185 protein-coding genes, 5 tRNA genes, 6 rRNA genes and 1 pseudogene (2 of these 197 cut by a window edge) are annotated in these 230,686 nt (G+C 62.5%); 84 read left to right on the top strand and 113 right to left on the bottom strand.

Annotated elements, in window-relative coordinates:
* Together KY494_RS18735 and KY494_RS18730 are read right to left on the bottom strand one after the other, a co-directional pair.
* On the bottom strand, positions 1-217 hold the beginning of the coding sequence (locus KY494_RS18735) for a M3 family metallopeptidase (RefSeq protein WP_219887819.1). 1,925 nt of this gene lie to the left of the window's left edge; 217 of the gene's 2,142 nt are visible here — the first part of the coding sequence; its start codon is at positions 215-217; the stop codon falls past the left edge of the window.
* 238 nt (positions 218-455) lie between these two features.
* The gene (locus tag KY494_RS18730) at positions 456-2,585 is read right to left on the bottom strand and encodes a M3 family metallopeptidase (protein ID WP_258194317.1); all 2,130 of its coding nucleotides are present in this window, start codon (positions 2,583-2,585) and stop codon (positions 456-458) included.
* A 218-nt stretch (positions 2,586-2,803) separates the two neighbouring features.
* On the opposite strand from KY494_RS18730, the gene KY494_RS18725 reads away from it, so the two are divergent.
* Entirely contained in the window at positions 2,804-3,196 is a 393-nt protein-coding gene (locus KY494_RS18725; protein WP_219887818.1) for a DUF6404 family protein, read from the top strand.
* On the opposite strand, the gene KY494_RS18720 is transcribed toward KY494_RS18725, so the two are convergent.
* A complete protein-coding gene (locus tag KY494_RS18720; protein WP_070290273.1) occupies positions 3,193-3,411 on the bottom strand; it encodes a SlyX family protein in 219 nt (72 codons plus the stop codon). The two genes, KY494_RS18725 and KY494_RS18720, sit on opposite strands and share 4 nt — an antisense overlap.
* 161 nt (positions 3,412-3,572) lie before the next feature.
* Here KY494_RS18720 and KY494_RS18715 point away from each other — a divergent pair, with 161 nt between their 5' ends.
* A complete protein-coding gene (locus KY494_RS18715; RefSeq protein ID WP_258194316.1) occupies positions 3,573-3,950 on the top strand; it encodes a type II toxin-antitoxin system RelE/ParE family toxin in 378 nt (125 codons plus the stop codon).
* On the top strand, positions 3,947-4,303 hold the full coding sequence (locus KY494_RS18710) for an addiction module antidote protein (protein WP_219887817.1): 357 nt from the start codon (positions 3,947-3,949) through the stop codon (positions 4,301-4,303). The genes KY494_RS18715 and KY494_RS18710 overlap by 4 nt, the downstream gene beginning before the upstream one ends.
* An 11-nt stretch (positions 4,304-4,314) precedes the next feature.
* Here the strand turns inward: KY494_RS18710 and KY494_RS18705 are convergent, their stop codons facing one another.
* Positions 4,315-6,375: a UvrD-helicase domain-containing protein gene (locus KY494_RS18705; RefSeq protein WP_219887816.1), complete on the bottom strand. Its 2,061-nt coding sequence runs from the start codon at positions 6,373-6,375 to the stop codon at positions 4,315-4,317.
* A 209-nt stretch (positions 6,376-6,584) separates the two neighbouring features.
* On the opposite strand from KY494_RS18705, the gene KY494_RS18700 reads away from it, so the two are divergent.
* Positions 6,585-7,070: an SRPBCC family protein gene (locus tag KY494_RS18700; protein ID WP_219135854.1), complete on the top strand. Its 486-nt coding sequence runs from the start codon at positions 6,585-6,587 to the stop codon at positions 7,068-7,070.
* A 1-nt stretch (position 7,071) separates the two neighbouring features.
* Here the strand turns inward: KY494_RS18700 and KY494_RS18695 are convergent, their stop codons facing one another.
* Together KY494_RS18695 and KY494_RS18690 are read right to left on the bottom strand one after the other, a co-directional pair.
* Positions 7,072-8,193, bottom strand: a complete 1,122-nt coding sequence (locus tag KY494_RS18695; protein WP_258194315.1) for an HD-GYP domain-containing protein — start codon at positions 8,191-8,193, stop codon at positions 7,072-7,074.
* A gap of 164 nt (positions 8,194-8,357) precedes the next feature.
* Positions 8,358-9,806, bottom strand: coding sequence for a dihydrolipoyl dehydrogenase (locus KY494_RS18690; RefSeq protein WP_219887815.1), 1,449 nt, complete (start codon positions 9,804-9,806; stop codon positions 8,358-8,360).
* A 129-nt stretch (positions 9,807-9,935) separates the two neighbouring features.
* Here KY494_RS18690 and KY494_RS18685 point away from each other — a divergent pair, with 129 nt between their 5' ends.
* On the top strand, positions 9,936-10,826 hold the full coding sequence (locus KY494_RS18685; RefSeq protein ID WP_219887814.1) for an ArgP/LysG family DNA-binding transcriptional regulator: 891 nt from the start codon (positions 9,936-9,938) through the stop codon (positions 10,824-10,826).
* Here KY494_RS18685 and KY494_RS18680 read toward each other — a convergent pair whose 3' ends face one another.
* Positions 10,827-12,878 (bottom strand): primosomal protein N', encoded by a 2,052-nt coding sequence (locus KY494_RS18680; protein WP_219887813.1) that lies wholly within the window; start codon positions 12,876-12,878, stop codon positions 10,827-10,829.
* A 136-nt stretch (positions 12,879-13,014) separates the two neighbouring features.
* Between KY494_RS18680 and KY494_RS29815 the strand changes: the two genes are divergently transcribed.
* The gene (locus KY494_RS29815; protein ID WP_257572239.1) at positions 13,015-13,149 is read left to right on the top strand and encodes a hypothetical protein; all 135 of its coding nucleotides are present in this window, start codon (positions 13,015-13,017) and stop codon (positions 13,147-13,149) included.
* Between the two features lie 573 nt (positions 13,150-13,722).
* On the opposite strand, the gene hemE is transcribed toward KY494_RS29815, so the two are convergent.
* Positions 13,723-14,808, bottom strand: a complete 1,086-nt coding sequence (hemE, locus tag KY494_RS18675; RefSeq protein ID WP_072457493.1) for a uroporphyrinogen decarboxylase — start codon at positions 14,806-14,808, stop codon at positions 13,723-13,725.
* Positions 14,809-15,007: 199 nt separating this feature from the next.
* Between hemE and KY494_RS18670 the strand changes: the two genes are divergently transcribed.
* From KY494_RS18670 to KY494_RS18650, 5 genes are all read left to right on the top strand, one after another.
* A complete protein-coding gene (locus KY494_RS18670) occupies positions 15,008-16,951 on the top strand; it encodes a S9 family peptidase (protein ID WP_219887812.1) in 1,944 nt (647 codons plus the stop codon).
* Positions 16,948-21,129, top strand: coding sequence for a DEAD/DEAH box helicase (locus KY494_RS18665; RefSeq protein WP_219887811.1), 4,182 nt, complete (start codon positions 16,948-16,950; stop codon positions 21,127-21,129). Before KY494_RS18670 ends, KY494_RS18665 begins: the two co-directional genes overlap by 4 nt.
* A 69-nt stretch (positions 21,130-21,198) precedes the next feature.
* The gene (locus KY494_RS18660) at positions 21,199-21,687 is read left to right on the top strand and encodes a hypothetical protein (RefSeq protein WP_219887810.1); all 489 of its coding nucleotides are present in this window, start codon (positions 21,199-21,201) and stop codon (positions 21,685-21,687) included.
* A 167-nt stretch (positions 21,688-21,854) separates the two neighbouring features.
* A complete protein-coding gene (locus KY494_RS18655) occupies positions 21,855-23,714 on the top strand; it encodes a DUF885 domain-containing protein (RefSeq protein WP_219891642.1) in 1,860 nt (619 codons plus the stop codon).
* A 172-nt stretch (positions 23,715-23,886) separates the two neighbouring features.
* Positions 23,887-24,486: a hypothetical protein gene (locus KY494_RS18650; RefSeq protein WP_219887809.1), complete on the top strand. Its 600-nt coding sequence runs from the start codon at positions 23,887-23,889 to the stop codon at positions 24,484-24,486.
* A gap of 84 nt (positions 24,487-24,570) precedes the next feature.
* Here the strand turns inward: KY494_RS18650 and tatC are convergent, their stop codons facing one another.
* The 41 genes from tatC to KY494_RS18445 all read right to left on the bottom strand — a co-directional run bounded on the left by tatC (position 24,571) and on the right by KY494_RS18445 (position 78,636).
* Positions 24,571-25,326, bottom strand: a complete 756-nt coding sequence (gene tatC / locus KY494_RS18645) for a twin-arginine translocase subunit TatC (protein ID WP_219887808.1) — start codon at positions 25,324-25,326, stop codon at positions 24,571-24,573.
* The gene (gene tatB, locus KY494_RS18640) at positions 25,323-25,856 is read right to left on the bottom strand and encodes a Sec-independent protein translocase protein TatB (protein ID WP_219887807.1); all 534 of its coding nucleotides are present in this window, start codon (positions 25,854-25,856) and stop codon (positions 25,323-25,325) included. Before tatB ends, tatC begins: the two co-directional genes overlap by 4 nt.
* A 48-nt stretch (positions 25,857-25,904) precedes the next feature.
* Positions 25,905-26,141, bottom strand: coding sequence for a Sec-independent protein translocase subunit TatA (gene tatA / locus KY494_RS18635; RefSeq protein WP_071075001.1), 237 nt, complete (start codon positions 26,139-26,141; stop codon positions 25,905-25,907).
* 80 nt (positions 26,142-26,221) lie between these two features.
* Entirely contained in the window at positions 26,222-26,593 is a 372-nt protein-coding gene (locus KY494_RS18630; protein ID WP_219887806.1) for a histidine triad nucleotide-binding protein, read from the bottom strand.
* A gap of 15 nt (positions 26,594-26,608) precedes the next feature.
* Positions 26,609-26,980: a phosphoribosyl-ATP diphosphatase gene (locus KY494_RS18625; RefSeq protein WP_034753849.1), complete on the bottom strand. Its 372-nt coding sequence runs from the start codon at positions 26,978-26,980 to the stop codon at positions 26,609-26,611.
* Positions 26,977-27,414: a phosphoribosyl-AMP cyclohydrolase gene (hisI, locus tag KY494_RS18620; RefSeq protein ID WP_070219635.1), complete on the bottom strand. Its 438-nt coding sequence runs from the start codon at positions 27,412-27,414 to the stop codon at positions 26,977-26,979. The genes KY494_RS18625 and hisI overlap by 4 nt, the downstream gene beginning before the upstream one ends.
* 26 nt (positions 27,415-27,440) lie before the next feature.
* Positions 27,441-28,202, bottom strand: a complete 762-nt coding sequence (gene hisF, locus KY494_RS18615) for an imidazole glycerol phosphate synthase subunit HisF (protein ID WP_071075125.1) — start codon at positions 28,200-28,202, stop codon at positions 27,441-27,443.
* A 60-nt stretch (positions 28,203-28,262) separates the two neighbouring features.
* Complete coding sequence (gene hisA, locus KY494_RS18610) at positions 28,263-29,036, bottom strand: 1-(5-phosphoribosyl)-5-[(5-phosphoribosylamino)methylideneamino]imidazole-4-carboxamide isomerase (protein ID WP_219135864.1); 774 nt, start codon at positions 29,034-29,036, stop codon at positions 28,263-28,265.
* A gap of 50 nt (positions 29,037-29,086) precedes the next feature.
* On the bottom strand, positions 29,087-29,725 hold the full coding sequence (hisH, locus tag KY494_RS18605) for an imidazole glycerol phosphate synthase subunit HisH (protein WP_219887805.1): 639 nt from the start codon (positions 29,723-29,725) through the stop codon (positions 29,087-29,089).
* 38 nt (positions 29,726-29,763) lie between these two features.
* A complete protein-coding gene (gene hisB, locus KY494_RS18600) occupies positions 29,764-30,354 on the bottom strand; it encodes an imidazoleglycerol-phosphate dehydratase HisB (protein WP_010402123.1) in 591 nt (196 codons plus the stop codon).
* 19 nt (positions 30,355-30,373) lie between these two features.
* Positions 30,374-31,468, bottom strand: a complete 1,095-nt coding sequence (hisC, locus tag KY494_RS18595; RefSeq protein WP_219887804.1) for a histidinol-phosphate transaminase — start codon at positions 31,466-31,468, stop codon at positions 30,374-30,376.
* Between the two features lie 33 nt (positions 31,469-31,501).
* Positions 31,502-32,434 carry a site-specific DNA-methyltransferase gene (locus KY494_RS18590; protein ID WP_219887803.1) on the bottom strand — a complete coding sequence of 311 codons (933 nt, stop codon included), beginning with the start codon at positions 32,432-32,434 and terminating at the stop codon, positions 31,502-31,504.
* Positions 32,431-33,756, bottom strand: a complete 1,326-nt coding sequence (gene hisD / locus KY494_RS18585; protein WP_219887802.1) for a histidinol dehydrogenase — start codon at positions 33,754-33,756, stop codon at positions 32,431-32,433. The genes KY494_RS18590 and hisD overlap by 4 nt, the downstream gene beginning before the upstream one ends.
* Positions 33,757-33,782: 26 nt before the next feature.
* Positions 33,783-34,451 (bottom strand): ATP phosphoribosyltransferase, encoded by a 669-nt coding sequence (gene hisG / locus KY494_RS18580; RefSeq protein WP_034753828.1) that lies wholly within the window; start codon positions 34,449-34,451, stop codon positions 33,783-33,785.
* 20 nt (positions 34,452-34,471) lie between these two features.
* Positions 34,472-35,722: a UDP-N-acetylglucosamine 1-carboxyvinyltransferase gene (gene murA, locus KY494_RS18575; protein WP_070257789.1), complete on the bottom strand. Its 1,251-nt coding sequence runs from the start codon at positions 35,720-35,722 to the stop codon at positions 34,472-34,474.
* 4 nt (positions 35,723-35,726) lie between these two features.
* On the bottom strand, positions 35,727-35,963 hold the full coding sequence (locus KY494_RS18570; protein WP_034753824.1) for a BolA family protein: 237 nt from the start codon (positions 35,961-35,963) through the stop codon (positions 35,727-35,729).
* Positions 35,964-36,009: 46 nt separating this feature from the next.
* On the bottom strand, positions 36,010-36,771 hold the full coding sequence (locus KY494_RS18565; RefSeq protein WP_070219650.1) for an ABC transporter permease: 762 nt from the start codon (positions 36,769-36,771) through the stop codon (positions 36,010-36,012).
* On the bottom strand, positions 36,768-37,685 hold the full coding sequence (locus KY494_RS18560; protein WP_219887801.1) for an ABC transporter ATP-binding protein: 918 nt from the start codon (positions 37,683-37,685) through the stop codon (positions 36,768-36,770). The genes KY494_RS18565 and KY494_RS18560 overlap by 4 nt, the downstream gene beginning before the upstream one ends.
* Before the next feature lie 211 nt (positions 37,686-37,896).
* Complete coding sequence (locus tag KY494_RS18555; RefSeq protein WP_219887800.1) at positions 37,897-38,244, bottom strand: lipid asymmetry maintenance protein MlaB; 348 nt, start codon at positions 38,242-38,244, stop codon at positions 37,897-37,899.
* 52 nt (positions 38,245-38,296) lie between these two features.
* Complete coding sequence (locus KY494_RS18550; RefSeq protein ID WP_219135871.1) at positions 38,297-38,932, bottom strand: phospholipid-binding protein MlaC; 636 nt, start codon at positions 38,930-38,932, stop codon at positions 38,297-38,299.
* Positions 38,933-39,004: 72 nt separating this feature from the next.
* Positions 39,005-39,889 carry a VacJ family lipoprotein gene (locus tag KY494_RS18545; RefSeq protein WP_219135872.1) on the bottom strand — a complete coding sequence of 295 codons (885 nt, stop codon included), beginning with the start codon at positions 39,887-39,889 and terminating at the stop codon, positions 39,005-39,007.
* Positions 39,886-40,356, bottom strand: coding sequence for an outer membrane lipid asymmetry maintenance protein MlaD (mlaD, locus tag KY494_RS18540; protein ID WP_100874915.1), 471 nt, complete (start codon positions 40,354-40,356; stop codon positions 39,886-39,888). The genes KY494_RS18545 and mlaD overlap by 4 nt, the downstream gene beginning before the upstream one ends.
* 79 nt (positions 40,357-40,435) lie before the next feature.
* Positions 40,436-41,221 carry a lipid asymmetry maintenance ABC transporter permease subunit MlaE gene (gene mlaE / locus KY494_RS18535; RefSeq protein ID WP_219135873.1) on the bottom strand — a complete coding sequence of 262 codons (786 nt, stop codon included), beginning with the start codon at positions 41,219-41,221 and terminating at the stop codon, positions 40,436-40,438.
* Entirely contained in the window at positions 41,218-42,027 is an 810-nt protein-coding gene (locus tag KY494_RS18530) for an ABC transporter ATP-binding protein (protein ID WP_099764359.1), read from the bottom strand. The genes mlaE and KY494_RS18530 overlap by 4 nt, the downstream gene beginning before the upstream one ends.
* 259 nt (positions 42,028-42,286) lie before the next feature.
* Complete coding sequence (locus tag KY494_RS18525) at positions 42,287-43,750, bottom strand: glutamate synthase subunit beta (protein WP_219887799.1); 1,464 nt, start codon at positions 43,748-43,750, stop codon at positions 42,287-42,289.
* A gap of 69 nt (positions 43,751-43,819) precedes the next feature.
* Positions 43,820-48,520 (bottom strand): glutamate synthase-related protein, encoded by a 4,701-nt coding sequence (locus KY494_RS18520; protein WP_219887798.1) that lies wholly within the window; start codon positions 48,518-48,520, stop codon positions 43,820-43,822.
* A 194-nt stretch (positions 48,521-48,714) separates the two neighbouring features.
* Positions 48,715-49,422: a transposase gene (locus tag KY494_RS18515; protein ID WP_219887797.1), complete on the bottom strand. Its 708-nt coding sequence runs from the start codon at positions 49,420-49,422 to the stop codon at positions 48,715-48,717.
* A 155-nt stretch (positions 49,423-49,577) separates the two neighbouring features.
* Positions 49,578-50,258 (bottom strand): response regulator transcription factor, encoded by a 681-nt coding sequence (locus KY494_RS18510; protein ID WP_099761503.1) that lies wholly within the window; start codon positions 50,256-50,258, stop codon positions 49,578-49,580.
* A 124-nt stretch (positions 50,259-50,382) separates the two neighbouring features.
* Positions 50,383-51,510, bottom strand: a complete 1,128-nt coding sequence (locus KY494_RS18505; protein ID WP_219887796.1) for a HAMP domain-containing sensor histidine kinase — start codon at positions 51,508-51,510, stop codon at positions 50,383-50,385.
* 49 nt (positions 51,511-51,559) lie between these two features.
* Complete coding sequence (locus KY494_RS18500) at positions 51,560-54,664, bottom strand: DEAD/DEAH box helicase (RefSeq protein ID WP_219135878.1); 3,105 nt, start codon at positions 54,662-54,664, stop codon at positions 51,560-51,562.
* A 210-nt stretch (positions 54,665-54,874) separates the two neighbouring features.
* On the bottom strand, positions 54,875-55,366 hold the full coding sequence (locus KY494_RS18495) for a YbjN domain-containing protein (protein ID WP_258194314.1): 492 nt from the start codon (positions 55,364-55,366) through the stop codon (positions 54,875-54,877).
* Positions 55,367-55,396: 30 nt separating this feature from the next.
* Complete coding sequence (locus KY494_RS18490; protein ID WP_219887794.1) at positions 55,397-56,077, bottom strand: hypothetical protein; 681 nt, start codon at positions 56,075-56,077, stop codon at positions 55,397-55,399.
* A 6-nt stretch (positions 56,078-56,083) separates the two neighbouring features.
* A complete protein-coding gene (locus KY494_RS18485) occupies positions 56,084-57,817 on the bottom strand; it encodes a putative porin (RefSeq protein ID WP_219887793.1) in 1,734 nt (577 codons plus the stop codon).
* Between the two features lie 36 nt (positions 57,818-57,853).
* Positions 57,854-58,570, bottom strand: a complete 717-nt coding sequence (locus KY494_RS18480) for an energy transducer TonB (RefSeq protein WP_258194313.1) — start codon at positions 58,568-58,570, stop codon at positions 57,854-57,856.
* 10 nt (positions 58,571-58,580) lie between these two features.
* Entirely contained in the window at positions 58,581-58,991 is a 411-nt protein-coding gene (locus tag KY494_RS18475; protein ID WP_034753784.1) for a biopolymer transporter ExbD, read from the bottom strand.
* Positions 58,992-59,004: 13 nt separating this feature from the next.
* Positions 59,005-60,786, bottom strand: coding sequence for a DUF2341 domain-containing protein (locus KY494_RS18470; RefSeq protein ID WP_219887792.1), 1,782 nt, complete (start codon positions 60,784-60,786; stop codon positions 59,005-59,007).
* A gap of 56 nt (positions 60,787-60,842) precedes the next feature.
* Positions 60,843-62,468, bottom strand: coding sequence for a ShlB/FhaC/HecB family hemolysin secretion/activation protein (locus KY494_RS18465; RefSeq protein ID WP_258194311.1), 1,626 nt, complete (start codon positions 62,466-62,468; stop codon positions 60,843-60,845).
* Between the two features lie 198 nt (positions 62,469-62,666).
* A complete protein-coding gene (locus tag KY494_RS18460) occupies positions 62,667-76,322 on the bottom strand; it encodes a filamentous haemagglutinin family protein (protein WP_219887790.1) in 13,656 nt (4,551 codons plus the stop codon).
* Positions 76,323-76,482: 160 nt separating this feature from the next.
* The gene (locus KY494_RS18455; protein WP_219887789.1) at positions 76,483-77,430 is read right to left on the bottom strand and encodes a FecR domain-containing protein; all 948 of its coding nucleotides are present in this window, start codon (positions 77,428-77,430) and stop codon (positions 76,483-76,485) included.
* Positions 77,423-77,980: an RNA polymerase sigma factor gene (locus KY494_RS18450; protein ID WP_219887788.1), complete on the bottom strand. Its 558-nt coding sequence runs from the start codon at positions 77,978-77,980 to the stop codon at positions 77,423-77,425. Before KY494_RS18450 ends, KY494_RS18455 begins: the two co-directional genes overlap by 8 nt.
* 2 nt (positions 77,981-77,982) lie before the next feature.
* A complete protein-coding gene (locus KY494_RS18445; protein WP_219887787.1) occupies positions 77,983-78,636 on the bottom strand; it encodes a secretin and TonB N-terminal domain-containing protein in 654 nt (217 codons plus the stop codon).
* A 267-nt stretch (positions 78,637-78,903) separates the two neighbouring features.
* Between KY494_RS18445 and KY494_RS18440 the strand changes: the two genes are divergently transcribed.
* From KY494_RS18440 to KY494_RS18420, 5 genes are all read left to right on the top strand, one after another.
* Positions 78,904-79,269: a hypothetical protein gene (locus KY494_RS18440; protein WP_219887786.1), complete on the top strand. Its 366-nt coding sequence runs from the start codon at positions 78,904-78,906 to the stop codon at positions 79,267-79,269.
* A 92-nt stretch (positions 79,270-79,361) separates the two neighbouring features.
* Complete coding sequence (locus KY494_RS18435; RefSeq protein WP_219887785.1) at positions 79,362-81,710, top strand: Tex family protein; 2,349 nt, start codon at positions 79,362-79,364, stop codon at positions 81,708-81,710.
* Between the two features lie 118 nt (positions 81,711-81,828).
* A complete protein-coding gene (gene grxD, locus KY494_RS18430) occupies positions 81,829-82,140 on the top strand; it encodes a Grx4 family monothiol glutaredoxin (RefSeq protein ID WP_071074969.1) in 312 nt (103 codons plus the stop codon).
* Entirely contained in the window at positions 82,133-82,747 is a 615-nt protein-coding gene (locus KY494_RS18425) for a UbiX family flavin prenyltransferase (RefSeq protein WP_219887784.1), read from the top strand. Before grxD ends, KY494_RS18425 begins: the two co-directional genes overlap by 8 nt.
* A 63-nt stretch (positions 82,748-82,810) precedes the next feature.
* Positions 82,811-83,212 (top strand): hypothetical protein, encoded by a 402-nt coding sequence (locus KY494_RS18420; protein WP_219887783.1) that lies wholly within the window; start codon positions 82,811-82,813, stop codon positions 83,210-83,212.
* A gap of 62 nt (positions 83,213-83,274) precedes the next feature.
* Here KY494_RS18420 and KY494_RS18415 read toward each other — a convergent pair whose 3' ends face one another.
* Positions 83,275-83,682 (bottom strand): hypothetical protein, encoded by a 408-nt coding sequence (locus tag KY494_RS18415; RefSeq protein ID WP_034753756.1) that lies wholly within the window; start codon positions 83,680-83,682, stop codon positions 83,275-83,277.
* Between the two features lie 701 nt (positions 83,683-84,383).
* Here KY494_RS18415 and KY494_RS18410 point away from each other — a divergent pair.
* From KY494_RS18410 to KY494_RS18385, 6 genes are all read left to right on the top strand, one after another.
* The gene (locus KY494_RS18410; RefSeq protein WP_034753754.1) at positions 84,384-84,788 is read left to right on the top strand and encodes a MerR family DNA-binding transcriptional regulator; all 405 of its coding nucleotides are present in this window, start codon (positions 84,384-84,386) and stop codon (positions 84,786-84,788) included.
* A gap of 126 nt (positions 84,789-84,914) precedes the next feature.
* Entirely contained in the window at positions 84,915-86,099 is a 1,185-nt protein-coding gene (locus KY494_RS18405; protein ID WP_131689793.1) for an isovaleryl-CoA dehydrogenase, read from the top strand.
* A gap of 53 nt (positions 86,100-86,152) precedes the next feature.
* The gene (gene aceK / locus KY494_RS18400) at positions 86,153-87,955 is read left to right on the top strand and encodes a bifunctional isocitrate dehydrogenase kinase/phosphatase (RefSeq protein ID WP_219887782.1); all 1,803 of its coding nucleotides are present in this window, start codon (positions 86,153-86,155) and stop codon (positions 87,953-87,955) included.
* Positions 87,948-89,144 (top strand): acetyl-CoA C-acyltransferase, encoded by a 1,197-nt coding sequence (locus KY494_RS18395; protein WP_219135892.1) that lies wholly within the window; start codon positions 87,948-87,950, stop codon positions 89,142-89,144. The genes aceK and KY494_RS18395 overlap by 8 nt, the downstream gene beginning before the upstream one ends.
* A gap of 78 nt (positions 89,145-89,222) precedes the next feature.
* Entirely contained in the window at positions 89,223-89,891 is a 669-nt protein-coding gene (locus KY494_RS18390) for an SDR family oxidoreductase (protein WP_219887781.1), read from the top strand.
* Positions 89,892-89,930: 39 nt separating this feature from the next.
* The gene (locus tag KY494_RS18385) at positions 89,931-91,058 is read left to right on the top strand and encodes an acyl-CoA dehydrogenase family protein (protein WP_219887780.1); all 1,128 of its coding nucleotides are present in this window, start codon (positions 89,931-89,933) and stop codon (positions 91,056-91,058) included.
* A gap of 385 nt (positions 91,059-91,443) precedes the next feature.
* Here KY494_RS18385 and KY494_RS18380 read toward each other — a convergent pair whose 3' ends face one another.
* The 4 genes from KY494_RS18380 to KY494_RS18365 all read right to left on the bottom strand — a co-directional run bounded on the left by KY494_RS18380 (position 91,444) and on the right by KY494_RS18365 (position 98,349).
* Positions 91,444-92,337, bottom strand: coding sequence for a YihY/virulence factor BrkB family protein (locus tag KY494_RS18380; protein WP_219135912.1), 894 nt, complete (start codon positions 92,335-92,337; stop codon positions 91,444-91,446).
* A gap of 85 nt (positions 92,338-92,422) precedes the next feature.
* The gene (locus KY494_RS18375) at positions 92,423-93,502 is read right to left on the bottom strand and encodes an LD-carboxypeptidase (protein WP_219887779.1); all 1,080 of its coding nucleotides are present in this window, start codon (positions 93,500-93,502) and stop codon (positions 92,423-92,425) included.
* A 73-nt stretch (positions 93,503-93,575) separates the two neighbouring features.
* Positions 93,576-96,329, bottom strand: coding sequence for a TonB-dependent receptor (locus KY494_RS18370; protein WP_258194308.1), 2,754 nt, complete (start codon positions 96,327-96,329; stop codon positions 93,576-93,578).
* A 217-nt stretch (positions 96,330-96,546) separates the two neighbouring features.
* On the bottom strand, positions 96,547-98,349 hold the full coding sequence (locus tag KY494_RS18365; RefSeq protein WP_219891639.1) for an ABC transporter substrate-binding protein: 1,803 nt from the start codon (positions 98,347-98,349) through the stop codon (positions 96,547-96,549).
* Positions 98,350-98,566: 217 nt separating this feature from the next.
* Between KY494_RS18365 and KY494_RS18360 the strand changes: the two genes are divergently transcribed.
* Positions 98,567-99,805: a nucleoside recognition domain-containing protein gene (locus KY494_RS18360; protein WP_219135896.1), complete on the top strand. Its 1,239-nt coding sequence runs from the start codon at positions 98,567-98,569 to the stop codon at positions 99,803-99,805.
* A gap of 8 nt (positions 99,806-99,813) precedes the next feature.
* A complete protein-coding gene (dacB, locus tag KY494_RS18355) occupies positions 99,814-101,316 on the top strand; it encodes a D-alanyl-D-alanine carboxypeptidase/D-alanyl-D-alanine-endopeptidase (protein ID WP_219887778.1) in 1,503 nt (500 codons plus the stop codon).
* Positions 101,317-101,523: 207 nt separating this feature from the next.
* On the opposite strand, the gene rrf (KY494_RS18350) is transcribed toward dacB, so the two are convergent.
* From rrf (KY494_RS18350) to KY494_RS18305, 10 genes are all read right to left on the bottom strand, one after another.
* Positions 101,524-101,636: ribosomal RNA gene (gene rrf / locus KY494_RS18350) — 5S ribosomal RNA — on the bottom strand.
* Between the two features lie 137 nt (positions 101,637-101,773).
* Positions 101,774-104,663: ribosomal RNA gene (locus KY494_RS18345) — 23S ribosomal RNA — on the bottom strand.
* A 240-nt stretch (positions 104,664-104,903) separates the two neighbouring features.
* Positions 104,904-104,979, bottom strand: a tRNA-Ala gene (locus KY494_RS18340).
* A gap of 25 nt (positions 104,980-105,004) precedes the next feature.
* A tRNA-Ile gene (locus KY494_RS18335) sits at positions 105,005-105,081 on the bottom strand.
* A 79-nt stretch (positions 105,082-105,160) separates the two neighbouring features.
* A 16S ribosomal RNA gene (locus KY494_RS18330) occupies positions 105,161-106,691 on the bottom strand.
* A 688-nt stretch (positions 106,692-107,379) separates the two neighbouring features.
* Positions 107,380-107,492 (bottom strand): 5S ribosomal RNA (rrf, locus tag KY494_RS18325).
* A 137-nt stretch (positions 107,493-107,629) separates the two neighbouring features.
* Positions 107,630-110,519 (bottom strand): 23S ribosomal RNA (locus KY494_RS18320).
* A 240-nt stretch (positions 110,520-110,759) separates the two neighbouring features.
* A tRNA-Ala gene (locus KY494_RS18315) sits at positions 110,760-110,835 on the bottom strand.
* A gap of 25 nt (positions 110,836-110,860) precedes the next feature.
* A tRNA-Ile gene (locus KY494_RS18310) sits at positions 110,861-110,937 on the bottom strand.
* A 79-nt stretch (positions 110,938-111,016) separates the two neighbouring features.
* A 16S ribosomal RNA gene (locus KY494_RS18305) occupies positions 111,017-112,547 on the bottom strand.
* The 16S, 23S and 5S rRNA genes sit together here with 4 tRNA genes alongside, the layout of an rRNA operon.
* A 483-nt stretch (positions 112,548-113,030) precedes the next feature.
* Between KY494_RS18305 and KY494_RS18300 the strand changes: the two genes are divergently transcribed.
* Entirely contained in the window at positions 113,031-114,410 is a 1,380-nt protein-coding gene (locus tag KY494_RS18300; RefSeq protein ID WP_219887777.1) for a sodium-dependent transporter, read from the top strand.
* Here KY494_RS18300 and KY494_RS18295 read toward each other — a convergent pair whose 3' ends face one another.
* The 7 genes from KY494_RS18295 to KY494_RS18265 form a co-directional block, all read right to left on the bottom strand.
* Positions 114,411-115,025, bottom strand: a complete 615-nt coding sequence (locus tag KY494_RS18295; protein ID WP_116742792.1) for a M15 family metallopeptidase — start codon at positions 115,023-115,025, stop codon at positions 114,411-114,413.
* Positions 115,025-115,927 carry a LysR family transcriptional regulator gene (locus tag KY494_RS18290; protein ID WP_219887776.1) on the bottom strand — a complete coding sequence of 301 codons (903 nt, stop codon included), beginning with the start codon at positions 115,925-115,927 and terminating at the stop codon, positions 115,025-115,027. Before KY494_RS18290 ends, KY494_RS18295 begins: the two co-directional genes overlap by 1 nt.
* Positions 115,928-116,010: 83 nt before the next feature.
* The gene (locus KY494_RS18285; protein ID WP_219134216.1) at positions 116,011-116,811 is read right to left on the bottom strand and encodes an N-acetylmuramoyl-L-alanine amidase; all 801 of its coding nucleotides are present in this window, start codon (positions 116,809-116,811) and stop codon (positions 116,011-116,013) included.
* 30 nt (positions 116,812-116,841) lie between these two features.
* Positions 116,842-117,789 (bottom strand): N-acetylglucosamine kinase, encoded by a 948-nt coding sequence (locus KY494_RS18280; RefSeq protein ID WP_258194307.1) that lies wholly within the window; start codon positions 117,787-117,789, stop codon positions 116,842-116,844.
* A 94-nt stretch (positions 117,790-117,883) separates the two neighbouring features.
* Positions 117,884-119,545: a glycoside hydrolase family 10 protein gene (locus KY494_RS18275; RefSeq protein ID WP_219887774.1), complete on the bottom strand. Its 1,662-nt coding sequence runs from the start codon at positions 119,543-119,545 to the stop codon at positions 117,884-117,886.
* 91 nt (positions 119,546-119,636) lie between these two features.
* Positions 119,637-120,935, bottom strand: a complete 1,299-nt coding sequence (locus KY494_RS18270; protein ID WP_219887773.1) for an MFS transporter — start codon at positions 120,933-120,935, stop codon at positions 119,637-119,639.
* Positions 120,936-120,980: 45 nt separating this feature from the next.
* Complete coding sequence (locus KY494_RS18265) at positions 120,981-121,862, bottom strand: N-acetylmuramic acid 6-phosphate etherase (protein WP_219887772.1); 882 nt, start codon at positions 121,860-121,862, stop codon at positions 120,981-120,983.
* Between the two features lie 186 nt (positions 121,863-122,048).
* Between KY494_RS18265 and KY494_RS18260 the strand changes: the two genes are divergently transcribed.
* Positions 122,049-123,107 (top strand): helix-turn-helix transcriptional regulator, encoded by a 1,059-nt coding sequence (locus KY494_RS18260; protein WP_219887771.1) that lies wholly within the window; start codon positions 122,049-122,051, stop codon positions 123,105-123,107.
* Positions 123,108-123,234: 127 nt separating this feature from the next.
* Positions 123,235-124,383, top strand: coding sequence for a nuclear transport factor 2 family protein (locus KY494_RS18255; RefSeq protein ID WP_219887770.1), 1,149 nt, complete (start codon positions 123,235-123,237; stop codon positions 124,381-124,383).
* Between the two features lie 2 nt (positions 124,384-124,385).
* Here KY494_RS18255 and KY494_RS18250 read toward each other — a convergent pair whose 3' ends face one another.
* Complete coding sequence (locus KY494_RS18250; protein WP_219134209.1) at positions 124,386-125,126, bottom strand: GntR family transcriptional regulator; 741 nt, start codon at positions 125,124-125,126, stop codon at positions 124,386-124,388.
* 369 nt (positions 125,127-125,495) lie between these two features.
* Between KY494_RS18250 and KY494_RS18245 the strand changes: the two genes are divergently transcribed.
* The 11 genes from KY494_RS18245 (at position 125,496) to KY494_RS18195 (ending at position 138,229) form a co-directional block, all read left to right on the top strand.
* Complete coding sequence (locus KY494_RS18245) at positions 125,496-126,743, top strand: D-amino acid dehydrogenase (protein ID WP_258194305.1); 1,248 nt, start codon at positions 125,496-125,498, stop codon at positions 126,741-126,743.
* Between the two features lie 71 nt (positions 126,744-126,814).
* Positions 126,815-127,264, top strand: coding sequence for a YchJ family protein (locus KY494_RS18240; protein WP_375143368.1), 450 nt, complete (start codon positions 126,815-126,817; stop codon positions 127,262-127,264).
* Positions 127,265-127,304: 40 nt separating this feature from the next.
* The gene (locus KY494_RS18235) at positions 127,305-128,927 is read left to right on the top strand and encodes a carboxyl transferase domain-containing protein (RefSeq protein ID WP_219134206.1); all 1,623 of its coding nucleotides are present in this window, start codon (positions 127,305-127,307) and stop codon (positions 128,925-128,927) included.
* Between the two features lie 13 nt (positions 128,928-128,940).
* A complete protein-coding gene (locus tag KY494_RS18230) occupies positions 128,941-129,729 on the top strand; it encodes an enoyl-CoA hydratase/isomerase family protein (protein ID WP_219887768.1) in 789 nt (262 codons plus the stop codon).
* Positions 129,730-129,774: 45 nt separating this feature from the next.
* Positions 129,775-131,115, top strand: a complete 1,341-nt coding sequence (bioA, locus tag KY494_RS18225) for an adenosylmethionine--8-amino-7-oxononanoate transaminase (RefSeq protein WP_219887767.1) — start codon at positions 129,775-129,777, stop codon at positions 131,113-131,115.
* A 1-nt stretch (position 131,116) separates the two neighbouring features.
* The gene (gene bioF, locus KY494_RS18220; protein ID WP_219887766.1) at positions 131,117-132,313 is read left to right on the top strand and encodes an 8-amino-7-oxononanoate synthase; all 1,197 of its coding nucleotides are present in this window, start codon (positions 131,117-131,119) and stop codon (positions 132,311-132,313) included.
* On the top strand, positions 132,303-133,094 hold the full coding sequence (bioD, locus tag KY494_RS18215) for a dethiobiotin synthase (protein WP_219887765.1): 792 nt from the start codon (positions 132,303-132,305) through the stop codon (positions 133,092-133,094). Before bioF ends, bioD begins: the two co-directional genes overlap by 11 nt.
* A gap of 32 nt (positions 133,095-133,126) precedes the next feature.
* On the top strand, positions 133,127-134,173 hold the full coding sequence (gene bioB / locus KY494_RS18210) for a biotin synthase BioB (RefSeq protein WP_141171161.1): 1,047 nt from the start codon (positions 133,127-133,129) through the stop codon (positions 134,171-134,173).
* Between the two features lie 159 nt (positions 134,174-134,332).
* Positions 134,333-136,360 (top strand): acetyl/propionyl/methylcrotonyl-CoA carboxylase subunit alpha, encoded by a 2,028-nt coding sequence (locus tag KY494_RS18205; RefSeq protein ID WP_219887764.1) that lies wholly within the window; start codon positions 134,333-134,335, stop codon positions 136,358-136,360.
* Positions 136,361-136,371: 11 nt separating this feature from the next.
* Complete coding sequence (locus KY494_RS18200; protein WP_219887763.1) at positions 136,372-137,304, top strand: glyoxylate/hydroxypyruvate reductase A; 933 nt, start codon at positions 136,372-136,374, stop codon at positions 137,302-137,304.
* A gap of 1 nt (position 137,305) precedes the next feature.
* The gene (locus KY494_RS18195) at positions 137,306-138,229 is read left to right on the top strand and encodes a hydroxymethylglutaryl-CoA lyase (protein ID WP_219887762.1); all 924 of its coding nucleotides are present in this window, start codon (positions 137,306-137,308) and stop codon (positions 138,227-138,229) included.
* Between the two features lie 169 nt (positions 138,230-138,398).
* Here the strand turns inward: KY494_RS18195 and KY494_RS18190 are convergent.
* A tRNA-Pro gene (locus KY494_RS18190) sits at positions 138,399-138,475 on the bottom strand.
* A gap of 166 nt (positions 138,476-138,641) precedes the next feature.
* On the opposite strand from KY494_RS18190, the gene KY494_RS18185 reads away from it, so the two are divergent.
* From KY494_RS18185 to KY494_RS18175, 3 genes are all read left to right on the top strand, one after another.
* Positions 138,642-139,271, top strand: coding sequence for a hypothetical protein (locus tag KY494_RS18185; protein WP_219887761.1), 630 nt, complete (start codon positions 138,642-138,644; stop codon positions 139,269-139,271).
* 89 nt (positions 139,272-139,360) lie between these two features.
* Complete coding sequence (locus KY494_RS18180; protein WP_258194304.1) at positions 139,361-139,948, top strand: nucleotidyltransferase domain-containing protein; 588 nt, start codon at positions 139,361-139,363, stop codon at positions 139,946-139,948.
* On the top strand, positions 139,887-140,324 hold the full coding sequence (locus KY494_RS18175; protein WP_219887759.1) for a hypothetical protein: 438 nt from the start codon (positions 139,887-139,889) through the stop codon (positions 140,322-140,324). The genes KY494_RS18180 and KY494_RS18175 overlap by 62 nt, the downstream gene beginning before the upstream one ends.
* Positions 140,325-140,329: 5 nt before the next feature.
* Here the strand turns inward: KY494_RS18175 and rsmI are convergent, their stop codons facing one another.
* A complete protein-coding gene (gene rsmI / locus KY494_RS18170; RefSeq protein WP_096232747.1) occupies positions 140,330-141,238 on the bottom strand; it encodes a 16S rRNA (cytidine(1402)-2'-O)-methyltransferase in 909 nt (302 codons plus the stop codon).
* A 165-nt stretch (positions 141,239-141,403) separates the two neighbouring features.
* On the opposite strand from rsmI, the gene KY494_RS18165 reads away from it, so the two are divergent.
* The 7 genes from KY494_RS18165 (at position 141,404) to KY494_RS18135 (ending at position 146,300) form a co-directional block, all read left to right on the top strand.
* Complete coding sequence (locus KY494_RS18165; RefSeq protein WP_219887758.1) at positions 141,404-142,606, top strand: penicillin-binding protein activator; 1,203 nt, start codon at positions 141,404-141,406, stop codon at positions 142,604-142,606.
* 11 nt (positions 142,607-142,617) lie between these two features.
* The gene (locus KY494_RS18160; protein WP_219887757.1) at positions 142,618-142,977 is read left to right on the top strand and encodes a YraN family protein; all 360 of its coding nucleotides are present in this window, start codon (positions 142,618-142,620) and stop codon (positions 142,975-142,977) included.
* A gap of 57 nt (positions 142,978-143,034) precedes the next feature.
* Positions 143,035-143,631, top strand: coding sequence for a phosphoheptose isomerase (locus tag KY494_RS18155; RefSeq protein ID WP_219134195.1), 597 nt, complete (start codon positions 143,035-143,037; stop codon positions 143,629-143,631).
* On the top strand, positions 143,624-144,310 hold the full coding sequence (locus tag KY494_RS18150; protein ID WP_219887756.1) for a BON domain-containing protein: 687 nt from the start codon (positions 143,624-143,626) through the stop codon (positions 144,308-144,310). Before KY494_RS18155 ends, KY494_RS18150 begins: the two co-directional genes overlap by 8 nt.
* An 87-nt stretch (positions 144,311-144,397) precedes the next feature.
* Positions 144,398-144,919 carry a peroxiredoxin gene (locus KY494_RS18145; protein WP_219887755.1) on the top strand — a complete coding sequence of 174 codons (522 nt, stop codon included), beginning with the start codon at positions 144,398-144,400 and terminating at the stop codon, positions 144,917-144,919.
* A 101-nt stretch (positions 144,920-145,020) separates the two neighbouring features.
* Positions 145,021-145,608, top strand: a complete 588-nt coding sequence (locus KY494_RS18140) for a sigma-70 family RNA polymerase sigma factor (RefSeq protein WP_219134192.1) — start codon at positions 145,021-145,023, stop codon at positions 145,606-145,608.
* Positions 145,605-146,300, top strand: coding sequence for an anti-sigma factor domain-containing protein (locus KY494_RS18135; protein ID WP_219887754.1), 696 nt, complete (start codon positions 145,605-145,607; stop codon positions 146,298-146,300). Before KY494_RS18140 ends, KY494_RS18135 begins: the two co-directional genes overlap by 4 nt.
* Before the next feature lie 46 nt (positions 146,301-146,346).
* Here the strand turns inward: KY494_RS18135 and KY494_RS18130 are convergent, their stop codons facing one another.
* Both KY494_RS18130 and KY494_RS18125 read right to left on the bottom strand, forming a co-directional pair.
* Positions 146,347-146,769: a PaaI family thioesterase gene (locus KY494_RS18130; RefSeq protein ID WP_219134190.1), complete on the bottom strand. Its 423-nt coding sequence runs from the start codon at positions 146,767-146,769 to the stop codon at positions 146,347-146,349.
* Between the two features lie 90 nt (positions 146,770-146,859).
* Positions 146,860-148,017 carry a PepSY domain-containing protein gene (locus KY494_RS18125; protein ID WP_219887753.1) on the bottom strand — a complete coding sequence of 386 codons (1,158 nt, stop codon included), beginning with the start codon at positions 148,015-148,017 and terminating at the stop codon, positions 146,860-146,862.
* A gap of 214 nt (positions 148,018-148,231) precedes the next feature.
* On the opposite strand from KY494_RS18125, the gene KY494_RS18120 reads away from it, so the two are divergent.
* From KY494_RS18120 to KY494_RS18105, 4 genes are all read left to right on the top strand, one after another.
* On the top strand, positions 148,232-148,777 hold the full coding sequence (locus KY494_RS18120; protein ID WP_219887752.1) for a YbhB/YbcL family Raf kinase inhibitor-like protein: 546 nt from the start codon (positions 148,232-148,234) through the stop codon (positions 148,775-148,777).
* A complete protein-coding gene (locus KY494_RS18115; protein WP_219887751.1) occupies positions 148,767-149,588 on the top strand; it encodes a helix-turn-helix transcriptional regulator in 822 nt (273 codons plus the stop codon). Before KY494_RS18120 ends, KY494_RS18115 begins: the two co-directional genes overlap by 11 nt.
* A 67-nt stretch (positions 149,589-149,655) precedes the next feature.
* Positions 149,656-149,994 (top strand): hypothetical protein, encoded by a 339-nt coding sequence (locus KY494_RS18110; RefSeq protein WP_219887750.1) that lies wholly within the window; start codon positions 149,656-149,658, stop codon positions 149,992-149,994.
* Between the two features lie 91 nt (positions 149,995-150,085).
* Positions 150,086-152,242 (top strand): TonB-dependent receptor, encoded by a 2,157-nt coding sequence (locus KY494_RS18105; RefSeq protein WP_219887749.1) that lies wholly within the window; start codon positions 150,086-150,088, stop codon positions 152,240-152,242.
* A 61-nt stretch (positions 152,243-152,303) separates the two neighbouring features.
* Here the strand turns inward: KY494_RS18105 and ung are convergent, their stop codons facing one another.
* The 4 genes from ung to KY494_RS18085 all read right to left on the bottom strand — a co-directional run bounded on the left by ung (position 152,304) and on the right by KY494_RS18085 (position 156,421).
* On the bottom strand, positions 152,304-152,972 hold the full coding sequence (ung, locus tag KY494_RS18100; protein WP_219887748.1) for a uracil-DNA glycosylase: 669 nt from the start codon (positions 152,970-152,972) through the stop codon (positions 152,304-152,306).
* Positions 152,973-153,114: 142 nt separating this feature from the next.
* Positions 153,115-154,131 (bottom strand): lipoyl synthase, encoded by a 1,017-nt coding sequence (gene lipA, locus KY494_RS18095; protein ID WP_034782748.1) that lies wholly within the window; start codon positions 154,129-154,131, stop codon positions 153,115-153,117.
* Between the two features lie 37 nt (positions 154,132-154,168).
* A complete protein-coding gene (gene lipB, locus KY494_RS18090) occupies positions 154,169-154,873 on the bottom strand; it encodes a lipoyl(octanoyl) transferase LipB (RefSeq protein ID WP_219887747.1) in 705 nt (234 codons plus the stop codon).
* A 75-nt stretch (positions 154,874-154,948) separates the two neighbouring features.
* Complete coding sequence (locus KY494_RS18085) at positions 154,949-156,421, bottom strand: PLP-dependent aminotransferase family protein (protein WP_219887746.1); 1,473 nt, start codon at positions 156,419-156,421, stop codon at positions 154,949-154,951.
* A gap of 125 nt (positions 156,422-156,546) precedes the next feature.
* On the opposite strand from KY494_RS18085, the gene KY494_RS18080 reads away from it, so the two are divergent.
* Complete coding sequence (locus tag KY494_RS18080; protein WP_219887745.1) at positions 156,547-157,746, top strand: multidrug effflux MFS transporter; 1,200 nt, start codon at positions 156,547-156,549, stop codon at positions 157,744-157,746.
* Here the strand turns inward: KY494_RS18080 and KY494_RS18075 are convergent.
* From KY494_RS18075 to KY494_RS18065, 3 genes are all read right to left on the bottom strand, one after another.
* Positions 157,739-158,035, bottom strand: a complete 297-nt coding sequence (locus KY494_RS18075) for a DUF493 family protein (protein WP_219887744.1) — start codon at positions 158,033-158,035, stop codon at positions 157,739-157,741. The two genes, KY494_RS18080 and KY494_RS18075, sit on opposite strands and share 8 nt — an antisense overlap.
* 319 nt (positions 158,036-158,354) lie before the next feature.
* Positions 158,355-159,974 (bottom strand): FecR family protein, encoded by a 1,620-nt coding sequence (locus KY494_RS18070; RefSeq protein ID WP_219887743.1) that lies wholly within the window; start codon positions 159,972-159,974, stop codon positions 158,355-158,357.
* Between the two features lie 103 nt (positions 159,975-160,077).
* A complete protein-coding gene (locus tag KY494_RS18065) occupies positions 160,078-160,719 on the bottom strand; it encodes a LysE family transporter (protein ID WP_219134179.1) in 642 nt (213 codons plus the stop codon).
* 191 nt (positions 160,720-160,910) lie between these two features.
* On the opposite strand from KY494_RS18065, the gene KY494_RS18060 reads away from it, so the two are divergent.
* From KY494_RS18060 to ccoS, 8 genes are all read left to right on the top strand, one after another.
* Positions 160,911-161,858: a DUF808 domain-containing protein gene (locus KY494_RS18060; RefSeq protein ID WP_219134178.1), complete on the top strand. Its 948-nt coding sequence runs from the start codon at positions 160,911-160,913 to the stop codon at positions 161,856-161,858.
* 84 nt (positions 161,859-161,942) lie between these two features.
* Positions 161,943-162,374 (top strand): inner membrane protein YiaA, encoded by a 432-nt coding sequence (yiaA, locus tag KY494_RS18055; RefSeq protein ID WP_219887742.1) that lies wholly within the window; start codon positions 161,943-161,945, stop codon positions 162,372-162,374.
* A gap of 92 nt (positions 162,375-162,466) precedes the next feature.
* Positions 162,467-164,527, top strand: a complete 2,061-nt coding sequence (locus KY494_RS18050) for an EAL domain-containing protein (RefSeq protein ID WP_258194301.1) — start codon at positions 162,467-162,469, stop codon at positions 164,525-164,527.
* Positions 164,528-164,722: 195 nt separating this feature from the next.
* On the top strand, positions 164,723-166,381 hold the full coding sequence (locus tag KY494_RS18045) for a PAS domain-containing methyl-accepting chemotaxis protein (protein ID WP_219887741.1): 1,659 nt from the start codon (positions 164,723-164,725) through the stop codon (positions 166,379-166,381).
* A 24-nt stretch (positions 166,382-166,405) separates the two neighbouring features.
* A complete protein-coding gene (gene hemN / locus KY494_RS18040; protein WP_219134174.1) occupies positions 166,406-167,854 on the top strand; it encodes an oxygen-independent coproporphyrinogen III oxidase in 1,449 nt (482 codons plus the stop codon).
* Positions 167,855-167,863: 9 nt separating this feature from the next.
* Entirely contained in the window at positions 167,864-168,619 is a 756-nt protein-coding gene (locus KY494_RS18035; RefSeq protein ID WP_219887740.1) for a sulfite exporter TauE/SafE family protein, read from the top strand.
* Between the two features lie 10 nt (positions 168,620-168,629).
* Positions 168,630-171,071: a heavy metal translocating P-type ATPase gene (locus KY494_RS18030; protein ID WP_219887739.1), complete on the top strand. Its 2,442-nt coding sequence runs from the start codon at positions 168,630-168,632 to the stop codon at positions 171,069-171,071.
* Positions 171,072-171,073: 2 nt separating this feature from the next.
* A complete protein-coding gene (gene ccoS, locus KY494_RS18025; protein ID WP_219887738.1) occupies positions 171,074-171,256 on the top strand; it encodes a cbb3-type cytochrome oxidase assembly protein CcoS in 183 nt (60 codons plus the stop codon).
* Here the strand turns inward: ccoS and KY494_RS18020 are convergent.
* Entirely contained in the window at positions 171,244-172,716 is a 1,473-nt protein-coding gene (locus KY494_RS18020; RefSeq protein WP_219887737.1) for a virulence factor, read from the bottom strand. The two genes, ccoS and KY494_RS18020, sit on opposite strands and share 13 nt — an antisense overlap.
* Positions 172,716-174,854 (bottom strand): DUF3274 domain-containing protein, encoded by a 2,139-nt coding sequence (locus KY494_RS18015; RefSeq protein ID WP_219887736.1) that lies wholly within the window; start codon positions 174,852-174,854, stop codon positions 172,716-172,718. The genes KY494_RS18020 and KY494_RS18015 overlap by 1 nt, the downstream gene beginning before the upstream one ends.
* Before the next feature lie 246 nt (positions 174,855-175,100).
* Between KY494_RS18015 and ccoN the strand changes: the two genes are divergently transcribed.
* From ccoN to KY494_RS17985, 6 genes are all read left to right on the top strand, one after another.
* Entirely contained in the window at positions 175,101-176,528 is a 1,428-nt protein-coding gene (gene ccoN, locus KY494_RS18010) for a cytochrome-c oxidase, cbb3-type subunit I (protein ID WP_046681775.1), read from the top strand.
* Positions 176,529-176,543: 15 nt separating this feature from the next.
* On the top strand, positions 176,544-177,158 hold the full coding sequence (gene ccoO / locus KY494_RS18005) for a cytochrome-c oxidase, cbb3-type subunit II (RefSeq protein ID WP_219134168.1): 615 nt from the start codon (positions 176,544-176,546) through the stop codon (positions 177,156-177,158).
* A 1-nt stretch (position 177,159) separates the two neighbouring features.
* Entirely contained in the window at positions 177,160-177,360 is a 201-nt protein-coding gene (locus KY494_RS18000) for a cbb3-type cytochrome c oxidase subunit 3 (RefSeq protein ID WP_071080089.1), read from the top strand.
* Positions 177,353-178,273 carry a cytochrome-c oxidase, cbb3-type subunit III gene (gene ccoP, locus KY494_RS17995; protein ID WP_219134167.1) on the top strand — a complete coding sequence of 307 codons (921 nt, stop codon included), beginning with the start codon at positions 177,353-177,355 and terminating at the stop codon, positions 178,271-178,273. Before KY494_RS18000 ends, ccoP begins: the two co-directional genes overlap by 8 nt.
* Before the next feature lie 4 nt (positions 178,274-178,277).
* Positions 178,278-179,660: a cytochrome c oxidase accessory protein CcoG gene (gene ccoG, locus KY494_RS17990; RefSeq protein WP_257572065.1), complete on the top strand. Its 1,383-nt coding sequence runs from the start codon at positions 178,278-178,280 to the stop codon at positions 179,658-179,660.
* Positions 179,661-179,806: 146 nt separating this feature from the next.
* Positions 179,807-180,331, top strand: coding sequence for a FixH family protein (locus KY494_RS17985; RefSeq protein WP_219134166.1), 525 nt, complete (start codon positions 179,807-179,809; stop codon positions 180,329-180,331).
* Between the two features lie 3 nt (positions 180,332-180,334).
* Here the strand turns inward: KY494_RS17985 and fnr are convergent, their stop codons facing one another.
* Entirely contained in the window at positions 180,335-181,093 is a 759-nt protein-coding gene (fnr, locus tag KY494_RS17980) for a fumarate/nitrate reduction transcriptional regulator Fnr (RefSeq protein ID WP_071080086.1), read from the bottom strand.
* Between the two features lie 239 nt (positions 181,094-181,332).
* On the opposite strand from fnr, the gene KY494_RS17975 reads away from it, so the two are divergent.
* The gene (locus tag KY494_RS17975; protein ID WP_219887735.1) at positions 181,333-184,407 is read left to right on the top strand and encodes a response regulator; all 3,075 of its coding nucleotides are present in this window, start codon (positions 181,333-181,335) and stop codon (positions 184,405-184,407) included.
* Positions 184,408-184,508: 101 nt separating this feature from the next.
* Here the strand turns inward: KY494_RS17975 and KY494_RS17970 are convergent, their stop codons facing one another.
* The 9 genes from KY494_RS17970 to KY494_RS17930 form a co-directional block, all read right to left on the bottom strand.
* Complete coding sequence (locus KY494_RS17970; protein WP_219891636.1) at positions 184,509-185,276, bottom strand: TOBE domain-containing protein; 768 nt, start codon at positions 185,274-185,276, stop codon at positions 184,509-184,511.
* Positions 185,277-185,316: 40 nt separating this feature from the next.
* Positions 185,317-186,018 (bottom strand): sulfate/molybdate ABC transporter ATP-binding protein, encoded by a 702-nt coding sequence (locus KY494_RS17965; RefSeq protein ID WP_219891635.1) that lies wholly within the window; start codon positions 186,016-186,018, stop codon positions 185,317-185,319.
* A 17-nt stretch (positions 186,019-186,035) separates the two neighbouring features.
* Positions 186,036-186,707 carry a molybdate ABC transporter permease subunit gene (modB, locus tag KY494_RS17960; RefSeq protein WP_219887734.1) on the bottom strand — a complete coding sequence of 224 codons (672 nt, stop codon included), beginning with the start codon at positions 186,705-186,707 and terminating at the stop codon, positions 186,036-186,038.
* A gap of 19 nt (positions 186,708-186,726) precedes the next feature.
* Positions 186,727-187,485, bottom strand: coding sequence for a molybdate ABC transporter substrate-binding protein (modA, locus tag KY494_RS17955; RefSeq protein ID WP_219887733.1), 759 nt, complete (start codon positions 187,483-187,485; stop codon positions 186,727-186,729).
* A gap of 118 nt (positions 187,486-187,603) precedes the next feature.
* Complete coding sequence (locus KY494_RS17950; RefSeq protein ID WP_219134161.1) at positions 187,604-188,617, bottom strand: bile acid:sodium symporter family protein; 1,014 nt, start codon at positions 188,615-188,617, stop codon at positions 187,604-187,606.
* Positions 188,618-188,823: 206 nt separating this feature from the next.
* On the bottom strand, positions 188,824-189,186 hold the full coding sequence (locus KY494_RS17945; RefSeq protein ID WP_219887732.1) for a BON domain-containing protein: 363 nt from the start codon (positions 189,184-189,186) through the stop codon (positions 188,824-188,826).
* Positions 189,187-189,441: 255 nt separating this feature from the next.
* Positions 189,442-190,821, bottom strand: coding sequence for a sigma 54-interacting transcriptional regulator (locus KY494_RS17940; RefSeq protein ID WP_219887731.1), 1,380 nt, complete (start codon positions 190,819-190,821; stop codon positions 189,442-189,444).
* Positions 190,818-191,354, bottom strand: a complete 537-nt coding sequence (locus KY494_RS17935; protein WP_258194300.1) for a protein bicaudal D homolog — start codon at positions 191,352-191,354, stop codon at positions 190,818-190,820. Before KY494_RS17935 ends, KY494_RS17940 begins: the two co-directional genes overlap by 4 nt.
* Positions 191,351-192,763 (bottom strand): ATP-binding protein, encoded by a 1,413-nt coding sequence (locus tag KY494_RS17930; RefSeq protein ID WP_219887730.1) that lies wholly within the window; start codon positions 192,761-192,763, stop codon positions 191,351-191,353. Before KY494_RS17930 ends, KY494_RS17935 begins: the two co-directional genes overlap by 4 nt.
* 282 nt (positions 192,764-193,045) lie before the next feature.
* Here KY494_RS17930 and KY494_RS17925 point away from each other — a divergent pair, with 282 nt between their 5' ends.
* Entirely contained in the window at positions 193,046-195,916 is a 2,871-nt protein-coding gene (locus tag KY494_RS17925) for an insulinase family protein (RefSeq protein ID WP_219887729.1), read from the top strand.
* Positions 195,917-196,040: 124 nt separating this feature from the next.
* Here the strand turns inward: KY494_RS17925 and KY494_RS17920 are convergent, their stop codons facing one another.
* Complete coding sequence (locus KY494_RS17920; protein ID WP_219134156.1) at positions 196,041-196,445, bottom strand: VOC family protein; 405 nt, start codon at positions 196,443-196,445, stop codon at positions 196,041-196,043.
* A gap of 57 nt (positions 196,446-196,502) precedes the next feature.
* A complete protein-coding gene (locus tag KY494_RS17915; protein ID WP_219887728.1) occupies positions 196,503-197,393 on the bottom strand; it encodes an AraC family transcriptional regulator in 891 nt (296 codons plus the stop codon).
* A gap of 127 nt (positions 197,394-197,520) precedes the next feature.
* Between KY494_RS17915 and KY494_RS17910 the strand changes: the two genes are divergently transcribed.
* Positions 197,521-198,552, top strand: a complete 1,032-nt coding sequence (locus tag KY494_RS17910) for a methyltransferase domain-containing protein (RefSeq protein WP_219887727.1) — start codon at positions 197,521-197,523, stop codon at positions 198,550-198,552.
* A gap of 12 nt (positions 198,553-198,564) precedes the next feature.
* On the opposite strand, the gene KY494_RS17905 is transcribed toward KY494_RS17910, so the two are convergent.
* Positions 198,565-199,464: a LysR substrate-binding domain-containing protein gene (locus KY494_RS17905; protein WP_219887726.1), complete on the bottom strand. Its 900-nt coding sequence runs from the start codon at positions 199,462-199,464 to the stop codon at positions 198,565-198,567.
* Between the two features lie 112 nt (positions 199,465-199,576).
* On the opposite strand from KY494_RS17905, the gene KY494_RS17900 reads away from it, so the two are divergent.
* Positions 199,577-200,857 carry an MFS transporter gene (locus KY494_RS17900; RefSeq protein WP_219887725.1) on the top strand — a complete coding sequence of 427 codons (1,281 nt, stop codon included), beginning with the start codon at positions 199,577-199,579 and terminating at the stop codon, positions 200,855-200,857.
* Here KY494_RS17900 and KY494_RS17895 read toward each other — a convergent pair.
* Positions 200,833-201,492 carry a metalloregulator ArsR/SmtB family transcription factor gene (locus KY494_RS17895; protein ID WP_219887724.1) on the bottom strand — a complete coding sequence of 220 codons (660 nt, stop codon included), beginning with the start codon at positions 201,490-201,492 and terminating at the stop codon, positions 200,833-200,835. The two genes, KY494_RS17900 and KY494_RS17895, sit on opposite strands and share 25 nt — an antisense overlap.
* Before the next feature lie 124 nt (positions 201,493-201,616).
* On the opposite strand from KY494_RS17895, the gene KY494_RS17890 reads away from it, so the two are divergent.
* Genes KY494_RS17890 through KY494_RS17870 form a run of 5 tightly spaced genes read left to right on the top strand, consistent with a single transcriptional unit; the run spans position 201,617 to position 208,368 of the window.
* Complete coding sequence (locus tag KY494_RS17890; RefSeq protein ID WP_219134150.1) at positions 201,617-202,099, top strand: DUF2165 family protein; 483 nt, start codon at positions 201,617-201,619, stop codon at positions 202,097-202,099.
* 23 nt (positions 202,100-202,122) lie between these two features.
* A complete protein-coding gene (locus KY494_RS17885; protein WP_308836390.1) occupies positions 202,123-203,268 on the top strand; it encodes an efflux RND transporter periplasmic adaptor subunit in 1,146 nt (381 codons plus the stop codon).
* Positions 203,269-203,283: 15 nt separating this feature from the next.
* Entirely contained in the window at positions 203,284-206,382 is a 3,099-nt protein-coding gene (locus KY494_RS17880) for a MexW/MexI family multidrug efflux RND transporter permease subunit (protein WP_219887723.1), read from the top strand.
* Complete coding sequence (locus KY494_RS17875; protein ID WP_219887722.1) at positions 206,379-207,767, top strand: efflux transporter outer membrane subunit; 1,389 nt, start codon at positions 206,379-206,381, stop codon at positions 207,765-207,767. The genes KY494_RS17880 and KY494_RS17875 overlap by 4 nt, the downstream gene beginning before the upstream one ends.
* A gap of 25 nt (positions 207,768-207,792) precedes the next feature.
* Complete coding sequence (locus KY494_RS17870; protein ID WP_219887721.1) at positions 207,793-208,368, top strand: DUF1349 domain-containing protein; 576 nt, start codon at positions 207,793-207,795, stop codon at positions 208,366-208,368.
* 1 nt (position 208,369) lies between these two features.
* On the opposite strand, the gene KY494_RS17865 is transcribed toward KY494_RS17870, so the two are convergent.
* Together KY494_RS17865 and KY494_RS17860 are read right to left on the bottom strand one after the other, a co-directional pair.
* Positions 208,370-208,768, bottom strand: coding sequence for a DUF4440 domain-containing protein (locus KY494_RS17865; protein WP_219887720.1), 399 nt, complete (start codon positions 208,766-208,768; stop codon positions 208,370-208,372).
* On the bottom strand, positions 208,765-210,186 hold the full coding sequence (locus KY494_RS17860) for an MFS transporter (protein WP_219887719.1): 1,422 nt from the start codon (positions 210,184-210,186) through the stop codon (positions 208,765-208,767). The genes KY494_RS17865 and KY494_RS17860 overlap by 4 nt, the downstream gene beginning before the upstream one ends.
* Positions 210,187-210,313: 127 nt before the next feature.
* Here KY494_RS17860 and KY494_RS17855 point away from each other — a divergent pair, with 127 nt between their 5' ends.
* Entirely contained in the window at positions 210,314-211,216 is a 903-nt protein-coding gene (locus tag KY494_RS17855; protein ID WP_219887718.1) for a LysR family transcriptional regulator, read from the top strand.
* A gap of 115 nt (positions 211,217-211,331) precedes the next feature.
* The gene (locus KY494_RS17850) at positions 211,332-212,162 is read left to right on the top strand and encodes a hypothetical protein (protein WP_219887717.1); all 831 of its coding nucleotides are present in this window, start codon (positions 211,332-211,334) and stop codon (positions 212,160-212,162) included.
* 24 nt (positions 212,163-212,186) lie between these two features.
* Here KY494_RS17850 and KY494_RS17845 read toward each other — a convergent pair whose 3' ends face one another.
* Both KY494_RS17845 and KY494_RS17840 read right to left on the bottom strand, forming a co-directional pair.
* Entirely contained in the window at positions 212,187-213,242 is a 1,056-nt protein-coding gene (locus tag KY494_RS17845; RefSeq protein ID WP_219887716.1) for a bifunctional nicotinamide-nucleotide adenylyltransferase/Nudix hydroxylase, read from the bottom strand.
* Positions 213,239-214,954, bottom strand: a complete 1,716-nt coding sequence (locus tag KY494_RS17840; RefSeq protein WP_219887715.1) for an NAD+ synthase — start codon at positions 214,952-214,954, stop codon at positions 213,239-213,241. Before KY494_RS17840 ends, KY494_RS17845 begins: the two co-directional genes overlap by 4 nt.
* On the opposite strand from KY494_RS17840, the gene KY494_RS17835 reads away from it, so the two are divergent.
* The gene (locus KY494_RS17835) at positions 214,953-215,141 is read left to right on the top strand and encodes a hypothetical protein (RefSeq protein WP_219891800.1); all 189 of its coding nucleotides are present in this window, start codon (positions 214,953-214,955) and stop codon (positions 215,139-215,141) included. The genes KY494_RS17840 and KY494_RS17835 overlap by 2 nt on opposite strands.
* Here KY494_RS17835 and KY494_RS17830 read toward each other — a convergent pair.
* Positions 215,051-215,563: pseudogene (locus KY494_RS17830) on the bottom strand (ClbS/DfsB family four-helix bundle protein). The gene KY494_RS17835 and the pseudogene KY494_RS17830 overlap by 91 nt on opposite strands.
* A complete protein-coding gene (locus tag KY494_RS17825; RefSeq protein ID WP_219887714.1) occupies positions 215,563-216,207 on the bottom strand; it encodes a metalloregulator ArsR/SmtB family transcription factor in 645 nt (214 codons plus the stop codon). Before KY494_RS17825 ends, KY494_RS17830 begins: the two are co-directional and overlap by 1 nt.
* A gap of 59 nt (positions 216,208-216,266) precedes the next feature.
* On the opposite strand from KY494_RS17825, the gene KY494_RS17820 reads away from it, so the two are divergent.
* Entirely contained in the window at positions 216,267-216,755 is a 489-nt protein-coding gene (locus tag KY494_RS17820; protein WP_219887713.1) for a DUF2938 domain-containing protein, read from the top strand.
* A 10-nt stretch (positions 216,756-216,765) separates the two neighbouring features.
* Here KY494_RS17820 and KY494_RS17815 read toward each other — a convergent pair whose 3' ends face one another.
* Entirely contained in the window at positions 216,766-219,207 is a 2,442-nt protein-coding gene (locus KY494_RS17815; protein WP_219887712.1) for a DUF3772 domain-containing protein, read from the bottom strand.
* Between the two features lie 268 nt (positions 219,208-219,475).
* Between KY494_RS17815 and KY494_RS30045 the strand changes: the two genes are divergently transcribed.
* On the top strand, positions 219,476-221,155 hold the full coding sequence (locus KY494_RS30045) for a methyl-accepting chemotaxis protein (RefSeq protein WP_219887711.1): 1,680 nt from the start codon (positions 219,476-219,478) through the stop codon (positions 221,153-221,155).
* A gap of 112 nt (positions 221,156-221,267) precedes the next feature.
* On the opposite strand, the gene KY494_RS17805 is transcribed toward KY494_RS30045, so the two are convergent.
* From KY494_RS17805 to msuE, 3 genes are all read right to left on the bottom strand, one after another.
* Positions 221,268-222,293: a methionine synthase gene (locus tag KY494_RS17805; RefSeq protein WP_219887710.1), complete on the bottom strand. Its 1,026-nt coding sequence runs from the start codon at positions 222,291-222,293 to the stop codon at positions 221,268-221,270.
* A 24-nt stretch (positions 222,294-222,317) separates the two neighbouring features.
* A complete protein-coding gene (locus KY494_RS17800; protein ID WP_219891632.1) occupies positions 222,318-223,298 on the bottom strand; it encodes a DUF1852 domain-containing protein in 981 nt (326 codons plus the stop codon).
* A gap of 67 nt (positions 223,299-223,365) precedes the next feature.
* A complete protein-coding gene (msuE, locus tag KY494_RS17795; protein WP_219887709.1) occupies positions 223,366-223,944 on the bottom strand; it encodes an FMN reductase in 579 nt (192 codons plus the stop codon).
* 127 nt (positions 223,945-224,071) lie between these two features.
* On the opposite strand from msuE, the gene KY494_RS17790 reads away from it, so the two are divergent.
* Positions 224,072-225,004: a LysR family transcriptional regulator gene (locus KY494_RS17790; protein ID WP_219887708.1), complete on the top strand. Its 933-nt coding sequence runs from the start codon at positions 224,072-224,074 to the stop codon at positions 225,002-225,004.
* Between the two features lie 280 nt (positions 225,005-225,284).
* Complete coding sequence (locus KY494_RS17785) at positions 225,285-226,328, top strand: pentapeptide repeat-containing protein (RefSeq protein WP_219887707.1); 1,044 nt, start codon at positions 225,285-225,287, stop codon at positions 226,326-226,328.
* A 55-nt stretch (positions 226,329-226,383) separates the two neighbouring features.
* Here KY494_RS17785 and KY494_RS17780 read toward each other — a convergent pair whose 3' ends face one another.
* The 4 genes from KY494_RS17780 to glmS all read right to left on the bottom strand — a co-directional run bounded on the left by KY494_RS17780 (position 226,384) and on the right by glmS (position 230,489).
* Entirely contained in the window at positions 226,384-227,034 is a 651-nt protein-coding gene (locus KY494_RS17780) for a hypothetical protein (RefSeq protein ID WP_219887706.1), read from the bottom strand.
* Between the two features lie 898 nt (positions 227,035-227,932).
* A complete protein-coding gene (locus KY494_RS30185; RefSeq protein WP_375143366.1) occupies positions 227,933-228,292 on the bottom strand; it encodes a DDE-type integrase/transposase/recombinase in 360 nt (119 codons plus the stop codon).
* Entirely contained in the window at positions 228,280-228,462 is a 183-nt protein-coding gene (locus KY494_RS30180) for a hypothetical protein (protein ID WP_375143489.1), read from the bottom strand. The genes KY494_RS30185 and KY494_RS30180 overlap by 13 nt, the downstream gene beginning before the upstream one ends.
* 197 nt (positions 228,463-228,659) lie before the next feature.
* Positions 228,660-230,489 carry a glutamine--fructose-6-phosphate transaminase (isomerizing) gene (gene glmS / locus KY494_RS17770; RefSeq protein WP_219887704.1) on the bottom strand — a complete coding sequence of 610 codons (1,830 nt, stop codon included), beginning with the start codon at positions 230,487-230,489 and terminating at the stop codon, positions 228,660-228,662.
* A gap of 161 nt (positions 230,490-230,650) precedes the next feature.
* On the opposite strand from glmS, the gene KY494_RS17765 reads away from it, so the two are divergent.
* On the top strand, positions 230,651-230,686 hold the 5' portion of the coding sequence (locus tag KY494_RS17765; protein WP_219887703.1) for an Lrp/AsnC family transcriptional regulator. It continues 438 nt past the right edge of the window; 36 of the gene's 474 nt are visible here — the first part of the coding sequence; the start codon lies at positions 230,651-230,653; its stop codon lies off the right edge, out of view.

Here is a 230,686-nt window from a genome sequence, read left to right as displayed (position 1 = left end):
CAGCCAACTGGCGTTTCATGCCTTCGGCAAACGCCGGCGCATAGTGAGCATCCTTGATCAGGCCGAACTGCGGCATCTGGAATGGCAGCGGACTGACTTTGAGCAAAGGATTCTGGGCGCTGATGGCGGCGGCAGGTGCGGCGGCGGCCAGGGCGGAAGGAGCGGCGTGGGCCAGCATGACGCTGGCGGCGATGACGAGCAGTTGTGGACGGATCATGACATCTTTCAGGAAGCGCGGGAAGAACCGCGATCGCGTCGCGGGCCAGTGGCAGATCATAGCAGCCTGTCACACAGGCGTCATCCAACATGGGTGATCCTGTGGTGCAGCACGCCAAATGCGCGGTTTACCACGGTGTAAAATAAAAATCGCCAAATAAAAATGGCCGCCAATTGCTTGGCAGCCATTTTTTCATTGACCCGGCCTTGACGCCGGCATCACCCGATTACTTGCCGGCTTATTTAACGCTCAGGCCACGGCGTTGCAGCAGCGGCTCGATCTTCGCATCGCGGCCGCGGAAGTTGCGGTAGATGTCGAGCGCATCGGCGCTGCCGCCGCGCGACAGCAACTTGGCTCTGAACCAGTCGCCATTCTTGCGCGTCAGGCCGCCGTTTTCCTTGAACCACTCGACCGTATCGGCATCGAGCTTTTCCGACCACAGATACGCGTAGTAGCCGGCCGAATAACCGCCCGCGAACGCGTGCGAGAAATACGTGGTGCGGTAGCGCGGCGGTGCCGGGGCGAAATCGACACCCGCCTCCGTCAAGGCGGTTTTTTCAAACGCCAGCACGTCGGTGGGAATCTGTGCCGGGGTCAGCTGATGCCAGCGCTGGTCCAGCAGGGCCGACGCCAGGTATTCCGTCGTCTTGTAGCCCTGGTTGAAGTTGTCGGCCGCCGTCACCTTGGCCAGCAGTTCGGCGGGAATGGCCGCGCCCGTCTGGTAGTGCTTGGCGTAGTTTTGCAGCACTTCCGGCCACAGCGCCCACATTTCGTTGACTTGCGACGGGTATTCGACGAAGTCGCGCGGCACGCTGGTGCCGGCGAAGCGCGGGTATTTCACGTTCGAAAACATGCCATGCAGCGCATGGCCGAATTCGTGGAACATGGTGTTGACTTCGTCAAACGTCATCAGGGTCGGCTGGCCCGCTTCCGGCTTTGGAATGTTGAGGTTATTCGCAATCACCGGCTTGCGGTTCAGCAAGCTCGACTGGCCCACGTAGGCATTTGCCCAGGCGCCGCCGCGCTTGTTGCTGCGCGCGTAAGGGTCCAGCGTGAAAATGGCCAGCTGCGTGCCGTCTTCATTGAAGACGTCGTACACCAGCATGTCGGCCGTGTAGACGGGCAAGTCGGTGCGCTGCTTGAAAGTGAGACCATACAACTTGCCAGCGGCAAAGAACACGCCACGGGTCAGCACGCTGTGCATTTCAAAGTACGGTTTGAGTTGCGTTTCATCAAAGTTGTAGCGTTCGGCGCGTACCTTGTCGCTATAGAAAGCCCAGTCGGCGGCGCCCACCTTGAAGCCGCCTTTGCCTGCATCGATGACCTTCTGGATATCGTCCGCTTCGCGGCGCGCATTGACGACGGCCGGCTTCGCCAATTCGCCCAGCAGGGCGTTCACGGCGGTGGTGTCATGCGCCGTCTGGTCTTCCAGCGAATACGCCGCGTAGTTCGGGTAGCCCATCAGCGCGGCACGTTCGGCGCGCAGCTTTGCCAGTGCCAGCACTTCCTGAGTATTGTCGAACTCGCCGCCACGGCTGCCGCGCGCTTGCGAAGCGGCCATGATGCGTTCGCGCACGGCGCGGTTGGTCAGCAGCGACAGCGGCGCCTGGCCCGTCGTGTTGACGAGGGCGATCACGTATTTGCCGTCGAGGCCGCGCTTCTTGGCCAGGCCGGCGGCTACTTCGATGGCGGCCGGCGACAGGCCGTCGAGTTCTTCGCGCGTATCGACGACGACAGCCGAGGCGTTCAATTCCTTCAGTACATTTTGCGCGAACTTGGTCGACAGGGCCGCCAGCTGGCCGTTGTAGGCGCGCAGCTTTTCTTTGTCCGCCGCCGACAGCTTGGCGCCCGCGCGCACGAAGTCCGTGTGATAGCGGGCCAAGAGGCGTTTCGATTCGGCATCGAGGCCCAGCTTGTCGCGCTTGGCGTACAGGCTGTCGATGCGCTTGAAGAGTTTGTCGTTGAGCATGACCGCGTCGCTGTGGGCCGCCATCTTCGGCGCCAGTTCGCGTTCCAGGCCCTGGATCGTCTCATTCGTGTTGGAGCCGGACATCACGGAAAACACGGTGCGCACGCGGCTTAGCAGCTGGCCCGAGCGTTCCATGGCGACGATGGTGTTATCGAACGTGGCCGGCTTCCGGTTATTCGCAATCGCGTCGATTTCCGCCAGGTTGGCGGCCATGCCTGCCGTAAAGGCGGGTGCGTAGTCGGCGTCCTGCACCTTGTCGAACGGTGGATAATGAAATGGCAGGCTGCTGGCCTGCGCAAACGGGTTCGAGGCAGGCAAGGCCGCGGTAGCGGCAAAAGCGGCGGCGGCTGGCGCCAGCATCAGGCTGGCGGCGATGACGAGCATTGTTGGACGGGTCATGTCTTCTTTCAAGAAACGCAAGAGAGCCGCGATTGTGTCGCGGGCCAGCCTGAAATAATAACAGCCTGACACACTTGCGTCACCCGCAACTACCGATGGTAGCGATACGCCCATACATGAAAGGTTTTCATGCCCGGCTCTCCGGATATGCAATGCAAAATATCAATACTCAGCTGACCTGTATCGCATATAGTATCCATTCGGCAACCGGAGAATCCATGAGCTTTGAGCACCGCAAGACACGCGCCCTGGAACTGTTGAGCAACACGGGCATGGCCCGCAGCCATTATGCGCCGCCGCTGATACGCCTGTTGTGGAAGGCCGGCGTGCAGGTTCCGCCGCCGCATTTCCAGTCTTTCCTGCGTACCGCGCTCGGCATGGGACTCTGGTTCGGCATGTTCTGGGGCCTGATCATGTGGTTTTTTTTCTGGTCGCGGCCCGATGCCGCCACCCCGTTATCACCCCTGGCGGCGCTGATGGCGGCCTGTGCGGCAGGCAGCCTGTTTGGCATCGCCATGGCCAGCGTCTATGCCCGCGACCGGCGCAAGCACGAGTTGCCGGCATGGACCGCGCTGGACGAGCAACAGTCCCCAGGCAATTCCCTTGATTAATAGTGCGGCGGACGTTCGTTGACCAGTCCGCCATTCGCCTGCTGCGCCCCGTCGCGCACGTGTTCGCCCAGCTTGTGCAGCATCGCTTCCAATTGATCGATGCGCTTGCCCTGCTGGTACACCATCTGGTTCAGCGACTCGACCAGGTCTTCCTGCTGCGCCAGCTTGATTTCGATATCGACGAAACGTGTTTCCATCTGTTCTGCATTGTCCATGGTGCTCTCGGTGATTCCTGACTGAAAGCGGCATTCTACCGCCGCAGCGGCGTGAGCCAGGACAAACCTCGTCCATTCCCCATCGGTCAGGTGGCCATTTCTGCCTATTCTTCCCTGATGGCTGAATCAAACCGCTTGACGAATGAGAACAAACGATTACAATGGACGTATCCACTTTGCCTGACCTGATCGACACGCGCAAGACGGCCGAATACCGGTGCTGGGAAGACTCCCTGCACGACGTGGCGGCCGCCGCCATCGATGCGCGCATCAAGCATTTGCAACATGGTAAAAAGGGCGACTGGCGGCCAGTGGGCGAAGGCGTGTGCGAACTGCGCTTTTTACAGACGGGACCGGGCTGGCGCGTGTATTTTCACGAAACCAATCGGGGCACCCTGATCTTGTTGCTGCTGGGTGGCGACAAATCGAGCCAGCGGCGCGACATCAAGCAGGCGCAAGCGATACTCAAGGACTTGAAAGCCCGGCAAGCGGCCCTGAAGAAAGCGGCGGCGGCATCCACAGGAGCACGAAAAAAATGAACCAACATATCGACCATGACACCTTCGACCTCGACGACCTGGAAGCATTAGGCCTGAGCAAATTTGACCCAACGCAACACCTGACCAGCAAAGCCTCCGTGGCCGCCTACATGAGCGAAATCGTCGCCACCGGCAACGCCGAGCTGTTCCAGTCCGCCATGAACGACGTGGTGCGCGCCTATGGCATGGGCAAGGTGGCGGCCAGGGCCGACATCACGCGCGAAGGCGCGTATAAAGCCTTGCGCGAAGGCAGCAAGCCGCGCTTCGAAACCATTTTGAAGATGCTCGATGCGCTGGGCATGCAGCTGACCATCGTGCCCAAAACCACGCCGGACGGCGCCGTGGAAGCCTGAACGTTCTCTAATTAAACTTTCGGCGTGGCCAGCAAGGCCTTCATGCGCGCCAGCCGTTCCTTGGGCGAAATGATTTCCGACTCGGTCGGCACGGCGTCGCCCACATCGAGTTGCATTTCCTTGATGAAACGCGACGGGTCACAATGAACTTGCTCGCCCGCCCGCTTGCGCTTCTTGCACCAGGTGACGTGCAAGGTGCGCTGGGCGCGCGTGATGCCCACATACATCAGGCGGCGCTCTTCCTGGATGCGCGCGGCGATGGTTTCGGCGGGCGCGTCAGGGTCGCCCTTGTGCGGCAAGATCCCCTCTTCCACGCCCACCAGAAACACGTGCGGAAATTCCAGACCCTTTGACGCGTGCAGGGTGGACATGCGCACGGCGTCCTGCTCCTCGTCCTTGCCTTCGAGCATGGTCATCAGGGCCACCATCTGCGTCAGTTCCAGCACGTTCTTTTCTTCGCCGTCGCGGTCCTTGCCGCCCCTGCCCCGTTCCTTCAGCCAGTTGACGAATTCCAGCACGTTCTGCCACTTGCTTTGCGCTTGCCGTTCCTCGAAGGCATCGTACAGATACGATTCGTAGTGGATTTCCTTCATCATGTCGTCCAGCACTTCGGCCGCGTTGTCGCCGCTGCCTGCCGCGCCGGGACGGCTGGCGCGCGATTCGAGATCGTTGATGAAGTTGCAGAAATCGCGCAGCGGCCCCAGTTGGCGGTCCGTCAGCTTGGCCTCGATGCCGCCTTTAAAGACGGCCTGGAACAGCGAACACTGCCACTGCCCCGAAAACGCGCCCAGCACTTCCAAAGTTGACTGCCCCACGCCGCGGCGCGGCGTCGTCACGGCACGAATGAAGGCCGGGTCGTCGTCTTCGTTCGCCAGCAAGCGCAGGTAGCTGATGATGTCCTTGATCTCGGCCTTGTCGAAGAAGCTCTGACCACCCGAAATCGTGTACGGAATGCGTTCCTTGCGCAAACACTGCTCGATGATGCGCGCCTGGTGGTTGCCCCGGTACAAAATCGCATAATCGGAAAACTTGTTCTTGCGTTCAAAATGGTCGGCCGAGATCATGATGGCGACCTGCTCCGCCTCCTGCTCGTCCGTCTGCATGCCCAGCACCTTGATCGGCTCGCCCAGGCCATGTTCCGACCACAGCGACTTTTCAAACAGTTTCGGGTTGTTGCCGATGACGGCATTGGCCGCGTTCAGCACGCGCATGGTGGAGCGGTAATTCTGCTCCAGTTTGATGACCCGTAAGTCGGGGAAATCCGTTTCCAGCGTCTTCAGGTTTTCCACGGTGGCGCCGCGCCAGGCATAGATCGCCTGGTCGTCGTCGCCCACGGCCGTAAACATCGGCTTCTTGCCGATGCCCGTCACCATCAGTTTCACCAGTTCGTACTGGCAGGTATTCGTATCCTGGTATTCGTCGACGAGCAGGTAGCGCAGGCGGCGCTGCCACTTGTCGCGCACGGGACCATTGTTGCGGAACAGTTCCACCGGCAGGCGGATCAAGTCGTCGAAATCGACGGCCTGGTAGGCGGACAGGGTGGCCACGTAGCTGCGATAAATACGCGCCGCGTTCGCTTCGTCCTCGTCCTTGGCTTGCGCCAGCGCCATGTCCGGGTCGATCAGGCCGTTTTTCCACAAGGACATGGCGCCCTGGATACCGCGTATCACCTGTTTATCGGTGGTAATGGCAAGGTCTTGCACGAGGGAAAAACAGTCGTCGCTGTCCATGATGGAAAAGCGGTCCTTCAGTCCTACGCCATTGGCTTCCTGGCGCAGGATTTTCACGCCCAGCGAGTGGAAGGTCGACACCGTCAACTGCTTGGCCTGGCGCGGTTGCTTCAAGAGTTTGGCGATGCGTTCCTGCATTTCCAGCGCCGCCTTGTTGGTGAAGGTCAGCGCGGCGATGGTGCGCGGGTCATAGCCCCGGTCTTCGATCAGGTGGGCGATCTTTTGCGTGATCACGCGCGTCTTGCCCGAACCGGCGCCCGCCAGCACCAGGCAAGGGCCGTCGAGGTAGGTAACCGCTTCGCTTTGGGGCGCATTCAGACCGAACTGTGGTGCTTTGGACATCAGGGTATTTCCGCAGGGAACAGCAGCCCATTGTAACAGCGTCGCGCCCGCCATTTGCACGATGGCGCATGCCCGAAAAACGGGCAATGGCATTGATATATCGCCATCTGGCGCCATTTTTGACCATGCCATGCGTGCGGCGATGCCAAGCCTGGAGTACCATTCCGCCTGTATCGCCCGTGCGCGCCCACTTACCGAATGACAGTCCCATGAAATTTGAACACCTGATTGAAATCAACGATCCGCTGAACCCGCTGATCGACACCTTGAGCCTGGAACAAGTCTGGCGCGGCCTGGTCTTGCGCGCCGAATCGCCCAGGCTGTTCGTGCCGCACCTGGACGAGTGCCGGATCAGCGAGCGCTGCGATGCCGGCTTCGCGCGCAGCCTGCGCTATGGCGAGCTGGTCATCAACGACAAGGTGGTGCTGGTGCCGCAACTGCAAGTGCGCTACGAAGTGCCGGCGCAACAGGATATCAGCGCCTCCTCGCTGGTGATGACCATCGAGATGCCCGATGAGGCGAGCCTGTGGGTGCGCTTCCAGTACGACGACGGCCACGACGCGGCCACCGATGCGGCCAACGCCCTGTACGACGACTTCCGCCGCTCCGCCTACAAGGAATCCGACATCGACACGGTGCGCATCATGCGCGAACTGGCGCTCGAAGGACGGCTGGATGCGGGCTTGCTGAACTAGATTAAATTCGTGCGCTGCGGCCCCACAGCTGGTCGGGGCGAAACTGCAAGCCCGCCTGCTCCGCGCTGAGCACTTCGCGAATGGCGTGCAAGTCCACGCGCGTGTCGCGCCGCAAGGGTACGTCGAGGCGCGCGCCGCGCGGGCCGATCAGCGACTGCACGTGGGGCGTGGTGGCATTCAAACCCTTGCGCGTGACGACGCCGATTTCGCCATTGAGTAATTTGACGAAGGTGCCGACCGGGTAGATGCCCAGCTCGCGCACCAGCAGCGAGGCCAGCGGCGCATCCAGCGTGGCCTTGTCGGCCATCAGCATTTCGCGCAGGGCCACGTTCGGCAGCAGGGGCTGGCGGTAGCTGCGCCTTGACACGCGCGCGCAATAGCGGTCGGCCAGCATGATCAGGCGCGCGCCGATGCCGATCGCCTCGCCTTGCGTGCCCAGCGGATAGCCGCTGCCATCGATATTTTCATGGTGCTGCAGCACGGCTTGCAGCCAGACGGCGTCCATGACGCCGGCCGCGCGCAACAAGTCGACACCCGCTTGCGGATGGGCGCGCAAATAAGCGCGTTCCTGCGCGTCCAGCGGGCCCGCCTTGTGCTGGAAATCCGCGTGGCGTTCCAGCATGCCCACATTCATGCTCAGCGCGGCCAGTAGCACGCTGCGGATGACATCGTCATCGAGTTTCAGGGCACGCGCCAGCAGGGCCGTGATGACGGCCGTGTCGACGCTGTGGCGCACGGCAAAGTCGCCCGCGCCCTGATTGTGCAGGATGCAGGCCAGCGCCACGTCGGCGTCCAGTGCCACCGCCTCTTCCACCAGCTGCGCCAGCGGCGCCAGCGATGCGTGGCTGCCCGCCTGTCCGGCGGCAATGGCCGGCAAGACGCGGGCCAGGCCAGCCGTGACGAGGTTCAGCATGCGCAGGGCCGACGGTGCCTCCGTGGCCGTGCGCGGCACGTCGGCGCTGGTATCGGCGATGACGCCGCGCGCCAGCAGCAATGCGATCTGGTTCTCGCTGCTGATGACATGCCCCAACCTGGCCAGCAAACTGCCCGTCTCGCCATGCACGTCCCAGGGCAGGGCCACGCCCAGGGCGAGTTCTCCCGCGTAAATGCGCCGAATTTTCACATCGTCTCCATCATCGCCTTCACCCGCTTGTTTTTACCATCCTGGCATCAGCGGCGAGTACCAATTGAAATGTTTTTTGCTTTTAATCAATATTTCAATGTGGCAGCGATGATCGCGCAATCATGTGCGCTTGTCTACAAAATTGTGTAAATATCAAAATTTCATCAGACGCCAGGCGAGCAATCGGCGCAGCCCGCTGCGTGTTCCGGGTCTTTTTCCAGGTGCAGCGCCAGCTCGCGCAAGGCCGTGCGCACGCCTTCCTCGATGACGGGGTGGTAGAACGGCATGTCGAGCATGGCGGGCACCGTCAGCTGCGCCTGGCACGCCCAGGCCAGCAAGTGCCCCAGGTGTTCCGCCCGTGGGCCGATCAGCTCGGCGCCGAGAAAGCGCTTGCTGCCGAACTCCGCATACACGCGCAGCAAGCCCTGGTTTTGCAGCATCACGCGGCTGCGCCCTTGGTTGCCGAACGACACGGCACCGACGGCGAAGCGGCCCGCGTGACTCACGCACAGTTGCTGGTAGGTGGCGCCCACGGTGGCAATCTGCGGTTCCGTGAAGGCGATCGCCAGCGGCGTGCGGCGCAAGCCAGGCTTGACGTCAGGAAAACGCGCCGCGTTGTCGCCCGCGATGCGGCCCTCGTCGGCCGCTTCGGGCAGCAGCGGCAAGGCGTTGTCGGCATCCCCGGCGATGAAGATGGCGCTCTTGCCGCACTGCATGGTGTGCGGGTCATGCAGGGGAATGCCGTGGCGGTCGAGCTCGATTTGCGCCGTCTCCAGGCCGATCTTGTCCACGTTCGGACGGCGGCCGATGGCGGCCAGCACATACTCGAACTGCTCGGTTTTTTCCTGACCATCGCCATCGCGGCTGGTGAGCACGATGCCGCTGCCATCCGGCGTTTTTTCCACATGCGCCACCGTGGTCTGGAAGCGGATGTCAAGTTCGCGCGCCAGCACGGCGCCCGCCTCCCGCAGCACCAGCGGGTCCGTCAGCTGCGCGACCTTATTGCCGCGCGCAAACAGGGTCACGCGCACGCCCAGCCGCGCCAACGCCTGGCCCAGCTCCAGGCCGATGACGCCGCCGCCGACCACGGCGACCGAGCGCGGCAAGTCCGTCCACTCGAACACGGCGTCGCTGGTGATGACCCGGTCGCCGGCAGCTTGCCACTCGGGCGGCACGATGGACGTGGAACCGGTGGCGATGACCACGCTGGCCGCTTCGACAAGCGTGTGTTCATCGACCTGCAATGTGCCGGGGGAAATAAAACGCGCATGGCCGCGCAGCTTTTCTTCGTCGGCAATGGCGTTGACGCCGTCGAGGACGAAGCCGACAAAGCGGTCGCGCTCGCTGCGCACCCGGGCCATCACTTGCTGGCCGTCGATGCGCACGGGGCCTGGGTGCACGCCAAAAGCGGGCGCGGCGGCCACCGCATGGGCCGCCTCGGCCGCCGCGATCAAGAGCTTGCTGGGCATGCAGCCCACGCGCGCGCAGGTCGTGCCGTACGGCCCGCTTTCGATCATCAGCACGCGCTTGCCCTGCATGCGCGCCGCCTTGTGCGCCGTCATGCCGGCCGTGCCGCTACCGATCACGGCCACGTCCACTTGTATCGTTTTCATCGTGCTGTCCATCCCACTGAGGTTGCTCACAGCATTCGATACTACCCGTTTGCCGAAAATAAGGTTTTACTTTGCAGCAATATATGTATTAGTATAACTAATCATTTTCAAAATTTATAAGCTGAGCTAATGGGATCACTCGATTATCGCGCGCTGGCCGTGCTGGACGCCGTGGCCAGCCATGGCAGTTTCGACAAGGCCGCCCTGGCGCTGGGCATCACCCAGTCGGCCGTCTCGCAGCGCATCAAGGCGCTGGAAGATGCCAGCGGGCGCCTGCTGATCATCCGTGGCCAGCCGGCCGTGCCGACGGGCCTGGGCCAGCGATTGATCGTGCATCACCGCAACGTCAAGCTGATGGAAGCGTCGCTCGACATCGACCTGGGCAACAGCGTCAGCATGCCGGAAATCGCCATCGCCATCGATGCCGACAGCCTGGCCACCTGGTTCCCCGACACTTTATCAGCCCTGCTGGCGCCGCCGCGCTGCCAGCTCGACGTGCGCCTGGCCGACAGCGACAGCGCCTTGCAGATGGTGCGCGACGGCTCCGTGTTCGGCTGCGTGGCGGCAGAATCGGGCACGGCGATCGACGCGGCGGCCGCCACCAGCGTCACGCCGCTGGGCACCTTGCGCTATGTCTGCGTGGCCACGCCCGTGTTTGCGGGCCACTGGTTCGGCGATGGTTTTATTGCCGAGGCGGTGCAACTGGCGCCCGCCGTCGTGGGCCAGCACGGCTTGCTGGCGCGTTTTCTTGCTGAACAACTCAATATGCGTGAACCGTTTCCGCACCACACTTTACCCGTGGAAACGGCGCGCCGCGGCTGCGTCCAGGATGGCCTGGCCTACGGCCTGATGCCGCAGCGCCTGGCCGCGCCAGCGCTGGCGACGGACCGCCTCGTGGATCTGCTGCCGGGCAGCACCCTGGATGTACCGCTGAGCTGGCATGCGTGGACCCTGGACACGCCGTTTACCAAGCTGTTGTCCGAGCAGATCGTCAAGTCGGCGCGCGATTACCTGAACTAATCAGATATCCAGCGGATCCACTTCCAGCGACCATTTCACGCGCGACTTCATGGCGCGCAGCTCGCTTAACCATTCTTTTAAAAACGCCTGCAGGGCCGGCCGCGAGGGCGATTCCAGCAGCAGCTGGGCGCGGTCCACGTTGTAGACGCGCGTCATGCTCATGGGAATCGGGTCGTTGATGGTCACCTGCGGGTGTGCCATGCATTCCTTGGCCGCCTGCAAGAACTCGATGGCGGTCGCCAGCTCGGGCGCCTCGGCGCGCAGCAGGGCCTGGAACAGATACGGCGGCAGCGCCGCCTGCGCCCGCTCTTCCAGCAAGGTCGTGGCGAAATGGTCGTAATCGTGGTGGACGACGGCGTCGTACAGCGGATGGCGCGCATAGCGCGTCTGGATCAGCACCTCGGAAACGCTGCCCCCTTCCGTCTGCGCGGCCCGCCCGGCCCGGCCCGCCACCTGCATCAGCTGCGCGAACAGCCGTTCGCTGGCGCGGTAATCCTGCGAAAACAAGGCCGTGTCCGGATTCAAAATGCCCACTAACGTCAGCTTTTTGAAATCGTGGCCCTTGGCCACCATCTGCGTGCCGATCAAAATGTCCACTTCGCCCCGGTGCACGGTGTCGAACGCTTCCTGCGCGCTGCCCTTCTTGCGCGTGGAATCGGCGTCGATGCGCAAGATGCGCGCCTCTGGAAACAATTGCTGCAAGCCCTCTTCCACGCGCTGCGTGCCGCGTCCCAGCGGCTGCAAATCAACGTTGCCGCAGGTGGGGCAATGGCGGGGAATGCGCAATTCCAGGCTGCAATGGTGGCAGCGCAAGCGGTGCTCGGGCTTGTGCAGCACCATGAACGAGGTGCAGCGCGTGCAATTGCTGATCCAGCCGCACGATTCGCAGCAGATCACGGGCGAATAGCCGCGCCGGTTCAAAAACAGCAGCGACTGCTCGCCCCGTTCCATGCGCAGTTTCAAGGCGGCGATCAGGTGCGAGGTCAGGCCGTCTTTCGGCTTGTCGCGCTCCATGTCGAGGATCTTGACGCGCGGCAATACGGCATTTTTCACCGCCCGTTCGCGCAATTCCAGCTTGCGGTAGCGCCCCGTCTGCGCGTGGTGCCAGCTTTCCAGCGAGGGCGTGGCCGAGCCCAGCACGATGGGAATCTGCAATTGCCAGGCGCGCCACACGGCCAGGTCGCGCGCGGAATAGCGCAAGCCTTCCTGCTGCTTGTAGGAAGGATCGTGTTCCTCGTCGATGACGATCAGTTTGAGTTTCGGCAAGGATGCCAGGATGGCCAGCCGCGTGCCGAGCACGATGCGCGCCTGGCCCTGGTGGGCCGCCAGCCAGTGCAGCATGCGCTCGCCTTCGGACAGGCTGCTGTGCAGGGTGGCCAGCATGACGCCGGGAAAGCGCGCGCGGATATTGCCTTCCAGCTGGGGCGTGAGGTTAATTTCCGGCACCAAAATCAGGATTTGCGCATCGTCCTCGCGCGCCAGCACCTGGGCGCAGGCTTGCAGATACACTTCCGTCTTGCCGCTGCCCGTCACGCCGTACAGCAGGGTTGGCTTGAAACCCAAGGCGCCGCCGATGGCGTCCGCCGCCTCTTGCTGAGCCGGGTTGAGCGCCGGCATGTTCAGCGGCGTGCCGTCGTGCGCATCGGCCAGCTTGGCCAGCTTCTTGATGGCGCGGTCGAGCGCCACGGTGGTGAGCACGCGCAAGTTCTTCGGCAAGCCCGGCAGCGCCACCTCGCCCAGCGGACGCTGGTAGTAATCGGCGGCAAAGGCGGCCAGCGCCAGCCACTGTTCCGACAGGGGCGCCAGCTGGCTGCGCACGGCCAGCACATCCTTCAATTTTGCGGCGGGCACGTCCGTGCTGTCGGACACGCCGACGATCAGCCCCATCACTTCGCGCCGGCCGAACGGCACCAGCGCCAGTTGCCCCACTTGCGGCAGAGGTACGTCCGCGCCGGCATCGGCCGCCGCGTTCCAGCGGTAATCGAACAGGGCGTTCAGGGGCGTGTCGAGCGCGATTTTCAGGATGCACGACGTCAAAATGCACTGCGACATGGGGAGTTGGCCTATCTCTATAAAAAAGCGCGCGGCAGGGTCAATGGCGCGGCGGGATGCCAGGCATCAAGCCAGCGGGCCATGATACTTGTTTCTTCCGCCAAACGCCTAACAGCAGGCAGGACAGCGTGTCATCATGCCTGAAGAAAATTCTGTGGATAACTTTGTGGACAAAGCAAAATTAACTTTCATAAAAATGTGGACAGAAAATTTTGATCGCCGTCAAGAGGGGCACGCAAGAAAAATTAACTATTTAAAATCAATGACTTAAAAATTGATCCCCGGAAGGCGATAAATCCGTGGGGCATTTCCGCCGCTGTGCATAACTGAACCATTTCTGATTTTTTTATACAGGAATAAGCACCGTTTTGATGCATGCCCTGCGCAAAAAACGCCACCATATGAGGCAAAGTTGACAATTGCCGGGCAAGCGTTCGGTTTTACCCGCGGGGCGGCGAAACATTGTTCAATTATCATGCAGTGCAACATGCACTTCAGGTGAAACCTGAACATCGACGCTAAGTATCGGTTAACAAAATACTTTTCAATTTTATCCACAGAATCTGTTGATAACTTTGTGGACAATGAAGGAATAAGGCTGGCAAACGGAAGAATAACCTTATCAATTGCAACAAAGTCCGTCCGACAAGACATTTTTTATTTCTTAATAATCAAGTACTTGCAGAGCATCCCCGGGCATGGCTTTTCAACTGCCTCTTATTTCCGCAGCAAAAAAAATTGTGCATAAGTCGGTATTTCCTGCTAAGGCGCAGCAAAGAAAAAGGCAGGCTTCCGCTGGGAAGCCTGCCTTTTCTGCCCCTGCGCCAGGGGAAGCGGTATTGCGTTACTGACCGCTGCGCATGGCGCGGCTCATGCTGTGCACGGCTTCCACCATCGCTTCGACCGATTCCGGCGGCGTGAACTGGGAAATGCCATGGCCCAGGTTGAATACGTGGCCCGTACCGGCCGACGGCGCGCCAAAGGCGTTGAGCACTTTCGCCACTTCGGCGCGGATCTGCTCCGGGCTGGCGAACAGGATGGCCGGGTCGAGATTGCCCTGCAAGCCCACTTTATGCCCGACCAGCTGGCGCGCGCGCGTCAGGTTGACGGTCCAGTCCAGGCCCACGGCATCGGCGCCGATGTCGGCGATCTGCTCGATCCACTGGCCGCCGCCCTTGGTAAACACGATGGCGGGAATCTTGACGCCATCCTTGTCGCGTTTCAGCTGCGCCACCACTTGCTGCATGTAGGCCAGCGAAAATTCCTGGTAGGCGCCATCGGCCAGCGCACCGCCCCAGGAATCGAAAATCATCACGGCTTGCGCGCCGGCATCGATTTGCGCATTCAGGTACTGCGCCACGGAAGTGGCGTTGATGGCCAGGATGTGGTGCATCAGGTCAGGGCGGTTGTACAGCATCTTCTTGATGGTATGGAACTCTTTCGAGCCGCCGCCTTCCACCATGTAGCACGCCAGGGTCCACGGGCTGCCGGAAAAACCGATCAGCGGCACGCGGCCATTGAGTTCCGTGCGGATTTGCGTGACGGCCTTGAAAACGTAGTCGAGCGACTCCAGGTCCGGCACTTGCAAGGCCTTCACATCTTGCTCCGTGCGCAGCGGACGCTCGAACTTCGGGCCTTCGCCATCGGCGAAATACAAGCCCAGGCCCATCGCGTCAGGCACCGTCAGGATGTCGGAAAACAGGATGGCCGCGTCGAGCGGGAAGCGCTCCAGGGGCTGCAAGGTGACTTCGGTGGCGTAATCGGGATTCTTCGCCAGGCCCAGGAAGGAGCCGGCCCGCTCGCGCGTGGCGCGGTATTCGGGCAGATAGCGGCCCGCCTGGCGCATCAGCCAGACAGGGGTGTGCTCGGTCGGCTGGCGCAACAGGGCGCGCAGGAAAGTGTCATTCTGGAGCGGAGCAAATTGTGGCATGGCAGGCAATCGAGCTTGGAGAAGCGGTATTATCGCATCCAATCGCCGCCATTTCATTGATTCCAGTGCCGCTTTGCAGCATTTGCCACGCACAGCGATGACTTTCGTTGTGCCGGCCCTTCCATTATGATGATGCACGCCGCCGCGCTGCCTGACGCCGCCTGGAGGCCCCCTCTTTCCACCACGACACGGAGCCCGCATGACCTCGACCGCATCCAGCACCCCTTATGGCATCTGGCCATCGCCGATCAGCGCGGCCATCGTCGCCGCTGGCGCCTCGCCGCTGACGCAGCTGGCCCTGGGCGGCGCGGATGGGGCCGACGTGTTCTGGCTGGCCGGGCGCGCCAGCGAGGCGGGCCGCAACACCCTGCTGCGCCAGCGCGGCGCGCGGGTCGATGAACTGACGCCGGCACCGTTCAATGTGCGCACCCGCGTGCATGAATACGGCGGCGGCGCATATGCCGTGGCCGGCGATACCGTGTATTTTTCGCATTTCGCCGACAATTGCCTGTACCGCGTGAGCGGCGACGCCGCACCCGAAGCGTTCACCACGGGCGGCAACACGCGCCATGCGGACTTCGTCGTCGATGCGGCCCGTTCCCGCCTGATCGCCGTGCGCGAACAGCATCCGGCAGAGGGACATGCCCATCCGGAAAACTGCCTGGCCGCCGTCGGATTCGACGGGCGCGAGACAGTGCTGGCGCGCGGTCACGACTTTTATGCGGCGCCGCGTTTGTCGCCGGACGGCAGCCAGCTGGCCTGGATCAGCTGGGATCACCCGCGCCTGCCGTGGCAAGGCACGGAACTGTGGCTGGCCGACGTGCACGCGGATGGCAGCCTGGGTTCGCCACGCCTGATCGCCGGCGGCGCGCGCGAGTCGATCTGCCAGCCGGAATGGTCGCCAAACGGCTTGCTGCACTTCGTTTCCGACAGCAGCGGCTGGTGGAATCTGTACCGCTTGCACGGCGCCGACATCGAGGCGCTGTGCCCGATGGAAGCGGAATTTGCCACGCCGCACTGGACCTTCGGCGCCAGCATGTACGGTTTTCTGTCCGACGACGAAATCGTCTGCACGTATATCCAGGCCGGCATCAGCTACCTGGCGCAATTGAGCGTGGCCGAGGCGAAACTCGAGCCGATCCCGCATCCGTACCAGGAAATCCGCGAACTGCGCGTGGGGCCCGGCTTCGTCGCGCTGCTGGGCGGCAGCCCCACCATCGCGCTGGAACTGGCGCGCATCGACCTGTCGAACCACGAACTGGAAGTGCTGGCGCAGTCGATCGCGCAATTGCCCGCGCTGGCTTACCTGTCCGTGCCGCGCAGCTTGAGTTTTCCTAGCAGCAACGGCCGCACGGCGCACGCCTTCTTTTATCCGCCGAAAAATGACGACGTGCAAGCGCCCGCAGGCACATTACCACCCGTCATCGTCATCAGCCATGGCGGCCCCACCAGCATGGCCAGCAATACCTTGAAACTGGCGACGCAGTACTGGACCAGCCGCGGCATCGGCGTGCTTGACGTCAACTATGGCGGCAGCAGCGGCTTCGGCCGCGAGTACCGCGACGCGCTGCGCGGGCAATGGGGCATCGTCGACGTGGAAGACTGCATCGCCGGCGCGCGCTATCTGGCCGCCAACGGCCTGGCCGACCCCGAGCGCCTGATCGTGCGCGGCGGCAGTGCGGGCGGCCTGACGACCCTGTGCGCGCTGACCTTCCACGACGTCTTCAAGGCGGGCGCCAGCTACTATGGCGTGTCCGACCTGAAGGGCCTGGACGACGATTCGCACAAGTTCGAATCGCGCTATACCGATTACCTGATCGCCCCGCAGCCGCAAGCCGAGGCGCTCTACCTTGAGCGCTCGCCCATCCACCACACGGACAAACTGTCGCGCCCGATGATCTTCTTCCAGGGCCTCGATGACAAGGTGGTGCCGCCGCAGCAGTCGCAGCAGATGGTCGACGCCCTGCAGGCGCGCGGCGTGCCCGTCGCGTACGTGCCGCTCGAAGGCGAGGGCCACGGCTTCCGCAAGGCGGAAAACATCGTGCGCACGCTGGACGCGGAACTGTATTTCTACCAGCGCGTGTTCGGCCTGCCCGTGGCGGCCGGCGAGCCTCCCGTGCATATCGCCAACTTGCCCGCATGACCGATCCGCATGCAGACCAGCTCTTGCTGGACGAATTCGCCGCCCTGGAGCAGCACGAACAGATGATCCTGGCCTTGCTGGCGATTGCGGGCGAGCCGGTGGGCAAGCATGCCGTGTATGAACACTTGCAGCGCGCCAATATCGTCGAGCCGGACGGCACGCCGTTTGCCCTGCTCACCGTCACGAGCATGCTGCAGCATTTGACGCGGCACGCGCTGGCCAGCGAGGTGGTGGGACGCGGCTATGCCTGCGAAGCGAAGCTGCGCTGGCCCGCCATGCGCGCGGCCATCGAGCACCTGGCGTTTCGCGACCTGTGCCAGGCGATCGAAACCATCAACCCCGTGCGCCGCAACTGGGATGGCTATGTGGAATTGCGCAGCTACCGGCAAGGCGTGGCGCGCCTGCGCATCGCCCTGTTGCGCAACGACGAGGTACGCCAGGTGGCCGCCATCCTGGCCGCCTGCATGGCGTGCTATGAAGCGCAGCAGCTGCATCCGCTGATCGAGATTTTCGGCCGCCCGTTCGAGCCGGAAATGCTGTCTTTCGTCATGCCGCAACTGCAAGATGACATCCTCGCCGTGCTGCTGGGCAACGCCCCGCGCGAGCCGGCCACGGCGCACGCCATCCGCAGCTATGCGCGCGCGCACCACGCGCGCCAGACGGCGGCCGGCGACCATATCGGCGCCGCCCTGCCGCTGGCCCTGGCCGAGGATGCCCTGCTGTGCGGCGAACTCGACGCCGCCGCGCGCTACCTGGCGGGCCAGCAGGGGCCGCAGGCGCTGTTTGTCGACAGCAGCATCGCCCTGCTTCGCGGCGAACACGCGCACGCCGTGGCGGGCTTCGACACGGCCCTGAAAGGGCTGCGCAAGGAAACGGGCAAGCGCAAGCTGTGCTTTACGGGCATCGGCGGCCACCTGTACGTGCTAGCCCTGCTGCGCGGCAACGACGCCAAGCTGCTGAAAAGCGCGGAAACCTATCTCGATATCGCGCTGCATGCGCAGCCGAACCACGACAGCATCGTCTACCAGCAGTTGAATACCTTGCGCCTGGTGCGCGCCGGCGTGCTGCAAGCCGATGCGATCCCCACGCGCAGCTGGGAAACGGGCTTGCAGGCGCAGCTGTTCCAGGCCTTGCTGTACTACTGGCTGGCGCTACCGCAATTGAGCGAACGCAAGGATCAATTGCGCTTGCTGGTGCAGCAAGCGGACGCGGCCGGCTACGACCTGATCGCCGCGCAGGCGGCCGGCTTGCTGGGCCTGCTGGGCGAGCCGCAGCAGGAGCGCTATGCCACGTCCAAGCGGGCGCAGCACGGCTTGACGGACATGGCGCCGTGGTTCGAGCGCCAGGAAGCGTGGCAGCGCCAGCTGAGCGCGCTGATCAACCTGCAGCAGAACGCGCCCGCCGAAGCCATCGGCAGCGTCTCGCGCCTCGTGTGGCTGGTGGCGTTCGACCCGCGCTTCGGCCTGACGGCCGTGGAAGTGCGCGAGCAGAAACGCGACGCGCGCGGTGGCTGGAGCAAGGGCCGCGCCATGGGCCTCAAACGCCTGGCCGAAGAGGCGGGCGACATCGATTTCCTCACGCCGCAAGACGCCCGCGCGGCGGGCAGCATCGCACCGTTCAAACAGTATTATTCGTCGGCGCCGCGCTATGAAATCGAACTGGACAAGGCCGCCATCTTGCTGGTGGGCCACCCGCTCGTGTTCTGGCTCGACCATCCCGACACGCGCGTGGAACTGATCGCCGGCGCGCCCGAGCTGCTCATCAAGTCGCACGAGGGGCAGCTGTGGCTGGGCATGCAACCGCCATTGCCCGACAACGGCGGCAACGTCGTGGTGCAGCGGGAAACGCCGACGCGCTTGCGCGTGGTGCACATCCTCGACGAGCACCGGCGCATCGGCGCCATCGTGGGCCTGGGCCTGTCCGTACCGCTGCATGCGGAAAAACAGGTGATGCAGGCGATCGGCGCCATTTCATCGATGGTCACCGTGCAATCGGATATCGGCGGCGGCGCCGGCGACGCGGAAGTCATCACGGCCGACCACCGCCTGCACGTGCACCTGCTGCCCTACCAGCAGGGCCTCAAAATGCAGATCTTGGTGCGCCCCTTGCTCGACAACGGCGCCTATTACGCGCCCGGCAGCGGTGCCGAAAGCGTGTTTGCCGACGTGGCGGGCCGGGCCGTGCAGGCGCGGCGCGACCTGAATGCGGAACGCGAAGCGCAGCGCCAGCTGATCGGACGTTGCCTGGTGCTGGAAGAAGCGCAAGAAGAGCATGGCGAGTGGCTGCTGGGCCAGCCTGCGCTGGGCCTGCAACTGCTGGTGGAGCTGCAGGCGCTCGATCCCGCCGACATGGTATTGGCCTGGCCCGAAGGCGAAACCATGCGCGTGTCGAAACGCATTGACAGCGGCCAGATGCGCCTCAATATCAAGAGCGAAAAGGACTGGTTTGCCGCCAGCGGCGAAGTGCAGATCGACGAAGACAAGGTGATGGATTTGCGTGCCCTGCTCGATTTGATGCAGAACAATAAAAGCCGCTTCGTGGCCCTGGGCGACAACCAGTTCCTCGCGCTCAGCGACGAATTGCACCGCCGCCTGTCCGAGCTGGCCGCGTATGGCGAGGCGCATGCCGATGGCGTGCACATCCACCCGCTGGCCGCCTTCGCACTGGAAGAGCTGGCCAACGATGCGGGCGGCGTGAAGGCCGACAAACTCTGGCGCGAACACTTGCTGCGCCTGCGCGCCCTCGACGATTATCAGCCGCAGCTGCCCAGCACCCTGCAGGCCGACTTGCGCGACTACCAGCTGGCCGGTTTTAACTGGCTGGCGCGATTGGCGCACTGGGGCGTGGGCGCCTGCCTGGCCGACGACATGGGACTCGGCAAGACTTTACAGGCGCTGGCGCTGATCCTGGCGCGCGCGCCCAACGGCCCCACCCTGGTGGTCGCGCCCACGTCCGTGTGCATGAACTGGATCAGCGAAGCGCAACGCTTCGCGCCCACCCTGAACATCAAACTGTTCGGCAGCGGCGACCGGGCCGACATGCTCGATACCTTGCAGCCGTTCGACGTGGTGGTGGCCAGCTATGGCTTGCTGCAGCAGGAAGCGGCCCTGTTTGCCGGCGTGCGCTGGCATACGATCGTGCTCGACGAAGCGCAGGCGATCAAGAATGGCGCCACCAAGCGCTCGCAAGCCGTGATGGCCTTGCAAGGCGATTTCCGCATGGTGGCCAGCGGCACGCCGCTGGAAAACCATTTGGGCGAACTGTGGAATCTGTTCCGCTTCATTAACCCGGGTTTGCTGGGCACCCTCGACCAGTTCAATTTGCGCTTTGCGGGACCGATCGAAAAGGATCAGGACAAGCGGGCGGCGGCCGGCGCGCGCTTGCGGCTGCGCCGCCTGATCGCGCCATTCATCCTGCGCCGCACGAAGACGCAAGTGCTGTCCGAATTGCCGTCGCGCACGGAAATCGTGCTGGAAGTGGCATTGTCGCCGCCGGAAACGGCGCTGTACGAATCGTTGCGCCGCGAAGCGCTGGAAAAGCTGGCCATGGTGGAAGGACCGGCGTCGAAAAAGGCCATCCAGATCCTGGCGGAGATCATGAAGCTGCGCCGCGCCTGCTGCAATCCGCAGCTGGTGGCGCCGGAACTGGGCCTGGCCAGCAGCAAGCTGGCGGCCTTCGCCGAGCTGCTGTCGGGCTTGCTGGAAAACCGCCACAAGGTGCTCGTCTTCAGCCAGTTCGTCGACCATTTAACACTCATCCGCAAGCACCTGGAGCAGCATGGCGTCAGCTATCAGTACCTGGACGGCAGCACGCCGATGCAGGAGCGCAAGCGCCGCGTCGACGCCTTCCAGGCGGGAGAAGGCGATGTTTTCCTGATCAGCCTGAAAGCGGGCGGCATGGGCATCAATCTGACGGCGGCCGATTACGTGATCCACATGGACCCGTGGTGGAATCCGGCCGTGGAAGACCAGGCCTCGGACCGCGCCCACCGCATGGGGCAATTGCGTCCCGTCACCATCTACCGGCTGGTGGCGAAGCACACGATCGAGGAAGGCATCGTCGAATTGCACCAGCACAAACGCGACCTGGCCGACAGTTTATTGGAAGGCAGCGACGCGGCCGCGCGCATGTCGGCCAGCGACATGCTGGGCATGCTGCAGGAGGGGTTGAAGCGATGAGCTTGAAAAAATGCACGGGGAAACGGCGTTCCATGCGATGATCGTTTTTCCGCTCTACTTTCTTGCCCCATGACCGATTACATCGCCACCAGCGCCGGCCAGCGCGCCACCTTTTTGTGCGGCAAATCCTGGACGGCCTATGTCAGCACTTTCATCATTGCCGTGCTGCTGTTCTTTGCCGCCCTGCCGCTGGCTTTCAAGTACAACGCGCGCGCCGCCTTCGTGGTGCTGATCGGCTCGGCCCTGATCGTCGGCTACCGCCTGCTGACCATCCGCAGCTATCAGTTGTACTACGACGAGGCGGGCGTGTGGCTGGCATCCGGCATTTTGCCGTGGAAAAAGAAACTCATGGGCGTCAAATGGCGCGACATGGATGAAGCCGTCTACGAAACCAATTTCTGGAGCTGGCTGTTCCAGTCCTACACGGTGCGCGTCAGCCAGCGCTACACGCAGGACATCGAAATCCACGCCACCGGCATGGCGCGCGGCAAGGATGCCGTGGCGGCCATCAATGCGCGCCACCAGGAGCTGCTGCACGGCAGCGCCATCGTCGTCTAGCGAAGCTGGCTTGCTGGCAAAAAACTGCGCAAGCGCGGTAATTAATGCTAATCTTTGGCCGCCCTGGCAAGCAAAGCCAACCTTTCAATAGTTGTTTGTTACTTATATTATCAGTTTATTATTTTCTGATGAGAGCAAACAACAAAATATTCAAGAGATAAACTATGCTGACAAGAAATAAAGTTGCGCTCGCCGCATTGATGCTGGCCTTTACCCTGACACCGGCCAGCGCCGCCAAAAAGCCGCAGAAGAACGGCAAGGCCAGTACCAGCAGCAGTAAGAAAAAAACCGTCGCCAAGAAAGCGGCCGTCGTCACGGCCGCTACGGCAGCCACGGTCGCCGCCGTCGCCAGCGAGAACAGCAGCGACCGCTCCATGAATAACCTGAGTGGCCAGTTCCTCACGGCCCTGTGGCGCCTGGACCCGGAAAGCGCGATTTCGGTCGGCAAGTACGATGGCGCCGCCAACCTGAGCATTCCCGACGCGGCCAGCCGCCAGAAGCAACTGGCCTTCATCGAAGAATGGCTGGGCAAGTTCGGCAAGCTGAATGCCAGCAAAATGTCGGACAAGCAACGTACCGACTTGGCCTTGCTGACGAATAAACTGCAATCGGATCGCTGGTATCTGACCACCTTCCGCGAATTCGAATGGAATCCCGCCCAGTACAACGTGGCCGGCTCCATCGACTTCATCCTGAACACGGAATACGCGGCGCAGCCGCAGCGCCTGCGCACCCTGCTCAAGCGCATCGCCAGCGTGCCGCAATACTATGCGGCCGCGCGCGCCAGTATCAATCACCCCACGCGCGAACACACGCAGCTGGCCATCGCCCAGAGCGCCGGCGTGCTCAGCGTGCTTGACGACCTGAACAAGACGGCACAGGCGTCCATCCTGACGCCGCTCGAAAAACAGCTGTACAACGCGCGCATCGCCGCGGCCCGCTCGGCCGTGCAAGGCTATGCGACCTGGCTGACGGAGCAGGATGCGGCGCTGGCGCAGAACGGCAACGCGCGTTCCTTCCGCATTGGCAAAGATTTATATGAACAGAAGTTCGCCTACGATATCCAGGCCAGCGTGAGCGCCGAGCAGATGTATCAGAAAGCCCTGGCCGCGCGCGAAAAGTTGCTTGAGCACATGGATAGCCTGTCCGACGAGCTGTGGGTGAAAACCATGGGCGCCACGGCCAAGCCGGCGGACCGCACGGCGAAGATCGGCATGGTGATCGACAAGCTGTCCAGCAATCACGTGGCACCCGCCGATTTCGTGCCGGAAATCCGCCGCCAGATCCCGGAATTGCAGGAATGGGTGACCAGCCACAACCTGCTGACGATGGACCCGAAAAAACCGCTGGTCGTGCGTGAAACGCCCGCTTACCAGCGCGGCGTGGCCGGCGCCAGCATCGAGGCGCCCGGCCCCTACCGTCCGCAGGACCGCACCTATTACAACGTGACGCCGCTCGACGGCGAGACGGCGGAACAGGCGGAAAGCAGCTTGCGCGAGTACAACCACTGGATCTTGCAGATCCTGAACATCCACGAAGCCATCCCTGGCCACTACACGCAGCTCGTGTATGCCAACAAATCGCCGTCGCTGGTCAAGTCCATCTTCGGCAACGGTGCCATGATCGAAGGCTGGGCCGTGTATGGCGAACGCATGATGCTTGAATCGGGCTATGGCAACAATGCGCCGGAAATGTGGCTGATGTATTCGAAGTGGAACTTGCGCAGCGTCACCAACACCATCCTCGACTACAGCGTGCACGTGCAGGGCATGACGCAGGAGCAGGCGCTGGACCTGCTGACGCGCCAGGCCTTCCAGACCAAGCGTGAAGCGACGGAAAAATGGCGTCGCGTGCAGCTGAGTTCGGTGCAACTGACCAGCTATTTCAGCGGCTATAGCGAAATCATGGACTTGCGCGAACAGCGCAAGCAAGCGCTGGGCAGCAAATTCGTGCTGAAGGATTTCCACGAGCAATTCCTCAGCTACGGCAGCGCGCCCGTGAAAGTCATCAAGGAACTGATGAATTAAGCGATACGCATCCTCACCTTGCAAAGGGCGCTGCGGCGCCCTTTTTACATCCGTTTGCGCCGCCGCAAACGATTCGCTGCCTTGTCCATTAGGCTGATGGGAAGGCAAGCGCCACCGCTCTCCTCACTGGCAATTGCCGATTTTCCTGCTAGGCTGGATTTCAGGAGCGTCCATGCATATGCCCATCCAGTTCGACACCCTCGATTACGCCAAACGCCTCGCCTCGGCAGGCGTGCCCACGCAGCAGGCAGAAGCCCATGCGGCGGCCTTGGGCGAGGTGCTGGGTTCAGCCGTGGTCGTGCATAGTGAGCTGGCGGCGCTGGAACGCAATCTGCTGGGGGAAATCAAGCTGGTATCGCAAAAGGTCGACACCAAGTTTGGCGCCCTGGAGTTGAAGATCGATGCGCTGGAGCTCAGACTCGATACCCGGATAGACGCGCTGGATTTGAAACTCGATACCAGGATAGATGCGCTGGGACGCCAATTCGATACCAAATTAGATACATTGGAGCAGAAATTCGATACCCGGATAGATACCCTGGAACACAAATTCGATACCCGGATAGATACCTTGGAACACAAATTCAATACTCGGATAGATACCCTGGAACAGAAATTCGATGCCAGATTCGATCACTCCGAGCAAAAATTCGACGCCCGCCTGGAACGCCTGGACTTGCGCCAGGGCGCGGACATGAAACACGTCTACTGGATGATGAGTACCTTGATCCTGCTCAACTTGGGCATCCTCAGCAAACTGATGCTGCAGTAAGCACTCACCTCCCCATCCGGCGATAAAAAAGCCGCTGCTCCCGGGAGAGGTCGGCGGCTTTTGCTTGCGAGTATAGTAGAGAGCCTAGGACGCTTCTTCCGGCGCCTGGGTGGCCTTGACGAAGATGGGCGCCACCAGCAGGCCCAGCTCGAACAACAGGCACATCGGGATGGCCAGCGAGAACTGGCTGACGACGTCCGGCGGCGTGACGATGGCGGCAATCACGAAGGCGCCGACGATGATGTAGGGACGCACTTCCTTGAGTTTCGCAATGGAAACAAGGCCCATGCGCACGAGGATCACCACCACCACGGGCACTTCGAACGTGGCGCCAAAGGCCAGGCACATCGACATGACGAAATCGAGGTAGTTTTCAATATCGGGCATCACCGCGATCGACGACGGCGAAAAATCGCTGATGAAGTGGAACACGCGGCCAAACACAAAGAAATAGCAGAAGGCCACGCCAGCGATGAACAGCAGGGATGAGGAAATGACCAGCGGCGCGATCAGGCGCTTTTCATGCGTGTACAGGCCAGGCGCGATAAACGCCCACATCTGGTACAGCACCCAGGGCAAGGCGACGATGAAGGCGATCACCAACGTCACTTTCATCGGCACCAGGAACGGCGAGATGACGCCGGTGGCGATCATTTTCGAGCCGGCCGGCAGCGAGGCGATCATCGGCGCGGCAATAAAATCGTAGATATGCGAAGGGCCGGGCCAATAGAACAGCACGGCGCAGACGACGGCGATACCGATCGAGGCCTTGACCAGCCGGTTGCGCAGCTCGACCAGATGCGAGATAAAGGTTTCTTCCACCGGGGCTTTGCTACTCATGAGTAAAAGGAGGAGGAACTGGCGCGCGGACGGAAACGCGCCACGCGGGCGGCCGCCGACTGCACGTGCTGCTTGCCGCCATGGCGCTGCTTGTACCAGCCAGGGATGGCGGAATTGCGCACCAGCTTCTTGCGGCGGAATTCACGCGCCTTGCGGGCCAGGTCTTCATTGGTGGCGCGCAGCATGGCTTCATGGGCATCGTGGTGCCCCTCATACGAGCTGGAATCGCCGCGCCAGGCGTTTTCCACCTCGGCCAGGTTGCCGGAGATCGAGTTTTCCACGCCATGCATGGATTTCTCCACGTTTTGCTTGACGGAATGGGCTGCCTCCTGCACTTCCTTCTGCAGGTTTTTCAGCTCTTCCATTTCAATTTCGCGCGAGACTTCGGATTTCACCTGGTTCAGGTAGCGTTGCGCGCGGCCATACAGGGTACCGGCCATGCGCGCCACTCTCGGCAACTTTTCAGGGCCGATGACTATCAACGCAACCACGCCGATGATGGCGATTTTAGAGAGACCGAGATCGATCATAAGCGTCCAAGTGCGTCTACCGGGCGGGCCAGGGGCGCCGCCGCGCTATCAGAACTTGCTTTTCTCTTTCGTCTCGACGTCGATGGTGCTTTTGTCGGCCACTTGCGATGGCGCAGCAGGAGGGGTATTGGCTGCCGGGGCGTCATCGTCGCCCTTGACGCCATCCTTGAAGCCTTTGACGGCCTTGCCGATATCACCGCCGATATTGCCCAGTTTCTTGGTGCCGAAGACCAGCATCACAATGACCAGAACGATCACCCAGTGCCAAATACTCAATGAACCCATCACATTCTCCTTGCGGGACGGTGCCCGAATAGCATCAACCAATGCCGGTAGTATACACGCGAACCCGGCGCACGGCGAAATCAGTGCTGGCCGCGCCAGGGACGGGGACCGCCGTACACATGCATGTGCAGGTGATACACCTCTTGCCCGCCGTTCGGGCCGCTGTTGATCATGGTCTTGAAGCCGCCGGCGGGCGTGCCATCGGCCTCATACGTGACGGCGCAGCCGAATTCGGCAGCGAGTTTCGGCGCCAGGCGCAGCAGCTTGCCCAGCACTTCCGTGTGGCTGTCGTCGCAATCGGACAGGCTGGCCACGTGGCGCTTCGGAATCAGCAGCAGATGCACGGGGGCGGCCGGGTTGATGTCCTTGAAGGCCAGCAAGTCCTCGTCTTCATACACGATGGAAGAAGGAATTTGTTTCGCAGCAATCTTGCAAAAAATACAGTTATCCACGCACGCTCCAGTAGGTCAGTGTTTGTCTGTTTCGCCGGCGTCGCGCAGCTCATCCTTGCGTGCCGCCTTCTCTTCCAGGCCGGACAGGCCTTCGCGGCGCGCCAGCTCGTCGAGCACCTGCTGCGGCGTCAGGTCGAACTGCGCCAGCATCACCAGCGAGTGAAACCACAGGTCGGCGCATTCGTACAGCACCTTCGACGGGTCGTTGTCGCGCCGCGCATCCTTGGCGGCCATCACGGTTTCCGTCGCTTCCTCGCCGATTTTTTTCAAAATGGCGTCATCGCCCTTGGCAAACAGGCGCGCGACATACGAGGTGGCGGGATCGCCGCCATTGGCCAGCTTGCGCGATTCGATCACGGCGGCCAGGCGTTTTAACGTTTCACTCATTTGCTCTTGCTTTCCGCGTAAATCGTCTCAGGGTCTTTCAGCACGGGGTCGGTAATCTGCCATTCGCCCGTTTTTTCGTCGCCTTCGAATTTCTGGAAGAAGCACGAATGGCGGCCCGTATGGCAGGCGATGCCGCCCGCTTGCTCGATCTTCAGCAAGACCACGTCTTCATCGCAATCGAGGCGGATTTCCAGCACCTTTTGCGTGTGGCCCGATTCTTCGCCCTTGTGCCACAGTTTCTTGCGCGAACGGCTCCAGTACACGGCTTCGCCCAGCTCCACCGTGCGCGCCAGCGCGTCGCGGTTCATCCAGGCGAACATCAGCACGTCATTGCTGCCCGCTTCCTGCGCGATCACGGGCACCAGGCCGTGCTCGTCCCATTTGACCTTTTTCAGCCACTTCGCATTGCTTGCTACGATGGTTCCGTTTTGCATGTTCTATATCCTGGGTACTATTTTGTTTACGCCAGACGCATGGGAATGCCCTGCTGCGCCATGAAACGCTTGGCTTCCTGTACCGTGTGCTGGCCATAGTGGAAGATGCTGGCGGCCAGCACGGCGTCCGCGCGGCCCACCTTGATGCCGTCGACCAGGTCTTGCAAGCCGCCCACGCCGCCCGAAGCGATGACGGGGATGCTGACGGCGTCGGACACGCCGCGCGTCAGGCCCAGGTCGAAGCCCACCTTGGTGCCATCGCGGTCCATGCTGGTGAGCAAGATTTCACCAGCGCCCAGGCTTTCCATTTTACGCGCCCATGCAAAGGCGTCCAGGCCCGTGGCCGTGCGCCCGCCATGGGTAAACACTTCCCACTTGCCGGGCGACACCTGCTTGGCGTCGATGGCCACGACGATGCATTGCGAGCCATGCTTTTGCGATGCCTCAAACACCAGCTGGGGATTCGTCACGGCCGAAGTGTTGATGCTGACCTTGTCGGCGCCCGCGTTGAGCAGCCGGCGCACGTCTTCCACCACGCGCACGCCGCCGCCCACGGTCAGCGGAATGAACACTTGCGAGGCCACCGCTTCGATGATGTCGAAGATCAGGCCGCGGTTGTCGCTCGATGCGGTAATGTCGAGGAAAGTGATTTCATCGGCGCCCTGCTCATCATAACGGCGGGCGATTTCCACCGGGTCGCCGGCGTCGCGCAATTGCGTGAAGTTGACGCCTTTGACAACGCGGCCATTGGTCACGTCGAGGCAGGGGATGATACGTTTTGCAAGCATGATGGGTTCCAGATTGTCGCCAGGCCAGGGAGCGTGTGCGCGCGCCCCGGCCGGGCAGGCTTAAACGGCGGCGTCGGTCAGTGCGTCGGCGCGTTCCTGCGCCTGCGCCAGGTCGATCGTGCCTTCATAGATGGAGCGGCCGCAGATCACGCCTTCGATACCTTCGGCCTGGACCGCGCACAGCGCTTCCACGTCGCCGATATTGTGCAGGCCGCCCGAGGCGATGACGGGGATCTTGACGGCTTGCGCCAGCTTGACGGTGGCTTCAATGTTGATGCCGCCCATCATGCCGTCGCGGCCGATGTCCGTGTAAATGATCGATTCGACGCCGTAGGCTTCGAATTTTTTTGCCAGGTCGATCACTTCGTGGCCCGACATCTTGCTCCAGCCATCGGTTGCCACTTTTCCATCTTTGGCATCGAGGCCGACGATGATGTGGCCCGGGAAGGCGCTGCAGGCGTCGTGCAGGAAGCCGGGGCTTTTCACGGCCGCGGTGCCGATGATGATGTAGGTGATGCCGGCGTCGAGATAGCGCTCGATGGTGTCGAGGTCACGGATGCCGCCGCCCAGCTGCACGGGGATTTCCTCGATGTCGTTTTCCACGGCAAAATCCTGCACCGCCTTCAGGATGGCTTTCACGGCGCCTTCGTTCTTCGGTTTTCCGGCAAAAGCGCCATTCAGGTCGACCAAATGCAGCCGGCGCGCGCCTTGCTTGAGCCAATGGCGGGCCATGTCGGCCGGGTCTTCGGAAAATACGGTGGCAAGTTCCATATCGCCTTGTTTCAGGCGTACGCAGTGACCGTCTTTCAGGTCGATGGCGGGAATAAGCAGCATGGTCGGTGTGATTTAAAAGTGAGTGAGAGGCGGAAGCCGGAGAGCCAACGTTAAGGTTGCCAGTGAACAAAGTTCTTGTATAGCTGCAAGCCAGCGGCAGCACTTTTTTCAGGGTGAAACTGTGTCGCGAAAATATTATCACGCGCGACGGCGCAAGCGAACGGCGCGCCATAGATAGTCTCGCCCACCGTGTGCGCCGCTTCTTGAGGTTGAGCAAAATAGCTGTGCACAAAGTAGAAATACGCGTTGTCGGCAATGCCCTCCCACATCGCATGGGACGCCGTTTGCCGCACTTGGTTCCAGCCCATTTGCGGCACCTTGAAGCGCGAGCCGTCTTCCTGCACCTGGCCGTCGAGCTGGAAGCGCACGACTTTGCCTGGAAGCAAGCCCAGACCGGCCGCATCGCCCTCTTCGCTGCCGTCGAACAGCATTTGCTCGCCGATGCACACGCCCAGCACGGGCTTGCTGTCGGCGGCGCGCAGCAGCGCCTCCAATACGCCCGATTGGCGCAGGCTGCGCATGCAGTCGGGCATGGCGCCCTGGCCCGGCAGGACGATGCGGTCGGCGCTGTCGATGTCGGCAGCGAGGCCGGAAATGCGCACGTCGGCTTCCGGCGCCACGGCACGCAGCGCCTGCGCCACCGAGCGCAAATTGCCCATGCCGTAATCCACCACCACAATTTTATTCATGTTTGATCCCGAAATCTACAGTATAGCGAGAGCGGCGCTTACAGGCTGCCCTTGGTCGATGGAATGATGCCGGCCGCGCGCTCGTCGAGCTCGGCAGCCATGCGCAGCGCGCGGCCAAAGGCCTTGAACACGGTTTCGCACTGATGGTGGGCATTCGTGCCGCGCAGGTTGTCGATATGCAAGGTCACGCCCGCATGGTTGACGAAGCCGCGGAAAAATTCCAAGGTCAGGTCGACGTCGAAGCCGGCGATCATGGCGCGCGTAAACGGGATGTGGTATTCGATGCCCGGGCGGCCCGAGAAATCGAGCACCACGCGCGACAGCGCCTCGTCCAGCGGCACATACGCATGGCCGTAGCGGCGGATGCCCTTCTTGTCGCCGATGGCCTTGGCCACGGCCATGCCCAGGGTGATGCCCACGTCTTCCACCGTATGGTGGTTGTCGATATGCACGTCGCCCGTCGCTTCGATATCGAGGTCGATCAAGCCGTGGCGGGCGATCTGGTCCAGCATATGGTCGAGGAAGGGCACGCCGGTATTGAGCTTTTGCTGGCCCGTGCCGTCCAGGTTGAGGGCGACGCGAACTTGCGTCTCATTGGTGTTGCGCGTGATTTCTGCGGTGCGGTTCATGGGAGGCTCTGGCGATAGGCTAAACGAGGGATGCCGTGAAGGCATCGTAAAAAAGGGAATTCTCTTCCGGGGTGCTGACGCTGATACGCAGGCAATTGGCCAGCGCAGCATGCATTTTACTCATATTTTTAATTAAAACCCTGCGGGCAAGCAGTTTTGCACAAACATCGTCGGAATCAGCCACACGAATCAGAAGAAAATTTGCCTTCGAGGGAAACACGGTCACGCCCGGCAGTTCCGCCAGGCGCAGCGCCAGCGCGTCGCGCGCGCTGTTGAGCAGATCCGCCTGCGCGTTGAGCACGTCGAGGTGCTCGAGCGCGAATTCGGCCGCCGCCTGCGTCAGCACATTCACATTGTACGGCGGACGCACTTTCTCGAATTGCGCCAGCAGGGCCGGCGCGGCCGACATGTAGCCGAGGCGGATGCCGGCCAGGCCCAGTTTCGACACGGTGCGCATCACCACCAGGTTTTCATATTCAGGCAGGCGACCCATGAAGCTGTGCTGCGCGAACGGCTCATACGCTTCGTCGACGACGGCGATGCCCGTGTCGCCCAGCGCGGCGAGGATGCGTTCGATGTCGGCGCTGGCAAACAGGTTGCCCGTCGGGTTGTTCGGATACGCGAGGAAGACCAGCGCCGGGCGGTGCTGTTCAATCGCCGCCAGCATGGCCGGCATGTCCAGACTGAAGTCGGCCTGCAGGGGCACGCCGACGAAATCCATGCCGGCAAACTGCGCCGAACGCGCATACATGACGAAGGCCGGCACGGGCGCCAGCAGCACGGCGCGCTGGCCCGGCTCCTGGCGGGCGCAGGCCATGGCCAGGATGGAAATCAGTTCATCGGAACCGTTGCCCAGCATGACGTCGTAGCCGGCGGGCACGCCCAGCCTGGCGCAGATGGCTTGCTGCAGGCTGGCGTACGACGGCGGATAGCGGTTCAGCGCCACGCCGGCCAGGCGCGCGCCCAGTTCCTCGCGCAGCTGCGGCGGCAGCGGATACGGATTTTCCATCGCATCGAGCTTGATGTAGCCGCTGGCATCGGCGACCTGATAGCTTTTGACGGCGCGCACATCGGCACGCACGGTGTTGCTGATTAACTGATCGAGGAAAGACATGCTGCAAACACTCCTGATGAAATGAAATGGAGACTAAATGACGACGTCTTCCGGCACGCTAGCGCTGCGCGCCTTGCGGGCCGGTGCTTTTTTCACGGCGGGCGGCTTTTTCGCCGCCGCAGGCTTCTTGACCACCGCCGGCTTCTTCGCCGCCGCCCTGGCAGCCTTCGGCGCGGCCGGTGTAGCCAGCTCCTGCGCCAATGCCGCCAACCGCTGTTCGATGATGGCGCAGTAATCGGGGTTCAATTCAAAACCGACGAAATCGCGCCCGCAGCGCTTGGCCGCCAGGGCCGTGGTACCGCTGCCCATGAACAGGTCGAGCACCACGCCACCGGGCGGGCACGACGCCTTGAGCATGCGCTCGATGATTTCGAGCGGCTTTTGCGTCGGGTGGTCGGCCCGCTCCGGGTGTTCCTTGTGCAGGCGCGAGACGCTCCACAAGTCTTTCGGGTTGTAGCCCACTTCCAGCCATTTCGCGCCGATGAAGATCGAGCGCGAACGGGCTTTCTTGGTGGCCGCGTCGTAGGCGATGCGCACCGCGTCAAGGTCGAAGTAGTAATCCTTGCGCTTGACGAAGAAGCCGATGGTGTCGTGCACCGATGAAAAGCTGCGCACGCTGCCGCCCATGGACGGCACGCGGCGGTCCCAGATGATTTCATTCATCATCGCCATGCGTTGTTTCAGCATGACGAAGATCTCCGGCGAATAGCGCCAGGTCAAAAAGATATACAGACTGCCGTTGGCTTTCAGCTTGGGCAGCGCCGCGTCGATCCACGCTTCCGTCCAGCGCAGGTAGTCGGCCACCGACTGCTGGTCCGAGGCGTTGCCGTAATCCTTGCCCAGGTTGTACGGCGGATCCGTCAGGATCAGGTCCACCGAGCCATCGGGAATGCGCGCCAGCCCCGCCAGCGCGTCTTCGCAATAGACCCGGTTGACCCAGTCCGGCCGCTCCGCCACCTGCGTCATGGCTGCGGCTTCAGACGCAGTTCGGCGCTGCGCGCGTGCGCCTGCAAGCCTTCGCCGTACGCCAGCGTGGCGGCGACCTTGCCCAGGGTTTGCGCGCCCGCTTCACTGACGTAAATGATGGACGAGCGCTTCTGGAAGTCGTACACGCCCAGCGGCGACGAGAAACGCGCCGTGCGCGAGGTCGGCAGCACGTGATTGGGGCCGCAGCAATAGTCGCCCAGCGATTCGGACGAAAAGCGACCCAGGAACATGGCGCCCGCATGGCGGATCCGCTCGGCCCACTGCTGCGGGTTTTCCGCCGAGATTTCCAGGTGTTCCGCGGCGATGGAGTTGGCGATCTCGCACGCTTCTTCCATGTCGCGCACCTTGATCAGCGCACCGCGGTCGGCCAGCGAAGTGCTGATGGTGGCCTGGCGCGGCATCGTCGGCAGCAGCTTGGCGATGCTCTCTTCCACTTGCGCGATGTAGGCGGCGTCCGGGCACAGCAGGATCGCCTGCGCCAGTTCGTCGTGCTCGGCCTGCGAAAACAGATCCATCGCGACCCAGTCCGGGTCCGTGGTGCCGTCGCACAGCACGAGGATTTCGGACGGCCCCGCGATCATGTCGATGCCGACGATGCCGAACACGCGGCGCTTGGCGGCGGCCACATAGGCGTTGCCAGGGCCGACGATTTTATCCACGGCGGCGATCGTCTGCGTACCGTAGGCCAGCGCGCCGACGGCTTGCGCGCCGCCGATGGTGATCACGCGCGTCACGCCGGCGATCGCGGCGGCGGCCAGCACCATCTGGTTTTTCACGCCATCGGGCGTCGGCACCACCATGATGATTTCGCCCACGCCCGCCACATGCGCGGGAATGGCGTTCATCAGCACGGACGACGGATACGCTGCCTTGCCGCCCGGGACGTAGATGCCGACCCGGTCCAGCGGCGTGATCTTCTGGCCCAGCACCGTGCCATCGGGCTCGGTGTAGCTAAAACCGCGCAATTCCTCGCGCTGGCGTTCGTGGAAGGCGCGGATGCGCTGCGCGGCGATCTGCAGCGCTTCGCGCTGCGCCGACGGCAAGCCGTTCAGGGCCGCCTGCAGTTCGGCTTGCGAAATATCAAACGCCGCCATTTCCGCCGCGCCGCCATGCGGGATGCGGTCGAAACGGTTGGTGTATTCCAGCACGGCGGCGTCGCCGCGCGTTTTCACGTCGGCCAGGATTTTCGCGACCGACGTTTCAATCGCCGCATCGGTGCCCGCCTCGAACGCCAGCAGCGTATCGAGCGATTGTTGGAAACCATCCTGGCTTGAATCGAGCTTGCGTATCTGTATCGGCATAATCGGCTTTCTGCTACTGAAGGTGTCTAGGCTTGCGAAGCGCGTTCAAACGCCTCGATAATCGGCTGCAAGCGCTCGCGCTTGAGCTTTAATGCCGCCTGGTTGACCACCAGGCGCGACGAGATTTCCATGATGTGCTCGACCTCGACGAGGTTGTTCGCGCGCAAAGTGCTGCCCGTGCTGACCAGGTCGACGATGGCGTCGGACAGGCCGACCAACGGTGCCAGCTCCATCGAGCCATACAGCTTGATCAGGTCGACGTGCACGCCCTTGGCGGCGAAATGCTCGCGCGCCGTGTGCACGAACTTGGTGGCCACGCGCAAGCGCGCACCCTGGTGCACGGCCTTTTCGTAATCAAAACCGGCCTGCACCGCGACCGACATGCGGCAGGCGGCGATATTCAGGTCGATCGGCTGGTACAGGCCTTCGCCGCCGTGTTCCAGCAGCACGTCCTTGCCCGCCACGCCGAAATCGGCCGCGCCGTACTGCACGTAGGTCGGCACGTCGCTGGCGCGCACGATGATGACGCGCACGTTCGGATCGTTGGTGGCCAAAATCAACTTGCGCGAGGTCTCCGGGTTTTCCAGCACCTTGATGCCGGCCGCTTCCAGCAGCGGCATGGTATCCTCAAAAATGCGGCCTTTTGACAGCGCCAAAATCAGCTGGGAGCTGTCACCGTTGTTCGATCCGTTCATGCTCGTTCCTTTTCTTGTTTTTACTTGATGCGCACGATGTTCGCGCCCACGGCCGACAACTTCACTTCCATGCGGTCGTAGCCGCGGTCGAGGTGGTAGATGCGGTCGATCAGCGTTTCGCCATCGGCCGCCAGGGCCGCGATCACCAGCGACGCCGAGGCGCGCAGGTCGGTCGCCATCACGGGCGCGCCGCGCAGCTGCTTGACGCCGGCGATGATGGCCGTGTTGCCCTCGATGGTGATGTCGGCGCCCAGGCGATTCATTTCCTGCACGTGCATGAAGCGGTTCTCGAAAATCGTCTCGGTGACGCGGCTGGCGCCATTGGCGATCGTATTGACGGCCATGAACTGCGCCTGCATGTCGGTCGGGAAGCCCGGGTATTCCGTGGTGCGGAAGCTGACGGGGTTCGGACGGGCCGACATCTCGGCGCGGATCCAGTCGGCGCCGAAGGTCATCGTCAGGCCCATGGCGCGCAGCTTGTCGAGCGCCGCGTCGAGGATGTCGGTGCGCACATTGCGCAGCGTGATGTCGCCGCCGGTGGCCGCCACGGCGCACAGGAAAGTGCCCGTCTCGATGCGGTCGGCGATCACCGCGTGCGAAGCACCATGCAAGGCGTCGACGCCCTGGATCACCAGGCGGCTGGTGCCGATGCCGTCGATCTTCGCGCCCATGGCCACCAGCAGGTGCGCCAGGTCGGTCACTTCCGGCTCGCAGGCGGCGTTTTCCAGGATGGTCTCGCCTTCGGCCAGGGTCGCGGCCATCAGCAGATTCTCGGTGCCGGTGACGGTGATCATGTCGGTGACGATGCGCGCGCCTTTCAGCTTGGCGCACTTGGCGTAGATGTAGCCGGCCTCGATGCGGATCTCGGCGCCCAGCGCCTCTAAACCCTTGATGTGCTGGTCGACGGGGCGCGAACCGATGGCGCAGCCGCCCGGCAGCGAGACCTTGGCTTCGCCGAAGCGCGCCAGCATGGGACCCAGCACGAGGATCGAGGCGCGCATGGTTTTCACCAGTTCATACGGCGCTTCCAGGGTGTCGATGGCGCTGCCGTTCAAGACCACGCGGTCGCCGTCCTGCTGCACTTTCAGGCCCGTCTGGCCCAGCAGTTTGAGCATGGTCGCCACGTCGTGCAGGTGCGGCACGTTGGTCAGGTCCAGGTCGCCCGCGGTCAGCAGGCCCGCGCACAGGATCGGCAGGGCGGCGTTTTTCGCGCCGGAGATGGCGATGTCGCCGTTCAGGCGGTTGCCGCCGTTGATGAGGAGTTTGTCCATGTGCTTATCCTTGGAATTCTTCAGGTGTCAGGGTTTTCATCGACAGCGCGTGGATTTCTTCGCGCATGCGGTCGCCCAGCGCGGCGTAGACGATCTGGTGGCGCTGAATCAGGCGCTTGCCGGCGAACGCGGGCGAGACGATCACGGCCTGGAAGTGCTGGCCATCGCCCTCCACTTCGAGGTGCGTGCATTCGAGGCCGGCCGACAGGTAGCCGTGGATCAGTTCTGGAGTGGTGGTCACGATAAGTCCTTGATATTGAATAATGTAGTGATGTGATGTGCCGTAATTAGTGGCGCAAACGATAGCCGCTCTTCAGCAGGCGGATCGATGCCAGCGCCAGGATCACGAGGAAGCCGGCGACGATGGAAAGACTGAGCCAGGGGCTGACGTCGGACACGCCGAAGAAGCCGTAGCGGAAGCCGTCGATCATGTAAAAGAAGGGGTTCAGGTGCGATACCGTCTGCCAGAACGGCGGCAGTGAGTGGATCGAATAGAACACGCCCGACAAAAAGGTGGCCGGCATGATCAGGAAGTTCTGGAAGGCGGCCAGCTGGTCGAATTTCTCGGCCCAGATGCCGGCGATCAGGCCCATGGTGCCCAGCATGGCGGCGCCCAGGAAGGCGAAGATGACGATCCACAGCGGCGCGACAAACGACAGGTTGGCGAACCAGCAGGTGATGGCAAACACGCCAAAGCCCACGGCCAGGCCGCGCGCGACGGAAGCGAGTACATACGCCGAGAAGATTTCCCAGTGCGACAGGGGCGTCAGCAGCACGAACACCAGGTTGCCCGTGATCTTCGACTGGATCAGCGAGGACGAGGAATTGGCGAACGCGTTTTGCAGCACGCTCATCATCACCAGGCCGGGAATCAGGAAGGCCGTGTAGCTGACGCCGGGGCTGGGCTCGACGCGGCCGTCGAGCACATGGCCGAACACCAGCAGGTACAGCATCGACGTGAGCACGGGCGCGGCCACGGTTTGCGTCGCCACTTTCCAGAAGCGCAGTGTCTCTTTGTAGACGAGGGTGCGAAATCCTGTCGAAATCATACGGTACCTTTATCCATGATCTGCAAGAAGATATCTTCCAGGTCGGCTTGTTGCAATTGCATTTCATCGATCTCGACGCCCGCTTCGCGCAGGCGGGCGAGGATTTTCTCGACTTCGCTGTATTCGTTGACGCGCAGGCTGAACTTGTTCGGCGCCTGCGATTCTTCCGGGTGCAGCACCAGGTGCCGCAGGTCGGCCGGCAGGCTACCGTGCTTGAGGTGTACCTGCAGCTGCGAGCCGGCGATGCGGCGGATCAGGGCCGACATGGTGTCGAGCGCCACCACCTTGCCGGTCTTCAGCATGGCGACGCGCTGGCACATGGCTTGCGCCTCTTCCAGGTAGTGGGTGGTCAGGACGACCGTGTGGCCACCTTCGCGGTTCAGGCGCGAGATGAACTTCCACAGGGTCTGGCGCAGTTCCACGTCGACGCCGGCCGTCGGCTCATCGAGCACGATAACGGGCGGCTTGTGCACCAGCGCTTGCGCCACGAGCACGCGGCGCTTCATGCCGCCGGACAGGGCGCGCATATTCGTGTCGGCCTTGCCGGTGAGGTCGAGGTTTTCCATGACCTCGTCGATCCACTTGTCGTTGTTCGGCAGGCCGAAATAGCCGGACTGCAGGCGCAGGGTTTCGCGCACGGTGAAAAACGGGTCGAACACCAGCTCCTGCGGCACCACGCCCAGGTTGCGGCGCGCGTTGCGGAAGTCCTTGACCACATCGTGGCCATGGATCTTGACGGTGCCCGCGTCGGGGCGTATCAGGCCGGCGATGATGGAAATGAGGGTGGTCTTGCCGGCGCCATTCGGGCCGAGCAGGCCGAAAAACTCGCCTTCCTCGATGGCCAGCGACACGCCGCCCAGCGCCTTGAGCGATTTATAGCTCTTTTCTACATTCGTGATTTGAATTGCGGTCATGTGCTTGTTTCAAGTGTAATGCGTCAGGTGTGATGCGCCAGTTGCCGGAGACATCCAGGCCGGCTGGCCGGTGCAGGGCGCCCCCTTCAGACGAGGGCGGCGCAACAGTCAATTATAGTTGGAAAATTCGTGGAACACTTGGAGATCAATCCGGCGGCGCTGCTGGCCTGCCGGCTTGAAAGCTACTGCTGATGCGGGGAGTGGGACAGGATCAATGATGATGCAGGTCGGACGGGCTGCGTTCGGCGTGGCCGTCGGCGCTGGCGCAGTCGTTGGCGCTCAGTGTGCTCGAGACGAGCGAGCAGACGCCATACAGCTTGGTGAGGTTTTTCAGGTTGTTCGGCAGGTTTTTCAGTTCCAGCACGGCGCCCGCATCCTGCGCGGCGCGCTGCCACGTCAGCATGACGGACACGGCGGCCGAATCGACAGCCTTGATGTTGCGCAAGTCGAACTTGGTCTGACCCGAGCGGATGGCATCCAGACCCTGCTCCAATGCCGAGGTGGCATTGTGCACGGTCAGGGAAGTCAGGGATTGCAAGGTGTCGAGAGAGTCGGGCATGGCGTCGGGCTGCGCTGGTCTGGAGCTGGTTCAGGAGCTATATGATAGCCGATTATTTGGCTTTAACGGTCGGACGGCTGGCCAGGGCCTTGTTTTTTGCCTGCAAGGTCTTGATCAGGCCATCGATGCCGCCCTTGCTGATCTCGCTGGCGAAGCTGCTTTTATACGTTTCCACCAGCCACGCGCCCAGCACGTTGATGTCATAGATCTTCCAGCCGGACGGGGTTTTCGCCACGCGGTAGTTCAGGGGCACGGGTTCGCCGCGCGCCACGTTGACCTGCGAGCGCACTTCCACTTCCGTGTCGCCAGGGTCGGCGCGCATCGGCTTGAATTCCACGGTTTCGTTCTTGATCTGCGACAGGGCACCCGAATACGTGTAGATCAGCAAGGTGCGAAATTCCGCGGACAGCTGCTTTTGCTGGTCCGGCGTGGCGTCGCGCCAGAAGCGGCCGGCGGCCAGGGCCGTCATGCGCTGGAAATCCACGTACGGCAAGATCTTGCTTTCCACCAATTCGGTGACGCGCTTGATATCGCCCGCCTGGATCGCCTTGTCGGCCTTGGCCGTGTCGATCACGTCCTGGCTGATGCGTTTGACCAACACGTCCGGCGCTTCCGTCGCGGGGGCGGCCTGGGCGGCGGTGGCAAAGGCGATGGTCGCCATCGCCAGCAGTTGTTTCATCAATTTCATGGTTCTACCTTTCATGGTGTTGCTATGCACCGGCTGGCGTTGATCGCAGCCGTGGTGTTTCTGTACCGGAGTTTACTCCTGGGGCCTGGCCTCGGCGGCCACGGTATTGCTACCAGATGTTACGAGGTCCGCAGGCGCGACGTCGGCCGCAGCGGTGGCTGGTGGGGCTTCCACAGGGGCCGCCTGGGGTTTCATATCGTACCCCGGCGCATAATCGCTGCTGTCGTTTTTTGGCACTTTGCGGTCGCGGCGGTCCGTATCGCCATCGAACACCTTGCTTTCGCGCGCCTGCAGGAAGCCGTCGCGGATGAATTCATAGCGGTCCAGCGCGGCCGCTTCCATCAGGTTCGTCGCGTCGAGCAGCGCGGCGCGCTTGTCGACCACGCGCGTCACCGTACCGATATTGCGTACATTGACCGGGTCCTTGTAGCGCCATGGATCGCCCGTGATATCGAGCGGCAGGGCCACCGTGTCGCGCACGGTCGATGGGCCCAGCAGCGGCAGCATCACGTACGGACCAGGCTGGACGCCATACCAGCCCAGGGTCTGGCCAAAGTCTTCGTTATGCTTCGGAATGCCCGCCTGCGAGGCAAAGTCGATCAGGCCGAAGATGCCGAAAGTCGAGTTCATGCCGACGCGCACGACGTCCTGCAAGCCCGCCTCGCCTTTGCCTTGCAGCAAGTTGTTCACGGCGCTCCACACATCGGACAAGTTGCCGAAGAAGTTGCCCACGCCCGTTTGCACGAACGATGGCGTGACCTTCTTGTAGGCCGTGGCGACCGGTTTCAGGGCCACCTGGTCGACGGTGTCGTTGAACTTGAACATGGCGCGGTTATACCCTTCCAGCGGGTCGCGCGGATTGGTGCCGGTGGCGCAAGCGCTCACGCTGGCGGCGATGGCCAGGGCCAGGCCGATACGCGCCAGGCTGCCTTGGTATTGTTTGGTCGACTCGCTCATTTGCTGTCCTTTCCTTCCGCTGCCTTGCTGTAGATGAACTGATTGATCAGGTCTTCCAGCACTGTGGCCGATTGAGTACGGGCGATCTTGTCGCCCTCTGCCAGGTTCGCCAGATCTCCGCCTGCTTCCAGGCCGATATACTGCTCACCCAGCAAACCGGCCGTCAAAATCTTGGCCGAGCTGTCTTTCGGAAATTTGTAGCCATCTTCGATATCGAGTTTCACCAGCGCCTGGTACGTCTTGTCGTCAAAGCGGATCTCCGCCACGCGCCCCACCACCACGCCAGCGCCCTTGACGGGCGCCTGCGGCTTGAGGCCGCCAATATTGTCGAACTTGGCACTAATGGTATACGTCTTGCTGAAAGACAGCGAGCTCATATTGCCGGCCTTAAGCGCCAGAAACATCAATGCCGCCACACCGAGCAAGACGAACAAGCCGACCCAGACATCTATAGATTTGCGTTGCATAAACAATCCTAAATAATTTTTACTTGCTGCCGCCTGCGCAACATCCTGCCCAGGCCCGCTGTTTGTCGCTGATCGGCAATTACTTGCTAAACATCAACGCCGTCATCATGAAATCGAGCCACCACACCATCAACGACGAAATCACCACCGTGCGCGTGGTCGCGCCGGAGACGTCTTCCGGCGTCGGCTGTGCCTGATACCCCTGGAACAGCGCGATGAACGTCACCGCGATGCCGAAGACCATGCTTTTGACATAGGTACCATTGGCGATATCTTTCCAGACATTCACACCGCCCTGCATCTGCGACCAGAACGAGCCTTCATCGACGCCGATCAGCACGACGCCCACCAGGTAGCTGCCGATGACGCCGACGGCCGTGAAGATGCCGCCCAGGATAGGCATGGCGATCACGCCGGCCCAGAAGCGGGGCGCCAGCACGCGCTGGATCGGATTGACGGCCATCATTTCCATGGCCGACAATTGCTCGCCCGCCTTCATCAGGCCGATTTCCGCCGTCAGCGAGGTGCCGGCGCGGCCCGCGAACAGCAGCGCCGTGACGACCGGACCCAGTTCACGCATCAACGATAGCGCCACCAACTGCCCCAGCGACTGCGTCGCGCCAAAGGTGCTCAGTGTGTAATAGCCTTGCAAACCCAGCACCATGCCGACGAACAGGCCGGACACGGCGATGATCACCACCGAACGGCTGCCGAGATAAAACAGTTGCTCGATTACCAGGCCCGGACGGCGCCACAGGCCCCCCGAGGAAGCGATGATGATAAAAAACGAACGCACGGCAAAGCCGAGGTCTTGTACCGACCGCCGCAACCATGCTCCGATCGCCGCCAGGAAACGCGCGATCATCGGCCCGCTCCCGCGTGCAAGCCCAGGTCGTCAGCCAGCGACTTGCCCGGATAGTGGAACGGTACGGGGCCATCGGCCTCGGCATTGACGAACTGCTTGACGTACGGATGCGTCGACACGGCCATCTGGGCCGGCGTGCCGTGCGCCACGATCTTGCCCGATGATAGAAAATACACATAATCAGCGATGGCGAAACACTCCTTCACGTCGTGCGATACCAGGATAGACGTGGAACCCAGCGCATCGTTCAGATTGCGGATCAAATTGGCCGTCACGCCCATGGAAATCGGATCCAGGCCGGCGAACGGCTCGTCATACATGATCAGTTCGGGGTCGAGCGCGATGGCGCGTGCCAGCGCCACGCGGCGGCCCATGCCGCCCGAGATTTCGGCCGGCTTCAATTGCGCCGCGTTGCGTAGCCCCACGGCGTGCAGCTTCATCAGCACCAGGGTGCGGATCAGCTCTTCATTCAGATCCGTGTGTTCGCGCAGGGGAAACGCCACGTTCTCGAACGCCGTCAAGTCCGTAAACAGGGCGCCGTGCTGGAACAGCATGCCCATCTTGCGGCGCATTTGATATAGCTCGTCGGTTTTGAGCGTATGCACGATCTGGCCGTCGATATTCACGGAGCCGGAACTGGGGCGCAGCTGCCCGCCGATCAGGCGCAATACCGTCGTCTTGCCACTGCCGGAGCCACCCATGACGGCCACAACTTTTCCACGTGGGAAATCCATTTGAAGGCCCGATAAAATCGAACGTTCTCCATAGGCAAAGTGTAAATCACGGATCTCAACAAGATTTGGCACGACGAAGCTCGCTATTTTAATGGCGTATTGTAGTGCAGAAACGCCAACCTCTGCTGAGCCCCCCCTTGGGACAGCACGGGAAAGGGGAAGAATACAACACTAATGAATCGAAAGTCAGATATTGTAGTGGAAATTTGACCTGTGCATCGTGCCCCCCTCCGATGGCGTTCACGGCTGTCGACTTGAGCAGTAAAAATAAGAAAGGCCACGTCGCAATCCGCGCGTGGCCCTGTCAAAAAAACGAACAATTGCTCGTTAATTAGCGTGGCAGCAGGGATGCCCCCATCAGGAACTCATCGACGGCGCGCGCGCACTGGCGCCCTTCGCGGATGGCCCAGACCACCAGCGACTGGCCACGGCGCATGTCGCCGGCCGCAAACACCTTGGCCACCGAAGTCTGGTAGCAGCCGGCGCCATCCGTTGTCGCCTTGACGTTGCCGCGCGCATCCGTATCGACACCGAACGCTTGCAGCACTTGTTGCACAGGGGAAACAAAACCCATGGCCAGGAAGACCAGGTCGGCCTTCATCTCGAATTCCGAGTTCGGCACTTCGCTCATCTTGCCGTCTTTCCACTCCACGCGGCAGGCGATCAGCTTTTCCACCTTGCCGCCCTTGCCTTCGAATCGCTTGGTGGCCACGGCCCAGTCGCGCTCGCAGCCTTCCTCGTGCGAGGACGAGGTGCGCAGCTTGGTCGGCCAGTGCGGCCACACCAGCGGCTTGTTTTCCTGTTCCGGCGGCTGCGGCATCAGTTCGAACTGGGCCACCGAGGCGGCGCCATGGCGGTTCGAGGTGCCCACGCAGTCGGACCCCGTGTCGCCGCCGCCGATCACCACCACATGCTTGCCCGTCGCCTTGATCTGGTCCTTGAGCTTGTCGCCCGCGTTGACCTTGTTTTGCAGCGGCAGAAAATCCATGGCGAAGTGCACGCCTTTCAGGTCGCGGCCCGGCACGGGCAAGTCGCGCGGCTGCTCGGCGCCGCCAGCCATGATGACGGCGTCGAATTCTTTTTCCAGGTCTTCCGGGAAAATGGTTTCCTTGGCCCAGTTGTTCACATGGGCAGGGAAATCCTTGCCGACCAGTACGCTGGTGCGGAACACCACGCCTTCGGCTTCCATTTGTTTCACGCGCAAGTCGATGTGCGATTTTTCCATCTTGAAGTCGGGGATGCCATAACGCAGCAAGCCACCGACCCGGTCGCTCTTTTCAAACACGGTGACGGCATGGCCGGCGCGCGCCAGCTGCTGCGCCGCCGCCAGGCCGGCAGGACCGGAACCGACGATGGCCACTTTCTTGCCCGTGCTGAAAGGGGCCGGCTGCGGCGTGACCCAGCCGTGCTCCCAGCCCATGTCGATGATTTTATGCTCGATGGACTTGATGCCGACCGGATCTTCGTGAATGCCCAAGGTGCAAGCCGATTCGCACGGCGCCGGGCAGATGCGGCCCGTAAATTCCGGGAAGTTGTTGGTCGAATGCAAGATGTCGAGCGCTTCGCGGTAGGCGCCGCGGTACACCAGGTCATTCCAGTCAGGAATGATGTTATTCACGGGACAACCCGTGGTGCAGAAGGGAATGCCGCAATCCATGCAGCGCGCACCTTGCACGGTAGCTTGCGCATCCGACAGGTGCAGCACGAATTCCTTGTAGTTCTTCAGGCGCGCGGCAGGCTCCAGATAGTGCTCGTCCTGGCGCTTGAATTCCATGAAGCCGGTAATTTTACCCACGATAGTTCCTTTGTATTTTTAGCTGGCGGGAGCGGCGCGGCCGCTCCCTTCACATTCATCTCGGCTGGCTCAGGCGGCGACGGCTTGTACTTCCATGGCGGCATCGGCAGCCATTTCAATCAGCGCACGCTTGTATTCGTTCGGGAAGACTTTCACGAACTTGCCGCGCGCCGCGGCCCAATCGTCGAGCAGGACGCGGGCGCGGGTGCTGCCCGTGTGCTTGAAGTGACGCTCGATCAGGCGCTTGAGGATGACCTCGTCGGCTTCCGGCACGCCGTCGCGGTGCTGGGTATGCCAGGCATCGCGGTCGAGATGCTGTTCCGCCGCCGACACGACCTTGTCCAGGCTGACCATGGCCGTGTTGCATTTGGTGGCAAAGTCGCCGGCCGGGTCATATACATAGGCGATGCCGCCCGACATGCCGGCCGCGAAGTTGCGCCCCGTGTTGCCCAGCACCACCACCGTGCCGCCCGTCATGTATTCGCAGCCATGGTCGCCCAGGCCCTCGACCACCGTGGTGGCACCCGAGTTGCGCACGGCAAAGCGTTCACCGGCCACGCCATTGAAGAAGGCTTCGCCGGCGATGGCGCCGTACAACACCGTGTTGCCGATGATGATGTTGTCCACGGCCCAGCCGCGGAATTCCGTATTCGGCCGCACGATGATGCGTCCGCCGGATAAGCCTTTACCCACGTAATCGTTGCCCTCGCCCACCAGGTCGATCGTGATGCCGTGCGCCAGGAAGGCGCAGGCCGACTGGCCCGCCGTGCCTTGCAATTGAATGTGGATGGTGTCGTCCGGCAAGCCGGCGTGGCCATACTTCTTCGCCACTTCGCCGGACAGCATGGTGCCCACCGTGCGGTTGACGTTGCGCACGGGCGAGATGAAGGAGACGCGTTCGCCCTTCTCCAGCGCCGCGCGCGCTTGCGCGATCAGCTTGTGGTCCAGTGCTTTCTCCAGCGCATGGTCCTGGAATTCCACGTGGCGGCAGGCTTGGCCGCTTGGTGTTTCCGGCTTGTAGAAGATGGCCGAGAAGTCCAGGCCCTGCGCCTTCCAGTGCGAAATCGCCTTCGATTTATCGAGCAAGTCGACGCGGCCGATCAGTTCGTCATACGTGCGGATACCCAGCTGCGCCATCAATTGACGGGCTTCCTCGGCAACGAAGAAGAAGTAATTGACGACATACTCGGGCTTGCCCGAGAACTTGGCGCGCAGCACCGGATCTTGCGTGGCCACGCCCACCGGACAGGTGTTCAAATGGCATTTGCGCATCATGATGCAGCCTTCGACCACCAGCGGCGCCGTGGCGAAACCGATCTCGTCGGCGCCCAGCAGGGCGGCGATGACCACGTCGCGGCCCGTCTTCATCTGGCCGTCGGCCTGCACGCGGATGCGGCTGCGCAAGCCGTTCAAGACCAGCGTTTGTTGCGTTTCCGCCAGACCCAGCTCCCATGGCGTACCCGCATGCTTCACGGACGACAAGGGCGAGGCGCCCGTGCCGCCGTCGTGGCCGGCCACCACCACGTGGTCTGCCTTGGCCTTGGTGACGCCGGCGGCCACCGTGCCGATGCCCACTTCCGACACCAGTTTCACGGAAATCGAGGCGCGCGGATTGGCATTCTTCAAGTCATGGATCAGCTGCGCCAGATCTTCGATCGAATAGATATCGTGGTGCGGCGGTGGCGAAATCAGGCCCACGCCCGGCACGGAAAAGCGCAGGCTGGCGATGTATTCAGACACTTTATGGCCCGGCAACTGGCCGCCTTCGCCCGGTTTCGCACCTTGCGCCATCTTGATCTGGATCTGGTCGGCCGAGTTCAGGTAGGCGGCCGTGACGCCGAAACGTCCCGACGCCACCTGCTTGATGCGCGAGCGCATGGAATCGCCTTCCTGCAACGGAATATCGACGACGATCTGCTCGGCGCCCACGATGGAAGCCATGGTGTCGCCCTGGCGGATCGGGATGCCCTTCAATTCCTGCGTGTAGCGGTTCGGATCTTCGCCGCCCTCGCCCGTGTTCGACTTGCCGCCGATGCGGTTCATGGCGACGGCCAGGGTGGCGTGCGCTTCCGTGCTGATGGAACCGAGCGACATGGCGCCCGTGGCGAAACGCTTGACGATTTCCTTGGCCGGTTCCACTTCGTCGAGCGGGATGGCCTTGGTCGGGTCGAGCTTGAATTCGAACAGGCCGCGCAAGGTCAGGTGGCGACGGCTCTGGTCATTGATGATTTGCGCGTACTCCTTATAGCTGGAGAAATTGTTGCTGCGCGTGGAGTGCTGCAGCTTGGCAATCGCGTCCGGCGTCCACATGTGGTCTTCGCCGCGCACGCGGAACGCATATTCGCCACCCGCGTCGAGCTTATCCATCAGCACGGGATCGTTGCCGAAGGCCAGCGCATGCAGACGCAGCGCTTCTTCCGCCACTTCAAACACGCCGATGCCTTCCACGTTCGAGGCCGTGCCCTTGAAGTATTTGTCCACCAGCGACTTGTTCAGACCGATGGCTTCGAAGATTTGCGCGCCGCAGTACGACATATACGTCGAAATGCCCATCTTCGACATGACTTTCATCAAGCCTTTGCCGACCGCCTTGGTGTAGTTATAGATGGCTTTGTCGGCCGACAAATCACCGGGCAAGCCATGCGCCATCTCGGCCAGGGTTTCCATGGCCAGGTAGGGATGGACGGCTTCCGCACCATAGCCCGCGAGCAAGGCAAAGTGGTGCGTTTCGCGGGCCGAGCCCGTTTCCACGACGAGGCCGGTGGACGCGCGCAAGCCCTTGCTCACCAGGTGCTGGTGCACGGTCGAGGTGGCCAGCAGCGCGGGGATCGCCACCTGGTCGGCGCAAATGGCGCGGTCCGAGACGATCAGGATGTTGTGGCCGGATTTGACGGCATCGACGGCTTCCGCGCACAGCGAGGCCAGGCACGCTTCCACGCCTTCCTTGCCCCAGGCCAGCGGGTAGCAGATATCGAGTTCATACGACTTGAACTTGCCGCCCGTGTGGGCGCTGATGTTGCGCAGACGCGCCATGTCGTCAAAGCCCAGCACGGGCTGCGCCACTTCCAGGCGCATCGGCGGGTTGACGTTGTTGGTATCGAGCAAGTTCGGTTTCGGGCCGATGAACGACACCAGCGACATCACCATCGCTTCGCGGATCGGGTCGATCGGCGGATTCGTCACTTGCGCGAACAGTTGCTTGAAGTAGTTATACAACGGCTTCAATTTGTTCGACATGACGGCCAGCGGCGAGTCATTGCCCATCGAACCCGTTGCCTCTTCGCCGGCCACGGCCATTGGCGCCATGAGGAATTTCAAGTCTTCCTGCGTGTAGCCGAACGCCTGCTGGCGGTCCAGCAGCGATGGCTGGGCTTTTTCGCCCTGGGCGCGGTCTTGCTTGGCTTGTCCTTCGGCCAGCTTGATCTCGTCGAGCTTGATGCGCACCGAGTTGATCCACGCTTTGTACGGCTTGGCGTTGGCGTAGGTGTTTTTCAGTTCCTGGTCGTCGATGATGCGGCCCGCTTCCAGGTCGATCAGGAACATTTTGCCAGGCTGCAAGCGCCATTTCTGGATGATTTTCGACTCGGGAATCGGCAGCACGCCCGATTCCGACGCCATCACCACCAGGTCGTCGTCCGTGACGATGTAACGGGCCGGACGCAAGCCGTTGCGGTCCAGGGTGCCGCCGATGTGGCGGCCATCCGTAAACGCCATGGCGGCGGGGCCGTCCCACGGTTCCATCATGGCCGCGTGGTATTCATAGAAGGCGCGGCGGTTGTCATCCATCGTCGTGTGGTTTTCCCACGCTTCCGGAATCATCATCATCATCGCCTGGGCGATCGGATAACCGGCCATCAGCAGCAATTCCAGCGCATTGTCGAAGCACGCCGTGTCGGACTGGCCTTCATAGATCAGCGGAAAAAGTTTCTGCAGGTCGTCGCCCAGCACGGCCGACTTCATCACGCCTTCGCGCGCGCGCATCCAGTTGAAGTTGCCTTTCACCGTGTTGATCTCGCCATTGTGCGCGATCAAGCGGTACGGGTGGGCCAGCGGCCATTCGGGGAAGGTATTCGTCGAGAAACGCTGGTGCACGAGGGCCAGGGCCGAGATGCAGCGCGCATCCTGCAAGTCCTTGTAGTACACGCCCACCTGGTCGGCCAGCAGCAAGCCCTTGTACACAATCGTGCGCGCCGACATCGACGGCACGAAGAATTCCTTGCCGTGCAGCAGTTTCAAGGCCTGGATAGCGTGGCCCGACGATTTGCGGATCACATACAGTTTGCGCTCGAGCGCGTCGGTGACCATGATGTCCGGGCCGCGGCCGATAAAGATCTGGCGGATGACCGGTTCCTTGGCGCGCACGGTGGGCGACATCGGCATGTCCGTATCGATGGGCACGTTACGCCAGCCCAGCACGACTTGTCCCTCGATGCGCACGGCGCGTTCGATTTCCTGTTCGCAAGCGATGCGCGACGCGTGTTCCTTCGGCAGGAAGACCATGCCCACGCCGTATTCGCCAGGCGGCGGCAATTCCACGCCCTGCTTGGCCATTTCTTCGCGGTAGTACTGGTCGGGAATCTGGATCAGGATGCCGGCGCCATCGCCCATCAGCGCATCGGCGCCCACGGCGCCCCGGTGATCGAGGTTTTTCAGAATCAGCAAACCCTGTTCGACGATCGAATGGGTCTTGTTGCCCTTGATATGGGCGACGAAACCGACGCCGCAGGCATCGTGTTCATTGGCTGGGTCGTACAGGCCTTGCGCTTTCATGGGCTTCTCCGCTGCATATGACTATCGAAAACCTAGAGTAGTGCAACGCAACAAAAAACTCAACTACAACAATCAGGGTCGGAGTCGAATTAAATTCCATTCCGTCGCTCTAAAAATTTAATAGGGACATAGTTGAAGCAATTTCAATAAAACGTCAGAAAGAAACCATTTTTTGTTTTAAATGCGAATACTTTTCAATTGGCGTCCGCAGCGGCCACGATTTTGCGGGGACGGCCGCGCTTGGCAGGCAGTACTTGCCGCTGCATTTTCTGCTCCAGCGCCTGCTTGAAAGCGTCGGAACCGAGCGGCCAGCCCTTCAATACAACCTGTTCTAGGGTTTTCACCTGGCTGCTGCCCAGTCCCTGCTCGAACAGGCGCAGATACGCCGCCTCGCGGTCGAACGGCGTGTTGCCCAGCGCCCAGTACAGCGCATGGTCGGTGATGAGGGGATCGGGACGCACGCCCGCATGGTGGGCATAGCTGGACCAAGCATGGTCCAATGCCTGGCCCACCAGCCCCGTTTGCACGGGCACGCACTCCAGGTAACGGCAGCAAGCAAGGAAGAAATTGTCGGGATCGATGACGGAGGTTTTGTAGCGTCCCTGCCACAAAGCGCCTTCGCGACCGTATTTCTGGTTGAAATACGGCACGTAATAGCGTCCCAGCCACTGCATCAGCTGGCCCAGGCCCGTCGCATCGCCGGGCGTGGCCAACAAATGTAGCTGATCAGGCAACAAAACGTAGGCGTGAATCGCCACCTTGAACATTTTCGCGCCCGTTTTCAGCCAGGACAGGAATTGCGCGTAGTCGGCGGCATCCTGGAATACGCTCTGGCGGTTGCTGCCGCGCTGGATCACGTAATGGGGCAGTGCTGGAATGATGAGGCGGGGCAAACGGGCCATGGCAGAATCGCAAAAGGAAGGCTAAGGCCTTGATTTTACACACTTGCGAGCGCAGGACGCGACTCTGACCCTGTTTTATTGAAAATACGCGGAAAAACGATGGACTCTGTCCCTTATATGCTGCCGCCCGCTTGCGGGCGGCGCAATATCCACGATCAGGACAGATTAAAGCTGGCTGACAGGCTGTAGCCCTCGCCATACGCACTACGCAGCGGCAAGTCCTGGCCCAGGCCCGTCTTGGCTTTCTTGCGCAGCCGGTACACGAGCATGTCGACCCGGCGGCCCGCATCGGGGTCCTCGCCGCCCATGCCGGCCACGATGACGTCGCGCGGCACGGGGCGGGTGTTGATGGTCAGCAAGTGCAGGAAGTTGAATTCCTTTTCCGTCAGCGCGATGACGGCGCCCATCAGTTCAAGTTGGCGGGCGCTTACTTTCAAAGTCCACTTGCCCGGCTCCGGCACGGGATCTTGCGGGCCGACACGGCGGTCGAGCGCCTCGATGTGGGCGGCCAGTTCGGGAAACTTGATCGGCTTGGTCAGATAGTGGTCGGCGCCCAGGCGCAAACCGAGGATGCGGCTGTCGAAAGCGACACGCCCCGTCAGCACCAGCACGCCAATTTGCGGATACAGCTGGCGCATGCGGGGGATGACGTTGAAGCCATCTTCGTCAGGCAAGCCCAGGTCCAGCACGACCACGCCGACATTGCCATGGCTCAACGCCGTCCACATCCCGCCAGCGGAGCTGGTGATATGGACTTCATGTTCGAGCTCAACGAGAAACTCCGCCATGTCTTCGGCGTACTCCAGATTGTCTTCGACGATCAGTATTTTCGTCATTGCAACGCCATTCTTCCGTTAGTGAGCTACCGTGGGCAACTTCTGCACCATGATGGACGGCACAATAGGTTTACGTCAAGGAATTATCACGGTTGCCTTCAGCGGAAGCAAGGCTTTTCCTTGTCTAGACAGGAAGCGGCAACCAAATGCGGAAAAGCGCCCCTCCTTCGGGCAGATTATGCCCTTGCAAACTCCCCCCATGCACCTCGACAACGGCGCGCGCCATGTACAGCCCCAGGCCCGCACCCGGATGCGTGGCATCGATTCCACGGAAACCTTTTGCGAACAACTGGGCCAGTTCTTCTTCCCGCAAGCCGGACCCCGCATCGCGCACGCACAGTTCCACGCCACCCTCGGGCGCCAGCCTGGCCGACACGGTGATGCTGCTCCCCGGCGGGCTGAACTTGACGGCATTGTCCAGCAGGATTTTCAGGCACAGGGCCATGCCGGGCACGTCGCAGCGCAGCCTGGCGGGCAAGTCTTCATCCAGTTCCAGCTGCACGGTGTGGCTGGCCTGCACGGTGGCGGCCGCCTGCCGCAGCAAGGCCTGCGGCGCGATGCCGTCGGCGGCCCGCTCGCGGCCAATGGCCGCCATGCGCTCGGGCGACAGATAGTCGTCGATCATGCCCAGCAGGCGGTCGACGGCCGTCTGGATTTTCACGTAGCGCTTGCGCGTGGCCTCGTCGGCGTCTTTCGACGTCGACACGAGGCGCTGGATGGCGCCGTCGATGGTGGCCAGCGGCGTGCGGAATTCATGCGACAGCATCGAGGCGAAGCGCTTCTGCTCCTTTTCCCGCTCGGCTTCCTGCGCGAGGACGGCGCTGACGTCGCGCACCGTGCCGACAAGAGTCACGCCGCGCCCGTATATGGCAGGCACGATGGTCGAGCTGATTTCCAGCGCCAATAGATGCCCGTCGGCGTGTGGCAGCTCCACTTCGCGCAGCAGGGATAAACGGCTGGCGTCGCCAGCGCGCCAGCGCTGCAAGCGGGCCGGCAGATCCGCCGCCAGCTGCGCCGCGTGGCTCTGCAGGGCGGACAGGTCGTAACCGCTCATGCGCTGCGCGGCGGGGCTGATGTAGAGTAATTCGAGGGTCGTGGCGTCGAGCAGGAAGGCCGCGTCGCGGCCGTGCTCGGCCAGCAGGCGGAACTGGGCTTCGCCCGCCCGCGCGCGCAGCAGGGCGCGGCGCAACTGGACGAAACGCAGCGCCATGAGGATGGCGCCGGCAAGCAGCAGAAGGAGGAAGGGCAGCATGCTTTATACCTGGCAAGAAAGAAGCGCCAAGTATAAGCGTGCGGCGCCCTTAATCTTCCAGTGGGGCGAAAATCTGCTGCAAGTCTTCCTGCGTGAGCGCCATCTTCTGCGCTTCGCCTTCGGCCAGGATCGATTGCGCCAGCTCCGATTTCTTTTGCTGCAGCAGCTGGATTTTTTCTTCCAAGGTGCCCTTGGCGATCAGTTTATACACGAACACGGGCTTGTCCTGGCCGATGCGCCAGGCGCGGTCGGTGGCCTGGTTTTCCGCCGCCGGATTCCACCACGGATCGTAGTGGATCACCGTGTCGGCGGCCGTCAGGTTCAAGCCCACGCCACCCGCTTTCAGGCTGATCAGGAAGATGGGCACGGCACCTTGCTGGAAGGCCGCCACTTGCGCGCCCCGGTCCTTCGTCTCGCCCGTCAGCAAGGCATACGGAATGTCGCGCGATTCCAGCTCTTCCTCGATCAATTCCAGCATGCTGGTAAATTGTGAGAAGACGAGGATCTTGCGCCCTTCATCGAGCAAGTCTTCCACCATCTGCATCAGGTCGAGCAGCTTGGCCGAACCGGCCGACTGCTTCTTCGCCGGCAAGGATTTGACAAGGCGCGGGTCGCAGCAGACCTGGCGCAGTTTCAGCAGCGCTTCGAGAATGACGATCTGGCTGCGCGCCACGCCCTTCTTGTCGATTTCTTCGCGTACTTTTTGATCCATCGCCAGACGCACGGTTTCATACAGGTCGCGCTGCGGCCCCGTCAATTCCACCTTGCGCACCATTTCCGTCTTCGGCGGGAGCTCTTTGGCCACATTGTCCTTCGTGCGGCGCAGCAGGAACGGTTTGATGCGGCGGTTCAGCAGCATGCGACGCAGCGGGTCGTCCTGGCGCTCGATCGGATGGCGGAACTGCGTGTTAAACGTCTTCTCGTCACCCAGCAAGCCCGGCAGCAGGAAGTGGAATTGCGACCACAGTTCGCCCAGGTGATTTTCCAGCGGCGTGCCGGACAGGCACAGGCGGTGGCGCGCGCGCAGCAGGCCCGCGCTTTGCGCCGCCTTGCTGCGCGTATTCTTGATGTAGTGCGATTCGTCCAGGATGACCAGGTGGAAATCGTGCTCGCGCAAGGTTTCCTCGTCGCGCGGCAACAGCGCGTAGGTGGTCAGCACCAGGTCGCATTGGTCGATCTGGTCGAATTGCTGGGCGCGATCCTTGCCTTGCAGCAGCAACACTTTCAGGCTGGGCGCAAACTTGGCCGCCTCGTCCTGCCAGTTGCCCATCAAACTCGTCGGTGCGATCACCAGCGCCGGATGCGTGAGGCGTCCCGCTTCCTTTTCCACCAGGATATGCGCCAGGGTTTGCACGGTTTTACCAAGACCCATGTCATCGGCCAAAATCCCGGCCAGGTCATGGTCGCGCAGGAATTGCATCCACGCCAGACCGTCGGCCTGGTAGTCGCGCAGGGTGGCTTGCAGCCCCGCTGGCGCCGCCACTTTTTGCACGGAACCGAACTGGCTCAGCTTGCGGCCCATGGCGCGCAACTGCTCGCCGCCCGTCCAGCGCAATTCCAGCCCCCGCGCCAGCTCTTCCAGGCGCGCCGCGTCCAGGGTCGACATGCGCACCGCATGTTTGATCTTGTCGCTGAAGTACAGTTCCCCCAAGGTGTTGAGGATGGGGCGCACACGGCCCCACGGCAGCGCCACGCGCGTGCCATCCGGCAAGGTCGCCAGCATCTGGTCATCATCGGCATGCGCCTCGATGACTTTCGGGTTGAAATCGTTGGGCGCGTTGCGGATCAGCTGCACCAGCACGGGCAGCAGCGGCACTCTTTCGTGATTCACGACGATGCCCAGTTCCAGCTCGAACCAGGCGTTGCCGCTGTCCGGGTCCTGGTCGTCGATTTCCGCGTACCAGTCGCCCACGTCGCTCACGTCGTAGCGGTACTTGGCCGTCTTTTCCACGATCCAGCCCTGCTTCCGCAAGGCGTCGATGCCGGACTCGGCAAAACGCAGCCATTCCGCCTGGGAAGGCAGTTGCAAGGCGCCCTTCAAGCCGCTCAGGGGGGCCGAGCCCGGCTTCTTGAATTGCAGCTCGGCCAGAGTGGCCAAGGCGCGCGCTTCATCGAGCGTGTTTCTCTGGATAATTTCCGTCACCTCGCCCACTTGCCGCACCACGCGCTGCGACGGGTCGAACGAGACTCTTTCGCCATCGTAGTCGTAGGACAGCACGGCGAAATCGCTCCAGCGCTGCGCGCTGCCATCGGCCAGCATGGCGCTGTCGAGCAGCAAGACCGGTTGCGCCGGCACGTCCTTGCGCAAGCGCTGCGGCAACGGTTGCGGCAGCGGCATCAAATGCTGCAAGCCCTGCGCCAGCAGCAATTGCGACACGCGCACCTTGTCGTTCGCGTTCAACGGCGGCGCCTGCGCCACCAGCGCCTGCAGATCGGCGAGGGAAATGTCGGAGCCGCCCTGGTTCAGTTCCAGCACGCCGCACGACAGGTTGTCGATGTACCACGGCGGATCGGTGGGCAGCATGTAGTCGATCTGGTCGGCGCCATGGTGCTTCGCGCCTTCCGGCGGGTCCACTTGCCAGCCCAGGCGCATGGTCTTGCCTTCGTCGCGCCAGAACAGGCGCGCGGGACGCACGGGACCTTCCTTCAACGGATACACGAGGCCATTGCCGACGTCTGCCCAGGAATTGGCCCACAACAGTTTATCTTGCTCGGCCAGCATTTTCAGCAGGGCCGCGCCCACCTTGCCCTTTGGCTCCGTGGCGCTGCCCGTCTGCGAATTCTGTCCGCTGCGCATGGCCACGAAGAAACGCACGAGGTCTTCGTCGGCCGGCGTCAAAAACGTGGGCGGCGCCGACAGCAAGGAAAAGATTTCGCTGATGGGAGTAGCGGCCGCCACGTCGCCATTCGGCCGCAGCCGCGCCTTGTACAGGCACAGGGCCACGTGGCGGCCACCGCTGGTGGGCGCCAGCACGTAGATCAATCGATGCTGGTTGAGTTTGGGGTCTGGCTCGGCAATCGTCAGCACGGCCTTCGGATGGGCGGCAGCCTCCACCCGCTGCAGCCAGGTGGCGACGGCATACGGCAAAGGCGCTCCCGGCGCGCTGGCCGGGGCAACTGGGGTTTCACTGGTTTCGTCGCGGGTAAAATCCATGGGGCGCATTTTTGTGTAAAGGTCGTATCCAAATCGGCAACAGGCAATATTATCCGCCATACAGGCGTTGCTGGCTTGATTCACACACGCTCTTTGAACAGTTTTAATGCGCGATGCCTAAAAAATAAGTATGTAATACGACACTTGGAGCCCGCCAGCGGCAAAAAAGGTCCGTTACCGGCCATCTTCGCCGCCCATGCAAGGTTCTTATCAGGCCGGCACAGTTTCTTCTTCCACCACGCTGGCGGCCTCGACTACCGGTGCCGTGCTCGTATCGGCTGGCGTAAAGTTGCGCAAAAACAAGAAGAACTGGCCCATCATCTGCGTCCACAGTTGCAGATTGATATTCAGGTACTCGCGGCTGACGCCACCGGCGACCAGCACATCCATTTCCAGCACGACGAAATCGCCATGCTGGGCCACGCGGGCAAAACGCTTGCTGCGGTGCCATTCGGCCAGCAAGCCGGCCGGCAAGTCGCCGCCCTGCACGCGCAGCGGGCAGCTCAGGGTCAGGTCCGCATAATGGCCAGGCGCCGTTTCATTGCCCCACAGCACTTGAAAGCCGATGCCATGGCTGGCGCTGTGCAGACGCACGACGCCGTCGTGTTCGATGCTCGTCACGGCGCAGCCGGCCGCCTTGATGGCCTCGGCCGTTTGTTCCGCATTCAGGGTGCTCAGCAAGTTGGTGTTGGTGTGTTCCATCGTCATTCCATTCATTTCAAAGAAGTAAAATTATTGGGGTGCAGGTGTTTCGGTTTGACGCGCATCAAAGCGCCCCTGGTACAGCTGGTCACCATATTGCTGGGCGATTTGTTCCAGCTTGACTCTGCTTTGCGCGGCGAACGGCTGGCGTGCCTGCATGACACCGAGCACGTCCAGGCTTTCATACGCCTGCAGGATCTCTTGCCCGGCCGCATACAGCTGGGCATTCTTGGCTTCGCAGCGTGCCAGGGCGCCGCGCTGCGACGTCACTTCGCCGTCCAGGCGCGCCCGTTCCGCTTCGATCTGCTTGCCCGTGGCGGCCAGCTGCTCGCTGGCCTGGCGGTACTGCGCCAGGCTGGCGCTGGCCTCCTGTGCGGCAGCGGCGCCGCGCTGCTGCTCGGCTGCCAGTTTCTCCCGCTGCGCGCGCTCCTGCGCCAGCTGCGACTGGCTGCGGGCCAGCTCCTTTTTCAAGCCATCGCTGGCGGGCGCGGCGGCAGCAGCGGGCGTCGCCTTGGCGGCAGGCCCGCCCTTGGCTTTGAGCACTTCCAGCTCGCCACGCGTCTGCTGCAATTGCGCCGTGACATTGCGCAATTCGGCCCGCAGGCGCTCTTCCATGCTTTGCCCCTTCTGTCCCTGCGCCTGGGCGGCGCCACCGGCCAGCAGCATCAGCAGCAGGAGCGGCAAGCGCGTTTTGTTGAATCTCAACATCATGGCTCCTTAAAAACGCGCGTTCAATTCGATTTGCAGGGTGTCGATCGACAGCGCCGAACCGAACACTTCGCGGCTCGACGTCCAGCGACCGTTCAACCAGGTATTCTTGTCGAGCGCATACGCGCCGCCCAGGTAGTAGCCGCGCGCATTTGTGCCGCCCAGGTGGAAGGTGGAATCGTTGTAAGCGTCAGGCAAGGCGTCCGGTTCGATGCGCTTGTAGCCGAGCAGCACGTTCCAGTCGCCGCGCGCCGCCGGGCTGGCCTTGCCCAGAGTCGCCTGCAGCATGTAGGCATTGCCGCCGCTTCTGAAATCGGCTTGCGAGACGCCACCCGTGCCGCCGAAGTTGTTCATGATGCCGCCCTTGGCGCGCGCCCACATGGCACTCTTGTCGTAGGCCATGTTGCGCACATAATCTCCTTCGATGCGCAAGTCCGTGCCGCCGGCCACCTTGCTATCCCAGCGCGCATTGATATTGGCCAAACGGAACTTCGACGCCAGGCCCACGAATTGCGGCTGCGGCGTGTTCGCCGGGTCCAGCGGGTTCAAGGCGATATTGCGCAGCAGCATCAAGCTATTGCCCTTTTGCATGCTCGACGGACGCGACCAGTCCGTGCTGCAGCCATCGGCGCCCGCGTACAGCGCACACGGCTGCGAGTATTCTCCGCTGATGTTGCGGAAGTTGTAGTAGGCCAGGGCGCCACGCAACTGGTGGTCGCTATTGATTTTCCACGAGGCGCCCACCTGCGCGCCCAGCAGCCATTTGTTTTCGCTGGACATTTTTGCCTGGCTGCGGCTCGGCGCATTGTCGGACGAATATTCGAGCGGAATCAGGCCCAGCGTACCGAACACGGTGACGTCCTTGCTGTCGCCGACCGGTTGCTGCACCTTGGCGGCGATGCCGTCGAAATTGAGTTCACTGGAAAACAGTTCGTCGCCCGACACGAACGGATTGTCGAAGCGGCCGGCCGTCAGTTTCAGCCAAGAAGCGGGCTGGTACGACAGCCAGGCCTGATCCAGCCAGATGTTTTTCTTGCCCAGGCCACCACCCAGGGTTTGCGTGGTGGACACCGGGCTGTCGTCATTGCCGCTGGCCAGGCGGATACCCGCTTGCGTGCTGTCGGAAATGTCCGCCAGGATGCCCAGGCGGGCACGCGCGCGCAGCAAATTCTTGCGATCCTGGCGCGTGTTCAGCAGCGCCGGCAGGGCCAGGTTGGTGTTCGCATTGACGTCATAGCCGCTGCCGCTGTTGAGCGAGCGCCAGTCGATCTCGATATTGCTGTTGGCCATGTCGTAGTAGCGCGATTCGTAGCGCGCGCGGACATCGCCTTCGACGCGGATGCGCTTGGTCCAGGCCGGCGTTTCATTCGGCGCCGCCCAGCCGCCCGCCTTCGCCTCGGCCAGCACTTGCCCCTTGATCTCGTCGCGGATCTGCTCGCGCACGGTTTGCGAAATATACGGCACGCGCACGTCGCCCGCCTGGGCTTGCGCCAGCGGTGCGGAGGCGGCGGCCGGACGGGCTTGCGCTTGCGCCAGCGCTTCGCTCTGCGCCTGCGCCAGCAGCGCCTCGCCGGCATCCTTGTTGAGGGCGCCGCTCTGGATCAGGCCACGGATCAGCTTGACCATGGTGCTGTCGGCCGGTGCCTGCGCCTGTACCGCGCCTGCCGCCACACTCAGGGCGAAGGCGGCCAGCGCCAGCGGAAGGCGACGCAGGCGCTGTGAGGGAGAAAATAAGGAATTCATTGTTTCTTTCGAAAAAAATTAATATGAATGTGGGCGCTACGGCCGGCGGCCCTTGATCGATACGCGCGCGGGAAAACGCAATGACGCCGGTGGCCGCTCATCGGCGCGGAAGTCGCGCACCATGGCCAGCACCTGCTCATCCGTCTGCGCATTGCCCGTGCCTTGCACAAGGTGGACCTTCGACGTCCGGCCGTCCGTATCGAGCCACAGGTCGACGCGGATGTCGGCGAACGCCAGCTGGCGCGTGCGCGGGTCGCGGGCAAAGGCCATCTGCAAGGCATTGGCCACATAGCGGCCATACGATCCCGCGCCGAGGCCGCCACCACCGCCGCTACCGCTCATGCCGCCGCCGCGCCCGGCCTGGATGCCGAAGGCGTCGCTGCCGGCCTGCGCAGCGCCATCGATGGTGACGGGGTCGCCCTTGTCCGGCGACGGGCTTTCCGGCGCGTCATCCATGGGCTTGTCGGCCGGCGTCGGTTCCGGCTCCGACACTTCCGGCACCACCTTGTCGGGCGTCGGTTCCGGCAGTTTTTCCGGTTCCGGCGGCGGCGGGGGCGGCGGTGGCAGCATCAGCATCGGCGGGGCCGCCACTTCGCGCTTCGTGGCCGCCGTGTCGGACAGCAAATACCAGACCAGCGTGGCCAGACCAGCGGCCAGCAGCGCGCCGCCAGCCACGCCGCCCCAGCGGCGCCACCACTGCGCCGCGCCCGACGGTTCCGAGGCGGCCATCTTCATCATGTCGTCACGCTTCACCTTGCGCTCCTCATGCCGGCTTGCCGGTCACCAGGCCCACCTGGTTCAGGTCTATGCGGCGCAGCAAGTCGAGCACTTCGACCACTTTCGCGTATTGCACGGCAGCATCGCCGCGCACGATCACGGGAAAGTCGGGCGTCAAGGCCTTTTCCGTGCGCAAACGCTCTTCCAGCTCGGGCAGGGTGACGGGATAGGCATCGAGGAAGACCTGGCCCGCGTTGTCGATGGTGATGGCCTTGGTCTTCGGTTTTTCCAGCGCCATGGCCGAACTGGCCTTGGGCAGGTCGACCTTGATGCCGGGAATGCTGGCATTGCTGGTCAGGATGAAGATCACCAGCACCACCAGCAGCACGTCGACGAAGGGCGTGATGTTGATGCCGCCGCTACGCTTGCGGGGGGTAAACTTGGCGGAGGTGGCCATGGTTATGTGCCCCTCACGCCTGTTGCAGCACGGGACGCATCTGGCGTCCGTCGCCCTGCTCTTCAGCCAGGCGCGTGGCGAATTCATCGACGAAGACAGCCATATCGGCGACGATGGCGTCGGAACGCGAGGACAGCCAGTTGTAGCCGAACAGCGCGGGAATCGCCACGCCCAGGCCGGCAGCCGTACACAGCAGCGCTGCAGCCATGCCCGGCGCCACCGAGTTGATGTCCACGGCGCCGGCCATGGCCGCCACGACGAACACCAGCATGATGCCGATCACGGTGCCGAACAGGCCGACGTACGGCGCGCCTTCGATGGTGGTCGAGAGCCAGATCATGCGTTTCGACATGCGCTCGCTTTCGCGCACCATCACGCCATCCATGGCGGCGCGGATGGCGCCGATGGTGGCGTTCGAGACGGCGTTCAGGTCGTAGCCACGGTCGTGGCGGCGGCGCATCTCGTCGATGGCCACGTCATACAAACGCCACAGCGAGGAATCCGTCTTCACGGAGGCGCTCAGCTTGCCATTGCGCGCCAGGTGATCGAGCGGCGCGCCGGCCGCTTCGTGGAACGACTGCATGAATTGCGCATTGGCGCGCGCGATGGCGCCATAGCTGCGGCCCTTGCCGATCATGATGATCCACGACAAGACCATCATCAGGCCCAACAGGCCGACGACGATCCAGGCGTCGAGCGGCATGGCGGCAATGATGAAGCCGAAATGGCTTTTGCCGGCCTGCTGTTCATCGGCGCCAAACACGGCCAGGCGCGATTCGGAACCTTGCGAAACGGCATCGGCCAGCAACAGCGCGTCGGGACGGGCCGTGCGCGACAGGCGCAGCTCGTCGATGGCGCCCGTGAAGTTGGCCAGGGCGGCGGCGCCGGCGGCGACCGGCGGCGCATCGGCGCCCACCGAAGCGGCAGTCGTAAAAGCCGGCAGGGCGGTGGCCAGCGAGACGGCCGGACGGCCGCCCACGTACAGGGCCACGTTGGCTTTGTCGGCTTTCACCGCCAGGTGCGACCATTGCGCGGCCTGGATAGGCTGGCCCGGCTTGCTGCGCTGGCCATTCACCTGCACGAACGGCACGCCCTGGTCTATACCGATCAGCAATTCATTGGCGCCGTCGCGGCGCGCATACAGCACTTGCTGCGCGCCCAGGCTGTCCGGGCGGACCCAGGCCGAGAAGGTGAATGGCGCGCCGGCGGCCAGCGCCAGCGATGGCGAGGCGGGCAGCATCAACGGCGTCGTGCCCAGGCGGGCGCCGACGCCGATGACGGAACCATCGAGCGCCGGCACGGCCGTCTGGGCATGGTTGCCGTAGGCGGTGCTGTCGCGCGAAGGCACGCCAGGTTCGGTGAAGTGATACACGAGGCTGTAGTCGGGATCGAACGTACGCTGGCCATTGCCGGAAGCGGGCGCCTTCGGATTGCCGTAGTACATCCACAGCTGCTGCGGCGTGCCGGCCGTCAGGGCCGGCACGTCGACCCAGATCAGGGCGATGCCCAAGAGCGGATTGAATTGCTCGATCTGGTGGTTCAGCACCGTTTTATCGTCGCCCGCCACGAAGCGCAGGTCGGCGCCGTTGTCGCTGACGCCTTCGAAGTTGAAGTTACCCGAATGCAAGCGCAACAGCACGGGAATGCGGCCGGGATCGCCGCCCACGGCGCCAGCCTTCGGGCCGGCATCGACGGTGACGGGTTTGCGGTAAGCCCAGTCGGGCTGCCACCAGGCGTGCGCCAGGCCGGGAACGAGCGTGCCCAGGATCGTGAGCAGAAAAAGAAAACGTTGCATGACAGTGATTCTCCGAAAAAAAGTCTAAAAAAGTGCAGTGCTGGTTGGCTGGGCCGTCAGTAGCTGGCCGACAGGTTGAAATTGATGCGGCGCACGTGTTTGTGCGTGCGCGGGCCATCGCGCAGCGGATACGAAAAGTCGATGCGGCCATTCAGGTAGCGCAGGAACTGGAAACTGCTGCCCAAGCCCACGGAGGCCAGGCCGAACAGGTCTTTCTGCTCGATCATCGGATCGCGCAGGCGCAGGCGCGCGCCATCGGCAAACGCATACAGGCGCCAGTTTTCCAGGCGGCTGAAATACGTCAGCTGCGGCGTGCGCCATTCGACGGTGCCGGACACGCCGTAGTCGCCCGTCGCTTCGGCCGACAGGTAGCCGCGCACGGAATTGGCGCCGCCGGCGGCCATCTGTTCGCCCGACACCAGCGCCGCATCGGCCAGCTGGCCCGCCAGCTTGCCGTACAGCTGCGCGCCGCTGCCCAGGGTGTACGTGGCGTTGGCGTCGCCCTTCAGCACGAGGAAGCTGGGCGAGGCCTTGTAGCGTTTGTTGTCGTAGGCCGCGCTGTCGCTGCCATAGCCGAACGAGGCGCGCGTGCCGGCCACCAGCGACAGGCCCAGGCCGTAGGTCGCCGCCTCCGTCTGCGCAAAGCCGTTATACGACACGCTCAGCGGCACATATTTCAGGGGAATGCTGCTGCCCGCGCCATTGAGCTTGAGCGCTTCCTGGTTATCCTTGAAATCGATGCCGGCAGAAAAACTGTGCCACCAGATGCCGCTGTTGGGCACCGTATAGTTGACTTTCATGCCCAGCGCATGGCCCTTGCCCAGCACGCTGGTGCCGCCCGTGCTGGCCACGTTGCTGTTCGACTGGTAGCCGGTCGCTTCCAGGCTCCAGCCCTGCGTGCCGATCGGCGCCACGTACGAGGCGGACCACACTTTGGTCTGGTTCAGGTCGCCCGGCGTGCCGAAAAAGCTGATGGTGGCGCTATGCCCGAGCTGCCACAGATTGTCGTGGCCGACCGACATGCTGGTACGCAATTTCTTCGTATCGGCGCTGTAATCGTTGTTCAAGCCGACGCTGGCGCGCCACGGGCTGCTGTCTTCCACTTTCAAGTCCACGTCCATGGTGCCGGGCAGGCTGCCCTGCTTGACCAGCGGCATCACCTGACGCTTGGGACCGCGGTTCAGGGCCGTCAATTCCACTTGCGCCTGGGTAAAGTCGGGCACCTTGCCCTCCGTCAGTGCCGGCACTTGCTGGCGCACGTCGAGCGGCGAGTTGTATTGCGCGCCGACCACGCGCAAGCGGCCCACCTTGGTTTCGCTCACCTGCAGCACCACCACGCCCTGCTCCACCTGCTGCTCGGGCAAGTCGACGTAGACGGACTGATAGCCCCGGGCTTGATAGGCCGCAACGAGGGCGTCGCGTGCCCCTTCCACGTCCTTCAGGGTGCGGCCCGGCCCCAGGAACGGCGTGACCGCCTCTTCGATGGCACGCGCGTCGAGCACGGTATTGCCGCGCACCAGGTATTCCTCGATCGTCACTTGCCGTTCCGGCGCGGCCACGGGGGCCGCCGCCGGGACGGCGTCCTGGGCGCGCGCCATGCCGGGCAACGCCAGCATGGCCAGGCACAGCAGGCTCAAGGCGGTCGCGGGCGCCTGCGGCGCACCGTTACCTCGTTTCTTCATCTCACGCATATTCCATTCACCTCAAAATCAAACGGTTGCCCTACCCGGTATCGCGGCGCCGAACGCTATGCTCGGCAAGACAGTACCTAGACGAACGCCGCACGCACGAACTGACGTTTGTCATCAAATGTTCATAAAACTCCGGCCACGGCGCTGGCGCCGCGGCCGGAATGGCCTCCCGTCAAGCTCGTACAGCGGTCACGGCTGCAAGCCGCGCCGCTCGTTGGGCGTGAGCGCCTGCAGCTGCGGCGCCGTCAACGGTCCCGCGCCCAGCACCTGCACCACGCCGGCTGGCTGATAGCTCGATGCCTGCGGCTCACCGCCCTTGTGCTTGCCGACACCGCCCTCGTCCGCCGCGTCATTGCCAAAGCCCAGCACCTTCACGGTGAACAGCGACGGCAGCGCCTGGCGCGTGGCGGCCCGTTCGCGCTGCAGCACCTCCTGCGCCGCCGTCACGGCTTGCGAGGCGGCCGCGCTGGCATTGCTGAGCGCACCCACGTTCACCGCGGCAATGACCGGCATGCCCGTCGACTTGCCCTGCACCTGGATGTTTTCCGCGTTGACCACCTGCAAGGCCGCCAGGTTGACGTTGCCCGAGACGCGGATACCCGCCTCGCTCGCGTCGATGGTGCCCAGCGGGGCGATCAGGTCGATGTCGCCAGGCGGCACCTCCGGGATCGGATTCAGGGTGGCGATGCCGGCGCCCGTGCTCGGCGTGCTCGGCGACAGGCTGACCAGGCCGATGCCGTCGTAGGCGCGGCGCTGCGGCGTGTAGACGACGGTGGACTTGGTGCCGCGGCCCGCATTGATGTCGCCCTGCGCCGACCAGGCCAGGATGTTGCCGCCGAACGTGGTGAAGATGCGGCTCTGGCCCAGCAGGATGCTGTCCCGGGCGTAGATCTGAATTTCACCGGCGCCCTGCGTCAGCACGCCCGAGCCTTCGCCCGGCGCATAGCCGCCGTCGACGCCGATCAGCGCGCGCCCGCCCGGCACCGTGATGCCGATATCGCCGCCGAAATCCGTGTGGATACCGGCATCGTTGACGATCACGTGCGGCACGTTGACCGTCGGATACCCCGCCTCGGCCCACTCCTGCGGACTCAGGTAGCGCACGCCCGCCAGCGGCCGCTTGGTGTAAATGCCCCCGTAGTCATCGACCGTGTACAGCGCGCTGCTGAACATCGTCAGGTCGCCCTTGTACTCGATCTTCTTGCCGGCCTTGTCCTGCGATGGGAACAGCGTGGCGATGGCTTCCCGGCCGCGCAGATAGCTGCCGCGGCGCATGCCGTCCGGGTCGTTGTACTCGCGCCCGGCCGCCTTCAGTTCGGCAAAGTAGACATTGCTCAGGTAGACCTGCTGCTGCTCCTTCGGCAAGGCGGCAAAGAAGCTGCGCGCATCGGTGGCCGGGTCGTAGCGGATGCCCAGGCCGCTGTCGCCGCCAAAGCGCGTCGTCAGCCAGTTCACCAGGTGCAACTGGCTGACCAGCGCATATTCGCGCGCCAGGTCGCGCCGCACGCCACCCGTCTGCTGGCCGGCCTTCTCCAGTTCGACCTGCTTCGTGCCGAGGAAGGCGGCTGCGCCCGCTTCGTCGCCTTTGTAGCCAAACTGGCCGCGCAGCCAGTCGGCCAGGGTCAGCTTGCCACCGTAGACATACACGGCGCTGCCGGCCTGGTCGGCCAGCGGCCGGCCTGGGTCGGCCAGCTTGGCCGGGTCCAGGTAGCGCGCCGCGAAAGCCGCATAGTCGGGACCATTGCGGCCCACGCCGGCGGCCACGCTGATGCCGGCGCCGTTGCCGTGTTCACCGGGGCGGGTGCCGACGATGGAACCGAGGCTGCGCAATTGCGCCTTGTCGGCCATGTACAGGTCGCGTCCGGCGCTCACGTTCAACTGGCCCGGTCCCGCCACATAGAAGGTGCTGTAGCGGATATCGCGCCCGGCGCTGACGACGGAGACGTCGGCGGCATTGCGGTGCACGAACAGGTTGCCGCGCGCGGACGAGCTGCCCGTGACGACCGGCTTGTCCGGATAGTCGGGCCGGCCGGCATAGCCCTTGCTGGTCCATCCCGCCGCGCCTTCCGGCACGTTCTCGACGCTGCCGAGCGGCGTGCCGGCATTGACGATGTCGCGTCCGGCGCGCACGGCCACGGCGCCGCCGCCTTCGTACCACACGCCCAGCGGCCCCGTTTCGCCCTTCAGTGTCGCCCGGTACACGATGCCGCCCGTGCGCAGGCCGACGATGTCGCCGCTGTTGGCATAGAAATGCGCGGGCACCTGGCCCACCGGCACATAGTCCGACACCGTCGGCGCCGTCATGCTGAACAGCGGATAGGTCTGTTGGGCCTCGCCGGCGCCGTTGGGATTCGAACCAAAAGAGAGCAGTGGCGAGGGCGCCAGCCCGTTCGCGCTGACGTTATGCAGCGGCAACAGGCCGAACCAGACCGTATCCAGCGCGCCGACGAAGCCGGGGTTGAACGGGCTCGGCAACAGGCGCGGATCGGCGCCCGATGGCGTGATCGGATAGCCGGCCGCATGGATGGAGTCGGCCGCCAGCATTTCCAGCTGGCCCGTGCCCGTCCTGACAAATTGCGGCGCCACCGGCGACGGGGCGAGGATTACGCCGTTTTGCGGCATGTCAACCTTATTACCCTCGCCCATCCTGCCCAGGCTGGCATTGCCGTAGTACAAGCTGCCGCTGGCGGCCACGGCACGCAGCACGGACGGCATGACATAACGCCCGTCCGAGGGCGCGTGGTTGTCGCCCGTCACCGATTGGATCCAGGCGGACGTCGGCGTCAGATTGCCACCGGCGCTGAACAGGTCGATGGCCGTGGCCGGCGTCCACAGCGAGAACCAGCTCCAGCCCTCGCCCTTGCGCTCCACGCCCTGGTAGTTGAACGGCGAGCCGTTGGCCAGCTGCTTCACGCGGCCCGCATCGGCCGTGCCGCCCAGCACCAGGTCGCCGCGCGCATCGATGCGCACGCCGCTGTCACCGGGCACCAGGATCGGTCCGCCGCTGGCGATCGCCGTGCCCGCCGTGTAGGTTTCATACGGCCGCGATTCCTTCGGATCGGCGCGGTCGAAACGCAGCTCGACGCCGCCCACGGCGCCCGCTTCCATGCGCAGCGCGCCGCGCAGATTGGTGAAAGTGCTGTTGAGCGTGGGATACTGGCGCTCGAAGCGTGTATCGGCATTCGGGAAGTCGCTGTTGGCATCGAAGCTGCGTACCTCGGCGACAGGGTTGAGGCCGCCGCCGATGCGGATGTCGAGGTCGCCGCCGCCCGTCAGCAGCAGCTTGCCGTCCGGCGTCACCCTGCCCGTGCTGCCCACGGCCACGTTCAGGCCCTGGCTGCGCGGCGTGTATGCGCCGCCCGGATCGGCGCGCGAGGTCAGCATGCCGGCGTCGCCGCCCGCCTGCAGCAGCACATTGCCACCGCCCAGGGTACCGATGCCCGTAAAGCCCGACACGACCGGCAAGCCGGCAAACAGGTCAGAGCCTTCGGGGCGCGCGACATAGGTGCCGAAGTTGATCCACCATGCCGTCGGCACGCCCGCGCCCGTGCTGCCGCTGCCCTGACGCCACAGCCAGGTGCCGATGTCGCTGGTGTCCTGCTGCGCGTTCAGGGTGCCGATGGCATCCTCGCGGCGCTGCAGGGCGGTGCCCACGGTGTCGCCCTTGACGTCGCCCTGGGCGCGCAGCAGCAGGTTGCCGCCGTGCTCGGGATACCAGGCGCGGTACAGGCTCTCGCTGCCGCCATCGACGAAGCGCATCAGCTTGTCATCGAGCGCGCCGAGCAATTTGCCCTTGGCGCTCAGGCCGCGCGGCAAGTTGAACAAATCCTTGCCATCGACCAGCGGCGAGGCCGACTGCGTGCCCGCCGTGTAGACGCCATACAGCGAACGCATGTCGAAATCGCCGGCAGCCAGCAGATCGAGATCACCCGTACCCGTGCGCAGCACGCTGAACAGAGGCTGGCGCGCCGGCGCGGTCACGTCCACGTATTCAGGCGGCGTGCCATCGGCAACCTTGACCACGATCACGCCAAGGCCCCAGTCATTGTAGGCAAGCAGCGCTTCTTCGCTGTCAAAGTCGGCCAAGTTGATCGGCGTGCCCGGCTCCTGGCCAAACAGGCCGGCATCGTCGCCCCAGACGTATTGTCCGGGCAAACCGGTGCCTGGAATCAACTCGCGGCCAGCGCCCATGCCGTAATGCGTATCGGCCAGCATCAAATGGGCGTCCTTCGCATGCGGCCGCAGCGCGCGCGTATCGGCGGCGGCCGTATCGGCGCCGCCCACCAGGCGCAGCGACCACGCTTGCGAACCCTGGGCCAGCATCGGTGCCAGCGCCAGGTTGCGGCCCTGATTGCCCGAGCTGTCGGCCGCGCGCAGCGCCACCATGGTCGCGCCGCCAGGCAGCTTGACCAGCGTACCGGCGGGCAGCACGCTGCCCTTGTCCAGCGCCAGCGCCGAGGCCAGCACCACGCCGTTGACAAGGTTGACACTATCGCCCGTGTCCATGGGTTTGCCTTCCGGGAAGGGCAAGGCGACATTCGCCGGCCACAGCATGGCCGCCACCTTGGCCGCGCCCGGCAGGCGCAGGCCAGGATCGAGCTGCATGCCGCTCGATAAGGTCAGCGCCTTTTGCAAGACGCTGCCGGCCGCGTACAGCACACTGCCGTCGGGATTGCGCACGGCGCCGCCCAGCACGCTACCGGCAGGCAAGTTCAGCTCATCCGTCAAGGTGGCGCGCGTCGCCAGCAAGGTGCCGCCGCGCAACTGCATCGGCTTCATCGGCACGGCGAAATTGACGCTCGTGCCCGATTTGAAATACGTGTCTTCGGCCAGGGTCACCAGGCCCGCTTGCGGCACGACGACCTCGCCGCCCCACGGCAAGCGGCCCTTCACCAGTTGCCAGCCCTTGTCATCCGGCGTGACGGGCAAGCTGCGGGTATCGAAGCCATCCGTGATACTGCCAAAGACGCTGAGCTTGCCACCGGCGCGCAGCACTAGCGCGCCTGCTTCGCCCGAGCCGTACACGCCGCTCAGGCGCGCCAGCGGATTGACGCCGTCATAACGGTGGCCGGACAGGTCGATGTCGCCATCGACATGCAAATCGCCGCCCGGCGTGGCGCTGACGATCTCGACGCCAGGACGCAAGTGGAAGGCGTTGGCGTCGCCGCGCAAGCCGCGCAGCTTGCTGTTCATCAAGTTGCCGTTCGCCAGCGCGTGGGCCATGAAGGCTTGGCTGTCCCCGTGCTTGTCGTCCAGGTAAGCCTGGGTGATGCTCTGATAGCTGCGGCCATCCGCATCCTTGCCCGTGCCGGCGGGCGCATCCTTGTATTGCCAGAAGGCGTTGACGTTGATCGTGCGCGCGCCGGCGATGTTCAGCGCGCCAGCCGCATCGATATCGATGTCGTCGCCCGTGGCGCCGCCCAGGCGGCGCGCGTTCAGGTCGATGCTGCCGTAGTTGCCGCCCTTGTCTCCGCTGCGCAGGTCCATCCGTGCGCCATTTTCCAGGGTCAGGCGTCCACCAGGCGAAGCGAGTTCGATCACGGCGCGGTTCGGCGCCTCGATCACCTGGCCATAGCTGTCCGTGCGCAGCAGCGTGCCGTGCGCGTCGAGCACGGCGCCGGATGTGATGGTGACGCCGTCGCGGCCGGCCAGGCGGATGCTGCCCACCTGTTCGCCACTGGCATCGATGCGGCCGTTCACCGTCAAGCTGCCGCCATCGACGGACACGCTCACTTCACGCGCCTTGAGCTCGTCGCCGATGGTCAGATCGCCCTGCTTGAGCTGGAAGCTGCGGCCGCCGAATACCTTGCCCGTGTTCAGGCGCTGGTTCAGGCCGGCGAAATCGCCGAGATGCTGGGCGCGGATGTCCACGCCGCCAGCCGCGTAGGCTACCTGAGTGCCACCCGCGTCATAGCTGCCGCTGGCGCCGCCCAGCAAGGTGCCGCGCAAGTCGGTCGTGCCGGCAGCGTCGCCCGTGGCGATCACAGCCAACTTGCCGGCGCGGTTGTTCACGGCCGACACGTCGATCACGGAAGCGGCCGCCTGGCGCACGTCGCCCTCGCGGCTGTCGAGGATCACGTCGCCGCCCCAACTGTACTTGCTGGTGTCGTAAAAATCGATCTTGCGGCCCGCCAGGTCCAGCTTGGCCTTGTCGCCCAGCAACACATCGCGCTCGGCCGACAGGGTCAGTTTTCCGCTCGGCAAGACCACCGACGTATCCACACTGACGCTGTTGCCGCTGAGCGCCACTTCGGCGCCCAGGGCGCCGGCCAGCGCCGCATTCGTCGGCGTGGCGGCGGCCGCGCCTGCGGGCGCGCTCACCTTCAGCTCGCCACCCGCCGTGATGCGATTGACGGAACCTGCCGCGCCCGTCAGCAGCGGCGTGTTGATCAGTACATCGCCACCGCTGTAGCGGTAGCCGTTGATGGCCGTATCCCAGGCGCTCTGCGACTGGTAGACGGACAAGCTGCCCTTGTTGTTGGCGGTGACTTGCTCGCTGGCATTGAGCGCCACCTGGCCGAAGCCCAGTATCAAACGGTCCAGCTTATGGATGGTGTCGGGACGGCTGTCCGGCGTAAAACCGAACTCGATGCGCTTGGCGTCGACCTGCAGGCGGCCGCTGCCAGTGCCGGGGCCAGCCGCGACGACGGCGCCGGGCGCATTCGTCGCACCCTGCCACACCAGGGTGTCGGTATGGATGCGCGCCAGCGCGTCCGTGCCGCCATAACCGTAGATGGCGGGCGTATTGAGCACCAGGCGCGACAGCGACGACTTGCCCGTGGCCGCATCGATGGTCGACAGCTGCGCCGAATCATAGAAGTTGAAGGAGTTGCGCGCCGTCAAGCCCAGGCTTTCCAGCGCCGGCGCACCCGTACTGATGTCGCCGCGCAGCAGGCGGTCGAGCACGCCCTGGTTCAGTGCCAGGCCGTCCGGCAAGGCGCCGCGGGCGCTGGCGTCCGCCAGCGAGGCTGCGCTGCCGATATTGATAGCCCCCATCGCCAGCACCAGGTTGCGCGTGCCGTAGCGCACGTTGTCGCGCAGGGTAAAGGCGCGCTCCGTCACGGCGGCGATGGTGCCTTCCGAATACAGCGAGGTCGTGCCGCCGCAGGCGACTATCGTCTTGGCGCACGCGCCGATGTCGATGATGCCGGGGCCATCCGAATCGGACGGCGTGCGCACGGCCGGCAGCATGTCCAGCCAGCCATTCGAGACGGCCAGCACGCTGCCCATCGGCTGGTACACATAGCCGTCGCGCGAATCCCAGGCCGCCTTGCCGCGGCCCAGCGTATTGATGCCCGATCCTTGCTCCAGGAAGATGCCATCGTTGGTTTTCGTGGTCACCAGGAACACCTCGGCCGCCTTCAGCACGGCGCCGTCGCGCAGCACGATGCCGCCCGCCGATTCGTTGATGGCGGCGATATTGGCGCGCTGGTTGCTGCCCGTAAGGAAATCGTTGTAGCTGACGCGTGGCAAGCCGCCGATGCCCAGGCGCTGGGCGCCAAAGGCGTTGATCTGCGAGGCGTGCACGGAGACGCCATTGAAGTCCGCCAGCGGTGCCGTGCCGTCGCCCAGCACTTCGTAGCGGGTCGATGCATGGCCGCCCGTGCCCAGCAGCAGGGAGCCGCCAAAGCCGCCCTCGGCCGGCGCGTACAGGGCGCTGCCATCCATCATCAATGGCGTGTGGTTATCCTCGACGCTGTGCAAGGACGGGGCGATCAGCTGCACCCGCACGGCCTTGGCATCGCGTTCCAGCATGGCGCGCGGCACGCCGTCGCGCGTGGCTTGCGCCATGGCAAAGGCGGCATAGCCCGTTTCATTGTATTGCGAATAGCTGCGCAGCACCTCGGCCGGCGTCAGGATAGCCTGGCCGGGCACGGCGTCGCGGATGGCCGTGCCGGCGATGCCCGTCTGCGCCGCCGTGGCATACGAACCATTGCGCATGGCCACCGTGCCGCCCGCCTCGACGGTGCCAGCCAGGCCATTCAATTCCACGCGGAAAGCGCCCGGCAGCAAGGCGAAATTTGATGGCAGCAAGGTGTAGGTGCCGGCCGCCAGGCCGGGCACGCCCGCGGCGATGGTGATCTGGCGTCCCACGGCGGGCTTGCCCGCGCCTTGCTCGGCCGTCAAAGGCGCCACGTCCGGCTGCACGCCGGGAATAATGGCGTACACGGGGTTGGTATTCAGGCCGGGCAAGGTAAAACCGCCATTCGGCTTCATCTGTACCAGCGTATTGAGGCGCGCATCGGTGGAGCCGCCGCGCCCGGCCAGGAAGGCCGCGCCCGTCAAGGTGCCGCCGCCCGACAGGTCGAGCACGGCGCCTTGTTGCACGTCGACGGCGGCGCCCGTCAAGGCGATCTCGGGGCCGTTGCCCACGCCCTTGAACACGACGTCGTTGCCGTCATACAGGTAGCTGAGGCCATCGAGCGTGCCACCATATGGCATCGTCAAGCCTTTGGCGCTGACGGACGTCAGGCTGCCCGGCAACAGCTTGACATGGCCCGTGTAGGCTTCATAGCCTTCGGCACCCAGGGTGATCTGGCCCAGCGGCGCGCGCAGCACGCCGCGCTGGTTGATGGTGGGCGCGACCAGGTTCAGGCTGCCGAAGACGGAAAACGGCTGGTTCGGCGTGGCGCTGCCGCCGCTGCGCTCGATATTCAAGGTACGCAAGGGATCGAGCGTGACGCGGATATTGCCGAACTCGTCGACCCGGCTGCTCTGGCCCACCATGACCATGCCGCTGTCGCCCGTGGCAGGGTAAATCTGCGCGGCGGCCAGGGTGAGGTTGCCCGGCTGGTACAGGGCGGCGTTGTTCGACATGCGCAAGTCGCCGCGGCTGTTGAGGGTCAGTTGCTCGAAGGCATCGCGTTCGACGGCCAGCGGCTTGCCGCCGCTTTGCACGATCTCGCCGCGCGTGCCCATGTTGACCTCGCCCGCAAGATCGAGCATGCCCGCATCGATCTGCAGCAGGGAGCCGTCGGCCACCAGCGGCACGCCCAGCATGCCGCGCCCCTTGCCCGAATTTTTCGAGCCTTTCACGGCATTCGGCACGATGAAGTTGTCCTTCTGTCCGCGCATGGCCGTACCCAGGCGCACATACGGCGCCGCCAGGTGCACCTGGCTGGCGAGACTGGTCGCCTTGTCCTGGCCCTCCGCATCCGGCTGCGGCCGTGCCACCAGCCCCAGCGAACTGGCGCTCAGGCGCAGGCTCTGGCCCAGCGCCAGCCTGACGTCGCCATCCACGCTGAGCATGCCGTTCACATGCATGGCCAGGTTATCGAAGCCGCCGGCCTGCACGCGGTCGGCGCCCAGGCGCGCACTGCCGTAGCGCAAGGTCTCATCCTGCTGGCCGGCGCGCAGATCGGCCGGCAGGACGCTGTCGCCCTGCACTTGCGCCAGCACGAATTCGCGCGGCACCCGCACCGCATTGTCGACGGCGGCGCCTTGCAGCGTCTGGCGGTCCACCTGGCCATAATTGGGCGTGTCCAGCGCCAGCGCCAGGGTGCCGCCTGCCGCGCCAGCACCACCGGCCGCCGCGCGCAGGGTGCCGTCGGCAAAGATGCCGTTGTACGAACTGAGCGAAATCAAGCCGCCGCCGCCGGCCACGTTGACGGCGCCCTGGTTCGGCAAGTCCAGCGTGGCTTGCGCACCGCTGGCGTCGAGCAGGGCGCCGGGGCGCACCACGACAAAGGCATCGGCCGCATCGACGCTGGCGGCGTCAGCCTTGTAGCGGGCACCGATTTCGATGCTGCCGCCCTTGTCGGCGCGGCCATAGCGCCCGCCCCGCATGTCGGTGGCCACGGTGGCGCGGCCAGCGACGTCGAGCACGGCATGTTCGCCGATCCAGATCGAGGTAGCTTGTCCCTTGCCGTTCGGCACATCCACGTCATTGCCCGTGCCAAACGTTCCCGGCAGGATGGCGATCTTGCCGCCCCAGGCGTCGAGGCGGCCATCGATGCTGACCTGGCCATTGCCCGTCAGGCTGATCTGGCGGCCCGGATCAACCGTGACGACGGCGCCCTGCGCCACCGCCAGGGCGCCCTTCACGTTCGGACTGCCGGCCGTCAGCGTCAGGTCGGCGCCGGCGCGCTGCGTCAAGCGGCCCTTGCGCGCATCTTCCTGGTACAGCTGCGGCGTCCACACTTCCAGCGCGGCACCCGGATCGGTGCCACCCGCCACCGTGTGGCCGGTGGCGGGATTAAAGCGCAGCACGGGCATCCGCACATCGATCTGCGCATTGTTGACCACCACGACGCCGTCGCGGCCCGTGACAGCGTAATCGGCAAAGCCGCTCTGGAACAGGCTGGCGTCCAGCGCCAGCATGGGCTGCACGGCAACGTCGCGTCCCAGCATGGTGCCAGTCGGCAGCAGCACGCCGCGCGGCGTGCGCACGTCGGCAGCGGCGATACTGCCGGCCGCATACTGCGTCGTCAGCGGCAGGATGGGCAAGCCGTTCGGAAAGGCCTCCGCCGAGACCACGAATCCCGCATTGAGACCGTTGATGGCCGTTACCACGCTGCCGGCGGGCGCGATGGAACCGCCCTGGACATACCTCGTGCCGTTGATGAAGAAGTTCGCGCCCTGCGGTACCAGCAAGTCGGCCCCCAGCACCAGCGGTTTCTGCGTCGACACATCCGCCGTCACGGGCTTGGTCAGGGTCTGGCCCGGCTTGATCAGGCTGGTGACGATGGCGAAATCAAAGGGGACCTTCTCGCCCTTGGCAATCAAAAATTCATCGCTCAGGCGCAGGCCGACGGGGGCGCTGCTTCCCGCTGGCAGCACGTCGCCTTCGAGCAGTTTGCCGCCGATGCTGACAGCCGTGCCGCTATCGATCGCCAGGCGCCCGCCGCCCTTCACGCCATGGCCGCGCAGCTCGCCGTCGAGCTTGAGCAAGGCGCCGGTGGCGGCCTTTTCGCGCGGCAAATCGACCGCCAGGGTGATATCGCCGCCACGCCCGCCCTGCAGGCTGCCATTGCTCATCAGGGCGGCGCCGGACGAGACGTCGATGACGCTGCCGCCGGCCAGCTCGATGCCGCCGGAGCTCTTCAGAACGACCTTGCCGCCATTGACATACGGCAAACCGCCGCTGGCAGCCGGGTCCAGTTCCAGGTTGCTCCACAGGCCGCGCGCATCGAGGCGCACGCCGGGCGCCACGCGCACGCCGGCCGGACCCGTGGGACGCCCTTCCGGCGACACGGGTGCATCGAGCCACACGGCGCCCGTGTTCGCCAGATAGCGCGACACCATGTTGCCGGCGGCGATGCTGCCGCTGCGCGCACTCACATTGGCCTTGATCGCCACATCGGTGGCGTGCAGGGCGATGTCGCCGCCATCGGCCACGCGCACGTCGGCATTGACGTCGAGCTTGTCGTAAGCGTAGATATTCAGCGCGCCCAGCTCCAGTCCGTTGAGCCAGTCCGCATCGAGCCGCAAGGTTTTGCTGCGCGCGGCCGGCAAGGCTTCGCTCAGCAGCTGGCCATCGGCGACAGGCGCCACCTTGCCGATCTCGACCTTTTCCAGCACGGCTTGCGGGCTGTCGCGCAGCTGGCCCGTCCTGGTATCGAAGACGGGCGTCATTTTGCCCACGATCAATTGACCGGCACGCGCCGCCGCCGTCTGCGCCTGCTTGTAGCTATCCATGCCGTCATCGCGCTTGCGCTGCTGGCGCTCGCCCTGGAACACGGAGGTATCGATATCGCCTTCCAGCACGGCGGCGCCCGTGGAGACGATCAGGCGGCCCGCATCGCGGCCCACCGTATAGCCGTTTTCCAGGCGTTCGCGCGGGCCGATCAAGGCATTCGCGTACGTCTCCGTCGTGTTCGCGCCCCAGCGCGCATGCGTGCTTTCATAGCCGCGGTACAGGCCCGTGTACAGGTTGTCGGCGGGGGCCGTGCTCAGCTTGACCATCGCGCCATCGGCGCCCTTCAGCCACGTCTGCTTGACCATACCCGTCTGCACATCCAGCGAACCGCCGGCGATGTTGATGCGCGAACCGGCCTGCGTCACCACTTCGCCGCCGCCAAAGGCCACGGTGCCGCCCTGGGCCGCCCACTCGCCGATACCGTGGCCGCTGGTGTTCAGGTAGCCGCTCACTTCCAGCAAGCCGCCAGCCGTGTACCAGCGGTCCGTGGCGTAGCCATTCGTGCCGGCCGGCACCAGCACCAGGTCGCGGCGGTCGACCCACACGTCGCTGTTGTTGAGGTACTTGGCATCGCGGCTGCCGGGTGCGTCGCGCTGCTCGTTGCCCTGCACGTTGATCAGCACATTGTTGCTGCTCATGTCGACCTTCACGCCGACGGCGCCGGAAACGTCGATGGCGGCGTCGCGCGCCACGTGGCTGCGGCGGGCCGCGTCGACCAGCACCTGGCCGCCCGTGGCCAGGGTCAGCGAGTCGCCTTCGAGCTCGACGTTGCCGGCGGAGACGATGCGCACCAGCGACTGGTCGCGCCGGTCCCCGATGCCTTCCGTGCCCTTGCCCGCATCTTTCAGCAAGGTATCGCGCTGCACGTCCAGCGCCGTGGCGCCGTTGTCATCGATGACGATGGCGCTGACGCTGCCGCGCGCCAGGGTGACGCCGGCGTTCTCGCCTGCCGCCGTCAGGTGGATGCTGCCGCGGCCATTGACGGTCGTGCTCGACAGCAGCACGCCATCCTGGCGCACGCTATTGCCGCTAAGCGTGATGTCGCCTGTCGCCGCCTGGATCACGCCGTTGTTGACGACGGCACCGGCGCTGCTGCCGGCCACGCGCAGCATCTCGACTTCATTGCCGCGCGTGCTAGAAAACTGGTTCTTGTCCGAACCCTGGCCCGGGCGTACGACGATGGCGTCGCCGGCCGCCAGGGTGGCCTGGCCATTCGGCGTGGTAATGGCGCCCGCATTGTCGACGCTGCGGCCAGCCAGCAAGACATAGCCGCCGCCCTCGGTCACCGTCTGCGGCTTGCGCGTGTCGATGCGCGCGCCGGCGGCGACGACGACATCGGCCTCGGCCTTGCCGTGCGTGTAGGTATTCTGGCCCAACAGCAAGTCATTCGCGAAGGTCGGCACGGCGCCCGTGCCCTGCGCCTTGCCGTACAGGCCGCTCTTGAACTGGCCGTCGCTCATGCCCATGGCGGCGGCGGCCAGATTGCGCGTATCGACCTGGCTGCTGCCCGTAAACACGATGCCGTTGCGGTTGACGATCATCACTGTGCCGTCGGCCTTGATCTGGCCCTGGATCTGGCTGGGGCGCGCCAGCGGATCATTCACGCGGTTCAATACGGACCAGTGCGATTTCTGCTCGAATTGCAAGGTGGTGTTCTTGCCGACGTTAAAGCTTTCCCAGTTCAGGATCGCCTTGTCGTCCTTCTGCACGACCTTCACGACAGTCTTGCCATCGGCCTGGGTCTGCACGGGTCCTTGGGCATTGAGCCAGCCCGCCGTCAGGCTGTTAGTGTCGACCTGCAAGCCGCCTTTGGCCAAGCCATCGGGGGCGCCGCCCGCCGCCAGCGCCGCCTGGCGCGCGGCCGCCTGCACCGCCTGTTCGGCGGCGATGCCGCGCGCGGCCAGCAACAGGTTATTCAGCGATTGCTGCAACTTGCCTTCGGCCTTCTGCTGTTGCAACAAAGGATTGTTCAGCGATGTGGCCGGTTGGCCATTCGGCAAGCGTCCCGAACTGGCGGCGGCACCCTGGTTGGCGCCCTTGCCCGCAAACCAGGCACCGCTGAACGGCTGCTGCGCCTGCGCGCCACCGGCCTGCAACAGCAGGGCGATGGCCAGCGCCAGCGGTTTCAATCGCACCGGGCGACCGCTCCGGTTGCCCGCCATGGCGGAGGAGGATGCGTGTTTCGTGACCGACTTGCTTCGCTGCATGGCGACATTCCCTTTTCATGTTCCGTTGCTGACCGATATCGCGAAAGGGCACGCGGCACGCACGGGGCGGGCGGCAGGCACAGATTCGCGGCTTCCAGCAGCATTGACAGGGAACAAGATCCGGGACTGCAAAAGGTCATGAAAATGTCATAATTCGCTCTCAGCCAAACAGCACGATGCCGCCCGGCAGCCGCGTCACGCGCGCGCCATACGCGTCCTGGATCAGGGCGATCACGTCGTCGAGCCGGTCGAGCGAAAAGCTCGCTTGCACGCGCGTCTGTTTCAAGGCGTCGCCATTGAGGATCAGCTTGCCGGGACGGTAGCGGTTCACCTCGTCCACCACCTCGGCCAGCGTGCTTTGTTTAAATACCAGCAGCCGGTGGCGCCACGCGCTGACGTCGCTCTTGGCCACCGCGCGGGCGATGCCGAAATGTTCGGGCCGGTAACGCAGTTGCTGGCCGGCCGCCAGCTCCGCATCGTTGCCGGCCTGCGCCACGCGCAGGCGGCCCGCCAGGCACGTCACGCACACTTCCTGGCCAAATAAACGGATATTGAAGCGCGCGCTGCCGGCCGACACCATGCCGTCGCCCGCCTGCACGCGCACGCGCGCCGCGCCGCGCAAGCCGGCCTGGAATTCCGCCTCGCCCGCCAGCAGCACCAGCGCCGTGGCGCCGTCCTGCACGGGCGCCGCATCGAGGCGCGTCTGCGTATTCATCTGCACCAGCACGCCGCCATCGAGCGCCACTTCGCGCTGCTCGCCCGTGCCCGTGGCATAGTCGGCGGCAAGACCCGCCACGGCCGGCCACAGGTCCGTCGGTGGACGCAGCACCAGCAAGCCCAGCGAGGCGGCCACGGCGCCACCGAGCCAGGCGCGCCGCGCCGTGTTCACTGGCCGCTGCGCCCGCTTGACGGCGCGCGCGGCCGGCGCCATCGCGCCCCACACGGCACGCGCCTCGGCAAAGGCGTTGGCATGCCTGCGGCTGCGCGCGCACCAGTGGCGAAACACTTGCGCGTCGCGCTCGCTGACCTGGCCCGAGGCCAGGCGCACGACCCACGCCTGCGCTTCCTTCTGGATGACACCCATGTCGTCTTCCGCTTGTTCAATCATGATGTTTAGACGTTTTTCCCGCGCCGGGACCGAAGCGCTGGATGAAATCGCGTCCCATGCGTTCGCAACAATGTTCGAGTCCGGCGCGCAATTCCTTCTCCACCGTGCGGGCGGAAATGCCCAAGCGCTCGGCGATATCGCGGTGCGGCAACTGGTCGACGCGGGCGGCGATGACGATGGCGCGCCGGCGTTTCGGCAACTCCTGCAAGGCCCGCTCCAGTTCTTCCAGCTCGGCGCGCGCGCTGAAGGTGCGGGCCGGGTCGGCCAATTCATCGGCCATCTCGTACAAGTCGTCGATATCGGGCAGGCTGAGCAGGCGTGCATTGTCGCGGCGTTGATCTTCCGCAATGTTGATGGCGATGCGCATCAGGTAGGCGGACGGATAGCTGATCGCCTCGGGCGCGTTCATCCGTTCCACCCGCAAATACGTTTCATGCAGCGCATCGTTGGCCAGGTCTTCCGAGCCCAGGCGGCGCTGCAGGTGGCGGCGAAACTGTCCATAGCGTTCCAGGAACAGCTTGCGCAAGGTGGCTTTCAGCAAATCCGACATGCTCAGGGTGCCCCGGCCATCAGGTAGGGCGCGCAATCGGCGCCGGGGTCGGGGCGCGGCGTCAGTAAAATCGTCAGCGGTTGCGGCAAGCCCGCCGGCGGCGCGCCATCCATCAGCAGGCTGCGCAAGCGTTGCAGCACGGCACGGTCGCGCTGTTCCACGCCGCTCGCTTCCAGCACATGCACGGCGCGCACCTTGCCCCGCTCGTCGAGCCACAACTGGAAGGCCAGGCGGTAGCGGCCGAAGGCGTCCGGATGCAAGCGGCACAGGGCGCGCGTGAGCGAGCGCTGCAGGATGGCCGCATAGCCCTGCAACGGCGGCGTGGCGGGCGCCGCTTCGGCCGGCGCGGGCACGGGTGCCACGGGGGTGTCGGCCAGCGCCAGCAAGGTGAAGGCATTGCTGCCGCTGAAGCGCGCCGCCAGCCGGGTACCGGCCAGCAAGCGCCGCAGCGCCTCGGCCGGCGTGTAGTCACCGCGCACGGGGGCCGCCACTCTGCCCGCCGCCAGCTGGCTGCTGACGAGCACGGAATACCCGGTCACTTCGCCAAACGCCACCAGGGCCGCATCGAGCGGCTGGGCGGGCAAGTCGAAGCGCAGGGTCGTGTGCGCGGCCGCGTCGGCGCCGTCCGCACTGGCAGCCGGTCGCGCGAATGTCATGAATGTCATCAATGTCATCAGCAAGCAGGCGGACAGGGCATTGCCCGTTGCGGTGCGGCGGTGGATTCGTGTCATTGTCCAGGGAAATCAACGAGAGCCTGCTCATGAAGTGTCTTGACTGCAATGTTGTCTGCAGAATGGCAGGATGGTAACTTCATAAAATGACAACTGTATGACATGGGGCATTAGCGATCACGCTGGCGTGTCATCGCTGCGACATATGACCTTGCTATGCTGAACGCTTGTTCCACCGTTCCGGGAGCCGCCATGGCACGCCTGTTCTTGCTATTGCTGTTGACCTGCGCCGCCCTGGCCGCGCAGGCGGACGAGCACACCGTCGTCGTGACAGCCGCCGCGCCGCAGAAAGGCTGCGTGGAGGTGGAAGTGAACGGCAAGCGCGCGCCATCGATGTCTTGCTTGAGTGAAAAATTATTACCCAACAGCAACACCGTGAACGGGCCGCCGCCTAGCCTGTCCGGGGCGGAAGCGACCGTGCAGCGTCCGTCGAACCAGCTGGGCCTGTACAACCGCGCCGCCCTCGAACACCGCATGGGCAATGCCTTCGGCAAATCCGTCACGCCGCAGAGGCCGCCGGCTCCCGCGCCCGCCAGCCCGCTGCTGCCACCCCGTTAGCGGTCGTCAACGCACAGTCCATTTGCGCTGTCAAGATTGCGCAATCGCGCCGATTGCGTATCATTCCAAGCTTGATCGCTCTGGAAACAACCATGCTGCCCACTATCGAACAACGCCTTGCCCTTGAACTTGCCGCCAAACCGGTGCAAGTTGCCGCCGCCATCGAACTGCTCGACGAAGGCGCCACCGTGCCCTTCATCGCCCGTTACCGCAAGGAAGCAACCGGCGGCCTCGACGATATCCAGCTGCGCCTGCTCGAAGAGCGCCTGCGCTACCTGCGCGAACTGGAAGAGCGGCGCGCCGCCATCGTGGCGTCGATCACGGAACAGAACAAGATGACGCCTGAGCTGCTCGATGCCGTCATGCACGCGGAAGACAAGACGCGCCTGGAAGATTTGTATCTGCCGTACAAGCAGAAGCGCCGCACGAAGGCGCAGATCGCCATCGAAGCGGGCTTGATGCCGCTGGCCGACTGTTTGCTGGACAATCCCGAACTGACGCCGGAAATGGAAGCGGGCAAGTTCCTGCGCGACGCGTTTACGAGTGCCGACGGGAATAATCCTGGCGTGGCCGACACCAAGGCAGCCCTCGACGGCGCGCGCCAGATCCTGATGGAGCGCTTCGCCGAAGACGCAACGTTGCTGCAAACCTTGCGCGAATACGTGCAGGAACACGGCATCGTCGAATCGAAAGTGGTGGAAGGCAAGCAGGATGAAGGCGAAAAATTCGCCGATTATTTCGCATACTCGGAAACAATTTCCACAGTGCCATCGCACCGCGCGCTGGCGCTGCTGCGCGGCCGCCGCGAAGGCATCCTCGACGTCACCCTGCGCCTGGACACGGAAGCGGAAAAACCGAAATGGGATGCGCCGCACAACCCGTGCGAAGGCCGCATCGCCGTCCGCTTCGGCATCAAGCAACAAGGCCGCCCGGCCGACAAATGGCTGGCGGACACGGCGCGCTGGACCTGGCGCGTGAAAAGCTTCATGCACCTGGAAACGGAACTGATGGGCGCGCTGCGCGAACGCTCGGAACTCGATGCGATCAACGTCTTCGCCACCAATCTGAAAGCGCTGCTGCTGGCCGCGCCGGCCGGCCAGCGCGCCACCATGGGCCTCGATCCCGGCCTGCGCACGGGCGTCAAGGTCGCCGTGGTCGATGCCACCGGTAAAGTGGTCGACACGGCCGTGATCTACCCGCACCAGCCGAAGAACGACTGGGATGGCTCGCTGCACACGCTGGGCCGTCTGGCAGCCAAGCACAATGTGTCGCTGATTTCGATCGGCAACGGCACCGCCTCGCGCGAGACCGATAAACTGGCGCAGGATTTGATCAAGCAGCACCCGGAAGCGAAGATGACGAAGATCGTCGTCTCGGAAGCGGGCGCGTCGGTGTATTCGGCGTCCGAATTCGCCTCGAAAGAGCTGCCGGACATGGATGTGTCGCTGCGCGGCGCCGTGTCGATCGCGCGCCGCCTGCAAGATCCGCTGGCCGAGCTGGTCAAGATTGATCCGAAATCGATCGGCGTGGGCCAGTACCAGCATGACGTGAGCCAAAGCCAGCTGGCCCGCTCGCTCGATGCCGTGGTGGAAGATTGCGTGAATGCCGTCGGCGTGGACGTCAATACCGCGTCCGCTCCCCTGCTGGCGCGCGTCTCCGGCCTGTCGGCCAGCGTGGCGCAAAGCATCGTCAGCTACCGCGACATGAAGGGTGCGTTCACCTCGCGCGCGGCGTTAAAGGCCGTGCCGCGCCTGGGCGACAAAACGTTCGAACAGGCGGCCGGCTTTTTGCGCGTGATGGGCGGCGAGAACCCGCTGGACGCCTCGGCCGTCCACCCGGAATCGTACCCGCTGGTGGAAAAGATTTTGGCGGACATCAAGAAGGACATCCAGGCCGTCATCGGCGAAACGGCCCTGCTGAAAACCCTCAGCCCGGCAAAATACGCGGATGAAACGTTCGGCGTGCCGACCATTACCGATATCTTGAAGGAACTGGAAAAGCCCGGCCGCGACCCGCGTCCCGAGTTCACCACCGCCACCTTCAAGGAAGGCGTGGAAGAAATCCGCGACTTGCGCCCGGACATGATTTTAGAAGGCGTGGTCACCAACGTGGCCGCCTTTGGCGCCTTCGTCGACATCGGCGTGCACCAGGATGGCCTGGTGCACATCTCGGCCCTGTCGAGCACGTTTGTGAAAGACCCGCACACGGTGGTCAAGGCGGGCCAGGTCGTGCGTGTCAAAGTGCTGGAAGTCGATGAAAAGCGCAAGCGCATCGCGCTGACCATGCGCCTGACGGACAGCGCGCCGCAGGCGGGCAGCAAGCCGGAGCAAAAAGGCGACCGCAACGACCGCCGCGGCCTGGCGCAGCACCAGTCGCAATCGCGCAACGCCCCCGAACCGGCCGGCAGCATGGCCGCCGCGTTCGCCAAGCTGCGCGGCTAAGCGCCATGCCGGCTTGCCGGCGTGGCTGACTTGCCCGATTTATGACCTGAGCGCATACCCGTGCCGTCGTTTTCTTATAAAATGACGGCATCTATTTATTTACCCATCAGAGGCAGCTATGAGCGACGTACAAACCTGGATCAAAGAAACCGTGACGAGCACGCCAGTCGTGCTGTTCATGAAGGGCACCGCCCAATTCCCGCAGTGCGGCTTTTCCGGCCGCGCCATCCAGATCCTGAAGGCATGCGGCGTGGAAAACATCGCCACCGTCAACGTGCTGGACGACCCGGAAGTGCGCCAGGGCATCAAGGATTATTCGAACTGGCCGACCATTCCGCAGCTGTATGTGAAAGGCGAGTTCATCGGTGGTTCCGATATCATGAATGAAATGTTTGAATCGGGCGAACTGAAAACCCTGATCGATGCCTGATAGTGTGCCGCAGCGGCCGCGCCGTGTCGTCGTTGCCATCACGGGCGCCACGGGCGCCGTGTATGGCTTGCGGCTGCTGCAATTGCTGGTCGCCACGCCCGGCGTCGAGACGCATCTGGTTCTGTCCGATGCCGCTGTTTTGACCCTGCACCAGGAAACGGGCGTGGGGCGCAAGGAAATCGAAGCGCAGGCGCACGTCGTGCACAAGCTGCGCGATATCGGCGCGTCGATCGCCAGCGGCTCGTTTCAATCGGATGGCATGGTCGTCGCGCCGTGCTCGATGAAGACCCTGGCGGCCGTGGCGCATGGCTTGTCGGATAATTTGATTACGCGGGCCGCCGATGTGGTGCTCAAGGAGCGCCGGCGCCTGATCCTGATGGTGCGCGAAACGCCATTCAACCTGGCGCACCTGCGCAATATGACCGCCGTGACCGAAATGGGCGGCATCATCTTCCCGCCCTTACCGAGCTTTTATCACCACCCGCACAGCATCGCGGAGATGGTCGACCATACGGTGGCGCGCGTCATCGACCTGCTCGGCATCGAGCACGCCCTGGCGCCGCGCTGGAGTGGACTTAAGTCCACTGGCGACACCCCTATCCAGTAGTTGACGTCACGATGTAGTTGGCGTCACGATGCCTGACAAAAGCGTAGCGAACGGCAGCGATTTGTGGCTGAGAAGCGCGACGCGCAGCAGCTTTGCTCAGCCATCCACCACTCACCGCTTCTCAAACTGAACGGCACTGGCCTGCTTCAAATCCCTGGCTTCTTCAACCATCCTGCGGTGGGCGATCCGTTTACGCATCACTTCCGCATGTTGCGCGGCGGTCATGGGAGGCACGGTCATCAAGTCCTTCAGCTGCGCGGTATTGCTGTAGTTACTTTTCATAAGACGGCTCAAATGCTCGGCTCCGTAGTGGATGAACTGGCTGCTTCTGCTGTGATTATGCGCTGGTATTGGCCGCTGCGCCGCTGCGTACGGGATTATTGTCAAATAATTCCGCTGCAGCGCAACATGCGAAGTCTTATTGTGCGGCAAAATCATGTCTCCAGTATGACCTTGCGCAAATAAGAGGACAGGGAGAGCACCGCCAGCAAAAAGCGGACGGCGCCGGCCGGGGAGGGCCTGAATGCTTACTTTTGGTAGTTGACTCTGACCAGCATGCGAATAAATTCACGCGCGATTTGACGATGATGTTCATCTAATCTTTGCAAATCGGCAATTAATTTCACATCGGCGGACTCAAAACGCGATAAAGCGCTGCCCGCTTCGCCATTCGGCGTGGCGCTTTCCGGGCCGCCAAAACGCAACCATTCCGCAGGAACGCCCAACCATTGGGCAATCATGCGCAATTTCTCTTGCGTGGGAATTGCTTCACCTACTAACCATTTCCTAGCTGCATGCACGGTAATCGGGCGTCCGTCGAAACGGATGTTGAATTCCCGGGCCAGTCTGGTCGGGCTGTCTGGAGAGTAATGGGCGTTTTTGAGAGCCAACTGAAGTCGTTGGCTGAAGCTTTCGCGTTCGTTAGAAGAATTCATAGGTGTACTATTTCATGTTGTAACATGAAAGTCAGTTTCTTGAATGACCATACAGATTGTTACATTTGAAAAGAGTATAAATTAACAATTAACACTCCGGCCAGGCTTTTTAGGTGAAAAAGTGGTCCAAATTTTCTCTTGTGATTCTGTGTGGCTTCGGTTCAAATTCGCGGCTGGCCTTGATTTTCGCACTGCAGCACGATTCAAAGCCTCGGTTTGGCATTACAACGTACGGTATCGGATAATGCCCTGCTCTACCGATACACGCAATGCCCATGTCATACAATTTCTCGTAGACAAAGTTTTCAGAAGGGCCATTGTGTTTTCAATATGGAAACAATCAATACAACGTACTCATAGTGAAACGTTGTTTTTTGATCGTCCCTGTTACCCAAAAAATTTTACTGCCATCGCAGCGAAAAGAATGTCGCAGTTATGCCAGGAAAGCTCTTTTTGGTGTCATCTTAGCCACCAACTCTCGATCTTAAGCGTGTTTGCGCAAGAAGAATCAATTTATTTTCAGTAACTGTTGCCTTATTCGCCAAATTCCCCTGTCCACAGGCGTTTTTTTCTTTGTTGCAGCACGGGCAAGGCACGCTACAATAGTATTGACGTTGACGTAAACGGCACTTTGCCACCCGCCTGCCCCGCAGCACCCATCTATCGACCGATCACCCATGCAACCGACACCGCCCGCAGCAATGACGACCTATACCATTACCGAACTGGCGCGGGAATTCGACATCACGGCACGCGCCATCCGCTTCTATGAAGACCAGGGCTTGCTCAGCCCGAAGCGCGAAGGCGCAGGCGGACGCAGCCGCGTCTACACGCCGCGCGACCGCACCCGCTTGAAGCTGACCCTGCGCGGCAAGCGCCTGGGCCTGGCCCTGTCGGAAATCAAGAGCCTGGTCGACATGTACGAGTCGCCGAAGGACACGCGCGCGCAGATGGACCGCTTCCTGGGCGTGCTGGCGCAGCACCGGCAAACGCTGGAACAGCAGCGCATCGATATCGAAATGGCGCTGGCGGAAATCAGCGCGCATGAAGACGCGTGCGCGCGCATGCTGGCGGACTTGAACCTTGATAAGGCGCAAACCAACTAAAGGCGCGGGCAGCGGACAGCCGCCGCGCGCGCCACTTTACGTTTACGTAAACGTCACAACTGAGTATCATAGCTTTACTGACCCGGCACCCATGACCGCCACACTTATAACGACGACGAGGACGACATGCTCCATCTCCCAGGCTTGACCTTTGACCACGGCGACGACATCGCCTCCCTGCGCGAAGCGATCCAACAATTTGCCGCCGCCGAAATCGCGCCGCGCGCGGCCGAGATCGACCGCACCGACCAGTTCCCCATGGACCTGTGGCGCAAGATGGGCGACATGGGCTTGCTCGGCATCACCGTCAGCGAAGAATATGGCGGCGCCGGCATGGGCTACCTGGCGCACATCATCGCCATGGAAGAGATCTCGCGCGCCTCGGCCTCCGTCGGCCTGTCCTACGGCGCCCACTCGAACCTGTGCGTGAACCAGATCAAGCGCAACGGCACGGCCGAGCAAAAGGCGAAGTACCTGCCAAAACTCATCACGGGCGAGCACATCGGCGCCTTGGCCATGTCGGAGCCGAACGCGGGCTCGGACGTCGTCAGCATGAAGCTGCGCGCCGACTTCAAGGGCGACCGCTGGGTTCTGAACGGCACCAAGATGTGGATCACCAACGGTCCCGACGCGGACGTGCTGGTGGTGTACGCGAAAAACGACCTGGAAGCGGGTGCGCGCGGCATGACGGCGTTCCTGATCGAAAAGAATTTCAAAGGATTTTCCATCGCGCAAAAGCTCGACAAGCTGGGCATGCGCGGCTCGCACACGGGCGAACTGGTGTTCCAGGATTGCGAAGTGCCGGCCGAAAACGTGCTCGGTGGCCTGGGCAAGGGCGTCAACGTGCTGATGTCGGGCCTCGATTTCGAGCGCACCGTGCTGTCCGGCGGCCCGCTGGGCATCATGCAGGCCTGCATGGACCTGGTCGTGCCCTACGTGCATGACCGCAAGCAATTTGGCCAGGCCATCGGCGAGTTCCAGTTGATGCAAGGTAAGCTGGCCGATATGTACTCGACCATGATGGCGTGCAAGGCCTATGTCTACGCCGTGGGCCAGGCCTGCGACCGCGCCACCACGCCGGAAGCCGTGCGCCAGTTGCGCAAGGATGCGGCCGGCGCCATTCTGTATAGTGCGGAGAAGGCGACCTGGATGGCGGGCGAAGCGATCCAGGCACTGGGCGGCAACGGCTACATCAACGAGTATCCGGCCGGCCGCCTGTGGCGCGATGCCAAGCTGTACGAAATCGGCGCCGGGACCAGCGAAATCCGCCGCATGCTGATCGGCCGCGAATTGTTTGCGGAAACCAAGTAAGCACGGGCGCGCGGTTATCGACTGGGGGATAAGCCATTCATGCGAGCACAACTATGACGCAAATTGCCTTCCCCAAATTGCTCTCTTCCCAGATTGCATTCGATATCGCGCGCACCATCCGCGACGGCTTCGACAAGCATTACCGTCTGTTCCGCGAAACGAGCCAGCACGCCAAGCGGTATTTCGAACAAGGCGCCTGGAGCGCGGCCCAGACGGCGGCCCGCGAACGCATCGACTTTTATGACAAGCGCGTGCAGGAATGCGTGCAGATGCTCGAAGATGAGTACGAAGAGTCGGAGTTGAGCGACGAAGTGTGGCGCGAACTCAAGCTGCACTACATCGGCATGCTGACGGAGCACAAGCAACCGGAACTGGCGGAAACCTTCTTCAATTCCGTCTGCTGCAACATCCTGCACCGCACTTATTTCAATAACGACTATATTTTCGTGCGTCCCGTCGTTTCCACGGAATACATCGAGACGCAAGACCCGGTGCCCACCTACCGCGTGTATTACCCGGGCAAGGATGGCTTGCGCCATACCCTGACGCTCATGCTGGGCAACTTCCAGCTGGACTGCGCATTTGCCGACCTGGAGCGCGACGTGGCCCAGGTGGAAGCGCGCCTGCGGCAGCTGTTCGGCAGCGACAAGCTGGAGCCGAACCACCAGCTCCAGGTCTTGACCAGTTTGTTCTACCGCAACAAGGGCGCCTACCTGGTCGGCAAGGGCATCAACGGCAACCGCGAATACCCGTTCGTCGTGCCCATCCTGCACAACCGCCACGGCAAGCTGGTACTCGACACGGTACTGTTCGAGCAGCAACAGATCGCCGTGCTGTTTTCGTTTACGCGTGCCTATTTTCTGGTGGATATGGAAGTGCCGTCGGCCTATGTGCAATTCCTGCGCAGCTTGCTGCCGCGCAAACCGCGCAGCGAAATTTACACGATACTGGGCCTGCAAAAACAGGGCAAGACCTTGTTTTACCGCGACTACCTGCAGCATTTAAAACACTCGTCGGACCACTTCGAAAGCGCGCCCGGCATCCGCGGCCTGGTGATGCTGGTGTTTGCCCTGCCGTCGTTTCCATATGTCTTCAAGGTGATCAAGGATTTTTTCCCGCCGCCCAAGGAAACCACGCGCGCGCAAGTCCAGCAAAAGTACTTGCTGGTGAAACACCACGACCGCGTAGGCCGCATGGCCGACACACTCGAGTATTCCAACGTGGCCTTTCCCCGTGCCCGTTTTACTGCGGAACTGCTGGCCGAGCTGAAACAGTTCGCCCCCTCGCTGATCGAGGAAGACCAGGAGCAGATCATCATCCGCCACCTGTACATCGAGCGGCGCATGGTGCCGCTGAACATGTGGCTGAGCAATGCCGAGAAGGAAGGCCGCGACGACCTGGTGGAACACGCCATCATCGAGTACGGCAACGCCATCAAGGAACTGGTGGCGGCGAATATTTTTCCGGGCGACATGCTGTATAAAAACTTTGGCGTGACACGTCATCAGCGTGTCGTTTTTTACGATTACGATGAAATCGAGTACATCACCGATTGCCAGTTCCGCGTCATCCCGCAAGCCCGCACGGAGGAGGAAGAAATGTCGGCCGAACCGTGGTATCCCATCGGCAAGCACGATGTGTTTCCCGAACAATTCGGCACATTCCTGCTGGGCAATCCCCGCATCCGCACCTATTTCATGCAGCACCATGCCGACCTGCTGACGGCGCAATATTGGCAGGCGCGCAAGCAGCGCATCGAAGACGGCCATATCGAGGACGTCTTCCCGTATCCGCAGCACCTGCGTTTTTGTAAGCAAGCACCTTCCCACCCCCAACCGGAGATCCAACATGAATGATCCAGTCGTAATCGTCGGTGCCGCGCGCACCCCCATGGGCGCCTTCCAGGGCGATTTTGCCAACGTCACCGCCAGCGACCTGGGCGCCGTGGCCATCCGCGCCGCCGTCGAACGGTCCGGCGTGGCGCCGGATGCCGTGGAACACGTGTTTTTCGGCAATTGCCTGATGGCTGGCCAGGGCCAGGCGCCCGCGCGCCAGGCCTTGCGCAAGGCTGGCTTGCCCGATTCCACGGGCGCCGTGACCTTGTCGAAAATGTGCGGCTCGGCCATGCAGACGACCATGTTCGCGCATGACACCTTGCTCGCCGGCAGCGCCGACGTGGTGGTGGCGGGCGGCATGGAATCGATGACCAACGCCCCCTACCTGGTGCCGAAGGCGCGCGGCGGCTACCGCATCGGCCACGGCATGATCTATGACCACATGATGATGGATGGCCTGGAAGATGCCTACAGCCGCGATGAAAAGGGCAATGCCCGCTCGATGGGCACATTTGCCGAAGAGTGCGCCAGCCAGTACGGCTTCACGCGCGAAGCGCAGGATGCGTTTGCCATCGACTCGGTGAAACGCGCGCAAGCGGCCACCAAGGATGGCAGTTTCGAATGGGAAATCGTGCCCGTGACCGTTTCCGGCCGCGGCGGCGACACCATCGTCAGCATCGATGAAGGCCCGCAAAAAGCCCGCCTGGAAAAAATCCCGACCCTGAAAGCGGCGTTCAAGAAGGACGGCACCATCACGGCCGCCTCGTCTTCGTCGATCAACGATGGCGCGGCCGCCCTGGTGCTGATGCGCGAATCGACGGCGAAAAAGCTCGGCTGCACCGTCATCGCCAAGATCCACGGCCACGCCACGCACGCACAGGCGCCGAACGAATTCACCACGGCGCCCATCGGCGCCATCAAGAAGCTGTACGCCAAAACAGGCTGGAGCAGCAGCAAGGTGGACTTGTTCGAGATCAATGAAGCGTTCGCCGCCGTGCCGATGGCCGCCATGCACGACCTGGACATTCCACACAGCAAGATCAACATCCACGGCGGCGCGTGCGCGCTGGGCCACCCGATCGGCGCCTCGGGCGCGCGCATCATCGTTACCCTGCTGGGCGCCTTGAAGAAAACCGGCGGCAAGCGCGGCGTGGCGGCCCTGTGCATCGGCGGCGGCGAAGCGACGGCGATGGCGATCGAACTGGTATAAGCGGCTCTGTTGACGACAGGCGCGCGGCGTGGACTCGTTTGCTGCGCGCCTTTTCATTGATTACCCAGGAGAAAACACATGCCTACCGCATTGATCATCGGCGCCTCGCGCGGCATCGGCCACGCAATCGCCCGTCAATACTGCCACGACGGCTGGCGGGTGATCGCCACGGCGCGCACACAAGACGCTTGCGACGCCCTTGCGCAACTGGGCGCGGAAGCGCACCAGCTCGACGTGACGGATGTGGACGGCTGTGCCGCCCTGGGCCGTAAGCTCGACGATGAAAAACTCGACGTGGCCATCCTCAACGCGGGCGTGTATGGCCCCCGTCACGACGGTACCCCCACGCAAGAAGATTTCGATGCCGTCATGCACACGAACGTGCTGGCGGCCATGCGGCTGCTGCCGATCCTGGCACCGCTGGTGGTCAATGCAAAAGGGAAACTCGCCGTGCTGTCCTCGCACATGGGTTCCCTGAGCGAACGGGGCAACCCCAGCGGTTCGCTGTACCGCGCCAGCAAGGCCGCCTTGAATTCCGTGCTGATCGACACAGCCCTCGTGCATGGCCCGCAAGGCGTCAGCTGCGTGGCTTTCCACCCAGGCTGGGTGCGCACGGACATGGGCGGCGCCGGCGCGGATATTTCCCCGGAAGAAAGCGCTGCCGGTATCCGCGCCACGCTGGCCAGCCTGCCGGCCACGGACAAGGCCGTGTTCCGCAACTACGATGGCAAGCCCATCGGCTGGTAATTCCCCCACACACCATAAAAACAAACGAGACGACGTCCCATGATACTCAATGAAGAACAGACCATGATCCAGGAAGCGCTGCGCAGTTTTTCGCGCGAGCGCCTGGCGCCCAACGCGGCCCGCTGGGACAAGGAACATCATTTCCCGAAGGAAGAATTGCAGGAACTGGCCGCGCTGGGCGCCTTTGGCGTGGCCGTGCCGGAAGCGCTCGGTGGCGCCGGCCTCGACTACGTGTCGCTGGCCCTGGTGCTGGAAGAAATCGCCGCCGGTGATGGCGGCACGTCGACCATCATTTCCGTCAACAATTGCCCCGTGTGCAGCATCGCCATGATGTATGCCAACGATGCACAGAAAGAACAGTGGCTGCGTCCGCTGGCGCAAGGCGCCATGCTGGGGGCGTTTTGCCTGACGGAACCGCACACGGGCAGCGATGCCTCGGCCCTGCGCACCACGGCCACCCGCGACGGCAATGCGTACGTCATCAACGGCACGAAACAATTCATTACCAGCGGCAAGTATGCGGACGTGGCCATCGTCATGGCCGTCACCGACAAGGCGGCCGGCAAGCGCGGCATCAGCGCCTTCTGGGTGCCGACGAACACGCCCGGCTACATCGTGGCGGGACTGGAACAGAAGATGGGTCAGCATTCGTCGGACACGGCGCAAATCCTGTTCGACAACTGCCGCATCCCGGCGGAAAATTTAATCGGCGAAGAAGGACAAGGCTACAAGATCGCCCTGTCCGGCCTGGAAGGCGGACGCATCGGCATCGCTTCGCAAGCCGTGGGCATGGCGCGCGCCGCGTACGAAGCGGCCTTGAGCTACGCGCGCGAGCGCGAGAGTTTCGGCAAACCCATCTATGAACACCAGGCCGTGCAATTCCGCCTGGCCGACATGGCCACGCAGATCGAAGCGGCGCGCCAGCTGATCCGCCACGCGGCGGCCATGAAGGATGCGGGCCTGCCGTGCCTGAAGGAAGCGGCCATGGCCAAGCTGTTTGCGTCGGAAATGGCGGAAAAGGTCTGTTCGGACGCCATCCAGGTGCACGGCGGCTACGGTTATGTGTCCGATTTCCCCGTCGAACGCATCTACCGCGACGTGCGCGTGTGCCAGATTTACGAGGGCACCAGCGATATCCAGAAGATACTCATCGCCAGAGCTTTGTAAACCCCAGGCAAAGGCTGGGGTCGTACCCTGCAGGGTACGACCCCGGGGTTACGCCGCTGGGTTTTCAATAGACGAAAAAAAAGCCCGCTAGCGCGGGCTTCGTTCCAATGTATTACCAATGCTTTAATCGTGTCATGGACGCCAGTGCTATCTGCAAAGTGCCTCCTGATTTTCGGACTCCCATGCTATCTGCATGGTGACTCCAAGGTGTAAATCAACCATCGTATCCGGAATTACAAAATCCACTCTTCGCTCTGTCACGCCATCGACATTACACCTGTCGGTCGCAGCGCTGAAACTGGATGGTGAGATGATTTGCTGCCAAATCTCAATCACTGAACGGAGTATAGCACAGCCTTTTGTGCGACGCAACAACCTTTTTAAATCAAGTCCTTAGCGCCAGCGGCTTGTCCTCTTCGCCGCCACGCGCCACTCTTTCGTATTCGGAAATCACTTGCGCGCCCAGCAGTAGCAGGGTGGCGCCGATTTCCAGGCTGAACATGACGACGATGGCCGTCGTCATCGAGCCATACACGACATTCACCTGCGACAAGGTGGAAAAATACCAGACCAGCACGTGGCGGGCGATTTCCCACAGCAGGGCCGCCGTCACGCCGCCGATCAGCGCATGCGTAATCGATAATCTTCCCACCGGCATGACCAGGTAAATCGAGCTGAGCACGAGGATTTCTCCCCCCAGCCCCAGCAGATACAGCAGCACGCCGGACACGCCTTCCAGGCCCCAGTCGTGGCGCAGGAAGCGCACGCTTTCCTCGCCCATCACCTGCAAGCCGCCCGCCACCAGCGTGATGAGCAGGATACCCACGCCCAGGCACAGGATGTAGCAGTACGGCAGCACGGCGGAAATGAGGAAATGGCGGCGGCGGATGGCGACGCGGTGAATGAAAATCACGCTCATGGCGTTTTCCAGCACGGTAAACGCCAAGGAACTGAAAAACAGCATGGTCAGCAGCAACAGCCAGCCCATCACGCCCCGGTTGTCGAGAAAATGTGCGATCTCGCCCACGATGGCCTTCGATTGTCCCGGCACCAGCCACTCCAGGTAATGGCCGATTGTTTGCAGCAATTCGTCCTGCGCGATCACGTGCGACAGGGCCACCACCACCAGCATCAGCAAGGGCACGATGGACAGCAGCGAGTAATACGCGACGGCGCCCGCCAGCAGCAAGCCCTGGTTGGCGCGGAAACCCTTCAGCACCTGCAGCGCGAAGGCCAGCGGGTGGCTGAGGATGTAGGTACTGGCGTGGCGGTTGATCATGTCGGGTGCGGTGAGGAAGACGGCGCGGCCTCGTGCCACGCCTTATCACACTAGCATACTGACAATCGCCCTGCCGCACCGTGCGCTAGCAGACGGCCGGCTCCAGCAAGGTCAAGGTTTGCCGGTCCGCATCCAGGGTCGCCAATATACCCATAGGTAGCGTGAACTGGTGGCGGATGTGGCCAAACGAGTAGCCGCTGACGGCCGGTACGCGTAAAGGCTGCAAATGCTGGTCCAGGGTAGCATCGAGGCTCAGCGCAGTATCGCCCTCGGCCGCCTCGCAATGCTCGAAAATGCCCAGCATCAAGGCCGCCGCGTGCTTGAAACCGACGGAAAGGTCGAGCTGGCACAGCATGCGGTCGATGCGGTACGGCACTTCATTGATTTCTTCGAGGAAAAGGATATGCTCGCGGAAATCGGCCGCATACGGCGTGCCGGCCAGCGCGCTGACCAGGCACAGGTTGCCGCCCGTCAAGCGTCCCGTCGCCTGGCCGCCATGCACGGTGCGGATGGCGAAGTTCGGCTGCGTCTGCGCGCGGCGGTGGTTGTCCAAGGCCATCGGAATCGTGTAGCTGTCTTGCGGCGTCATCAGCACGTTACGCAGCTGCGTCACCGTGTAGTCGGAAAACGTGGATGAGGCCACGGGGCCGTGGAAGGTCACCAGGCCCGTCTGGCTGGCGATGGCCAGGTGCAGGGCCGTGATGTCGGAATAGCCGATCAGCACTTTCGGATTGCGCTGGATCAAGGCGTAGTCGAGCAGCGCCAGCAGCGAAATGCAGCCGGAGCCGCCACGGATGGCCCAGATCGCCTTGACCTCGGGATCGGCGAACGCCGCGTGCAGGTCGTCGAGGCGCTGCCGCACCGTGCCCGCATAGTTGCCGTGCACGGCGCGGATATTCGCGCCCAGGCTGGCGCGCAGCCCCAGCGATTCGATATTGCGCACGGCCTGGGCGATGGCGTCTTCATCCGTAAAACCGCCCGGTGCGATAATGGCGACCAGGTCGCCGTCGCGCAGGCGCGCCGGTTTGATCAATGCGTGGTGCTGTTGCATGCGTTTGCCCTTCCCTTGCGCGGCCGCCGCCCACGCCGGTGTGCCTGCCGCCCCCACGGTGGCGGCCAGCAAGCCGCCGAAGCGGCGCCGGCTGAGATTGGTCTGACTCGACATGCGGCCCTTTCCTGAAATAAAAAACGGCGACACCAGGCGCCGCCGCACGAGGTTAGCATGCCAGATGGCCGCCTTACAGGAACTTGTACTTCAGCTGGAAGGTGAAGCCGCGGCCGCGCGGGTCGGCCACGCGCGGATCCCAGCCGGCGCCCACCACTTCATCCACGTTGTGCGCGGTGAATGGTGGATCGCGGTCGAACAGGTTCTGGATGCCCAGGGTCAAGGTCGTATTCTTGAAGCCCGTGTACGTGCCCGACAAGTTATACGTGGTGTAGCTGGACACATCGGCCTTGAAGCCCGGCGGCGGCGTGCCCTTGCCGTCATTCGGTACCTGGTCCTTGTAGCCGGAAGCAAAACTCTGGATCAGCAAGCCGCTCCAGTCGCCGCGCGAGACACCGAAGCTGGCATTGTGTTTCCAGCGCAAGTACAAATCACGCGTGTAGAAATTGCCGACCAGCTCCTTGTATTCTTGCCCCTTGTATTCGGCAAATTTAAAGCTGTCCATGTACGTACCGTCCAGGGTCGCCGTCCATTTCACGTCCTGGACCTTGCCTTCGCCGCGCAAGCTCACGTCCAGGCCGCGCACGCGGCTGCCCCCCGCATTGAACCAACCCGCTTGTACATAATCGATGGTGCCATCGGCCTTGCGGAAAATATACTGGTTCAGCGCCTGGTAATTGGCCAGCACGACTTGCGGCGTGCGTTTCAGGAGCTGGTCCTGGGTATTGATGGCCCAGTAATCAAACGAGGCGGAGTAACCCTTGACCGGTTCGATGACGATGCCGACGCTGCCCTGCTTTGACGTCTCCGGCTTCAGGTTCAGGTTGCCGCCCGTCGTGTAGCTGAGACGATCGATGCTGCAATATTCCTTCACGCCGGGATGCTTGATACAGCCTTCCGGATCTTTCACACCATTCGGCAATTCCTGCGTCAATACACCTGAATAGAGCTGGTCGAAACTCGGTGCCAGGAAGCCCTTGCTGGTCGAGGCGCGGAACAGGACGAAGTCGGCCGGCTGGTAACGCAAGGCAATCTTCGGATTCGTGGTGGCGCCCACCTGGCTGTAATCATCACGACGCACGGCCAGCTGCATTTCCAGGTCTTTCATGATGGGTACCAGCAACTCGGCATACACGGCCTTGACGTTGCGGCTGACATCCTTCAATGCAGCATTTCCTGGCGCCAACAGAATCAGGTTGGCATCGACATCCTGTCCGAAACTGTAGCCCTCGCGGCGCAAATCAAAACCGGCCGCCATCGCCACGGCGCCAGCAGGCAGCTGGAACAGCTCACCGGAAACGGCGCCATCGATCTGGGTGAGAGTCGTCTTGCCATGCTGGAAGGCGCCACGGAACTTGGTCGACTCGATCAATTGTTTGGCCGCTTCCGTCTGGCTCTGGCCCGCGCCCACCCACGGATTGATGATCCCTGTCCCCAGGGCCGCGTACAACTTGTCCGTGTAGGAATAGCCATCGGTCAGCTTGGTCTTGGTGGTGCTCTGTGCGTAGGAAACGCCAGTCTTGTAATCCCACTTGCCGAAGTTGCCTTCAAAACCCAGCAGTACACGCGCATTGTCGGTGGTGTTTTCCTGCGTGCGGTTGCCCACGTCATTCGCGCGCCATTTGTAGGCAATTGGCTTGGTCTTGTCGAACGACGGGATGTAGGCCGACAAATCCTGGTAATACGCGCCGCCCACGGGGTAGACGGCCTTGTTGGCAATGCTCGTCTGCACCTGCATCGGCGTCAAAATCGCCGTGGCCTTGGTGCGCGAACCGAGCGCTTCGACAAACATGCGGTGGTCGGGCGCCAGCTTGAACGTGCCGCGCGACAGGAAATTGGCCCGTTCTACAGGGAATTGCAGCACATAGTCGGCGCCATAGTCGTAGGCGCAGGAATACTTGGTGCGCAACGGCGACGTCACGTCTTTCCACAGTGCCGTCTGGTATTGCGACATGCCGGCGACGCTGTCGCACTTGCCCTGGAAGCTCAGGGGATTGGCTTGCAGGTATTGATTCGGGTCGCCAGGCAGCTGGAACGCGGTGCCCAACGCCGTGCCGGCCCCCGCCATCTGGTTGGCAAACGGCGTGCCCGTGGTGTCCGGCGACAGGCCGCGGCCCGGCTGGTAGCCATTGACGAAGGAGCGGTCGCTGCCGTTCAGGCGCTGTGCTTTGTCGACCGTCAAACTGACCATGATGTTGTAGCGGTCTTCTTCCAGCGAGCCCGTGCCGGCCAGGATGGAAGCGCGGCGCGTGGCGCCGCCGCCCGCTTGCGTGTCGTTGGTAGAAACGGAGGCTTCCACCCCGCTGTAATTGGTTTTCAGAATGAAATTGATCACGCCGCCGATGGCGTCCGTGCCGTAGATGGCCGAGGCGCCATCCTTGAGGATTTCCACGCGCGAGATTGCCCCGAGCGGAATGGAATTCAAGTCGACAGCGCGGCCACTGGCGCCATGCGTGGCGACGCGGCGGCCGTTCAGCAGCACCAGGGTCGCGCCCGGTCCCAGCCCGCGCAGCGAGGCGAACGAAGCGCCGCCGGCCAGGCGGTCCGCGTCGGCGCCAAAGACGTTATTGCCCGAAGTCATGTTCTCGGCGCCCGTTCCATTCGCCGACAGGGTACGCACCAGTTGCTCGGCCGTCGTGATGCCCTGCTTTTCCATCTGCTCAAAGCTGATGACTTGCACCGGCAGCGCGCCTTCCTTGGCCACGCGCTTGATGCTGCTACCCGTCACCTCAACCCGTTGCATCGCTGGCGCCGCCGCGTCCTGTGCCATCACCGGCCCCACCACCCCCATCAATGCCACCAACTGCGCTAGTTTCTTCAATTTCACTGGTCTCTCCTTGTTGGGCAATCGAAACTTGAGTTCTCAAGTCCAGGCTGTTTTGTAAGGTCGCGGCGTCTGTCTCGCAGTACATTTTTTTATGACGCCAGCGCTTTACTTTATTTGTTTTCATTTTCAGAGTAGCGCGATGCAACCAGGCCCAGCCAATGAAAAATGCTTTCCTAACCATAACTTTTTGGAATGAATGCCCTTTTCAACGACGTGGTCACTTGCCTGCGGGGCGGCCCTTGGCGGGATCGACGTCCAGATAGCGCCAGGACGTGAATTCCACGGGGTGGCGCCTGTAGTTTTTTAGCCACGGTTGCTGCAGGTCGGCAGAGATGGGATGCGTCAGCAGCACCCACGGCGTGTAAGCGTGGATCAGCTGAAACAGGTCGAAGTACAGACTGCGTCGGCGCGGCGTATCGGATAGCAGGCGCGCCTCCTCATAGCGTTTATTGTAATCGGGCAAATTGAAGCGGGCATAGTTGGCGCGGCCAACGTTGCCGCCATACAACAATTGCATAAAGTTATCACCATCGGGGAAGTCGGCGATCCAGTTGGTCTCGAACATCTGCACCTTGCCCAGGCGCGACGCCTTGATGATTTCCGTCTTCTTGTCGCTTTTGAACTCCACGCGCAGGCCGATGGCGTTCAGGTTGCGGCGCCACAATTCATCGCGCAGCCGGCCCACCGTGCTCGGCTCCGTGTGCATGGTCAGCAGCAAGGGCGTGCCATCGGGCTGCGTGCGGAAACCATCGACGCCCACCTTGTAGCCGAAGCGGTCCAGCAAGGCGCGCGCCAGCGCCGGATCGTAGCCGACGGGGCTGCGGTAAGCCTTGTCGTAACCGAGCACATTCGGCGGCAGCGGCGACTGCGCCGGCAAGGCCAGCCCCTTTTTTAATAAGGCGATGTCTTCGCGGCTGTTGTAGCTGAGGGCGATGGCGCGCCGCAGGGCCAGCTTGTCCTTGCTCGTGCCACCCAGCACGGGGTCGTCCATGTTCATCCACATGTAATACGTCTGCAGCACGGGAAAGCGCGTCAGTTGCAAGCCCTTGGCGGCCAGCGCCGGTTTCAGGGCGCCGTTTTCCAGCACCATGTCCGTCATCGATTCCGGCACTTGTTCCAGGTAATCGAATTCGCCTTTCAGGAAACCCAGCATGCGCGATTGATATTCCTCGACGATGCGCACTTCGATACGCTCGACCAGCGGTAAGCGCTTGCCTTCCAGCGCAGTGGCGATGGCGCGCACGTCGACCGGCAAGGCGGCCAGCGCCTTGGCCTCGGTATGGAACACGGTGGCACGGAAAGTCGGATTGGCTTGCAGCACGATCTTGTCGCTGCGCTTCCATTCCTTGACCAGGAACGGCCCCGTGCCCACGGGGTGATTACCGATCTGCCCTGCCGCCGGGTACGCTTCGGCCACTTCGCGCGCCACCACGGCAGTCGCCGGCATGGCCAGGTAAAACAGGAAGTTCGGGTCGATGGCGTTGAGGCGGATGCGCAAGGTGTATTTGTCCAGCGCCTGCAAGCCGGCGATCGGCGTGTCGTAGCTGAATTTGGCTTTCAGGGCCGCATCGCCCACCAGCTTGTCCTCCAGCAAGAACAGCCACGGCGACTTCAGGCCGGGGTCATACAGGCGCGTCAGGCTGTAGACATAATCCTGCGCCGTCACTTCGCGCGGCCGGCCCTTGAAGGCGGGATCGGGGGTGAAGAAAATACCAGGCTGCAAGTGAAACAGATACGTGCGTCCGCCATCTTCCACGGTGGGCAAGCCGCGCGCCGTATTGCCCTGCAGCTGCACCGGACGCGTCAGGTAGTCATAGCGCAAGAGCGGGTCAAAAATATTTTCCATCAAATTCAGGCTGGCCAGGTCCGAGGCCACGGCCGGGTCCAGGCCCGTCTCGCTGGTGCTCAAGAACAAGTGCAAGGTCTTGTTCGCGCGGGCATCGGTGGCGGCAATGCCGGGCACGCTAAAAAGCGTCAACAGGGCCAGGCTGGCGGCGCAGGCGGTTTTGCGTAAAAACATCATCAGTGATCCAGTGCAGACAAGGGTAACGAACAGCGATAAGCGACAGGCATCCCCCACACTACGCGGGCAAGCGACGGGGCGCCAATGAAAACAGGCTGCCAGCTTATAACTTTTTGGCATGCGATTGCTGCATTCTTTCATCAACTCGTATCGGGCTGCCCCTATACTTTGTATGCAGACATTTTTCACTCCCGACACACAGAACTGATCGCATATGGCACTTAATTACATCTGGTCCGGCTTTTTCCTCGTTGGCTTCCTGGCCGCGGTGCTGCAGTGGCTGTTTCTCGGCGATAACGATATCTTCAAGCGCATCATCGACGGCACGTTTGAAACGGCGCGCATGGGTGTGATGGATATCGCCCTGCCGCTGGCGGGCGTGATGACCTTATGGCTGGGCATCATGAACATTGGTGAAAAAGCGGGCATCGTCGGCTGGCTGGCGAAAGTGATCGCGCCCTTCTTTTCGCGCATCTTCCCGGAAATTCCGAAAGACCATCCGGCGACCGGACACATGGTGATGAATTTCTCGGCCAACCTGCTGGGTCTGGACAATGCGGCCACGCCGTTCGGTTTAAAAGCCATGGAAAGCCTGCAAACCCTGAATCCGAACAAGGAAGAGGCGACGAATGCGCAAATCATGTTTTTGGTGCTGCACACCTCGGGCCTGACCCTGATTCCGCTGGCCATCATGGCGCAGCGCTCCATCCTCGGCGCAGCCGACCCGTCCGACATCTTTATCCCCTGCATGATCGCCACCTATGTGGCCACTGTGGTCGGCATCATCACGGTGTCCATCAAGCAACGCATTAACCTGCTCAACCGCGTCGTCCTGAGCTGGATGGGCGGCATGACGAGCGCCATCGTCGCCATGATCTGGTATTTCACGCAATATCTGACGAAACAGGAAATCGAGCTGGTGTCCAAGGTGGTCAGCAATCTGGTGTTGATCAGCGTCATTGCCATCTTCATCATCGGCGCCCTGCGCAAGAAGGTGAACGTGTATGACGCCTTCATCGAAGGGGCGAAAGGCGGTATCCAGACCTCGATTACCGTGATTCCCTACTTGGTCGGCATGCTGGTGGCCATCAGCGTGATCCGCAACGCGGGCGTGTTCAATTTCCTGATGAGCGGCATGAACTGGTTCTTCGCCAACCTGGGCATCAATACGGACTTCGTGCCCGCCCTGCCGACGGCCATGATGAAGCCGCTCAGCGGCTCCGGCTCGAAAGCCATGATGATCGACGCCATGAATACCTACGGCGTCGATTCCTTCGTCGGCCGCCTGGCCTGCGTCTTCCAGGGCTCGGCCGACACCACCTTCTATATCGTGGCCCTGTACTTCGGTTCCGTCGGCATCCGCAAGACGCGCTATGCGATCACGGCCGGCCTGATCGCCGATTTCGCTGGCGTGGTCACGGCCGTCTTTGTCGCCTACGTCTTTTTCCATTAAGGAGCACCATGTTACGTCCTGTTCTGATGGCTGCGCTGTTGGCGGGTCTTGGCCTGTCGACTGCCCACGCGCAATTGCCCGAATCCGTCAGCCTGCTGCTGCGCAGCGCGAATATTCCCGAAGACGCCATGGGCGCCATCGTTTTGCGTGGCAACGCCACCGTGCTGTCGCACGGCGCCGAGCGCAGCATGCAGCCCGCTTCCACCATGAAGCTGGTGACGACGGCCGTGGGCCTGGAGCAATTGGGCCCCATCTTCCGCGGCCGCACGGAATTGCGCACCAGCGCCGACGTCATCAATGGCGTGCTGAAAGGCGACTTGATCCTGCGTGGCGGCGCCGACACGGATTTCAACGCGGACGTGCTGGCACACATGCTGCAAACCCTGCGCAACCAGGGCATCGTCAAAATCAAGGGCGACCTGATTCTGGACCGCCAGTTGTTCCAGCCAGCCCGGCCCGATATCGGTACGCCGCCCTTCGATGAGTCGGCCGAGTTCCGCTACAACGTCATTCCCGATGCCTTGTTGCTGAACACCAATTTGCTCGATATCAACATGAACTCGACGGATCGGCAATTGAGCATCCTGATGCAGCCGCCGCTGGAGAACGTCAGCATCACCAGCGACATGAAGCTGGTCAAGGGCAGCTGTGCCAAATGGGAAGACGGTTGGCACCCGCCCGAATACCGGCGCGATGCGAGCGGCAAGCTGCAGGTGATCTTGCACGGCACCTTCCCGCAAAACTGCAGCAAGGCCACCAGCATCAATGTGCTCGACCGCAACGATTATGCGGACCGCTTGTTCCGTGCCACCTGGAAACGCCTGGGCGGCACGATCACGGGCACGGTGCGCGAAGCGCCATTTACGGGCTTGCCGCCGACGGCCGAGCCGGTCGGCACGCGCATGCTGGCCGACCATGTGGCGCGGGCCTTGCCGGAAGTCTTGCGCGATATCAACAAGACGTCCGACAACACTCTGGCCCGCACCCTGTTCCTCAGCCTGGGCAGCTTGCAGAGCGATAACTGGCTGGGCAGCCGCCCCGTCGCCATGGCGGCGCCGGAAGATACGGCCAATCGGGCGCGACTGGTCATCCAGGAATGGTTCCAGCGGCACCATATCGACACCCAGGGCATGCTGGTCGACAACGGCTCCGGCTTGTCGCGCACGGGACGCATTGCGCCAGCACAAATGGCTGGCGTGCTGCAAGCGATGCAGCAAAGTCCGTGGGCGCCCGAGTTCCAGTCCAGCCTGCCCATCGTGGCGCTGGACGGCACCATGCGCAAGCGCCTGCTGAACAGCCCAGCCGCCGCGCGCGCCCGCATCAAGACGGGGACATTAAAAAATGTGGTCGCCATTGCCGGCTACGTGCCTGATGCCAACAACCAGTTATGCGTGGTGGTCGCCATGATCAATAGCGACCTGGTGGGCAATGGCAATGGCCGCGCCGCCGTCGATGCGCTGATCGAGTGGGTGGCCAGGAGCGGCGCGACGCCTGTGGTTGCCGGTCAATAAAAGGGAAGTAAAGACAGAAAGGCAGCGCCTAACGCTGCTTTTTTTTCGTCATCTGAACAGCCGGGGTCTGACCGTAGGCCAGCGTACGTCGGCGTAGGTCGGCTTAGCGCAACGCGCGTAAGCCGACAGCCACCACCAGCGCCCAACCACCAGACGAAAAAAAAACCGACCATTGCAGATCGGGTTTTTCTCTACTGCGTATAACAAGCCTGACGATAACCTACTTTCACACTGGTTGCAGCACTATCATCGGCGCAAAGTTGTTTCACGGTCCTGTTCGGGATGGGAAGGGGTGGGACCAACTTGCTATGGTCATCAGGCATAACTTGTACCGGCATTTGTCCTCAGTGGAGCGACAAAGCCTGAATCTGGAAGAAGCAAAGATTGGGTAATGAATAGTAGTATCAACAAACGCACAACGTTGTACCGTCTTATCCTCTGTACCTGCTAAGGTTATAGGGACAAGCCGTACGGGCAATTAGTACTGGTTAGCTTAATGCATTACTGCACTTCCACACCCAGCCTATCAACGTCCTGGTCTCGAACGACCCTTCAAAGAGCTCAAGGCTCTGGGAAATCTCATCTCAAGGCAAGTTTCCCGCTTAGATGCTTTCAGCGGTTATCTCTTCCGTATTTAGCTACCCGGCAATGCCACTGGCGTGACAACCGGTACACCAGAGATACGTCCACTCCGGTCCTCTCGTACTAGGAGCAGCCCCCTTCAAATTTCCAACGCCCACGGCAGATAGGGACCAAACTGTCTCACGACGTTTTAAACCCAGCTCACGTACCACTTTAAATGGCGAACAGCCATACCCTTGGGACCGGCTACAGCCCCAGGATGTGATGAGCCGACATCGAGGTGCCAAACTCCCCCGTCGATATGAACTCTTGGGAGGAATCAGCCTGTTATCCCCAGAGTACCTTTTATCCGTTGAGCGATGGCCCTTCCATACAGAACCACCGGATCACTATGTCCTACTTTCGTACCTGCTCGACTTGTCAGTCTCGCAGTTAAGCACGCTTATGCCATTGCACTATCAACACGATGTCCGACCGTATCTAGCGTACCTTCGAACTCCTCCGTTACACTTTAGGAGGAGACCGCCCCAGTCAAACTGCCTACCATGCACTGTCCCCGATCCGGATAACGGACCAAGGTTAGAACCTCAAACAAACCAGGGTGGTATTTCAAGGTTGGCTCCACGAGAACTAGCGTCCCCGCTTCAAAGCCTCCCACCTATCCTACACAGATTGGTTCAAAGTCCAATGCAAAGCTACAGTAAAGGTTCATGGGGTCTTTCCGTCTAGCCGCGGGTAGATTGCATCATCACAAACATTTCAACTTCGCTGAGTCTCGGGAGGAGACAGTGTGGCCATCGTTACGCCATTCGTGCAGGTCGGAACTTACCCGACAAGGAATTTCGCTACCTTAGGACCGTTATAGTTACGGCCGCCGTTTACTGGGACTTCAATCAAGAGCTTGCACCCCATCATTTAATCTTCCAGCACCGGGCAGGCGTCACACCCTATACGTCCACTTTCGTGTTTGCAGAGTGCTGTGTTTTTATTAAACAGTCGCAGCCACCAGTTTATTGCAACCCTTTCACCCTTCTGGAGTAAACCAGTCAAGCTACCGGGGCGTACCTTTTCCCGAAGTTACGGTACCAATTTGCCGAGTTCCTTCTCCCGAGTTCTCTCAAGCGCCTTAGAATACTCATCTCGCCCACCTGTGTCGGTTTGCGGTACGGTCTCGTATGACTGAAGCTTAGAGGCTTTTCTTGGAACCACTTCCGATTGCTTCATGCACAAGTGCACTCGTCTCAACCCCTTGAATTCCGCACCCGGATTTGCCTAAGTGCCTTCTATGAGCCAAAAACCAACTATTCCAACAGTTGGACAACCTTCCGCGATCCGTCCCCCCATCGCATCATACGACGGTGCAGGAATATTAACCTGCTTCCCATCAGCTACGCATCTCTGCCTCGCCTTAGGGGCCGACTCACCCTGCTCCGATGAACGTTGAACAGGAAACCTTGGGCTTACGGCGTGGAGGCTTTTCACCCCCATTATCGCTACTCATGTCAGCATTCGCACTTCTGATACCTCCAGCATCCTTTACAAGACACCTTCGCAGGCTTACAGAACGCTCTCCTACCATATCTATCTGTGATAAATCACAGAACAATATCCGCAGCTTCGGTGACTGGCTTAGCCCCGTTACATCTTCCGCGCAGGACGACTCGATCAGTGAGCTATTACGCTTTCTTTAAATGATGGCTGCTTCTAAGCCAACATCCTGACTGTTTTAGCCTTCCCACTTCGTTTTCCACTTAGCCAATCTTTGGGACCTTAGCTGGCGGTCTGGGTTGTTTCCCTCTTGACGCCGGACGTTAGCACCCGACGTCTGTCTCCCAAGCTCGCACTCATCGGTATTCGGAGTTTGCAATGGTTTGGTAAGTCGCAATGACCCCCTAGCCATAACAGTGCTCTACCCCCGATGGTGATACTTGAGGCACTACCTAAATAGTTTTCGGAGAGAACCAGCTATTTCCAAGTTTGTTTAGCCTTTCACCCCTACCCACAGCTCATCCCCTAATTTTTCAACATTAGTGGGTTCGGACCTCCAGGGCGTGTTACCGCACCTTCATCCTGGCCATGAGTAGATCACTTGGTTTCGGGTCTACACCCAGCGACTGATCGCCCTATTCGGACTCGATTTCTCTACGGCTTCCCTATGCGGTTAACCTTGCCACTGAATGTAAGTCGCTGACCCATTATACAAAAGGTACGCAGTCACGGAACAAGTCCGCTCCTACTGTTTGTATGCACACGGTTTCAGGATCTATTTCACTCCCCTTCCGGGGTTCTTTTCGCCTTTCCCTCACGGTACTGGTTCACTATCGGTCGATTACGAGTATTTAGCCTTGGAGGATGGTCCCCCCATATTCAGACAGGATGTCACGTGTCCCGCCCTACTTGTCGTACGCTTAGTATCACCGGTCCAATTTCACATACGGGGCTATCACCCACTATGGCTCCCATTTCCAGGGGATTCTGTTATCGGTCCGACTATCACGTACAGGCTCTTCCCATTTCGCTCGCCGCTACTTTGGGAATCTCGGTTGATTTCTTTTCCTGCAGCTACTTAGATGTTTCAGTTCGCCGCGTTCGCCTTGCATACCTATGTATTCAGTATGCAATACCCTAAAAGGGTGGGTTGCCCCATTCGGAAATCTGCGGATCAAAGTGTGTTTGCTCACTCCCCGCAGCTTATCGCAAGCTACTACGTCCTTCATCGCCTGTAATCGCCAAGGCATCCACCATGTGCACTTATTCGCTTGTCCCTATAACGTTAGCCTCTCAACATTTACATGATGAAAGAGCGCTACAGGGATAAGAAAGTACAACGTTGTTGCTTGTTTGTTGATACATACAATCATTACCCATCGATTTGCTTTTTACGGCAAACCGATCAATAAATAATCTTTACTTCTTCCAGATTGTTAAAGAACATACAGCACTTGATCTCGAAAAGACCAAACCTAAATCCCGGCGCCATGTGCGCTGATTTACGTTTGAACTTTTGGTGGAGGATGACGGGATCGAACCGACGACCCCCTGCTTGCAAAGCAGGTGCTCTCCCAGCTGAGCTAATCCCCCTAGGGTATTTCCAGACTACAGAAACTGGTAGGGCTGGTTGGACTCGAACCAACGACCCCCGCGTTATCAACACGGTGCTCTAACCAGCTGAGCTACAGCCCCAAATGCTGTTCTTTATATTAACAGCCGATAAGTGTGAACATTTGATGCGTGAATCATTACTGATTCGTGCAAACTCTAGAAAGGAGGTGATCCAGCCGCACCTTCCGATACGGCTACCTTGTTACGACTTCACCCCAGTCACGAATCCTACCGTGGTAAGCGCCCTCCTTACGGTTAAGCTACCTACTTCTGGTAAAACCCGCTCCCATGGTGTGACGGGCGGTGTGTACAAGACCCGGGAACGTATTCACCGCGACATGCTGATCCGCGATTACTAGCGATTCCAACTTCATGCAGTCGAGTTGCAGACTACAATCCGGACTACGATACACTTTCTGCGATTAGCTCCCCCTCGCGGGTTGGCGGCGCTCTGTATGTACCATTGTATGACGTGTGAAGCCCTACCCATAAGGGCCATGAGGACTTGACGTCATCCCCACCTTCCTCCGGTTTGTCACCGGCAGTCTCATTAGAGTGCCCTTTCGTAGCAACTAATGACAAGGGTTGCGCTCGTTGCGGGACTTAACCCAACATCTCACGACACGAGCTGACGACAGCCATGCAGCACCTGTGTACTGGTTCTCTTTCGAGCACTCCCTGATCTCTCAAGGATTCCAGCCATGTCAAGGGTAGGTAAGGTTTTTCGCGTTGCATCGAATTAATCCACATCATCCACCGCTTGTGCGGGTCCCCGTCAATTCCTTTGAGTTTTAATCTTGCGACCGTACTCCCCAGGCGGTCTACTTCACGCGTTAGCTGCGTTACCAAGTCAATTAAGACCCGACAACTAGTAGACATCGTTTAGGGCGTGGACTACCAGGGTATCTAATCCTGTTTGCTCCCCACGCTTTCGTGCATGAGCGTCAATCTTGACCCAGGGGGCTGCCTTCGCCATCGGTGTTCCTCCACATATCTACGCATTTCACTGCTACACGTGGAATTCTACCCCCCTCTGCCAGATTCTAGCCTTGCAGTCTCCAATGCAATTCCCAGGTTGAGCCCGGGGATTTCACATCAGACTTACAAAACCGCCTGCGCACGCTTTACGCCCAGTAATTCCGATTAACGCTTGCACCCTACGTATTACCGCGGCTGCTGGCACGTAGTTAGCCGGTGCTTATTCTTCAGGTACCGTCATTAGCAAAAGATATTAGCTTTCACCGTTTCTTCCCTGACAAAAGAGCTTTACAACCCGAAGGCCTTCTTCACTCACGCGGCATTGCTGGATCAGGCTTTCGCCCATTGTCCAAAATTCCCCACTGCTGCCTCCCGTAGGAGTCTGGACCGTGTCTCAGTTCCAGTGTGGCTGGTCGTCCTCTCAGACCAGCTACTGATCGATGCCTTGGTAGGCTTTTACCCTACCAACTAGCTAATCAGATATCGGCCGCTCCACGAGCATGAGGTCTTGCGATCCCCCACTTTCATCCTTAGATCGTATGCGGTATTAGCGTAACTTTCGCTACGTTATCCCCCACTCTAGGGTACGTTCCGATATATTACTCACCCGTTCGCCACTCGCCACCAGAGCAAGCTCCGTGCTGCCGTTCGACTTGCATGTGTAAGGCATGCCGCCAGCGTTCAATCTGAGCCAGGATCAAACTCTTCAGTTTAATCTCTGTTACTTTGCCATTTTATTGGCACCGTCTTGCGACGGGTCGCTCACTCAAAAAACTGACAGGCCACTACTTGCGTAGCGCCTATTTCATTATTTCTTGTGAACATTTGATATTTTAAGTTAGACGCCAATCCGAAGATTGACGCTGCACTTACATCAAATGCCCACACTTATCGACTGTTAATTGTTAAAGAACGGTATTCGGTACTGCTTTTGCGCTATCGACAAAGCGTTGTGTTTGTCAGCTGCGAAGAAGAAAGAGTATGAAGCATTTCGCTAAATCCGTCAACCTTCTTTTTTACTACCCTCACCGTTTCCAGTGATCCCGTTGTTTCGCAAACTGCAGCGTCTCATTGGGGAGGCGAACTATAGCAAAGCTATACGCAGGCAGCAAGGTTTATTCTAAGAAAGTGTGAAATTTAATGATGCGATGCCATATTGCCATCAAATCGACCAGGTAACACTATTCTGAACGCCCTGGTACCCGTTGAAGCTTGCATATTAACGGGCTGATCCACATACAGCTGTACCAGCTCGGCGCCGGCCTGGTGACTGCAGGAGCAGCAATGCGCAGATTAGTACTGGCTGACGACAGCATTTTCAGTAATATCTGGAGAATAAAGCGCCAGACGAAAAAAAACCCGACCATTGCGGATCGGGTTTTTCTCTACTGCGTATAACAAGCCTGACGATAACCTACTTTCACACTGGTTGCAGCACTATCATCGGCGCAAAGTTGTTTCACGGTCCTGTTCGGGATGGGAAGGGGTGGGACCAACTTGCTATGGTCATCAGGCATAACTTGTACCGGCATTTGTCCTCAGTGGAGCGACAAAGCCTGAATCTGGAAGAAGCAAAGATTGGGTAATGAATAGTAGTATCAACAAACGCACAACGTTGTACCGTCTTATCCTCTGTACCTGCTAAGGTTATAGGGACAAGCCGTACGGGCAATTAGTACTGGTTAGCTTAATGCATTACTGCACTTCCACACCCAGCCTATCAACGTCCTGGTCTCGAACGACCCTTCAAAGAGCTCAAGGCTCTGGGAAATCTCATCTCAAGGCAAGTTTCCCGCTTAGATGCTTTCAGCGGTTATCTCTTCCGTATTTAGCTACCCGGCAATGCCACTGGCGTGACAACCGGTACACCAGAGATACGTCCACTCCGGTCCTCTCGTACTAGGAGCAGCCCCCTTCAAATTTCCAACGCCCACGGCAGATAGGGACCAAACTGTCTCACGACGTTTTAAACCCAGCTCACGTACCACTTTAAATGGCGAACAGCCATACCCTTGGGACCGGCTACAGCCCCAGGATGTGATGAGCCGACATCGAGGTGCCAAACTCCCCCGTCGATATGAACTCTTGGGAGGAATCAGCCTGTTATCCCCAGAGTACCTTTTATCCGTTGAGCGATGGCCCTTCCATACAGAACCACCGGATCACTATGTCCTACTTTCGTACCTGCTCGACTTGTCAGTCTCGCAGTTAAGCACGCTTATGCCATTGCACTATCAACACGATGTCCGACCGTATCTAGCGTACCTTCGAACTCCTCCGTTACACTTTAGGAGGAGACCGCCCCAGTCAAACTGCCTACCATGCACTGTCCCCGATCCGGATAACGGACCAAGGTTAGAACCTCAAACAAACCAGGGTGGTATTTCAAGGTTGGCTCCACGAGAACTAGCGTCCCCGCTTCAAAGCCTCCCACCTATCCTACACAGATTGGTTCAAAGTCCAATGCAAAGCTACAGTAAAGGTTCATGGGGTCTTTCCGTCTAGCCGCGGGTAGATTGCATCATCACAAACATTTCAACTTCGCTGAGTCTCGGGAGGAGACAGTGTGGCCATCGTTACGCCATTCGTGCAGGTCGGAACTTACCCGACAAGGAATTTCGCTACCTTAGGACCGTTATAGTTACGGCCGCCGTTTACTGGGACTTCAATCAAGAGCTTGCACCCCATCATTTAATCTTCCAGCACCGGGCAGGCGTCACACCCTATACGTCCACTTTCGTGTTTGCAGAGTGCTGTGTTTTTATTAAACAGTCGCAGCCACCAGTTTATTGCAACCCTTTCACCCTTCTGGAGTAAACCAGTCAAGCTACCGGGGCGTACCTTTTCCCGAAGTTACGGTACCAATTTGCCGAGTTCCTTCTCCCGAGTTCTCTCAAGCGCCTTAGAATACTCATCTCGCCCACCTGTGTCGGTTTGCGGTACGGTCTCGTATGACTGAAGCTTAGAGGCTTTTCTTGGAACCACTTCCGATTGCTTCATGCACAAGTGCACTCGTCTCAACCCCTTGAATTCCGCACCCGGATTTGCCTAAGTGCCTTCTATGAGCCAAAAACCAACTATTCCAACAGTTGGACAACCTTCCGCGATCCGTCCCCCCATCGCATCATACGACGGTGCAGGAATATTAACCTGCTTCCCATCAGCTACGCATCTCTGCCTCGCCTTAGGGGCCGACTCACCCTGCTCCGATGAACGTTGAACAGGAAACCTTGGGCTTACGGCGTGGAGGCTTTTCACCCCCATTATCGCTACTCATGTCAGCATTCGCACTTCTGATACCTCCAGCATCCTTTACAAGACACCTTCGCAGGCTTACAGAACGCTCTCCTACCATATCTATCTGTGATAAATCACAGAACAATATCCGCAGCTTCGGTGACTGGCTTAGCCCCGTTACATCTTCCGCGCAGGACGACTCGATCAGTGAGCTATTACGCTTTCTTTAAATGATGGCTGCTTCTAAGCCAACATCCTGACTGTTTTAGCCTTCCCACTTCGTTTTCCACTTAGCCAATCTTTGGGACCTTAGCTGGCGGTCTGGGTTGTTTCCCTCTTGACGCCGGACGTTAGCACCCGACGTCTGTCTCCCAAGCTCGCACTCATCGGTATTCGGAGTTTGCAATGGTTTGGTAAGTCGCAATGACCCCCTAGCCATAACAGTGCTCTACCCCCGATGGTGATACTTGAGGCACTACCTAAATAGTTTTCGGAGAGAACCAGCTATTTCCAAGTTTGTTTAGCCTTTCACCCCTACCCACAGCTCATCCCCTAATTTTTCAACATTAGTGGGTTCGGACCTCCAGGGCGTGTTACCGCACCTTCATCCTGGCCATGAGTAGATCACTTGGTTTCGGGTCTACACCCAGCGACTGATCGCCCTATTCGGACTCGATTTCTCTACGGCTTCCCTATGCGGTTAACCTTGCCACTGAATGTAAGTCGCTGACCCATTATACAAAAGGTACGCAGTCACGGAACAAGTCCGCTCCTACTGTTTGTATGCACACGGTTTCAGGATCTATTTCACTCCCCTTCCGGGGTTCTTTTCGCCTTTCCCTCACGGTACTGGTTCACTATCGGTCGATTACGAGTATTTAGCCTTGGAGGATGGTCCCCCCATATTCAGACAGGATGTCACGTGTCCCGCCCTACTTGTCGTACGCTTAGTATCACCGGTCCAATTTCACATACGGGGCTATCACCCACTATGGCTCCCATTTCCAGGGGATTCTGTTATCGGTCCGACTATCACGTACAGGCTCTTCCCATTTCGCTCGCCGCTACTTTGGGAATCTCGGTTGATTTCTTTTCCTGCAGCTACTTAGATGTTTCAGTTCGCCGCGTTCGCCTTGCATACCTATGTATTCAGTATGCAATACCCTAAAAGGGTGGGTTGCCCCATTCGGAAATCTGCGGATCAAAGTGTGTTTGCTCACTCCCCGCAGCTTATCGCAAGCTACTACGTCCTTCATCGCCTGTAATCGCCAAGGCATCCACCATGTGCACTTATTCGCTTGTCCCTATAACGTTAGCCTCTCAACATTTACATGATGAAAGAGCGCTACAGGGATAAGAAAGTACAACGTTGTTGCTTGTTTGTTGATACATACAATCATTACCCATCGATTTGCTTTTTACGGCAAACCGATCAATAAATAATCTTTACTTCTTCCAGATTGTTAAAGAACATACAGCACTTGATCTCGAAAAGACCAAACCTAAATCCCGGCGCCATGTGCGCTGATTTACGTTTGAACTTTTGGTGGAGGATGACGGGATCGAACCGACGACCCCCTGCTTGCAAAGCAGGTGCTCTCCCAGCTGAGCTAATCCCCCTAGGGTATTTCCAGACTACAGAAACTGGTAGGGCTGGTTGGACTCGAACCAACGACCCCCGCGTTATCAACACGGTGCTCTAACCAGCTGAGCTACAGCCCCAAATGCTGTTCTTTATATTAACAGCCGATAAGTGTGAACATTTGATGCGTGAATCATTACTGATTCGTGCAAACTCTAGAAAGGAGGTGATCCAGCCGCACCTTCCGATACGGCTACCTTGTTACGACTTCACCCCAGTCACGAATCCTACCGTGGTAAGCGCCCTCCTTACGGTTAAGCTACCTACTTCTGGTAAAACCCGCTCCCATGGTGTGACGGGCGGTGTGTACAAGACCCGGGAACGTATTCACCGCGACATGCTGATCCGCGATTACTAGCGATTCCAACTTCATGCAGTCGAGTTGCAGACTACAATCCGGACTACGATACACTTTCTGCGATTAGCTCCCCCTCGCGGGTTGGCGGCGCTCTGTATGTACCATTGTATGACGTGTGAAGCCCTACCCATAAGGGCCATGAGGACTTGACGTCATCCCCACCTTCCTCCGGTTTGTCACCGGCAGTCTCATTAGAGTGCCCTTTCGTAGCAACTAATGACAAGGGTTGCGCTCGTTGCGGGACTTAACCCAACATCTCACGACACGAGCTGACGACAGCCATGCAGCACCTGTGTACTGGTTCTCTTTCGAGCACTCCCTGATCTCTCAAGGATTCCAGCCATGTCAAGGGTAGGTAAGGTTTTTCGCGTTGCATCGAATTAATCCACATCATCCACCGCTTGTGCGGGTCCCCGTCAATTCCTTTGAGTTTTAATCTTGCGACCGTACTCCCCAGGCGGTCTACTTCACGCGTTAGCTGCGTTACCAAGTCAATTAAGACCCGACAACTAGTAGACATCGTTTAGGGCGTGGACTACCAGGGTATCTAATCCTGTTTGCTCCCCACGCTTTCGTGCATGAGCGTCAATCTTGACCCAGGGGGCTGCCTTCGCCATCGGTGTTCCTCCACATATCTACGCATTTCACTGCTACACGTGGAATTCTACCCCCCTCTGCCAGATTCTAGCCTTGCAGTCTCCAATGCAATTCCCAGGTTGAGCCCGGGGATTTCACATCAGACTTACAAAACCGCCTGCGCACGCTTTACGCCCAGTAATTCCGATTAACGCTTGCACCCTACGTATTACCGCGGCTGCTGGCACGTAGTTAGCCGGTGCTTATTCTTCAGGTACCGTCATTAGCAAAAGATATTAGCTTTCACCGTTTCTTCCCTGACAAAAGAGCTTTACAACCCGAAGGCCTTCTTCACTCACGCGGCATTGCTGGATCAGGCTTTCGCCCATTGTCCAAAATTCCCCACTGCTGCCTCCCGTAGGAGTCTGGACCGTGTCTCAGTTCCAGTGTGGCTGGTCGTCCTCTCAGACCAGCTACTGATCGATGCCTTGGTAGGCTTTTACCCTACCAACTAGCTAATCAGATATCGGCCGCTCCACGAGCATGAGGTCTTGCGATCCCCCACTTTCATCCTTAGATCGTATGCGGTATTAGCGTAACTTTCGCTACGTTATCCCCCACTCTAGGGTACGTTCCGATATATTACTCACCCGTTCGCCACTCGCCACCAGAGCAAGCTCCGTGCTGCCGTTCGACTTGCATGTGTAAGGCATGCCGCCAGCGTTCAATCTGAGCCAGGATCAAACTCTTCAGTTTAATCTCTGTTACTTTGCCATTTTATTGGCACCGTCTTGCGACGGGTCGCTCACTCAAAAAACTGACAGGCTACTTCCGAAGAAGTATCCTATTTCATTATTTCTTGTGAACATTTGATACTTTAAGTTAGACGCCAATCCGAAGATTGACGCTGCACTTACATCAAATGCCCACACTTATCGACTGTTAATTGTTAAAGAACGGTATTCGGTACTGCTTTCGCGCTATCGACAAAGCGTTGTGTTTGTCAGCTGCGAAGAAGAGAGAGTATGAAGCATTTCACTACATCCGTCAACTCCTTCTTTTACTACTCATCGCCGTTTCCGGTGATCCTCAAGTGCCGCATTTGACTGCGTCTCATTGGGGAGGCGAACTATAGCAAAGCGCCCCGCCAGTAGCAAGGCTTTTCCGGGGTATTTGCGGCCAACTGCTACAATTTCGCCCCCTCAGCGCAAATTCGCGTCCCACCATAGAAGATTCACCATGAAACAACAAGCTCAAGGATCAGGCCTGACCCTGAAACGAGCTGGCTTTACCACTGGCTTCGGCGTGCTCGCCGCCACCCTCGGTTCCGCAGTCGGTCTCGGCAACATCTGGAAGTTCCCCTACCTGACGGGCGCCAATGGCGGCGCCGGCTTCCTGCTCATCTATCTGCTCGCCACCTTATTAGTGGGATTGCCCGTGATGATCGCGGAAATCACCCTGGGCCGCCGCGCCAAGGTCAATCCCATCTCCACCATGGAACAGCTGGCACCGAAGGGCAAGCCCTGGTGGCTGGTCGGCGTGATCGGCATGGTCGCCGCCTTCCTGATCGTCGCGTTCTATTCGGAAGTGGTGGGCTGGGTGTTTGCGTATATCGCCAAGGCCATCGATGGCTCCATCCTCAGCAGCGACAAGCTGGTGACGGAAGCGGCCTTCGCCTCACTGATCAGCAATCCTTTCCAATCGCTGTTGTGGCAATGGGGCGTGCTGCTGTTTATCGGTGGCATCCTGATGCTGGGCGTGACCAAGGGCATCGAGGCGATCGCCAAGAAACTCATGCCACTGCTGTTCCTGTTACTGCTGCTGCTCTGTGCGGTCAGCCTGTCGCTCGATAAAGCGGGCGAAGGCCTGGCCTTTTTGTTCCGTCCTGATTTTTCCAAGCTGACGGCTTCCGTCGTGCTGACGGCCATGGGCCTGGCCTTCTTTAAATTGTCCGTCGGCATGGGGACGATGATGACCTACGGCAGCTATTTCCGCGATGACCAGAATATCCCTGTCACCACCTTGCGCGTGATGGCGGCCGACCTGGGTGTCTCCATGCTGGCCGGCATCGCCATCTTCCCCGCCGTGTTCACGTTTGGCTTCGCCCCCAGCGCGGGACCGTCGCTGGTGTTCATCACGATTCCGGCCGTGTTTTCGCAAATTCCCATGGGGCAAGCGCTGATGGTGGTGTTCTTCATCCTGGCAGCCGTGGCCGCCACGGGGGCGATGCTGTCGCTGATGGAAGTGCCCGTGGTGATTTTCCATGAACGCTTCGGCTGGACGCGCACCAAGGCCACCGTGGTGACCATGCTGCTGCTGGCCGTGCTCGGTTCCGTCTGCGCCCTGAGCAACAGCACCCTGGCGAACTTCAAGCTGTTTAATTTGAATATGTTTGATCTGTTCGACTTCGTCTCGTCGAATATCTTCCTGCCCGTGGGCGGCATCGCGATTGCCTTGTTTACAGGCTGGGCCTGGGGCAAGCACAATTTCATCGAAGCGATCAGCAATCACGGCCAGTTGCAGAATCAAACCCTGGCGCATGTACTGCTGTTCCTGCTGCGCTTTGTCTCGCCTGTATTGATCCTGATCGTGATGCTGAAGGGATTAAAGGTCTTCTAATCAGAGTACCCGGGTGTAGGTCTGGCGCACCAGCACCCGGTCGCCGCAATCGAAATGCCACCATTCGCTGTTGATGCCGAAGAAGCCCGCCTGGAACATGGCGTCGCGCAACAAGCGGCGGTGCGCCACCTGCTCCTGCGTAATCTCCCCGCTTTCCAGCAAAGCCAGCTCCAGCGCCGGATGCGAGCGCTCACTCAAGTCGTCAAAGCCCGTGCCCATGTCCAGTTCCTGCCCGTCCGGCCCGACGATGGTGATGTCGAGCGCCATGCCGAACGAGTGGATCGAGCCGCGCGACGGCTCGGCGATGTAGCCCAGCAACTCGGTTCCCTGCAGCGCATCCCACAGTTGCTGCTGCACCCGCTGCGGGCGCAGCGCATCGAGCACCAAGAGATGATGATCGGGGCGATGCGCAGCCAGCCAAGCCACTGCCTGTTCCAGCGCGGCGGCCGCATCGCGGTGCAGCCAGGCACAATCGATGGGGCTGTATAAGTCGCGGCCGACGAAATTGTCGGGCGTGGCGTAGCGCAAGTCGACGGCAATGCCGGCGATGCTGCTCAGGTGGCGAAATTGCGGATCGCTGCCCACCGCTTCCAATTGCAAACTTGCAACAGACATCAGACTCCTCTTTCCAGGCAGTTGCGCGCCGCCACGCCGATGCTGTCGGCCAGGCGCCGCGCGCCATGCGACAGCGGCGAGTGGCTCGCCGTCAATAAATACAGTTGGATCGGTATCGTGGGTGCCCAGGGACGGCGCTGCAGCCGCTCGGGCAAGCCGGACGCGGCCGTAAACGGGTCGACCACGGCCATGCCGGCGCCCGCTTCCACCAGGGAACGGGCAATTTGATACGTCTGCACCACGGTAGAAAACACGGGGTGGATGTCCTGTGCCTCGCAGGCGGCCACCACCAGTTCGCCCAGCGGATCGTTGTCCGCATGGCCGATCAGCTCGCCATTGAGGCCCTGCGCCGTCAACGGTGTGCCGCACTCGGCCGCATGCCAGGTGCCGGCTGGCGCGATCACCGTCATGACACCGTGCGCAATGGGTTCGGCCACGATGCCCGGATGGCGCGGGTCTTGCAGCGACACGGCCAGGTCCGCTTCCCCGAGGCGCAGGGTATTGACGATCTCGCCCGTGTGGTGGGTAGCCAGCTGGCAACGCGTATGGGGAAAGTCGCGCCGCCACTCCGTCATGGCAAACGGCAAGACGCTGATGGCGAGCGTCGGCGTGGACACCAGGCGGATGGTTTCCACCGCATGGCCCTTCAGGCTGGCCGCCAGGCGGCGGATGCCCAATAAATCGCGGTTGAGCTTTTCCGTTTCGACAAACAAACGGTGCGCCTCCGGCTTCGGGTACAGCTTGCCCCGCACGCGCTCGAACAGCGGCATGCCCAGTTGCAACTCGCAATGCTGCAAGACCTTGGTCACGGCCGGTTGCGAGATATGCAGCACCTGGGCCGCACCGCTGATGGTGCCAACTTGCATGATGGCGTGAAACACTTCGATATGACGCAGCCGCATGAGCTATTCCTTTACCTTGCCGTGGCCGTCTGGGCCGTCAACGTTCAGCATATAAGAAAAAGTCATGGGCTGGAACGGCCGTGCTACTTTGCTACAACAGCTGCGGCCGGCGTCGTCAGCACTTCCAGCAGGGCTGCCGTCTCGCCATCGGGCATGCCGTCAAAGCGCGTATTGCGGTACTTCATCTGGAAGGCGATCAGCACATTGCGCGTCGCTTCGTCGAAGACGCCCGTATTCGGCGTCGCGTAACCATGCTGGGCCAGCTTTTTCTGGAACCAGACGGCATCCGGCACTTGCTGCTCAAAAATGGCTCGTTGCGCGGCCACGCGGTTGGCATCGGGCCAGACGATCAGGCCCGCATCGGCCAGCTGGCGCCATGGAAACAGCGGCCCCGGATCCTGCTTGCGCTGCGGGGCGATTTCGTTGTGACCCAGGATATTTTCCGGCGCGATGTTATAGCGGGCCTGGATATCTTTCAGCAGCGGAATCAGCTCATCGATCTGTGCCTGCGGAAACGGATACCAGAGGCGACCTTCCGGCGTGTCCTTGTAGCCAGGATTGACGATCTCGATGCCGATCGAGCTGACATTCAGCTGTGTATAAGTCTTCCAGTTACTCACACCCGCGTGATTGGCCTGGCGCGATTCGTCGACCAGCACGTAAAACTTCGGCTTGTCCGTATCCGTCAGCAAATAATGGCTGCTGACCACTTGTTCCGTCAGGATCTTGATCGAGCGGGGCAGGTCGCTGACCGTGTAATGGATGACGATGAATTTGACGCGCGGGCTCTGGCTGCGCGCCGTCAAGCTATGGTCGAGGTGCGGCGCGGGCGTGGTACAGGCGGAAAGCAGGGCCACCAGCAGGGCGAGGGCGATTTTTTTCATGAAAGATCCATGTTCGGGTTAATAAAATAGTCAGTCTTTGCCGGCATACAAGCTGGCCGTCCTGGCTGCCAGCTTGGCCGCGGCCTCATGCGAGCGGGCAACTTTTTGCTCCATCTGCAACGATACAGGCAAAGCGGTGCGCATGGCAGCGGCGATGGCCGGGTGCAACTGCGCCGCGCGGCCCGCCAGCACCACGGGACGGGGGCCGTAGCGCGCCGTCAGGGCCAGCGCCAAACGCGCCAGCTCCTGGCCCGCGCGCTGCAAGATGTCCAGCGCCAGCGGATCGGTGTCCGCACTGGCGGCCACGGCCAGCGCCAGCCGGCCGATGGCGCCCCGGTCCTGGCCATACATGAAGGCGCGCGACAGCGACCAGTCGCTGCCTCCCAGTTGCGCAAACACGGCCTCGGCCATGGGCGAGCTTTGCCAGCTGCCGGGCGCCTCGTCTTCGCGGCGCCAGATGTGGCGCAAGGCTTCACGGGCGATCCAGTAACCGCCGCCGCCATCGTCGAGCAGCACGCCACGCCCGCCTGCCCGATGAAACACGCCCTCCGCATCGATCCAGGCGGCAATCGAGCCCGTGCCAGCGTAGACCAGATAACCCTGACCTGGTTCAAAACTGTCGCGATACGCGATGTCGATATCGTTGCCGATGCTGACGTTGCCGGCGTCCAGCGCCAGCAAGGCGGACAACATTTTCGCCAGCACAACATCGTCGCCGCCAAAACCCGTCAAGCCCGCCACCACGGCACGCGGCTGGCCGACGGCCAGTACGGCCTGGCACAGCCCGGTAAACGTGGCGTGCACGGCTGCGCGGCCCGCATCGCTGCTCATTTGCAAGGCAGACAAGCCTTCCACTGCCCCGTCGGCCACGATGACGCCGTCAACGGTGGCCAGGGCCCAGCGCGTCTGCGTGCCGCCCGCGTCGATGCCCAGGCCCAGCACGGGCACCGCATTATTGGCTGTAGGGAAGGAAATCATGGCAAGAGTGTAAAGCCAAGCTGGGCTTGCAGGCATGAAAGCTTGCGCATGTTTCATGCCTGCAGGTTATGGACTACCGTTGAACGGTCAACAATTACTTGGCGGCGGCCGTAAACGGTGTGCGCACGGTGACGCGGGGGCTTTCATTGCCGAGACGGTCCACGGCGCTGACCACCACCGCGTTGACTTTACCAATGGCATCATCGACCAGGGTCAGCTCACCCTGCACGCCCGTGACCACGCTAAAGCGCCAGTCTTCGCCGTAGCGGGCCCAGACGGCATATTGCGCCACGGGTTTGCCGCCACCCGACGTCAACTTGATGTTCAGGCTGGTGGAATCGCGGCGCAAGGCCAGCACGGGCGTGCCCGGCGCGTCCTTGCCCAGCCACGGCGTGGCGGGAATCAAGGCCGGGCTCTGGTACACCATGGCCTTGAGTTGCTCGCTGACACCCTTGCGGTTCTGCATCAGCGGCGCCATGCTGAAATGCACTTGCCCATTCGCGCCGGGGCGCGTGCGCGTCACTTCGATCTGCTTGATGATCTCTTGCGGCGTGAAGGACTTGGCGGAATTGTCGATGCGGCTCGTATATAAACCCGGCCACACGTGGCGGCCATACGGATTTTGCGCCAGCCAGTAGTCGAGCAGCACGCCAAACGCCTGTGGCGCCTGCGCCACGGGCCAGTACAGCTGCGGCGACAGGTAATCGAGCCAGCCCTTGGCCAGCCACAGTTCCGCATCCGCATACAATTTATCGTACTGGCTGAAACCGACGATGCCGGCAGGGCGGCGGTCGGGACGGCCGATGCCGAACGGGCTGATGCCGAAGCGCACCCAGCTCTTTTCGCGGTGGATACCGGTATATAAGGCTTCGATCAGCTGGTTGACGTTCTGGCGGCGCCAGGAAGGGCGGTCCAGCTGGCCACCGGCCAGCAGATATTGCTGCCAGGAAGGCTCATCGGGAAACGGCAGTTCGCGCTTGGCGCCGCCATTGCCCGCGTCCAGCGCGGCTGTTTCCGCACCGGCGCCGGCGCCAGGCGCATCGATCGGATACGGATAAAAGTAATCGTCGATGTGCACGCCATCGATATCGTAGCGGCGCACCACGTCCAGCACCACGTCCGTCGTGTGCTTCGAGGCGGCGGCGTCGCCCGGGTCCATCCACAGGTAGCGGCCATATTGCTTGACGGATGCCGGGTTGGTGGACGCGAAACTGTCGCGCGCCAGCGGCGACTTGGCCGTCGCGTGACGGGCACGGTAGGGGTTGAACCAAGCGTGCAATTCCAGGCCGCGCGCATGCGCCTGCGCCACCCAGAAAGCCAGCGGGTCATACATGGGCAACGGCGGCTGGCCTTGCTTGCCAGTCAGGTATTCCGACCACGGTTCCAGTTGCGACGGGTAAATCGTATCAGCGCTGGGCCGCACCTGCAGCACAATCGCGTTCAGATTCAAGGACTTGGCACGGTCGAGGATGGCGATGGCCTCGGCTTGCTGCTTGGCGACCGGCAAGTTGCTGCGGCTGGGCCAGTCGATATTCGCGACCGTCGAGACCCAGGCGGCGCGGAACTCGCGCGGCGCCGGCGGCGGCACTTCGCCCGTGATGTGCTGCACGGGCGGCACGGCCGGCAAACCCGCTTCGCCTGGCGTCACTGCGGAGGGCAGTTTGGTGCTGGTACAGCTGCTGAGCAATGTGGCGGTGGCCAGCGCGGCCAGCACGCCAGCCGTGGCGCCCAGGCGTTTTTTCAAAGTAGACAACAAAACAATTCCTTGCAGTGGTGAAGCGCAGGTGTATCGGTGCGGGCATTTTACTGTGCGCCCGCCATCCTTGCGGGCGCACAGTTCAAAAGAATCAAGCCTCGGCCTTCTTGCCGAATTCCGGATCGATCTTGACCAGCGCGGCCATGATGAAAGCAGGAATGGTGGCGATGCAGACCCAGATGAAGAAATGCTGGTAGCCGAGCATTTGCTGTATCCAGCCGCTGGCCATGCCCGGCAGCATCATGCCCAGGGCCATGAAACCCGTGCAAATGGCGTAATGGGCCGTTTTATGCGCGCCATCGGACACCATGATCATGTACAACATGTACGAGGCGAAACCGAAGCCATAGCCAAATTGCTCCAGGGCGATGCCCCCCGCGATCACATAGATGCTGCTGGGCAAGGCGCTGGCCAGGTAGACGAAGACCAGGTCGGGCAGGTGCACGGACAGCACCATGATCCACAGACAGCGTTTCAAGCCGAAGCGGGAAATGATGAATCCGCCCAGCAAGCCACCGAGGGTCAGGGCAATCACGCCGATGGTGCCGTAGACGAGGCCCACCTGTTCCGTGCTCAGGCCCAGGCCGCCCTTGGTGACGGGGTCGAGCAGGAAGGGCGCGGCCAATTTGAGCAGTTGCGCTTCGCCGAGGCGGAACAGCAGCAAGAAGCCGAGGATGACGACAATATCCTTCTTCTTGAAGAAGGCGGCAAAGGTGGCGACGAACTCTTGCAACGGGGAAACACCGGCGTCCTGGATGCTGGGGCGGTCATCTTTCGGTTTCGGCAAGACAAAATAGTGGTACAGGAACAGGGCGATGAACAGGCCCGCCAGAATCGCGAACACGACGGACCAGGCCAGCTGCACATTGCCCGTCGCATGCGTGAGATAGCCGGCCAGAAACACCAGGCCACCCTGGCCCGCGATCATGGCCAGGCGATAAAACGTGCTGCGCACGCCGACAAAGGCCGCCTGCTGGTGCTCTTCCAGGCCCAGCATATAAAAGCCGTCGGCGGCGATGTCATGCGTGGCGGAACTGAAGGCCATCAGCCAGAAGATGGCCAGGCTGATCTGGAAAAAGTGGGGCAAGGACGTCGTCAGGGCCACCAGCGCCAGCGCGGCGCCGATCACCAGCTGCAAGCCGACGATCCAGAAACGCTTGGTGCGGTACATATCGATAAAGGGCGACCACAGGGGCTTGATGACCCAAGGCAAGTACAGCCAGCTGGTATACAGCGCGATATCCGTATTGCTGAAACCATAGTTCTTGTACATGATCACGGACAAGGTCATGACCACTACATAGGGAATGCCCTGGCCGAAATACAGGGATGGGATCCACAGCCACGGCTTGTTCGCGCGCGCCGCGGCGGTTTGTTTCACTAGCTCCATACATCCTTCTTTGTCTCCCAGACAGAAGAATGCCGCGCCATCGGCTCAGGCCGCCAGTGCCACCCGCACACTGCCGTCCGCGCCGGCCAACAATGCCTGTGCCTGGTTTGTGTTGATTTTTTTGATCAAGGCAACTATCGCCACCTTGACGTGATAGTGGCATTGCTCCAGCACGGCCCTGGCCTGCGCCTCGCTGGCGCCCGTGGCATGCATGGTCAGACGCACCGCCCGCCAGATCAGCTTGGCGTTGGTCGGCTTCAAGTCTACCATCAAGTTTCCGTAAGTTTTATGCAAACCCACCATCAAGGCGCTGGAAATCGTGTTCAGGGTGATTTTTTGCGCCGTGCCCGCTTTCAGACGCGTGCTGCCGGAAATGACTTCCATACCCGTGTCGAGCACGATGCCGCATTGCGCCTCATGCGCCACGGGAGCGTCCACATTGTTGGCGATGCCGATCGTCAAGGCGCCCGCCTGGCGCGCGGCCAGCAGCGCACCCAGCACGTACGGTGTGGCGCCGGAGGCGGCCAGCAGGATCACCACATCGTTGACCTGCGGCTGCAAGGCCAGCACATCCCGCTCGCCTTGTTGTACATCATCTTCCGCCCCTTCGACGGCCGCAAACATGGCGCCCGCGCCGCCAGCCAGGATGGCGACGGCCCGCTCGGGTGGCCAGGAAAACGTGGGAGTCAATTCAACGCTGTCGAGCACGCCAAGCCGGCCCGACGTGCCCGCGCCCACGTACAGCAGGCGTCCGCCAGCGGCGATGCGGGGCAGGGCGGCCGTGATGGCGGCCGCTATCTGCGGCGAGGCCAGCCGCACGGCTTCGACAGCCCAGAACTGGTCATCGACCAGCGCCGCCACCAGTTGCTCCACAGGATACAGGTCCAGATCCGGATGCCGCCGGCTCGGGGTTTCAGTTTTCAACATGATTTCAGAACATAGTTGAACGTGAAACCAGTTTAATACCAACGGGCAAGATCAGCCATGAAAGCTTGGTGGGCGGGCATAACGGGAGTTTATGGCTGGTGCAGGAAGGTGGCGTACTACTTGTACTTCGATACGCTCCCGTTTGTGTCTATACTTCGATTCGACGTCCTAATCCATGACACGCCCATGATCGCTCGCCAATTGCTGTTCCTGTTTAGCGCCCTTGGCGCCATCAACGGCATTTTCCTGGCCGTCTATTTTTTCAGCCGTCGGCCTCGCTGCCTCGCCGACTGCATGCTCGGTGCATTGCTGCTTGCCGTCGGGGTGCGCACCGCCAAATCCGCCTTCCTCTACTTCAACCCGGCGATCGCCATCGAATTTCGCCAGCTGGGCCTGTCGGCCTGCCTGCTGATCGGTCCCTTGACCTATCTCTATGTGCGCTCTTTCATCGCCGGGCTCACGCAACTGCCTGCCGGGCAGCAATGGCGCTGGCATCTCGGCCTGTCCTTCCTGCTGATAGTCATAGGCGTTGCCTTTCCGTATTCCGCGTATCGTCGTGTGTGGGACCTGTCGAGTCATGCCATTCATGTGTTCTGGCTAGGCTACCTGCTGGCAACTGCCAAGTTGCTCTGGCAAAGCCGCCATGCATGGCTGAATGACGGACAGCGGATGGCGACCAGCAGCGTGCTAGTGCTGAGCGTCTTTGCAGGCAGCGCTATCATGCTGGCGGCATACGCGAGCACGCCGTTCACGTCGTATATTGTCGGTGCCTTGTCGTTCACCTTCTCGCTGCATGTCGCGGTTATGGTCTTTCTGCTGAGAAAGGAAACCTCGACGCCTGGCGACCCGAAGCAGAAGTACCAGAACAGCCGCCTGACGCACGACGATGCGCTGGCCGTGCTCGCTGCGCTGGAACAACAGATGAGCGGGCAGAAATCCTATCTGAATCCGAATCTGACCCTGGCCCAACTGGCCAAACGGGCGGGATGTACGCAGGCGCAGGTGTCGCAGGTGCTGAATGACAAGCTGAGCAAGGGTTTCAACACCTACGTCAACGCATACCGTATCGCCGAAGCGCAACAGGTATTGATAGACGAACCGCAACTGAACATGGATACCGTTGCCGAGCGCTGCGGCTTCAATTCCAGTTCCACCTTCTACTCGACCTTCAAGAAAGTTGCTGGGCAGACGCCCGCCAGCTTCCGGGCTCAACCCAGCCAGGCGGCCAGGACCATTTCCGCGTAAAACCGCTCCGGAATCGCCATTCCGGAGTCTGAAATCATGTTTGGCGACATTAATTTCCCTGCATTTCGATAAATTATCGACCATCAACGACCTGAAATAGTCGTTGCTCCGATAAACGCAGTTCTACATGCAGGGTAAATCCATGATTCAGTTTTTATTGCGAACGATACTCGCCTGTTGCTTGCTCAGCAGCGCCGCCGCCGGCATCGCCGCAACCGCCGACCAGGACGAAAATGCCATCCGGGAGACCGTACGCTTGTATCTGCATGGCACCAGCTTCAACGTACCGGATGAGATCAACCAGGCCTTCCATGCAAACGCCCGTCTTTACCTGGACGGCAAAAACGATGCGGAATGGGAGCTCAGTGGTCCGGAATACGCCAAACTCTTTTCCCAAGAAAAAATAGGGCAATTCAATGGGCGCCACGGGCGACTGATCAAGGTGGAGGCGAGCGGCAAGGTGGCCACCGCCAAGGCCGAGATCCACATTCCCCAGCACGGGGTGCGCTATGTGGATGTATTTCTGTTGAAAAAGATCGCCGGCCACTGGAAGATCATCAGCAAGTCGGCCGATCGCGAGCCGGCAGCCCCGCACCGCGCACGCAAGGTGCTGCTGGTGGTGTCGAATGTGCATCAATATCCGGGCACGAAAATTAACGCAGGCAATAATTTTCCCGAGCTGGCCTATACCTATGATGCCTTTCGCAAAGCAGGGTACGCGGTCGATTTCGTCAGTCCCGAGGGGGGCGCCATTCCTTTGGAAATGATCGTCACATCGGACGAGTTGCTCAAGAAGCATCTGTACGACAGTGATTTCATGTGGGCACTGGCCCATACCAGGCCCGTCGCCGAGGTCAGGGCAGACGAGTATGCGGGCATGGCGTTCGTCGGCGGCGGCGCGGCCATCGTCGGCATCCCGGACAACCAGCCGCTGCAGGACATCGCTGTGCGCATCTACGAACAACAGGGCGGGGTGATCGCGGCCATCTGCCATGGCACCGAGGGCATCAAGAATCTGAAGCTCAGTGACGGGACTTTCCTGATCCAGGGCAAGGTGCTCACCTCGTTCCCCGATGCGTATCTCAACAAGGAATCGCCGGTATACAAGGCCTATCCCTTTTCGGCGGAAGCCAGCATCAAGCGCCATGGCGGCATCTTCAGGCACGGCGCCAACGGCAAGAGTCACGTCGAGGTCGATGGCCGGCTGGTGACCGGCATGAGCTGGGAGTCGTCCGTCGGCGTGGCCGAATCCATGATCCGCCTGCTCGATCAGTAGATTCAGGGAGCGCGGCGCATTTCCGCCACAAAATCGTAATGATCGCTGCGGCAATACGAATGCGTGAGTTCCACCGCCTCGCCCGATTCCAGGTAGGCGATGCGCGTAATAAATAGCACGGCCTGGCCATCAGGGATGCCCAGCTGCTTGGCCAGCACGTCCGTCGCGTTCATGGCGCGGATGTGCTGCAAGGCACGCACGGGGGCCTTCTTGATGCTGTTCAAGTATTCGTACAGCGAATCGCCCACGGCGGCCGGATCCGGCACCACGCTGAATGGCAGCACGCTCACTTCATACGCCATCACCACATCGTCGGCCAGGCGCAAGCGCTCGAGGCGCGCCACTTTCGTGTTCTGCGCCAGGCCCAGGCTCAGCTGTTCATCGCTGCTGGCGATGACGACATCGCGCTTGAGCCAGCGCGAGCCGGGGCGGTAGCCGCGCTGCTGCAACTGCTCGGAAAAGCTCGACAGGTTCGACAGCGGCTGTTCGATGCGCGGGGCAATATAGTTGCCCGAACCACGGCGGCGCACGACGAGGCCTTGCTCGACCAATTGATCGATAGCCTTGCGGGCAGTCACGCGCGATACGTCGAGCAGTTCGGACAGGGTTCGTTCGGATGGCAGGGCCTGGTCTACCTGGTAGCGGCCGTTGCGTACGTCATCGCTCAGCTTGCGGGCGATCTGCATATATAAAGGCGAATTGTCATTTAAATCGACCTTGAGTTCTACGCTGGTCTGGCTCATACAGTTCTCCTTGTCCTCCTAGTGTAATAGCGATGGCGCTTGCGCGTAGCCCGTCCACCCATGAATAAATGGAAAATGGCCATAAATAACGGTTATACACTTAAAAAAACGATGTTTTACCGTACGTATCGCTTTACATTATAGATAAATAAGCAATATTTATTGGCGTAGTCAAGCATCGCGCCCTATGCTGGTGGCGCCTCCAGCACACCGCGAAACAGGGAAACATGCACATGACGGGATTACTGGAAGGGTGCATTCCTGAAAGTTATGGCTGCACCATGATGTTTCATTGGCTGCCGTGATGGCCAGCCCCTAAGCTCTCATCGAATGCTCCCGCACCATGGGAGCGCAACGCAGCGAGGCAACATGCAGCAACACGTCATCATCATCGGCGGCGGCGTCGTCGGTCTGACATCGGCCTGGTGGCTGGCCGAGGCCGGCTACAAGGTCACAGTACTGGAACGCAATGAACAAGTGGCGATCGCCGCCAGCTACCGCAATGGCGGCCAGCTCAGCTATCGCTATGTGGCGCCCCTGGCGGATGCGGGCGTGCCGTTCAAAGCCCTGCAATGGTTGCTGCAGAAAGATGGCCCGCTGCGCTTCCGGCCCGAAGCGGACTGGCGCCAGTGGCGCTGGCTGGCCAGTTTCTTGCGCAATTGCAATGCTGCCAGCAATGCCCGCACGACGGCCAAGCTGCTGCAGCTGGGAGAATGGAGCCGCGCCGGCATGGCGCAGCTGGAGTTGACGGTGCCGCCCGAGGCGTATGCCCGGCGCGATGCGGGTAAACTCATCGTCTACCGCTCGCCCGCCATCTTCCAGCGGGCCGTGGCGCGGCCGGAATCGGAAGAGGCGCGCATCGTCTTGTCGCCCGCTGAGGCCGTGCAGCGCGAACCGGCGCTGGCCGCCTTGCAGAGTTCATTGGCTGGCGGCATCTTTACCGAAGGCGAAGCGGTGGCCGATTGCCACGCCTTTTGCCTGGCCCTGGAAGCGCGCCTGCTGCGGCACCCGAATTGTTCACTCATATTGAAAGGCGAGGCGCGCCGCCTCGTCACGCACAGGGGCAGGATCGCGGGCCTCGACACCAGCCTGGGCCTGTTGCAAGCGGACCATTACGTGCTGGCGGCCGGCATCCAGAGCCGCGACCTGGCCGCCACGGCGGGCATCTACCTGCCCCTGTACCCGCTGAAGGGCTACAGCCTGACGGCGCCCATCCGCGCGCAAGACCGGGCGCCCGAGATCAGCATCACGGATTTCGAGCGCAAGGTGCTGTATGCGCGCATTGGCAGCGACCTGCGCGTGGCCGCCATGGTCGACATGGTGGGCGCCGACAACAGCATCGATTGGAACCGCATCGCGGGCCTGACGCGGCTGGCGCGCGAAGCCATGCCGCACGGCGCCGATTACGACCAGGCCACGGCCTGGGCCGGCCTGCGCCCCGCCACGCCGAACAACGCGCCGCTGGTGGGCGCCAGCAAAGTTGCGAACCTGTGGCTCAACGTGGGCCACGGTCCGCTGGGTTTTACGTTTGCCGCCGGCACGGCGCGCATCTTGGCCGATCTCATGGCCGGCAAGGCGCCACCGTTCGCGCTGGACTTCCTCAGCCCTGAAAGATAGCGCGCCGGCGACCGGCGCCGCCGTTATGGCGGATAATTGCGGAACTTTCCTGTTCCCCTATCCGTTACCGCATGCCCACACCTTCGACATCTGCCGCCTGCCCTTGCGGCGGCGCCTCCTACGCCAGCTGCTGCGGCCCGTATCTCGCGGGCGACGCCTTGCCGCCCACGGCTGCATCCCTGATGCGTTCGCGCTACACGGCGTTTACCTTGCGCGATGAACCCTACCTGCGCGCCACCTGGCACGCCAGCACCCGTCCCGCCGACGCCTTGTTTGCCGACGAAGAAAAAGTCCACTGGCTGGGACTTGAGGTAAAATCTGCTTTACGTTTACGTCAACGTAAAGCAGAATCAGACTATCAAGCCGAAGAGATACACCGCGATACCGTGGAATTCGTGGCCCGCTACAAGGTCAACGGCCGCGCGCACCGCCTGCATGAGGTGAGCCGCTTCGTGCGCGAGGCGGGCGAGGGCGGTGGTGCCCTGCGCTGGTTTTATCTCGACGGCAGTTTTCCCGAATAACGCGACCCGAGAGACCGGGCGATCATAAAAAGGAACCGCAATGCCGCACATCGAAAGCAAACTCAATCCGCGCAGTGAAGATTTCAAGGCCAATGCCGCGGCCATGCAAGCCATCGTCGACGATTTGCGCGACAAGGTGGAAAAGATCGCGGCCGGCGGCGGCGAGGCGGCGGCGGCCAAGCACCTGGCGCGCGGCAAACTGCTGCCGCGCGACAGAGTGCAGATGCTGCTCGATCCCGGCACGCCTTTCCTCGAGTTTTCCCAGATGGCGGCTTACGCCATGTACCAGGACGCCAAGGGCGTCGATGCGGCCCCTAGCGCCGGCATCATCACCGGCATCGGCAGGGTCTCCGGCCAGGAATGCGTCATCGTCTGCAACGACGCCACCGTCAAGGGCGGCACCTACTACCCGATGACGGTGAAAAAACATTTGCGCGCCCAGGAAATCGCCGACCAGAACAACCTGCCCTGCATCTACCTGGTCGACTCGGGCGGCGCCAACCTGCCGAACCAGGACGACGTCTTCCCCGACCGCGACCATTTCGGCCGCATTTTTTATAACCAGGCGAATCTGTCGGCCAAGGGCATTCCGCAGATCGCCGTCGTGATGGGTTCTTGCACGGCCGGTGGCGCCTACGTGCCGGCCATGAGCGACGAGTCGATCATCGTCAAGGAGCAGGGCACTATTTTCCTCGGCGGCCCGCCGCTGGTGAAGGCGGCCACCGGCGAAGTGGTGACGGCGGAAGACCTCGGCGGCGGCGACGTGCACACGCGTTTGTCCGGCGTGGTCGACCACCTGGCGCAGAACGATTTGCATGCGCTGTCGCTGGCGCGCACCATCGTCTCGAATCTGAACCGTAAAAAACCGCAGCAGATGGCGCTGCGCGAGTCCGTGGAACCGACATACCCGACGCAGGAACTGTATGGCGTGATCCCCGTCGATACGCGCAAGCCGTTCGATGTGCGTGAAGTGATCGCGCGCATCGTCGACGGCAGCGATTTCGACGAATTCAAGGCCCGCTACGGCACCACCCTGATCTGCGGTTTCGCGCACATCTATGGCGTCAAAGTGGGCATCATCGCCAATAACGGCATCCTGTTTTCCGAATCGGCCTTGAAAGGCACGCATTTCATCGAATTGTGCTGCCAGCGCAAGATCCCGCTGGTCTTCCTGCAAAACATCACGGGCTTCATGGTGGGCCGCAAGTACGAAAACGAAGGCATCGCCCGCAATGGCGCCAAGATGGTGACGGCCGTGGCCACGGCCGCCGTGCCGAAATTCACGGTCATCATCGGCGGCAGCTTCGGCGCCGGCAACTACGGCATGTGCGGCCGCGCGTTCTCTCCCCGTTTCATGTGGATGTGGCCAAATGCGCGCATTTCCGTCATGGGCGGCGACCAGGCCGCTTCCGTGCTCGCCACCGTCAAGCGCGACGGCATCGAGGGCAAGGGCGGCGCATGGAGCGCGGACGAGGAAGCGGCCTTCAAGCAGCCGATCAAGGATCAATACGAACACCAGGGCCACCCGTACTACGCCACCGCGCGCCTGTGGGACGATGGCGTGATCGACCCGGCCGACACGCGCATGGTGCTCGGCCTGGGCCTGTCGGCCGCCTTGAACGCGGAAATCCCGGACACGAAGTTCGGCGTATTCCGCATGTAAGGGAGAGAAAACCATGGAATTTGAAACCTTAAAGCTGGTCATCGAGGGCAATGTCGCCACCGTGACCCTGAACCGCCCGGACGTGCGCAACGCCTTCAACGAGACGACGATCGCCGAACTGGCGCGCGCCTTCGAGGGCCTGGGGCGCAGCGACATGGTGCGCGCCATTGTGCTGGCGGCGAATGGCGCCGCCTTTTGCGCCGGCGCGGACCTGAACTGGATGAAGAAGATGGCAGGCTACACGCATGCCGAAAACCAGGCCGACGCGCTGCAGCTGGCGCAGATGCTGCGCACGATTTACCTGTGTCCGAAACCCGTGGTGGCGAAGATCCAGGGCGACTGTTATGCGGGCGGCATGGGCCTCGTCGCCGCATGCGATATCATTCTGGTTGCGGAAGACGTGCATTTCTGCCTGAGCGAAGTGCGGCTGGGACTGATCCCGGCCACTATTTCACCGTATGTCATCAAGGCCATGGGCGAAAACGCGGCACGCCGCTATTTCCTGACCGCGGAGCGATTCTCCGCTCAGGAAGCGTTGCGCATCGGCTTTGCCCACGAGGTAGTCGCTGGCGACGCGCTGGACGCGAAAACGGCCGAGGTGCTCAAGGCGCTGACGGGCAACAGCCCTCACGCCGTGGCGCAAGCGAAAACGCTGGTGCGCGAAATCGTTGGCCAGCCGGTCGATGACGCGCTGCTGGCGGACACCGCCGAGCGCATCGCGCAGATCCGCGCCTCGGAGCAGGGCCGCGAAGGCGTGCAATCGTTCCTCGACAAGCGCAAGCCGGGTTGGCTCATGGGCTAGTTAATAGTCTAGAGCTCATGGACTAAGAAAATCATTGGAGCAGTTTTGAAAGCAGAAAAACAATCGGACTGGGTCGAACGCAGTCTGCGCAGCGTGTGGCACCCTTGCACACAGATGCAGCATCACGCATCGGCTAACGACGCTGTACCGCTCATCCCCGTCAGCCATGGCCGCGGCGCCTGGCTGTATGACCACGAAGGACGACGCTACCTGGACGCCATCAGCTCCTGGTGGGTGAACCTGTTCGGCCACGCCAATCCGCGCATCAATGCGGAACTCAAGGACCAACTGGACCGGCTGGAACACGCGATGCTGGCCGGTTTCACGCATGCACCAGTGGTCGAACTGTCGGAAAACCTGTCGGCATTGACCGGCGGCGTGCTCGGTCACAGCTTTTACGCGTCCGACGGCGCGTCGGCCGTGGAAATCGCCCTGAAAATGAGTTTTCACGCATGGCGCAACAGCGGCAAGAGTGAAAAACAGGAATTCGTCTGTTTACAAGGCAGCTACCACGGCGAGACCATCGGCGCGCTGGCCGTCACCGACGTCGCGCTGTTCAAGGATGCCTATGGCCCCCTGCTGCGCGCATCAACGACGGTGATGTCGCCCGACTTCCGCCAGGCCGCCGAGGGCGAATCCGCCGAAGACGTGGCGCGCCGCGCGGCGGCCGACGTGGAACGGCTGTTCCAGGAAAAGTCGGACAAGATCGCCGCCATCATCATCGAGCCGCTGGTGCAATGCGCCACCGGCATGGCCATGCACGACCCGCTGTACCTGTCGCTGGTGCGCGCCCTGTGCGACCGCTATCAAGTCCATCTGATCCTCGACGAAATCGCCGTCGGCTGCGGGCGCACGGGCACCTTCTTTGCGTGCGAACAGGCCGGCATCTGGCCCGACTTCGTCTGTCTGTCGAAAGGCATCAGCGGCGGCTATTTGCCCCTGTCCCTCGTGATGACGCGCGAAGACATCTATCAAGCGTTCTACAGCACCGACGTGCGCCGCGGCTTTTTGCATTCGCACTCGTACACGGGCAACCCGCTGGCGTGCCGCGCGGCGCTGGCGACCCTGTCGATCTTCGAGGAAGACGATGTGCTGGTGGCCAACCGCGAACGCGCCGCCAAAATCACGCGCGCCCTGGCGCCGCTGGCGCAGCACGAGCGCGTAAAACACTTCCGCCAGCGGGGCATGATCTGGGCGTTTGACGCCGTCGATGCGGCGCCCGATTTTTCGCGCCGCTTCTTCAGCACGGCGCTGGAACACGAACTGTTGATGCGCCCCATCGGTTCGACCGTCTACCTGATGCCGCCGTACATCCTCGACGACGCCGAAATCGCGGGCCTGGGCCAGCAGACCTTGGCAGTCTTCAACAAAGTGATCGGAGCCTGAGATGGAACTGATCGCGCGATTGCAACAGCAGCTGCAAGGACTGGAAGAGCGCAGCCTGATGCGCCGCCGCCGCACCGTCGACACGCCGTGCGCGCCGCGCCTGACGGTGGACGGGCGCGCCATGCTGGCCTTTTGCAGCAATGACTACCTGGGCCTGGCGTCGCATCCACGCATCGTCGCCGCGCTGAAAGAGGGCGCCGACCTGTATGGCGCCGGCAGCGGCGCTTCGCACCTGATCAGCGGCCACAGCCGCGCCCACGCGCAGCTGGAAGAACGCCTGGCCGCTTTCGTCGGCGCCAACCTGGAACAGGCGCGCGCCCTGTATTTCTGCACCGGCTACATGGCTAATTTAGCCGTGCTGACGGCCCTGGCGGCGGGCGACGCGGACACCGAGATCTTCTCGGAAGCGCTGAACCACGCCTCGCTGATCGACGGCACGCGCCTGGCCCGCGTGAAAACGCGCGTGTATCCGCATGCGGACCTCGATGCCCTGACGGCCCTGCTGGCGGCCAGCAAAGCCAAAACCAAGATCGTCGTCACCGACAGCATCTTCAGCATGGATGGCGACCTGGCGCCGCTGCCCGCGCTGCTGGCCCTGTGCGAGCAGTACGGCGCCTGGCTGGTGGTCGACGACGCGCACGGCTTCGGCGCGCTGGGAGCCAACGGCCGCGGCGCGCTGGAACACTTCGACCTGCATTCGCCGCACCTGGTCTACGTGGGCACCCTGGGCAAATCGGCCGGCGTGGGTGGCGCCTTTGTTTGCGCGCATGAAACCGTGATCGAAACGCTGATCCAGAAGGCGCGCCCCTACATCTTCACCACGGCGGCCGCGCCCGCGCTGGCGCATGCGCTGCTGGTCAGCCTGGACATCATCGCCGGTGATGAAGGAAAACACCGTCGGATGCACCTGGCGGCGCTGGTGGCGCAATGGAACGAGGGCTTGCAGCTGCAGCGCTGGCAAGCCTTGCCATCATTGAGCGCCATCCAGCCCGTCATCATCGGCGACAACGCGGACATGCTGGACATAGCCGCCCAGCTGTACCAGCAGGGCCTGTGGGTCGGCGCCATCCGCCCGCCCACCGTGCCAGCGGGGTCGGCGCGCCTGCGCGTAACCCTGTCGGCCGGCCACACGGCGCAGGAAGTGGCGCAATTGATCAACGCAGTCAACACCCTGGAAAGGACTCGCCATGAGCCTTGATGACCCCATCGTGGCCGAAGTGCTGGCGGACCTGGCGCCGGCCGTGCAGCCGGCTCCGGCCATTGCCGGCCTGCCCTCGCGCTTTGCCTGTTTCGTCACCGGTACCGACACGGAAATCGGCAAGACCCTGACCTCGTCGGCCCTGCTGCACGCGCTGGTCGCGCGCGGCGTGCGCGCCTGCGGCATGAAGCCGGTCGCCGCCGGCGCCGAGATGCGCGACGGCGAACTGCATAATGAAGACGCCGACAGCCTGATCGCCGCCGGCAACGTCACCATGCTGCGCAGCCTGACGACGCCCTACATGCTGAAGGAAGCGGCCGCGCCGCACATCGCCGCCGCGCTCGAAGGCGTGAGCATCGAATCGGTGCCGATTCTGGCCGCCTACCTGGAAATCGCCGCCGCCTCGGACGCCGTGGTGGTCGAAGGCGTGGGCGGTTTCCGCGTGCCTCTGTCGCCCGGCTTCGATTCGGCCGACCTGGCGCAGCAACTCGATCTGCCCGTGATCCTGGTGGTCGGCATGCGTTTGGGCTGCATCAGCCAGGCCTTGCTGACGCTGGAAGCCATCGAAGCGCGCGGCCTGACGGTTATCGGCTGGGTGGCCAACACCCTGGAAGTGGAAATGCGCTTCCTCGACGAAAATATCGATGCGCTGATCGAGCGCATCCCGGCGCCGCTGCTGGGCAAGGTGCCGCGCCTGGCGCAGCCGAGCGCGCAAGCGGCGGCGGCGTATCTCGATTTCACCGGCTTGCCCAACTGGCCGGCGCAGCATCCCAACACTTAAACGTATCCAAAAAATAGAAGCGAAGGAATCACATGTCTCACGTCCAAGAAGCAGCAAAAACCGTCGAACTGCACCGCCCTGCGGCGCGCATCACCGTGCCGGAAGCGGCCACCTGGCCCGTCGCCGATGTACTGGCCCTGTTCGACCTGCCATTCAATGACCTGATGTTCAAGGCCCAGCAAACCCACCGCATCAACTTCCCCGATGGCGACGTGGAACTGGCGACCCTGTTGTCGATCAAGACGGGCGGCTGCGAGGAAGATTGCGGCTACTGCCCGCAGGCGGCCCGCTATGACACGGGCGTGGAAGCGAAAAAAATCCTCGACATCGACACGGTGCTCGACGCCGCCCGCCAGGCGAAAGCCAACGGCGCCACGCGCTTCTGCATGGGCGCCGCCTGGCGCAGCCCGAAAGAGCGCGACATGGAAAAAGTCGAAGAGATGGTGACCAAGGTGAAGGCGCTGGGCCTGGAAACGTGCGCTACTTTGGGCATGCTGGAAGAGGGACAGGCGGACCGCCTGAAAAACGCTGGCCTGGACTTCTACAACCATAACCTCGATACGGCGCCCGAGTTCTACGACAACGTCATCTCCACGCGCGAATACCAGGACCGCCTGGACACTTTGGGCCGCGTGCGCGAAGCGGGCTTGAAAGTGTGCTGCGGCGGCATCGTCGGCATGGGCGAGACGCGCTTGCAGCGCGCGGGCCTGATCGCCCAGCTGGCGAACCTGAACCCGTATCCGGAATCGGTGCCCGTCAACCACCTGGTGCAAGTGGAAGGCACGCCTTTGTTTGGCCTGGAAGCGCTCGATCCGTTCGAATTCGTGCGCACGATCGCCGTGGCCCGCATCACCATGCCGAAGGCGCGCGTGCGTTTGTCGGCGGGCCGCCGCCAGATGGGCGAAGCCGTGCAAGCGATGTGCTTCCTGGCTGGCGCCAATTCCATCTTCTACGGCGACAAGCTGCTCACCACCGACAACCCGGAAGCGGAAGACGACCGCGTCTTGCTGGGCAAACTGGGCCTGCAGACGCGCGGCGCCATGCTCGACTCGGTGCAGAAAGAGAAGTGTGGCTGCTGATGACAGCCCTGTCGGGTTACGCCGTGCCGGCTAACCCGACCTACGAATACCGCCTCACCATGCGTAGGTCGGTTTAGCGCGTAGCGCGTAAACCGACAAACCAGCAGAACAGGTCCATCAAGAGACAGCTGCCCCTTTTTGAGAGAATAGAGAGAGACCATGTTCACTAAAATCCTGATCGCCAACCGCGGCGAAATCGCTTGCCGTGTCGCCGCTACCGCCCGCCGCATGGGCATCCAGACCGTCGCCGTGTATTCGGAGGCGGACGCCAACGCCAAGCACGTCGCCGTGTGCGACGAAGCGGTGCTGATCGGCCCCGCGCCGGCCAAGGAAAGCTATCTGTGCGGCGACAAGATCATCGCCGTGGCGCTGGCGACAGGGGCGCAGGCGATCCACCCCGGCTACGGCTTTTTGTCCGAAAACGCCGACTTCGCCGACGCCTGCCACGCGGCGGGCCTGGTCTTCATCGGCCCGCCGGCGTCCGCCATGCGCGCCATGGGCTCGAAGTCGGCCGCCAAGTCGCTGATGGAGAAAGCCAACGTGCCGCTGGTGCCCGGCTACCACGGCGAGGAACAGGATGCGGACTTCCTGCACGGCCAGGCCGACAAGATCGGCTACCCCGTGCTGCTGAAGGCGTCCGCCGGCGGCGGCGGCAAGGGCATGCGCGTCATCGAGAACAGCGCCGACTTCAAGGCCGCGCTGGCTTCGTGCAAGCGCGAAGCGATCAGCTCTTTCGGCGACGACAAGGTGCTGGCCGAAAAATACCTGTCGCGTCCGCGGCATATCGAAATCCAGGTGTTCGCCGACATGCTGGGCAACTGCATCTACCTGTTCGAGCGCGACTGCTCGGTGCAGCGCCGTCATCAAAAAGTGCTGGAAGAAGCGCCAGCGCCGGGCATGCCGGCGGAGCGCCGCGCCGCCATGGGCGAAGCGGCTGTCGCCGCCGCCAAGGCCGTCGGTTACGTGGGCGCGGGCACGGTGGAATTCATCGCCAACCAGGATGGCTCGTTCTACTTCATGGAGATGAACACGCGCCTGCAGGTGGAGCATCCCGTAACGGAAATGATCACCGGCACCGACCTGGTGGAATGGCAGCTGCGCGTCGCCTTTGGCGAACCGCTGCCGAAAAAACAGAGCGAATTGACGATCCACGGCCACGCCATCGAGGCGCGCATCTATGCGGAAAATCCGGAGAAGGGCTTTTTGCCATCGATCGGCACCCTGCGCCACATGCAGTCGCCATCGGCCGTCACGTTCGAGCTGGGTGGCACGCTGGTACCGGCGTCCGTGCGCATCGATTCGGGCGTGCGCGAAGGCGACGCCATCTCTCCGTTCTACGACCCGATGATCGCCAAGCTGATCGTCTGGGGCGCGGACCGCCGCGAAGCGCTGGCGCGCATGGCGCAGGCGCTGTCGGAATACCAGATCGTGGGACTGGCCAGCAATATCGCCTTTTTGAAACGCCTGGTCGAAGGCCAGGCATTCAGCTCTGCCGATCTTGATACGGGCCTCATCGAGCGCAATCAGGCGTCGCTGTTCCCCGCCCTGCAAGCAGCGCCCGATACGGCCCTGGCGCTGGCGTCCGTCGCCCTGCTGACGCAAGAAAAAGCCGCGTCCGAAGCGCAGTCGAGCAACCCCGCCGACCCGTGGGGCAATGCCCTGGGCTGGCGCTTGAACAGCACCCTGGGACGCAGCCTGGCGTTTGCCGATGAATTCGCGCTGGCTGGCGACAGCAAGGCCTATGCCGCGCGCATCGCCTACAAGACGGATGGCTGGCTGTTCAACGGCCAGCCCCTGACCCTGACGGCGCACCGGGGCAACGAGCTGCACATCAAGCTCGGTGAGCGTGCCGTGCATGGCACGGTGCTGCGCGATGGCGAGCAGTTCCACGTATTTACCAGCGGCTTGCACTACACACTGCACTACAGCGACCCGATGGCGCATGCGGGCGAAGTGGAAGCGGAAGGCGGGCGCCTGACGGCACCGATGCCGGGCAAGGTCGTCGCCGTGCTGGTCAACAAGGGCCAGGACGTCAAAAAGGGCGAGCCTTTGGTCATCATGGAAGCGATGAAGATGGAGCACACGATCGCCGCGCCGCACGACGGCCTGGTGGAAGACGTGCTGTACGCCGTCGGCGACCAGGTGGCGGATGGCGCGCCGCTGCTGGCCTTCAAGGCTGCCGCATAGAGGCTGGCACGATGCGCATCCTTTTACAACGCGCGGATGGCAAGGAAGCGGCGTGGATCGCCGATTTCAAGGACTTGCTGCCCGAAGCCGAAATTGTCTTCTGGCGCGAAGGCGAGACGTTCGCGCCATGCGACTATGCCGTCGTGTGGCAGCCGCCCGCCGCCATGCTGCCCGCATTGCGCGACGTCAAAGCCATCTTCAACACGGGCGCCGGCGTCGACGCGCTGTTGAAATTCGGCGACGCGCTGCCCGCCCATGTGCCGCTGGTGCGCCTCGATGATGCGGGCATGGGCGTGCAGATGGCCGAATACGTGAGCCACGCCGTGCTGCGCCACTTCCGCCGCTTCGACGATTACGAGGCACAGGGCCGCGCCGGCATCTGGCAGCCGCTGCCCGCCTTCGACAAGATGGATTTCCCCGTCGGCGTGCTGGGCATGGGCGTGCTGGGCACGCGCGTGCTCGAAGCGCTGGCGCAGTTCGAGTTTCCTCTGCGGGGATGGAGCCGCAGCCGCAAGCAGCTCGATGGCGTGCAATGCTTCGCGGGCGAGGAGGGGCTGGAAGCATTCATGCGCGGCACGCGCGTGCTGGTGTGCATGCTGCCGCTCACGCCGGACACGCACAACCTGCTCGACCGCGCACGCCTGTCGATGCTGCTGCCGGGCGCCTACGTCATCAACGTGGCGCGCGGCGCGCATCTGGCCGAACCGGACTTATTGACGTTGATCCGCTCCGGGCATATCGCCGGGGCGACACTCGACGTGTTCCGCAACGAGCCGCTGCCGCAGCAGCACCCGTTCTGGCAAGAACCGCGTATCACCATCACGCCGCATATTTCGGCCGCCACCCTGCGCCGCGAAAGCGTGGCGCAGATCGCCGCCAAGATGCGCCGCCTGCACGCCGGAGACTCCGTCGCCGGTATCGTCAACCGTTTGCAAGGATATTGAGATGAACCCTACTACCAGTTTGCCCAAGCAGGTCAAGATCGTCGAAGTGGGCCCGCGCGACGGCCTGCAAAACGAAAAGGACACCATCAGCGCCGCCGTCAAGATCGAACTGGTCGACCGCCTGACACTGGCGGGCTTCGCCAACATCGAGGCGGCGTCCTTCGTCTCGCCGAAATGGGTGCCGCAGATGGCCACCAGCGCGGAAGTGATGGCAAAGATCGCGCGCCGCCCGGGCACCATTTATTCGGCGCTGACGCCAAACATGCAGGGTTTCGAGGCGGCGCTGGCGGCGAAGGCCGATGAAGTGGTGATCTTCGGTTCGGCCTCCGAGGCCTTCTCGCAAAAGAACATCAACTGCTCGATCGCCGAATCGATCGCCCGCTTCGAAGGCGTGGCGAAGGCGGCCAAGCAACACGGCCTGCGCCTGCGCGGCAGCATCAGCTGCGCCTTCGGCTGCCCCTACCAGGGCGACGTGCCGCTGGACGCCGTGGCCGACGTGGTGGGCCGCATGCGCGACCTCGGTTGCGACGAGATCGACATCGCCGACACCATCGGCGTGGCCACGCCGAGAAAAACGCAGGCGGTGATGCAACGCGCCATCGCGGCTTTCCACGTGGGCGGCCTGTCCGGCCACTTCCACGACACCTACGGCCAGGCGCTGGCGAATATCTACGCCAGCCTGGAGGTGGGCATCGCGATTTATCACTCGTCCGTGTCGGGCCTGGGCGGCTGCCCGTACGCCAAGGGTGCCACCGGCAATGTGGCCACCGAAGACGTGCTGTACATGATGCAGGGGCTGGGGATAGACACCGGCATCGACCTGGACCTGGTGGTCGATGCGGGGCAGTTCATCTCGCAGCAGCTGGGGCGCAAGGGGTCTAGCCGGGCCGGCAACGCCATTGCGGCGAAACGCCTCGCGGCGTAGGTCGGATTAGCGTGGCGGAGCCACGCGTAATCCGACAACAGTGTTTGCCATGACCCTGGTGGTGTCGGATTACGCGCTTGCGCGCTAATCCGACCTACCCGACTGGCGTGACCCGTACAGACGAAAAAAAACCCAAGAGTCGAAACTCTTGGGTTTTTTTCTACAAATTTGGTCGGAGTACAAGGATTCGAACCTTGGACCCCCTGGTCCCAAACCAGGTGCGCTACCGGGCTGCGCCACACTCCGAAGACCAAGATAATACAGGCCGTATCGACTTCGGTCAAGGGTCAGGTGAAACTCTGTGTAAATTATTTACGCGCGGCACTGCGACTCATGTATTTTTCAAAACGATACAAGTATGCGACACTGGGTTTGCAAGTTTTCCCGATCAGACATGAAGGCGACGACGGCAATGGATTTCAGTATTGAAAGAAGCGACGGCGGCCAACCCTTGCCGAACCGCCGCGGCATCGCGCTCGGCGTCGGCGTGTCCTTGCTGCTGCATGGCGCCTTGATCTACTTGTGGCGCCACGTGCAGCCGTCTGTGCCACCGGACACGGCCCCGCGCGTGGAATCGATCGCCGTGTGGATACGCCCGCTGGCCGCCAGGCCCCCGCCGCCACCTGTCGAGGTGGTCAAGCCGAAGCGGGAAGCCAAACCCGTCAGCAAGCCAAGACTCGCCGCTGCCCGCGAAACACCGGCGGCGGCATCCAGCCCGCAAGCCATCACGGTCGTCACCGCGTCACCGGCCACGCCGGCGGCCAGTCCCGATACCTTCAGGCAAGAAACTGCGGAGACGCCAAAGTTCGACATGGAAGCGGCCAGGAAGACGGCGCGCAAGATGGCGGGCGAGCGCGACCCGTCCAAGGTGGGCACGGCCGTGGGGCAAATTCCCGACAAGCCGCTGCAAACGGAAACCCAGCTGGCGCGCGACATCGCGCAAGGCAAGCGCGGCGATTGCCGCACCGCTTATGCAGGGGCGGGCTTGCTGGCGCCCGTGCTGATGTTGCTCGATAAAAAAGATAGTGGTTGCAAGTGGTGATGGGCTGCTTGACTATACCCATATTGGGTACTAACATACCCAATATGGGTACTTTCGCAGATACATTATTTTCCAAGACACAGCAACGCGTGCTGGCTTTGCTCTTTGGCCAGGCGCAACGGTCTTTCTATGCAAATGAAATCATCGCCTTCGCGGCCATCGGTTCGGGCGCCGTGCAACGCGAACTGGCCAAGCTGGTGAAATCGGCCCTGGTGACCGTCAAAAAAGTGGGCAACCAGAAGCATTACCAGGCAAATCATGATGCGCCGATCTTCGACGAGCTGCGCAGCATCGTGCTGAAAACCTTTGGCGTCGCCGATGTGCTGCGCGTGGCCCTGCAACCGTATTGGCAGGAAATCGACCTGGCGTTTGTGTACGGTTCGATGGCCAAGGGCACGGAACAGGCGCACAGCGACATCGACCTGATGGTCATCGGCGGCATGACATCAAACGCCCAGTTGCTGACGGCCTTGCAGCCAGCGCAACAGCAGCTGGGGCGCAGCATCAACCCGACCTTGTACACGCCAGAAGAATGGCGGCAAAGAATAGACGAGGGCAAGTCGTTCGTTGGGCGCATCCTCGAACAACCCAAGATTTTTGTCAAAGGGGCCGATGATGAACTCATCAACCTCGCAGGCGCTGGCGAACCTGGCGCGCATCGGCCAGCTCAAGGCTGAGCCACCCGACGCACGCGAACGAGCCGGCTTGCTGCGCTCGGCCACCGTGCGCCTGCGCGATGCCAGGCAGGTGATACTATCGCTGGAAAGCCGCTTCGACCTGGCGTATAACGCCGCGCATGCGGCTGCCCTGTCTGCGCTGCGTCAACATGGTTATCGCAGCGACAACCGCTATCTCGTCTTTCAGAGTCTGGAACACACGCTGAATTTTACGCCGCAGCAGTGGCTGCTATTCAACCAGGCGCACCGGAAGCGCAATCTGGCGGAATACGAGGGCGATCTCGATGTCACACAGGGCTTTGTCGACGAGTTGATCGAGCATGTGGAACAGTTGCTCGCGGCGGCAAGTGCACTCGATGTCCGGCCGCCGTCCTGATCGCCTTATTCCTGCCCCTTCAACTGCAACGCCCGTTCATACAGGGCGTTTTTCTTGCGGCCCGTGATTTGCGCCGTCAGATTCGCCGCCTGCTTGACGCTGCATTCGGCCAGCAGGATGTTGAGGATGCGTTCCGCTTCCACGTCTTCCGCGTCCTGCGCTTCGGTCGCGCCTTCCAGCAGGACGACGAACTCTCCCTTTTCGCGGTGCGCGTCGGCGCGGATCCAGCTTTCCGCTTCGGACAGGGGACAGCGGTGGATTTCCTCGAACATTTTCGTCAGTTCGCGCGCAAACACCACCTGGCGCGTGGGCTCGAACGCTTCCACCAGGGCCGTGGCGCAATCGAGGATGCGGTGCGGCGCCTCATAGAACACCATCGTCGCCGTCACGCCGCGCAGGCTGTGCAAGATGTTTTCGCGCTGCTTGGCCTTCGCCGGCAGGAAGCCGACAAAGTAAAACTGGTCATTCAACAGGCCGCTGGCGGAAATGGCCGTGATCGCCGCCGACGGGCCGGGCAGGGGCAACACGCGCAAGCCGGCCGCGCGCACGGCGTCGACGATGCGCGCGCCCGGGTCAGAGACGGCCGGCGTGCCCGCGTCCGAGACGAGGGCGATGCGCTCGCCCGCGTGCAGACGGGCAATCAGCGTTTGCGCCACCTCGCGCTCATTATGTTGATGCGCCGCAATCAATGGCTTGTTCAGGCCGAAGCGCGTCAGCAGGTGCGCCGTGTTGCGCGTATCTTCACAGGCGACGGCGTCGGCAATGCTCAGCAAATGCAGCGCGCGCAGGCTGATGTCGGTCACATTGCCGATCGGCGTGGCCACTATATACAATGTTGCGATAGGATAGACCTGATGCGCCGCCTCTGTCATGATGGGCAGGCTGGCGATGGAACTGATTTCTTGTACGGTCATTTTGGAGGTTGAATGCTTGCTAATAGTGTGAAGTTACTGCTTGTTTGTGCCGCGACCGGCATGCTGAGCGCTTGCAGCACGCCTTGCGACGCGCCCGGGCAATTGTGCGCGCCTATTGAATCTAACACAAGGGCGCTACCGCCACCGAAGCCGCTGCCGCCGCCCGTGCCGCCGAAACCGCCCGCGCCCGAACCGGTGACGTTTGCCGTGGCCGTGCCCGATATTACCGCGTACGACGGCAACGGCGCACCGCTGCCGCCCATCACCACCAAGCCGGCGACGGGCACGCCGCAAGACATGCCGGCCGCCACGGCGCCGGCGCCGTCCGATGGCAAGGTCCACCACATCGGCCTGCTGCTGCCGCTGCGCTCGGCCTCCCTGGGCCCGGCCGCCGAATTGCTGCGCACCGGTTTCATGGCCGCGTATGAGCGCGACCGCAGCGGCTTCGAAGTGACGGTGATCGACACGGGCGACGGCAGCACGGATATCCTGAACAAGTTTGCGCAAGCGCAAGAGGAACAGGACGTCGTCGTGGGGCCTTTGTCGCGCTCGGCCGTGACGGCCGTGGCGAATAGCGATCTGGTGCGTAAGCCGACGATCGCCCTGAACCACCCGGACAACCGCGGCGAGGCGCGCCTGCCGGCCAAGCTGCTGGTGATGGGCCTGTCGATCGAGGCGGAAGCGCGCCAGGTCGCTGCCTGGGCCGCCAGCGAACAGCCGGGCGCCAGCGCGCTGATCCTGTCGGCCGGTTCGCCTTCGCAGCGCCGCATCAGCGCCGCCTTCAAGCAGGAATGGCTGCGCCAGGGCGGCAAGGTCGATGCGATGGACTTGACGGCCACGAACGGCTACCTGAGCGATGCGGAACTGGTGCAGCTGCGCGCACGCCTGGCCGCGACGCCGCCGGGCCTGCTGTTTGTCGCGCTCGACGCCGACCAGGCGCGCCAGCTGCGCGTGGCCATCGGCAGCGATCTGCCCCTGTATGGCACCTCGTCCTTGAATCCCGGCGCCGGGCGCGGCGCCAGCGGCCCCGAGCTCGACGGCGCGCGGCTGCTGGATTTGCCATGGCAAGTGCAGCGCGACCATCCGCAAGTGATGGTGTATCCACAGCCGCCGCAGCCTGCCGAACGCCGCCTGACGGCCGACATGGAACGCCTGTATGCGCTGGGCATCGATGCCTTCCGCGTGGCGCGCGAAGTGGCGCTGCGCCCGAACACGCCGTTCACGCTCGATGGCGTGACGGGCCGTCTGGCTGTACGCTTTGACGATGATCAAAGCGTGTTCGAACGCACGGAACAAGCCGCCACCTACCAGCAGGGCGTGCTAGGCACCTGGCCGCCGGCCGCGCCGGCCACGCCACCGGTACAGTAAGGACATGCGCCATGCCGCCCTTCGCTTTCTGGAACAAACGGGAACGGGGACGGCAGGGAGAAGACGATGCGCTCGCGTATCTGCTGCTGCAAGGCCTGGTGCTACTGCAACGCAATTACCTGTGCAAGGGCGGCGAGCTGGACCTGATCATGCGCGATGGCGCCTGCATCGTTTTCGTCGAAGTGCGGCTACGCAGCAGTGCAGCCTACGGCGGCGCCCTGGCCAGCATCACGCCAGCCAAGCAGCGGCGCATGGTGGTGGCCGCGCACACCTGGCTGCAGGGGCAAAAGACTTTGCCGCCGTGCCGCTTCGACGCGCTGGCCATCGATGGCGGGCGCATCAGCTGGCTGCGGAACATCCTCGATATGTAAGCATTTTTAACAGTGCTTGTCCGCCATGCCGCGCGCCTGCACTATAATCGGCAGACTATGAATAATCAACGCATCCTCTCGCACTTCCACGAAAGTGCCGAACTCAAGATCCAGGCCGCTACCGTGCTGGCGCCACCCATCGCGCAGGCGATCGACCTGATGTTTTATGCATTGTCCAACGGTAACAAGATCCTCGCCTGCGGCAACGGCGGTTCCGCCGCCGACTGCCAGCACTTCGCGGCCGAGCTGGTGGGACGCTTCGAACGCGAGCGCTTTCCGCTGCCGGCCCTGGCGCTGACGACGGATACGTCGATCCTGACGGCCGTGGCGAATGACTACAGCTACCGCGAGATTTTCTCGAAGCAGGTGCAAGCGTTCGGCCAGGCCGGCGACATCTTGCTGGCCATCTCCACGTCGGGCAATTCGGCCAACGTGATGGCGGCCGTGGAAGCGGCGCTCGAGCGCGAAATGCGCGTCGTGGCGCTGACGGGCAAGGACGGCGGCGCCATCGGCAAGATGCTGACGGACGCCGACGTGCATATCTGCGTGCCGGCCGAGCGCACGGCGCGCATCCAGGAAGTCCATCTGACCACCATACATTGCATCTGCGACGGCATCGACGTCGCGCTATTCGGAGGAGACGTGAATGACTAAATTCGGTACTGGCCCAGGCTGGAAACGCGTACAACGCCCATTGGCGACAGCACTGCTGTGCGGCGCCATGCTCACCTCGCTCACCGGCTGCATCGAACTGATGGTCGGCGGCGCAGTGATGGGCGGCGTTGCCGCGGCGGACCGCCGCACCCTGGGCGCCCAGACCGAAGACAAGTCGATCGCCCTGAAAGGCGAGTCGCGCATCCCCTCCATCGTCGGCGATGCCGGCCATGTGAACGTCACCAGCTTCAACCGCCGCGTCCTGCTGACGGGCGAAGTGCGCGACGAGGCGATGAAAAATGCCGTCGAACGCGAAGTGCGCAATATCGAGGGCGTGGGATCGGTGGCCAATGAACTGATCATCGCCGGCCCGGCCAGCTACACCTCGCGCTCGAACGACGCGCTGATCACGGCCAAGGTCAAGGCCAGCCTGGTCGACATGAAAACCATCTCGGCCGCCTCGTTCAAGGTCGTCACGGAAAACGGCACCGTCTTCCTGATGGGCCGCGTTACCCAGCGCGAAGGCACGGTCGCGGCCGACGTGGCGCGCGGCGTGGGCGGCGTGCAGAAAGTGGTCAAGCTGTTCGACTACATTTCGGAGACGGAATTGAAACAATTGCAGCCCGATCCGCCGCAGCAGCGCACGACGAGCACGGTCAGCGATACGGTACAGCAGTAAGCGTTCTCCCCCATCCGGCCTACGGCGCCTGAGTGATGATGCGACTATAATGGCCGCATCGTTGCTCTACATTAGTGAAACTTCGCCATGTCAACTTCGCCCTCCGCAAGCAAGTCCTGGATCAAGCCAGCCCTCATCGCCGTCTTCGTGGCAGGCGTGGCGACAGCCGGCTATCTGTCGCTGAATGACAAGCAAAGCGCGCCGGACGTGACCTTCCACGGCATCCATGGCGAGAAAATCACGTCAAACAGCCTGCGCGGCAAGGTGGTGATGGTCAATTTCTGGGCCACCTCGTGCACCACCTGCGTGGCGGAAATGCCGGAGATGATCGACACCTACAACAAGTACAAGGGGCAGGGACTGGAATTTGTGGCCGTGGCCATGAAATACGATCCGGCCAACTATGTGCTGAACTTCGCCGAAACGCGCCAGCTGCCGTTCAAGGTGGCGCTCGACGTGACGGGCGAAGCGGCCAAGGCCTATGGCGACGTGGCCCTCACCCCCACCACCTTCGTGCTCGACAAGCAGGGCAAGATCCTCAAGCGCTACGTGGGCAAGCCGGAATTCGCCGAACTGCACAAGCTGCTCGAATCTGCGATCGCCGGCTAATTGCGCGGCCATCGCACACGCGACAAAACCTTGTTGCCAAGTGTTGCCATACTGTTATAACCTTCCCAGGCGTGATCCGATTCACCTTGTGAAGGCCAGCCGTGCCCCTAGCCGCTCCACCCGACCCGCAACAACTGAAAGCCTGGCTGCTTGCCGCCGGCAACAAGGACGCCATCGCGTTCCGTCAGCTATATAACTGCACATCATCGAAACTGTTTGGCTTCGCGCTGCGTATATTGCATAAGCAAGAGCTCGCTGAAGAAGCCTTGCAAGAGGGTTTCGTCGCCATCTGGAACAATGCCGCCACCTACCAGAGCCATCTGGCCGCGCCAATGACCTGGATGGCCACCATCGTGCGCAACAAGGCGTTCGATGTGCTGCGGCGCAGCGACGATACCGTGGAAATCGATGCCGAACAGTTTGATAGCGAAGTCATGAATGCACTGCGGGATCCCCAGGCCACGCCGATTGAATCACTGCAACTGAGCGGTGACGCCAAGGCGCTGGCGTTTTGCATGTCGGCCCTGGAAGGGCTGCACCGGCAGGTGGTGGCCCTGGCGTTCTATCACGACCTGTCGCACAGCGAAGTGGCGCAGCAGATGTCGCTGCCGATCGGCACCGTGAAGACGTGGATACGCCGCAGCCTGGAACGGCTGCGCACGTGCCTGGAGAAACGGGAGGCATCATGAATATCCGCGGCAATGACGCGCTGCGTCAGAAACTGGCGTCCGAATACGTGCTGGGCACCCTGAAAGGGGGCGCGCGGCGGCGTTTCGAAGGCTGGCTGCACAACGACGCCGATTTGCGCAATATCACGGCCGAATGGCGCCAGCGTTTGGAACCGATGGCGGAATTCGCCACGCCCGTGGCGCCGCCCAAGCGCGTGTGGCAGCAGATCGAGCAGCGCCTGCACCTGGCGCCGCAGAGGGGCCGGTCACTGTGGCGCGATTCGCTGTCGTTCTGGCGTGGCCTGGGCATGGCGTCGAGCGCCATCGCCGCGCTACTGGTGATCGTCGTGGCCACGCGCGTGATGGACGCGCCGCAGATCAGCTATGTCGCCAGCCTGACGGACGAGAAAGCGCAAACGGCCCTGCTGCTGACGGCCGACAGCCGCCACGGCGCGCTCGAGGTGCGCATGGTGGGCAACGCGCCCGTGCCTGCCGATCGCGACCTGGAACTGTGGGCCGTGCCGAAGAGCGGCAACCCGCGTTCCCTGGGTTTACTGGCCGACAAGGGCAACGTGACACTGGCCCTGTCGCAGCGCGCCATCGGCAACGACGTGGCCTTGCTGGCCGTCACCCTGGAACCGAAAGGCGGTTCGCCGAATCCGAACGGACCGACGGGGCCCGGTTTGTATAAAGGTAACTGGGTCAGGCTATAAGGAAATGTCGGGTTACGCAGCGCTGCTGCTAACCCGACCTACCGGCCTATTTCGGATACAGAATCATCTGCGTGCAACGAAACAGGGCAATCGTCTTGCCCGTTTCCTTGTTTTTCACCACGGCATCCCACACTTGCGTGTTGCGGCCCTTGTGCTCGACCTTGGCCGTGCAGGTGAGCGTGCCTTCGCGGACCGTGCCCAGGTGGTTCGATTTCAACTCGATGGTGGTGAAGTTGTTCGCGCCTTCGGGCAGGTTGACGATGCAGCCATAGCCGGACGCCGTGTCGGCCAGGGTCACGACGCTGCCCGCGTGCAGATAGCCGTTCGGCGCCAGCAGATGTGGCAGCACGGGCAATTCCGCCGTCAGCTGGCCGTCGCCCACGGCCGTGATGACGATGCCCAGGTGGCCGGGCAAGCGGCCGGTGCCGCGCTCATTCAACATTGCTACGGTGATGTCGGGATTGCTCATGCTGGTCCTTGTGCGGGTGAATCCGGACAGGGGATACGCCGGAAAATACTATGATGATAGCAACTTTCCCCGCATCGGTTTGACGGCCGCCTATTTCCGGCCGCGCCGCCGTTTCCACCACACCAAACTGCCCGTCAACAGGAACAGCAGCGGCATCAAGCCAAATACCGTAATAAAGGCGCGCCCGGCCACGCCGAACGCCTGGCCCGAATGCAGGGGAAATTGCCAGCCCAGGAAGCGCTCGCCATACGAGGCCATGAGCGGATCGCGGATGCGCAGGGGCAAGCCGCTGCGCGCGTCGAGGGTGATGCGCGTGGCGCCGTCGCCGTGGGCGATTTCGCCAGGCTGGCGCACGCGCACGTCATACGGCTGGTCCTTCCTGGCCGGCAGCACGATGCGCGACACGCGCGCCTGCGGATACAGCAGTTGCGCGGCAGCCATCGCCTGGCCCGCATCAAGCAGGGCGCCGTCCTGGGCCACATTTTTCAATTTTGCCGTCTCCGGCACCGTCGACACGAGCTCCACCAGCGGCACGATCAATTGCGGCAAATTGAAATAGATGCCGGAAAAGGCGATCACGGCCAGCACGGGCGCGGCAAAGAAGCCCGCCGCCTTGTGAAACGTGTAATAAAAACGGGGCCAGGAGCCACCATGCGACACGGTCAGCGCGCGCTTGATCGCCATCCACTGCAGGCGCGGCCACCACAGATAGATGCCGCTCAGCGCCATCATCAGCAGCATCACGCCGGAAATGCCCGTGATGGTCTTGCCCGCGTCGCCCGACAATACATAGCGGTGCAAATGAAACATGCCCGACATCAATAGCGGACGCGTGAAGCCGAAACGCCCCCAGTCACGCTCGCCTTTGACTTGCAGGGTGTAGGGGTCGACCATCACCTGGCGCACGATGGCCTGACTGAACGGGGACGGCTTGCCGGCCTGGCGATACGAGGCCACGTACACGTCGCGCGCATCGGCGGGCGGATTGAGCTGGGCCGGCTTGCCGTAGGCGGGGTCGGCCGTGAGTGCATCCACCACCGCCTGCACGGAGCGCGGCGTCACCTGGAACACCTGGCCGGGCGCGGGCGTGCTCGCCTGCAACAAATTCGGATTCAGATACGCGTCGAGTTCCGGCATCCAGGCGATGGCGGAACCCGTCAAGCCCAAGAGGACGAACAGGGCGCCAAACCACAGGCCCGCATACAGGTGCAGTTTGCTGAGCAAGTACTTGATCGAGCGTTGTGACATGGAAACTTTGGGGAACAGGGCTGCGGAACGATAGCATGAAAGCCCCACAGTAAAAATCATGCGCATCAAGAAAGGGAAGAACCGCACAACACGCTCATGGAAACGTTGGTACTGGCTGAAAACGAGCGTTTCAGCACCATCAGCGAGCGCATCGGCATCGCGGGTACAGCTTGCACGGCATACACTTTCCCCTATACTTATCGAAAGGAAAACCATGACCACTTCCCGCCTCCTCGCCGTCACGCTGGGTTTCGCCCTTCACCTGGGTGCCCACGCGGCCGATTTCACCGTCACCAGCACCGACATCGCTCCCGGCCAGAGCCTGGCGAGCGCGCAAGTATTCCAGGGCTTCGGCTGCACGGGAGGTAATCTGGCGCCGCAATTGTCGTGGAGCAATGCTCCCGCCGGCACGCGCAGCTTTGCCATCACCCTGTACGATCCCGACGCGCCCACGGGCAGCGGCTGGTGGCACTGGAGCGTGTTCAATCTGCCAACCAGCACCACCTCCTTGCCTGCGGGGACGACAACGTCCACCTTGCCAGTGGGCGCCGTGCAAGGACGCAACGATTACGGCGATAGCGCCTACGGCGGCGCCTGTCCGCCACCGGGCGACCAGCCGCACCGCTACGAGATCACGGTGTGGGCGCTGAAAACAGACAAGCTGCCGCTGGACCAGCACGCCAGCGGCGCCATGCTCGGCTACATGCTCAACGCCAACGCGCTGGGCAAGGCACAGCTGACGGGACTGTATGGCCGATGACATGGAAACGGTGGCCCTGAGCGAGCTGCGTATCGCGCACGGCACCATCGAGGCGCGCCGCGCGCAAACCCTGCGCCGCGTGCCCGTCTTCCAGAGCGCCCTGTGCCGCGTGCGGCAGGGAACGAAACTGCTGGAGTGGGGCGCGCGCCAGGCACGCGCTGGCATGCACGATGTAGTGCTGATGCCGGCGGGACAGGAACTGGGCGTGGCCAACCTGCCCGGCGCGCAAGGCTACCGGGCGGAAGTGCTGAGTTTTTCGCCGGCCCTGATCGCCCGTTTCCGCGCGCGCCACGGCGGCCTCGTCGATACCCAGCTGCGCCAGGCGGCCACGGCCAGCCTGTGTGTGCCGCTCGATGCCCACGCGGCACTGGCCTGGGACCAGCTGACGGCCAGCCTGGCGAGCAGCACACCGCCCGCGCTGCTGGCGCACCAGGCGGAAGGCTTGCTGCTGGCCCTGGCCTTGGGCGGCCATTGCGGCCCGCTGCTGCTGGACCGCCGCGATCCGCTGGCCGCGCGCGTGCAGCAAGTGCTGCTGCTGGACCCGGGCGCCGACTGGAGCGTGGCCAAGGTTGCCAGCCATCTGCACCTGGGCGCCTCCACCCTGCGCCGCCAGCTGGCCCTGGAGCAGCGGCACTTCCGCGCCATCCTGGAAGACGTGCGGCTGGGACTGGCCTTGCAGGAATTACAATCGGGCATCTTGCCCATCGGCGACATCGCCGCCGCCTGCGGCTACGCCTCGCCATCGCGCTTCGCGGCCCGTTTCCGCCAGCATTACGGCCTGTCGCCGCGCGACTTGCGCGCCACCGTGTAAGCCCGCTCTGGCGCAAATCACGCAACAAGCGCTGACAAGGCGGCGATTTTCTTGCTACTATGCGCCCATGTCTTCCCGCCAGCCCACCCGCAAGCCTTACCCGGCGTCCGCCCTCGCGCGCACGCCGTGGCGGCTGTGCGTGGCTCTGTTCAGTGCGCTGGCCCTCGTGTTCCTGCTGTCGACGGCCGCCTCGCACCTGCACAAGACGACGCTCGACGCGGAAGAGTGCGCGCTGTGCGCCACCGTCATCGACAAGGTGGCCGATCTCGCCGTGCCGCCGGCCATCGTCGAGCCGCCCGTCCAGTTACTGCCGTACCGTCTGCTGGCCCTCGCGCCCGCCACCCTGGCGCCCGTCGCCGCCCTCGTCCTGCCGCCCGTGCGCGGCCCGCCTGCCGCCTCACTGTAGTTCCCACGCCGTTTTTCCTTTTTCAGGCTGCCCCTTGTCGCGCTTGCATGCGCGCCGGGCCGCCTGGCGTTGACTATTTTCGAGGTTTACCATGCAACACACACCACGCCTGAGCGCGCTGTCGCTCGCCCTTGCCAGCCTGTTTAGCTTTTCCGCCCACGCCGCCGAACCTGCCGAGGCCAATACCGATGCCGCCCCACAAGACATGCAAAAGGTCGAAGTCACCTCCGCCCATCTGAAAAGCGCGCGCATCGAGCTGTCGCCGAAAGTCGGCACCACCATCTACAGCATCGACAGTCACATGGTCGACATGCTGGGCCAGGGCGACAACACGCCATTCAATGAAGTGCTGCTGCGCCTGCCGGGCGTATCGCAGGATTCGAAGGGCTCCGGCGCCCTGCACGTGCGCGACGACCATGCCAACGTGCAATACCGCATCAATGGCGTGCAACTGCCCGAAAGTATCAGCGGCTTCGGCCAGTCGATCGACACGCGCTTGATCGACCACACGGATTTCATGACGGGCGCCTTGCCGGCCCAGTTCGGCCTGCGCACGGCGGGCATCGTCGATATTGAAACGAAGGAGGGCGGCATGACGCCGGGCGGGCGCATCGGCATCATGGTCGGCAGCCACGACCATGTGGAGCCGAGTGCCGAATTTTTCGGCAGCGTGGGCAAGTTCAATTACTACCTGTCCGGCAGCTACCTGGGCAATGCGCTGGGCGTGGAAAACCCGCAAGCCACGCGCAGCGCCCTGCACGACAAGACGCGCCAGAACAAATCGTTCGGCAGCCTGTCGTATTTTCTTGATGATAATACGCGCCTGGGCGCCATGTTCGGCACCTACAACGGCCGCTTCCAGATCCCGAACAACCCGAACCAGGCGCCGGGCTTCTCGCTGGACGGCCACAGCGATGCGCAGGCGGGCACGTCCACCTTGCCGTCGTCGCAGCTGAATGAAAACCAGCGCGAAGTGAACCGTTTTCTGGTGTTGTCGCTGCAAAAAAGCCTGGGCGACGTGAATTACCAGGTGTCCGCCTTCCACCAGTATTCGGAACTGCACTTCACGCCCGACGCCATCGGCGACCTGATCTACAACGGCGTGGCCTCGGACTCGCGCCGTGCCAACAGCGCTTCCGGTGCCCAGTTCGACCTCAGCTACAAATTGCACCAGGACCACACCGTGCGCGCGGGCCTGGCCTACACGCGCCAGAAGACGACCAGCGACAACACGGTGGCCGTCTTCCCCGCCATGGACGGTGCGCAAACGTCCACCACGCCGGTCAGCATCCTGGACAACAGCGGCAAGACGGGCACCCTGGCCAGCTTTTACCTGCAGGATGAATGGCATATCAGTAAACCCTTGACCCTGAACTATGGCGCCCGCTTCGACAAGGTCTCGGCCTACACGAGCGAGCAGCAATGGAGCCCGCGCGTCAACCTCGCATACCAGATCGCGCCGGGCACGGCCCTGCACGCGGGCTATTCGCGCTACTTCACGCCGCCGCCGCAGGAACTGGCGGCGCAAGCCAACATCGACCTGTACGCCAACACGACGAATGCGCCGGCAATCGGCCAGTCCGACAACGTCAAGGCCGAGCGCACGCACTACTACGACGTGGGCATCAGCCACCAAGTGAGTTCAAAACTGACCGTGACGGCCGATGTGTACTATAAAAAGATCAACAACCTGCTCGATGAAGGCCAGTTCGGCCAGGCATTGATCCTGACGCCGTTCAACTATGCGGACGGCTACGCCAAGGGCCTGGAATTGTCGGCCATCTACAGCGAGAAAAACTGGGGCCTGTTCCTCAACGCCAGCACGCAAAAGGCGCAAGGGCGCAACATCAATTCGGGCCAGGCCCTGTTTGGCGCCGATGAGTTGAACTACATCAGCCAGCACTATGTCTATCTCGATCATGACCAGAAATACACGCTGTCCGGTGGCGGCCATTATCACTTCGGCGACTCGCAAGTGAGCGCTGACTTCCTCTACGGCAGCGGCCTGCGCATGACGCCGGACGGTGGCGCACCGAATTCCGGCCATTTGCCCAGTTACTTCACCGTCAACACGGCGCTCACGCACACGTGGAAAAACACGCCCGTGGGCAAGGTGGAAGGACGGCTGGCCCTGATCAACCTGTTCGACAAGTCGTACCTGCTGCGCGACGGTTCCGGCGTGGGCGTGGGGGCACCGCAGTACGGCGCCCGCCGCAGCCTGTACGCAGGTCTGTCCACAAGCTTCTAAAAGTTACGCGCGAAGACAGCGGCAGGGTGCAACGCCTGCCGCTGTCGGTTGCCGTCATGCTTCAGCTATCGCCCCAGACGATGGGCGCCTGCCCGTGCGCCTGCAGGTAGGCATTCGCCTGGCTGAACGGCTTGCTGCCAAAGAAACCTTTGCTGGCCGACAAGGGCGAAGGGTGGGGTGCCGCCAGCACAAGGTGCTTGCCGGGGTCGATCAGGCTGCGCTTGGCTTGCGCATAGCCGCCCCACAGGAGGAACACGAGGTGTTCGCGCTCGGCGGACAGGTGGCGAATGGCGCTGTCCGTCAGCTTTTCCCAGCCCTTGGCCGCATGCGAGCCGGCTGCCCCGGCGCGCACGGTCAGCACGCTGTTGAGCAGGAACACGCCTTGCTCGGCCCAGTCGGACAAATCCGTGCGCGTGCGCGCCACGTCCACGTCAGCGGATAACTCCTTGAAGATATTCTGCAGGCTCGGCTGCGCGGGATGGCCATCCGGCACGGAAAAGCACAGCCCCATGGCGGCGCCCGGCGTGTGATACGGGTCTTGCCCCAAGATCACGACTTTGACTTGCCCGAACGGCGTCAGGTCGAATGCCCGAAAAATGGCCTTGCCAGGCGGAAAACACGGCCCCGCCGCATACTCTTCCTTCACGAAGGCCGCCAGGCGTTCCCAGTACGGCTGGGCGAATTCCCCCTCCAGCCGCGCCTTCCACGATGCGTCGATGCGTACGTCCATGCCTCACCTCATAGCTTATTCACCAACCATGCTTTTTCAGCATGCCAGTATAGAACGCTCAGCCGCATGAAGTGGACACGATACGAACAGGCAAAAAAAAGCCACCGGCGTTAGCAGGTGGCTTTGATACGGCGCAAGGGGCTTAGAAATTCAGCGCCGATTCCACGCCGGCGCTGTGCGCCTGTTCATCCGCGTGGTACGAGCTGCGTACCATGGCGCCTACGGCGGCGTGGGTGAAGCCCATTTTATAGGCTTCTTCCTCGAACATTTTAAACACGTCCGGGTGCACGTAGCGGCGCACGGGCAGGTGACTGTTCGATGGCGCCAGGTACTGGCCGATGGTCAGCATGTCGATATCGTGCTCGCGCATGTCGCGCATCACTTGCAGGATTTCCTCGTCCGTCTCGCCCAGGCCCACCATGATGCCGGACTTGGTTTTCACGTCCGGGTACATGGCCTTGAAATCCTTCAGCAGTTTCAAGGAATGCATGTAGTCGGAACCGGGACGGGCTTCCTTGTACAGGCGCGGCGCCGTTTCCAGGTTGTGGTTCATGACGTCAGGCAAGCCATCCTTGAACAAATTCAACGCTTTTTCCAGGCGGCCACGGAAGTCGGGCACCAGCACTTCGATGCGGGTGTTCGGCGACAGGGCGCGCGTTTGCTGGATGCACTCGACGAAATGGCCGGCGCCGCCGTCGCGCAAGTCATCGCGGTCGACGGAGGTGATGACGACGTAGTTCAGGCGCAGCTTGGCGATGGTTTTCGACAGGTTGGCCGGCTCTTCCTTGTCCAGCGGATCCGGACGGCCATGGCCGACGTCGCAGAACGGGCAGCGGCGCGTGCACTTGTCGCCCATGATCATGAAGGTGGCCGTGCCCTTGCCGAAGCACTCGCCGATGTTCGGGCAGCTGGCTTCCTCGCACACGGTCACGAGCTTGTTTTCGCGCAGGATGTCCTTGATTTCATAGAAACGGGTCGAAGCCGACGCGGCCTTGACGCGGATCCAGTCCGGCTTTTTCAGGCGCTCGACTTGCTCGATCGGAATGATCTTGATCGGGATGCGCGACGTCTTGCTGGCGCCTTTTTGCTTTTCGCTCGGGTTGTACGCTGGAGCGGCAGTAGCGGCGGGGGCGGTGCTGGAAATGGTCTCAGAAGTCATGGCTGCAAGCCCTTGAAGGGCGTGTTGGTTTGTTTGCTCAGGCATCCGCTGCCTGAGGCGCGCCTGCGGCGCTGTTTACTTCGCTTACATCGAGTAATACGGTCAATTCCTGGGCCAGGGCCCGCTGCACCTCGGCCAGCGGCGCCACCACGCCCATGCTGCGCATGTCCACCGTCTTCAGACCGGAATAGCCGCAGGGGTTAATCCAGGAAAACGGCGCCAGGTCCATCGCCACATTGAGCGATACGCCATGGTAGGTGCAGCCGTTGCCGCGCACTTTCAATCCCAGCGCGGCGATCTTCGCACCCTTGTCTGGCCCGCCGGCGATATAGATGCCAGGCGCGCCATCGATGCGTTCGCCAGCAAGATTATACGCCGCCAGCACGTTGATGATGGCTTGCTCGATTTTATGCACGAACTGGCGCGCATACAGCTTGCCGCCCGGCTTGTTGCGGCGCAAGTCCATCAACAGGTAAATCACCACCTGGCCGGGGCCGTGGAACGTCACTTCGCCGCCACGGTCCGTCTGCACTACGGGGATCGCGTCCGCGCCGGCCAGCAGATGGCCGCGGTCGGCCGCCAGGCCCAGGGTGAACACGGGCGGATGCTCGACGATCCACAGTTCGTCGCGCGTGTCGGTCGTGCGCGCGTCGGTAAACGCGCGCATGGCGGCAAAGGTCGGCTCGTAATCGACGCGGCCCAGCTCGCGGATCAGCGCCGTTTCGGTGCGGGTGGTGGTCATGACAGATTCTGTAATCAGCTGCCGGCGCCCTGCGGACGCTGCGGCGAAGCCGTGATTATAAGCCAGGCCGCCGTTTCATTCCGGGGCGGACTCTGGCAACAACAGCAATCTGCCCAATTTTTGTGCAGCATGACGTATCTGGGTCCCATTCAGGGCCGTGTAGCCGAGCAGCACGGCCGGCGCCAATTTTGCGCTGTGGCAAAAATCGCCGAGCGGCTGCAGCGCCAGCCCGTCCTGCGCGGCGCGCGCGCAAAACGCCCGTTCGTCGCTGTCCGGCGGCAGCCACAGCACGCAATGAAAGCCCGCCTGCTGGCCGGAAATCGTGTAACGCCCGGGCGCCGTCTGCTCGAGGCAGGCCAGCAACAGGTCGCGCCGCTCCTTGTACGCCAGCCGGGCCTGGCGCAAATGACGCACGAAGGCGCCTTCCTCCATCCAGGCGGCCAGCGCCAGCTGCTGCATCACGCCCACGGAGCGGCCCGTCAACTGCACGATGCGCAACAGTTGCGGGCGCAAGGGGGGCGGCAGCACCATGAAGCCCACGCGCAGGCCGGCAAACAGGGTCTTGTTGAAACTGCCGCAATAAATCACGCGCTGGTACTGGTCCAGCGCCTTCAGGGCCGCCAGCGGCGCGCTCTGGTAATTGAATTCGCTGTCGTAATCGTCTTCCACCACCCAGGCGCCGCTGTCGTTCGCCCACTCCAATAACGCCAGGCGGCGCGTGACGGACATGGTCACGCCCAGCGGCGACTGGTGCGCCGGCGTCACATACGCGAGGCAGGCGTCGGTGTGCGCGGCCAGGGCGGCGCAATCGATGCCCTCGGCGTCGACGGCAATGTCCACCGGCACGGCACCGGCCAGGGCGAACAGGGCGCGCGCGGCCGGGTAGCCCGGTTCTTCCAGGCACACCTTGTCGCCATCGCGCACGATGCCGCGCGCCAGCAAGTCGATCGCGTGGCGGATGCCGGTGGTGACAACGATGTCTTGCGGGTCGCAGCGGATGCCGCGGTATTTGGCGAGGAAGTCGGCGATCTGCTGGCGCAGCTGGAGCAGGCCGGCCGGATCGGCGCTGCACAGCTGCTCCGGCGTGGCGGCCGCCAGCGCCCGCGTGGCGCACTTGGACCAGGCCGCCATGGGAAACAGGCTGGCGTCGGCGCGCCGCGCCACAAACGGCAAGCCGTCGCGCACGCCCATATCGGACACAGGTACCGGCTCGGAAAATGGCCCGACTGGGGTGGTATCTGTAAATCCCGCCATCAAGAAGCGTTCCGGCACCACGGCGCACACGCGCGTGCCGGAACCGGGCACGCGCGTCACGTACGCTTCCGCGTGCAGGCGGTCGAACACGGTTTCGATGGTGCCGCGCGACAACTCCCACCGCTCGGCCAGGGTGCGGCTCGACGGCAGCCGGCTGCCCGCCGGCAGCATCTTCGTCAGGATGGCCGAGCGCAGCGCTTCATACGCGCCATCCTGCTTGTTGACGCCCGCCTTGTCGAGCCAGCTGGTGGGACGGGGCAAGTCCAGGGCGTGCGGTGATTTTCCTCGCGGCATGATGATCGTCCAAGTGGTCCAATGAATTTTCTGATGACTGGCACTTCGCATTACACCACAACCATCCTACTCTCACCGTTCCGGTGCGCCAACGGGGCGCACGTTTGCAAGGATCGTGTAAAACAATGCAGAAACAACTCGCTGTATGGGCCTGGGGCGGCATCGTGCTGCTGCTGGTCTGCCTGTCGCGCATCAGCATCGACATCTATTTGCCTTCGCTGCCGGCCATGGCCGATGCCCTGCATGCCAGCGATGCCCAGTTACAACTGACCCTGAGCCTGTTCATGGCCGGCTCGGCCGCCTCGATGCTCGCCTGCGGGCCGCTGGCCGACCGCTACGGACGCCGTCCCGTGCTGCTGGCCGGCACGGGCATTTTTGTGCTCGCCAGCATCGTCTGCACCTTCACCAGCGACGTGCACGTGCTGATCGCCGCGCGCGTGCTGCAGGCGTTCGGCGGCTGCAGCGGCACCATCATCGGCCGGGTCATGGTGCGCGACCGCTTCGATCCCGCCACGCAGGCGCGCATGCTGGGCAGAATCTCGATGGCGATGGGCCTGTCGCCGATCCTGGCGCCGCTGGCCGGCAGCGCGCTCGACGCGGCGTTCGGCTGGCGCGCCGTGTTTGGCGTGCTGTGCGGGCTGGGCGCGCTGTCGCTGTGGCTGATCGCCGCCTGGGTGCCGGAAACCAGGCCGGCCAGCATCGTGCCACAGGGCAATACCCTGGCGCTGTACCGCCGCCTGCTGAGCGACAGATATTTCCTGCGCTATGCGCTGGCCATCGGCTGTGTGTATTGCACGTATTTCCCGTTCATCGCGGAATCGTCCGTGCTGTTACAAAGGGGCATGCATCTGTCGCCCGGCGCGTATGCGCTGGTGTTCGGGCTGACGGTGAGCGGCTATATCGCGGGGTCGAGCCTGTTCCGCGCGCTGGGACCGCGCCTGGGCGCCGATCACATGCTGGGCGTGGCGGTGCTGCTGAATGTGGCGGGGGCGGCCAGCCTGTTGCTGGCGGGTACGTTGGCGCCGCAGCACGTGGCCTCGCTGGTGGCGCCCATGCTGCTGGTGATGGTGTCGGTGGGCATGGCGATTCCCGCCTGCCAGCTGGCCGTGCTGCAGCCGTACGGCGCCCAGGCGGGCAGCGCCTCGGGCCTGTTCTTCTTCGTGCAGATGGCGATCACGGCCGCCTGCGGCGCCGTCATCGCCGCCATCACGGACGGCAGCGAAAAGCCCCTGCTGTGGGTGACGGCGGCGGCCAGTGGCGCCTTTGCCGCCGTCTGGCTGCTCACGAAGAGCCGGGCCAGCGTGGCGGCAGCCAGCCTTACATGACGATCTTGACCATCGGGTGGCCCGACAGCGCCATGTACAGGGCGTCGAGCTGCTCGCGGCTGATGGCGCGCACGGTCACGGTCAGGCCCGTGTAATTGCCCTTGGGCGATGGACGCTCTTCCATGCGGCCCACGTGGAAGGTCGGATCGTGGCTGATCACAAGCTCCAGCATGGTCGGCGCGAAATCGACGTGCGTCGGACCCATGATCTTGATGGGAAAGTCGCTCGGGTATTCGATCAGCGATTCGCTGGGAGGAATGATGTGTTCGGTGGGAGGGGTGGTTTGCATGGGAAATCCAATCAGTGCCGGTCAGGACAGGCGGCGCGGCATACATCGCGCGACGGCTGCATAAAAGCGTATTGTAGCCAACTTTGGGGGCGCATGCGCCCGCCGCCATGGCGCATACGGCAAGGCAAAAAAAGCCAGCTGGGTAAGCTGGCGGAAAACTATTTCGTTTAGACAAAATAGCCGGAAAAGTCGTGCTGTCACTTGGAGGATAAGCAGTGGTCGTACTGTAAGCAAACTACGCCGGCTTTACCTCCGGCATGTGACGAACTGCGCCTTTCGCGGCCTGAACGTCGCTACGGCGCGACAGACGGCACGGCCGTCAACGCTCCGCTTCCTGCGTCCGGCCATTGCGGCCGGGACCGCCGCGCTCGTTGACTCTGTCATTACTGCGTTCACGTGGCGGCCCGCTGCGTTCGCTGACGGGACGCGGCTGCGGCCGCTCGGCACGCGGCCGTTCTTCGCCACGCCACCCGGGGCGACCCACCTGGTCTTGCACGGGCGGCAAGGCCGGCATCGCTGGCATCAGGGGCTGGGCCGGCATCGGCGGCTGCTGCGGCTGGGCCGGCACGGGCGGCCGGTTCGGCTGCATGGGACGCGGCGCCATCTGCGTCTGGCCATCGTCCGTCTGCAGGCGGCCAGGGCGGTTGACCCAGTCGCGCCGGGGTTCCCGGTCGCCGCGCGGCGCATCAACGGGACGCTGCCAGTTGCCCGCCGGCGCAGGCGCCGTGCTCAAAGGCAAGCTTTGCATGACGGGCGGCGGCATGGTGGTGCGGTTGCGGCGCGGCACATCGACCGTGCGCGAGCCGCCAAAACGCTCGCCCGGCAGCATCGTCATGCCTTCGCGGCGTTCGCGTTCACCCGCCACGGAGCGGCGCCCCTCGGCGACGCGATTGATGCGGCGTTCATACTCGGCGCTGGCGCGATAGCCGGGCACATAGCGCTCATGCGGCGACAGGGGGAACCAGCCGACGCCGGGGCGCTGGCCATGGTTTGCCCCGTGATTGCCGCCGACCCAGCCCACCAGGGCCGGCGCCCACGGCACGCGGCCGCGCTCGCGCCCCGGCGCCCAGCCCCAGCGCTGGCCCAGCAGCACCCAGCGGCCATAGTGCGAGGGCGCGTAGCCCCACGGCGCATTGTCGACCCAGGTCCAGCCCCATGGCGCGATCCACGTCCAGCGCCCGTCGCTGTACGGCGCCCAGCCCGCTGGCACCGCACTGGGCAGCCACAACGGGCCGTATTGCGCATCGTCCTGCCAGGCGCCGTAGCGGTCCAGCTCTTCATAGCCGGTGGTATCGTCCGTGACATAGCGCAAGGCCGGCGCGGCGGCGGACAAGGCTTCGGGCCAGTTGTCAAACGCCACGCGCTGCACGGCGCCCGTGCGCAATTCCTCGTCCGTCAATTCCGCGCGCTTGCCTGCACGCAAGGTCACGCTGCCCGTCGCGCCATCCACGTCGGCCGCCCCTTCGAGCACGCTGACGACGCTGGTGCCGGGCTGGCGCCCCGCCTCGATGCGCACCCAGCCCGGTTGGGCGAGAGTCACGCGCGCCTGGGCGGTGGTCAGCTCGAAGCCGCGCAGCGCGTCGGGATTGCGCACGCGCACGCTGACCGTGCCATAGCTGAGGTGCAATTTAAAACTGTCGTCATCGAGCTCGCTCACTTCCAGCTCGGAATCGCCATCGAGCCGCACGGCGGCCGCGCCCACGCGAAATTCCGCCAGCGCGCCGCGCATGGTGCTGAGCAGGTTATCCGTCGTGACGGGCCAGTTCAGCAGGGCGTTTTGCGCCTCGCCATCGCCGGCGCGCACCAGCACTTGCCCTTCGACGGTGGAAATGCGCCCCACGCGGGCAGGCGGGTCCTGCGCCAGGGCGAAGGTGCACGCCGACGACAGCAGCATGGCGCATACGGTGTTCAAGAGGGGGAGAGACAGGATAGGACGCATGGCAGCGCTCCAGGCAAGACGTACAAGGATGATTGCTATCGATTACATCCGCATAGTGCGGGCATCGCAAGCGGGCTTACAACTGTTTGCATATTGACCTGGCTCAGGACGCCGCCTGGCCACCGCGCTTGACGAAGAACAATGCCGTGCCGACGGCCATCAGCAAGCCGCCAAAGAAGCGGTTCTGCTTCTTCACGGCCTTGGCATCGCGGAAAAAGCGCTGCATCGAGGATGCCAGGAAAGCGTAGCCGTGCATGACGATCTGATCGATCGTGCACATGGTGACGGCCAGGATCAGCAACTGCGGCAACAGCGGCGCCGTGGGGCTGATGAATTGCGGCAACACCGCCACCATGAAGATGATGCCTTTCGGATTCGTCACGTTGGTCAGAAAACCCGTCAGCACGCGCCGGCCCATGGACGGCACCACCGCGTCGGCATGCAGGTCGCCCGTGACGGCCACCCTGGCGCGCCACTGCGACAGGCCCAGGTAGATCAGATACAAGGCGCCCACCGTCTTGACGATATTGAACGCCACTTCGGAGGCCAGCAGCAAAGAGCCCACGCCGGCGCCGGCAATGCCCAGCACCACCAGCAGCCCCAGCTGCAAGCCGAGAATGGTGGCGCTGGCCTTTCTGACCCCGTACGACAGGCCGTGCGACATCGACAGCACGGCGCCCGAGCCGGGCGAGATGGCGATGATGGAAGCGGCGATGACAAAGGTGATCCAGGTGGCGAAATGCATGCGGTGTCCAAAAATGGTGACGAGGAGCAATTTTAACCCAGCCCGTGCGGCCCTGCCGGCCATCCCTGGGGTAAGATCGCAAGGATGCCTTACCCACGTCACCCCTTGCCGTACAACCAAGAATAACATCATGAAAAACAACACTTTCCTCGCCGCACTATTCCCTGCCACCACCGCGGGAGCGCGCTGAGATGGCCGGCTCCAGCCTGCTGGCCCTGCTCGACGACATCGCCAGCATCCTCGATGACGTTTCCCTGATGACCAAGGTGGCCGCCAAGAAGACGGCCGGCGTGCTCGGCGACGACCTGGCCCTGAACGCGCAGCAAGTGGCCGGCGTGCGCGCCGAGCGCGAATTGCCCGTCGTGTGGGCCGTCGCCGTCGGCTCGCTGAAGAACAAGGCCATCCTCGTGCCCGCCGCGCTGGCCATCAGCGCGTTTGCGCCGTGGGCCATCACGCCACTGCTGATGGTGGGCGGCGCCTACCTGTGCTTCGAAGGCTTCGAAAAGATCGCGCATAAATACCTGCATCCGGACGACAGCCACAAGGCCGAGCTGGCGCAGGCGCTGCGCGACCCGCAGGTCGACCTGGTGGCGCTGGAAAAGGACAAGATCAAGGGCGCCATCCGCACCGATTTCATTTTGTCGGCGGAAATCATCGTCATCGCGCTCGGCACGGTGGCCACGGCCACCTTCGCCGAGCAGGTGGCCGTCGTCGTCGGCATCGCCATCATCATGACGGTGGGCGTGTATGGCCTGGTGGCCGGCATCGTCAAGCTCGACGACGCGGGCTTCTACCTGGCCGCGCGCAAGGGCGCCGGCGCGCTGATGAACGGCGTGCGCGCATTTGGCCGCATGCTGGTGTCGGCGGCGCCGAAACTGATGAAATTCCTGTCCGTGGTGGGCACGCTGGCGATGTTCATGGTCGGCGGCGGCATTTTGACGCACGGCTGGCCGTGGGCCAGCGCCATGCTGCACCACGCGGAAGAAGCGGTGGCCGGCGTGGCCGGCATCGGCCCCGTGCTGGCCGCCGTCACGCCCAGCCTGATCAACGCAGTGGCCGGTCTCATCGCCGGTGGCCTGGTGCTGGCCGGCGTCACGGCCGTGTCGGCTTTATTGCGCATGATCAAGCCAAACAAATAAGCTTTCTGGTCTGATGGGGCGGCAGGCGCATCCGTGCCTGCCGCCCCGGCCATGCCGGCGGCGCCCGCTGCCCATGGAGACCCTATGCAGACTTCCCCCATCCAACGTCCCAGCAGCGCCTTCATCGGTGCCTCCTGGGCGGCACTGCTGATCGGCGCCATCACCTATTTGACCGGCCTGTGGAACGCCGGCATGGCCCTCAATGAGAAGGGCTATTATTTTACGCTCCTGATGTATGGCCTGTTCGCCGCCGTCTCGCTGCAAAAATCCGTGCGCGACCGCTCGGAAGGCATCGCCGTGACGGGCATGTATTTCGGCCTGTGCTGGATTTCCGTGCTGCTGGCCTTGCTGTTATTGACGGTGGGCCTGTGGAACGCCAGCCTGCAGAACAGCGAAAAGGGTTTCTATGCCATGGCATTCCTGCTGAGCCTGTTTTCCGCCGTGGCCGTGCAAAAGAATGTGCGTGACGTGGCACGCGCCGCGCCCGCCACCTCGGCCGAGACGCCGGGAACTTAAACAGCAGCGGCGCATCTATTCTGTATCCATGTCGGGAGAGGATGATGGGCGACCAGCAGAAACGTTTACAGATGGCGCTGGAAGCAGCGCACATGGCCATCTGGGATTCGCGCATCGTCGATGGCCAGGTCATCGACGGCACGGTCATCTGGTCGGCCAAGGGTGCCGCCTTGCTGGGCCTGGAAGAACATGCGCTGACGCAGCCGTTCCGCAGTTTTCTCGACAGCGTGCATACCAGCGACCGCGACAAGGTAATCAAAGTACTGCAAGACGGCGTGCGCCGGCGCGGCGGCTACGCGCTGCAATACCGCGTCATCTGGCCCGACGGCAGCGAACACTGGCTGGCGGCCAAGGCGCGGATCTTCATGGATGACGCCGGACAGCCCGAACGCACGCTGGGCATCATCTGGGACATCACCGAGCACATGGCGCGCGAGCTGATGATCGCCGAACGCAAGGAACTGGCCGAAGTGACGCTCAGCTCCATCGGCGACGGCGTCATCACCACCGATCCACAGGGCAAGACGCGCTACCTGAACCGCGTGGCGGAACAATTAACGGGCTGGAGCAGCCAACTGGCCGAGGGCCTCGATATCCGGCAAACGCTGCAGCTGATCGATGAAAACACGGGCGAAGCGCTCGAGCACGTGGCCCTGAAATGCCTGCAGCAGCGCCAGGCCATCGGCGTATCCACGCACACGCAACTGATCACGCGCAAAGGACGGCGTATTTCAATCGAGGACTCCGCCGCTCCCATCTGGTCGCGCGACGGCGAGATCCTTGGCGCCGTGATCGTGTTTCGCGACGTCAGCCACGAACGGAAATTAAGCCGGCAACTGTCGTGGCAAGCCACGCACGACACCTTGACGCAGCTGATCAACCGGCGCGAATTCGAACACCTGGTCGCTGGCGCCCTGCGCACGGCCAAGCAGGAAGGCCACGCGCATGCGCTGCTGTACCTGGACCTGGACCAGTTCAAGGTCATCAACGACACCTGCGGCCACGCCGCCGGCGACGTGCTGCTGCGGCTGCTGGCCAAGATGCTGCAGGGGAAGATGCGCGACAGCGATATCCTGGCGCGCCTGGGCGGCGATGAACTGGGCGTGCTGCTGCCCCACTGTCCGCTCGACCATGCGCGCCTGATCGGCGAACAGCTGCGTCAGGCCATCCACGAATTCCCCTTCACCTGGGACGAACGCAGCTTCGAACTGGGCGTGAGCATCGGCATCGTGGAAATCAACCAGGACAGCAAGTCCATGAGCGAGCTGCTGAGCGCCGCCGACCAGGCGTGCTACCTGGCCAAGGAGCAGGGCCGCAACCGCCTGCACGTGTACCAGGAGTCGGACGTCATGCTGGCGCAGCGGCATGGCGAAATGCTGTGGATCTCGCGCCTGAACGAAGCGTTCACGCACGATTATTTCCGCCTGTACGCCATGCCCATCGTGCACTTGCACGACAGCGAGGAACACCACGACGAAGTGCTGATCCGCATCCGCAACGGCAAGGGCGACCTGATACTGCCCGGTGTATTCATTCCCGCCGCCGAACGCTACGACATGATGCTGTCCATCGACCGCTGGGTCATCCGCGCCGTCTGCCAGCATATCCAGAGCGTGCGCGACAGCCTGCCGCCCTTGGCCGCGCTGGCGGAAAGCCGGCGCCGGGCACCGGCCCTGTATTCCGTCAACCTGTCGGGCATGTCGCTGGCCGACCCCGGCCTGCACGACTACATCACGGCGCAGTTCGTGCAATACGCGATCGCGCCCGAACAAATCTGCTTTGAAATCACGGAAACGGCCGTCATCGCCAACCTGCCCAAGGCGCAAGTGTTCATGCGCCAGCTCAAGGCCATGGGTTGCCGCTTCTCGCTCGACGACTTCGGCAGCGGCTTTTCCTCGTTCGGCTACCTGCGGGCCCTGCCCGTCGACTATTTAAAGATCGACGGCATCTTCGTGCGCGGCATCGCCACCAATGCCATCAACCGCGCCATGGTCAAGGCCATCAATGAAGTCGGCCACGTGATGGGCCTGCAAACGGTGGCCGAATACGTGGAAAACGCGGAAACCCTGGCCGTCATCCGCGAACTGGGCATCGACTACGCGCAAGGCTACGCCGTGGGCGGCTTGCGGCCCCTGACGGCGGGCGTGGATTAGTAATCACCGGCAACCAGTAACTTTAAAACAATGCCGCATTGCTATCGCTAAATGCGTGCAAGCACGACCAATCTGGAGGATTTTGATCTACATCAATAAATTTGCGCAGGCGACTCCTTACACTGATCTCCATTCTTGCAATCGTGCAAGTCTTACTCACCAATTAGCTCTTTAACTGATCAGGAAGCCGCGACCATGCGCCAAAATTTGCCAGTGACTAACCGTGAAGTTCTCGTCTTGGACGATCAGGCCATCGTGTCGAAAACGGATATGAACGGCAATATCGTGTATGTGAACCCGTACTTCAGCCAGGTCAGCGGCTTCAGCGAGGCAGAGCTGATCGGTTCGCCGCAAAATATCGTGCGCCACCCGGACATGCCGGCCGAAGCGTTTGCCGACCTGTGGACCTCGATCCAGGCCGGCACGCCGTGGACGGGCCTGGTCAAGAACCGCTGCAAGAACGGCGATTTTTACTGGGTGCGCGCCAACGTCACGCCCATCCGCGAAGCGGGCAAGACCATCGGCTACATGTCGGTGCGCGTGAAGGCCGACAAGGATCAGGTCAAGGCGACCGAGGAAGCCTACGCGGCCATCCGCAACAAGGAAGGCGGCAATATCGTCATCAAGAACGGGCAAATCGTGCGTCCGGGCCTGGCGCACCTGCTGCACAACCTGACGCACATGTCGCTCAACCTGCGCATCTGGGCCGCCACCTCCATCGTCAACTGTTTGCAACTGCTGGTGTGCGTCATCAGCCTGTTCGCCAGCGGCGGCAAGATCACCAATTACGCCATCTTCGGCGCCACCCTGTTCGGCTTCCTGATCAACGTTTTCCTCTGGTACACCTTGCGCATGTCCGTGCTCAAGCCGCTGGGCAAGGCCCTGAACGGCGCGCGGGCGATTGCCGCCGGCGACCTGTCGGGCAGTTTCGAAACGGACAGCACGGATGAAGTGGGGCAATTGCTGCGCGCGCTGCAACAGATGAACAGCAACCTGATCGCCACCATCCGCGACGTGCGCATCAACGTGGAAACCATGGCTGTCGCCACCAAGCAAATCGCCGCTGGCAATATGGACCTGTCGGGCCGCACGGAATCGCAGGCGGCCAGTCTGGAAGAGACGGCCTCGAGCATCGAGGAATTCTCGTCGACGGTGAAACAGAACGCGGACAACTCGGTGCAGGCCAACGAGCTGGCCGTGGCCGCCTCGAAAGTGGCCGTGCAGGGCGGCGAGATCGTTGCCGAAGTCATCACCACCATGGACGAGATCAACACCTCGTCGAAGAAAATCGTCGACATCATCGCCCTGATCGAAGGCATCGCCTTCCAGACCAATATCCTGGCCCTGAACGCGGCCGTGGAAGCGGCCCGCGCCGGCGAACAGGGCAGGGGCTTCGCCGTGGTGGCGGGCGAAGTGCGCAACCTGGCGCAGCGCTCATCCGTGGCGGCCAAGGACATCAAGCAGCTGATTGAAATTTCCGTCGGCAAGGTGGGCGCCGGCATGCTGCAGGTGAACCGCGCCGGCGCCACCATGGAGCAGGTGGTCAGTTCCGTCAAGCAAGTCACTGCCATCATGCAGGAAATTTCCATCGCTTCGCGCGAACAGAGCATCGGTGTCGACCAGGTCAACCAGGCCATCGCCCACATGGACCAGGTGACGCAGCAGAACGCGGCCCTGGTGGAAGAAGCCGCCGCGGCCGCCACGCGCCTGGCGGAAGAAGCGGCCAGCCTGTCGCAAGCCGTGAGTCTGTTCAATTTCGGCAAGATGCCGCCACCGCGCCGCGTCGCCATGCCTGGCGGCAAGGGAGGCGCCGCGAACGCCGGCAAACCTGCCATGAAACGCCTGGCCGCCTAAACCTTTCAAGAATACAAACACACCATGCCTACACTACTCAGCAGTGCTTCCGCCGACCTGGACGCCGTCGTCGAATTCGACCCGGTCATCATCGGCAAGATGAGCCAGTCCGGCCCCCGCTACACATCGTACCCGACCGCCGACCGTTTCAATGCCGACTTCGGCTACGGCAATTTCCTCGAAGCGCTGGCCGCGCTGCGCATGCGCGGCGGCCGTCGTCCGCTGTCGCTGTACGTGCACGTGCCGTTCTGCGATACCCTGTGCTACTACTGCGCCTGCAACAAGATCATCACCAAAGACCGCAGCAAGGCCGCCACCTATCTCAGTTATCTGAAACAGGAAATCGCCATGCAGGGCAAGCTGTTTTCCGGCATGAACCAGATCGAACAGCTGCATTTCGGCGGCGGCACGCCGACTTACCTGAGCGAAAAGCAGATGGATGAGCTGATGCTGCATTTGCGCCAGCATTTCGAGTTCGCTTCCGATGAAGACGGCGAGTATTCGATCGAAATCGACCCGCGCACCGTGTCGCGCGAACGCGTGTTTTCGCTGCGCGCGCAAGGCTTTAATCGCATCAGCCTGGGCGTGCAGGATTTCGACGCCGACGTGCAAAAAGCCGTCAACCGCATCCAGCCGGAAGCGGAAACGGTGGCCATCATGCAGGCGGCGCGCGACGCCGGTTTCCGCTCGATCAGCATCGACCTGATCTACGGTTTGCCGAAGCAAAACCTGGAGACGATGACGGAAACCCTGCGCAAGGTGATCAACGCCAGCCCCGACCGCATCGCCCTGTACCATTACGCGCACATGCCGCATTTGTTCAAGCCGCAGCGCCGCATCCTCGACGCCGACATGCCCGACAGCGCCACCAAGCTGGCCATGCTGGGACTGTGCATCGCGCGCCTGACGGCAGCCGGCTATGTGTACATCGGCATGGACCATTTCGCCAAGCCGACGGACGACCTGGCCGTGGCGCAGCGCCAGGGCCGCTTGCACCGCAATTTCCAGGGCTATTCGACGCGCGCGGAAGCCGATCTGATCGCCTGCGGCGTGTCGGCCATCAGTTCCGTCGGCGCCGTCTACAGCCAGAATGAAAAGACGCTCGACGCCTACTACGAAAAGCTCGACGAAGGCGTGTTGCCGATCGCGCGCGGCATCAAGCTCGATACGGACGATTTGTTGCGCCGTATCATCATCCAAATGCTGATGTGCAATTTCGAATTGTCGATCGCCACCATCGAGCAAGCCCACCCCGTCAAGTTCCGCAGCTATTTCGCCGCCGAGCTGGAAAAGCTGCGCGAACTGGCGCGCGATGGCTTGCTCGTCATCGAGGAAGACTGGCTGACGGTGACGCCGAAAGGGCGCTTGCTGATCCGCAATATCTGCATGGTCTTCGACCGCTACCTGACCATGGCCCGCGCCAACGCGGCGCCGGACGCGGTGCAGCCGCTGCGCTACTCGAAAACGGTGTAACGCCGCCCGATGAACGCCCTCAGCCTCGTGCCCATGTTCCTGGTCGGCCTGGCCGGCAGCGTGCACTGCATCGGCATGTGCGGCGGCATCGTGGGCGCCCTGTCGATCAGCGGCGGTGCGCCAGCGCCAGCGCGTCCCGTGATCGCCATCGCCGTGGCGCGCCCCGCGCTGCAGGCTAACGTGCTGCGCGTGCTGGCCTACAACGGCGGGCGCATCGCCAGCTACATGCTGGCCGGCGCCCTGGCCGGCAGCCTGGCGGGCGCGGGCATGCTGCACCTGGCTTCCCTGCAAGTGGCCGGCTACTGGCTGGCCAACCTGATGCTCGTCGCCCTGGGCCTGTACCTGATGGATGCCTGGCGCGGCCTGGCCCACCTGGAAGCGGCCGGCAACGTCATCTGGCGCCGCGTGCGCCCCCTGTTGAAGCCCTTGATGCCGATGGATACGCCATTCAAAGCGCTGGCCGTGGGCGGCCTGTGGGGCTGGGTGCCGTGCGGCATGGTCTACAGCGCCCTGCTGACGGCCATGCTGCAGGGTTCGGCGCTGCAAGGCGCGGCCGCCATGGGCGCCTTCGGCCTGGGCACCCTGCCCATGCTGCTGGGCATGGGCTTGCTGGGCACGCGCTTGCGCGCGCAGATGCAGCGCCGTCCCGTGCGCATCGCCAGCGGTTTGCTGGTGCTGGGCTTTGGCTTGCTGGGCCTGCTGCGCGCCGCGAATGGCGTGTCGCTGGGCTGGCTCGACGCCCTGTGCGTCACGGGCCATCCATGAAAAGAATCGTATGAATGCTGTGTTAAAACCGTCCGCCTGCTTCCATTGCGGCTTGCCCGTCCCCAGCGGTTCCAGCTGGAACGTCACCATCGACGAGCTGCCGCGCGCCATGTGCTGCCCCGGCTGCGAAGCGGTGGCGCAAACCATCGTCGACATCGGCCAGAGCGCGTATTACCGCGACCGCGACGAATACGCCGTCAACGCGTTTGATGCCACCCTGATGCCGCCCGAATTGCGCCTGTACAGCAATGACGATGCGCAATTCGCGCGCGACGCCAGCAGCTGCGAAGCGACCCTGTCCGTCGAAGGCATCCGCTGCGCCGCCTGCGTCTGGCTGATCGAGCGTCAATTGACGCGCCTGCCCGGCGTACAGGCCGCCAGCCTGAACGTCGCCACGGAACGCCTGTACGTGCGCTGGAGCCGTGCCGAATGCGAGCCGGGCGACATCCTGCAAGCCGTGCGGCAAGTCGGCTACACGGCGTATCCGTATGACGCCGTGCGCCATGGCGAGCGCCTGCAAAAAGCCAGCAAGACCCTGGGCCGCCAGCTGTTCGTGGCGGGCCTGTCGATGATGCAGGTGATGATGTACGTGGCGCCCGCCTACCTGGCCGCCGAAGACGGCACCCTGGACGACAGTATGGCCAGCCTGATGCGCTGGGCCAGCCTGCTGCTGACGTTACCTGCCATCTGCTATTCGGCCATGCCGTTTTTCCAGGGCGCCTGGGCCAGCCTGCGCGCGCGTACCCTGGGCATGGACGTGCCCGTGGCGCTGGGCATCCTGGCGGCCTTCTTCGGCAGCGTGGTGGCGACCTTTACGGGCCGTGGCGAGGTGTATTACGACTCGGCCACGATGTTCATCTTCCTGCTGCTGTGCAGCCGCTATTACGAGCTGCAGGCGCGCCGCAAGGCAGCCTCGGCGCTGGAGCGCTTGCAGCACGCCTTGCCCGCCTCGGCCTCGCTGATGGCGGGCTTTCCCGACAACCGCGCCACCACCCTGGTGCCGGCCGGTACGCTGGACGTGGGCGACATCATTTTAGTCAAACCGGGCGAGGCCATCGCCGCCGACAGCGTCATCATCGAAGGCACGAGCGCGCTCGATTTATCGCTGCTGACGGGCGAGAGCGCGGCACAGCGGCGCAAGACGGGCGAACAGGTGCCGGGCGGCGCCATCAACGCCAGCGCGGCATTGATCCTGCGCGTCTTGAAACCGGCGCGCGAAAGCACCTTGTCCGATTTATTGAAACTGATCGAACGGGCCGGCAGCGGCAAGCCGCAGATCGCGCAGTGGGCCGATAAAGTGGCCGCCTGGTTCGTGCTGGGCCTGCTGCTGTTTGCCATCGCCGTGTTCGCCTTCTGGAGCTGGCACGATGCGTCGCGGGCCTGGCCCGTGGCCATCGCCGTGCTGGTCGTGTCGTGCCCCTGCGCGCTTTCTCTCGCCACGCCGACGGCGCTGGCTGCCGCCACCGACAGCCTGCTGCGACGCGGCGTGCTGATCGTCCAGCCGCATGTGCTGGAAACCCTGCACCGCGCCACCCACATCGTCTTCGACAAGACGGGCACCCTGACCCTCGGCCGGCCCGTGCTGCAACAGATCGAGGGACTCGGCAGCATGACGGAGGACGACTGCCTGCAAGTGGCCGCCGCGCTGGAAGCGGGCAGCGCCCATCCGCTGGCGCAGGCGATCCTGGCAGCCGCCGAAGGGTTGCCAGGACAGCAGTCGCGCGCGCATGCGGAAAACCTGCAGGAAGTGCAGGGCCAGGGACTCGAAGGCGTGATCGACGGCGTGCGCTATCGCCTGGGCAATGCGGCCTTTGTCGCCGCCATCGCCGGGCCGCCGCTGGGCGACACGGCCGTCGGCATGCAAGGCATGACGCCGCTATACCTGGGCACGCAGGGGCGCTGGTTGACGCGCTTCCTGCTCAGTGATGCGTTGCGTCCCGAGGCGCGCGAGGTGGTCGAGTATTTCCAGCGACGCGGCAAGCAAGTCGTGTTGCTCAGCGGCGACCAGGAAGCGCTGACGCAAAGCGTGGCGACGGAACTGGGCATCAACACGGCGTGCGGCGAATGCCTGCCCGATGAAAAGCTCGATTTCGTACAGCAATTGCAGGCGACGGGCGCCGTCGTGGCGATGGTCGGCGATGGCATCAACGACGCCGCCGTGCTGAGCGCGGCCGACGTCTCGTTCGCCATGGGTTCCGGCGCCGCGCTGGCGCAGGCGCATGCGGACACGGTGCTGCTGTCGAGCCAATTGGTGTCCGTGCTCGACACGGCGAAAACGGCCGCGCGCAGCATGCGCATCATCCGCGAAAACCTGGGCTGGGCCACCCTGTACAATCTGACGGCCATCCCGGCCGCCGCGCTGGGTTACCTCAACCCCTGGCTGTCCGGCGTCGGCATGGCTGCCAGTTCGGCGGTCGTCATCGCCAACGCCCTGCGCTTGCGGAAAGCCTGAACATGGAAGCACTGTACCTCCTCATCCCCTTAAGCGTCGTGGTCGTCTTCATCGCGCTGTGGGTGTATTTCACGGCCTCGGACAGCGGCCAGTTCGACGACCTCGTCGGACCGGGCCTGCGCGTGCTGCAGGACGACGATACGCCGCCGGAAGCGGCTACCCCGCCCGCGCCTCAGCGCGAATAGCCCTGCGACCCCGGCCGCGCATCGAAGCGCCGGCCCCACCACGGCAGAAACACGGTATTGCCGCCGCGCGCGCGGAACCACGGTTGTTCGTGGTCGACGGGCCGCACGACGGCCGGCGGCGCCACCACCACGGCAGTCACACTCTCGCTGTCGCTGCTGCCCGCCACCAGCACGGGCCGGCCCACGTGGTTCGCATAACCGATGGCCAGCGCCACGTTGGTCAGCGCCGTGCCGGCGCCCGTCTCGCCCAGCAGCGCCGGCATGTTGAAGGTCTGCTTGTTGAAATCGAAGTCGGGCAATTGCTGCGTCAGGCTTTGCGCCAGCGGACCGAGCCGTTCTGACGAGACCGGATAGGTGCTGCCGGCATCGTGGATGACGTAGCCGATGGCGTCATCGTTCAATTGCGCGTTCCGGGCGGCAGCATCGATGGCGTGGCTCCAGGCCTGCACGACGCGTGGGGAAGCGCCTTTGTCGGCGGTGAAATCGGCGACCTTGCGCGTGGCGGGAAAGCCCAGCCAGGCCAACGGCGCGCGGTCCGTCTTATAGCCAGGACCGGCCAGCACCAGCAAGACCATGTTTTCATTGATCTGCTCATCCTTGGGCGGATAACTGGGCGCGTCCCAGTTCATCACCCACACCGTCTTGTCGGGGTTCGCCTGCAGATAAGCCATCCCAGCCGCCAGTGACGTAAAGCCCGCATTGGCGCCGCCCATGGTGACGCGCACGTCGGGCGGCGTGGCTGTGGTCCAGGAATCGGGGAAGGAGGGGTTGCCGATGCTGAAGGTATCGACAATCTCCTCGCGCAAATATTCCGCCACTTCCACAGGATCAAGCCGCCCGGCCGGCAATGCATATTCAACGCGAATGCCGGCCAATTCACGGCGCGTGGATTTGTTGGTCAGCGAATGGGCGTTGTAAAAATATTCTTCGTTCGAAAAATAAATATCATGAAACAGCGTGATCAATTCTTCCACATACTTTTCATGATACCCATTGAATGTTTCCCGCCCCTTGTTGCCGGAAGCAATCATGCCTATCGATTGCACCTTGCCAAAACGCACAGGATTTTCCTTTACTTTGCTATCGTCCTTGTTCGGCTTCGCCAGCCCCAGTGTCCACAACAGTTGCCATTCAGTCGGATAATCGCGCCGCTGCAGGGGATTGAGCCACTGCACGCCCACGACCTGCGCCATGTACGGTTGCTCTTGCGCAATGGGCGCGACGGCGGCAATCGGTATGGCTACCGGCGCCTTGCTGGCGCTGGCCGACGTTAAAAAAAGCACGGCAAGCGCCAGTAATGCCGGCATCAACAATAGTCGTTTCATCAGCAATCCTCCTTCAAGAGGAACATCGGTTGGCCCGGTCTGCAATACAGACCAGAGTGCAATACCAGACGCAAGACTGAATACGCACATGCTCCAACCCAGCCGGCGCGGAAAGGTAGCAATCAAGTTACGCATCAGGATGTCTCCGGGCGCTTGTACATGCGCTCATCCACAATTTCAGAAGGCATGCGCCCTGTGCTGCCATCACTTTTAACCCACTCCAATAACGGCTTTTTCTTAAACAAACCAAGCTTGAAATACTCAAGAAAAATTCTGTTTGGATTACCCCTTTTTTCCAGCTCCTTCAACAATCGCCAATCCGCAATCACTCTCAATTCCCGCATCGCCTCCTCGCTGATATGACACACCCCAATCGCCACGTCATACGCCAGCGCCTTTTCCGCGTGCCAGGGATTGGTCAGGATGGTGGAGTGGTCGGTGGCATGCGTGTCGCAGGTCGCCACCAGTTGCGCCTGGATTTCCTGCTTGCGCCATTGCAAATATTCCGGCGTGGCGGTGGACAGGTCGTCTTCCATCATCGCCTTGCCGTCAAGGCCGTCGAGCTTCTCGCGGCGGGCCTTCATGCGCAGGCGGGCATGGTCTTCGTAGCGCAGTGCCGCCTCGGTATCGCGGTCGCCCTGCGGCTTGCCGCCCACGCTTGTATCGGCATACGGCTCACCTTTCTGACGTGCCTTGCCCGCCTGGCGGTGCGTGCCGGGCGGCTCGATATCCTGATCGAACTGTAGGCTGGGTACGCCAAAGCGCACGGCCTGCGGTATAAACACTTCCGGCAAGGCGGGCGCCGTCACGGGGATGTGCCAGTCATCGGGCGGCACGGCATTGATGGGCGTCTTCAGCATCTTCATGAGGGCCGACATGGCGGCGGCCGTGCGCACGCTCGCCGCCTTGCCGGCCGCGCTGGTACTGGCGCGCACGCCCTTGTCTGGATCGTATTTGGAGATCGGCGAATGAGGATGCCAGAAATCGGCGCTGCCCCGCGCGGGCTGGCGATAGTGATTGCTCCAATAGTCATAATCGCCGTGCTGGCCAACGGGAAAGCCTTGCGCAAACACCCGCTGGGTAAACACGCCGTCGCCGCGCGTGGCCTTGATCTGTTCGGCGCTGAGACCCAACCAGCCGATGCCCTGGATGGGCGTGGCGGAAATCACCTGATCGTGCGGATTGCAATACAGGGTGACGCGGCCGCGCGTCGTCGGCTGCGGGCCGCAGGCATAGCTAGCCTTGTCCTTGTCCAGCGTGAAATCATGGCGCACGTTGGCGGCCATGCACGCCAAGGCGGCAGACAGGGGCGGCTCCCTGGCCTGGCCGCGCACGATGTCGAAAAATGCCGCCAGGGTCTTGCGGCGCGCCTCGCCGCTTTGCCGGCCCACATTGCCATCGACATCCCTGACTTGCCCCTGCAGCCAGCCTTCCGTGTCATTTCTGCGCAACAGGCTGTACGGAGGGTTGCACAAGACATAAGTATCGGCCACGCAACGGCCGCTTTTGCCTGCCGCATCCTGCACCTCGGCCATCTTATTGCCCAGAAACGCGGCCGCCATGCCCACCATATTGCCCTGGCTGTGACAAACGAGGGTGATCGGGACGTCGGCCTGCTGCCGGCGGATGGCCGCCACCAGGTGCGCCAGGCGCAGCGCGGCCAGCACGAAGTAGGGACGCGGCGGGCAGGCATACACGATGCGGTCGTTGACGGGATTCAGATGCTCGATATGGATGAACAGGAAGAGGGCGTCCGAGAGGCCCTCGCCCCACAGATCCGGCAGCGATGAGCAGCCATTGGCGAACGGGCCGCCGCCCCAGTAAGCGTGTTCGTTCAGGTAGACCGAATCGCCATATTGCTGCAATTCCCTGTCGCTGGCCTTGTAGCCCCAGCGGAACTGGATCACGGGCGAGAAATGCGCTTGCGGTCCGATGAAGGTGGCGGCCGTATAGTCGGGATCGACATAGCCGTCATCGCTCAGTTCGCTCCGATAGCCCACCGGCGTCAGCTGCCCGCCCTGCGCCGTGGCATGCGCCATGTGCTCGTCGCAGCGCTTCATGCGCGTGTTCAGGCCGGCGCACAGGCCGGCTTCGGCCGCGCGGTACCACTCGCCCTCGGAATTGACGCCATGCACGAAGATAACGATGCCCGGCGACGGCGCCTGCACCAGGCAAGCGAGCTTGCCGTGATCGAACAGGGTCGTGCCCTCGGCCTTGCCGACGACCAGGTCTACCTGGGCATTCAACGAATCGCGGCGTTCCGGGTCTTCCATGGCGGGCCTTGGACGTGTCTGGACAAACCACTCTAAGTCATTGCCTCCACGCACGTTTTACGCCATGTCAAGCCAGCGGTTGCAGGGATCTTGCATGGCTTTTTTTACCCAAATCACAATTTATTTCGATGTCAGTTAGATACGCTTATTTCATCCGGGGAATTTTGATCCACATCAAAGTTTTTTCGCGGTCAAACACTTACTCTCTGGCCACCATCATAAATAGTAATTCCAGGGAGAGTCTTTGTGGATCAATCGCTGAACTATAACTACAAGATCGTGAAGCAATTCGCGGTCGCTACTGTGGTATGGGGCATCATCGGCATGCTGGTTGGCGTTATCATCGCCGCTCAGTTGGCCTGGCCTGCCCTGAACCTCGACATACCATGGCTGACATACGGACGCTTGCGTCCGCTGCACACGAATGCGGTGATTTTCGCCTTCGGCATCTGCGGCCTGTTCGCCACCTCGTACTACGTTGTACAACGCACCTGCCAGGTGCGCCTGTTTTCCGACAAACTGGCCGCCTTCACGTTCTGGGGCTGGCAAGCGGTGATCCTGTGCGCGGTCGTCAGCCTGCCCATGGGCCTGACCCGCGGCAAGGAATACGCCGAGCTGGAATGGCCTATCGCCATCCTCATCGCCGTCGTCTGGATCGCCTACGCCATCGTGTTCTTCGGCACCCTGATCAAGCGCAAGGTCAAGCACATCTACGTGGCCAACTGGTTCTTCGGCGCCTACATCCTGGCCGTGACGATTTTGCACGTGGTCAATGGCGCCGTCATGCCAGCCTCGTTCACCAAGTCGTATTCCGCCTATGCGGGCGTGCAGGATGCCATGATCCAGTGGTGGTACGGCCATAACGCGGTGGGTTTCATCCTGACCGCCGGCTACCTGGGCATGGTCTACTACTTCATCCCGAAACAGGCCGAGCGCCCCGTGTACTCGTACCGTTTGTCGATCGTCCACTTCTGGGCGCTGATCTTCACCTACATGTGGGCGGGCCCGCATCACCTGCACTACACGGCATTGCCTGACTGGACGCAATCGATCGGCATGGTCTTCTCGCTGGTCCTGCTGGCACCAAGCTGGGGCGGCATGATCAACGGCATCATGACCTTGTCGGGCGCCTGGCACAAGCTGCGTACCGATCCGATCCTGAAATTCATGATCGTCTCGCTGTCGTTCTACGGCATCGCCACCTTCGAAGGTCCGATGATGTCGATCAAGACCATCAACTCGCTGTCGCACTACACCGACTGGACCGTTGCCCACGTGCATGCGGGTGCCTTGGGCTGGGTGGGCTTCATCACCATGGGTTCGATCTACTATCTGCTGCCACGCCTGGCGGGCCGCACGCAGATGCACAGCACGCGTCTGGTCGACGTGCACTTCTGGGTGGCCACCATCGGCATCGTGCTGTACATCGCCGCAATGTGGATCGCCGGCGTGATGCAGGGCCTGATGTGGCGTGCGGTCAATCCGGACGGCACCCTGACCTACACCTTTGTCGAGAGCGTGAAAGCAACGTATCCGTACTACGTGGTGCGCGTGGCCGGTGGCCTGCTGTACCTGTCGGGTATGTGCATCATGGGCTACAACACCTGGATGACCTTGCGCGGCAGCAAACTCCCCGTCGCCCGCATTCCAGAACTGAACGCGGCGCACGCCTGATAGGAGCGAAAGCAAATGAAATTTTCACATGCATGGATTGAGAGAAACCCCTGGCTGCTGATCGCCCTGGTCACGGTAGTGATCAGCATCGGCGGCGCCGTCGAGATCGTTCCCCTGTTCTTCCAGAAGAGCACGACGGAGCCGATCGCCGGCCTGAAGCCGTATTCGCCGCTGCGCCTGGCGGGCCGCGACATTTACGTGCGCGAAGGCTGCTACAACTGCCACTCGCAGATGGTGCGTCCGCTGCGCGCGGAAACGGAACGCTATGGCCACTATTCGGTCGCTGGCGAGTTCGTCTACGACCGTCCGTTCCAGTGGGGTTCCAAGCGCACGGGGCCGGACCTGGCCCGCGTGGGTGCCCGCTACAGCGATGAATGGCACCGCACGCACTTGAACAATCCGCGCGACGTGGTGCCCGAGTCGAACATGCCGGCCTACCCATGGCTGGCGAAGACCAAGCTGGTGCCTGACGACATCATGCCGAAGATGCGCGCCCTGAAACGCCTGGGCCAGCCGTACAGCGATGCGGAAATCACCGCCGGCCCGGCGCAGCTGCAGGACAAGACGGAAGAAGACGCCCTGGTCGCCTATCTGCAAGGCCTCGGTACATTAATCAAAACAAGGAATTAGCATGGCAATCGAAAACCTGTTTGACAGCGCCAGCAGCGTCATGACGGTGGTTTCCTTTACGACGTTCGTAGGTATCCTGTGGTGGACGTTCAGCCGCAGCAATAGCGACTTCGACGCGGCGGCGCGCCTGCCGTTCGACGACGAGGCGCTCGACTACGCGGCCGATGCCGCGCCGGCACAAGGGGAGCGCAACCATGGCTGACTTTACCAATGGCTTCTGGAATATCTACATCATCGTGCTGTCCCTGCTGGGCATCATCGGCTGCGGCGTGCTGCTGTACTCGCAGTCGAAAATCAAAGTGGTCGAAGGCGCGCCTGCCGACGGCACCACGGGCCACGTCTGGGACGAGGACTTGAAGGAACTCAATACGCCGATGCCGCGCTGGTGGATGTGGTTGTTCTACATCACCATCGTCTTCGCCCTGGCGTATCTGTTCCTGTACCCGGGCCTGGGCACCTATGCCGGCAGCCTGGGCTGGAAATCGACGGGCCAGTACGAGGAAGAGCTGAAGAAGGCGGAAGCCGACTACGGTCCCCTGTTCAACAAGTACCTGAGCCAGGACTTGAAGACGGTGGCCGCCGATCCGCAGGCGCAAGCCATCGGCCAGCGTCTGTTCCTGACCTACTGCGCGCAATGCCACGGTTCGGATGCGCGCGGCAACAAGGGCTTCCCCAACCTGACCGACAAGGACTGGCTGTATGGCGGTGATCCCGACATCATCAAGACCACCATCATGCACGGCCGCAATGGGCAGATGCCGCCGATGGGCGCCGCACTGGGTTCCGAAAAGGATGTCGAGAACGTGGCCCATTATGTGCTGAGCCTGTCCGGTTCCACCTCGGATCCCGTCAAGTCCGTGCTGGGCAAGGCCAAGTTCGGCGCCTGCATGGCCTGTCACGGCGCCGATGCGAAGGGCAACCAGATGCTCGGTTCGCCTAACCTGACGGACAAGATCTGGCTGTACGGCGGCAGTGCCGATACCATCATGGAAACCATCCGCAAGGGACGCAACAACACCATGCCGGCCTTCAGCGATTTCCTCGGCGAGTCCAAGGTCCACGTGCTGTCGGCGTATGTCTGGAGCCTGTCGAATCCTCAGACGCCCGTGAAATGATGTAATGGAACCTCAAGTCATCAAGATGTATGCGGCCCGCGAGCAGATCTACCCTCGCGAGGCCAAAGGACGCTACGCTACCTGGCGATGGGTATGCGTATGGCTTACCCAGCTGGCGTTCTACGGCTTGCCGTGGTTGACCTGGAATGGCAGGCAAGCCCTGCTGTTCGATTTGACCACGCGCAAGTTCTACATTTTCGGCGTCGTGCTGTGGCCCCAGGATTTCATCTATCTGGCGGCCCTGCTGATCATCTGTGCGTATTTGTTGTTCCTCGTCACGGCCATTGCCGGGCGGGTGTGGTGCGGGTTCTCTTGCCCGCAAACGGTATACACGGAAATCTTCCTGTGGGTCGAACGCCGCATCGAGGGCACGCGCAGCGCGCGCATGGCCCTCGACAAGCAGGGGCCCTCCGTGCGCAAGGCCGTCAAGAAGACGGCCAAGCACCTGGTATGGGGCGCCATCGCCCTGTGGACGGGCTTTACCTTTGTCGGCTACTTCACGCCGATCAAGGAACTGGCGCAGGCGGTGACCACCCTCAATTTCGGTCCCTGGGAATGGTTCTGGGTCTTGTTCTACAGCCTGGCAACCTACGGCAACGCGGGCTGGCTGCGCGAGCAGGTGTGCAAATACATGTGCCCCTACGCGCGCTTCCAGAGCGCCATGTTCGACCAGGACACCCTGATCATCACTTACGATGCCAAGCGCGGCGAACCGCGTGGCGCCATCAGCAAGAAGGCCGGCAACAACGACAAGCTCGGCGATTGCATCGACTGCACGCTGTGCGTGCAGGTGTGTCCGACCGGCATCGATATCCGCAACGGCCTGCAGTATGAATGCATCGGCTGCGCCGCCTGCGTCGATGCCTGCAATACCGTGATGGACAAGGTCGAGCGGCCACGGGGACTGGTACGCTACAGTACCGACCATGCGATGGAAAACAACTTCAATTCGAAGCAGATACGCCAGCGCGCCATGCGCCCGCGCGTCTTGATCTACACTTCCATCCTGGCCCTGATCATCATCGCCGTGTGTACCTCGCTGGCCCTGCGCACGCCCCTGAAAATGGACGTGATCCGCGACCGCGGTTCGATGGGACGCGAAGTGGAAGACGGCATGATCGAAAACGTCTACCGCCTGCAGATCATGAACACGTCCGAGCAAACCCAGCATTTCAAAATCAGCGCTTCCGGCTTGCCGGGCCTGACCTTGCTGACGCGCGAAGAGGTGACCTTGCAGCCGACGGAAACGCTGGGCTGGCCGATCCGCCTGCGCGTGCCGCACGGCGTGGGAGAAAAGGGGTCGAACAAGATTGCGATCGAATTGCACTCGCTGGACGACCCATCGCTGCATGTGCGTGAAAGCGCGGTCTTCATCGTGCCGCGGTGATGTTGATTCGGGGTCGGACCCTCTGGGTCCGACCCCGGTATTTCGCCGTAGGGGTATCATCAATCATGCGTTAGGGTCACTTGATTTTCAACCCGGAAGCAAAAGCTGGGGTCAGACCCACAGGGTCCGCCCCCAAGGAGAACAAAATGTCCGACAGTCTGAAACTGCAACCTCCCGTTGCACCGTGGTACAAGCATCGCTGGCCTTGGCTGCTGATGATCGGTCCCGGCCTGTCCGTGGTCGTCGGCAGCTGCATGGCGTATATCGCGTTTACGCAGCCCGATGCGCTGGTGGTAGGTGATTATTACAAGCAGGGCAAGGCGATCAACCAGGACTTGCGGCGCGACACGATCGCCAGCGACCTGGCGATGGATACCAGCCTGTCCTATGATGTGGCGTCAGCGCGCCTCAGTGGTTCCGTGCACAGCTTCGGCAAGGCTTATCAGGGTCCGTTGCAGCTGCATCTGGCGCATGCGACCCTGCCGGAAAAGGATATCAAGCTGCTGGTGCAGCCCGATGCGGCCGGCAATTTTTCCGTAGCGCTGCCGATGCTCGAACGCAGCCGCTGGCAAGTACTGGTGGAAAACGACAAACGCGAGTGGCGCCTGTCCGGCATCTGGACCTGGCCGCTGCAGCGCAGCATCGCGCTGCACGCCGATGAAGAGCTGTAAGCCTTATTTGCAGACGTCGGTACCGGCCGTAATGGCCTTCAGTTTGGCCGGCTGCAAGATCTCGATCTCGCGGTTGGAGACGCGCAGCCAGCCTTCCTTCTTGAATTTCGACAATAAACGGCTGACGCTCTCGATGGTCAGCCCCAGGTAATTGCCGATTTCCTCGCGCGACATGCGCAGCTGAAATTTGCTGGCCGAATAGCCGCGCGCTTCATAGCGCGAGGCCAGGTTGACGATAAAGGCGGCAAAACGCTGGGTCGCCTGCATATTGCCCAGCAACAGCATGACGCTTTGTTCGCGCGTGATTTCCTGGCTCATCATGCGATGGAAATGGCGCAGCAGGGTCGGCATATTGCCCAGCAATTGTTCCAGGCTGGAAAAAGGAATTTCACACACTTCGCTGTCTTCCAGCGCCACCGCATTACAGTGGTGGCGGTCGGCGCTGATGGCATCCATGCCCAGCAGTTCGCCAGCCATCTGGAAACCCGTCACCTGCTCTTCGCCGCCCGGATTGATCTGGTACGTCTTGAAGTGCCCCAGGCGGATCGCGTACAGGTTCTGGAACGAGTCGCCGATGCGGAACAGCGAGGCACCGCGCACGATCTTGCGGCGGCGGCCGATGATCTGGTCCAGCCTGTCCATGTCGCCCACATCGAGGCCCATTGGCAGGCACAATTGATGCATGCTGCAGGTCGAGCATCGCGCACGCAACGCTTCCACGGTCACTGTGGGCATGGTGGGAGTGAGTAGCGCTTCAGTCATGTCGGTACCTTTTAGAAAATGCAACAACAAGTTTACTGCATACAGGGTTGCCGTGTGCCAATTTCACCGCATTTCCGCTGAATAAACGACGTTCTGACTTTGATTATATGGCAACATCGTCAAAAGCCCATGCGGGGAGGGCAATTTGCGCGGTGGCGCTTGCCAAGCTGGGGCATTGATAGGAAAATTCCTGACAGCATTATCTGCCGCCTGTGCCGCCCGGTACTGAAAAGGAAATCATGAAGCCACTCGGCATCAAAGTAAAAGTCGCGCTGGCCACCAGCCTGACCTCGATCGCCATGATCGCGCTGGTCACCATGATCCAGCTGCAGCACATGCGCGCCGACTTCACCCGAGTACTGCTGAGCCAGCAATCTGCCCTGATCACCCGTACCGCTGCCGAACTCGACGACAAGCTGGGCATGCTGCTGCAGATCGTCACGCTGACGGCCAGGCAGCAGCCGCCGGAATTGATCGGCCAGCCCGCCCAATTGCGCGAATACTATTCGCGCCGCGCGATGCTGGTGCTGTTCGACGACGTGCTGGTGCTCGATGCGCACGGCGCCGTCGTGGCCGACATGCCGCTGGTCACGGGCCGCATCGGCATCAACGTGGCCGAGCGCGAATATTTCCAGACCGTCTTGCGCACGCGCCAGCCCATGATCACCGAGCCGATGCTGGGCAAATCGAGCGGCATGCCCATCGTGCAGATGGTCGCGCCCGTGCTCACGGCCGATGGCCAGGTGGCCGGCGTGGTGATCGGCGTGCTGCGCCTGTACAAGGACAACCTGCTGGGACGCCTGCGTTCGGAAAAGATCGGCAAGAGCGGCTATTACTTCATCCTCACGCGCGGCGCCGTGCCGCGTTACGTGCTGCACCCCGATACCGACCGCTTGCTGCAGCCACGCCAGCCGAACGCCAACCTGACGACGACCCAGCTGCTGAAGAACGATAGCGAAGGCAGCATGGTCAGCACCAACAGCCGCGGCATCACGGCCGTCAACAGCTTCAAGCGCCTGAAATCGGTGAACTGGCTGCTGGCCGCCTCGCTGCCCCTCGACGATGCCTTCGAACCGTTCGATGGCGTGCTGTACCGGCTGGTGCTGTGGAGCACCCTCGCCTCGCTGCTGGCCGCAGCCGTTCTGGGCTGGGTCACCGTGCGCCTGCTGTCGCCGCTGGTACGCCTGCGCGACACCCTGCGGGCGCTGCACACCAGCGGCAGCCGCTTCACCCCCGTGCCGGTGCAGCAGCGCGACGAGATCGGCGAACTGACGGAAGCGTTCAACGGCCTGATGAGCGAACGCGACCGCCTGCAGCAGGAACTCGAATCGCGCGCGGCGGAACTGGAACAGGAGCGCGACCGGGCCGAGGCGGCCAACCGGGCGAAGAGCGATTTCGTGGCCAACATGAGCCATGAAATCCGCACGCCCCTCAATGCCGTGCTGGGCATGGTGTACTTATTGGGCAATACCAGGCTCGATACGGAACAGCGCAAGTATCTGACCATGGTGCGCGTGGCGGGCCAGTCGCTGCTGGGCATCCTCAACGACGTGCTCGACTATTCGAAGATCGAGGCGCGCCGCATGGAATTGTCGCCCGTCGAATTCGACCTCGACGAAGTCATGAACACGCTGGCCACGACGATGACCATGAATGCGGGTGAAAAGGAGCTGGAACTGGCCATCGCCGTCGAGCCCGACGTGCCGCGCCGCCTGGTGGGCGATGCCCAGCGCCTGCAGCAGATCCTCGTCAATTTGGCCGGCAACGCCATCAAGTTCACCGAGAGCGGCGAAGTGGTGGTGGCCGTCAGCCTGACCGAGAAAGAGAACGGCCGCGCCTGGCTGCGCTTCGAAGTGCGCGACACGGGCATCGGCATGACGGACCTGCAGCAACAGCAACTGTTTGCCGCCTTTTCACAGGGCGACCAGAGCATCACGCGGCGCTTCGGCGGCACGGGCCTGGGCCTGGCCATCAGCAAGCAGCTGATCCACATGATGGGTGGCGATATCGCCGTGGCCAGCAGCGAAGGCAAGGGCAGCCGCTTCTGGTTCAGCGTGCCGTTCGAGATGCTGGCGCAGCCGGCCGAAACGCGGCGCACGCCGGCCCTGGGCCAGCTGCGCCTGCTGGTGGCCGACGATAACCGCACCACGCGCGAACTGATCGTCAAACTGATCGAGGCCTGGGGCTGGCTGGCCGACGAAGTGGACTCCGGCTTTGCCGCCATCGAACTGTACCGCGAACGCCTGGCGCAGCAACAACCATACGACGTGGTGCTGGCCGACTGGCACATGCCCGTCATGGACGGCCTGGCCACGGCCAAGGCCATCCGCCAGGCGGCCAGCGGCCAGCGCCAGCCCATCGTGGTGATGGTCAACGCCTTCGCCCGCAACCACCTGGAGGAAATCTCCAGCGCCGCCGAGGCCGATGTCGTGCTGATGAAGCCGATCACGGGCTCGAGCCTGTTCGATGCCCTGCACCAGGCGCTGATCGCCAAGAACGACGGCGGCGAGCAGCGCATCCTGCACCAGCCGCTGGGCACAGAGCTGGCCGGCGTGCATTTCCTGCTGGTGGAAGACAATCATTTGAACCAGGCCGTGGCGCGCGGCATCCTCGAACACATGGGCGCCACGCTGGACGTGGTGGGCGACGGCTTGCAAGCCGTGGAACGGCTGCGCACGGAAGCGCTGCGCTACGACATCGTGCTGATGGACATGCAGATGCCCGTCATGGACGGCTTCAGCGCCACCCACATCATCCGCACGGAACTGCGCTTGAACTTGCCCGTGATCGCCATGACGGCCGGCGTGCTGGCGTCCGAACGCGAGCGCTGCATGACGGCCGGCATCAGCGATTTCATCGCCAAGCCCGTGGTGGTGGAAGAGATGATGGGAGTCATCCTGCGCCACCTGCCGAAGCGCCCGCCCGTGCAGACGGCCGGGCCGGTGCCCCTTGCCGATGAGGAAGTATTTTCCATGGCGCCGCTGATGCGCGTGATGGGCCGCGATGCGAAAGGGCGCGGCGTGCTGCGGCGCATGGTGGAAGACGCGCTGAACAAGGGCATGACGCCCGTGCGCGACGCCGAAACGGCGTTGCAGGCGGGCCGCCACAGCGACGTGGCGCGCATCCTGCACGGCGTGCGCGGCTCCGTCGGCACCCTGGGCACGAAACGCCTGATCCGCGCCGCGTTCGCCACCGAGGAAGCCATCGACGCGGGCCGCCTGGACGAGGTGCCAAGCCTGCTGGCGCACACGGCGCAGGAACTGGAACTGGCGCTGGCGGCGGCGGCGGATTGGTTGTCCAGGCTGAAGGATTAAAAGAGTAGGTCGGATTAGCGCGCAAGCGCGTAATCCGACATGATTCGCCAACAATATTGTCGGATTACGCGGCGTGCCGCCGCTAATCCGACCTACCCAATTTACGCGGGCACGCCCAGAATCACGCTGGACGCTTTAAATATCGCCGTCACCTTGCTGCCGATCTCAATGCCCAGGTCGGTGCTGCTCTGGTTCGTGATGATGGCGGCAATCGTGCCGCCGCGCGGCAAGTCCAGCACCACTTCCGTGTTGACGGCACCCGTCTGCACGCGCGTCACCAGCCCGGACAGCTGGTTGCGCGCGGAAAAGCGCGCCCCTGCGCTGTCCGCCACGAGGATGATGGACGACGCCTTGATCAGCGCAAACGCTTCCGCGCCCGGCACCAGGCCCAGGCTGGCGCTGCTGCCCTGCGTGACGATGGCAACGATGTGCTGTCCACCCGGCAATTCCAAGGTCACTTCATCGTTGACGGCGCCTTGTTTCAGTTCAACAACTTTGCCGAGGAATTGATTGCGTGCCGTGGTTTTCATGGCCATTCTCCGTATGAGTAAAAGATCGTCGGCGATGCCTTCCGCCTGGCTGCCCAGCTGGCGCAGGTAGCGGGCATGCTCGCGCTCGATGATACGGAAATTATCGACCAGCTGGCGTCCCCTTTGCGTCAGCCGCGTGCCGCCGCCACCCTTGCCGCCCGTCAAGCGCTCGACCAGCGGCTCGCCAGCCAGGTTGTTCATCGCGTCGATGGCGTCCCAGGCCGCCTTGTAGCTCATCTTGACGAGCTTGGCCGCCTGCGTGATGGAGCCGCACTCGGCGATGGCACCCAGCAATTCCACCCTGCCGGCGCCGCCCAGATTTTCTCCGCCCACCGTCATCCATACCGAGCCTTGCAGGCCGATTTCCGCTGCCGCTGATTTATCCAATGCGTTCACCCAATGCCATGTGTTCTTCCCTGTTATCGATCTGCCCATCGCGCAAGTACAGCACATGCTCGCCGAGGATGCGCGCATCTTCCGGATCATGGGTGATCAGGATCATGGGCACGTCCAGGCGCTGCTGCCACTGGCTCAGCTCCAGACGCATTTTGACACGCAGGGCCGGATCGAGGGCGGCAAACGGTTCGTCGAGCAGCAGCGCGTTTGGCTCGGCCACGAGCGCCCTCGCCAGCGCCACCCTTTGGCGCTGGCCACCGGACAACTCGTCGGGAAACTGGTGCGCCAGTTCCTGCAAGTGGAATGCGTCGAGCCAATGCTCGACCTTCTGCAATTTTTCGCGCGCGCGCGGGTTGAACCAGCCGCGGCTCAGGCCGAAGCCCACGTTCTGGCGCACCGTCAGGTGCGGGAACAGCGCGTAATCCTGGAACAGGTAAGCCACGTTGCGCTGCTGCGGCGGCAGGTTGATGCCGGCGGCCGAATCGAACAGGGTACGGCCGTTCAGGCGGATATGCCCCGCATCCGGTGTAAACAGTCCGGCAATGGCTTTCAGGGTCATGCTCTTGCCGGCGCCGGACGGACCATACACGGCGATGCGCTGGCTGTTCGAGGTGCATTGCACGTGCATGTCGAAACGGCGTTTACCGGAGCGCAAGGTGGCGCGAATGTCGAGGTCGAGTTGCATGGGCGTCATCATCAGCGTCATTTGTGCGCGATGCGCCCGGGTGCCAGGCGGCCAGCCGACAGCAGCACCACGATGCACACAAAGGAGATGATCACCACCAGCGTATTGGCGACGTCGTCCTGGCCCGCCTGCACGGCTTCATACACGGCCACCGACAGGGTTTGCGTCTTGCCGGGGATGCTGCCGGCCACCATCAGGGTGGCGCCGAATTCACCGAGCGCGCGCACGAATCCCAGCAGCACGCCCGCGAGAATGCCGCGCCAGGCCAACGGCAAGGTGACGCGGAAGAAAATCGCCATTTCCGGGAGGCCCAGCACGCGGGCCGCCTGCTCCAGCTGCCCGTCGACCGCCTCGAAGGCGGCGCGCGCGGGCTTGAAGACGAGGGGAAAAGCGACCACCGTGGAAGCGATGACGGCGCCCTGCCACGTAAAGATCAGGTTGATGCCGAAGTTATCCTGCAACCAGATGCCCAGGGTGCCGCGCCGGCCCAGCAGCACCAGCAGGTAATAGCCGAGCACGGTGGGCGGCATCACCATCGGCAGGGTCAACAGGGCGTCGAGCAGCTCGCGCCCGGGAAAACGCGTGCGCGCCAGCAGATAGCCCGTACCGATGCCGAGCAGCAAATTGAGCGCCGTGGCCCAGGCCGCAACTTTGAGCGACAGGGCCAGCGCGGTCCAGGCGATATCCATGCAGACGCTTACCTCAAAATCAGGGCTTCTTGAAGCCGTACTTGGCCAGGATGGCTTGCGCCGGCGCCGTCTGCAGGTAGCTGACGAAGCGCTTCGCTTCGGCCGCATTGCCGCTGCCCTTGATGGTGGCGATCGGGTACAGCACGGGCGCGTCGAGCGGCACGTCCAGCACCACGTTGACCTTGTCTTTCATGATGGCCGCGTCGGTGGCGTAGACAAAACCCGCATCGACTTCACCGCGCGCCACGTAGTCGAGCGACTGGCGCACGTTCTGCGTGCCGATGGCTTTCGGCTGCACGGCATCCCACAGCTTCGCCTTCTTCAGCGCGCCTTCGGAGTAACGGCCGACGGGCACGCTGGCCGGATTGGCGATGGCCACGCGCGTCACGCCCTTGTGCGTCAGATCCGCCAGGCTCTTGATGCCCAGCTTGCTATCGTGCGGCACGATCAGCACCAGGCTGTTACTGACGAAGTCCATGCGGTCGGCCGGCAGCACCAGGCCCTGCTTTTGCGCCGCATCCATGGTTTCCTGGTCGGCCGAAGCAAACACGTCCACGGGCGCGCCCTTGACGATCTGTTGCAGCAGCACGCCCGAAGCGGCGAAGTTCAGGGACACCTTGCTGCCCGGATATTGCGCCTCATAGCTTTGCGCCGCATCCTTGAACGCATTCGTCAGGCTGGCCGCGGCCGACACCACCACTTCGCCGGCAAAGGCGGAGGTGGCGGCGGTAGCGAGCAGGGCGGCGCTGAGGAGTTGGGCGAGGGAGGTGAGGCGCATGATCGTATCCTTGTAAAGTGAACGGTGAACAAGGACCGTAATATACACTTATATATAGCGTTCTGCCACGGCACAGGTCAAGACGGCTGAACTTGCTTCAAGCACGCCCCGTGCAGCCTCAGGCAGCCACTTTCTCACTGACAAGATCATCCTTGCGCCGCGCATAGCGCTGCGCAATCACGGCGCAAATCATCAGCTGAATCTGGTGGAACAGCATCAGCGGCAGAATCACCATGCCCAGCGAGTGCGTGGCAAACAAGACCTTGGCCATGGGCACGCCACTGGCCAGGCTTTTCTTCGAACCGCAAAAGACGATGGCGATCTCGTCTTCCTTGCTAAAGCCCAGGCGGCGGCTGATGAATGTCATCAGGCCCAGCACCAGCGCCAGCAGCAAAATGCTGAACAGGCCCAGGGCCACCAGCGTTTCCACCGAGATCGTGTGCCACAGGCCTTCGCTGACGGCTTCGCTGAAGGCCGTGTAGACCACCAGCAAAATGGAACCCTGGTCGACGAATTTCAGCATGGCCTTGTGGCGGTCGACCCAGCGGCCGATCCAGCGGCGCAGGAATTGGCCAGCCAGGAAGGGCAGCAGCAATTGCATGACAATCGATAAAACAGCGTCGACCGACGACTTGCTTTCCGCGCCTTTCGCCACCAGCAAGCCGACCAGGATGGGGGCAAGGAAGATGCCGATGAAATTCGAGGCCGAGGCGCTGCAGATGGCGGCCGGCACGTTGCCGCGCGCCATGGCCGTCAGGGCGATCGACGATTGCACGGTCGATGGCAGCGCGCACAAGAACAGGATGCCCACGTACAGATCGGGCGTAAGGAAAGTCAGCGCCAGCGGACGCAGGGCCAGGCCCAGCAGGGGGAACAAAATGAACGTGCTGGCCAGCACCAGCAAATGCAGGCGCCAGTGCATGACGCCGGCCACCACGGCTTCGCGCGACAGCTTGGCGCCATGCAGGAAGAACAGGGCGCCGATGGCCACGGTGGTGATATGGCCGAAGACCACGGCCGTCTGGCCCGTGCAGGGCAAAAAGCTGGCCAGCGCCACGGTGACGAGCAGGGCGAGGGTGAAATTATCGGGTTTCAGATTGCGCAACAGGGCAGCGGGAGAGAAAGAAGACATGCGGTAGCCTGGTAGCGGCGCAGCCTTGCAACAGATGCTGTGCCGGGGATGACAAACAGCGCCGGGAGCGGCGCCAGTGCTGGCTATTCTAACCCTATCGCCGAGCTTCCTGCCTGGAAGCAGGCGTGACTTGTGGACACAATGGCACAAAAAAATGCCCTGTCCGCAGACAGGGCAACCCGGAGTAAAGTACAGCGCGAGGGGGATTAACCGGCGGCTTTGACTTTCAGCTCGTTCTTGATTTCTTTCACGCCGCTCACGGAAGCGACGATCTGCACGATGCGGTCACCCGCTTCGGCGCTCGGTACATCGCCCGACAGGACAACGACACCTTGCTGGGTTGCTACCTTGACTGGCAGGGCAGCGGCTTGCGCATCGGCGCTCAGGGCGGCCTTGGCCGAGGAAGTGATGGTTTCATCAGGGACGGCGGCGGCGGCGTTGGCGGCCACGACAGTGCCAGCAGGAGCTTGTGCTTTTGGTGCGGAGTCAGCGGCATGCGAAGCGGTGATCGAGGCGCCCGACAGTACGATAGCGGCGACCAGGGTATTGAACAGTTTCGATGTTTGCATGGTAGTTCCTCTCAATGAAGTTAAAAGCTTCTTACTTGGATAAAGCAACACGTTGAAGCGTCACATCTACCCATATAGCAAGCACCGTGCCAGCTTTTAAATTGCATTCAAAATCAAAGACTTACACTCAAACTCGATTTTTCCAGCGCGTTTGCGCCGGATCTGGCCCGAAAATCGGGGCTTTTTGTCGCCTGACGACGACAGCTTATGGCAAGACAATCAATATTTAACAGTAAGCCATTGATTATTCACGCTTTATTTTTGTCGCTCATCAGCGACAGGGTCGCCATCCCCCCGGAACAGGGCCGGCGTCAGCTCGTATTTCTGCAGTAAACGGTAGAACTCCGTGCGGTTGCGGTCGGCCAGGCGGGCCGCGTCGGCCACGTTGCCATCCGTCAGGCGCAGCAATTGAATCAGGTAGTCGCGCTCGAAGCGCTGCTTGGCTTCGTTGTAGCTGAGCGCTTCCAGCGACGGCACGCGCAAGGCCCGCTGCACCAGGGACAAGGGCACCAGCGACGCCGTGGCCAGCGCGCACACTTGCTCGACCACATTGACCAGCTGGCGCACGTTGCCGGGCCATGGCGCCGCCACCAGGGCCGTGAGGGCATCGGGCGCGAAGCCGTTCAGCGGCTTGTCGTACTTGGCCGCCAGTTTCTGCAGGAAATGGTTCGCCAGCAGGGAAATATCTTCGCGGCGCTCGGCCAGCGGCGGCAGGGTCAGGGTGACCACGTTCAGGCGGTAATACAAATCTTCACGGAACTGCCCTTCCGCCATGGCCACGTCCAGGTCGCGATGCGTGGCGGACAATAAGCGCACGTCGACGGGCCGCGTCTGGTCGGCGCCCACGGGCCGCACGGCCCGCTCCTGCAGCACGCGCAACAGTTTGACTTGCAGCGGCAGCGGCATGTCGCCGATCTCATCTAAAAACAGGGTACCGCCATCGGCCGCCTGAAATAAACCTTCGCGGTTGCCGACGGCGCCCGTAAACGAGCCCTTCACGTGGCCGAACAGTTCCGATTCCAGCAACTGCTCGGGGATGGCGCCGCAGTTGACGGCGATGAACGGCGCCTTGGCGCGGCGGCTGGCGTTGTGCAGCGCGCGCGCCAGCAATTCCTTGCCCGTGCCGCTGGGACCGCGGATCAAAATGCTGGCGTCGGAAGCGGCCACCAGCTTGGCTTCGGCCAGCAGCTCGGCCATCTGCGCGCTGCGGCTGATCAGCTCGGCCCGCCAGCTTTCGTCGCCGGACGCGGGCGCCGGCATGACGGTGGACAAGTTGATGGCATATGCCACTTTTTCCATCAGCAGCTTGCCGTCGAACGGCTTCGTCAGATACGCAAACGCGCCACGCGCCGTGGCGTCGACGGCGTCGGGAATGGTGCCGTGGGCGGTCAGCAGGATGACGGGCAGGGCCGCATGCTGGCGGCGGATTTCATCGAACAGGGCCAGGCCGTCGCGGCCCGGCAGTTGCACGTCGGTAATGACCAGGGCCGGCAATTCCACGGCCAGGCGCGCCAGCGCCGCTTCCGCGCTGCCCACGGCCGTGACCCGATAATTACCCGCCTTCAAGCGGATGGTCAGCAGGCGCAGCAGGTCGGGATCGTCGTCGACCAACAAAATGTGGGCGTGCTCGCTCATTTTGGCGCTCCCGCGGCGGGCCGCACGGAGAGGCTGCGCTCGATGTTTTTCAGCGCCTCGAGTTTTTCATTGAGCTGCTCGTTGCGGCGCTGGGCGTCGCGCAGCTGCGCATTGAGCTTGTCGATACTCTCGTCCTGGCGGCGCAGTTCCGCATACTGGCTGCTGAGCAATTGCGCCAGCGGCGCCAGCAGTTGACCATCTTTGGCCGTGGCCAGCGGTTCCAGCAAGGCTTGCGCGCGGGCCAGGTCACCGGTGCCGCGCACGGTGGCCTGCAGCATGGCGCGGCGGATGGTGTTGGATGGCGCATGATCGGCCTTCGCCAGGTCCAGCTGCGCTTTCACCAGTTCCGACGGCGTCATCAGGCGCAAGGCGCTTTGATACGCCAGCAGTTCGGTCAGCTGGGGATCGGCGACCACCACCACGCGCGGCGGCGTCTGCACCAGCACGGGCGTCTGGATAGCGGGCTTGGCGGCGCAAGCGCCCAACAGCAGCGCGCAGGCGGCCATGCCGGCCAGGGAAGTTCTCGTCATCATAAGGGCAGTTCTATCCGAAAGTGCGCGCCAGCCTGGCGCGGTAAAAGAGTGACGCGGCCATCGTGGGCAGCGATATATTCGCGCACGATGGACAGGCCGATGCCATTGCCGTTGCGCGCGCCGGCCGCCTGGCGCACGCCCTGGTAAAACGGCTCGAAGATGCGTTCGGCATCCTCGGGCGCCACGCCGGCCCCCTCGTCGATGCAATCGATGCGCACGCGGCCGCCTTCGCAAGTCAGGGTAAAACGCACGGTGCCGCCTTCCGGGCTGAAGCGCACGGCGTTCGACAGCAGGTTCGCCAGCACTGTTGCCAGCTTGTCGCGGTCGGCCTGCACGATCAGAGATTCGCCCTGCACTTCGACCGTCAGGCGGCGCGCCAGCCATTGCAGGCGCTGCCCGGCCACCACATCTTGCAGCAAGACCAGCAAGTCGACCTTGCTGCGCGCCAGATGCTGGGCGTCAAAGGCGGCGGTATTGTAGCGCAGCAAGTCTTCGATCTGATTTTGCAGGGACGCCGTGTTTTGCTGCAGGATGCCGGCGATTTCGCGCTGGCCATCGCTGAGCTTGCCGGCAACCTCGTCTTCCAGCAAGGCCACGCCTTCGCGCAGGGCCGCCAGCGGCGTTTTCAGCTCATGCGAGATGTGGCGCAAAAAACGTTCCTTGTCGGCATCGAGGTCCGCCAGGCGCTGGCGCAGCCAGTCCAGCTGCTGGCCCAGGCGGCGCGTATCGGCCGGGCCGCCGACGACGATGGGCTGGTCGTAGCGCTTCTCGCCCAGGCGCTCGATGGCCGACTCAATGCGGCGCAGTGGGCGCGACAATAGAAAACCGAAGCAGGTGGCCAGTACGGCCGCCAGCAGCACGGCGCCGCCCACCAGCACGCCCAGCACGCGGCGCTGGCGTTCCAGCTCGGCCAGCAGGGCATCGTTGCGGCTGCCGATTTCCGTCTTGCTTTCGCGCGCCAGGCTGTCATTGATCTGCGCCATGCGGGCAAACGCGCGGTACACGACGGCGTGGCCATCGCGCTTGCGGCGCTTACCCGCTTGCAAGACTTCCCACGCCGCTTGCGCCTGCGCCGTCCACTCGTCGGCCAGCTGCGAGGCAAACTCGGGCGTGGCGCGGTTCAGCACTTGCAGCGCCGCCGTCGCTTCGTCGCGGGCCGCCGCATAGCGCTCGCGGAACACGGGATCATCGAGCACGAGGAACTGGCGCGCGCTGCGCTCCATGGCCAGGGTACGCTCGGACAGACGCTGCGACTGTTCTGTCAGGGCAATCGCCTGCGCCGCCGTCTCGCGCCCCAGGCGCGCCAGGTGCTCCAGGGTCAGCAAGGCTTGCACGGAGGTAGCCGTCAAAATGCCCGTCGTCAAAATGAAGGCGGCAAATAACAGTTGGCGAAAGGACAGTCTGGACAAGGTAAGCGCCTTCGGTTCGGTCAGCAAGGGGGAAAAGGCGCATGGTACGCTAAGCCGCCATCCCGGGGCGCCACCCGTAAAAGAGGCTATTTGGCAACATTGTTGCTTTTGCGACCGACAAGCAAGCCTCGGCGGCGGCGCACGAATACTCCTAGTACAATAGGGAAAAACTTCACGCAGGCATCAAACTGGCGCCCGCCCTGGCATTACGCCACTTTGCCCCCACCTGTGATGCAGCCCCACCGACTATCCGTTTCACCTACTGAAGAGATCCCATACCGCATGAGCACATTTGAAAAAGTCAGCAGCAACTTCATTCCAGTCTTGCAGGCAACCATCGAGCAATATGTCGAGCCAGCAACGGGCATGCGCCATATCCACATGCATACCGAGCAGGCTGAGATGGTGTTCCTGGTGGCCTTTCCCACTGTGCCTGAAGTAAGCGACGGGCGCGCCCACATCCTCGAACACCTGGCCTTGTGCGGCTCGTCGCGCTACCCGGTGCGCGACCCCTTCTTCTCGATGCTGCGCCGCTCGACGGCCACCTTCATGAACGCGATGACCTATCCGGACCGCACCGTGTACCCGTTCGCCAGCACCGACCGCAAGGATTTCTTCAACCTGCTCGACGTGTACCTGGATGCCGCCTTCTTCCCCAACCTCGATTACCTGAATTTCCGCCAGGAAGGCTGGCGCCATGCGTTCGAAGGCGACAAGCTGGTGTACCAGGGCATCGTCTTCAATGAAATGAAGGGCGCCTTCAACAGCCCCATGCGCGCGCTCGACAGCGGCATCGCCAGCACCTTGCTCAAGGGCACGACGTATGAAGTGGAATCGGGCGGCGATCCGCTGGTGATCCCGGAACTCACGCATGCCATGCTGAAAGAATTCCACGCCAGCCACTACCATCCGTCGCAAGCCGTGATCATGACCGCAGGCAATATCGAAGCATCGGCCGTGCAGGAACAAGTGGCCGAACGCGTGCTGTCCAAGCTCAGCGGTTTCTCCGAACGCCGCCTGCCGCAGCTGGCGCCCGCCTGGACCGCGCCGCAGGAAAACATCGTCAACATTCCGTCGCAGGAAGCGCGCGACGATGAATTCGGCCTGCAATTCGCCTGGTTGATGGGCGAGTCGAGCGACCCCATCGCCTACTACCACGCGCATCTGCTGTCGCACGGCTTGCTGGGCGAATCGTCGGCGCCCGTCATGCGCGCCATGGAATCGGCCGGCTATGGCCGCCCATCGGACATGAATGGCCGCGACGCGGGCATCCGCCAGATGGTGTTCCACATCGGCATGGAAGGGTTGACGCAGGAACAGATCGCCGATGCGCACCAGCGCATCTGGACGGCGCTGGAAGAGACGGCGGAACAGGGCATTCCCGCCGCCGTGCTGCACGCGGCCTTGCGCGACATCAAATACAGCCAGCGCGAAATCAGCAGCGGCCGCATGCCGTATGGCCTGGGCCGCTTGCTGCACGCCTTGCCGCTGGCCATGTATGGCGGCGACGTGATGGACGCCTTCGACAATGCGGCGATTTTGGAAACGCTGGAACAGCAGATCGAAGGCACTGAATTCTTCAAGCAGCTGGTGCGCGAGCTGATCGCCAATCCGACCCGTTTGACCACCCACGTGGTGCCCGACAGCGCCTATTTTACCGACCGTGCCGCGCAGGAAGACGCCAAGCTGGCGGCCCTGCAAGCGCGCTTGACGGATGCCGAGCGCGAGCACATTGTCGCCGAGTCCGCCGCGCTGGAAGCGCATCAGCAACTGCCATCGAATTCGGAAGTGCTGCCGCGCATCCGCCCCGGCGACGTCAGCGCCGCGCCGCGCCCGGCCTTGCCGATTCCCCCGGCGATCGACGGCGCCGTGGCGTTCAGCATTGCCTCGAACGGCATCAGCTATGCCAACGTGCTGTACGACGTGTCGAGCCTGCCGGAAGCGTCGTGGCCCTGGCTGCGCCTGTACACGGACCTGGCGCCGGAACTGGGCGTGGGCGACATGTCGTTCGACGACGCCAGCGCCTGGCGCCAGAGCATGGTGCCTTCGTTCCACATCGGCCTGGAAGCCATTCCCCGCCCGCAGCAAGCCATGCGCGTGGAATTGTCGTTCTCGGCCAGCGGCTTGCGCGAAGAACACGCGGCGATTGCCGCCGTCCTGTCGGCCTGGATCGCCAAGCCCCGCTTCGATGAAGAAGAGCGCCTGGCTTTCCTGATCGAGAGCCTGGTGCAGGACAAACTCTCCAGCCTGGCCGAATCGGGCAACCGCTACGCCATGCTGGCCTCGGCAGCACCGCTGTCGCCCACGCGCCGCTTCGACGACATCGTCGGCGGCCCGGCCGCACTGCCGTTCTACCGCCGTTTGCAGCAACTGAGCAAAACCTCGGCAGGCTTGCAGGAAATCGCGCGCGAACTCGATACCTTGCACGCGCACATCATCGCCCAGCAGCCGACCGTGCTGTGCGCGGGCCTGGAGCACGATGGCATCACCCTGGCCCGCTTGCTGGAATTGCCGGCGGCCAGCACGCAGGCGGCAGCACCAGCCGTTGATGTCGCACCGGTCGCATTGCCGCTGGCTAACACGGCCCTGCATGCGACGAGCCAGATCAACCATTGCTTCGTTTCCTGGGCCGTGCCTGGCGTGCACAATCCGGACGCTGCGGCCCTGGCCGTGGCCGCCGAACTGATGACCAACCAGGTGCTGCATACGGCGCTGCGCGAAAAAGGCGGCGCGTATGGCGGCAGCGCCAGCTACGCGGCCGGCGCCGGCACGTTCACCCTGAGTTCCTACCGCGATCCGCGCCTGGCCGGCACGTTCGCCGACTTCGGCACGACGCTCGATCAGATCCTCGACGGCGACTTCTCGCAAGAGCAGGTAGAGGAAGCCATCATCTGCGTCATCAAGGGCCTCGACAAGCCGCACTCGCCGTACGCGGAAGCGCTGACGGCGTGGAACATGCAGCAGCGGGGCACGACGGAAGCCGTGCGCCAGCAGTTCCGCACCGGCGTGCTGAATTGCACCCTGGCGCAGATCAAGGACGTCACGCGCACCTGGCTGAAAAACGGCCAGCAAAGCCGCGCCGCGTTTGCGGGCAACACGACGCAAGACCTGGCCGGGCTGGACGTGGTCGATCTGCTGGCGCTGGCCAGCTAAAGCTTAGGTTTAACAGTCGGGTAGGTCGGATTAGCGTGGCGAAGCCGCGCGTAATCCGACACCACCACCGGCCAACAATATTGTCGGATTACGCGGCGTACCGCCGCTAATCCGACCTACGCTGCTATTGCGGTATTGAATTCGCTTCCATATACATCAACTCCCATTGATGCCCATCAAGATCCTGGAAACTGTGGCCATACATGAAGCCGAAATCCATCGGCTCCTTGTAGATGCTGCCGCCCGCCTGGACGGCTTTTGCCACCAGGTCATCGACTTCGCCGCGGCTCTCGGCCGACAAACACACGAGCACTTCCGTCGCCACCGTGGTGTCGCACAGCTGCTTGGGTGTGAATTGCTTGAATTTATCGTGCGTCAACAGCATCACGAAGATGTCGTCGGCAACGATCATGCAGGTCGCTGTTTCATCCGTGAAATGGGCATTGAAACTGAAGCCCAGCGCCGTGAAAAACGCCACGGAACGTTCGAGCGACTGGACGGGCAGATTGACAAAGATTTTGCGGGCCATCATGTCTCCTTGTAGGTCGAATGAGTACATCGTGCCCGCCAATTCTACACCGGCTTTTTACGCGCCCGCGCGTCCCACGGTCTTCGGCGCGTAGCCGAAATAACGGCTGAACGCGGCGCTGAAATTGGCCGGATGGCGATACCCCGTTTGCCAGCCCGCCTGCGCCACCTGACACCCATTTTCCAGCAGTAACTTTGCCCGCTGCATGCGCAGCGCCAGCAGGGTGCGCTGCGGGCTGTCGTGGTAGCGGTAGCGCCACCCCTGCTTGAGTTTGAACAAACTTAACCCTACTTGCGCGCACAGGTAGTCGAGCGTGAGTGCCTGCGCCATCTGTTCCTGCATCAGCGCGTGGACACGCTCCAGTTTGATGATATCGGCCTCGGACCAGCGCGGCACAAGAACGGGCGCCGGCCGCAGCGCCCGCAGTTGCTCCGCCAGCAAGCTGAGCACGCCGATATGCACGGCCAGCGGGTCCGTCGCGCGTAGCAGCGCGCGCGCGTGCAGGGCGGCAGTGGGTGTGGTGGCCGCATGCGCCAACTGGCGCGCACCGCCGTTGGGCAGCAAGGAAGTCAAGCCTTCCGGCCAGTAGCGCGCCAGCGCGTCTTCGCCGACCAGCACGCGCAATTGCGCCGCCCGTTGATTTGCCTCAAAACGGCGCTCGCCGCTGACGTGGTGAAACGCCGTCACCGTCGTATGCCCGCTCCGGAAATGCAATTGCCCGCCATCGCGCGTGGTGTAGCCGGACGCGCCTTCCAGGCCAATGGTAATGACCAGGCCGCCCCCGTCGTCATGCTGCGATTGCTCGACGAGCGCAAGGCGCGGGCGGTAATCGGAATGCACGAGCAGCACGCCCTGGTCGACTTGCCGCTGGTCGGCGCGGCACTCTTTCAACCCCGGATCCAGCTGGCGCCGCGTCCAGCCTGCCGCTTCCCTGTCCTGTCCTGCCATCGCTCCTCCCTGTCCCTGCGCACCGTTACGCATACGAAATGCGCCGTGCCGCATACAAATGCAAATGATAATTATTCTCATTGTTGCATAAAATGACGTTGATACCCACCTCGCCGAAAGGAAGATCATGTCATTCCATCCGCAACACGCCTTGCAACCGTACTGGGACCTGGCCGTCGCTCCCGTCCAGGCCGATGGGCTGGCCACCGCCCTGGAACTGGGCATTTTCGAGGTACTGGCCACGCCGCACACGCCGGCGCAACTGGCCGACGCCCTGTCGCTGCATGCGCCGCACACGGCCTTGCTGCTGGAATTGCTTTGGAGCATGCAGGTGCTGGAACGCGACGAGGGCGACGCAGATGCACAGCGCTACCGTTGCACGGCCACCACCTTGCAGTATTTCTGCCGCGACTCCGTGGCCTTTTGCGGCGATGCCTGGCTGTACCGGCTGCATGCGCTGCGCCATTTCGCCACGCAGCTGAACACGCTGGTGCGCGAGGGCGGCAAGGCGGCGCCGTACAGCGCGGCAAATGGGGTCAACTGGGCCGTTGCCGCACAACAGCAGATCGGCCAGGAGCAACGCGCCGTCACCATGCGCGCGGCCCTGTCCGTGATGCAGCGCATCGCCCCGTTTGCAGACGGCAACACGGCGCTGCGCCTGCTGGACGTGGGCGGCGGTCCGGGCTGGGTGGCCATTGCGCTGGCGCAAGCCCATGCGGGCGTGCGGGGCTGCGTTTTCGACTGGCCGGAAACGGTGGCCGTGGCGGCCGCGAACATCGCCCATGCGCAATTATCTGATCGCCTGGAGACCTTGGGCGGCGACCTGGACCGCGACGACATCGGCGGCGATTACGACCTCATCTGGTGCTCGTCCGTGCTGCATTTCGTGCCCGACATGGCGCGCGCCTTGCGCAAGATGCATGCGGCGTTAAAACCCGGTGGCGTGCTTGTCTGCGTGCAGGCGGAAATCGCGCCGACGCCCTTGGATGCGGCGCGCGTGCTGCCGTATTACTTGCCGATGCGCATGCTGGGCCGCACGATGACACGGCAGGGAGAACTGGCGCAGCTGCTGCGCGACACGGGCTGGCGGCAAGTGGAACAATACAGCGCCAGCGATTTCCCCATGGCACCCGTGCAAGTGCTGATTGCGCGCACTTGAATTGCAGGCGTTTTATGTCGCCCCATTCTGCAGCGACTCGATGATCAGACCAGCCAGCCGCTCGACGGGCGGCCTGGACACCGTTGAGGCACGCAGCAGTTCCAGCGACAGCGGTGGCAGGGCGGGCAAGCCCGCGTCCACATGATCGAGCGCGCACACGGTCGAGGGCAGGCCGTACGCCGTGCGCACCGTCACGCCCAGCCCGGCGGCAGCCGCCGCCCACAGTCCCGCCAGGCTGGGACTGGTAAACGCCGTGCGCCAGGCGATGCCGGCCCCATCGAGCGCCTGCGTGGCGCAGCGCAGGAACAGGCAGTCGCGGTCAAACGTAATCAAGGGCAAAGGCTCGCCCGATTCGGGTCGCCAGGCCAGGCTGGACGACGCGATCCAGCGCATGGACGGTTCGGCAATATGCTGGCGCTGCTGCGGCGGATATTCGGCCACGTCGGCGATGCAGGCGCCGCCCCACAGCAGGGCCAGGTCCAGCTGTCCCATGGCCAGGCCTTGCATCAGGGCCGTGTTGCGCGCCACGTGCGCCTCGATGCGCACTTTCGGATGCGCGCGCGCAAAGCGCCCCAGCACATCGGGCAGCAAGGCTTCGCCAAAATCCTCCTGCAGGCCCAGCCTGATCCAGCCTTCCAGTTCCGCGCCGCGCAAGGCGACGGCCGCCTCGTCATTGAGTTCCAGCAGCCGGCGCGCATAGCCGAGCAGGACTTCGCCGGACGGCGTCAGCGCCAGCCCCCGGCCATCCTTGCGGAACAGGGGCATGCCCGCCTGCTCCTCGAGTTTTTTCAGCTGCGCGCTGACGGCCGAGGTGGAACGGCCCACCTTGTCGGCCGCGCGGGCAAAGCTGCCCAGCTCGATGCCGGCCACATAGCTGCGCAAGAAGGCGATGTCGAAATTCAGCAGGCTCATGGGGCAAATGCAATCGTCCTGTTTTATGGGATGGTGTAGCGTAAATTATCTGATATTCAGAACGATCGTACTGCGCAACACTGTCAGGGTCAACCACTTTTCCCTCCCTGCCATGAGCACCAGCTGCCAAGCCATTCCTGTTCCCGTCACCGCGCCCGCGCTGGGCGACGCCCACCGCTGGAAAGTACTCGCCGTCGGCGTGGCGGCCAACGCCAGCTTTTCCGCCGCCGCCAACGGCATGCCCACCACGGCCATCTGGCTGCGCAGCGGCTATCACCTGAGCAATACGCAACTGGGGGTGGCGCTGGGCGCCATGGGCCTGGGCGTGGCCCTGACCGAATTGCCGTGGGGTATGGCCACCGACCGCTGGGGCGACCGCCCCGTGCTGCTGACGGGCTTGCTGGGCACCATGCTGGCGCTGCTGGCCTTGCTGCTGTGGATCACGCCCGCTGACGGCTCCGTGCCGCCCTTATGGGCGCTGGCGGCGGGGCTGGCGCTGGTCGGCGTGCTGGGCGGCAGCGTGAACGGTGCCAGCGGCCGCGCCGTGATGCGCTGGTTCGGCGCCGGCGAACGGGGTTTCGCCATGAGCATCCGCCAGACGGCCGTGCCACTGGGCGGCGGCCTCGGCGCCCTGATCTTGCCCAGCCTGGCATCGCGCTACGGCTTCATGCCCGTGTTTGGCGCCCTGGCCCTCGTATGCGGCCTGTCGGCGTTTTTTACGTGGCGCTGGATGCATGAGCCAGATTTCTCTGCCGAGGCCGCCACGGGGCCGCACAACGCGTCCAAAAGCCTGTCCGGGATCAAGCCACCGCCACCGTTGCGCAATCGAAAGGTCTGGCGCATGGTGGCGGCCATCGGCTTGCTGTGCGTGCCGCAGTTTGCCGTGCTCAGCTATGCCACCGTCTTCCTGCACGACCATGGCCGCCTGGGCCTGGCGGCCATCACGGCCGTGATGGTGGCCCTGCAGGCGGGCGCCATGGTGATGCGCATCTGGAGCGGGCGCCACACGGACCGCCACGCGAACCGGCCCGCCTACCTGCGCGGCTCGGCCCTGGTGGCGCTGGCGTCATTCATTTTGCTGGGATGCATCGCCTGGACGGATGCGCCAGGCTGGCTGCTGATGGCCGCCGTGGTGGCCGCCGGCATCGCCGTGTCCGCCTGGCATGGCGTGGCCTACACGGAGCTGGCGACGGAAGCGGGCGGTGCCAACGCGGGCACGGCCCTGGGCATGGCGAACACAGCCGTCTACGTGGGACTGTTCCTCACGCCGATGGCCATCCCGCACCTGCTGGCGGCCAGCAGCTGGCCCGTCGTGTGGTGGCTGGCGGGACTGGTGGCGCTGCTGACCTGGCCGCTGTTTCCCAGGGCTCAGGGCAGCGGCGAAATGCGATAGATGCAGCGCATCGCGTTCGTCAGCACATGCTGCTCGCGCACGATGCTGGCGTTCGGCCCCACCACTTCCTGGAACAGCTGCAGTTCGGAGCGGCAAAAGCCCTGGCAAGTGCGCGCGGCCGCGCAGATGGGGCAGTGGTCCTCGATCAGCAGCCAGTCGTCGCCGTCCGCTTCCACGCGCGCCATATAACCCTCTTCATCGCGCACGGCGGCCAGTTGCTGCAAGCGCGTGGGCAAGTCCGGCGCCGAGCACGCGAGCGCGTACGCGCTGCGGCTTTCCTCTTCGCGCTGCGTGATCAGTTTATCCAGCCCCGCCTCGCCGAACAGCTGGCGCACGGAGCCGATCAGCTTGATCGTCAGCTGCGCATGCGTGTCGGGAAAGCGCGCATTGCCCGCTTCCGTCAAGACCCAGTTCTGGCGCGGCCGGCCGGCGCCCGCCTGCGCTTCCTGGCGCCCTTCGATCAGACCCGCCGCCACCAGCTTTTGCACTTGCTGGCGCGCCGCCTCGCCCGTCATGTCCAGGGTCTTGGCCAGGGTCGCCGTGGAGACGGGTCCCTTGGTCTTGATGAAATACAGGATGCGCTCCGTCGTCTGCGGCGCTTCGCTATTATCCAAACGTTTACTTGTGTAATTCATTTCGCTCAACTATCATGGGGCCAGTTAACCAACTAATTGCTTGCATAATAGGCCGGTAGCTCCCCGCTGTCGAGGAGTTTCCACGTCCGCGTGCCGGCAAGACACTTTCTTGGACTGGAATCCCATGCAGCTGCAGCACTCCATTTGGCTGTTTCACGCCATCCTCGCCACCGGCCTGGCCACCTGGCTCACCCTGGCCGCCATCAACAACCTGCACGCCTTCCACGGCTCCGTCTGGGCCATCGGCAACACCATGCGCATGGATCCGCTGCGCATGGACCCGACCATCCAGACGCCGCTGCTGCGCCGCGCGCTCACTTCATTGACCTTGCACCGGCTCTCGCTGGGCGTGGTGCTGGCGCTGCAGCTTGCCGCCGCCATCGCCGCCTGGACGGGCGTGGCGCTGTTTTTCGGCGGCGGCCTGGCCGCCGGCTTGCCCTGGCTGAACCTGGCCTTGTGCGCCATGGCCGCCTTTTTGCTGCTGATGCACCTGGGCGGCCTGTGGTTCGGCTACTGGATCGCGCAAGAAGGCTTGCAGACGACGCACCTGGTGCTGCTGCTGTGGACCCTGGCGCTGTTTTTCACCTTCAACGCGCAGCGGACCTGATCAGCCTCCGCTGCGCCTCTTCTTTGTCTTTTTGTACTGCTGTAAAGGACTGCATCATAAATACGAAAATCGTCGGCGCCTCCGCGCTGGCCATCGCGCTGGCCGTCGCCGGTGCCGCGCTGTATCCGCGCGCCGCTTCACAAGCCGCTGCACATGCGGCCGATGCCACCGCCTCCCCGGCCACCAAGGTGGCGCTGGTGCACGTCGTGCTGGGCACGCAGGAGCGCTTTTTTGCGGGCGTGGGCGAACTGGAAGCGGCGCGGCAGGTGCAGGTGGCCGCCGAAACGGGCGGGCGGATCACGCAGATCCGCTTCGAATCGGGGCAAACCGTGGCAGCCGGCGCCGTGCTGGTACAGCTGAATGACGCGCCGGAACAGGCAATGCTGCTGCGCCAGCGCGCGCAGCTGAAGAATGCGGAAAGCAGCCATGCCCGCACGGCGCAGATGGTCAAGGAAAAGGCGGCCACGCAGGAGCAACTCGACACTGCGCTGGCCGCGCGCGACGCGGCCCTGGGCGACGTGCGCCAGACGGAGGCGCTGATCGCGCAAAAAACCATCCGCACGCCGTTCGCCGGGCAGCTGGGCATCCGCAAGGTGCACGCGGGACAGTACCTGAACGCGGCCGATACGGTGGCCAGTCTGATCGACACGAAGTCGCTGCTGGTGAACTTCGCCCTCGATGAACAGAGCAGCGCGAAACTGGCGCCGGGCCAGGCCGTGCAAGTGCTGGTGGACGCCTATCCGGACGACGTTTTTACAGCGAAGATCAACGCCATCGACCCGCTGATCGACCGCTCGCGCATGGTGCAGGTGCAGGCGGCGCTGACCAATCCGCGCGGCGCTTTAAAAGCGGGCATGTACGCGAATGTGCGCGTGGCGCGCGAGGCGGGCCAGCAGCTGACGGTGCCGGAAACGGCGGTGACCTACAGCGCGTATGGCGACACGGTGTTTGTGGCGCAGCAGGAGGGCAAGCAGCCGCTCACCGTCAAGCGCGTGGGCGTGAAACTGGGCGAGCGGGCAGGGGGCCGCGTGGCCATTATCGACGGCTTGCGCGAGGGGCAGCGCGTGGTCGCTTCGGGCCAGCTGAAACTGGCCGACGGCATGGCCGTGCAGGCCGTGGCCAACACCCTGGACGAGGCCAAGCGCGCCGCGCCCAAGGCCGGCTCGTAAGAGGAGCACGCGACCATGAAATTTACCGATCTATTCGTACGCCGCCCCGTGCTGGCGCTGGTGATCAGCACCCTGATTCTGATGCTGGGCGTGATCGCCCTCCTGCAGCTGCCGATCCGCCAATACCCGATGCTCGAATCATCGACCATCACGGTCAAAACCACGTATCCGGGCGCCTCGGCGGAACTGATGCAGGGTTTTGTCACGCAGCCGATCGCGCAAGCCGTGTCGTCGGTGGAAGGCATCGATTACCTGACCTCGTCGTCGGTGCAGGGCAGCAGCACGGTCACCGTGCGCATGGAATTGAACCGCGATTCCACGCAGGCGTTGACGGAAGTGATGGCCAAGGTCAATCAAGTGCGCTACAAGCTGCCCGAAGGCGCTTTTGACCCCGTCATCGAGCGCTCGGCCGGCGATTCCTCGGCCGTCGCCTACGTCGGCTTTGCCAGCGAGAGCGTCTCGGCGCCCGCGCTGACCGATTATCTGGCGCGCGTGGTGCAGCCGATGTTCGCCACCATCGACGGCGTGGCGAAAGTCGACGTGTATGGCGGCCAGCAGCTGGCCATGCGGCTGTGGATCGACCCGGTAAAACTGGCGGCGCGCGGCTTGACGGCCGCCGACGTGGCCGACGCCGTGCGGCGCAATAACTACCAGGCGGCACCGGGCAAAGTGAAAGGACAATTCGTCGTCTCTAACATCAGCGTCAACACGGATCTGACCAGCGTGGCGGAGTTCCGCGACATGGTCATCCGCAAGGGTGGCGATGAAAAGGACAGCGCATCGCTCGTGCGCTTGAAGGACGTGGGCACGGTGGAACTGGGCGCGGCCGCCACGGAAACGAGCGGCATCATGAACGGCGTGCCGGCCGTGTATCTGGGCCTGTCGCCCACGCCGGGCGGCAACCCGCTGGTGATCGTCGACGGCATCAAAAAACTGCTGCCCGAAATCCAGAAAACCCTGCCGCCCGGCGTGAAAGTCGAGCTGGCGTTCGAGACGGCGCGCTTCATCCAGTCGTCCATCGAGGAGGTGGCGCACACCCTGCTCGAAGCGCTGCTCATCGTCGTCATCGTCATCTATCTGTGCATGGGTTCCTTGCGCTCCGTGCTGATTCCCGTCGTGACGATCCCGCTGTCGATGCTGGGCGCGGCGGCGCTGATGCTGGCTTTCGGCTTCAGCATCAATTTATTGACCTTGCTGGCGATGGTGCTGGCCGTGGGCCTGGTGGTCGACGACGCCATCGTCGTGGTGGAAAACGTGCACCGGCATATCGAGGAAGGCAAGACGCCCGTGGCCGCCGCGCTGGTGGGCGCGCGCGAAGTGGCCGGTCCCGTGATCGCCATGACGATCACGCTGGCCGCCGTGTATGCGCCGATCGGCATGATGGGGGGTCTCACGGGCGCGCTGTTCAAGGAGTTCGCGCTGACCCTGGCCGGCGCCGTGGTGGTGTCGGGCGTGGTGGCGCTGACCTTGTCTCCCGTGATGAGCTCTTTGCTGCTGCAACCGAAACAATCGGAAGGGCGTATGGCGCGCGCCGCCGAGCATTTCTTCGAAGGCTTGACCACGCGCTATGCGCGCCTGCTGGACCGCTCGCTGCACCACCGCTGGCTCAGTGCCGGTTTCGCCGCGCTGGTGATGGTCAGTTTGCCCTTTTTGTACCTGCTGCCGCAGCGCGAACTGGCGCCAGCGGAGGACCAGGCCAGCGTGCTGACGGCCATCAAGGCACCGCAGCACGCCAACCTCGATTACGTCGAACGTTTTTCCTACAAGCTCGATGATATCTACAAAAATATCCCCGAAACGCACTCGCGCTGGATCATCAATGGCGGCGAAGGCCCCGCGTCGAGCATCGGCGGCATCAACCTGACGCCGTGGGCCGAACGCGCGCGCAATGCGGCCGTCATCCAGGCCGAATTGCAGCACGCCGTGGGCGACGTGGAAGGCACCAGCATTTTCGCCTTCCAGCTGGCGCCCCTGCCGGGATCGAGCGGCGGCTTGCCCGTGCAGCTGGTCTTGCGCAGCGCGCAGGATTACGCCACGCTGTTCCGCACCATGGAAGACGTCAAGCAGCGCGCGCGCGACAGCGGCCTGTTCGCCGTCGTCGACAGCGACCTCGATTACAACAACCCCGTGGTGAAGGTGCGCGTGGACCGTTCCAAGGCGAACAGCCTGGGCATCCGCATGCAGGACATCGGCGAATCGCTGGCCGTGCTGGTGGGCGAAAATTACCTGAACCGCTTCGGCATGGATGGCCGCGCGTATGACGTCATCGCGCAAAGCCCGCGCGAACAGCGACTCACGGCGCAAGCCCTGACGCAGCAGTACGTGCGCGCCGACGATGGCAGCCTGCTACCGCTGTCCGCCGTCGTCTCGGTGAGCGAACAGATCGAGCCGAACATGCTGACGCAGTTCAACCAGCAAAACGCGGCCACCTTCCAGGGCGTGCCGGCGCCGGGCGTGACCCTGGGCGACGCCGTCACCTTCCTCGATGGCGTGGCGAAAACCCTGCCGCCCGGCTTCAGCTACGACTGGCAATCCGATGCGCGCCAGTTCGCCACGGAAGGCAATGCCCTGCTGCTGGCCTTCCTGGCGGCCGTCGTCGTCATCTACCTGGTGCTGGCGGCCCAGTACGAAAGCCTGACGGACCCGCTGATCATCCTGATCACGGTGCCACTGTCGATCTGCGGCGCCCTGATTCCGCTGGCGCTCGGCTACGCCACCGTGAACATCTACACGCAGATCGGCCTGGTGACCCTGATTGGTTTGATCAGCAAGCACGGCATCCTGATGGTGGAATTTGCCAACGAATTGCAGGTGCATGAACAGCTCGACCGCCTCAGCGCCATCCGCAAGGCGGCGCAGATCCGCTTGCGCCCGATCTTGATGACGACGGCCGCGATGGTGGTGGGCCTGGTGCCGCTGCTGTTCGCCTCGGGCGCGGGCGCCAACAGCCGCTTCGGCCTGGGCGTCGTGATTGTCTCTGGCATGTTGATCGGCACCTTCTTCACCCTGTTCGTGCTGCCCACCGTGTACACCTTTTTGGCCCGCCGCCACACGGCCGACCATGCCACGCCGCGTGCCCGCGACCTGTCGCAGGCGCTGAAGGAATCCCCATGAAAAAGTACCGCTATCTCGTCGCCCTTTTCCCCGTGCTGGCCGGCTGCGCCGTCAGCCCCGCCTACGTCACGCCGGGCACGCCCGACATCGCCCTGGCCAGTCCGCAGCAAGCGCAATTCGCACCTGGTACGGGCGCCGTCAGCGAGACCGCGTGGTGGACGTTTTTCGACGATGCGCGCCTGTCGCAACTGATCGCCAGCGCACTCGAACACAACCTCGATATCGCCCAGGCGCAAGCGAATCTGCTGGCCGCGCGCGCCATCTTCGACGAGCGCCGCCTCGATGAACTGCCCACTGTCACGGGCCAGGCGGGCTGGCAGCGCCAGGTGCGGCAAAACACCCCCGATAGCCGCACCGCCAGCGCCAGCACGCGCGTGGGTTTCGACGCGCAATGGGAGATCGACCTGTTCGGCCGCCTGGCGCATATTTCCCGCTCGGCGCAGGCGCGCGCCGACGCGGCGCAGGCGGACTTGCGGCAAGTGCAGCTGACGATAGCCGCCGAGGTGGCGCGCAATTACTACGAGGCCCTGGGCTACCAGCAAAACCTGGCGCTGACGCAGGCGCAGGTGCAAAGCTGGCGCGACACGGTGGACTTGACCGACGCGCGCATCCGCGCCGGCAGCGGCTTGCCGGAAGAACGCCACAATGCGCTGGCCAACCTGGCGCGCAGCGAGGCGGCCTTGCCGCCGTTGCAGGCGCTCTTGCGCCAGGCGCAGTACCGGCTCGATGTCTTGAGCGGCCAGCCGCCGGGCGCCATCGCGCTGGCCACCACGCCGCGGCAACAGGCGCCGCTGGCGGGCCAGCTGCCGCTCGGCGACGTGAATCAACTGATCAAGCAGCGGCCCGACGTGGTGCGCGCCGAGCGCCTGCTGGCCGCGTCCAGCGAAGACGTGGGCGCCGCCACGGCCGACCTGTATCCGCGCCTGAGCCTCGGTGGTTTCCTGGGCTTCTTTGCCCTGCGCGGCAGCGGCGTGTTCGACGGCGGCGCGCGCGCCTTTGAGGTGGCACCAATTGTCAGCTATCCGGCCTTCCGCCTGGGCAGCGTGCGGGCACGCTTGCGCGGCACGCAGGCCGAGGCGCACGGCGCGCTGGCGCGCTATGAACAAACGATGTTGTTGGCGCAGGAAGACGTGGAAAACGCCGTCACGCAGCTAGCGGAAAACCAAACGCGCCTGGCCTCCCTGCTGGAATCGGCGCGCCACGGCAATGCGGCGCTCGGCATCGCCAGCACGCGCTATCAGGGCGGTGCCGGCAGCTACCAGGCCGTGCTGGAAAACCAGCGCGCCTTGTTCGATATCCGGCGCGAAGCGCTGCTGGCGGAAACGGCGTCCTACATCGATGCGATTGCCCTGTACAAGGCGCTGGGATGGGGGCAAACTATGTGATCTTTTTAGCTCGGAAAGGGGCGCGATGTTCACGCAAGGCAGCTGGCTCAATCCACCGGAAAATTTCACCCGCGACGCGGCGCAACTGCGCGTGACGACCGATGAAAAAACCGATTTCTGGCGCAAGACCTCGTATGGTTTTATCCGCGACAGCGGCCACTTTTTCGGCACGGAAATCGGCGGCGATTTCACGGCGCAGCTGCACGTGGCGGCGCAGTACTCTTCGCTGTATGACCAGGCCGGCATGATGGTGCGCATCGATGCGGAAAACTGGATCAAATGCGGTGTCGAATTTTCCGACGGCCAGCTGCTATTGAGCAGCGTACTGACCCTGGACAAATCGGATTGGGCCGTCAGCATCGCCCCCGCCATGCCCGATGGTTTCTGGCTGCGCGTGACGGTGGCGCAAGGCGTGATCCGCGTGCAGTATTCCACCGATGGCCAGCGCTGGCCGCTGCTGCGCCTGGCGCCGTTTCCCACGGCATCGCGCTACCTTGTCGGCCCCATGTGCTGCACGCCGGAACGTGGTGGCCTGGAGGTGGTTTTTTCGCAGTTTTCCATCGCTCCGGCGCAGCAAAAAGACTTGCATGATTTGAGCTAAATTAAACCACCCACGTTTCGTGCAGATGGCGCCACAGCAGGGCGCCAGTGGGTGTTTTGTCATACACGACGGTCGACAGGCGCTCGGTGTTTTCTCCCCCCGGCAGCGACTGGCATTCGCGGTAGGACACGGTGGCGCCGGCCGCGCTGTCCTGGATTACAACGAGGTCGGAAAGCCGCATCTGCAAACCCGGACGGCTACCGCCGGCGGCGCGGAAAAACGCCGTCAAGCCGGCGTGATCGAGCTGCTTGCCACCGGGCGCCACCATCGTGAAAGCGGGTGAAAAACGCGCCAGCAAATCAGCGCAATGTTCGGGCGCCGCAGCCTCGCCGGAAAGCCACTCGCGGATCAGCACATGCGTGGATAAAACATCGTCAAAACAGGGGTTCGTTGCGTTCATTTTTTCGCTACTCCATGGTGATGTAAAAGGTCGAGAACGGCGCGGTTATCGATCCGCGCGCACAGCACCAAAGGCAGTACGCACGAGGCGGCGGCGAGGGCAAAACACCAGTGAAAAACCTGCACCGCGCGCGCGTGCTGGGCGGGGTCGTCCAGCGACGCAATCCCATGCGCCGCCAGCAAGCCATTCAGCAGTACGCTGAGCAGCGCCACGCCCAGGCAAAAGCCCAGCTGGCGGTTGATATTCCACACGGCGCTGGCCTGGCTCAATTGCCCGTCCGGCGTGCGCAAAAACGCCGTGCTTTGCGCCGTGCTGCTGCACAAGCCGCCGCCAAAACCCATCACGGCATACGCGCCCGCCAGCCAGAATAACTGGCCCGCCGCATCCACGCGCAGCAGCATCAGCATGCCCGCCGCCTGCAGCAGCGCACCGGCAATGAACAGCGGTTGCGGACCCACGCGGCGATAGCTTTTGCCGGTCAGTGAAATGGCCGCAAACGAGGCCAGCGCCCACGGCAGCATCAGCGCGCCCGCCGTCGATGCCGACATGCCCAGCACGCCCTGCAGGTACAGCATGGCCAGCAGGCTCACGCCCATGAAGACACCGGGCACCAGCAAATACATCAGCATGGCAATGCGCAGCAGCGGTTCGGCGGCCAGGCGCAGGTTCAGCAGCGGCGTGGCTTTGCGCAAGGCGCCGCGCACGTAGGCCCAGGCGCAGAGGGCACCCAGCGCCAGCACGCCGGCGCCGGCCGCCAGCTCGCCCGGTGTGCCCAGCATCGTCAGGCCCAGCAACAGCAGCAAGATCGCCGTGCTGCCCGCCAGCAGGCCGCCCACGTCGAGGCGGGGCACTTGCGCGCGCGGCGGGTCGGGACGCAGCCAGCAGGCGGCCAGCAGCAGCGCCAGCGCGGCGAAGGGCACGTTCAGATAGAAAATCGCGCGCCACGACAGGCTGTCGACGATCACGCCGCCCAGCGCGGGCGACAGCGCGGGCGCCAGCAAGCCCACCAGCATGATGACGGAGGACAGGCCAGGGCGCTCGGCAGGCTGGTACAGATGGTAAGTCATGCTTTGGCCCAGCGGAATGAGCAAGCCGCCACCCAAACCCTGCACGCAGCGCCAGACGATCAGCGCCTCGATCGAGGGCGCCAGGCCGGCGCCGATGCTGGCGCATAAAAAAGTTAGCAACGATGCCATAAACACGGTTTTGCTGCCATAATAGGCAGCCAGCCAGGCGCTGGCGGGGATGACGATGGTCAGGCCGAGAATGTAGCCGGTGCTGATCCAGGCCAGCTGCGCCACCGAAGCGTGCAGGGCATGGCCGATGTCGGGGTAGGCGACGCTGGTGATGAACATGTTGATCAGGTCGACGAAAAAACCCAGCAGATAGATGGCCGCCACTTTTTTGCGATAGTCCATGGTGCTCCGAATGGCAAACGGCCAGCTTAAGCGCCACAGGCCATTTGCGTAACGGGCCAGCCCCGATTACACTGTCAAATAAATTTTGACAAACCTCTACAACCCGCATGCCTCCTCATTCTTATTTATGATCAGTCTTGACCGCTTGGGTATTTTCATCGCCATCGTCGACGCCGGCTCGCTGACGGCGGCCGCCGCCGTGCTGGGCCAGAGCAAGGCCGTCGTCAGTTTTAACTTGAAACAGCTGGAGGCGGAGCTGGGCGTGTCGCTGCTCACGCGCAGCACGCGCAGCCTGGCGCTGACCGACGTGGGACGGCGTTTTTACGAAGATTGCCAGCGCGTGCTGAGCGAAGCGCACGGCGCCATCGAGACGGCGCGCCAGGGCCAGCAGGGCTTGCGCGGCACCCTGCGCCTGACCACCACCGTCGAATACGGCGGCCGCACGGTGATCCCCGCGCTGATCGCGTTTGCCGCCGCCCACCCGCAGCTGCAGATCCAGCATTCGTCTTCATCGTCGCATGAAGACCTGATCTCGGGCCGCTACGACCTGGCCATCCGCATGGGTTCCCTCAACGATTCGAGCTACCGCGCCGCGCTGATCGAACCGTATGCGATCTGGCCCGTCGCCTCGCCCGCCTACCTGGCCAGCCTGCCCGCCAGGGACATCGCCAGCTTGCCCGACTTGCAGCGCGCGCGCTGGCTGGCGCACAGCCGCCTGGCTTCGCCGCTGCGCTGGGAGGTGCAGACACCGGACGGCGCCGCCACCTTCGCCGCGCAGGACGACGCCGCCATCCATTCCGACTCCGCCTCGGCCCTGCTGGGCTTTGCCCTGGGCGGCTGCGGCGTGGCCCTGCTGCCGCAGTGGCTGGTGGAGGCGGACGTGCGCGCGGGACGCCTGCGCCGCCTGCTGCCCGACGTCGTGTTCCCGCAGCAGGGCGTGTATGCCGTGTATCCGAACACCCAGCATATTGCGGAAAAGGTGCGCGCCTTTATCGACTTTTTGCGCGCTTTTGTGGGCACGCCGGACTGAGATTTCACTTCGTCAATACTTGATAAACACAACGATTTCCAAGAGGCAAACGGGCGCCCCTTTCGCTTGACACGGCCTACACTGAAAGGACGTTGTTCACCGATTGGAGACCATCATGGCACATACATTGGCAGCAGTTTTCGCCGTGCGCGACATGGCCGAGCGCGCCCGGCACGACCTGATCACGGCGGGCATCCCCGGCGCCAGCATCCGCCTGCGCGATGCGGGCAGCGACGACTTTTCCACCACGGAAAACATCCGCCGCGACGACAGCGATAATCTGCTCGACAACATCAAGCATTTCTTTACGGACCTGTTCGGCAGCCACGCCGACCGCCACATCTATGCGGAAGCCGTGCGGCGCGGGCATGTCGTGCTGACCCTGGAAGGGGCGAGTGACGCCGATATCCAGCGCGCCACCGACCTCGTCGAGCGCTATGCGCCGCTCGACATCGATGCGCACGCCGGCCACTGGCGTGCCGGCGGCTGGCAAGGCGCGCCGCAACACGACAGCGCGATGCGCCAGGGCGCCAGCATGCAGTCCGGCGCGCCATCGCAGCAGGGCACGTCCGCCAGCAATATGAACGAGGCGCCAGGGTCGCAGCAGTTTGCCCGCGACATGGCGTCGCCGCCGCCTTCCGGCACGGGCGCCAACGTGCGCCGCTATCCGGGCGCCGAGAACCTGCCCGGCACCAGCTACGACGACGAGCAGTATTACCGCAGCCACTGGAGCGCCACCTATGTCGCCACCGGCGCGCGCTTCGAGGACTACGATCCCGCCTACCGCTATGGCCATTCCATGGCCAACAGCGACAGCTACCGGGGCCGCCCATGGGACGAGGTGGAAGCGGACCTGCGTTCCACGTGGGAGCACACGTATCCCCAGTCCGCGTGGGACAACTTCAAGGCGGCCATCAAGCATGGCTGGGAGCGCGTGACCTCCTGACGCGCGCTGAGGGGGTTGCTCCCCTCAGCGCCCCTCGTGCGTGAGCTTGAGGAAGTGGTTCAGGATGTGGAAGTGGTCTTCGAAGAATTGCTCTTCCATGGCCGGCAGCGAGGCCACGGGCACCCACTGCGCCAGCGCCGCGTCGTCGGCCGCCGTCACGGCCGGCAGCTGGCGCGTCTTCAGGTCAAAATAATGCGCATGCGTGATGGTGCGCCCGCGCTGGCTGCGGTCCGGGTGGTCAAACACGGCCACGCCGACCAGCGCCTCGACGAGGGTGGGCGCCAGCACGCCCAGCTGGGTTTCTTCCGCCAGCTCGCGCAGGGCTCCCTGCAGCAGACGCTCGCGCGGCTCCAGGAAGCCGCCGGGCAGCGCCCACAAACCCTTGCCCGGATAGCCGCCGCGGCGCACCAGTAAAACGTGGCCGCCCGTCTGCACCAGCGCATCGACGGTGCAAAAGATGGGCGCATACGGCGCCGTGCGCCAGCGCGCCTTGTACGCCTCGATGGCGCGGTGTTCCTGCACCAGCGGCGCGTACCACGGCAGCAAGGTCCACGCTTTGACATACTGTCCGATGGCCGCCGGCAGCAGCTGCGCCACGGCGCTCAGCGACACGTCCACGTCCTCGGCCTCGAACAGCACGTTGCGGATGGCCGTCGCGCCGATCGGTGCGCCAGGGTCGATCTCCAGGTTGAGCAACTGCCAGTGCGGGAAGTGGTGCAGGTAATAACTGGTGGCGTCCTTGAAGCAGGCCACCAGGGCGATGCGCTGCGCCGCGGGCACGGCGCCCGCCACGGCGCGCCGCACGGCGTCGGCCCACAAGCCATCGTCGTAGTAATCGCGCACGGCCACGTAATGCACGCGCGCGCGCTGCGCCTCGGGTAACGTTGCGGCGATCATGGCGGCCCGTTCCTGCCACGTAAACGGGTTCTTCGGGCTGCGCGCATGGAAGGCGGAACCGAGCACCACCACCACCTGGGTGGCGGTGGCCAGCGCCTTCCGCAGCAAGCCCGCATGGCCATTGTGAAAAGGCTGGAAGCGGCCGATCAGGATGGCCGCGTCGGCGCAATAGGATAAGGTCATGCGTCGTCTCCGGTAGGGTAGTGGGCGGCGATCGGCAATTGACGCCCGCTGCCAAAGGCGCGCGAACGCACGCGGATGATGGGCGCCGCCTGGCGCCGTTTATATTCGTTGCGGGCGACCATGCCGAGGATGCGCCGCACCAGTGCCCTCCCGTCGTCCGTCTCGCGCAGCTGGTCGACCAGGGTCAGTGCTTGCGCGCTTTCGGCCGCCGGCAAACGCCGTCCCTCGATATGCCACTTCAGGATTTCATCGAGCACCGGGTACGGCGGCAGGCTGTCCGTGTCGCGCTGGCCCGGCGCCAGCTCCGCCGACGGGGGTTTATCGAGCACGGCGGCGGGGATCAGCTCGCGCCCGGCGCTGGCGTTGATGTGGCGCGACAGGGCGAACACCTCGGTTTTATACAGGTCGCCGATCAGGCCCAGGCCTCCATTCGTGTCGCCGTACAGGGTGCAGTAGCCGACCGAGATTTCACTCTTGTTGCCGGTGGTGAGCAGCAGGGCGCCGAACGCATTCGAGTACTCCATCAGGATGGTGCCGCGCACGCGCGCCTGCAAATTTTCCAGCGGCAGCCCCTGCAGCTTGCCGTCGAAGGCCTCCGCGTAGCCGGCCTCGTACTGCGCCACGATGTCGCGTATCGGATGCGTGGTCAGGGCGATGCCCAGGTTGGCGCACAGGGCGACGGAATCGGTGACGGAGCCGGCGCTGGAAAAGACGGACGGCATGGTGATGGCCGCCACGTTGTCGGCGCCCAGCGCCTCGACGGCCAGGGCCAGGGTCAGCGCCGAATCGATGCCGCCCGAGCAACCGACGACGACTTGCGTAAAACGGCAGCGGCGCGCGTAGTCGCGCAAACCGAGCACGATCTGGCGCCGCGCAAATTCGACGGCGGGAATGCCGTCCGGGTCGGGCACGGGGAAGGGCTGACCATCGGACCGCGCGAAACGGCCATCGGCAAAACGCAGCAGCTGAAAATCCTCGACGAAGCGGGCCGCCTCGAATTGCAGGCCGTCGCCGGGCGAGATGGCGAACGAGGCGCCGTCGAACACAAGTTGATCCTGGCCGCCCACCTGGTTGACGAACAGCAGGGGCAAGTTGACGCGTGCGCAGGCGGCGCCAAACACGGCGTGGCGCTGCGCGCGCTTGCCGATGTCGGACGGGCTGGCGTTGATGCTGACGATGAGATCTGGCCGCGCCGCGTGCAGGGCCTCAAACGGATTGACGGCGTAGGCGCGGCCATCGTCGTTCCAGCCATCCTCGCAAATCATGAAGCCCACCTTGCAACCGGCGATATCGAGGGTGCAGGCGCCGGGCGGACCGGGCTCGAAATGGCGGCCCTCGTCGAAGATGCCATACGTCGGCAGCAGCTGCTTGTAGTATTCGGCGACGATGTGCCCGTCGCGCATCGCCAGCAAGGCGTTGTACAGGGGCTTGCCGACGCCGGGATTCGGGCGCGCCGTGCCGATGACGGTGACCAGTCCGGGCCAGCGCGTGGACGCCTCCAGCAGCTTATTCAGCGCCCGCTGCATGGCGCGCAGGAAGGCGGCGTCCTCGAACAGGTCGCCCGGGTAGTACGCGCACAGCGACAGTTCGGGGCACACCAGCAGGTCGGCGCCATCGCTGCTGGCGCGGGCCATGCGCGCGGTGATGGCGGCGACATTGGCGTCGAAGTCGCCCACGGTGGGATTCATCTGGGCGAGGGCGATGGTCAGCATGGTGATCCTTCAATTGGTTCCGCTTGAAACCACTATCCTGCCTGAAAAATTTTCTGAGCGTACTGATGCAATCGTGCAAGCCTGCCGCTCCAGTCCCTACAAAGTCTTCAGCCAGGCCCGCAAGCGCGTGCGCGCATTCGCATATGGCGACGCCGTATTGAATTGGATCATGCGTCCCATCGTGTAATGCGTGTACCAGGGCTAGCCATACAATTGCGCGTCGTCATGCGCGTCGATCAGCGCCAGCAGCTGGTCTTTCGCCTGTTCCAGGCGCTGCAGCAAGTCGTCCATGCTGAGGTCAGCATAGTCCGCATAGAAACGCTGCGCCAATGGACCCAGAGCGTTCCACGTGAAACCTTCGGCGGGAAAGGCGATGTCCTCGATGCGTTTACCGTCGCGCAGCTGCGCGTGCCAGTGCAGGACCAGCTCGTTCCATCCCACCAGATAGGCGAGCAGATCGCACACGCTCATGCGCGTGCCCTTCACTTGTCCCTCCAGCACGGGATCGCGCGCCAAGGCCGGTGGCACGCGCGCCAGCTCCTGCGCCAGCTTGGCGTACGTGGTGCTAATCGCCTCGACCAGTTCCTGCTTGCTGTTCGGAATGGCCATCACGCCGCCTTCACGACAGGCAAGCCGGCCGCCTGCCAGGCGTCGTAGCCGCTGCCGAGACGGCGCGCAGGCAAGCCGTGCTGGCGCAGGGCCGCCACGGCTTGCACGGACAGCACGCAATACGGGCCGCGGCAGTAGGCGGCAATTTCTGCGTTCGCGGGCAACTCGCCCAAGCGGCGCTGCAAGTCTTCAAAGGGAATATTGATCGCACCGGGCAAGTGCCCGGCGGCAAATTCCTGCGCGGGACGCACGTCGAGCACGGTGATGCTGGCTTCCTGCAAGCGCGCCAGCAACTCGTCGCCCGTGATCGCTTCCACGTGGTCGCCCCGGCTCAGCGCCTGCAATTCGCTGCGCTGATGCTGCGCATACAGCTCCAGCGCAGCCAGCAGTTGCACGATGGGGCCACTGCCGAGCCGGTACAGCACGCGCTTGCCGTCGCGGCGCGCCTGCACGAAGCCAGCGCGCCGCAACTGCTGCAAATGCTGCGAGGTATTTGCCACGGACAGGCCCGTCAACTCCACCAGCTGCTCCACCGCAAATTCACCGTGCGCGATCTGCCCGAGCAGGTGCAGACGCGGCGCACTGCCTAAAATATGGGCAAACGCGGCGGAACCGGCAAGCAATTCAATATCAGCATTTTTCATTGACACGATGCTAGCACCCTTATAACATTCAAGCAATTAATTGAATGTTAGGAGCGGTAATGCAAATACTCTGGCTCGATGCCCTGGCGATCGGCGTGGGCGCGACGGCGGTGATGGATGTGTGGGCGGTGGCCTTGAAACGCTTCTGGTGCATCCCCTCGCTGAACATGGCGATGGTAGGACGCTGGCTGGGCCATCTGCCACGCGGCACCTTGAGCCACGTCAACATCGCCCAGGCGGCGCCCGTGCGCGATGAAGCGATCCTGGGCTGGACCGCCCATTACGTGATCGGCGTGCTGTTTGCGGCCGTGCTGCTGGCGCTGGTGGGACAGGAGTGGGTGCGCCAGCCGACGTTCGCGCCGGCGCTGCTGGCGGGCCTGGTGAGCGTGGCCGCGCCGTTTTGCATCTTGCAGCCGGGCATAGGCGCCGGCCTGGCCGCCCGCAAGACGCCGCATCCGACCGCCGCCCGCCGGCGCAGCCTGATGGCCCACACGGCGTTCGGCATCGGCCTGTACCTGGCGGCGCTGCTGTGGTCGACCGTGCGCTGACTTGTGCCGACTAGCTCGTCAGCGGCGGCACGGGGGCGGGGGACGCCGTCGGCGCCACCGCCGGGATCAGCGGCGCCTCGGGCTGCGCCGGCACGGTGCTCAGCACCATCGTGCTGGGCTTGGCAATCGCGATATGCGCCTCGTCCAGGCGCTTGAGCAGCTCGAACAGCAGGGCGCTGCGGATGCCCGACGTCAGGCGCGGCGACGAGGCATAGCCGGTGGCGTTGAACAGCAACAGGCCATTGTCGATGCCGTCGAGCTGCACGCTGGGCGCCGGCGTGTCGAGCACGTCGGAATTGTCGACAAAAACGGACAGGATCAGCGCGCGCGCCGCCTGCGCATCCGTGCCCAGCGGCAGCGGCAGCTTGACTTGCACCAGGCCCAGCGGATTGGCCAAGGTCACGTTGCGCACCGTCTTGGTGATGAATTCCGAGTTCGGCACGATCACCGTCGAACGGTCGCTCAGCTGAATTTCCGTGGCGCGCACATTGATGCGGCGAATGTCGCCCTCCACGCCGCCCAATGACACCCAGTCGCCCACTTTTACAGGGCGCTCGGCCAATAGAATCAGGCCGGAGACGAAATTCTGCACCACCGCCTGCAAGCCGAAACCGATACCCACCGATAAGGCCGACGCCACCCATGCGATGCGTTCCAGGCCGATGCCGGCCGCCGACAGGGCCAGCGCCACGGCCAGCACGCCGCCGATATAGCCGAACAGCGTGATGAACGACACTTGCATGCCCGTATCGAGATTGGTGGTCGGCAAATAACTGTTTTGCAGCCAGCGCTTGAACAGACCCAGCGCCACAAAGCCGACGACCAGCACCAGCAGGGCCTGGATCAGGGCGGACGGGCGGATCGCCACCTCGCCGATGGCCAGGCCATCCTGCAGCTTGCCGACCCGCTGGAACAGCTCGCCCGGCCCCTCGCCGAACGGCGCCAGCAGCAGCATCAGCGCCAGCAGCACGACGATGGCGCGGCCGATGCCCGACAGCAGCACGGCCGCCTGGTCGCGCGCCTTGGGCGTGGCCAGCACAGGATGGGCGGCATCCGGCGGCGGCGGCGTGGACGCCAGCAACATGCAGATATCATCGACCAGCACCGTCAGCAGGTACGTGCTGCCCACCACCACGATGACCCAGGCGATTTGCTTGGCGATAAAACTGCCGAAGGCCACATAGCCGACCAGCAAACTGATGACGCTGGACGCCAGCGCCAGCCACAGCAGCACCGTGACGCAACGCAGCCACAGCGGCGTGACCAGGGTGGCGGGATCGGCCTCGCGCAACAGGCGCCAGCAGCGCTCGGCGCGCATCAAGCCATAGGCGATGGTCGTGCTCATCACCAGGGCGACGATGCAATTGACGGCCACGGCCGTGGACAGGCCCGCATTGATGACGATGGTGACGCGTTCCGTGGCCCACACCAGCACCACGATGAAGGAAAACATCCAGGGAAAATGGCGCAAGCGGTGCGCCAGCGCGTCGGGCAGCGGCAGCAAACGCCACGATACGCGCCAGGGCGACAGCAGCGCGTGGCCCAGGCCCGCCGTAAAACCGGCAAAACAGATGATGCCGATCAAGCTGCTGAGGAAAGTCGAGGTTTTTTCGGACAGGCCGCCATCCCAGCGCAAGCCCATGGCCAGCAATTCGGCCACCAGCCCCGGCGTGGCCGCCGCCAGCACCAGCACGGCCAGCGCATGCAGCGAACGGCGCAAGCGGCCATGCGGCACGCGCGTGGCCGTGAGCACCAGCAGATAACGCGAAGCCCAGACGCTGGCGCCGATCACGGCCACGATGCCGGCCAGCAAGCCGCCCCAGGCCGACCACGGCGTGGCGCGTGCCGCGTCGGCCAATTCCAGCTCCAGCGCCCGCAGGCGCTGCAGATTCTGCGGCAATTCGGCATGCAGCTGTTTCCAGAACGAACCGGCCAAAATCGATGCCGTGCGCTCGCCCAGGCGCGCCTGCAGCTGCGCGCGGCGCGCCGTCGACACCTGTTCCGACGCCTGCGTCGCTTCCACGGCCAGCAAGCGCGCCAGTTTTACCTGCGCATCGAGCGCGCTGCTGGTGCGGTCCAGCTGGCTGCGCTGCGCCGCCACGTCAGGGGCATCTTTCGTACCCGCCGCCGGCTTGCCCAGCTCGGCCAGCCGCGCCTGCACGCTGGCGAGCGTGGGCGCGAGCGCATCGGCCACCTTGTCCGCCTCGGCGCTGGCCGCCAGCGCATCGGCGCGCATCTGCGACAGGGTCGCGTCATCGAGATCAGCCTCGCCATCGAGCGCCTTCTGGATGGTCGTAATTTGCTTGCGCAAGCCGTCGAGGCGCTGGTCGGCCGTGGCGGCATCGTCGACGGGCTGCGACCAGGCCGGTGGCGCGGCCAGCGAGCACGCCAGCAGCAGGGTCAATAGCAGCGGCAGCAGGAAGGGGGGAAAACGGAGACGGAAAGAAGTCATGCGGACCTATGGCTGAAAATGAGAAAAACGGCCGGATTGGCAGCGGCGCCGCTCATGGCGCGCCACCCGGCGGGTGCCTGTCAATATAGCTGAAAACACCGGCAAGCCGCAGGATAAGCGGAACTGGCGTGTGCCCCCAGGCGCGACTAGGCATATTGCCCTATGGAAATATCATTCAAAAAGGTCTAGGATCGTCGTCCGCTTGGCGGCGCGGCAGCCCTCTGCACGCCGCCGACCTTTTCACCATTCCCTCCGTATCGAGACAGCCATGAAGTTTTTATCCCACCTGACCATCGGCACACGCCTTGCCGTGGGCTTTGCCGCCATCGGCGCCATGCTGCTTATCATTTCCTGCCTGGGCATTGCCATGCTGGGCAAGATCAACCAGGGCACCGGCCATATCGTGCATGACAGCATGCCCAAGATCGAGCTCGCCAACAGCGTGTCAGCCAACATCAACGACATCGCCATTGCCCTGCGCAACATGATGCTCAGCGCCGATCCCGCCGACCAGCGCAAGCAGACCGACGCCATCCTGGCCGCGCGCCAGGCGGCGGCCGGCAATCTCGTCAAGCTCGCCAGCATGCTCGATTCCGAGCGCGAGCGCGCCTTGCTGGCCAAGATGAACGACGCCAACACGCGCTACGCACAGGGGCAGGAGGTGCTGCTGGAACTGATCAAAAGCGGTACGCCGGACGACAGCAGCGCCTATCTGTACGGCCAGCTGCGCCCCGTCTTACTCGTCTACAAGCAGTTGATTGCTGAACAAATCAGTTTACAAAACACCCTGGCCAACACGGCGGGCGACAACGCCAACACCACCTACGCCAACACGCGCACCTTGCTGATCGGCATGTCGCTGGCGGCCTTGGCCATCGCGGCGGCCTTGGCGTATGGCATCACGCGCTCGATCACCGGTCCCGTCGCCACGGCGCTGCAGGTGGCCAACACGGTGGCAGCAGGCGATTTGCGCAGCCAGATCACCGTGCAGTCGCGCGATGAAATGGGGCAACTATTGCAGGCGCTCAAGCGCATGAACGACAACCTGGCGCACACGGTGGGCACGGTGCGCGCCGGCACGGAAACGATCGCTGCGGCCTCCTCCGAAGTGGCGGCGGGCAGCCTGGACCTGTCTGCGCGCACGGAGCAGCAAGCCAGTTCGCTGGAAGAGACGGCTTCATCCATGGAAGAGCTGACCTCGACCGTCAAGCAGAATGCCGACAATGCGCGCCAGGCGCACGTGCTGGCCGACACGGCCTCCGGCGTGGCGCAGCGCGGCGGCGCCGTCATCGCGCAAGTGGTGGCGACGATGCGGCAAATCGACGCCTCGTCAAATAAAATTGCCGACATCATCGGCGTCATCGATGGCATCGCCTTCCAGACCAACATTCTGGCCTTGAACGCGGCCGTGGAAGCGGCGCGCGCAGGGGAACAGGGCCGCGGCTTCGCCGTCGTGGCCACGGAGGTGCGCAGCCTGGCGCACCGCTCGGCTGCCGCAGCCAAGGAAATCAAGACCCTGATCGACGACTCGACCCGGAGCGTGGCGGCCGGCAGCGAGCTCGTGCACCAGGCCGGCAGCACCATGCACGACCTGGTCGACAGCGTGCGCCGCGTTACCGACATCATGCAAGAAATCACCTCGGCCAGCGCGGAACAGACGGCAGGCATCGAGCAAATCAACCAGGCCATCAGCGAGATGGACAACGTCACCCAGCAAAACGCGGCCCTGGTGGAGGAATCGGCGGCCGCCGCCGCCGCCATGCAGGAGCAGGCGGCCACCCTGGCGCAGGTGGTGAGCGCGTTCAAACTGGAAGCCGGCGCGTCGGCAAGCAAGCCGGCAATCGCCGCGACAACCGTACCGCGCCAGCAAGCCGTCGCCCTGCGCGTGCCGGCCGCCAAAAAAGCTGCACCGGCAGCAACGGCGTCATCCGACTGGGAAGAATTCTAAGACCGCAATAAAAACGCCACGGACACCTGCCGGTGCCTGTGGCGTCATGCAGCATAGTCTGCTTCCTGTTACGGCAAGGTAAAACTCACCTATTCGGTATGTCCCCAGCCTGCTAGGAGATTTCTCGTCGGATGATTTCCGCGCCGGCACTGAGCGCATGCAATTTCCCTCTTGCCACCCGACGAGACAAGGGCGCCATGCCGCAGTTGGTGCTCGGATAGAGCTTGTCGGCATCGACAAAGCGCAGCGCTTTGCGCAGGGTGTCGGCCACTTCCTCCGGTGTTTCTATGGTATTGCTTGCCACGTCGATGGCGCCGACCATCACTTTTTTGCCGCGTATGAGTTCAATCAGGTCGATGGGCACGCGCGAGTTGTGGCATTCCAGCGAGATGATGTCGATATTCGATTGCTGCAGCTTGGGGAACGATTCCTCATATTGGCGCCACTCGGAGCCCAGCGTATTTTTCCAGTCCGTATTGGCCTTGATGCCGTAGCCATAGCAAATATGCACGGCCGTTTCGCATTTGAGCCCCTCGATCGCCCTTTCCAGCGTGGCAATCCCCCAATCATTGACTTCATCAAAGAACACATTGAATGCGGGTTCGTCAAACTGGATGATGTCGACGCCGGCCGCCTCCAGTTCCCTGGCTTCCTGATTGAGGATCTTGGCGAATTCCCAGGCCAGTTTTTCGCGGCTTTTATAATGGCTGTCGTACAGCGTATCGATCATCGTCATGGGACCCGGCAGGGCCCATTTGATCGGCTGCGTGGTTTGCTGGCGTAAGAATTTGGCGTCTTCCACAAACACCGGCTTGGTGCGGCTCACGGCGCCCACGACGGTCGGCACACTCGCATCGTAGCGGTCACGAATTCTGACGGTCTCGCGCTTGTCAAAATCGACTCCGCTCAGATGCTCGATAAACGTGGTGACGAAATGCTGGCGGGTTTGCTCGCCGTCACTGACGATATCGATGCCTGCCTGCTGCTGTTCCTGCAGTGACAAACGTAAAGCATCTTGTTTGCCCTCAATCAATTCCTCGTCCTGCAATTTCCAGGGCGACCAGAGTTTTTCAGGCTGCGCCAGCCAGGAAGGTTTGGGCAAGCTGCCGGCAGTGGATGTAGGCAATAATTTTTTCATGATCAGTAATGTCGTGTATGTTGATTAAGCAGAGAGCGTGGTCGCAGCCCATTGTTCAAGAATATGCTTGTATGGCTTGATGAAGTGCTCTTCCGTATATTTGCCCTGCTTGACTGCCAGCTGGCTGCGCTCTTCCCGGTCATAGACAATTTGCGTCAACGAATAATCCTGGTTCTTCAGGCTGGGCTGATAAAGTCTTCCCGCCGCAGAATTGGCGTTGTAAATTTCGGGCCGGTAGATCTTTTGGAATGTCTCCATCGTGCTGATGGTGCCGATCAGCTCAAGATTGCTGTAGTCACCCAGCAGGTCGCCGATAAAATAAAACGCCAGCGGTGCGGCGCTGTTTGGCGGCATGAAATAGCGCACTTGCATGCCCATTTTTTCGAAATAGGCATCCGTCGGGGAAAATTCATTTTGTTGATACTCGACGCCCAGGATGGGGTGCTGATTTTCCGTGCGCTGATAGGTCTTGCTGCTCGATACACTGATGCAGATCACCGGCGGCTTGCTGTAGCGTTCTTTGTAAGTAGTTGAATTGACAAAGTGTTTGAACAGCTTGCCATGAAAGTCGCCAAAATCATCGGGTGCACTGAATGCGGATGTATTATTGTTGTGCTCTGCCAGCAGCACGCTGAAGTCGTAATCGCGCACGTAAGAGGAGAAGTTATTACCGGCAATGCCGTCGATGCGCTCTCCCGTTTTTTTATCCAGAATATTCGGCTTCAATATCTCGATCAATGGGATGTTGCCGCCTGCGACATCAATATTCAATTCGACGGAAATGATTTCGAGTTCGACAGAATAACGGTCTGCCTTCGGGTTGTCCCAATGCGCCAGGTTGTTGAAGCGATTGGCGATCATTTTCAGGGTGTTGCGCAAGTTCTCCTGGCGGCTCTTTCCCCTGGCCAGATTGGCAAAGTTGGTGGTCAGGCGCGTATTGTCCGATGGATGATAGTTTTCATCGAAAACAATGCTCTTGATGCTGAATACAAAATCTTGGCTCATGATGATCTGCTGTCCTGATTTCTGCGAAATATGAATGTGTTCTTTATCGTGACCGTGCTGATGCGTATCAGGCTGCGACCAGCTCTTCAGCGGTGGCAGATTGCGCATGGCGCGTCAAGCCGATCAAGGGCAATGCCCGTTGCACCGCCAGCGTCGCCCGCTGGATCAGGGCCTCGTTGTGCAGACGGTAGTCGAGGAAATCCTGGTCGGTCGCGTAGACGCCCAGCGGCAATGTGCGCGCCTGGAAGAAGCTGAACAGCGGCCGCAACTGGTGGTCGATCATCAGGGCATGGCGCTCGCTGCCGCCGGTGGCAGCCAGCAAGACCGGCTTGTCGATCAGGGCGTCCTGATGAATGAAGTCGAAGAAGTGCTTGAACAGTCCCGTGTACGAACCGCGATAGACCGGTGTGGTCACCACCAGGATGTCGGCTTGCTCGACCGCCGCAAGTTCCCGCTCCACCGCCTCGGGCAGCTGCGAGCGCCAGGTCGCGCCGGCATGCGGTGCGAACCGGCCCAGTTCGACCAGGCGTTGTTCGCACAGCACTTCGTCGGCGATCAGGTCCATCAGGTGCTCTGCCAGGGCTGCCGCCTTGGAAGGGCGTTGCAGGCCGCCGGAAACGGCGACTAGACGCAGTGGACGTGTCATGTTTGCTTTCATAGGGAGTGATGCGCGAGGGCGAAGAATGCCGGCAACAAGGAAGTGGATGATAGCGGGGAGAATCGATGAAGTATAATGGTCATATTTCATACATCCATGAATATGGCTCATTTCAATGCTTGAACGCATCCACCTCAGCATCGTCCAGCAGGTCGAAAAACAAGGCTCGTTGACGGCCGCCGCAGGCGTGCTGCACCTGACCCAGTCGGCCCTGAGCCACAGCATGAAGAAGCTGGAGCAGCAACTGGGCACCGACGTCTGGCTGCGCGAAGGGCGCAACCTGCGCCTGACGCAGGCCGGCCAGTACTTGCTGGCGGTGGCGAACCGGGTGCTGCCGCAATTGGACCTGGCCGAAGAGCGCCTGGGGCAATTCGCGCAGGGCGAGCGCGGTGCGTTGCGCATCGGCATGGAATGCCACCCTTGCTACCAGTGGCTGCTCAAGATCGTTTCTCCGTATCTGGCCGCATGGCCCGATGTGGATGTGGACGTCAAGCAGAAGTTCCAGTTCGGCGGCATCGGCGCGCTGTTCGGCTACGAGATCGACCTGCTGGTCACGCCCGACCCGCTGTACAAGCCGGGGCTGACATTCGAACCCGTGTTCGACTATGAGCAGGTGCTGGTCGTGGCCAAGGGCCATGCCCTGGCGTCGGCGGCGTATGTGAAGCCGCAGCAACTGACTCAGGAAGTGCTCATCAGCTACCCCGTGGACATCGAGCGCCTGGATATTTACAATCAATTCCTCTTGCCGGCCGGTGTCACGCCCAAGCGCCACAAAGCCATTGAAACGACCGACATCATGCTGCAGATGGTGGCCAGCGGCCGCGGTGTGGCCGCCCTGCCGCGCTGGCTGGTCGAAGAATACGCAGCCAAGATGGACGTGGTGCCGGTGCGGCTGGGCGCGCGCGGTATCGCCAAGCAGATCTTCCTGGGCGCACGCGAGACGGACACCGCCATCGACTACGTGCGCGCCTTCATCGCACTGGCGCGCCAGCCGGCCAGCGTCATGGCGCAAGGAGGCGATGCTAAAACCCTTGACGCATCCCGATAAGCCCAGACGGCGCTATCTCCGCTCGGAAACTACTGAACCCACCTATGCGAAGCGCAATCGGCTGGCGCCATTCCGCCTTCCGGCTGTCAGACTGGCTGAAGACAGAGGCGGCTTTAAACTCGAAATATAGTGAGGAGAAAATATGCGGAGGAATTCGGCGGCAGTGGTAACAATAATAGCGCTCTTGTTGTGCTCCCCATGTTCGCAAGCATGGGGGGCGAATGTTTGTATAGGAAAATACCGTGATGGAAGCCATCCGAGTCCTGAAGAACTCGCGAAATTGCTTGATGAACATACACAGTGGCTGGAAATTTACACGAAGCTTGAAGAAAACGCCTTGCAGATCGAAATTAATAATCGAGACGATACAAAAAAGGCGAATCTCTGTAATGCGAATCTTGTAAATGCACAACTGAAGTACGCTCGGCTCAACGGTGCGAGTTTGCGAGGAGCAAATCTAAGTGGCGCGGACCTGGGTGGTGCACAGCTGGTGGGCGCAGATCTGTCTGGCGTGGTCGCGCGCGGTGCATCTATGTCGAATGCCGCGCTGGTTGACGCCAACTTCAGCGGTGCTGACTTAACTTACGCCGACTTGTCCTACGCTATCATCGCCGGGGCGAATATGGATAAAGCCAATGTTGCCAGGACCCGCTTTGCCCTCTATGACATAAAGCTCGCTGGCCACGCGGATAACCTCCCCGATAAAGAAGCCTTTTCTCGGGTTCATAACATGGCTGAGATCCGGCTCGATCCTTCGTTAAGCACAACGTCACAGTTTGTACTGTTGCGTGAAGAATTTAAGAAAACTGGTAAGCGCGATCAGGAGCGCGCGCTCACTGCGGCGCTTAAGCGTATGGAGGCGCGACACGCGTCGAGGCTGGAAAGGTGGTTCTACTTTGTAGCGTTTGATTTGACGACGGAATTTGGCGCCTCACCGGGTCGGCCGCTTAAGATTCTTGCGTACTTAATGATAGCGTTCGCTTTTCCGTACCTGTTCGCCTTGTCGAGGACCAACGGTGCCGGGATTTGGATTGTCTGGCCAAAAGAACGCCTGGAACAAGGCGTTGGTAACAACACTCCTGCCCGACTTCACAAGACTGGAATCCGTGCCATTCTAACCGCCTTCTACTTTAGCCTACTCTCGGCCGCTAGTATAGGCTGGAAAGATCTCAGCTTCGGGAATTGGATATCGAGGATTCAACCCACCGAATCTGCTTTACGCGCTACCGGCTGGGTAAGAAGTATTTCTGGAATCCAATCAGTAATTAGCGTATATCTGCTCGCCCTTTGGGCGTTGACATACTTCGCGAGACCATTCGAATGACCGCTGTAAAACCTTTCGTTATTTCCCCGGTATACACGTAGGAGCAGATTCAATTTCAAAGTGTAGATGGGTCGGTTATCTCAAGTTTTTCGTAAAGGTGTTTTGCTAAGCCGTTTCTCCAAAATTCGATACTCCCTTGAATTGCTTCAACATTCTTACCGTCTGCGCTGAGAGCTTGCAAGGCAGCAAACATATTATCGGTTACTTCCCGAGGCGACATGCCTATTGCTACACATCCTTGAATTGTTTTACCTTGCAGCCCGCTCCCGCCGGATTGTGTCCACTGCTCAGGCCATTCACTGTGATGCTTAAAGTAGTTTGCCCCAAGATCAACTATGCACGGATGGCTAAGCCCACTTCCCATATGTTTCGATGCTTGAAAAGAAAGAATTTGTCCTTTACCGTTTGGCAACTCGCAAGTTTGTGGAGCCAGTTCTCGAATCTTGTTAAGAATTGATACGGTTTGTGTAATCATTGCCTGGCCCAACACGAAGTTCGCGCCGATGAGCAGCCCGATTTCTTCGTGAAGAATCTCACTGGGAGCGTCCCAATACTTTCTGGATACCCCATATGAGCCCATCCGATTTAATAAATCTTCGTCTGTGTTTTCAACCAAAGCCTGTAGTGATCGGGACACACTCTGAATTGGAAAATATGAAAAAGGATCGTTTAATTTATCTAAAAGATAGGCAAGTGATGTCGGCATATACGATTTCAACTTAGGATGGACTGGCTCGCTACCACGCCTTGCCAGTTGAAGAGAAGGAAAGGCGCGTGCATCTTACGCTGGGCTTACCGTGCTTGCATGGCCGGAAATGTTGCGATAACTACGGTATGCGACAGTTGCAAGCTTTCATGCTTCCTGCGGATCATTGCTTGGAGGTACGCGAGCCGTAAGTGCCCTTCGATGAGTTGGTAGGGGGCGCGCATCTTCTCGTGCTCTCGAGGATGCACATGCGAGCCCGCATTCACTGCAACTATTATCGGAGCGGGCATGGTTCCTGAAGCCAGCATATACCGACCAAGCCAGGTGTTCAGGCGGTGCTTGCCATCGAATAGATCGTCGCCCCAGCCCCTCAATGTCTTAGGCCAGTCGCTGACGTGTCCGATACTCAAGATTTCCTCGTTGGACATAGATACAACCGCATATTCCCAAGACAGGGGCTCCATAGGAAGCCATGCCTGAAAGTCATTCCAATGCCGGTATATCCACGTCTCTATGACGGCCTCTGGTACGTGCGCGAAGTGCACAGGCCAGCGGCGCATATAGTCGGCGAACGGCTCTTGGTCGAAAGTGCCGTGCCGGTGTGGTGCGGGTATTCCAACTAACCCAGGGCTTGAATTTTTCATAATTTAAGATGGTTAGATCGCGCCAGCTACTTAACTCTCAGGATCGACTGCAAAACCAAACGCCTACAAGATTATCGCGAGTGCTGTGGTCAAGTAATTTCGGACACAACAATAGGGGCGTTTTGTGCCATTTTCCGCTCGTAGGCGGCGAGCGGCAGATTGTCCAGTACTGAATTCAATCGCTTGCAGTTGTATAAGCCGACGATGTAATCGGTGATGTCGGCCTTGGCCTCGGCATGGTTGACATATTGGCGCTACCAGACGCGCTCCGTCTTGAGGTTCAAGAAGAAGCGTTCGGCGATGGCGCTCCCTACCATAATAGACTGAGTGTCACAGCAATTGCCTTTACGGCTCATACTGCAAACAAAGCCGTGCTCGTCCAGCAGTTCCTGATACAGCGCACTGGCGTACTGGCTGCCGCGGTCGGAATGGACGACTAGGCCCAGGCACGGCTGGCGCGGATGGCCATGTAAGGCGTTGCAGACCAGTTCGGCAGGCATACTCGGCGCCATGGGCCACCCCACGACCTTGCGCGCGAACAGGTCGAGCACGATGGCCAGATACACCCAGCCGGCGCCTGTGCAGATGTACGTGATGTCGGTCACATACGCCATATTCGGCGCTGGCGGATCGAACTGCCGATTGAGCACATTGGCGGCGATTGGTAGGTCGTGCTCGCTGTCGGTGGTATGGATGAATTTGCACCTCCAGACGGGCTTAAGGCCGCTTTGCGCATCAAACTGCAAATCTTGTGGCGTCCGATCTTGATTCCCTGGTTGGCCATCACCGTGACCAAGGGACGGCTTCCATAGCTTTGATGGCTGGCCGCAAATGCGGCCTTCAGGTGAACGCTTTTTTTGCACAGAATCAGTTTGGCAGAACGACGCCGCGCCTCGTAATAGGCGGAACGGCTGACGGACAGGACGCGGCACCGAGCTCCCGACCAACTTTATTAGCTCTAGTAAGCAGCCCCCAGCCTGTTTACTCCACCGTCACAGACTTCGCCAGATTGCGCGGCTTGTCCACATCCGTGCCGCGCGCCAGTGCCGTGTGGTACGCCAGCAATTGCAGGGCGACCACGTGCAGGATCGGCGACAGGACGCCGTAGTGTTCCGGCAGGCGGATCACGTGCAAGCCTTCGCCGGAGCTGATGCGCGAGTCGACGTCGGCGAAGACGTACAGCTGGCCGCCGCGGGCGCGCACTTCCTGCATGTTCGATTTGAGCTTTTCGATCAGGGCGTCGTTCGGCGCGATGGTGACGACCGGCATTTCATTCGTCACCAGGGCCAACGGGCCGTGTTTCAGTTCGCCGGCCGGATACGCTTCGGCGTGGATGTACGAGATTTCCTTCAGTTTTAACGCGCCTTCCAGGGCGATCGGATAGTGCATGCCGCGGCCCAGGAAGAGGGCGTTTTCCTTGCGTGCGAATTCCTCGGACCAGGCGATGATTTGCGGCTCCAGCGCCAGCACGGAAGCGATGGCGACGGGCAGGTGACGCATGGCTTTCAGGTGCGCCGCTTCCTGCTCTTCGGACAGACGGCCATTGACTTGCGCCAGGCACAGGGTCAGCAGGAACAGTCCCGCCAGCTGCGTGGTAAACGCCTTGGTGGACGCCACGCCCACTTCCACGCCGGCACGCGTGATGTAGGCCAGCGCGCATTCGCGCACCATGGCGCTGGTGGCCACGTTGCAGATGGTCAAGGTGTGCAACATGCCCAGGCTGCGCGCATGTTTCAGGGCGGCCAGGGTGTCGGCCGTTTCGCCGCTTTGCGAAATCGTCACCACCAGCGTGTTCGGATGCGGCACGCTGTCGCGGTAGCGGTATTCGCTGGCCACTTCCACGCTGACGGGCACTTTCGCAATCGCTTCGATCCAGTATTTCGCCGTCATGCCCGCATACGAGCTGGTGCCGCAGGCGAGGATCAGCACGCGGTCGATCTGCTTGAAGATGGCATAGGCCTTGTCGCCGAACAATTCCGGCATGATGCCCGTCACGCCTTCGAGCGTGTCGCCGATGGCGCGCGGCTGTTCAAAAATTTCCTTCTGCATGTAGTGGCGGTATGGGCCCAGCTCGGCCGCGCCCGTGTGCGCATGCACGGTTTTCACTTCGCGTTCGACAGGCTTGCCATCGACATCGACGATCCAGCAGCGCGACAGTTGCAGGTCAACCACGTCGCCTTCTTCCAGGTAGATGATCTGGTCCGTCGTGCCGGCCAGCGCCATGGCGTCGGACGCGACAAAGTTTTCACCATTGCCCAGGCCGACGATCAGGGGCGAGCCCTGGCGCGCGGCCACCACGCGGTGCGGCTCGTCGCGGCAGAAGACGGCGATCGCATACGCGCCGTCGAGGCGTTTGACGGCCTGCTGCACGGTTTCGAACAGGTCGCCGTTATACATGTGCTCGACCAGGTGGGCGATCACTTCCGTGTCCGTCTGGCTCTGGAAGACGTAACCCAAGGCCGTCAGTTCGGCCCGCAGCTCGTCGTGGTTTTCGATGATGCCGTTATGCACCAGCGCCACGCGGGCGTTCTCTTCCGTTGGGGAAAAGTGCGGGTGGGCATTGAACGAGACAGGGGCGCCATGCGTGGCCCAGCGCGTGTGGGCGATGCCCGTAAAACCGCTCAAGCCCTCTTCGGCGATCTGCTTTTCCAGCTCGGCCACGCGCGAGGTGGAGCGCGAACGCTGCAAACGGCCATCGGCGTGCAGGGCGATGCCGCAGGAATCGTAGCCACGGTATTCCAGGCGCTTCAAGCCTTCGAGCAGGATGGGAGTGATATTACGTTGCGCTACCGCGCCGACGATGCCGCACATGGAAACCTCTGTCTAAAATTTAATCAATGCACGCATGCTAATGCAGAGTGCGTGAAATATGCTTTCTAAATCCTTATATTTTTGACAGAATATTTCATGACTATTTAACGATGAAATATTATTTCATTTATACTCAATATATTTTCCAATTCATCAAAATCATGAGCGAGCACAATATTACCCTCGACGAAATCGAT

The organism is Janthinobacterium sp. PAMC25594 (assembly GCF_019443505.1).
Lineage (GTDB): Bacteria > Pseudomonadota > Gammaproteobacteria > Burkholderiales > Burkholderiaceae_D > Janthinobacterium.
This window is presented reverse-complemented; position numbering and strand designations above follow the sequence as displayed.

Excerpts from the sequence above, each read along its gene's own strand:
- KY494_RS18710 (WP_219887817.1), top strand. The coding sequence starts at position 3,947 with ATGAACCAACATATCGACCATGACACCTTCGACCTCGACGACCTGGAA.
- KY494_RS18730 (WP_258194317.1), bottom strand. The coding sequence starts at position 2,585 with ATGACCCGTCCAACAATGCTCGTCATCGCCGCCAGCCTGATGCTGGCG.
- KY494_RS18365 (WP_219891639.1), bottom strand. The coding sequence starts at position 98,349 with ATGTTTTTACGCAAAACCGCCTGCGCCGCCAGCCTGGCCCTGTTGACG.
- KY494_RS17865 (WP_219887720.1), bottom strand. The coding sequence starts at position 208,768 with ATGAACGCAACGAACCCCTGTTTTGACGATGTTTTATCCACGCATGTG.
- KY494_RS18280 (WP_258194307.1), bottom strand. The coding sequence starts at position 117,789 with ATGATTTCCTTCCCTACAGCCAATAATGCGGTGCCCGTGCTGGGCCTG.
- msuE (WP_219887709.1), bottom strand. The coding sequence starts at position 223,944 with ATGACACGTCCACTGCGTCTAGTCGCCGTTTCCGGCGGCCTGCAACGC.
- aceK (WP_219887782.1), top strand. The coding sequence starts at position 86,153 with ATGACGCAAATTGCCTTCCCCAAATTGCTCTCTTCCCAGATTGCATTC.
- ung (WP_219887748.1), bottom strand. The coding sequence starts at position 152,972 with ATGGACGTACGCATCGACGCATCGTGGAAGGCGCGGCTGGAGGGGGAA.
- KY494_RS18020 (WP_219887737.1), bottom strand. The coding sequence starts at position 172,716 with ATGCGTAACTTGATTGCTACCTTTCCGCGCCGGCTGGGTTGGAGCATG.
- KY494_RS18050 (WP_258194301.1), top strand. The coding sequence starts at position 162,467 with ATGGCCATCTGGGATTCGCGCATCGTCGATGGCCAGGTCATCGACGGC.
- KY494_RS18725 (WP_219887818.1), top strand. The coding sequence starts at position 2,804 with ATGAGCTTTGAGCACCGCAAGACACGCGCCCTGGAACTGTTGAGCAAC.
- ccoG (WP_257572065.1), top strand. The coding sequence starts at position 178,278 with ATGGAACCTCAAGTCATCAAGATGTATGCGGCCCGCGAGCAGATCTAC.
- KY494_RS30045 (WP_219887711.1), top strand. The coding sequence starts at position 219,476 with ATGAAGTTTTTATCCCACCTGACCATCGGCACACGCCTTGCCGTGGGC.
- bioD (WP_219887765.1), top strand. The coding sequence starts at position 132,303 with ATGAGCCTTGATGACCCCATCGTGGCCGAAGTGCTGGCGGACCTGGCG.
- KY494_RS18415 (WP_034753756.1), bottom strand. The coding sequence starts at position 83,682 with ATGAATTCTTCTAACGAACGCGAAAGCTTCAGCCAACGACTTCAGTTG.
- mlaD (WP_100874915.1), bottom strand. The coding sequence starts at position 40,356 with ATGCAACGCAAATCTATAGATGTCTGGGTCGGCTTGTTCGTCTTGCTC.
- KY494_RS18395 (WP_219135892.1), top strand. The coding sequence starts at position 87,948 with ATGAATGATCCAGTCGTAATCGTCGGTGCCGCGCGCACCCCCATGGGC.
- KY494_RS17845 (WP_219887716.1), bottom strand. The coding sequence starts at position 213,242 with ATGACCTTATCCTATTGCGCCGACGCGGCCATCCTGATCGGCCGCTTC.
- KY494_RS18410 (WP_034753754.1), top strand. The coding sequence starts at position 84,384 with ATGACGACCTATACCATTACCGAACTGGCGCGGGAATTCGACATCACG.
- KY494_RS17790 (WP_219887708.1), top strand. The coding sequence starts at position 224,072 with ATGCTTGAACGCATCCACCTCAGCATCGTCCAGCAGGTCGAAAAACAA.
- KY494_RS18030 (WP_219887739.1), top strand. The coding sequence starts at position 168,630 with ATGAATGCTGTGTTAAAACCGTCCGCCTGCTTCCATTGCGGCTTGCCC.
- KY494_RS18085 (WP_219887746.1), bottom strand. The coding sequence starts at position 156,421 with ATGCCGCGAGGAAAATCACCGCACGCCCTGGACTTGCCCCGTCCCACC.
- tatC (WP_219887808.1), bottom strand. The coding sequence starts at position 25,326 with ATGAGTAGCAAAGCCCCGGTGGAAGAAACCTTTATCTCGCATCTGGTC.
- KY494_RS18665 (WP_219887811.1), top strand. The coding sequence starts at position 16,948 with ATGACCGATCCGCATGCAGACCAGCTCTTGCTGGACGAATTCGCCGCC.
- bioB (WP_141171161.1), top strand. The coding sequence starts at position 133,127 with ATGTCTCACGTCCAAGAAGCAGCAAAAACCGTCGAACTGCACCGCCCT.
- KY494_RS18515 (WP_219887797.1), bottom strand. The coding sequence starts at position 49,422 with ATGGCCCGTTTGCCCCGCCTCATCATTCCAGCACTGCCCCATTACGTG.
- KY494_RS17970 (WP_219891636.1), bottom strand. The coding sequence starts at position 185,276 with ATGACGGTGGGCGGAGAAAATCTGGGCGGCGCCGGCAGGGTGGAATTG.
- KY494_RS18625 (WP_034753849.1), bottom strand. The coding sequence starts at position 26,980 with ATGAGTGAAACGTTAAAACGCCTGGCCGCCGTGATCGAATCGCGCAAG.
- KY494_RS17860 (WP_219887719.1), bottom strand. The coding sequence starts at position 210,186 with ATGGACTATCGCAAAAAAGTGGCGGCCATCTATCTGCTGGGTTTTTTC.
- KY494_RS18475 (WP_034753784.1), bottom strand. The coding sequence starts at position 58,991 with ATGGCCACCTCCGCCAAGTTTACCCCCCGCAAGCGTAGCGGCGGCATC.
- KY494_RS18290 (WP_219887776.1), bottom strand. The coding sequence starts at position 115,927 with ATGCGGCTGCGTCATATCGAAGTGTTTCACGCCATCATGCAAGTTGGC.
- hisA (WP_219135864.1), bottom strand. The coding sequence starts at position 29,036 with ATGCTGCTTATTCCCGCCATCGACCTGAAAGACGGTCACTGCGTACGC.
- KY494_RS18670 (WP_219887812.1), top strand. The coding sequence starts at position 15,008 with ATGACCTCGACCGCATCCAGCACCCCTTATGGCATCTGGCCATCGCCG.
- KY494_RS17815 (WP_219887712.1), bottom strand. The coding sequence starts at position 219,207 with ATGACTTCTTTCCGTCTCCGTTTTCCCCCCTTCCTGCTGCCGCTGCTA.
- yiaA (WP_219887742.1), top strand. The coding sequence starts at position 161,943 with ATGCAGACTTCCCCCATCCAACGTCCCAGCAGCGCCTTCATCGGTGCC.
- KY494_RS18360 (WP_219135896.1), top strand. The coding sequence starts at position 98,567 with ATGGCACTTAATTACATCTGGTCCGGCTTTTTCCTCGTTGGCTTCCTG.
- KY494_RS18565 (WP_070219650.1), bottom strand. The coding sequence starts at position 36,771 with ATGATTTCGACAGGATTTCGCACCCTCGTCTACAAAGAGACACTGCGC.
- KY494_RS18460 (WP_219887790.1), bottom strand. The coding sequence starts at position 76,322 with ATGCAGCGAAGCAAGTCGGTCACGAAACACGCATCCTCCTCCGCCATG.
- KY494_RS17835 (WP_219891800.1), top strand. The coding sequence starts at position 214,953 with ATGGTGATCCTTCAATTGGTTCCGCTTGAAACCACTATCCTGCCTGAA.
- hisB (WP_010402123.1), bottom strand. The coding sequence starts at position 30,354 with ATGAACCGCACCGCAGAAATCACGCGCAACACCAATGAGACGCAAGTT.
- KY494_RS17820 (WP_219887713.1), top strand. The coding sequence starts at position 216,267 with ATGCAAATACTCTGGCTCGATGCCCTGGCGATCGGCGTGGGCGCGACG.
- KY494_RS18175 (WP_219887759.1), top strand. The coding sequence starts at position 139,887 with ATGAACTCATCAACCTCGCAGGCGCTGGCGAACCTGGCGCGCATCGGC.
- KY494_RS17965 (WP_219891635.1), bottom strand. The coding sequence starts at position 186,018 with ATGCAACTCGACCTCGACATTCGCGCCACCTTGCGCTCCGGTAAACGC.
- KY494_RS18205 (WP_219887764.1), top strand. The coding sequence starts at position 134,333 with ATGTTCACTAAAATCCTGATCGCCAACCGCGGCGAAATCGCTTGCCGT.
- KY494_RS18015 (WP_219887736.1), bottom strand. The coding sequence starts at position 174,854 with ATGGAAGACCCGGAACGCCGCGATTCGTTGAATGCCCAGGTAGACCTG.
- KY494_RS30180 (WP_375143489.1), bottom strand. The coding sequence starts at position 228,462 with ATGGCCAACCAGGGAATCAAGATCGGACGCCACAAGATTTGCAGTTTG.
- KY494_RS17875 (WP_219887722.1), top strand. The coding sequence starts at position 206,379 with ATGAAAAAGTACCGCTATCTCGTCGCCCTTTTCCCCGTGCTGGCCGGC.
- KY494_RS17975 (WP_219887735.1), top strand. The coding sequence starts at position 181,333 with ATGAAGCCACTCGGCATCAAAGTAAAAGTCGCGCTGGCCACCAGCCTG.
- KY494_RS18000 (WP_071080089.1), top strand. The coding sequence starts at position 177,160 with ATGGCAATCGAAAACCTGTTTGACAGCGCCAGCAGCGTCATGACGGTG.
- KY494_RS17870 (WP_219887721.1), top strand. The coding sequence starts at position 207,793 with ATGTTCACGCAAGGCAGCTGGCTCAATCCACCGGAAAATTTCACCCGC.
- KY494_RS17985 (WP_219134166.1), top strand. The coding sequence starts at position 179,807 with ATGTCCGACAGTCTGAAACTGCAACCTCCCGTTGCACCGTGGTACAAG.
- KY494_RS18200 (WP_219887763.1), top strand. The coding sequence starts at position 136,372 with ATGCGCATCCTTTTACAACGCGCGGATGGCAAGGAAGCGGCGTGGATC.
- mlaE (WP_219135873.1), bottom strand. The coding sequence starts at position 41,221 with ATGATCGCGCGTTTCCTGGCGGCGATCGGAGCATGGTTGCGGCGGTCG.
- tatB (WP_219887807.1), bottom strand. The coding sequence starts at position 25,856 with ATGATCGATCTCGGTCTCTCTAAAATCGCCATCATCGGCGTGGTTGCG.
- hisD (WP_219887802.1), bottom strand. The coding sequence starts at position 33,756 with ATGCCGATACAGATACGCAAGCTCGATTCAAGCCAGGATGGTTTCCAA.
- hemN (WP_219134174.1), top strand. The coding sequence starts at position 166,406 with ATGCCTACACTACTCAGCAGTGCTTCCGCCGACCTGGACGCCGTCGTC.
- KY494_RS18115 (WP_219887751.1), top strand. The coding sequence starts at position 148,767 with ATGGCCGATGACATGGAAACGGTGGCCCTGAGCGAGCTGCGTATCGCG.
- KY494_RS18405 (WP_131689793.1), top strand. The coding sequence starts at position 84,915 with ATGCTCCATCTCCCAGGCTTGACCTTTGACCACGGCGACGACATCGCC.
- KY494_RS18125 (WP_219887753.1), bottom strand. The coding sequence starts at position 148,017 with ATGTCACAACGCTCGATCAAGTACTTGCTCAGCAAACTGCACCTGTAT.
- KY494_RS18120 (WP_219887752.1), top strand. The coding sequence starts at position 148,232 with ATGACCACTTCCCGCCTCCTCGCCGTCACGCTGGGTTTCGCCCTTCAC.
- hisC (WP_219887804.1), bottom strand. The coding sequence starts at position 31,468 with ATGTCTTTCCTCGATCAGTTAATCAGCAACACCGTGCGTGCCGATGTG.
- KY494_RS18235 (WP_219134206.1), top strand. The coding sequence starts at position 127,305 with ATGCCGCACATCGAAAGCAAACTCAATCCGCGCAGTGAAGATTTCAAG.
- dacB (WP_219887778.1), top strand. The coding sequence starts at position 99,814 with ATGTTACGTCCTGTTCTGATGGCTGCGCTGTTGGCGGGTCTTGGCCTG.
- KY494_RS18700 (WP_219135854.1), top strand. The coding sequence starts at position 6,585 with ATGAAATTTGAACACCTGATTGAAATCAACGATCCGCTGAACCCGCTG.
- KY494_RS17800 (WP_219891632.1), bottom strand. The coding sequence starts at position 223,298 with ATGAGCCAAGATTTTGTATTCAGCATCAAGAGCATTGTTTTCGATGAA.
- KY494_RS18445 (WP_219887787.1), bottom strand. The coding sequence starts at position 78,636 with ATGACATTCGCGCGACCGGCTGCCAGTGCGGACGGCGCCGACGCGGCC.
- KY494_RS18080 (WP_219887745.1), top strand. The coding sequence starts at position 156,547 with ATGCAGAAACAACTCGCTGTATGGGCCTGGGGCGGCATCGTGCTGCTG.
- KY494_RS18145 (WP_219887755.1), top strand. The coding sequence starts at position 144,398 with ATGTCAACTTCGCCCTCCGCAAGCAAGTCCTGGATCAAGCCAGCCCTC.
- grxD (WP_071074969.1), top strand. The coding sequence starts at position 81,829 with ATGAGCGACGTACAAACCTGGATCAAAGAAACCGTGACGAGCACGCCA.
- KY494_RS17920 (WP_219134156.1), bottom strand. The coding sequence starts at position 196,445 with ATGGCCCGCAAAATCTTTGTCAATCTGCCCGTCCAGTCGCTCGAACGT.
- murA (WP_070257789.1), bottom strand. The coding sequence starts at position 35,722 with ATGGACAAACTCCTCATCAACGGCGGCAACCGCCTGAACGGCGACATC.
- KY494_RS18425 (WP_219887784.1), top strand. The coding sequence starts at position 82,133 with ATGCCTGATAGTGTGCCGCAGCGGCCGCGCCGTGTCGTCGTTGCCATC.
- KY494_RS18240 (WP_375143368.1), top strand. The coding sequence starts at position 126,815 with ATGCCCACACCTTCGACATCTGCCGCCTGCCCTTGCGGCGGCGCCTCC.
- KY494_RS17825 (WP_219887714.1), bottom strand. The coding sequence starts at position 216,207 with ATGAAAAATGCTGATATTGAATTGCTTGCCGGTTCCGCCGCGTTTGCC.
- KY494_RS18560 (WP_219887801.1), bottom strand. The coding sequence starts at position 37,685 with ATGACCGCAATTCAAATCACGAATGTAGAAAAGAGCTATAAATCGCTC.
- KY494_RS17895 (WP_219887724.1), bottom strand. The coding sequence starts at position 201,492 with ATGAATTACACAAGTAAACGTTTGGATAATAGCGAAGCGCCGCAGACG.
- hemE (WP_072457493.1), bottom strand. The coding sequence starts at position 14,808 with ATGCCACAATTTGCTCCGCTCCAGAATGACACTTTCCTGCGCGCCCTG.
- KY494_RS18060 (WP_219134178.1), top strand. The coding sequence starts at position 160,911 with ATGGCCGGCTCCAGCCTGCTGGCCCTGCTCGACGACATCGCCAGCATC.
- KY494_RS18065 (WP_219134179.1), bottom strand. The coding sequence starts at position 160,719 with ATGCATTTCGCCACCTGGATCACCTTTGTCATCGCCGCTTCCATCATC.
- KY494_RS18300 (WP_219887777.1), top strand. The coding sequence starts at position 113,031 with ATGAAACAACAAGCTCAAGGATCAGGCCTGACCCTGAAACGAGCTGGC.
- KY494_RS18035 (WP_219887740.1), top strand. The coding sequence starts at position 167,864 with ATGAACGCCCTCAGCCTCGTGCCCATGTTCCTGGTCGGCCTGGCCGGC.
- KY494_RS18685 (WP_219887814.1), top strand. The coding sequence starts at position 9,936 with ATGGGATCACTCGATTATCGCGCGCTGGCCGTGCTGGACGCCGTGGCC.
- KY494_RS30185 (WP_375143366.1), bottom strand. The coding sequence starts at position 228,292 with ATGGCGTATGTGACCGACATCACGTACATCTGCACAGGCGCCGGCTGG.
- KY494_RS18450 (WP_219887788.1), bottom strand. The coding sequence starts at position 77,980 with ATGTCGGATTTGCTGAAAGCCACCTTGCGCAAGCTGTTCCTGGAACGC.
- KY494_RS18155 (WP_219134195.1), top strand. The coding sequence starts at position 143,035 with ATGAATAATCAACGCATCCTCTCGCACTTCCACGAAAGTGCCGAACTC.
- bioF (WP_219887766.1), top strand. The coding sequence starts at position 131,117 with ATGGAACTGATCGCGCGATTGCAACAGCAGCTGCAAGGACTGGAAGAG.
- hisF (WP_071075125.1), bottom strand. The coding sequence starts at position 28,202 with ATGCTTGCAAAACGTATCATCCCCTGCCTCGACGTGACCAATGGCCGC.
- KY494_RS18075 (WP_219887744.1), bottom strand. The coding sequence starts at position 158,035 with ATGCAAACCACCCCTCCCACCGAACACATCATTCCTCCCAGCGAATCG.
- KY494_RS17840 (WP_219887715.1), bottom strand. The coding sequence starts at position 214,954 with ATGCTGACCATCGCCCTCGCCCAGATGAATCCCACCGTGGGCGACTTC.
- KY494_RS18245 (WP_258194305.1), top strand. The coding sequence starts at position 125,496 with ATGCAGCAACACGTCATCATCATCGGCGGCGGCGTCGTCGGTCTGACA.
- KY494_RS17780 (WP_219887706.1), bottom strand. The coding sequence starts at position 227,034 with ATGCCGACATCACTTGCCTATCTTTTAGATAAATTAAACGATCCTTTT.
- KY494_RS18295 (WP_116742792.1), bottom strand. The coding sequence starts at position 115,025 with ATGTCTGTTGCAAGTTTGCAATTGGAAGCGGTGGGCAGCGATCCGCAA.
- KY494_RS17805 (WP_219887710.1), bottom strand. The coding sequence starts at position 222,293 with ATGAAAAAATTATTGCCTACATCCACTGCCGGCAGCTTGCCCAAACCT.
- KY494_RS18045 (WP_219887741.1), top strand. The coding sequence starts at position 164,723 with ATGCGCCAAAATTTGCCAGTGACTAACCGTGAAGTTCTCGTCTTGGAC.
- KY494_RS18680 (WP_219887813.1), bottom strand. The coding sequence starts at position 12,878 with ATGTCGCAGTGCATTTTGACGTCGTGCATCCTGAAAATCGCGCTCGAC.
- KY494_RS17915 (WP_219887728.1), bottom strand. The coding sequence starts at position 197,393 with ATGGCAGGACAGGACAGGGAAGCGGCAGGCTGGACGCGGCGCCAGCTG.
- KY494_RS18435 (WP_219887785.1), top strand. The coding sequence starts at position 79,362 with ATGCTGCCCACTATCGAACAACGCCTTGCCCTTGAACTTGCCGCCAAA.
- KY494_RS18455 (WP_219887789.1), bottom strand. The coding sequence starts at position 77,430 with ATGATTGAACAAGCGGAAGACGACATGGGTGTCATCCAGAAGGAAGCG.
- KY494_RS18265 (WP_219887772.1), bottom strand. The coding sequence starts at position 121,862 with ATGTTGAAAACTGAAACCCCGAGCCGGCGGCATCCGGATCTGGACCTG.
- KY494_RS18705 (WP_219887816.1), bottom strand. The coding sequence starts at position 6,375 with ATGTCCAAAGCACCACAGTTCGGTCTGAATGCGCCCCAAAGCGAAGCG.
- KY494_RS17855 (WP_219887718.1), top strand. The coding sequence starts at position 210,314 with ATGATCAGTCTTGACCGCTTGGGTATTTTCATCGCCATCGTCGACGCC.
- KY494_RS18255 (WP_219887770.1), top strand. The coding sequence starts at position 123,235 with ATGCAGGGTAAATCCATGATTCAGTTTTTATTGCGAACGATACTCGCC.
- KY494_RS18230 (WP_219887768.1), top strand. The coding sequence starts at position 128,941 with ATGGAATTTGAAACCTTAAAGCTGGTCATCGAGGGCAATGTCGCCACC.
- KY494_RS18490 (WP_219887794.1), bottom strand. The coding sequence starts at position 56,077 with ATGATGTTGAGATTCAACAAAACGCGCTTGCCGCTCCTGCTGCTGATG.
- KY494_RS18650 (WP_219887809.1), top strand. The coding sequence starts at position 23,887 with ATGCATATGCCCATCCAGTTCGACACCCTCGATTACGCCAAACGCCTC.
- KY494_RS17880 (WP_219887723.1), top strand. The coding sequence starts at position 203,284 with ATGAAATTTACCGATCTATTCGTACGCCGCCCCGTGCTGGCGCTGGTG.
- KY494_RS18375 (WP_219887779.1), bottom strand. The coding sequence starts at position 93,502 with ATGTCGAGTCAGACCAATCTCAGCCGGCGCCGCTTCGGCGGCTTGCTG.
- KY494_RS18550 (WP_219135871.1), bottom strand. The coding sequence starts at position 38,932 with ATGAAATTGATGAAACAACTGCTGGCGATGGCGACCATCGCCTTTGCC.
- KY494_RS18465 (WP_258194311.1), bottom strand. The coding sequence starts at position 62,468 with ATGAAGAAACGAGGTAACGGTGCGCCGCAGGCGCCCGCGACCGCCTTG.
- rsmI (WP_096232747.1), bottom strand. The coding sequence starts at position 141,238 with ATGACCGTACAAGAAATCAGTTCCATCGCCAGCCTGCCCATCATGACA.
- hisI (WP_070219635.1), bottom strand. The coding sequence starts at position 27,414 with ATGCAAAACGGAACCATCGTAGCAAGCAATGCGAAGTGGCTGAAAAAG.
- ccoO (WP_219134168.1), top strand. The coding sequence starts at position 176,544 with ATGAAATTTTCACATGCATGGATTGAGAGAAACCCCTGGCTGCTGATC.
- KY494_RS18485 (WP_219887793.1), bottom strand. The coding sequence starts at position 57,817 with ATGAATTCCTTATTTTCTCCCTCACAGCGCCTGCGTCGCCTTCCGCTG.
- KY494_RS18130 (WP_219134190.1), bottom strand. The coding sequence starts at position 146,769 with ATGAGCAATCCCGACATCACCGTAGCAATGTTGAATGAGCGCGGCACC.
- KY494_RS17850 (WP_219887717.1), top strand. The coding sequence starts at position 211,332 with ATGGCACATACATTGGCAGCAGTTTTCGCCGTGCGCGACATGGCCGAG.
- glmS (WP_219887704.1), bottom strand. The coding sequence starts at position 230,489 with ATGTGCGGCATCGTCGGCGCGGTAGCGCAACGTAATATCACTCCCATC.
- KY494_RS18380 (WP_219135912.1), bottom strand. The coding sequence starts at position 92,337 with ATGATCAACCGCCACGCCAGTACCTACATCCTCAGCCACCCGCTGGCC.
- KY494_RS18150 (WP_219887756.1), top strand. The coding sequence starts at position 143,624 with ATGACTAAATTCGGTACTGGCCCAGGCTGGAAACGCGTACAACGCCCA.
- KY494_RS18555 (WP_219887800.1), bottom strand. The coding sequence starts at position 38,244 with ATGCCCGACTCTCTCGACACCTTGCAATCCCTGACTTCCCTGACCGTG.
- fnr (WP_071080086.1), bottom strand. The coding sequence starts at position 181,093 with ATGACTGAAGCGCTACTCACTCCCACCATGCCCACAGTGACCGTGGAA.
- KY494_RS17945 (WP_219887732.1), bottom strand. The coding sequence starts at position 189,186 with ATGCAAACATCGAAACTGTTCAATACCCTGGTCGCCGCTATCGTACTG.
- KY494_RS18690 (WP_219887815.1), bottom strand. The coding sequence starts at position 9,806 with ATGAAAACGATACAAGTGGACGTGGCCGTGATCGGTAGCGGCACGGCC.
- KY494_RS18160 (WP_219887757.1), top strand. The coding sequence starts at position 142,618 with ATGCCGCCCTTCGCTTTCTGGAACAAACGGGAACGGGGACGGCAGGGA.
- KY494_RS18505 (WP_219887796.1), bottom strand. The coding sequence starts at position 51,510 with ATGCTGCCCTTCCTCCTTCTGCTGCTTGCCGGCGCCATCCTCATGGCG.
- KY494_RS18285 (WP_219134216.1), bottom strand. The coding sequence starts at position 116,811 with ATGAAAAAAATCGCCCTCGCCCTGCTGGTGGCCCTGCTTTCCGCCTGT.
- KY494_RS17905 (WP_219887726.1), bottom strand. The coding sequence starts at position 199,464 with ATGAGCCTGCTGAATTTCGACATCGCCTTCTTGCGCAGCTATGTGGCC.
- modA (WP_219887733.1), bottom strand. The coding sequence starts at position 187,485 with ATGCGCCTCACCTCCCTCGCCCAACTCCTCAGCGCCGCCCTGCTCGCT.
- KY494_RS18385 (WP_219887780.1), top strand. The coding sequence starts at position 89,931 with ATGATACTCAATGAAGAACAGACCATGATCCAGGAAGCGCTGCGCAGT.
- ccoP (WP_219134167.1), top strand. The coding sequence starts at position 177,353 with ATGGCTGACTTTACCAATGGCTTCTGGAATATCTACATCATCGTGCTG.
- hisH (WP_219887805.1), bottom strand. The coding sequence starts at position 29,725 with ATGAATAAAATTGTGGTGGTGGATTACGGCATGGGCAATTTGCGCTCG.
- lipB (WP_219887747.1), bottom strand. The coding sequence starts at position 154,873 with ATGACCACCACCCGCACCGAAACGGCGCTGATCCGCGAGCTGGGCCGC.
- tatA (WP_071075001.1), bottom strand. The coding sequence starts at position 26,141 with ATGGGTTCATTGAGTATTTGGCACTGGGTGATCGTTCTGGTCATTGTG.
- KY494_RS17940 (WP_219887731.1), bottom strand. The coding sequence starts at position 190,821 with ATGAGCGAGCACGCCCACATTTTGTTGGTCGACGACGATCCCGACCTG.
- KY494_RS17950 (WP_219134161.1), bottom strand. The coding sequence starts at position 188,617 with ATGTCTTCTTTCTCTCCCGCTGCCCTGTTGCGCAATCTGAAACCCGAT.
- KY494_RS17910 (WP_219887727.1), top strand. The coding sequence starts at position 197,521 with ATGTCATTCCATCCGCAACACGCCTTGCAACCGTACTGGGACCTGGCC.
- KY494_RS18720 (WP_070290273.1), bottom strand. The coding sequence starts at position 3,411 with ATGGACAATGCAGAACAGATGGAAACACGTTTCGTCGATATCGAAATC.
- KY494_RS18185 (WP_219887761.1), top strand. The coding sequence starts at position 138,642 with ATGGATTTCAGTATTGAAAGAAGCGACGGCGGCCAACCCTTGCCGAAC.
- KY494_RS18660 (WP_219887810.1), top strand. The coding sequence starts at position 21,199 with ATGACCGATTACATCGCCACCAGCGCCGGCCAGCGCGCCACCTTTTTG.
- KY494_RS18495 (WP_258194314.1), bottom strand. The coding sequence starts at position 55,366 with ATGGAACACACCAACACCAACTTGCTGAGCACCCTGAATGCGGAACAA.
- KY494_RS18110 (WP_219887750.1), top strand. The coding sequence starts at position 149,656 with ATGTCTTCCCGCCAGCCCACCCGCAAGCCTTACCCGGCGTCCGCCCTC.
- KY494_RS18590 (WP_219887803.1), bottom strand. The coding sequence starts at position 32,434 with ATGACGCAGGTGGCGGAGCGGCCGGACTGGGTCAACCGGGTCTATTGC.
- KY494_RS18520 (WP_219887798.1), bottom strand. The coding sequence starts at position 48,520 with ATGAAAGCGCAAGGCCTGTACGACCCAGCCAATGAACACGATGCCTGC.
- KY494_RS18545 (WP_219135872.1), bottom strand. The coding sequence starts at position 39,889 with ATGAGCGAGTCGACCAAACAATACCAAGGCAGCCTGGCGCGTATCGGC.
- KY494_RS18390 (WP_219887781.1), top strand. The coding sequence starts at position 89,223 with ATGCCTACCGCATTGATCATCGGCGCCTCGCGCGGCATCGGCCACGCA.
- KY494_RS18070 (WP_219887743.1), bottom strand. The coding sequence starts at position 159,974 with ATGCGTCCTATCCTGTCTCTCCCCCTCTTGAACACCGTATGCGCCATG.
- KY494_RS18250 (WP_219134209.1), bottom strand. The coding sequence starts at position 125,126 with ATGAGCCAGACCAGCGTAGAACTCAAGGTCGATTTAAATGACAATTCG.
- KY494_RS18270 (WP_219887773.1), bottom strand. The coding sequence starts at position 120,935 with ATGGAGCTAGTGAAACAAACCGCCGCGGCGCGCGCGAACAAGCCGTGG.
- KY494_RS18260 (WP_219887771.1), top strand. The coding sequence starts at position 122,049 with ATGATCGCTCGCCAATTGCTGTTCCTGTTTAGCGCCCTTGGCGCCATC.
- KY494_RS17925 (WP_219887729.1), top strand. The coding sequence starts at position 193,046 with ATGAGCACATTTGAAAAAGTCAGCAGCAACTTCATTCCAGTCTTGCAG.
- ccoS (WP_219887738.1), top strand. The coding sequence starts at position 171,074 with ATGGAAGCACTGTACCTCCTCATCCCCTTAAGCGTCGTGGTCGTCTTC.
- KY494_RS29815 (WP_257572239.1), top strand. The coding sequence starts at position 13,015 with ATGCCTGAAGAAAATTCTGTGGATAACTTTGTGGACAAAGCAAAATTA.
- KY494_RS17900 (WP_219887725.1), top strand. The coding sequence starts at position 199,577 with ATGAGCACCAGCTGCCAAGCCATTCCTGTTCCCGTCACCGCGCCCGCG.
- hisG (WP_034753828.1), bottom strand. The coding sequence starts at position 34,451 with ATGAACGGATCGAACAACGGTGACAGCTCCCAGCTGATTTTGGCGCTG.
- KY494_RS18105 (WP_219887749.1), top strand. The coding sequence starts at position 150,086 with ATGCAACACACACCACGCCTGAGCGCGCTGTCGCTCGCCCTTGCCAGC.
- lipA (WP_034782748.1), bottom strand. The coding sequence starts at position 154,131 with ATGACTTCTGAGACCATTTCCAGCACCGCCCCCGCCGCTACTGCCGCT.
- KY494_RS18135 (WP_219887754.1), top strand. The coding sequence starts at position 145,605 with ATGAATATCCGCGGCAATGACGCGCTGCGTCAGAAACTGGCGTCCGAA.
- KY494_RS18715 (WP_258194316.1), top strand. The coding sequence starts at position 3,573 with ATGGACGTATCCACTTTGCCTGACCTGATCGACACGCGCAAGACGGCC.
- KY494_RS18470 (WP_219887792.1), bottom strand. The coding sequence starts at position 60,786 with ATGCAACGTTTTCTTTTTCTGCTCACGATCCTGGGCACGCTCGTTCCC.
- KY494_RS18500 (WP_219135878.1), bottom strand. The coding sequence starts at position 54,664 with ATGGATTTTACCCGCGACGAAACCAGTGAAACCCCAGTTGCCCCGGCC.
- KY494_RS18195 (WP_219887762.1), top strand. The coding sequence starts at position 137,306 with ATGAACCCTACTACCAGTTTGCCCAAGCAGGTCAAGATCGTCGAAGTG.
- KY494_RS18510 (WP_099761503.1), bottom strand. The coding sequence starts at position 50,258 with ATGACGAAAATACTGATCGTCGAAGACAATCTGGAGTACGCCGAAGAC.
- KY494_RS17935 (WP_258194300.1), bottom strand. The coding sequence starts at position 191,354 with ATGATGACGAGAACTTCCCTGGCCGGCATGGCCGCCTGCGCGCTGCTG.
- KY494_RS17890 (WP_219134150.1), top strand. The coding sequence starts at position 201,617 with ATGCAGCTGCAGCACTCCATTTGGCTGTTTCACGCCATCCTCGCCACC.
- modB (WP_219887734.1), bottom strand. The coding sequence starts at position 186,707 with ATGGATATCGCCTGGACCGCGCTGGCCCTGTCGCTCAAAGTTGCGGCC.
- KY494_RS18440 (WP_219887786.1), top strand. The coding sequence starts at position 78,904 with ATGGCACGCCTGTTCTTGCTATTGCTGTTGACCTGCGCCGCCCTGGCC.